The following is a 230,686-nucleotide window of genomic DNA, read 5'->3' as shown; positions in this document are numbered from 1 at the left end:
CGAAGACGTTCGCGTGCCAAGGGCTCGTCGTCGGCGATCAGCACACGCGTGGGCATCCCGGAATGTACGGAAGGCGGGCAGGGGCCGTCGCCGGCGCGTGACGAGCCGTGCCGCAGCAGGGACAGGCCGTCGTGGCGACGGGCGGGGTCGGCCGCGCGGTGGAGTCCTGGACGGCAGTCTCGGCCGTCAGCGCGCGGCGGTGGTTAACTTTCCCGTCTCTCAGCGCCCGCATCTCCGTGACCGATACCAGCCCCAGCCCCGACGCGCCCCGCGCGCGCGACTTCATCCGCGAGCTCGTCGCCGACGACGTGGCCAGCGGCCGCTTCGGCCGCCCCCCGGCCACGCGTTTCCCGCCGGAGCCCAACGGGTTCCTGCACATGGGACACGCCAAGTCCATCTGCCTCAACTTCGGCATCGCCAAGGAGTTCGCCGGCAGCTGCAACCTGCGCTTCGACGACACCAATCCGTTTACCGAGGACATGAAGTACGTCGAGGCCATCAAGCGCGACGTACAGTGGCTCGGTTTCCAGTGGGATGGTGAGTTCTACGCCTCGGATTATTTCGAGAAGCTGTATGACATCGCCGAGGACCTGGTGCGGAAGGGCAAGGCGTATGTGGACGACCAGACCGAGGAGCAGATCCGCACCAACCGCGGCACGGTGACCTCGGCCGGCACGCGCAGCCCCTGGCGCGACCGCAGCGCGGACGAGAACCTCGACCTGCTGCGCCGCATGAAGGACGGCGAGTTCGCCGACGGCGAGCGCGTGCTGCGCGCCAAGATCGACATGGCGCACCCGAACATGATCATGCGCGACCCGCTGCTGCTGCGAATCCGCCGCGGGGCGGAGCATTATCGCCGCGGGACGAGCTGGAACATCTTCCCGCTGTACGACTTCGCGCACGGCCTGAGCGACGCCATCGAGGGCATCACGCGCTCGCTGTGCACGCTGGAGTTCAAGGACAACCGCGAGATCTACGATTGGCTGGTGCGCGAGGCGGGCTTCAAGAATCCCCCGACGCAGATCGAGTTCGCGCGGCTCGAGCTCGATTACACCGTGCTCAGCAAGCGCAAGCTGCTGCGTCTGGTGAACGAGGCGAAGGTCAACGGCTGGGACGACCCGCGGATGCCGACGATTGCCGGGCTGCGCCGCCGTGGCGTGCGGCCCGAGGCCATCCGCGACTTCGCCGAGACGATCGGCGTGGCGCGAAAGGACGCGCGGGTGGAGATCGCCATCTTCGAGCACGCGGTGCGCAACGACTTGAACATGGAAGTGCCGCGCGTGCTGGCCGTGCTCAAGCCGCTCAAGGTCGTGCTCACGAACTATCCCGAGGGCCCGGGTGAGATGCTCGAGGCCCAGAACTATCCGCACGACGTGCCCAAGACGGGCACCCGGCAGATCCCGTTCTCGCGCGAGTTGTACATCGATCGCGATGACTTCATGGAGGACCCGCCGAAGAAGTTCTTCCGGCTCTCGCCGGGGAACGAGGTGCGGCTGCGCTTCGGCTACATCATCAAGTGCGAGGAGGTCGTGAAGGACGCGGCGGGCGAGATCATCGAGCTGCGCTGCAGCTACGACCCAGAGACCAAGAGCGGTGGCGCCAATTCCGGCAAGAAGGTGAAGGGCACCATCCACTGGGTCTCGGCGCCGCAGGCCTTGAGCTGCGAGGTGCGCCTCTACGACCGGCTCTTTGCCCAGCCCGACCCGGACGACGTACCGGAGGGCCAGGACTTCATGGTCTCGCTGAATCCGGAATCGCTAGTGGTGATTCCCGACGCCAAGGTCGAACCCACGGTGGCGGCCGACCCCATCGGCTCGCGCTACCAGTTCGAGCGGGTGGGCTACTTCTATAGCGAGCCGGAGGACAGCAAGGCCGGGCGCCTCGTGTTCAACCGGATCGTGGGGCTCAGGGACAGCTGGGCCAAGGAGCTGAAGAAGGGCGGCTGAGAGGCGTGGGGCGGGATGGGGCAGCATCCCGGGTGCCTCGTGCTGGCGAACGCAGGCCTCGTAGGGTTGCTCCGGGCTCCAGGTGCCGATAATTTCAGGGTTCCCCGGACGCGTCCGGGGAAACGCTGCCCCTTAGCTCAACTGGCAGAGCGTCTGACTCTGGATCAGAAGGTTCCTGGTTCGATCCCAGGAGGGGCAATCGCGCAGCAAGCAAACGGCCACCCGCTCACGCGGGTGGCCGTTTTGTGTTTCGTGGGACTGCGGCGCCAGCGAAAGGGCGGCGCCTCCCGCTGGGGGAGACGCCGCCCTTCCACTACTGCGGGTGAGGGCGCTTACGGCGCGCCGGTCACCGTCAGCTGCATGCCGGACACCACACCAGCCGGGGTCCAGGCGTAGAGGCGGACGCGGTACCAGCCCGGCAGGGCCGTACCGATGGCGCAGTTCTCGCCGTTGCCGGAGTTCCAGGAGCGGCAGCGGAAGTTCGAGCCACCGCCGTCCGTGGTCGTCCAGTTGGTCACGCCTGGGTCGAAGACGTACAGGTCGCCGTCACCCGAGCCGTTGGCAGCCACGGCCGTGAAGCTGGTGAAGCCACCGCCGACAGCGTCGAACGCGTAGCTGTAGCCGTTGCCGCCCGCCATGTCAGGCGCGGTGACCGGGGCACCGGAGGTCAGCGCGGCCGCGACTTCGAAGGAGGCCGTGCCGAGCACGTTGGCACCGTCGGCGCCAGCACCGGTGGCGTTCGCCGTCACGGTGAGGTTGCCGACCCCGCCGGCAAAAGTCACGGCGCCCGTACCGGCGTCGACCGTGCCAACGGCGTCATTGCCGCCGGACCAGGTAATCGGCGTCACGATGACGTTGCCGAGGCCCGAGCGGGCAGTGGCAACCAGCGTCGTGTTGGTGCCGGTGTTGCCGCGGAAGCCGATCGCATCGACGCCCGTGCCACCGGTGATGGTGACCGTGGCGACGACGGCATCACCCATCACCGTCACGTTCGTCGTGCCGTTGACGGCGACACCGCCGTCCGACGCGTTGGCCGCGGTGGCCGTGATCGTGGCGACCTGCGCATCCGCCGTGGCGGCGCCGACCGACACGAGGCCCGTGGCGTTGACCGTCACGCCCGCGTTGTTCGAGGCCCAGGTGATCGTGCGGCCAGTGACCGGGTTCCCCTGCGTGTCGAGGATCGTCAGCGTCATCTGCTGCGCCTGCTCACGACGCATCGTCGGGTTGGCCGGCGCCATCGTGATGGTGCCCACCGGGTAGCGCACCGCGACGGAGATCGAGTCCGTGCGGCCACCGGCGGTGGCGCGGATCCAGGTCGTGCCGCCCGCAACGGCCGAGACGAGGCCGGTCGCGTCGATCGTCGCCGCAGCCGGGTTCGACGACACCCAGGTCACCGCGCGATCCACGAAGTTGCCGCTCGAGTTCGTCGGCACGCCGAGCATCTGACGCGTGTTGCCAGGAATCAGCTGCGTCAGCGTCTGGTTGTTCGGCACCGTGACGATTTCGACTTCGACGATTGAACTGCCGCCAACCCCGTCGTCATCGCTCGAGCACGCTGCCAAGGTGAGAAGTGGCACCGCTGCGAGGGCGGTGAGACGGCGCCCCCAGGGCGCTCGAAGGAAGTGCTTCGGCATCAGGCTGTACCGGTGCGGGGGTGAAGGGACACGGTGCCTCACCGCAGAGGACACCGCGCAACGTGCGGTCCGACGCGAGCGCGCAACGCGAACGCGCGGCGGACGACTGGGACAATCTTGGTACAAGTTCCCGCGATGTGCAAGGAAGGGTCAATAGATGCGCTTCGGCGCCTCTTCGGACCCCCGTTCCGCCTTACGGTTCGCCCCCTGAGTGCCTACGTTCTCTCGGCTCGCCCCAATTGCCGTCCTCTTCCCCCGACCCATGCGATTTCATCCGGCTCTCGCGCTCGCCGCCGTCCTCGCCTTCCTGTTGCCCAGCGCGAGCCGCGCGCAGGCCGCGCCCGGCGAGTGGATCTCCCTCCAGCGCGCCGACGCCTGGCGCGGCTATCGCTCCGACACACTTCCGAGCGGCTGGACGTTCGACGACGCCACTGGGGTGCTCCTCCGCGGCGCGAGCCGCCGCGACATCATCACGCGTCGGCAATTCTCGGACTTCGAGCTTGAGTTCGAGTGGCGGGTGAGCGAGACGGGCAACAGCGGCGTGTTCTACCGCGCCACCGAGGGGACGCGCGTCGTCTACGAGAACGCGCCCGAGTACCAGATTCTCGACAACGTCGGGGCGCCCGACGGCCGCAGCACGCTCACCTCGGCCGCCGCGAACTACGGGCTGGACGCCCCGGTGCGCGATGTGACCAAGCCCGTGGGCGAGTGGAACCACGGACGCATCATCGCGCGAGGCCCGCACGTCGAGCACTGGCTGAATGGCGTAAAGGTCGTGGAGTACGAGCTCTGGACGCCGGAGTGGAGGGCAAAGGTCGCGACCACCAAGTTCGCGGCCTGGCCCGCGTACGGCTGGGGGACCTACGGGCACATCGCCCTGCAGGAACATCCCGGCGAGGTGGCCTTCCGCGGCATGCGCATCCGGGAGCTTTCAAGGTGATCAAGACTCGCCTCGCGGTCCTGATGTTCCTGCAGTACTTCGTCTGGGGCGTCTGGTTCGTCACCATGGGCACCTACCTCGGCCAGACGCTGCGCTTCTCCGATCCGCAGATCGGCGCCGCCTACGGCGCCACGGCCATCGCCGCGCTGATCTCGCCGTTCTTCATCGGCATGGTGGCGGATCGATTCTTCGCCACCGAGAAGCTGCTCGCCGTCCTGCACATCGCGGGCGGCGTGGTGATGTGGATCGTGAGCGGCCAGGATGCGTTCGGCACGTTCTATCCGCTGCTGATTGTTTACGCGCTTTGTTACATGCCGACGCTGTCGCTGTCGAATGCAATCAGCTTCCACCACATCAAGGATCCGGCGAAGGAGTTCCCGCTGATCCGCGTCCTGGGGACCTTCGGCTGGATCGTGGCGGGCATCCTGGTGGGCAAGGTGTTGAAGGCTGACGCGCTGGCCCTGCCGATGCAGCTGGCAGCCGGTGCCGGGATTGTGCTCGGCCTCTTCTCGTTCGCGCTTCCGGCGACGCCGCCGCGGGCCGCGGGCCGGCCCTTCAGCGTACGTGACGCCTTTGGCCTCGACGCACTCGGGCTGCTGCGCCACAAGGACTTCCTGATCTTCACGCTGGGCAGCTTCCTGCTCTGCATCCCGCTGCAGTTCTACTACACGTTCACGAACCTCTACCTCAACGAGATCGGCGCGCCGGAGCCGGCGTTCATCCAGACCTTCGGACAGATGAGCGAGATGGTGTTCCTGGTGCTGCTGCCGGCCTTCCTGATGCGCTTCGGCATCAAGAACGTGCTGCTTGTCGGAATGGCGGCTTGGGCCGCGCGCTATTTCGCCTTCGCCGGCGGAGATGCCGGTCCCGGCATGTGGATGATCTACGCAGGCATCGTGCTGCACGGCGTCTGCTACGACTTCTTCTTCGTGGCCGGCCAGATCTACACGGACCAGCGCGCGGGTGCGTCCATCCGCGCGGCGGCGCAGGGCTTCATCAACTTCGTCACCAACGGGCTGGGCTACTTCGTCGGCGCGTTCGCGTCGGGCTGGGTGGTGAATCGCTACGCCACCATCGATGACGCCAGCGGCGTCACGTTGCACGATTGGTCGAAGATCTGGCCAATCCCCGCCTACGGCGCGCTTGCCGTATTCGTGCTGTTCCTCGTGCTCTTCCGGACCAAGAACGGTCCGTCATCTGCGGAGGCCTGAGACCCTGATGTCACGTAAGCCCAACTTTGATCGCCGCTCGTTCGTCGGTACGATGGCTGCGGCTGGCGCCGCCGCCAGCATCCCGCGGCCGCTGCACGCATTGGCCGACACCGTGAACCAGCCGACGCAGAAGCTGCGCATCGCCTGCATCGGCGTGGGTGGCATGGGCAACAGCGATGTGCGCGGTGTGAGTGGCGAGCAGTTGGTGGCCTTCGCGGACGTCGATTGGCGCCAGGCCGAGCGCACGTTCCGGCAGTTCCCCGACGTGAAGCGCTACAAGGACTTCCGCGAGATGCTGGAGAAGGAGCGCAACAACATCGACGCGGTCACGGTCTCGACGCCGGACCACACGCACGCGGTGGCGGCGATGATGGCGCTGAAGATGGGCAAGCACGTGTACTGCCAGAAGCCGTTGGCCCGCACGATCGGCGAGGCCCGCGCGCTGCAGGCCGAGGCGGGACGGCGGCCGCGGCAGACGACGCAGATGGGCAACCAGGGCCACGCCGGCGAGGGCATCCGCCTCATGCGCGAGTGGGTCGAGGCCGGGTTGATCGGCGAAGTGGAGCGCGTCGAGTTCTGGACGAACCGTCCGATTTGGCCACAGGCGCTCAATCGTCCGACGGAGATGCACAACATCCCGCCGACGATGGATTGGGACCTCTGGCTCGGACCCGCCGCCGAGCGGCCGTACCACCCGCGCTATGCGCCGTTCAACTGGCGCGGCTGGTGGGACTTCGGCACGGGCGCGATGGGCGACATGGCCTGTCACATCATGGACGCGGCGTACTGGGTGCTGGGGCTCAAGTATCCGGCGCGCATCTCGCCCGAGGTGACGACACCGTATACGGAGACGGCGCCGGCGGTGGAGCGGATCACGTATGAGTTCCCGGCGATTGGGAATCGTCGCGCGGTGACGCTGACCTGGCGCGATGGCAGTCTGTATCCGCCGAAGCCTGCTGGGTGGGGGAATGATCCCTGGCCGCATGACACGGAAGGCGGGCAGCTCTGGGTTGGCTCCAAGGGCATGATGCTGGCGAGCACCTATGGGCAGAATCCGCGCCTGCTTGACGCCAAGTTGGATGCGGAAGTGCGTGCCACGCCGTTGCCGCAGAAGTATGAGCGGACTGCTGGTGTTTATCAGGAGTGGATCTCGGCGTGCAAGACGAACGGGCGTGCGGGGTCGGACTTTGCCTCGTATGCGGCGCCGATGACGGAGATGATCCTGCTTGGGTGCTTGGCGTCGCGGATGGGGGAGGTGTTGGAGCTCAATCCGAACACCGGCGCGATTACCAATGTCACGCCGCCTTCTGAGTTTGTGATGCCGGCTTATCGGGCGGGGTGGAGTCTCTAACCGCAACTGCTTTGCCACAGAGGCACAGAGACACAGAGGGTCTTGCTGCGATGCTGATGCGCGGCTTGCTCTCTGTGTCTTCTCTTTGGGGGAACAGCTCTTGTTGATTGAGGCATACGTGTCATCCGCTGCCGAGGCGCTGGCGGCGGAGCGGGCGGGGGCGGGGCGGATTGAGCTCTGTGCGCCCGGGGACGGAGGGCTCACGGCCACGCCTGCGTTGATTGACGCGACGCTCCGCGCTTGCTCTGTGCCTGTGCACGCGATGGTGCGGCCGCGGGAAGGGGACTTTCGGTACTCGGATGCCGAATTTGCGCGGATGCGGGAGGAGGTGCGTGCCGTGGTGGCGGCTGGGGCTCACGGCGTCGTGTTTGGGATCTCGTTGGGTGATGGACGGCTGGATGCGGCGCGGATGGGGGAGCTCGTATCTCTTGCGCGGCCGCTGCGCGTCGGGGTGCATCGGGCGTTCGATGCGGCGCCGGATCCGGATGAGGCGTTGGAGCAGTGTCTCGCGCTTGGTGTGGACGTGATTCTCACGGCTGGGCACGCGGCGACGGCGCTTGAGGGCTGCGAGACCTTGGCGCGCCTCGTGGCTACGGCCGGGAACCGGCTGGTCGTGATGCCGGGGGGCAGCGTGCGGGCGTCGAACGTGCGGGAGATCGTCGCCCGTACGGGCGCGAGCGAGGTGCACGCCCGCGGCGGAGATGCGTCGGTGATTGCGGAGATCGCGGCGGCTATGGCCGCCAAGTCCCCTTAGCCACCTTCGGCACAAAGCGGTCAATCCCGCGGTTTGGATACGCCAGCGTGCGCCCTTCCTCCGCCGAGCGATACGCCGTCATCAGCATCTTCACGACCTCCACGCCGTCGTCGAAGTCGAGCTTGGCCTTCTCCTTGCCGAGGAACACGCTGACGAAGTGGCGGTCCTCGCCGGTGTAGCCGTAGGCCGCGTACTCCTCGGGCACCACGGGCATCACGCCCTGCTCGGCGTTCTGCTTCTCCACCAGGTCCTCGCCGGCCTTGCCCGTGACCTCGCGGGAGAAGAACAGCTGCAGGCCGCTGTCCAGCGAGTTCCACTTCATCGAGTACTCGGGGCCCAAGAGTTCGGCGCTCAGCCGCAGGCCGGCGCCGACGAAGCTCCAGCTGGTCGTCGCCTCGCCGATGACCTTGTGGCCGTCCTTGGTCTTGAACTCGATCATCACGCTGGCGAAGTCCTCGCTGGGCCGCTTCGTGTAGTCGAGCGCGTTGCTCATCGTGCGCTTGAGCTGCTTGGCGTAGTGCGGCCGCGACCACTTGAGCGAGGCGATGTGGCCCGTGATGCGCGAGGGCTTCACGGTGGACAGCGGCTGGCCCGGCTCGGTGAGCAGGTAGCGCACGACAAGCGCCGAGTGGCACATCATGTCGTTGAGCACGCCGCCGCCCTGCAGGGTGCCCTGCCAGAACCAGGGTGCGTGCGGGCCGCTGTGCTCCTCGGCTGCTCGCGCCAGATACGGACGGCCAGTCGTCGCCGCGCCGCGAGCCCAGAGCAGTTGCTTGCCCGCCTCGACGTGCGGCGCGAAGAGTTGGTTCTCGAGGTAGCCGGTCTTGAGGCCCACGCTCTTCACCAGGCGCGCGACCTCCTCGGCCTCGGCCACATTGCGCGCGAGTGGCTTCTCGCAGGCGAGCCCGCGGAGCTCACCCTTGCCCGTCTTGATGGCGTGGACGATCTCCTCGACGTTCTCGATGCGGGCCTGGTTGGGACCGTTGAGCCAGATGGCGTGGATCTTCGGATCGGCGACCATCGCCGTGATGCTCTTGTACGCCTTGGCGGCGCCGACATCGAGATTGCGCGCGAGCTTGGCGGCCGCGCCGGCGTTCTTGGCGTTGGGGCTCCACACGCCGAGCACATCGCCGTCGCGTACGCCGCGCCAGCCCTGGATGTGGAAGCGGGTGTTGAAGCCGGAGCCAACGAAGCCAACGCCAAGTCGTTCGGGGGCGGTCATAGTCTCGTCCAGTCAGTGGGTGCTGCGGAGAACGCGTCGCAGTGTGCGAAGCAGAACGCGCCTAGAGATAGCGTCGGAATCGCGTCCTGACTACCGTCCAGAGCAGAATCCCCATCGACAATGACCACGCCGCCCCCCGCCGAATTCATGGCCGAGCAGTCCAACCTCGTTCCTCTCTATCCCAACGAGCGTGGGCTGCGGCGATGGTTGTTGGCCTGCATCGTCTCCGTGTTCCTCGCCGTGGGAGTTGGCGGGATCACGCGGCTCACGGAGAGCGGGCTGAGCATCACCGAGTGGAAGCCGGTGTCGGGCGTGTTGCCGCCGCTCTCCGAACAGGGCTGGGCGGAGGCATTGGAGAAGTTCCGACAGATTCCGCAGGCGGAGACCACGCACGCGGGCATCACGATGTCGGCGTTCAAGTGGATCTACTGGTGGGAGTGGTTCCACCGCTTGGTGGCGCGCGGCGTCGGCTTGGTCTTCGCGATTCCCTTCCTGTGGTTCCTGGTGCGGGGACAGCTCCCGCCGCCGCTGCGCCTTCGGCTCGCGTGGCTGCCCTTGCTGACGCTGGGTCAGGGCGTGCTGGGCTGGTACATGGTGCAGAGCGGTCTCACGGAGCGGACGGAAGTGAGTGCATATCGGCTGGCCGCCCATCTCTCGCTGGCGCTGGCGATTCTCGTGGTGGCGCTGTGGTCCTGGGCGGATCTGAAGCCGCGGCCTGGTCAGTGGCTGTCTTCGCGGATGATGCAACGTGCGTCGCTGGGCATCGCGGTGCTGGTGGGCATCACGGTCGTGTCGGGTGCGTTTGTTGCCGGGCTCCGCGCCGGCCGCATCTTCAACGAGTTCCCGCTGATGGGCGGGCAGGTGGTGCCGGAGGGCTACGCGTCGATGGTTGGGGTGTGGCGCAATGCGTTCGAGAATCCCATCGCCGCGCAGTTCCACCATCGCGTGCTGGCGATTGCCACCGCGCTGCTCGCGCTCGCGTACGCGTGGCGCTCGCACTCGGTGGACCTCGGCGCGACGCAGCGACGCACCATCACTTGGCTCGTGGCGGCCGTGTTCACCCAAGTGACGCTCGGCATCGTCACGCTGCTCTGGGCCGTGCCCGTGACGTTGGGTGTGCTGCATCAGCTGACTGGCGTCGTCGTGCTCTGCGTGGCCGTGCTCGGTGTGCACTCGATGCGACACGGCACCTGAGGGCAATCCCCTACGGCAACTCGCCGTAAGGCCGCGGTTCATCCAATTCCGCACAGCGTTTCACGGCCGCGCCCGACTGCGCCGCGGCGCCGCACGTGGCATCCTGCCCCTGCCACCCAATGGAGGGGAACGCCATGACATCGCTGATGAAGAACGCCCCGGCATCGCCAGCCCGCGAGCTGTCGACGATGCGGAACCGGCTGCGCCGGTTCTTCGAGGAACCGTTTGCGATGGACTTCGCCCTGCCGATGAACCTCGAGCGTCGTCTGGAGACGATGATCTGGTCGCCGGCGGTGGAAGCCATCGAGAACGAGAAGGAGTACGTCATCACGGCCGAGCTCCCGGGCATCTCGCCCGAGAACATCGAGGTCAACGTCGTGGAAGGCGTACTGACGTTGAAGGGCACGAAGGACGAGGAGCGGAAGAGCGAGGAGAAGGACCGCAGCGTGCACCTCTGGGAGCGCGAGTACGGCCGCTTCGAGCGGATCTTCCGTTTCCCGCTGGAGGTCGAGGACACGAAGGTGGCCGCCGAGTTCACGAACGGCGTGCTGACCATCCGTGTGCCGAAGGCCAAGGTGGCGCGCCCGGAAGCGCGCACCGTGCCGATCGCCAAGAAGTAGCGATCAGTAGCCCAGCGCCTTCAGGTGCCCCAGTCCCGCCGACGCCGAGTCCCAGGCGTCGGCGGGACTGTCGTGTTCGACGTAGACGTGCCGCACGCCGCGGGCCGTCCCCTCGTCGATGATGGCCTTCCAGTCGAGCACGCCGGCGCCGGCGTCGACCATCGTGTGCGCGGGGGGACCCATCGAGTCCTTGATGTGCAGGTGCGCGATGCGACTGCCGTGGGCGCGCAGCACCGTCAACGGGTCGTGTCCGGACTTGAAGGCCCAATAGCAGTCGAGCTCAAGATCAACCACTGACGGATCGCTCTCGCGAGCCAGCACGCTCCAGAGCGTGCCGCCGTCGCGGGCGGCGAAGTCGTAGTCGTGGTTGTGGAAGCCCGCGCGGATGCCGCGCGAGGCGCCGGCACGACCGGCGGCCGAGAGCAACTGCGCGAGCGCCGTGTAGCCCTCCGTGTTGCGCTGCGGCGGATTCGTCGACGGCACGATGACCCAGCGCTGGCCCATCGCCTCGGCGCGCGCCAAGGTGGTCTCGAGGCGGTCCGGCGCCAGCTCCCGCGAATCCACGTGCACGGCGGGTGAGGTCAGGCCGTTCTTGTCGAGCAATCCCTTGAGCTCTTCCGCCGAGCGCCCGTAGCTGCCCCACCACTCGACCTCGCGGAACCCGAGTTCGGCGATGCGCGCCAGCGTGCCCTCGACGTCGCGTTGCATCGCCCCGCGCAGCAGGTAGAGCTGCACGCCAATGCCGCCGAGGGCGGTGGACGCTTCGCCCGTCTGCGCGTCAGAGCGAGGCCGGCAGCTGGCGAGCAGCGACGGCGGCAGGGTGAGGCCGGCAGCGGCGGCCCCGAACGCGGAGATGAAGGAGCGACGGGTTGTCATGGCGCGAAACTTCGTCGCGTGCGGGAAGCGGCGCCAGCGCGCGGACCCTGGGGGAGCGTGCACGCCGGCAGCGCGCGCCCCGGCAGTGCGCGCCCCGCGGCGAAGGCGCTACGCCGCGTACTTCCCAGGGTCGTACGCCATCTCCGCGCGGTACAGCTGCCGAAGCGCCGTGATGTCCGCCTCGACGTCACCCGTCGTGTAGAATGGCGCGAAGATTCGGATTGTGCGCGTCGAGAAGTCGAACGCCACCGGCACAATCGGCATCTGCGCCTTCTGGGCGATCCACCAGAATCCGCTGCGCCAGCGGTCGATGCGCTTGCGCGTGCCCTCCGGGCTCAGCGCGATGATCACGCGGTCGAGCCGCTCGACCAGCTCGGCGGTCTGCGTCACCACGTCGTTCTTGCTCGCCCGGTCGACCGGAAAGCCACCCAGCCATCGCATCAACAGGCCCATCGGGAACCGGAACAACGTGTCCTTGCCGAGGAAGGTGCCGCGCAGGCCAATCGCGTACTTGGCCATGATGCCGACGACGAAGTCCCAGTTGGACGTGTGCGGCGCGACGATGATCTCGAACTTGCGCAGGTCGGGAAACCCCTCGCCGACGAAACGCCATCCCGACAGCCGCATCAACGTCGTGGCGCCCCAACGCGTCAGTGCATTGCCGCGCGACGCGACGTTCGGCGAGATGATTGGCACGTTCACGCGTCCGCCCCGGCGCGGGCCGATGGGCGGGCCGTCGTCTGCGTTGATCTGCATCGCAACGGGCCGGAGGATTCGCGCACTCACGATGCCCAGCAGCGACAGCGACACCCCGACCACGGCGAAGATCGCGGCCCAACGCGGCGTGCCGCTGGCATCACGCAGCACCTCCACCAACGTGCCGCCGACCAAGGGCCCGAGCAGGAAGCCGAACGAGCCCGCCAACTGGAAGCTGCCGAACAATCCCTCGCCGGCGCCGCGATGCGCCAAGTCTCCGACCAACGCCAGGCTCGGCGCGAACATCATCGCGCTCAGTGCGCCCGACACAATCATCACCGCAGGCAACCACGAGAACTCCAGCACACCGTAGCTGGCGTAGACGATTCCGAACGTGATGTTGGCGAAGATCAACGGCCCGTACCAGCCCACCCGGTCGGCGTAGCGGCCCGCGGGCCAGCAGAGCAGGGCGAAGGGCAGCAGGAAGAGCGACATCAACATCCCGCGCGCGGCCGCGTCCACGCCGTGCACCTCGCTCAGGAATAGCGTGAAGCTCGAGACGAACACGCCGATCAGGAATCGGTCCGCGAAGCCATACGCCAGCGGCATCCAGCTTGCCAGCGACTTGCGATCCCAGGCATAGCGCGCGTGCGAATCGCGCGCCGGCGTCGCGTGCTCGGGCACCATCGCAGATGCGAGCGCCGCAACCACCAGTAGTCCGGCACCCACGCTGTACACCGAGAGCGGACTGCGGTCGATCAGCACGCCGCCCAGCGGCGCACCCACGCCCACGCCTACCATCAGCGCACTGGCCACGATGCCCAGCGACGCCCCGCGTCGCGCGCCGCCGACACGGTTGGCGGAGATCATCAGGAACGTCACTGCCGGGAGGTGCGCGATGCCGTCCAGCGCGCGCCAGGCGTAGAGCACGCCGAGGGATGACGCATTGCGCATGCCCAGGAACGAGACGGCGTCGAGCAGCAGCAACCCGATCATCCACCACCGCGTCTCCGGCCAGCGGCGATGCAGGGCCAGGGCCACGGGCACCGCGAAGATTCCCGTCAGCTGGTTCAGCGAGACGAACAGATGCGCCTGGAAGCGCGAACCCCCGTGTTGGTCCACCACGAGCTCGGTGAGCCCCGGCACCAGCAGGGTGATCGGCACCAGCGTCAGGAACGTCGCCAGCGCAATCGCGCCGAGGGCTGGGGAGAACTTCGTCTCTCGTGGCACGGCCGGAATCTAGCGGAAGCCGTCCTCGTACAGGTCGGCCAGGCGGCCCAGCGTCGTGGCGAAGTCACCGGTCTGTTCGGCCACGATCAGCGCGCTTTGCAGCTCCGCCGTCATGTGCGGGGCGCCAGCCAGCGACGTGGTGAGCGGCTGGGAAACCAGCGTGCGCTCCCCAATGCGTCGGACGTGGGCGACGAGGGCCGGATCGCCGCTGGCCTCGGCCGCCAACAGCGCCGAGCGCCCGATGGGGAGCCCTGAGGAGATGGACAGGGTCAGCGAGCGGGCGAAGCGTGCACGCACGAAGGCCGGGCGGCGCTGGTAGCTGCGCGCGAGCGCCGCGAAGATGCTGCCCCCGACAAAAAACCACGAGGCGAGTCCATGGCCCGCGGCGACGAAGTAGGCCGCGACCTGTCCGGCGAAGACCAGCGGGAGTGGCAGCAACACGGCGGCCACCAACGACACGAACATCGGATACGAGAGTTGCTTCCGCACCGCGAGCACCAGCTTGTACTGCCGCATATGGAAGTCGGCGAGCTGTCCGAGGATGAAGTCGAGCTGGCCGCTCTCCTCGCCGAGCGTGAGCAGCGCCGACTCAAACGGCTCGAGCAAGTGTCGGCCGGACTTCACGAGCGAAGCGATGTCGCGGCCCTGGTTCGTACCGTCAAGCAGGTGCGCCCGCAGGTCGCGCGTCGAGCCGCTCGAGGCACCGACGGTGGACAGGATGGTTGGATGCGCCAGTCCGGCGGACACCCCGGCGCGCCAGCCGCGATAGAACTCGGCACGCTCACGGCCCGTCTCGAAGCCACGCAGGAACTCGGCAACGCTGCTCATCGGCCGGGAGCGGGGCCTTGGGCGGAGAGGCCGGCGCCCGGGCCGCGCGCCGCGCGCTCCACGGCCATCAGCGGCCGCAGGGCAAGGATGCCGATGGCCGGACCGATCGCAAGCATCGCAAAGGCCCAGCTCCATCCGACGCGCGCCACCAACGGCGGAATCGCCTGGATGGTCAGCGTCGTCAACAGGAAGCCGAGGCAGACCTGTACGGTCAGCGCCGTGCCCACCGCGTGCGCCGGCACCGACTCGGTGACCAGCACGGAGAACTGTGCGGAGTCGGCGATGACAAACGCGCCCCACACCAAGGCGAGCGGCGCCAGCAACCACGGCGAACGTCCGAAGCTCAGGCCGATGAGCAAAGCGCAGGCCCCGCTCACCGCCATCGCCAGAGCCGCCAGCCGCGCGCGACCGATGCGATCCGCGGTGAGTCCGCCCCAGATGCAGCCGATGCCGCCGACGGCGATCGTCGCAAAGGCGAGCACACCAACCCACGGTGCCTTCGCGGCATTCTCGTTGCCGGCGGCAGCGACGGCGCTTGCCGCGATGAACACGGGTATCCAGGTCCAGTAGCTGTAGAGCTCCGCCATGTGCCCGAGATAGCCGCCGGTGGCCTGCCGCCATCGCGGCGCGCGGACCACCTCCGCCACCAGCCCCCACGAGAACGGGCGGGCGGGGAAGGCCAGCGGTCCGTCCTCCCAGGCCGCAAGAATGAGCGCAGCGGCGAGCAGGGCCGACAGCGAGGCCGCGATCACGATCAACGAGAGCGTAGCGTCTGGAACAGCCTGCCACAGATACGGCGATGCCTTTCCCACCGTGAGCGCACCGACCACTGTGCCCACCGCGAGTCCGCGGCGCGCACGGAACCAGGTGGACGCCATCTTCATCGCCGGTGGGTACACGCCCGCGAGGAAGCAGCCTGTGAGCGCGCGGCCGGCTAAGGCCCAGCCGTAACTCGGCGCCGCGAGAAGCAGCAGATTCGCCCCCGCGCCGAGTACGGCAGTCGTGGCAAACAGGCGGCGCGCCGGAATGATGTCGGCCAGATTGAGCAGCGCCGAGATGGCCGTGCCGAGCACGAAGCCCAGCTGCACCGCCGTCGCGAGCCCACCGACCTCGCTCGGCGTGAGTGACCAGCGCAGCGTGAGCTGCGGCGCGGCGGCGGAGCCGGCAAACCACAGCGACATCCCCAGCAGTTCGGCCACCGAGACCAGGGCAAGCATCCGCCACGCGCGCCCCGTGTCCGGATGCGCCGGTTCGGTCGCGACGGTAGCTTGACGCGCATCACCCGCGGCACGAGACATCGCGTGAAAGATACGACCGACGAACTCGAACTGCTGGTCCGCTCCAAGTACGCGCTGGTGTTGCTGGAAACACCGGAGCCGGTGCGGGCCGACGAGCTGCTGGCCTTGATCGCCACGCGGCTGTCATTGCCGTACTTCTCGTGGAGCCGCTCACGTGGCCTGCGACGCGGCAGCCAGCCCGGCGATCCGTTCATCGAACGCACGGCGGAGCCCGCTGCGGGGCTGGCGCGCATTCTCGACGAAGGCGCGGGCGTCTACCACTTCCGCGGGCTCGGCGCGCACCTCGAGGATCCGGTTGTGATCAGCCACGTGCTCGACGCCGTCGCGCAGTTTGGCGTGCGACGCGGTGCACTGGTGATCAGCGGCCACGACATCCACCTGCCCGATGCATTGCGGCCGCACGCCGTGACGCTCACGCTGCCCGTGCCGGGCTACAACGAACATCGGCAGTTGCTGGAGCGCATCATCCGCGAGCAGTCCCTGCGGATGCCGGTGAAGCTGGAGATCACGCCCGAGGAGCGTTCCCGGCTGGTGAACAACCTGGTGGGCCTCACGCTCACCGAGGCCGAGAAGGTCGTGACACGGCTGATCATCGAGGACGGCGCGTTGCGCGGCGACGACGTGCAGCGCGTGGCGGCCGCCAAGCGACAGGTCGTGCAGCAGGACGGCCTGCTGGAGTACTGGCCCGCCGACGCGAGCCTGGGCGAGGTGGCGGGCCTCAGCGGCCTCAAGCAGTGGCTGGCCCGGCGGCGCGCCGTCGTGCACGATCCGCAGCGTGCGGTGCAGTTCGGCCTCGGCTTCCCGCGTGGCGTGCTGCTGCTCGGCGTGCCAGGCTGCGGCAAGTCGCTCTGTGCCAAGGCCATTGCCGCCGAGTGGGGCCTGCCGCTGCTCAAGCTCGACCCCGCGAATCTCTACGACAAGTACATCGGCGACAGCGAGAAGAACTTCAAGCGGGCCATGCAGACGGCCGAGCGGATGGCGCCGGTGGTGCTGTGGATCGACGAGTTGGAGAAGGCCTTTGCCTCGACCGGCAGCGATGCCGACGGCGGCGTGTCACGCCGCGTCTTTGGCACCTTCCTCAACTGGCTGCAGGAGCGGAAAGGCGACGTGTTCGTGGCGGCGACGTCCAACGACATCGCGGCGCTGCCGCCGGAGTTCATCCGCAAGGGACGCTTCGACGAGGTCTTTTTCGTGGACCTGCCGACGGCGGCGGCGCGCCAGGAGATCCTGCGCATCCACCTGCAGAAGCGCGGGCAGGATCCGGCCAAGTACGATCTCGTCTCGCTTGCCGGCGCCAGCGACGGCTTCAGTGGCGCGGAGTTGGAGCAGGCCGTGGTCGATGGCCTCTATGCCGTGTTCGCCGACCAGGGGACGCTGAGCACAGATGTTCTGCTTAGTGAGATCCGGACCACGAACCCGCTGTCGGGCACGATGATCGAGAAGATCACGCAGTTGCGGCTGTGGGCCGACGGACGGACGGTGCCCGCGGAGTAGCGGCGCAGACGCCGGGTTCGTCTCGTGCGCGCGGGCGTCGCATCGCTCACGCCAGTGGCAGCCCCGCGCCCGCGGCGGTATCCTATCCCCGTCGCCGCCGCTACTCGGTGCCGCGGTCTTCAACCCTCGCCGGAGTCTCCCGCATGACCCGTTCCGCCCTCGCCCTCGCCGCACTCGTGGCGCTTGGCGCCTGCGCCAAGTCCTCGACCGCACCCGCCGCACCGGCGCCGATGGCCACGCCGGCCGCGGCGATGCCGGCCGTGAACCCCGCGGGCCGCTGGTCCGTCGCGCTCACCGCCCAGGGCCAGCCCTTCGATTTCGTGATGGAGCTGCGCCAGATCAGCGGTGCCGAGTACGGCGGCGTGGTGAGCAGCCAGATGTTCCCGCCGATGAACATCAACAAGGCGACGCTGACGGGAAACCGGATGAAGGTCTCGGTCACCGCGCCGACGGGCGACGCGGCAAGCTTCGACATCGTCTTTGAGGGCGACACCTTCAGCGGCGACTGGTCGATGCCCGGTGACGGCTCGAAGGTGAGCGGCCGCCGGCTGCCGTAAGGCGCAGCGCCTACAGCTTCGTCTCGCCCCGCGTCTCCGCCGGCAGCATCTCCTCGCCGGGGTTGATGAACAGGTCCTGCTCGACCGCGTGCTGCGTGTCGTGCAGGACCTTGTAGCGTCCGGCCATCGCCATCAGCTGGCGGTGCGTGCCGCGCTCGACGATCTCGCCCTGTTCGAGCACGAGGATCTGGTCGGCGCTGCGGATCGTGGACAGCCGGTGGGCGATCACGAAGGTCGTGCGGCCCGCGCGCAGCCGCTTCAGGGCCTCACGGATCTCCGCTTCGCTCTCGCTGTCCAGGCTTGAGGTAGCCTCGTCGAGGATAAGGATCAACGGGTCCGCGAGGATTGCCCGCGCAATGGCCACGCGCTGGCGCTGGCCGCCCGAGAGCTTCACGCCGCGCTCGCCGACGATTGTCTCGTACCCGTCGGGGAAGCCGCGCACGAACTCATCGCAATGCGCGATGCGCGCGGCCTCCAGAATCTCCTCGCGGGTCGCCCCCGGCCGCGAGAACGCGATGTTCTCAGCGACGGTGCCATCGAAGAGGAAGTTGTCCTGCAACACGACGCCCAGCGTGCTGCGGTAGTCGCGCAGGCGCAGCGCGCCCAAGTCCTGCCCGCCGATGCTGATGTGCCCCTTCTGCGGGCGGTTGAAGGCGAGGATGAGCGAGATCAGCGTGCTCTTGCCCGAGCCGCTGGAGCCGACCAGCGCCGTGGTGGAGCCCGCCGGCGCGGTGAAGCTCACATCGCGGAGCACGGGGATGCCCGGCCGGTACTCGAACCACACGTGGTCGAAGGCCACGTCGCCGTCGGGCTGGCGCATTTCCTCGCGCTCGAGGTCGTGATCGTCCTCGGTGGGCGTCTCGAAGATCTCGTGGATGCGGTCCAGCCCCGCGAAGGCCTCCGTGATCTGTGTGCCGATGCTGGCCATCTGCACGACGGGGAAGCTCACCAAGCCGACGAAGAAGATGTACGAGATGAGGTCGCCGAGCGTCATCGTGCCGGCGAGCACGGCGCGGCCGCCGACGGTGAAGATCAGGATGCCCACCGCGCCGATGATCACGGTGGATACCGCGGCGATCGCGCTGGTGCCGGTGATGGTACTGGCGATGTTGCGGAAGAGCCGGTGCGCGCCGCGCGTGAACACGATCTCCTCGCGCTTCTCCGCCGTGTACACCTTCACCACGCGCGCGCCGCCCATCGCCTGGCCCAGCCGGCCGCTGACCTCGGCCTGGATCTTCGACCGCTCGCGGAAGATCGGCCGCAGCTTGGTGAAGGCCACCGACATCACGATGCCGAACACGGCGAGGAAGACCAGTGTGACCGTCGTGAGCACCCAGTTCAGGTAGAACAGGTAGCCCAGCGCGAGCATCGCGGTGACGATGCCACCCACCAACTGCACGATGCCCGTGCCGATCAGGTTGCGGATGCCTTCGGCATCGCTCATCACGCGGCTGATCAGGATGCCGCTCTGCGTCGCGTCGAAGAAGCTCACGGGGAGCCGCAGCACGCGCGCCTGCACGCGGCGCCTGAGCTCGGTGATGGCGCGTTGCGCCGCCACGGAGATCACCTGCGACAGCGCGAAGGAGCTCGAGGCCTGCAGCAGCGTGGCGATACCGGCCGCCACGGCGATGGGCATCAGCAGTTCGAGGTTCCGGTTGGTCAGCACCTCGTCCACGATCCACTTCACGCTGCCTGGCAGCACGAGACCGGCGAGACGATTGACCAGCATCAGCACGAGGCCAATGGCCAGCGTGCGCCGGTGCTGCCACATCAGGACCCGCGCCTCCATCCAGGCGGCGGAGTAGTTGGTCTTCTTCTTCTCGGGCTTGGCGGGGGCGCTCACGCGGCCGCCTGGCGGTGGGAAAGCATCGTGGCAGGGTCGTCCGTGATGATGCCGTTCACGCCGCGCGCCCAGAGGCGCGAGGCGATGGCGGGTTCGTTGATGGTCCACACGTGCGTGGGCCCGCCCACGGCGCGCATCTGCGCGGCGAAGCCGGCCACCGGCAGCGGCAGGCCGCGGTGGAAGCGGGGGATGCACAGCGCGCGATGCGCCACGCGGCCGCCGCGGCGGCCGAGCAGGGCACCGAGGTAGCCGCGTCCGAGGGTGCGGGCGCCGGGGCTGGTGGGCACGCCGACGTCACGGAACGGAAGCAGCGCCGCATCGACGAAACTGCCAACCAGCACGCGATCCAGCACGCCGAGTCGGTCGAGGGTGTCCAGCGCTGGGGCTGCGACCTCGAGCGTCTTCAACTCCAGGATGAAGGGCATCGCGGCCGGCAGCGCCGAGACCGCCTCCTCGAGCGTGGGCACGTGGATGCCCTGTCCGCGGTAGGGAAAGCTCTGGCCGCCGTCAGCGGAGAAGCGGGCGCCGGCGTCCACGGCGGCGAGTTCGGCGGCACACCGCTCCCGCACGAGGCCGCTCGCATCGGTGGTGCGGTCCAGCGTCTCGTCGTGCATCACCACGGGCACGCCGTCGCGTGAGAGGTGCACGTCGAACTCCACCGCGTCCGCACCCAAGGCCACGGCCTGCGTCAGGGCGACGAGCGTGTTCTCGGGCGCGTGGGCGCGGTTGCCGCGGTGCGCGATGACCGGGCGGCGTTCAGGGTCGAGCAGCAGCACCCCGCAAGATACACGAAGGGGGGCGGGCCTCGCGGCCCACCCCCCTCCGTGACTCCTGATCGGGTGAGGGAACGATCAGAAGGTGTACTGCACCCGCGTCGTGGCGAGGCGGCCCACCGGCGCGACGCCGGCGAAGGACTGCACCTCGTTGTTCAGCAGGTTCTGGATGTTCAGCGACCAGCGGATGTTCTGGGCCACCGGCAGGCGCCAGGAGAAACCGGCATCCAGGAACGCGTTCACCGGCACGGCCGGATAGCGCGTCGGCGTGCCGATGTTGTAGGAGTTGAGCACGCCCGAGTTCACCGGGAAGGCGTCCATGTAACGGCCGCGGACTTCCATGCTCATGCCCTTCATCTCATCCACGCGCCGGAACGTCAGCGTCGCGCGGTGCTTCGGCGTGTTGGCTGCGAGCGGGTTGGCCGCGGAGGCACCCGTCGCGTCGGCGAACACGTTGCGCGAGAGGTTCGAGTACGACGCCTCCACGCTGTACATGTCGTTGAACAGGTAGTCGAAGCCGACGTCCACTCCGCGCACGTCCACCTGGCCGGACGCGTTCTGGTACGTGAACACCAGGTACGAGCGGTCATACAGGTCGTTGGCGAAGTCCAACGTGCCGGCCGGGATGCCGGCGATCTGCGTTACCCAGCCCGTCACGATCGCGCCGTGGTTGGCGAGGGGCACGCCGTTGTTGGCGAGCAGGCCACCCGGGCCGACAACGCCGTTGGCCGGGTTGCCGAGGTAGGCACCGAGGGCCGCCGGGTCCATGAACAGGACGTCGTCGCCGTTGACGACCTGCGTCGTCGGATCGGCGGGACGGATCTGGTACCAGTAGTCGATGGCCAGGCGCATCTTGTCGCCGATGATGCCCTTGTAGCCGATCTCCCAGGTATTGGAGAAGTTTGCGCCGAGCGGGGAGAGGTCAACCGCCGAGCTGAACGGCGTGACCGCGTTGCCGGCGAGGACATTGCGGAGGAGCAGCGGTGCCTGCGTGTTCGTCGGCACCAGCGCGCCAAGGCCGGCCGCGATGTTGGCGACCTGCGGCGCCGGAAGGCCCGGGATGCCAGCAGCCAAGGCCAGCGCCAGCGGCGTGCCCGGCGCGACAAGGGTGCCCATCAGCTGCGGGAAGACCGCCGAGCCGGCGATGGCGCCCGGCGCCGCACCGTAGGCGTTGTTGCGCATGCAGAGGCCGAGCGCGCTGGCCTGGCCCGTCGTGCAGCTGCGATTGTACTGCCAGCCTTCCTTGGACGGGTTGCCGAAGATGCGGACCTCGGTGTTGCCCGTGGCCGGGTTGTTGACGGCCGGTCCGAGGTTGGCCGTCTGGCCCGACCACTGGTCGAGGAACATCGAGAACGAGGCCGGCGAGCCAAACGCGCGGTTGAACGTGAAGCGGAAGTTCTGCGTCGGCGTCGCCTTGTAGAGGATCGCCGCACGCGGCGAGAACTGCGTGCCCTCGATGCGCGAGTTGGCGTCCGCACGCACCGCGCCGAGGAAGTCGAACTTCTCGGACAGCGGCTGCGTCACCTGCAGGTAGGCGCCGGTCTCGAGGATGCCGTCATCGTCCTCGTTGCGGCCCATGATCGTGCCTTCCGTCTGCGGCGTGGTGCTGATCACGTCGAGGCCGGCGGTCAGCTTCGTGCTGCCCAGCTGCAGGCCCTGCTGCACCTGGCCGACCAGGACCGTCGACTTGTCCACCACCGGGATGCCGCTGCGGAGGTAGAAGGTGCCATTGTCGTCATTGGCGTCCGCGTTGCCCGAGTTCGACGCGTTGTAGAACACCTGCGCGAAGAACTTCTTGTGGCGGAAGCGCTGCTGGAAGTTGGTGTAGCTCCAGTTCTGCGCCTGCGCGGCGCCAAAGGTCGTCGTGATCTCGATGGCGTTGCCGATCTTGGAATAACCGAAGGTCGTGATGGCCTCGGTGTCCTCGTTCGGGCGCCAGTCGAGCCGCGCCTCCATGCCGATCTTCGAGAGGTCGAAGTCGCGCGCGACGGCCTGGCCGCGGCGCGAGGTCGGAATGCGCGTGTCCGTCGCCGAGTACGTCGCCGGCTCGTTCGGGTCGTTGTACTCAAAGTCATTCGCCCGGAAGAACTCGCCCGAGAGCTTGTAGCCGAACTTGTTGTTGCCGAACACGCCCGCGTGGCGGCCGGCGACGCGGAACAGCGAGCGCTCGCCGCCGTCCAGCGTCAGCGACGTCCCCTGGCTCTGGAACGGCGACTTCGTGATCACGTGCAGCACGCCGTTGCCCGAGTTCGGGCCGTAGAGCGCCGAGGCCGGACCCTGCAGCACCTCGATGCGGTCGATGTCCTCGCCGGTGCCCGTGAACAGGAAGGGCACGTTGACGCGCAGCGACGGCACGCCGGCGAAGCGGTAGTCCTGCAGCATCAGCATCGACGTCGAGAAGGCGTTGTTGAAGCCACGCGAGACGATGTTGGCCTGCACGATGCCGCCGTTCGAGATCGACAGGCCCGGCTGGCCCTTGAGGTGATCGGTCACCGTCGCCGCCGGACGCTCAGCGATGCGCTCCGAGCTCACCAGCGAGATCGAGTTCGGCGAGTCCAACACCTTCTCGGGCTCGGCGCCGCGCGTACCGGTCGTCGTCACCGGGTTCAGCACCGTCGCGCTCAGCGACATCGAGATGTCGAGGGTCGTCGTCTGACCGGATGTCACCGAGACACCCTCGACGCGCCGCTGGGCGTAGCCCACGCTGCGCGCGGTCACGGCATAGGTGCCCGCCGGAACGTTCGCGATGCGATAACGGCCATCAGCTGCGGTGGCCCCGCTGCCGACGGCCGTCGTGCCCGTCATCACCTGCACCTGGACGCCTTGCAGCGGCTGGCCGCTGTCGGCATCGCGCACCAGACCCGTGACAATGCCCGACTGTGCGTCGGCGGCACCGGCGGCGGCGAGGAAGGCGGCGACCGCGAGCAACCTGCTGACGAAACGAATGCGCATACGAGACTGCCCTCGAAGCGGAAGGGATTCGGCAGGGCCCCGCTTGGACCCCAGTCCGGGACGGTGACGGACGTCACCGTCCCGAAGGACGCTCAAACATCCGTATAGGTGGCGCATCCGTCAATGCTTCCGGACGGCCTATCGGATCCCCAGGGCCTTGTGGGTCTGGACCGAGAGGCGCCACTTGGGGTTCGCCAGGCAGTAGGCCACCGCAGCTGCCGTGGCCTCCGCCACCTGCGGCCCGTCCATCGGCTGCAGGAAGAAGTGCGCAAACGCGTAGCCCTCGAAGCGCTCCGGGGGCGCCGTGGGCTGCGGGAACACCAGCTTGAGCTCGTTGCCCGACGTCGCCCGTAGCGTAGCCTCGGCCTTGGGGCTGACGCAGACCCAGTCGAGGCTCGGCGGCACCTCCTGTGTGCCGTTGGTCTCCACGGCCACCTCGAAGCCCCGCGCGTGCAGTGCGGCAATCGCCGGCTCGTCCAGCTGCAGCAGGGGTTCGCCGCCAGTGCAGACCACGAACGGGCGGCCACCGGCACTGGTCGGCCACTGCCGAGCCACGGCGTCTGCCAGCTCCTCCGCCGTCGCGAACTTCCCGCCGTCCGGCCCCACGCCCACGAAGTCCGTGTCGCAGAACGTGCAAACGGCCGAGGCGCGATCCTCCTCGCGCCCCGTCCAGAGGTTGCAGCCCGAGAAGCGGCAGAACACGGCCGGGCGACCGGCGTGAAAGCCCTCGCCCTGCAGCGTATAGAAGATTTCCTTGACGGTATACATGGCGCGTTGGACCCCCGCGCAATCTAACCGGCCTCGGCGAATCCCTTGGCCCGGAGCAGGCAGGCATCGCATCGCCCGCAGGGCTCCCCGGCCGGCGACGGGTCGTAGCAGGAGATGGTCATTTCATAGTCCACGCCCAGCGCCCGGCCCGCCCGGATGATCCCTGCCTTGTCGAGCTGCATCAGCGGCGTGAGGATGCGGGTCCGCACCGTGCCCTCCACGCCCGCCTTCGTTGCCAGGTTGGCCATGCGTTCGAACGCCGCGATGTACTCCGGCCGGCAGTCGGGATAGCCGCTGTAGTCCAGCGCGTTCACGCCGATCAGGATGTCCCCGGCACCCAAGGTCTCCGCCCAGGCCAAGGCATAGGACAGGAAAATCGTATTGCGCGCCGGCACGTAGGTGATGGGAATGCCCTCGCCAATCGCCTCGTGCTCGCGGTCCTTCGGCACGGCGATGTCGGCGGTGAGCGCCGAGCCGCCGAAGAGCCGCAGGTCGATGTTGGCGACCACGTGCCGTGCGACCCTCCAATGTGTCGCGAGCGCCGCAGCCTTCGCGATCTCGATGTCGTGGCGCTGCCCGTAGCGGAAGGTCAGCGCGTTGACCGCGTAGCCGGCCGTGCTGGCCGCGGCCAGCACGGTGGTGGAATCGAGCCCGCCGCTGAGCAGCACCACGCCCGGTGTGCCCTCGGCGACCGGCTCCAACAACGCCGCAGCCGCCGTCATCCGCCGCGCAGCCCCGACACGATGTCCTTGAGGTGCACGGAGCCCTGCTGCAGCGCGTTGGCCGCCGAGGACATCTCCTCGCAGGCTGCGCTCTGCTCCTCGGTGGACGCGCTGACCTGCTGCGCGGCGGCGGCGTGCCCCTCGGCGGCGCGCACGGCTGCGGCGATACCCGCGGCGGCGGCCTCGGTGGCCGTCGCGTTCTGCTTGGCTGCCTCGCCCACCACGGATGCTGCCTGCCGCGTCAACTCCGCCGAACCGGAGATCGAGGTGAGCGCGGTGTTGATGCCCGCGCTGACCGAGTCAATCTCACCCACGCGCGTGGTGCCGGTGGCCATCGCCTCGGTGGTGGCCTTGATGCGACGCGTCACGGCAGCCGTGAGGCGCACCACGTCGTCCGCCGCGGACTGCGCCTGGTCGGCCAGCTTGCGCACTTCCTCGGCGACGTTCGAGAATCCGCGTCCCGCCGCGCCCGCCCGCGTGGCCTCGATCGCCGCATTCAGCGCCAGCAGGTTCGTCTGCTCGGCGATGCGGCTGACGATCTCCACGAATCCGTTGATGCGCGTGGTGGTGGTCGTCAACTCGGCCACTTCGACGGCGGCGGTCTCCACTGAACTGCGGATCTCCCCCAGCAGCACGCGGGCACGGTCGAGCTCGCTGCGCTTCTGCTTGGCCTCGGCCTCGATCGCGCGCGCCAACTCAGCTACTTCCTCGGCGCCCATCTGCACGTCGTTGGCTCGGGCGCGCACGCCGGACAGCGCGTCGTCGGCCTCGCGCAGCACACTGACCTGTGTCTCGGCGCCTTCGGTGACCTCGGCCATCGCCGTCGCCGTCTGCGACGCGGCCATCGCCACCTGCTCGGCAGCGCTGGTGAGCTGCTGTGCCGAGGTGGCGACGTCCTCTGCGGTGGAGTTCGCCACGCCGGACACGCGCGTGAGCGAGGCGGCGGTGTGGTTCATCGCCTCGGCGAGTTCCTGGAACTCGCCGGGGAGGTCACCGTCGGTGCGGGCCTCGAGGTTGCCGCGGCTCAGCGCGTGCGCGTGCCGCACGAGCAGGTCCAGTGGGCGCGTGATGCTGCGGGTCGTGGTGCTGACCACCACGACGCCGAGCACGATGGCGCCAAGCACGACGATCAGCAGGACCTGGCGCCGTTCTGCGGCGAGGAGTCGGGCGCGCTCGAGCGTCAGCTCCACTTGGGTGGCGCGCAACGCGCCCAACTGCTCGATCTCCGCTGTCAGCGCGCGCTCCTCGTCGCGCAACTGCGCCGCGCGGGCCGCGGCCTCCGGCGTGCGTCCGAGTTCGCGCAGTCGGTGCGCCGCGGCGAGACCGGTCTCGATGCGCGAGAGTCGCCCGTCGATCTCCGCGACGAGCCCGATCTCCATCGCCGTCAGCCCACCCGAGGCGGTGATGCGCCGCTGGGCCTCGTGCGCGGACCAGCCGGCGTTGCGGAAGGCGTCGCGGTCGGCCGCCTCAAGCCGGTCCAGGTAGCGCTGCCCCGCTGCGAGCGCCAAGGCGACGTTGGTGCCCAACGCGGCGGTGGCCGACCCCTCACGCTGCACGTTCTCAACCGTCGCGGTCAGCTCATCGCCCAGGCTGGCGATGGAGGCACGCCCGACGAGTCCCGCCGCGAAGAGCAGCACGATCATCAGCGAGAGGCCGGCGATGAGCCGGACACGGATGCTGCCAAAGCGCATCAGCGGTTGCCCTCCACGGGGACCAGCGCGCCGCCGCGCACGCGGGTCATCGTGAACGACTTGCCGATCGGGTCGCCGCTGGCCTGGAAGGCGATGGCGCCCGTGACGCCTGGAATCGCAGTCTCGGTGCTGCGGGACGCGAGCCAATCCCTGATGCGGCCGCGCTCGCTGCCCACCGCGCGGATTGCCGTCGCGAGCACCTGGACGGCGTCGTAGGCCAGCGCGGCGTTGCCGTCGGGATCGTAGCCGTGCTTCTCGCGAAAGGCGCGCACGAAGGCCTGGGCGGCCTCGCGCGTGTCCTCGGCGGTGAATGGCGCGCCGACCAGCGCGCCTTCGGCCAAGGCCGTGTCCACCGTGACGCCCGTCCATCCATCGCCACCGAGGAAGTCGGCGCGCACGCCGGCCCGCCGCGCCGCTGCGAGCAGTGCCAGGCCGGAGCGCTCGGTGCCCGCGACGAACACAAGGTCCGGCGCGCGGGCCGCGAGCCAGTCGGCGTAGATGGTGGAATCGCTGGCGTCGGCGTCGATGGGATCCATCGTCAGCACCTCGCCACCGAAGTTGCCGCGGAAGGCGGCGGCGAGGCCGCGGCCGTACGCGTCGTTCTCGTAGAGGATGGCGACGCGCCGGCGTCCCAGGCGCTCGGCGAATCGCGCGAGGTCGGCGCCGTTGGCCGAGTCACTGGAAATGACGCGGAAGACCCAGGGAGAGATGCCGGTGATCGCTGCCGACGAGGCCGTCGTGGCGAGCGCGACCATCTCGCCGTCGTAGATGCCGGCGGCGGCCATCATTGCGCCCGAGGTCACGTGCCCGACCACGGCGGCGATGCTGGCGTCCGCCACGAACTCCTCGGCGATGGCCGCCGCCCGCGCGCCGTCGCCGGCATCGTCGCGCAGCACGAGCGCCAACATCCGTCCGTCAATGCCGCCGGCGGCGTTGATTTGCTCCACCGCGAGCTCCGCGCCCAGTTGGTTGGCGCGGCCAAATCCCTCGGTGAAGGGGCCGGCCATCCCGAGGCGTACGGCCGCATCGCCGCCGCCACAGGCCGCCACGAGAGGCAGCGCGAGGCTGAGAAGGGTCTTGCGAATCATGTGGGGGATTGAGGTACGGCCAATCCTAACGATTATCGGCCGCGGTCGCGCAGGCGATTCAGCTGGGCGCGCGCCTGGCGGCGCTCGGGTTCGATGGATGAGTCGCCGGGTTCCGTCCGCGCGAGGAACTCCTCGATGGCGGTGATTGCCTTGGCGTAGTCTCCCGCCTCCTCATACAGCCGTGCGCGCGCCAGGTAGGAGCGCGTGTACACGGCGAAGCCTGGCTCGATGAAGTTGAAGTTCATCCGCGCCGGTGTGAGCGACTCGAAGTAGCCGATGGCCTTCTCCCGCTCGCCCACCGCCGCCAGCACCTCTGCCCGCGCCACCGCGCGCATGCCGCCGAGCGAGAAGCCGCCGTTGGCGAGGTCCGCGACGGCCGTGTACTCCGCCGCGATGCGACGGGCCGACGCCGTGTCACCGCGCGCCAGGGCCTCGAGCGCGTCGAGGTCATTGTGGCGCATGCCGGGCGTCGCGAAGCGTCGCACAGCATTGGAGAACACGGTGTCGCGCGTGGCGAGATATGCGACGTAGAGGATCGGCGTGGCGCCGCTGCGCATCTGCTGCCCCGCGCCGCCCTGCATCGTGTCTCCCACGGCGATGCCGCGCAGCAGCGTGTCCCGCAGCGCGCCGGTGAGCGGCACGCCGTTCGCGATGCGCGAACCGATCAGGAAGTACCGGAGTGTGCTCGCCGGCGGCAGCGGGCTGGATCCCATGCCATCGGCGGCGAAGAGGTCCAGCACACGCGTCGCGTCGGTCACGTTGCCGACCTCCGACATGACCGTCGTGCCGACGATGACAGAGGTGATGCGATCGGTCACGGACCAAGCCGACACGTCGGCCGGACGCAGGGTTCGCAGCGACTCCTGCATCTCGCGGGCGGCCTCGGCCGGTCGGTCGGCCAGATGCAGGAACAGCGAGGCGTGCATCCGCAGTACGTGTCTGTCGAGTTCAGGCACTGCCTGTGCACGGCGGATCGCCGCGAGGGCCGAGTCTGGCTCGCCCGCGTTGGCGAACCCCTGTGCCAGCGCGACGTGCGGTTGGATGGCCCGTCCGTCGGCACGGACCCAGCCGCGCGCCAATTCGATGCCGCGGGCTCTGGTGCGGTCGCGAATGGCCTGGATGCCTGCCTGTCCGCCGAGTGAACGGATGGTCGCCTCGTCGACCACGGCGCGTACCGAGTCTCCGACGAGCACGAGGTTGCTCTGCGGCGACGAGAACTGCAGGTACTGCTGCAACAGGTGCGAGTACGCCAGGTGGAAGGTCGAGTCGATGGCGAGCGTGCGCTGGAATGCACGCACACTGCCGCTGAGACGCCTGACCACCTGGCTGAGCGAGTCGCCCGGACCGCCGTCGTGGAACAAGGCGTCGCCCAGTCCATACCAGGCCTCCGCGACCAGCGAATCCGTGTCGAGCAGCGTGCGGTAGATGCGCGCGGATTCCTGGTAGTGCTCGCGCCCCGACACGTTGGCCGCCCCTGCACCGGCGCTCCGCAACCCCAGCGAGAGCTCCCGATGTCCAAGTACCAAGGCCCGCTCGCGCGCCGGCAGGCGATCAGACAGGTCCGCGGCGCGCTGCGCCGACTGCTGATAGGTGCCGCCGAACGCGTCGCCCCAACCCAGGGCCAGGGCCCGCTTGTGCCAGGCCAAGGCGAACGTGGAGTCCGCGCGAATGGCGACCTGGAAGGCCGAGTCCGCCGGTCCCAACTGCCACGATTGCAACAGCCGCACGCCATCCAGGTAGGCGCGGTAGGCCTCGATCGAGGTCGTCGTCGCGCGGGCGATCTCCACCGAGGCCGAGGGCGCGCCGCCGGCCACGTCCAGGAGATAACGCGCGAGATCGTCGAACAGCGGGCGCGGGTCTGCCCCCAGGGCTGTGGCGCGCGTGGCCGTCTGCAAGGCGTCACCGCTGCGCACGTCGTACAGGCGCGCCACCACGAGCAGTGAGTCGGTGGTCGTCGAGACCTGGCCCATCACCAAGGTGCCGGCGCCCCCACGACGGGCGATGCCCTGCGCCTCCTCCAACCCGACGCGCTGCGACTCCACGCCGGCGTCGCGCACCAGCGCGAGGGTGCGCTCGTAGTCCACGACGCGGAGGTCGCTCCACTGGCCGAGCGCCAACGTCAGCATGTTGACCGCGCCGTCGCGCAGCCACTGCACCTCGGCGTTCCCCGTCTGAATCTCGAAGGGAAGCACCGCGTAGCTCTTGCGCGGATCGCCGGCCGCGCGGTTGCCGAGGGCCTTGAGCCCCATCCCGACGAGCACACCGGCGATCACCACGGCGCCGCCGAGCGCGAAGGCGAGGTTCTGGCGCTTCCGCCCACCGGCGGCGATGGCGCGCGTGACGCCGCTGCCCGGTGTCGGCGTCCACGCCATCCCGATGACCTCGGCCATCTCGCGGCCGCTGGCCCAACGCTCCTCACGGTTCTTGGCGAGCGCGCGGTCGATGGCCACCGCGGCGCCTTCGGGCACCTCCACGGCCGCTTCGGCAATCGGCTTCGGCGTCTCGGTCAGATGCTTGACCAACATCCCCGCGACGTTGCCGCTCTCGACCACGGGCTTGCCCGTGAACATCTCGTGGCCGACCAGCGCCAGCGCATAGAGGTCCGAGCGACCGTCGAGCGTGGACTCGCCGGTGGCCTGCTCCGGGCTCATATAGCGTGGGCTGCCGAGGATCATCCCCGTGCCCGTGATGTTGCCGCTGCCCTCGAGCGCGCGCGCCACGCCGAAGTCCGTGAGCATCGCACGGCCGGTCTCCCGGTCGAGCAGGATGTTCTCCGGCTTCACGTCGCGGTGCACGATGCCGCTCTGGTGCGCGTAGTCCAGTGCCAGCGCCAGCTCGTGCAGGATGCGTTCGGCCCGCGCGGGTTCGACCTTGCCTTCCCGCGACAGCAGGTCGCGCAGCGATTCGCCCGGCACCAGCTCCATCACGAAGTAGAGCAGCCCCTCGGCGTCGCCCGCGCTGTACACGGCGACGATGTTTGGATGCCGCAGCTTGGCGACCGTGCGCGCCTCGAGGAGGAAGCGCTCCTTCAGCTCGGGGTTCGTCGCGACGTCGGCGCTGATGACCTTGATGGCCACCGGCCGGTGCAGCGTGCGGTCCAGGGCGCGGAAGACGCTGCCCATGCCGCCCTGGCCGAGCAGGCCTTCGATCTCGTACTGAGACCCAAGTCGTGCCTCCAGCGCCGCGCGCAGCGCGTCGCCGTTCACGTCGTCTTCCGCCCGCGCGACTTGCGCGCCGCCGGCTGCTGCTGCGTGAGGCAATGCAAGGTGCCCAGCCCCCAGACAAGGTCCACCGCGTGGATACCCACAACCTGCCGGTCGGGCATCAGTTCCGCGAGGGTGTTGAGGGCCAAGCGGTCGTTGGCGTCATTGAACGTGGGCACCAGCACGACGCCGTTGGCGATGTAGAAGTTCGCGTAGCTCGCGGGCAGCCGGGCGCCGTCCATCACGACGGGGCGCGGATAGGGAAGCGTCACGACGCGGATCGGCTCGCCCTCGGCGTCCGTCACGTTCTTCAGCCGTGCGAGGTTGTCCGCCGACCGCGCGTGGTTCTCGTCGCTCGGATCCTCCTCGTGGGCCACGACCATCACGCCTGGCGCCACGAAGCGGGCGATGTCGTCCACGTGGCCGTGCGTGTCGTCGCCCACGCAGCCCTCGCCCAGCCAGATGGTCTTCGTGCAGCCCAACTGCTCGGCGAAGATGCGTTCGTAGTCGGCGCGATCGAGTCCGGGATTCCGTACCTGCACGTCGGAAAGCAGCCACTCCTCGGTCACCAGCATCGTGCCGCGACCGTCGGTCTCGATGCCGCCGCCCTCGAGCACCACGCGGCCCTTGCCGTCGGGGCGCTGCGGCTCGTCACGCGGGATGCCCGTGTGGTCGGCGATGAAGGCACCGATCTTCGCATCAAGCGCGTAGTTGTCGTACTTGGCCCAGGCATTGAACGCCCAGTTCACGTGCCGCACGTTCCCGTCGGCATCGTGCACCATCGTCGGTGCCGAGTCGCGCAGCCACACGCGGTCCGTCGGGCACTGATGCAGGTGGATGCGCGACTGCTTCACCTCGTGCATCCGCAGGCAGTGCCAGGCCTCCTCCTCCGTGCGCTCGTCGTGCACGAGGATGTGCACGCGCTCGTGCGCCGCCAGAGCGCGGGCGATCTCCGCGTACACCCAGGGGATGGGCCCGAACTTGCCTGGCCAGTCGGGCTCGTGGTGCGGCCAGGCAATCCACGTGGCGTCGTGGCGCTCCCATTCGGCCGGCCAGCGCAGGCCGCCTGCTGCCTTCTTCGTCGTCATCGGGGAGCGCTCAGCTACCAAGCCAACGCGCGAGGATCGGCTCGTAGGCGTCCACGCGCCGGTCGCGCAGGAAGGGCCAATTGCGCCGCGTGTACTCGATCAGCGCCGGGTCGCACTTGGCGATCAACGTGGTCTCGCCGGTCTCGGCCTGCGCGAGGTAGCGCCCGTAGGGATCCACGATGAACGAATGCCCAAAGAACTCGATGCCGTCCGTGCCGGCCTCGGGCTCGAGCCCCACGCGGTTGGGTGCGGCGACAAACACGCCGTTCGCGATGGCGTGCGCGCGCTGCGCCGTGCGCCAGGCATCCACCTGCGCCGCGCCCCACTCGGCCTTTTCCGCCGGATGCCAGCCGATGGCCGTGGGATACACAAGGAGGTCCGCGCCCAGCAGCGACGTGATGCGCGCGCCCTCGGGATACCACTGGTCCCAGCAGATCAGCACGCCGATGGTCGCGTAGCGCGTCTTCCAGACCATGAAGCCGCCGGCCTCGGCGTCCGGCCCACGCATGCCCGCCGGCTGCACCGGGCGGTCGCTCTCGCCGGGGGCGAAGTAGTACTTCTCCTCGAACATCGGGTCGTGCGGGATGTGCATCTTGCGATACACGCCCAGCGGCGTGCCGTCGGCGTCGATCACCACCGCGCTGTTGCGATACACGCCCGCCGCCTGCTTCTCGTAGATCGGCACGACGAGCACGACCTGCAGCTCCTTGGCGAGCTTGGCCAGCGTGTCGACCGTGGGGCCGGGCACGGGCTCTGCGAGGTCAAAGCGCGACGCATCGAGCTTCTTGCAGAAGTACGGCGCGTTGAACAGTTCCTTGAGCAGGATGACCTGCGCGCCCTTGGCGGCGGCATCGCGGATGCGCGATATCGTCGCCTTCAGCGTGTCTTCGGTAGTCGGCAGCACGCCGTCCTGGAGGACGGCGACGGTAAACGGGGCGCGGGCGCTCATCCGCGGAATTTCACCCGCTCACGCGCGCACCGCTACCACGATGTCCATCACGTTGGTGCCCGTCTCCGACGCCGGCAGCAGCGCGTCGGCATCGCGCAGCGCGCCGAAGGCGTCGCAGTCGCGGAGGGCGCGCAGAGGATTGCCGCCCGCGTCGGCGCTCTGCCGCCAGGTCTCGCTGTTCACGAGCGCGCCGGCAGCGGGCGCTGGCCCGTCCCGCCCATCCGAGCCCGCCGCCAAGAGCCACGCGTCCGCGGCGCCGATGTCGTGCAGCGCCTCGGCGGCGGCCAATGCCAACTGCTGACAGCGTCCACCGAGTCCGTGTCGCTCCGGCAGGCGCACCGTGGTCTCGCCGCCCCAAACCAGACAGGTGCCGGGCGTGGCGCGCGAGAGCGTGTGCGCGAGCACCCGGCCGGCCGCGGTCGCATCGCCGGTCAGGCTGGTCCGCGAGAGGAGCACCGGCGCATAGCCACGAGCGTGCGCCTCGGCAGCGGCGCGCTCGAGCGCCGCGGTGTTGCCGACAACGAAGGGTTCCTCCACCCGCGTGAACGCCGGGTCACCTGGTTTCGGAGTCTCCGGCAGGACGCCGGCGCGCATGGCGCCAAGCGTTGAGGCCACCGAGAGTGGCACCCGCACCGCGATGCCGGCGTCGCGCAGGATGCGCTCCACGTGCCAAGCCTCGAGCGGGTCCGGGGAGACAGGGCCCGACCCGATCATCGCCGGGTCTTCGTTCGGCACGTCCGCGAGCATTATGGGGATGATCTGCCAGCAGTCCAGCGCCGCGGCCAACCGTCCGGCCCCCCAGCGGGAGAACCGCTTGCGTACGGCGTTGATGCGGGCAATCGGCACGCCCGCGCCGAGCAGCACGGCGTGCAGCGCCGCGAGATCCTCGGCGCGCACGCCATCAATCGGCGCACCTATCAGGCTGGACGTGCCGCCGGACAGCAGGAGGAGCACGACGTCCTGGCGACCCACCCGGTCACTCAGCGCCCCGAGGCGCTCAGCTGCCTGCGCCGAGCGCACGCCGGGCACCGGGTGGTCGCCGACGAGCCAGTCGAGGCGACCGTCGGCGCCGTCTCCGGTCGGGACCGCGGTCGCCACGACCAAGCCGCCGGCGACCGTCCGCTGGTGGCGGTCACAATGCGACAAGGCCGCCGCTGCCATGGCAGCGGCGGCCTTGCCGATCGCGATGATCCAGTGCGGGCGGTCGCGCCCCAGTTCGAGCGCGACTTCGCGGGCCGAGAGTCCGTCGCGTACGGCCTTCGCGGGATCCGCCGCCACCAACGCAGCGGCGAAGCAGTCCCGCAGGTCCTGCGCCGCATCGCGAAGCGCCATCAGCCTCCGGAAGCCCGCTTCACGGCTTCACCAAGTTCGGTGTATGCGTCCGCCGAGAGCTCGCGGAAGGGACGCATCACGTGCGTCACCCGTCCATCGGGTCCCACGACGAACACGACGCGTCGGTTGATGTTCACGGCCGGGGCCTTCACGTCGTAGGCGCGACCGACCTCGGCGTCCTTGTCGCTCAGGAAGGTGACGGGGAAGGACTTTTCCGCCGCCCAGTCGGCCAGCGTGGCGACGTCATCAGTGCTGATCGCCAGCACCTTCACGCCCTGGCCGTTCTTGAAGATCGTGGCGTACTGATCACGGTACGCCTCCATTTGGGCCGTTCAGCCACCGGTCCTGGCCTTCGGGAAGAAGGCGATGACGACGGTCTGTCCCCTGAAGTCGGAGAGTCGGACGGGCGTTTGACTCGGCCCCGTCATTGTTGCGGCCTGCAGCTCGAAGTCGGGAGCCAGGTCCCCGACGCTCGGGCCGCCCTGCGGCGCCGCATCCTGCGCGGCGGCCGGCACGGCCGCGGCGAGGAGAAGGGCAGCCGCGAGGAGTCTATAGGTGGTGGGCATGGCCACTAGTCTCGCGCATCGCTGGCGCGGACGCAACGCCGGACAGCTTGGAGCCCCAGCCGAACGTCCACTCTAATGTATGGATATAGGTCAAACATCCCATTCCGCGCGGTCACTTGGGGAGCGAATATTCCGCGTTATGTCGAAAATCGACCTAATTGCGTCAGGAATTTCGATGGTGACCGTTGTGTCCCAGCTCGTCGAATTGTTCGACAAGCTGGGGTTTTCTGTTGTTGTCCGGGATCCAGACACCGCCGAGGTGATCGGGGCAAGCGATGACGGAGAGTCGCAGCTGCTCGCCGCCGATCCAGCGGCGGTTCGGGTCGCCTCCGCCAAGGTCGCCGGAGCCGTCGTTCGAGTGGAGATCGTGCGCACGGAGCTCGAGGAGCCTGCCGCCCTCACGCCGCGCCAACGGGCGGTGGCGCGGCTGCTGGTCGCGGGGAAGCCCAACACGGTGATCGCCGAGGAGCTGAAGATCTCGACCCACACGGTGCGCCGGCACCTCGAAAGCATCTTCCGCCGCCTGCACGTGCAGAATCGCACGGCTGCGGCTGCCGAACTTCGGAAGGGAACGATCAAGCTCTAGGCAGCGCTCGCCCACCCTGGAGGAACTCGTGAAGACTCGACGGTCGTTGGATTTCCCCCTGCCGGGCCTCGAAGGGGCGCTCGCCGAAGACGTGGGTGGCTTGCTTGAACGCCTCGAGGTGCCGGCGCTCATCTGCAACGGGAAGGGCGAACTGCTCTTCGCGACGAAGGGCGCCGATGCCGCCCTCGCGCGCCGGGGCGTGATCGGAATGCAGAGCCTGCGCGTGTGCCTCGGCGACGTGACGCTCTGCGTGACCTCCGAGGGCGCGCGGGGCGACAGCCTGGACCTGACGCCGCGCCATCGCGCGGTGCTGGCGCTCATCGCCGAGGGACTCGACAACACGGCGATGTCCGCGCGCCTGGGCATCAGCGTCCACACCGTTCGACGCCACGTGGAAGGCCTGCTGTCGCGGCTGCGCGTGAAGTCACGGCAGGACGCGGAAATGCTCCTGAGGCATCACGCCAATGCAGTCGCGCGCTGCGGGGCTACCGCGCCGATGCTCGTCGCCTGACGGCGAGGCGCGTGCGTGCGGGTCGAGCGGGATGGCAGTGTCGCCGTACGTGCAGCTTCGGCCGTGCTAGCGACTGGCCACGTCCACAACACGTAGGGCGCGCGGCACGACGGCAATCTCCACCGTGGAAGACGGCGCGCGGCTGAGGTCGCCGTCGAGTTCAAACCAGGGTGGCTCGCGGCATTCGAGGAGCCAACGCGCGCCGGTGCTGTGCCGCACCCGCGGATGCGCGGCGTGCGTGCCCCGCAGCGCGCGCAGGAGCAGGGGGACGCGACCCAGCAAGGTCGACTCGTCAAACACCACCGCGTCGAGCTGTCCATCGTCGACCGCCGCGCCGGGCGCGATGGGAAACGTGCCGCCGAACACCCGTCCGTTGGCGAAGATGATCATCAGCCGCCTCGCCCAGCGCGTGCTCGACTCGCCGTCAACGCCTTCGAGTCGCGCGTCGAGCCCGCCGTAGGCCATCAACTCGCGGAGCGCGGCCGCGACGTAGACGGTCGGGCCGCGCAGCGCTGGGAAGCGCTTAGTGGCGTGGATGACGGCCACGTCGAATCCGAATCCGGCACAGTTGGCGAACCAGCTGTCGTTGACCCGCCCCAGGTCGACGCGTCGCTCAACGCCTCCTGACGCGACGAGTCGCGCCATCGCCCGCAGGTCGCGGCAGGGTGCGCGCAGGTTCTTGGCGAAGTCATTGCCCGTGCCCGCGGCCACGAAGGCCATCCGTGCCGGTGAACCCGCCTTGGCCAGCGCCACCGCCGACTTTCCCCAAGTGCCATCGCCGCCGGCGACGACGATGGTCTGCACACCGTCGGCGATGGCCTCGTGCACCAGCCGCGCCTCGTCACCCGGCGCCTGCGAGGCCCTCAGGTCCGTGATGCCCACCTCGGCAAACGCGGCGCGCAGATGCTCGTGCATCCGCGCGCCGCGCCCACGGCCAGAGGCCGGATTCCAGAGGACCCGGATCAGGAGGCCAACTGCCGCAGCACGTAGTGGAGGATGCCGCCGTGCCGGAAGTAGTTCATCTCCTCCGGCGTGTCGATGCGGCTGCGCACGGTGAATGTCGTCACCTTGCCGCCCTCGCCGGTGGCCTTCACGGTGAGCGTGGCGCGGGGCTTCATCGCGTCGCTCATCCCCTCGATCGTGATGGTCTCGAAGCCCGTCAGCCCCAGCGACTGCCGCGTGGCGCCGTCGACGAACTCCAGCGGAACCACACCCATGCCCACGAGGTTCGAGCGGTGGATGCGCTCGAAGCTCTCGGCGATTACCGCGCGCACGCCGAGCAGCGCCGTGCCTTTGGCCGCCCAATCGCGCGAGGAGCCGGTGCCGTACTCCTTGCCTGCGACAATCACCAACGGCGTGCCGGCCTTCTGGTACGACATGGCCGCTTCATAGAAGGAGGTCGGCTCGGCGTCCTTGGCCGTGCGTGTCCACCAGCCCTCCATGCCCGGCGTGAGCTCGTTCTTGAGGCGGATGTTGGCGAAGGTGCCGCGCATCATCACCTCGTGGTTGCCGCGCCGCGCGCCGTAGGAGTTGAAGTCCTTCTTCTCGACGCCCAGCGACTTGAGCCACACACCCGCCGGCGACTTCTCGGCGATGGATCCGGCCGGCGAGATGTGGTCCGTGGTGATGGAGTCCGCGAACATGCCGAGCACACGCGCATTGGCAATCGGCGTGACGCCCGGGGGCGTCATCGTCATGCCCTCGAAGTACGGCGGGTGCTTCACGTAGGTGGACTTGTCGTCCCACTTGTAGCGGTCGCCCTTGGGGGCCTTGATGGCCTTCCACTCGTCGTCGCCGCCGAACACATCCCCGTACTCGCGCTCGAACTGCTCGCGCTTCACCGAGGCCAAGACCACGTCCTCGACTTCCTTCGGCGTCGGCCAGATGTCGCGCAGGAACACCGGGCCGTTCTTGCCCACGCCCAGCGGTTCCTTGTCGAGGTCGATGTCCATGCGTCCGGCCAACGCGTAGGCCACCACCAGCGGCGGCGAGGCCAGGTAGTTGAAACGCGTCTGCGGGTTGACGCGGCCCTCGAAGTTGCGGTTGCCCGAGAGCACCGCCGCCACGGTCAGCTTGCCGTCGTCGATGGCCTTGCTGATCGGCTCCGGCAACGGACCCGAGTTGCCAATGCAGGTCGTGCAGCCGTAGCCGACGATCTGGTAGCCCAGCGCGTCGAGCGCGGGCTGCACGCCGGCCTTGGCGAAGTACTCGCGCACGACCTTCGAGCCCGGGGCCAGCGAGGTCTTCACCCAGGGCTTGGTCTTGAGACCCGCCGCGACGGCCTTCTGCGCGAGCAGGCCGGCGGCCAGCATCACGCTGGGGTTCGACGTGTTCGTGCAGCTCGTGATCGCCGCAATGACGACCGCGCCATCCTTGAGCTCGAACTTCTCGCCGCGGTGCTCGCAGGCCACCGACGACGGCGTCAGCGTCGCCGTGCCGCCCTCGGCCACCATCGCGGCGGCCGCCGAGCCGGGCGTAGGCGCGGCCTTCGCCGAGGCCGCGGCGGCAAGCCGCTCGCGCTCGGCCTTGTACGACGCACCGTAGTTGGCCTTCACCTGCGTGAGCGGGATGCGGTCCTGCGGACGCTTCGGGCCGGCCAGCGAGGGCACCACGGTCGCGAGGTCCAGCTCGAGCGTGTCCGTGAACACCGGGTCCGGTGTGTCGTCCGTGCGGAAAAGTCCCTGCGCCTTCGTGTACGCCTCGACGAGCTTCACCTGATGCTCGCTGCGGCCGCTCAACTTCAGGTACTTGAGCGTCTCGGCGTCCACCGGGAAGAAGCCCATCGTCGCGCCGTATTCCGGCGCCATGTTGGCGATCGTCGCGCGGTCCGCGAGCGAGAGCGAGCTCAGGCCGGGGCCGTAGTACTCGACGAACTTGCCCACGACCTTCTTCTTGCGGAGCATCTCGGTGCAGGTGAGCACGAGGTCCGTGGCCGTCGCGCCGAGCGGAAGCTTGCCCGTGAGCTTGAAGCCGACCACCTCGGGGATCAGCATCGACACCGGCTGGCCAAGCATCGCCGCCTCGGCCTCGATGCCGCCCACGCCCCAGCCCAGGACGCCCAAGCCGTTGATCATCGTTGTGTGCGAGTCCGTGCCGACCAGCGAGTCGCAGTAGACGGCCTTGTCCTTGCCTTCGCTGCCGACGAAGGCCACCTGGCCCAGGTACTCGAGGTTCACCTGGTGGCAGATGCCCGTGCCCGGCGGCACGACGCGGAAGTTGCGCAGCGCGTCCTGGCCCCAGCGGAGGAACTGGTAACGCTCGCCATTGCGCTCGTACTCGAGCTGCGTGTTGATCAGCATCGCCGCGTCCACGCCGTACTCGTCCACCTGCACCGAGTGGTCAATCACAAGATCGACCGGCTGCAGCGGGTTGATCTTCGTCGCATCGCCGCCCAAGGCGGTGATGGCGTCGCGCATGGCGGCAAGGTCCACCACGCAGGGCACGCCGGTGAAGTCCTGCAGCAGCACACGCGCGGTGCGGAAGGCGATCTCCTTGTCCACCGGCTGCTTCACGTTCCAGGTGGCCATCGCCTCCACGTCGGCCTTCTTGACGAAGGCGTCGTCCTCGTTGCGGAGCAGGTTTTCGAGGAGGACGCGGAGCGAGAAGGGCAGCGACTTGACGGTCGCGCCGGGCAAGCCGGCGACGGCGTCGAGGCGGTAGTAGACGTACTGCTGACCGTCCACGGTCAGCGTGTCGCGGCTGCGGAAGCTGTTCTGGGAAGCCATCTGGACCCTTGGGGTGCCCGCCCGGGTCGTGCCCGGCGGGTGGGTGTGCGCCTGAGCCACTGCCGGCGGTGGCCGGCAGGCTGCATCTAATCTAACGCCTCAGGGCGTCTCGTCTTCCTCTTCGTCCAGCTGCACCGGCATCTCCTGGGTCGGCCGGCGCTCGTCGCCCTCCAGCGCCTCGACCTTGATGGCGTTGGTCGGGCACTGGTGCACGAAGTCGCCGTCGGCGCGCGACCACTCCACCGGGCTGTGCTGCACCTGGGCCTTGCCGTCCTGGTCCATCACCATCATCCGGGGGGCCAGCGTGGCGCACAGCGTGCAACCCGTACACTTGGCGCGGTCCACGGAGACCTCGACCATCCGCCGCGGCCACACGCCGCCGAGCAGCAGCGAGGTGCCCACGCGATCCAGCGCGTCCACCGCGGCCTCGTAGCCCAGCTCGATCATCCGCTCCACGTGGCCGAAGTTGAACCAGTTGAAGTGCCAGACGGCCGGCCGCACCAACAGCAGCGGCGGGCGGTGCCAGTCCTGGAGCTGCAGGGCCTGCAATGACTTCATCATGATTTGCGCGGAGCGCACGTAGATCGAGGCGAAGCCTTTCTGGGCGATCCGCCGCGCCCGGGCGATGTTCGACGAGCCCACATCCACCGCGATCACGGCATCCATGCCGTGCGAGGCGGCGAGGGCCGGCACGTTGTCGGCGATGCCGCCGTCCGCGCAGGTGCGGCCGCCAATCACGCCCGGCGGGAAGAAACCCGGCAGGGCACACGACGCGTAGACCGCCTCGCGGACGCGAACATCTTGGAGGCCCGGCAGGCCCCAAAGCACCTGGGAGGCCGACTCAAGGTCCACGGTGTTCACCAGCAGACGCCGCTTCTGGTCGCGGAAGGTCCCCGGCGGCACGATGTCGTCAATCAGCGCCTGCAGCGGCCGCGCGAGGTACAGCGACGGCGAGAGCATGCGCTTGGTGACCATGCCCACGTGGTTGATGCGAAAGAGATCCGCCTTCTTCAGCGTCTTCGCCCGGTGGATCATCTCGTCGATCGGCATCTCGCCAACGCTGGCGGCCGCGATGAGCGAGCCGATGCTCGTGCCGGCCACGACGGTGGGGCGGATGCCGCGTTCCTCGAAGACCTTGAGGACGCCGATGTGCGCGAAGCCTTTGAGGCCGCCGCCACCGAGGACGAGGGCCACCTTGGGGGGAAGGGCGAAGCCGGTCGCCGGGCGCTGCGTCATCGTGCCTCGCGCCGCGGCGCGTAGATTGGCGTCAGGATGCGACTGCTCCTCGTGGAAGACGACCCCCGGATGGCCGACACGGCCGACCGGTTCCTGCGTGCCGCCGGCTTCGCGGTGGACCACGCCGCCGACGGTGCCACGGCCCTGCGCCTGGCCGAGCGCGCCACGTACGACGCGGCCGTGCTCGACCTCGGATTGCCGGACATGAACGGGCTCGAAGTCTGCCGCCGACTCCGCGCCGCCGGACATCCCATGCGCATCGTCATGGCCACCGCCCGCGATGCGGTGGACGACCGCATCGAAGGCCTCGATACCGGCGCCGACGATTATATCGTCAAACCCTACGCGCTGGGAGAACTGCTGGCGCGCCTGCGGGCGGTGTTGCGCCGGCCGGCCGAGTCCCTGCCGACGGTGCTACACATTGGATCGCTGTCGCTGGACACCGCCACCCGCCTCGCCCGGCGCGGCACGCGCGAGATCCCGCTCACGGCTAAGGAGTTCGCCGTGCTCGAGGTGCTGATGCGGCATCCCGGCGCCGTCCTCACGCGCGAACAGATCAGCGCGCACGCCTGGGACGACAACTACGACCCGCTGAGCAACGTGATCGATGTGTACGTGGGCCGCTTGCGAAAGAAGATCGACGCGCCCGGCGAGCCGCCAATGGTCGAGACGATGCGTGGGGCGGGGTATCGCCTCGCGTCCGACACGCCGGCCGCCGCCGGCGAGGGGCGCTGAGCGTGGCCGGTTCGAGCATCCGCCTGCGGCTCACGGGCTGGTACGCCACGTCTATCCTCGTGCTGCTCCTGGGCGGCGCGTTGGTGGCCCGCGGGCTGATTCGCGGCTCGCTGGAAGCGGAGTTCTCGCGTTCACAGGACACCGCACTCTCGCTGGTGCGTGGATTCTTCCGCGTGGAGGTGCAGGAATACCGGCACGTCGAGGCCACGCTCGTGCACATCAGCGGCGAACTCGCGATGCCCGACCGCCGGCTGCGCTTCCTCAGGCCCGACGGCGCAGCCTTCGTGCCGCCGCCCGGCTCGCGCCCGCTACCACTGCCGACGCTTGATCCACCACTGCGGAAGATCACGGCCCCACTCGACCGCGAGCTCGCGCCGGGGTGGACCATCGAACTCGAGGCCACGGCCGCGCCGCTCGCCGCGCAGCTCCGGGCCGTGGATCGCTGGGCGCTGCTCGCCCTGCCGGTGGCGCTGCTGCTCGCGGTGACGGCCGGCTGGGTGCTCACCGGCCGGACGTTGCGGCCGGTGGCGGCAATGGCCGATGCCGCGGACCGCATCTCGGCGACCGCCAGCGGGCGCATCCCTGTTGCCGTGCCCGACGACGAACTCGGCCGGCTCGGGGCACGCTTCAACGCGTTGTTGGATCGCCTCGACGGAGCCCTCACGCACCAACGCCGCTTCCTGGCCGACGCGGCGCACGAGCTGCGCACGCCCATTGCCCGGGCCCGCGGTGCCGGCGAACTGGCGCTCTCGACCTCCGGCGGTGGCGACGACCGCGAGGCCCTCGAGCGCACGCAGCAGGAGCTGGAGACTATGTCGCGGTTGGTCGACGAGCTCATGGAGCTGGCGCGCGCCGACGCGGGGCAGGCGGTGGTCGACCTGCAACCGGGGTTCCTCGACGACGAAGTGGCGGAGGTCGTGCGCGCCTTCGAGCCCTTCGCGCGGCGTCAGGGCGTCGCGCTCCGACTCGACGTGCCCCAGGAAGTCCCCGCGCAGTTGGATCCGCTCTCGCTGCGCCGCCTCGTGGGCGTGCTGGTGGACAACGCCATTCGCTACTCGCCGGCTGGTGGCAGCGTGCTCGTGCGCGTCTCGGCGGACGGCCTGCGGCCGCAGTTGACGGTCGAGGACGAGGGCATCGGCATCCCGGAGGCGGAACGCCCGCGCCTGTTCGAACGCTTCTTCCGCGGCGCCGCGGCCCGGCAGCAGGCGCCGGACGGCAGCGGCCTCGGCCTCGCCATCGCGCAGGCGATCGCGCAGCGCCACGGGGCAGAGATCGCGCTCAGGCCGCGCGCACCGCGAGGCACCGTGGCCAACGTGCACTTTCCGCCGGCCTGACGGCTTACCGTAGATTCCGAGCACCGTGTCCAGCCACCCGATGCCTGCACCGACCATCCGCCTCCTCGTCACCGGAGGCACCTTCGACAAGCACTACGACGAGCTGAGCGGCACGCTCGCCTTCCACGAGACGAACGTACCCGCCGTGCTGGCCCGCGGGCGCTGTCGCCTGCCGCTCGAAGTCGAGGTGCTGATGCTCAAGGATTCGCTGGACCTCAGCGACGACGATCGCGCGCGCATCGTGGCCGCTGCCCGCGACTGCAGCGAGCGACACCTGGTGGTCACGCACGGCACGGACACCATGGTCGAGACGGCGCGGGTGCTGGCCGCCGCCGGCCTCGACAAGACCATCGTGATTACCGGCGCGATGATCCCGTTTGCGTTCGGCAGCTCGGATGGGCTGTTCAACCTCGGCAGCGCGCTGTCGTTTGCGCAGGCCTTGCCGGCCGGTGTGTACGTGGCGATGAATGGTCGTTGCTTCCCTTGGGACAACGTGCGCAAGAACCGCGAGCTCGGGGTGTTCGAGCCCGCGCGGTAGCGCGCCTGGCGTGTTCATCGTGGGTTCATCTGCCGGGAATAGCTTGCCGGCAATGCCACGACCACACTCTTCGTTGCTGGCGCTCGCGCTGCTTGCCCTCGTACTACCTGAGGGTGTCGCTGCGCAGGAGCCGCTGACACTTACGCAGGCGGTCGAACGGGCCGCGACGCTCGGCCCCGCCGCCCAGGCCGCGGCAGGCACACGCGCCGTCATCGTCGGGCGGGCCCGCGCCGATGCGCAGTTCGCCAACCCGATGCTTGAGATCCGGCGCGAGAACGAAGGCGCGCCGATCCCCTACGACGACTTCATCACGCTCACGCTGCCGGTGAGTGTGACCGGGCGCCGCTTCGCGCTGCGCGATGCGCTGGCTGCGGCGCGCACGCGCGCCGATGCCGACTCACTGGCCGTCATCCGCGGCGCGCAGCACGGCGCGGCGCGTGCGTGGTGGGAGGCGTGGGTCGCCGGCGAGCAGTTGCGTGCCGCGCGCGCGCAGTCCGAGCGATTCAGTGAACTCGCGCGCTTCGATTCCCTGCGTGCCGCCGAGGGCGCAGTGGCCGAGGCGGCGGCGCTTCGCACGCGGCTCGAGGCGGATCGCGCCGCCTACGCCGCCGCGACCGCCGTGGCCCACGAGGCACGCAGCCGCGGCAGCCTCGCCGCGCTGCTCGGCCTCGACGATCCGGCAGCGCTCGTACTCGGCGCGCCGGACTTCGCCGTGGCCACCGCCAGCCTGCCGGGCGACGCCGCCGCGATGGACGAGGCGCTGGCCAGTCGGCCCGACGTGCTCGCCGCGCGCGCCGCCGCCGAGGAAGCCGAGCGCCGCCGCACGGCGGAGCGTCGCAACACGCTGCCCGATGTCGGGCTCTCCGGTGGCTACAAGGGTACCGGTGGCTACTCCACCGCGCAGTTCGGCGTGATCCTCACACCGCCGCTGCTTAACGCCAACGGCGGCGCGCGCGAACGTGCCTTCGGCGAGTGGCTGCTCGCCGACGCCGACCGCCGTGCCACCGAGCTACGCGCCAGCGCCGATGTCCGCGCTGCCCTCGTCGCGGCGCGCGCGATGGACGACGCCCTCGGCGGACTCGACGCCACGCGGCTGGCCCAGGCCGACGAAGTCGCGGCGGCCGCCGAGGCGTCGTACCGCGAAGGCGCCGCCACGCTCACCGAAACCCTCGAGGCGCTGCGCGCCGTGACCGACCTTCGTCTCGCCACGCTGCGTGCGCTCGCCGACCGCGCGCTGGTACGCCTTGACCTCCGTCGCGCCCTCGGCGCGTCCCCCGTGGAGATGCCGTGATGACCGCAGTTCGACTCTTGCCCCTGTTGCTGCCACTCGCCTTCGTCGCCTGCGGTGGCGATGCGCCGCCGCAGGAGGAGATGATGGCGGTGGCGCCGGACACCGCCTTGCTCTCCGCGGATGCCGTGCGCATCGGGGGCTTCACGCTGGCCGCCGCCGAGTCGGCGCCGTGGCGCGAAGCTTGGCGGGTGCCCGCGCGAGTGACGCACGACCCGTCGGCGGTGCAGCCCTTGGGCAGCATCGTCGAAGGGCGCGTGCTGGAGGTGCGCCACGCACCCGGCGACCGCGTTCGCGAGGGAGAGATCATTGTCGTCGTGCATTCGCACGAGGTGATGGATGCGCGACAGCAAGCGGTCGCCGCCGTCGCCGCCGCCATCAGCGCGGACTCCGCCGCCGCGGTGGCCGTGTCGGCAGCCGAGCGGGCGGAGCGCCTGCTGGCGGCCAAGGCCGTGTCCGTGGCGGACGTTGAGCGCGCGCGCGCGGCGCGCGCGTCGGCCGTCGCCTCGCGCGAGGCCGCCCACGCCGAGCGCGATCGGGCGCTGGCCTTTGTGGAGCACTTGGTTGGCGACGGCACGCCGCCCGGCACCGATGAGCATGCCGCGTTGCATCGTGCGCCGTTCGACGGCGTGCTCACGGCGCGACAGGCTCAACCGGGGCAGGTGGTGCTGGTCGGACAACCACTGGTGACCGTCGCGCGCGATGTCGGACTCGGCTTGCTGCTGCAGCTCCCCGAAGTCGCGTCCTCCCAGGTGCGCGTGGGCGAGGACGTGCGCTTCACAGTCCCCGCATTTCCCGGTCGCTACTTCGCCGCGCGGATCACGCGTGTGTCGCCGGTGGTGGATTCGATGAGCCGCGCCATCGAGGCTTGGGCGCGGGCGTCGGGCGAGTCCCAGCGCCTGCTGCGCGCGGAGATGACGGCGGACGCCGAGCTGTTGGGCGCCGCCGAGGGCAGCGTGCTCAGCGTGCCCAATGAGTCGGTGCAGCTGTACGAGGGCGACACCGTCGTCGTACGCGCCGCGCGGTTGGGCGAGGGCATGCTGTTGGAGGCCGTCCCCGTGCGCGTGGGCCGGCGCAGCAGCCTGCGCACGGAGATCCTGGCTGGGCTTGGCGTCGGCGACTCGGTGTTGGTGCAGGGCGCCGCGGTCGGCAAGGCGGAGATCGCCAAGCGGAAGGCCGGCGGTGAGGGAGGCGACGGGCATTGAGACGCCTCGTTGATTTTGCGCTCCACCAGCGGTTCTTCGTCCTCGGTGGCGTCGCGACCATCGCGGCGTTCGGCTTCTACGCGCTCACGCACATCCCCTTCGATGCCTACCCGGACCTGACGGGCACGCGGGTCGAGGTGATCACCTCGGCGCCCGGCATGCCGCCAGAGGACGTCGAACGCCTGGTCACGTATCCGGTCGAGTCCTCGCTGATGGGCATTCAGGACGCCGAGAACGTGCGCTCGGTGTCCAAGCTCGGCCTCTCGTTGGTGACGGTGTCGTTCCCCGACCGCGTGGACGTGTACTTCGCGCGCACGTTGGTGCAGCAGCGGCTCGCCGACGCCAAGGGCGCGCTGCCTGCGGGAATCGAGCCCTCGCTGGGCCCGGTCAGCACGCCGATGGGCGAGCTCTACCAGTACACGGTCACCAGCGACTCCATGTCGCTGGCCGAACTCAAGACGCTGCACGACTACACCATCCGGCCGCGCCTGCGCACCGTGACGGGCGTCTCGGAGGTGAACTCCTGGGGCGGCTTCATCGAGCAGGTGCAGGTGCTGGCCGATCCGGCCCGCCTCGCCGCGCGCGACCTCACGCTGTCCGACCTGCACGCGGCGCTCGACGCCAACAACCGCACCTTCGGTGGCGCCTACGTGGAGTCGGCCGGCGAACGCTTCACCATCCGTGGCATGGGCCGCGCGGAGTCGCTGGCCGAGATCGAGCGCATGGTGGTCGCCACGCGTGGTGGTGCGCCGGTGCTCGTGCGCGACATCGCGCGGGTGGAGATGGGCGCGCTGCCGCGCCAGGGTGCCGTCACGCAGGACGGCGAGGGTGAGGTCGTCACCGGCATGGTGCTCAAGCTCAAGGGCGCCGACTCGCGTCGTGTCATTCGCGACGTGCGGGCGCGGCTCGACGAGATTCGCGAGGGCCTGCCCGGGCACGTGATGATCACGCCGTTCTACGACCAGACCGAGCTCATCGCCCGCACGACCAAGACGATCACCAAGAACCTGATCGAGGGCGGCCTGCTCGTCATTGCCGTGCTCTTCCTGTTCCTGCGCAACTGGCGGGCGTCGTTGATTGTCGCGTCGGTGATCCCGCTGTCGATGTTGTTCGCCTTCGGCGGCATGCACCTGTTCGGGTTCGGCGCCAACCTGATGTCGCTGGGCGCGCTCGACTTCGGCCTCATCGTGGACGCTTCGGTGGTGATGGTCGAGAACTTCATCCGACGATTGGAGCAGGGCAGTGGCGAGGACCGGCGCACGATCTTCCTCTCCGCCGCCACCGAGGTCGGGCGACCGATCCTCTTCGGCGTCGCCATCATCGTTGCGGTCTACATCCCCATCTTCACGCTCGATGGCATGGAAGGTCGGATGTTCCGACCCATGGCCTTCACCGTGGTGACGGCGGTGCTGGGTTCGCTGCTGCTCGCGCTGACCTTCGTGCCCAGCGTGTCGGCGATGGTGTTGCGACACGCGCACGAAAAGCCCGCCGCCTGGCTGGAGACCCTGCGCGCGCGCTATGGCGCTGCCCTCACCTGGGCGATGGCGAGGCAGGGGGCCGTCGTCGGCGCCGCATCGGTCGCGGTGCTTGGCGCGCTCGGCTCCCTGCTCTGGATCGGCACCGAGTTCATGCCCAAGCTCGACGAGGGCAACATCCTCATCACCACGCGACGCCTACCGAGCATCTCGCTGGCGGAGGCGACCCGGCTCTCCACGGAAGCCGAGCGCATCATCCGAAGCTTCCCCGAGGTCATCACCGTGGTGACCAAGGAGGGCCGGCCGGATCTCGCCACCGAGGCGATGGGTCTCTTCGAGGGCGACACCTACGTGATCCTCAAGCCGCGCGACGAGTGGGTCACGGCGCACGACAACGAAGGCCTGGTGGAGAAGCTGGACTCGGCGTTGGCCGTGATCCCAGGGCTCGAGGTCGCGTTCACGCAGCCGCTGGCGATGCGGCTCGACGAGGCCGAGAGTGGCATCCGCACGGATCTGGGCATCAAGGTCGTGGGACCCGACCGCGAGGTGAACGAGGCACTGGGCGAACGCATCCGTGGCATCGTTGCGCAGGTGGAGGGTGCGGCGGACGTGTCGGTGGAGATCGCCGACGGCAGCGGGCAGTTCCGTGTCGCCGTGGACCGTGAGGCGCTCGCGCGCTACGGCGTCACGGTGGCGCAGGTGCAGGAGGCGCTGGACCTCGGCACCGGTGTCGAAGTCGCCACGGAACTCGTGGACGGCCCGCGGCGGATCGGCGTGGCGGTGCGGCTGCCGGAGGACGCACGCCACGATCTTGAGTCGCTGCGCCGCATCACGGTGCGCACGGCCAGCGGCGCACGCGTGCCGCTCGGCACGCTCGCGGCGATCGAAACAGTGATGGGCCCGGAGCTGATTGCCCACGAGGATGCGCAGCGCCGGACCTTGGTGATGTCCAACGTGCGCGGGCGCGACCTCGGCAGCTTTGTGCAGGAGGTGCGCGATCGCGTGGCGCGCGAGGTGCAGATCCCAGCCGGCGTCTTCCTCGAGTGGGGCGGGCAGTACGAGAACCAGACGCGCGCATTGGGCCGGCTTGCACTCGTGGTGCCGGCCGTGGTGTTGATCATCTACCTGCTGCTCTTTCTCTCCTTCGGGTCGGTCACGCAGGCCGGACTGGTGCTGCTCAACGTGCCGTTCGCGCTCGTCGGTGGCGTTGCGGCACTCTGGTTGCGCGGGCTCAACCTCTCGCTCTCGGCGAGCATCGGGTTCATCGCGCTGTTTGGCATCGCGGTGCTGAACGGCGTGGTGATGGTGGAGCACATCAACGCGCTGCGCGAGAAGGGGCGCGACTTGGAGTCCGCGGTGCGCGAGGGTGCGGTGGACCGCTTGCGGCCGGTGCTGATGACAGCGTTGGTGGCCAGTCTCGGCTTTGTGCCGATGGCCTTGGCGACGAGCGCGGGCGCGGAGGTGCAGCGGCCGCTCGCCAGCGTGGTAATCGGCGGGCTTGTCACGGCGACGTTCCTGACGCTCTTTGTGCTCCCAATGCTCTACCAGTCGCTCGCGCGGTGGGAGGCCAAGCGCCACTTCGACGACTGAGCACGCGCGGCTGCGATGCGTAGATTCCGCGTCATCCCGTGACCATCGCCATCGCGCCGTGACCGACCCGCTGCTCAGCTACCGCGCCGAGTTCCCGATCCTCGAGCGCTGCACGTATCTCGTGTCCAACTCCTTGGGCGCGATGCCGCGCACGGTGCCTGAACGTCTGCAGGCCTACGCCGATGCCTGGCGCAGCGAGGGCGTGCGCGCCTGGGCCAAGGGTTGGTGGGAGATGCCGGTCTCGGTCGGTGATGTGATCGCGCCGCTGATCGGGGCGTCGGCGGGCGAGGTGGGGATGGTGCCGACCGTGACCCTCGCCCAGTCGCAGATCCTCACGGCGATGCCGTTCACGAAGGCCCGCGACACCGTGGTGATGACGGAGCTGGATTTCCCGAGCGTCCGCTACGCCATCGAGGCGCTCGCGCCGAGGCTGGGCGCGCGTGTGGTCGTGGTGCCCAGCGACGATGGCATCTCGATCGACCAGCAGCGCCTGCACGCGGCGATCGACCAGCGCACGGCCCTGGTGTCGGTCTCACACGTGCTGTTCCGCTCGGCGTACATCATTGATGCGGACGCGCTCTGTGCGTACGCGCACGCGGTGGGCGCGGTCGTCTCGCTGGATGCCTACCACTCGGTCGGCGTGATTCCCGTGGACGTGAAGCGAAGCGGCGTGGATTTCCTGACCGGCGGTGTGCTCAAGTGGTTGTGCGGTGGGCCGGGCGGTTGCTTCCTCTACGCGAGCCCGAGCGCGAGCGAACGCTTCGCCCCTGCGCTCACCGGCTGGCAGGCGCACACGAGGCCCTTCGCGTTCAGCTCGCCCATGGACTTTGCGCCCGGCATCCAGCGCTGGCTGGGCGGCACCCCGGTGGTGCCGGCGCTGTACGCGGCCACCGAGGGCCCGCGCATCGTGGCCGCGGCGGGCATGGCCAACGTGCGCGCCAAGAGCGAACGGCAGACCGCACGGTTGATTGCGTTGGCCGATGCGCGCGGGTATCGCGTGAGTGCGCCGCGTGATGCGGCGCGGCGCGGCGGCACGGTGGCATTCGACGTCCCCAACGGCGCGGCAGTGGCGCAGGCGTTGCTGACGCGTGACGTGGTCATCGACTACCGCCCGGGCGCCGGCATCCGCGTCGCCCCGCACTTCTACTCGACCGACGACGAAGTCGATCGCGTGGTGCACGAGATCGACGATATCCTCGCGACCGGGGCGTGGAAGCCCTTCGCGGCGCTGACGCCAACCGTCACCTGACCCTTTCGCCACCCGTCCGCGCGGCGTAGTTTCGCCTGTAGCTCCCCACCACCAACGCCACCGATGCCCCAGCCGCCGAAGAAGCTTCGCAAGCAGTACCTCAACAGCGAGTACCCCACGGCTATCCTGCGCTTCGAGGACGGCCACGAGATTGCCGTCAAGCGCGGCACGGGCAAGACCTTCGACTGCTATGCCGGCGAGAACGTCAAGATTCTCGCGGTGTTCGATCCCGACGCGCGCGAGCGCGACCTGGTGGAGACGAAGCGCGCCGACGACTTCGACGACGCGTAACTGACGGACCCGGTGGCCGGTCCTTCCGCCATCCGGGAGCACGCATCGGTCGCGGCCGCGCGCAGCGCCCGTCGCCCGATTGTCGGGCTGGAGAGTTCGGTCTTCGCGCAGGGGCTGCCCATCCCCGCCAATCGCGAGGCCAATGTGCGGGTCCGCGCCGCCGTCCGGGCGCGCGGCGCGGTCCCCGCCATCACCGCCGTCGTGAAGGGCAAGCTGACCCTCGGTCTCGACGGCGACGACCTGTCGCGCTTCCTGCTGCGCGAGGGCATCCACAAAGTCTCGGCGCGCGACCTGCCGGTGGCGATCGCCCAGAAACTCGACGGCGCCACCACCGTTGCCGCCTCATTGGCCATCTGCGCCAAGGCCAACGTGCGCGTATTCGCCACCGGCGGAATCGGCGGCGTGCACCGCGACGCGCCCTTCGACGAATCGGCGGACCTTGTCGAACTTGCACGACATCCCATCGTCACGGTCTGTGCCGGAGCCAAGAGCATCCTCGACCTCGGTGCGACGCTCGAACGGCTCGAGACGCTCGGTGTCACCGTGCTTGGTTTCGGCACGGACGAACTCCCCGGCTTCTTCACCCGGGAGACGGGTCTCGCGGTGCCCGCGCGTGTGGAGAGCGCGGCGGAGGTCGCTGCCATCGTCCGGGCGGCGGACGCCCTAGGACGCAGGACTGGCGTGCTTGTCTGCGTGCCGCCGCCGGCCGAGCACGCGCTGCCGCGCGAGGACGTCGAACGCGCGGTGGAGCAGGCGCTCGCCGCGGCCCGCGCGGAAGGGGTACGCGGCGCGGCAGTGACGCCCCGCCTGCTCGCCGCCGTGGAGCAGGCCACCGAAGGCCGGTCGTTGGACGCCAACCTCGCCCTGCTGGAGTCAAACGCTGCCATTGCCGCCGACATCGCGGTGGCCCTGGCCGGCGACCCCTGATTGGCACGAAACCCCGCTGTTGGTGCGGCGTACCGTGATATAGGTTAGGCAGAACCCCTCACGAGCTGGAGGCCTGACGCACGATGCCCTCTCCGTTCCTGAGTTCCGAGGAGTACGACGAGCGCGCGCACCAGCTGTACAACGAAGGCAACTACGACGAGGCACTCGCGTTGCTGCGCGAGGGCCTCGGTTTGTATCCGAACGCCGTCGAGCTGCACGTGGGCGTCGGCTACGCGCGCCTGGCCCGCGACGAGTTCGCCTGGGCCCGCCGCTCCTTTGAGGAGGGCTTGGTGCTCGATCCCGAGCACGAGGACGCCCTCGCCGGACTCGGCGAGGTGCTGCTGCGCCTCGGCCAGACGGCGGCCGCGCTCAAGTCGTTCCGCCGCATCCTCGAGCTGGGCTACGCCGACGACATCGAACTGATGCTGCAGGTCGGCCGCGCGCTCTTTCGCGAGGGGCTGATGGAAGACGCCAAGGAGTACTTCGATGTCGCGGTGCAGCAGACCCCCGACAACGCCGAGGCCGTGGCGATGGTCGGCTACGCGCAGCACCGGCTGGGCGAGGAGGACGCGGCGGTGGACACGCTGCGCCGCGCGCTGCAGCTGGACCCCGAGCACGCCGAGGCGCGCATCTACCTCGGCAACATCCTCTACGACCAGGGTGAGTACGAGGCCGCGCTCTACCAGCTCGACCGCACCAAGCCCGAGGAGCACTGGGACGAACTCGGCATCTGGCGCCTGCTGGAACTCAAGAAGTCGCACCTGCGCGTGAAGGACGACGATCCCTCGCTGGCCATCTGGACGGAGCGGCTTGGTGAACTCGCGCCCACGCCGGACCCGCTCGACGAGATGCTCTCGGAGATCGAGCAGCGGGCCGCGGACCGCGAGCAGCAGCAGGCGCGCTCGCAGCTCGAGCTCTTCGGTGCCTTGCTCACCGACCTCACGGGCCAGAAGGAAGGTGTGGAGCGCCACAAGGTCGTGGGCCGCGACGGGCGCAGCTATGAAGGCAGCTGGACGGAGATCGTCACCGAAATGCGGGACGCCGCGATGGGGCCGCCCGACCGCACGCTCGAGGAGTTCATGCAGGCCGAGGCGCGGCGTGGCTTCGCGCTCACCGGCATCCTGATTCCCACGCGCGACGCCGAGAGCTTCCTGCGCGCGAGCGCCGACGCCGGCCTTCTCCGGATCCTCCACTGATCGCGCTGCGGAACGTCGGGAAGACGTACCGTCCGCTCCTCGGCGCGCCGGTGCGCGCCGTCGCGGAGGTGGACCTCGACGTCGCCGCCGGCGAGGTCGTGGGCATCGCCGGACCGAACGGGGCGGGGAAGAGCACGCTGATCGCCATGCTGATGGGGTTCATCGCGCCGGACGGCGGCAGCATCTCGATCGACGGCCTGGCCCCGCGTGCCTTCGTGGAGCGCGAGGGCATCGGCTACCTGCCCGAACTGATGACGCTGCCGCTCACTTGGCGCACGGAGGAGACCCTGCAGCGCCTGGCCGCGCTCGCGGACGTGCCGGCGGTGGAGCGCAGCGCCGTCGTCACTCGCGTCATCGATGCCGTGGGCATCGGGGAGCACCGGCGCAAGAAGCTGAAGACCCTGTCCAAGGGCAACCTGCAGCGCGTGGGTCTCGCGCAGTCGCTGCTCACCGAACGGCGCGTGATGATCTTCGACGAGCCCACGCACGGGCTCGACCCGGTGTGGACGGCGCGCTTTCGGGACATCGTCGCCGGCCTGCGCCGTCCGGACCGCGCGATGCTCATCGCCTCGCACAACCTCGACGAGCTGGAGCGGCTGTGTGATCGCGTGGCCATCATCGACGCCGGCCGCATCCAGCGCGTGGTGGAGATGCGCGGCGCGCAGGTCTCGTCCGAAGTCCGCAGGTGGCGCATCCGCTGCGCCGCGGGCGCCGAGGCACTGGCCGCGCAGCTGCTGGACGCACGGGTCGAGGGCAACGATGTCAGCTGTGCCACCGACCTCGTGTCGCTCAACAGGGCGTTGGCCGTTGCCATCGCTGGGGGAACGCTCATCTCGGCCATCGTGCCCGCGGAGTCGTCGTTGGAAGAGGCCTTCCGCAACGCGGTGACGGCCCGGTGACGCTCCGCCCCTTGCTTGCCTACGCGCCCTGGCAACTGCGCGAGATGTCCGTGAAGGCCCTGTCGCCGTTGCTGGTCTTCGCCCTGTTGGTATCGCTGCCCTTGTGGGCCGCGGCCGGCACGAACGCGGGAACGGATGGCTCCGACGCGTCGCTGCAGATGATGAAGCTGAACCTGTTCCAGAGCATGGCGGGTCTCTGCGTGCTCATCGGCGGTCTCGTGGTCGCCAACGGCACGATCTCCACGGACCGCGAGCGCCAGCACGTGCGCTTCCTCTTCGCCCATCCTGTCTCACCATTGGCGTTCTACCTGCAGCGCTACATCGTCGGGACGCTCGCCGTGTCGGCGCTCTTTGTGATTGGGCCAGCGGTGTATTCGTCCGCGGTCATCGAGGTGCCCGTGTGGGGCGCGCTGCAGGCCATCGTGCTGAGCTGCCTGTTCTATGGCGCGCTGACGATGCTGGCGGGCGCCGTGACCGCGAAGGACGGCGCGTTGGTCATCGGTGTCTTCCTCGTGGGCAGCGTGACGCAGCAGCTGACCGCGGCCGACACCGCGCCGCAACTGGTGCGCATCATCGCGACGATCATGCCGCCCGTGAATGACGTGGGCGACCACATCCGCTTCCTGCTCGGGGGACGGATTGGCCGCGATCCGATGCCGCTCTGGGGCGTGGGTCTGTGGACGGCCGGCATGCTGGGGGCCGCGATGGCGTTGGTTCGCCGCGGCCCGATGGTGCGTTGAGGCGATGCCCGCCCCCAGCGCGCTCCTGCCGCCGGACAGTGTCCGCCGCGAACGCCTGCCCAACGGGCTCACCGTGCTGGCCCGCCGCGACACCACGGCGCCCGTGGTGGCCATCGTCACCTGGGTAAAGGCCGGCTACTTCGACGAGCCTGACGACACGGTGGGCATCGCCCACGTGCTCGAGCATATGTACTTCAAGGGCACGCCCACGCGCGGGGTCGGCGAGATCGCGCGGGCCACGAAGGCCGCCGGCGGCTATCTCAATGCCGGCACCATCTACGACCACACGCACTACTACGCAGTGCTGCCGGCCAGCGGCTTCGCCGCCGCGCTCGAAGTGCAGGCCGACGCCTACGCCAATTCGGTGATCGACGCCGAGGAGCTCAGGCGCGAGCTCGAGGTCATCATCGAGGAGACCAAGCGCAAGGCCGACTCGGCGGGTCCCCTCTCACTGGAGACGATGTTCGCGCTGCTGCACGACAGGCACCGCATCCGTCGTTGGCGCATGGGACGGGCCGACGAGCTCCGGGCGCTGTCCCGCGAGCAGCTCGTCGCGTTCTATAGGAACTACTACCGGCCCTCGAACACCGTCCTCGCCATCGTCGGCGACGTGGATCCAGACCAGGCCATCGCCGAGGCGCTGAAGCGATACGGGCATCTCGAGGATGCGCCGGTGGCGCGTACGCCGGGCCCGCGTGAGGAGAGGCCTTCCGGCTTCCGCCTGCGCGAGTGGGAAGGCGACATCACGCAGACGGAGCTCATCTTCGGGTGGCGGACGCCGGACGTCGACCACCCCGACTCGCCGGTGTTGGACCTGTTGTCGACGGTGTTGGCCGGCGGACGCGCGGGACGCCTCGTGCGCGCGACGCGCGATCGCCGTCTGGTCTCGAACATCTCGGCCTACGACTACGTGCCGACCGAGATGGGCGTGTTCGTCATCCACGCCTCGGCGCGCCCAGAGCACGCTACCGAAGCCGCACGGACGATCTACGACCAGATTGCCCGCGTGCGCGCCGGCGAAATCACGCCTGCCGAGGTCGAGCGTGCCAAGCGGTTGATCGAGGCGCAGTGGCTGCGACGCCTCGAGAGCGCCGACGGCCAGGCCAATTTCCTCGGCGCCTGGCAGCTGATGGGCGATTGGGAAGCAGGCCTGCGTTATCAGGATGCCGTGCTCTCGGCAGATGTCGCCGAGCTCACGCGCGTGGCGCAGCAGTGGCTGGACCTCGACAACTTCGCGCTGGTGGCGTATCGCCCGCGCGGGGCGGAGCCGCTCGGCGCCGACTCTGCGGCGGTACGTGCCACGCTCGCCGCACCTGGCATCAAGCCGTTGGAGCCAAGTCCCTCGCCGTCGCGCCCGCGGACGCCGCCGCCCTTGGGCGCCACGCTCGAGCGCGAGGTGGATGGCGTGCACGTGTATCGCACGCGCACCGGACTTCCCATCCTCGTGCGCCCGAGGCCTGGCGCCTCGCTCGCGCACCTTGGGGTGTTTGTCGCCGGCGGCGTCATCGCCGAGTCGGTGGGCAACAGCGGCATCTCCACGTTGATGGCCCGTGCGATGCTGCGTGGCACGCAGCGACGCAGCGCCACACAACTGGCCGAGGATGCCGAGCGCTTGGGCGGCGTTCCGGTGGCGAGCGTGGGCACGGAGAGCATGCAGTGGACCATCGGCGTCCCGGGCGGACGTCTCAGCGACGCGGCGGAACTGCTGGGCGATCTCGTGATTGCCCCGACCTTCCCCAGCGACGGCGTTGAGGCCGAGCGTGCGGTGGCCATCGCCTCGCTCGGCGCACTGCGTGACGATATGTATCGCCAGCCGATGCGGCTGGCCGCCGAGCTCGCCTGGCCGAATCACCCGTACGGACGTTCGACCCTTGGGTCCGAGGAGTCCGTGCGCGCGTTCACACCCGAGGCACTCGCCGCTTGGCATCGGGAGCAGGTGCTGCGCGGCAATGCCGCCATCGCCGTGGTCGGCGACGTCGATCCGCGCGAGACAGCGGAGCTGCTCGCGTCGTGGTTCGCGCGGCTCGAGGAGATGCCGCGGCCCGGAATTGCACGGCCGCAGTGGCCCGCGCAGGGTGGGAGCAGTGTGGACGCACGGGAGAAGAAGCAGACGGCGATGGCGTTGCTCTTCGAGGGACCGGATCGCCAGGACGCGGCCCGATTCGACGCCGAGATGCTGAGCGGCGTGGCCAGCGGATTGGGGGGCCGCTTCTTCGAGGAGCTACGCGACCGGCAATCGCTGGCCTACACCGTGATGGCGCGGCCCTACGCGCGTGCCGTGGGCGGGACCTTTGCCGCCTACATCGCCACGTCGCCGGACAAGGAGGACATTGCGCGCGAGGGCCTCCTGCGTGAGTTCGCCAAGCTTTGCGAGACAGCGGTCAGCGACGTGGAGCTCGAGCGTGCGCGGCAATACGCCATCGGTGCCTGGCAGATCCGCCAGTCATCGGGGGCGGCCGTGCTCAGCGACGTGGCGGACGCGTACCTCTGGGGCGCGCTTGAGGACCTGGCGCGCTATCCGCAGGAGCTTTCGCGCGTCACGCCAGGGTCGATGCGCGAGACGGCGGCGCGCTTGTTCGATCCGGCGCGGCGTTTTGAGGGGATCGTGCGCGGTCGCGCCTAGCAGTCTCGCGTCGTCGGGCGCGCCACGGCGGCTGCCCGTTCGCGTTCAGCGCGACTTGGCAGGCGGGTGGCCCAGCGTCGCGTTCAGCCAGCGCACCAACGGCAGCAGCGCTGCGTAGTCCTTCAGGATCGTCGGCACCAGCTTCGGCGACAGCGCTTCCGCATCCGTCAACTCACGCGACGCGGTGAACGACGCGAAGCGCAGCCAGTCGGCGGCGGGATGATCGGGCGCGAATCCGCGCGGTACGCGCGTCAAACGCACGCCGGCCTCATCATCGGTGAGCCCGCCGAAGCGCTTGGTGAACGCCGCCGCCTTCACGATCCGAGCGAACGGCCGATGGTCCTCGGCGATTGCCTCGCGCAGCACGTTAAGCTCGGGTCGCGCCGGCATCCAGAAACCACCCGCGACCATCGACGCGCCCGGTTCCAGGTGGAAGTAGAACCCCGCGCCGCCGTGCGCCTCCCGCCCCACGCCGCGGCCGGCATCGCGATGGAAGACCCACAGCGCCGCGTGCGTCTTGTACGGCGACTTGTCCTTCGAGAAGCGCACGTCGCGGTAGATGCGGAAGAGCGCCCGCTTCGGCGGCGCCACGAACTCGGGCGCCAGCTTGGCGAACTGCACATCCAGTTCTTCCGCCAGATGCTGCAGCGGCTGCTTGATCGCGCGTTCATACAGCCCACGGTTCTCCTCGAACCAGGGCTTGTTGTTGTTGCGCTTCAGGCCCCTGAGGAACTTGAAGGCCTCTGGAGAAAAGCCGCCGAAGGCGCTCACCGCGAGCGCCCAGGAGTGCCCTGCAGCCGCCGTGACTTCACGGCTGGCCGCCCGGCCGTCTTGCGTTCGGGTTCGGGAGCCGCGCGCCGCCGGGCGCGCCGACCACGGTGGTCAGCGAGCGGTGCCCGTTGGCGCCTACCGCGCGCACGCCCACCCACACGTCGTCGAGCTGCTCGTCCAGCAGGAACTCCGTGACGTTGCCGGCGGGCACGATGCGCGTGTAGGTCGGCGCGGTGGTGCGGCGCACGAGCAGTTCATAGCTCGCCGCGCCGGGAACGGCGTCCCAGCGGATCGTGAACGACTGTCCGCCAGAGGCGCGGTCGCGCGCGTACGCGGTGCGCGTGGGCCGTGATGGCGCCGAGGCCAGCGAGACGACCGTGGCGAGGTTGAGCCGCGCCACCTTGGCCACGTAGCCGAAGTTCACGTATTGCAGCTCGTCGGTCGGCAGGTGCTGCTGCTTGTAGTTCTCCAACCGCTCGCTGAAGCGCAGGGCTGGAAGACCCTTGCGATGGAACGGCGCGTGGTCGCCACCACGGCCAAGCCGGTCGAGCCGCAGCACGGGAATCACCTCGAAGTCCGGCTGATACAGTGCGCCAGCCGCCCAGACGTATCGCGCCAGCTCACTGCCGCCCAGCGCCAGCGAGTCCACCGCGAACACGCGCACTGAGGTCGAGTCCACGCGCCCGTCGTCGGCGACCACGTTGCCGACGATGTCATCGGTGAACGCCGCCGTCACCGTCTTGCCCTCGCGCTCCAGCCGGTCGGCGAAGATGCCCGAGCCCAGCAGTCCCAGTTCCTCGCCCGTGTAGAGCACGAAGGCCACGGTCTGCTCAAGACCCTGCGGGAATTGCTTGCCGACGACCCGCGCCAGCTCCATCACGGCGACGGTGCCGGAGCCGTCATCGTCCGCGCCCGGCGCATCACTGGTGGCGTCCATCGAGTTGACGGAGCAGATGCAGGAATCGAAATGCCCGCCGATCACGACCACCCGCGACGTATCGCGGCCCGGCAGCCACGCCACGACGTTCACCAGGTGCCAGGTCGGGCGCTCCGGGTGCCGCGTGATGACGGCCGAGCCGGTGTCGTACTCGATGCGCAGGCAGTTGCCGCAGTCCTTGGAGAACTGCGTGAGCTGGCTGTGGATCCAGCGTCGCGCGGCGCCGATACCGCGCGTCTGCGAGACAGTGTCGCTCAGCGTGTGCCGTGTGCCGAAGGACACGAGCACCGAATCCATCGCTCTAAGACGAGCCGGATCCACTTCCCGAATCGCGGCGGCGATGCGTGGGTCGCGCTGGAAGCCGAGGGTGGAAGCCGTCGATTGCGCGCCGAGTGTGGGTGCGAACGCGAGGCTCAGGCCGGTGCTCAGCGCCAGCGTGGCGGCAGGTGCGAAGGCGGCGCTGAACGCAAGCGCACCGCGCAGGATGGCGGAACGAATCTGGATCACGGGCAGGGACCGTCGGTTGGGGTCGCGGGCTGTGGTCCGGCACCGCCGCGAGCGGGCGGTGCTAGAACATCGACATCGCAAGAAACGAACGAAGCGAGTCGTTCGTTGCCCTCAGTCGGCCGGAAAGGAGCCGCACGCAACTCCACAGCACCTTGTAGGCGATCTCGCGGTTGAAGTCGAGCAACAGCTCGAAGTCGCTGCGCGAGATGGTCAGCACCTTGGTGCCGCCGTTGGAGATGGCGTCCGTGGAGCGCTCGGAGCGGTCGAACACGGACATCTCGCCGAACAGGGCGCCGGGCTTGAGCACGGCCAGGGCCTCCTCGCCGCTGCCGGGCACCATGCGCGAGATGCGCACGTCACCCTCGACGATCAGGAACAGGCGGCTGCCGGCCTCGCCCTCCTTGAAGATGTACTCCCCGGAGACGAAGTCCTTAGTCTTGCAGACCTCCGCCACGCGGGCGAGTTCGCCGTCATCAAGGTCCTGGAAGATGGCGACGCCGCGCAGCAGCGCGACCGTGTCGGTCATCGAATCCTCGTCTGGGTCGGAAGGGCCGGAAACGGAACCTACCCCACGAAAACGGGGGGTCGCAAGCTTTGGGCCAGCGGGGAGCGGCTGTAGCTTCCGCCCCCATGCGACTGAACTTCGGCCTGGCCGCGCTCGTTCTCTGCTGGGCGGCCCCCGCCAAGGCCCAGCGAGCCGACCCGCGCGCCGTGAGTGCGAACCCCCAGTGGGAGCTGTTCGCGGACGCCGGGGCCTCCCGCACACCGGACGCCTTCGCCGGTGCTGGTGTGAACCTGCGCGCGGGCTGGTACGTGCGCGTCGCGGGCCTGGTCTCAGCTGGCGCGGTGCGCGGCCGCGACGACGTCTGGCGCGGCGCGCAGCGAGCAGACTTCGCGGTTCGCTTCCACCTGGACCCCTTCGGTGAGCGGCCGCGCGGCCTCTACGGTGGGGCGGGGGTCAGCGCCCGCTTCGTCGAAGGCCGCGCCGACCCGGTGCTCACGCTGCACGTGGGCGTCGAAGGCGCGCGCCGCGGCGCCTGGATCCCCGCGGCCGAGCTGTCCATGGGCGGCGGCCTGCGGCTCGGCGTGGCGCTGCGCCGGACGCGGCAGTCTGGCACGCGCTGATTCGAGATCGGCGCGCCGAAAATTTGCCACAGAGGCACAGAGACACAGAGGGCTCATTCGCGAGCCGACACCTCTGTGCCTTCTCTCTATGGAACTGAAGGGGGTCTTGACGGAGAAATCTCTTCGCCGAGCCCCCAAAGAAGTTGCCGTTGGACTAGACACAGAGGCCACCGTGCGCGCTCAACCCTCTGTGTCTCTGTGCCTCTGTGGCAAAGCAGTTCCCCCGCATCCCCAAAAAACAACAAAGCCCCGGCGTGCTCGCCGGGGCTTCGAAGTCCTGCTGATCAAACCGCGCTGACCGCGTCGAGCTCGTCTTCGGGAGCGTCCTTCGCGTCGGCGTCCGACTCGGCCTCTGCGGAGGGGGCCGGCGACGGGGCCGGCTGCTTCACCGTCGGGGCGGCAAACCGCTCGCCCAGGACTCGCAACTCCGCGACCTGCTTCTGGCTCAACTCGTGGTAGCGGTCCGCGAGAAACTTCATCGTCTCGTCGAACCATTCCTTCTGGTGTTCCGGCGCCGAGCCGATCACCCCACAGCGCATCACGTGCTGGAACAGCTCGTCTCGCGCCTGGTCGAACGGCGTCGGGGCCGCGGCCATCGGGCGGCCGCGATTACGCTGTCTGCTCATTTCGTCCGGCTTAAGGTTCGGATGGGAGGACTTTCCGCCCATCCGCGAAAGATAACCCCTTGCGCCCCATTCTCATACCCCACGCGAAGCGGATACATTGCGAGATTCCCGTCACAACGCTCGCGCTCCGGAGACGCCCGTGTCCAAGAAGTCCCTCAAGGCCAACAATGGTTCCTTTGTCGCTATCCTCGCCGTCGTCGCCGTCGTCGGCGTCGGGGCGATCGGTTGGGTGATGTCGCGCCAGGGAACGGTGCTCACGCTGGATCCGGCGACGCTGCCGGCCGTGGACGCGGCGGGCATCCTCAAGGGCAACCCGGACGCCCCGGTGCAGGTCATCGAGTTCGGCGACTTCGAATGCCCGGGCTGTGCCTACTACGCCACCGTCACGGGCCCTGACGTGATGAAGCGGCTTGTCGAGACGGGCGAGGTGTCCTTCCGCTTCTTCGACCTTCCGCTCGACATCCATCCGAACTCGGTGCCGGCTCACAACGCGGCCCACTGTGCCAACGAGCAGGGCAAGTTCTGGGAGATGCACGACCGCCTGTTCCAGGGCCAGTACGAGTGGAATACGCAGGCCACGCGCTCGCCGAAGCGGGTCTTCGAGCGCTACGCCCGCGACCTGAGCCTCGACGTGCGTCGGTGGAACGAGTGCTACGACTCCGAGAAGATGCTGCCGCAGATCCTCGCCAACCGGAACGAGGCCAACCGCCTGCGCGTGGGCTCGACGCCGACCTTCATCATCGGCGGGCGCATGATCGCGGGGGCGATTCCCTACGACCAGTTCCGTGCGATGGTGCTCGAGGCCAAGGTGCAGGCTGAGCTCGACAAGCCTGGCGATGGGGTGACCAAGGTTTCGGTGCCCTGATAACTGCTGGCCACAGAGGCACAGAGACACTGAGGTGTCGGGACGGGCGTAGGCCTCTGTGTCGGCTCCAACCACAACTTCCAAGGGGGCGTGGCGGACAGCTATGTCCGCCACGCCCCCTTAAGAATTCTGTCGGACTGGGCACAGAGTCGCTCGTGCTCGCTCAGCCCTCTGTGTCTCTGTGCCTCTGTGGCAAGCAGTTCACCCCTCCTTGTCCTCATACTGCTCTTTCAGCGACGCCACGACACCAGGGTCAGCCAGAGTCGTCGTGTCGCCCAACGCACGTCCTTCGGCGATGTCACGCAACAGTCGCCGCATGATCTTGCCCGAGCGCGTCTTCGGCAGGTCCGCCGAGAAGAGCACGTCATCCGGCCGGGCCAGCGCGCCGATCTTGGTCGCCACGAACTCGCGCAGTTCATCGCGGAGGTCGGTCGACTTCTTGAAGCCATCGCGCAGCGTCACGAAGGCGCAGACCGCCTGCCCCTTCAGCTCGTGCGCCTTGCCGACCACCGCCGCCTCGGCCACTGCGGGGTGCTCCACCAAGGCCGACTCCACTTCCATCGTGCCGATGCGGTGGCCCGCGACGTTCAACACGTCGTCCACGCGGCCGAGGATCCAGTAGAAGCCGTCGGCGTCCTTCTTCGCACCGTCGCCGGGGAAGTAGAGGTCCGGTCGGCCCTCCCACTTGGAGAAGTACGTCTGCACGTAGCGCGCGTCGTCGCGCCAGATCGTGCGCAGCATCGACGGCCAAGGCTTGGTCAGCGCGAGCAGCCCGCCGCCCTGGGGAATCTCCTGCGCCGTCGAGTCGAGCAGCGCCGCGTGATATCCCGGCAGCGGCTGCGTGGCGCTGCCGGGCTTTGTGGCGGTGACGCCCGGCAACGGCGAGATCACGATCGAGCCCGTCTCCGTTTGCCACCAGGTATCCACGATCGGGCAGCGTGAGCCGCCGATGTGCTCGTGGTACCACATCCAGGCTTCCGGATTGATCGGCTCGCCGACGGACCCCAAGAGGCGCAGCCGCGAGAGGTCGTGCTTCCGCGGATGCTCCACACCCCACTTCATGAAGGCACGGATCGCCGTCGGCGCCGTGTAGAGGATCGTCACGCCGTGCCGCGCGCAGATGCTCCAGAATCGATCACGCTCCGGCCAGTCAGGCGCGCCTTCGTACATCACGCAGGTCGCGCCGTTCGCCAGCGGGCCGTACACCAAGTACGTGTGCCCCGTGATCCAGCCCACGTCGGCCGTGCACCAGAACACGTCCTCTTCCTTCAGGTCGAACACGTACTTGGTCGAACTCGCCGCACCGGTGAGATAGCCAGCCGTCGTGTGCACGATGCCCTTCGGTTTGCCCGTCGTGCCCGAGGTGTAGAGGATGAACAGCACGTCCTCGGCGTCCATCGGCTGCGGCGGGCAGACATCATTGGCCTGCTGCATCAACCGGTGGTACCAGTGGTCGCGGCCTTCCTTCATCTCCGCGTGCGCTTCGGTGATCGGCCCAGAGGCCCGACGTTGCACAACGACCACGTGCTTCACGCTTGGGCAACCCTCGACCGCACGGTCCGTGTTGCGCTTGAGCGGGATGATCTGTCCGCGCCGGTATCCGCCGTCCGCCGTGATCACCACCTTCGCTTCGGCGTCGTTCATCCGGTCGCGTAGCGATTCGGGTGAGAAGCCGCCGAATACCACCGAGTGGATGGCGCCGATCCGCGCGCAGGCCAGCATCGCCACTGCGGCCTCGGGAATCAGCGGCAGGTAGATGCCGACACGATCGCCCTTCTGCACGCCAAGCGACTTGAGCACGTTCGCGAACTGGCGCACCTCGCGGGCGAGCTCCCAGTAGGTCATCGTGCGGCGGTCGCCCGGCTCGCCTTCCCAGACGATGGCCGCCTTGTTGCGCCGCGCGCCGGCCAGGTGGCGGTCGAGGCAGTTCTCGCTCACGTTGAGCTCGCCGCCGACGAACCACTTGGCGTGGGGAGGCGTCCAGTCGAGGACACGGGTCCACGGCTTGCTCCACTTCAGGCTCTCTGCCTGCGAGGCCCAGTAGCGCTCGAAGTCCTTCGCGCCCTCGGCGTGCAGGGACCCGTCTCGCACGAGCGCGGCACTGCGGAAGGAAGCGGACGGCGGAAAGCTCCGCGTTTCTGTGAGGAGGTCGCTGATCTCGGTCATGGCCCAATGCTAGGTCGGCGGACGGCCGCTGGCTACCGCGGTGCGGCTACGGTGCGGCTACGGTGCGGCTACGGCGCGGCTACGGCGCGGCTAAGGAGCGCCGACGGGTTGGCCCGCCGACCGACCACGGCGGCTACAGGTGCCGTCTCAAGGCGCGACAGTGACGCGTGATTTGCCGACTCCCTTGCAAGGCGCACCGACGCGGGAGATCCGTCACAGCGTGACGAGCGTATAACACGCCTAGCGGCAATCACTTACAGTTCGAGTGCGCGTGGCACGGCTCTGGCTTATCAGAACCAGCAAACGCGCAGTACGCCACACCGATAAGAGCAAACCCGTCGCGAGGCGGGGACGCAAAGCCAGGAGTCTCGGAACGTTCGAGATCGTCCGGTTGCCGAAGGTGGTTCACCCACGGGGCAGCGCCCCGATGGGAGAGCTGTATTCGACAGCACCTGGCATCGACCGTGGCCTCTGCACCAGCAGGGGAACCCAACAATGCCAGAAGAGCGATCCACCACATATGTAGCTCCGCCGTCGCTTACCAACCGTGAGCGCGCGTCCTGTCGTGATGCCGTACTATCCGCCGTTGAAGGCGCCGCGCGCCGCGGGGACCACGTGGTCGTGGTCGATATGCTCGCCACCCGCGAGATCGACGCCTCCGGACTCGGCTGCCTGATCCTCCTCCAGAAGCGGGCGCGCGAGCGTGGGATGCGCACGCGGCTTTCTCAGGTTTCTGCCGACATCGCCACGCTGTTGGACTCGACAAGGCTGTACACGCTGTTTGAGGTCGAGCGGCGTCGATAGCTGCTTGTGCCAAGGCGAACCCGAAGCGCGCTTGTCCTGCGACGGCCCCTGCCCGTTCCGTGCGGCCCGCCGAGTCGGTAGCCTTCCCGTATGGGAATCTGCCGCCGACCGAGGCCGTGACTCCGCTGATCCAGGCCGAGGGCCTGCAGCGCGCCTTCGGGGCGCGGCGCGCGGTAGACGGCGTCAGTCTGGACCTCGGGCCGGGTGACGCCCTCGCGCTCTTCGGCCCGAACGGCGCCGGCAAGACCACCCTACTGCGCTTGTTGGCCGGCCTGCTCAAGCCCAGCGCCGGTCGCGCCGCGGTGGCCGGTCGCACGCTGCCGGCGGTTGAGGCCCGCAGCCGGGTTGGGCTGATCAGCCACCGGACGATGCTCTACGACGCGCTGACGGCGCGCGAGAACGTTCGCTTTGCCGCGCAGCTGCACGCACTGCCTGATCCGGACGCGAAAGTGCAGGCGTCGCTCGATGCACTTCGTGTCGCCGACCGCGCGGACGTCCCCGTCCGCGCGCTGTCGCGCGGACTGCAGCAGCGCGTGGCCATCGCCCGCGCCATCGTGCACGCGCCGGATGTGTTGCTGGCCGACGAACCCTACACTGGACTCGATGAACTCGGCAGCGTCGCACTCACGGCGCTGCTTCGAGAACGACGTGAGGCAGGCGCCGCGCTGATCGTGGTCACGCACCATCTCCAGGAGGGCCTGGCGGTGGCCTCACAGGCGGCGGTGATGCGCGGCGGACGGTTCGTGCGCCACGACGACACCTCCGGCCTCGATGCGTCTGCCTACGCCGCCGAGTATCGGGAGCTCCTCTCGTGACCGCGCCCGTCGCTGGCCCGCCAAAGGCAGCCGCTGCCCATCCGGGCACGCTCGCCGCCGCCTGGCTCATCGCCCGGAAGGACCTCGCCATCGAGTTCCGCACGCGCAGCGCCTACCTCTCGGCGCTGGTGGTCTCGCTGCTCGCGGTGGTGATTTTCTATTTCACCTGGGACGCTACCGCGGTCACGCCGCTGGACATCGCGCCGGGCGTGCTCTGGGTGACCTTCACGTTCTCCGGGCTGCTGGGACTGCACCGCTCGTTCGAGGTCGAGGCGCAGGAGCGCGCGATGGATGCGCTGCTCGTCGCCCCCGTGCCGCGCGAGTCCATCTTCCTCGGTAAGGCGCTGGCCAACCTCGTCTTCGTGCTCGGGGTGCAGGCGGTGGCGCTGCCCGCCGTCGCGCTGTTCTACAACCTGCCCTTCGGCGTCATCTTCGGACCGCTGGCCGGCGTGATGCTGCTGGCGGCGATCGGTCTGGCCTGCATTGGAACGTTGTTCGCCGGGATCACGTCGAATACGCGAATGGCCGAGCTGCTGCTTCCGGTGCTGGCCCTGCCATTCTTCGTGCCGGTCGTGTTGCCCGCGGCCAGCGCGACGGCCAGACTGCTGGCGGGCCGGCCGCTGGCCGAGAGCATGGCCTGGCTGCGTATCCTGCTCGCCTTCGACCTCGTCTTCCTGTACGCGTGCACGATCGCGTTCCCCTTCACGCTCGACGACTGACCCTGACGTGACTTCCGACTCCCCGGCGCGCCCGCGCGGCCTCGATGCCTTCGGCATCGCCGCCATCGTCCTGATGGCCGCGGCCTTCGTGCGCGCCATCTGGTTCACGCCGCCCGACCGGCTGCAGGGCCTCGCCCAGAAGATCTTCTACGTGCACCTGCCCTCGGCCTGGGTGGCGTTCCTCGCCTTCGGGCTCACGGCCATCGCCGGCGGCGTGTGGCTGTTCCTCAAGGACCCGCGGCTGGATCGCTTCGCCGAGTCCTCGGCCGAGGTTGGCGTGATCTTCACCACGGGCGTGCTCATCTCGGGGCCACTCTGGGGCAGGCCGATCTGGGGCGCTTGGTGGGTCTGGGATGCGCGGCTCACGCTCACGCTGTTCCTCTGGTTCCTCTACCTTGGGTACCTCGTGCTGCGCGGCGCGGTGGACGACCGCACGGCGCGCGCGCGCTACTCGGCGGTCGTAGGGATCCTCGGGGCGCTGTTGATCCCGTTCATCCACCTCAGCGTGTACCTGTTCCGCACGCAGCACCCGATGCCGATCGTGGCGAACCCGACGGGTATTCAGATGCCGGCGTCGATGACGACCACGCTGTTCCTTGCCTTGTTCGCGTTCACGGTGCTCTACGTGGCGCTGGTGCGCGCGCGGATGGCGCTGGCCCGCGAGCGCGACGAACTCCTCGACGCCGCGGAGGCCTGAGCCGATGCCTGACAACGCCATCTATTACCAGGTCGCCTACGGAGTCTTGATCGCGATGTTCGTCGGATACGCGATTTCCATCGGCTGGCGTCGCCGCGCCCTCGCACGCCGCCGCGAGGCGGGTCGGCCGTCTCCGTGATCCATCCCTGGAAGGACCTGGAGCCCGGGCCGCAGCCGCCCGAGCGCGTGACGGCGGTGATCGAGATCCCACAGGGCGCGCGCAACAAGTACGAACTCGACAAGGACTCCGGGCTCTTCCGGCTCGACCGTGTGCTGTACAGCGCCGTGCACTATCCCGGCGACTACGGGCTGATCCCGCGCACGCTCCACGAGGACAACGACCCGCTCGACGTGCTGGTGATGATCAAGGAGCCGACCTTCACCGGCTGCCTGATTGACGTGCGCCCTGTGGGCGTGCTGCGCATGCTCGACAAGGGCGAGCCCGACGACAAGATCCTCGCGGTTCCGACGGACGACCCGCTCCACGGCGAGATCTTCGACATCGCCGACCTGCCGACGCATCAGCTCAAGGAGATCGAGCACTTCTTCGCGATCTACAAGGACCTTGAGGGCAAGCGCGTGGAGATCCTCGGCTGGGGCAAGAGCGAGGAGGCAATGCGTGTGGTGGACGAGAGCATCACGCGGTACGCGGCGGCGTATCTCTCGCAGGGGCCCTAGGCAGCAGCCGGGACGGCGGCCGCGAGGCTGGCCGCGATCGCCTACCGAAGCCGCGGAGGGTCCGACGGCCCGCCGAACCAACTACGCAGTTGCAGTCGCCACTCCTCAAGCCGGTCCTTCTTCGGCAGCTTGGTGACCACACTGATCGTGCCCAGCGTCGCGCCACCTCGCACGCGCACCATCGGCAGGCCGGCGGCGCCTGCCTGCGCCTTGTCCACGACCTCGGCCAGCATCGCGGTGCAGTCCACGTCTGCGCCGATGCCAAGCGGCAGGATCACCTTCACCTCGCCGAGGATGGCCTCGGCGTCGATGTCCATGCCCTCGGGCGGGATATCGGCCTCGCGCAGGTCCAGCACCACCGTGCCGAGCACGGCCCGCACGCGGGCGAACGACGGCGCGCGCCAGGCGCCTTCCTTCTTCACCTCGGCGAAGAAGGCGACGTAGCGCTTCTCGGAATCGCGGAGTCCGCTGGAGCGCGCCGGCGCGTCATACGTCGGCATCGGCGCTGGTGCGTTCGGCGCCAGCGCTGCGTTCCGCGAGATCGCCGGCAAGCCCTCGAGCACGGTGACCAGGGCCTGGCGATCCTGCGCGGCGTACACGAGCTCGAAGCGTCGTTCGAGTTCGCCGGTCGTGAGATGGTCCTGCGCGTAGTGGGAGCACAGCGCCTGCACAATGCGCTCGCGCTCAAGGTCGAGGCTCATGCCGAGAAGCTAGCGACGGTACTCGCCGTAGGCACCGCGGAAGTAGAGCAGGGGATTCGCGTCCCTCGTCTCGACCTCCAGCACCCTACCCACGAGAATCGTGTGGTCGCCGCCAGGGTGGCGGGCCTCGACGGCGCAGCTGAGCTGCGCCAGCGCGCCGCTGAGCAGCGGAAGCCCCTCAACGCCGCGTGTCAGGTCGATGCCCTCGAAGCGGTCCACGTCCTGGCGGGCGAAGCGCCGCGAGAGCTCAGACTGGTCCGCCGCGAGGATGTTGACCGCGAAGTGCTCGCACTGCGCCAGCACGGGTGCGACGGATGCGGTGTCGTCCACGCAGGCCAGCACCAGCGGCGGCTCCAGCGACAGCGAGGAAAACGCGCTCACCGTCATCCCCACATCGCGTCCCTTGGCGTCGCGCGCGGTGATGATCGTGACACCGGATGCGAATCGTGAGAGGGCGGCGCGGAAGTCGGAGGGGTTCACGCGTCAGAAACTAGCGAATTGGGCCGAACCCGTGGCAGAGCCGACCGTGCCTCCCGCACGACGCAGCCATTAACTTTGCCATCGGTTCCCACCAGCCTCCCCCGCTGAATGTCCGCCACGGTCGACCCGCTTGTTCCGCTCTCCCTGCTCGAGGCCATCCGCACGGTGGACCTCCCCGACGACGCGCTCGAGACCGAGTTCGTGGATGAACTCAAGGTGAAGCGTTTCGGGCTCAGCGATACGGTGCACGCCCAGATGCGGCGCTACGCCGAGGCCCTCAAGCGCGGGCAGCGCGTGAGCTTCGAGGAGGCGGCGGGCATCGCCAAGTTGATCGGGCGCCGTCCCGACGCGGAGGCGGTGTTCCGCGAGGCTGGGCGCGGGATGGCGCGACGCACCTACGAGCGCGCCCCCGCCTTCACGCGACGGTTGCTCCGAATCCTGCCCGGTGCGCTGGCCCGGCCGCTGGCGCTCGGGCAGGTGCGCAGCATCAGCCGACGCTACGTGGGCGGCGAGGTCACGCGTGTCGGCAGTTCGGTGCATCTCGAGGTGAAGGGTTCCGTGACGCGCGATGCCGCGCCCAAGCTGGCGGGCTGCAGCTTCTACGAGGCCTACCTTCGCGAGCTGATGCAGCGGCTCGTGGACGGCGTGGGCGCAGTCGAACACGTCAGGTGCGCCTCGCGTGGCGAGGGAACCTGCGAATGGCGCGCCCAGTGGCGCGTGGTGGCCTAACGATGCTCAGCGAACGCTCGCTCCCCGCCGTGCAGGCGGCGCTCCGTGGCGCCGGCCTCGATGGCTGGCTCATCTACGACTTCCGCGGGCTCAACCCCGTGGCCTCGTCTGTCCTCGGCCTGCGCGGCATGGTCTCACGACGGATCTTCGCGTGGCTTCCTGCCGAGGGGACGCCGGTGGCCATCACGCACGCCATCGAGCAGAGCCCCTGGGCCCAGTGGCCAGCGGCCTGGGAGAAGCGCGTGTACAGCGCCTGGCGCGCGCTGGAGCAGGAGCTGCCCACGTTGGTCAAGGGCAAGCGCATCGCGATGGAGTACTCGCCCGGCGATGCCGTGCCGGTGGTGGACCGCGTGCCGGCCGGCGTGCTGGAGATGATCCGCGCCGCCGGCGCGGAGGTGGTGACCAGCGGCGGGCTGGTCACGCAGTTCTTCGCGGTCTGGAGCGCCGAGGAGATGGCCTCGCACCGCAAGCACGCGGAACTGCTGCGGACCTACGCCCACGCCGCCTTTGCCCGCATCGGCGACGCAATCAAGGCGGGCAAGGCCATCCACGAGCACGAGGTGATGGCGTTCATCCAGGAGCGCTTCGCCGTCGACGGTCTCTGGACCGACCACGGCCCCAACGTCTCAGCCAGCGAGAACGCCGCGAACCCGCACTATGAGCCCTCGGCGGATGCGCCGCGACGCATCGTGGCGGGCGACGTGGTGTTGATTGACCTCTGGGCCACCGAGCCCGACAATCGACCCGGCGCGATGTGGGCGGACCAGACCTGGATGGCGGTCGTCGGAACGCCCGCCGCGAGGCATCAGGAAGTCTGGGCGGCAATTCGCGACGCGCGCGATGCGGCTATCGCCGTGCTGAGGGAGCGGGTCGGCGCAGGAAAGCCGATTGCCGGTCGAGAGGCGGATGCGGCCAGTCGTGCAGTGATCGAGGCGCGTGGCTTCGGGAAGTACTTCACGCACCGCACGGGGCACTCGATCGACGCGCGGGGCCTGCACGGGATGGGGCCGAACCTCGACGACCTCGAGACGCGCGACGAACGCGTGCTGCTGCCGGGCGTCGGCTTCTCGATCGAGCCCGGGATCTACCTGCCGGGCGAGTTCGGGATGCGCACCGAGGTGAATGCGTTCCTCGGACCCGACGGACTCGTCATCACGCCGGGAGAGATCCAGCGCGAGCTGATCGTGATCTGATCAGGCGCCGAACACGCGGTGGTCCAGCGCCATCGCGAGGAACAGCAGCGCCAGATACAGCAGCGAGTAGCCGTACACCCACCACGAGGGCTTCACGCGCGCCTCGGCGGTCGCGGAGCGCACGCGCCAGACGCCGCGCAGCAGCAGGGCGCCCAGCAGCGCCGCGCTCGCCAGGTAGAACCACCCGAAGGCGCCAAACGCCACCGGCATCAGCGTCAGCCCCACGAGCAGCACGCTGTACCACCACATCTGCTCGATCGTCTCGCGCTCGCCCCACACGAGGGGCGCCATCGGCACGCCGGCCGTGCCGTAGTCGCGCTGCTTGTTGAGCGCCAAAGCCCAGAAGTGCGGCGGCGTCCAATAGAAGACGATGAGGAACAGGAACCAGGCCGTGAGATCCAGCCGCCCCGTCACCGCTGCCCAGCCGACGAGCGGCGGGAAGGCACCGGCCGCACCGCCGATCACGATGTTCTGCGGCGACGCGCGCTTGAGCCAGCGCGTGTAGATGAACACGTAGAAGTAGAAGCCCGCCAATGCCAACGCCGCCGTGAGCACGTTGACATAGCGCGCCAGCATCCAGGTGGCCGCCGTGGCGATCAACACGCCGAAGGCCAGCACCGCGGTGGCGTGCATCCGCCCGCTGGGGATCGGCCGCAGCTTCGTGCGCGCCATCAACGGATCGATGTCGCGGTCGATGTACATGTTCACGGCGTTCGCGCCGCCGGCCATCAGGTAGCCGCCGAGCATCACGAGCAGCACCGTGCCAAGCGTGGGAACGCCCGCCACATACATCGGCGCCACGGTGGTGACCAGCAGCAGCGAAATGATGCGCGGCTTGGTCAGCGCGATCAGGTCGTTCGCGAGGCTTCGCGGCGCCGGCGTAGTTGCGGGTGCGGTCACAGCCCCGCCCCGGAGGCCGTGGCCGCGAACTCCAGTTCCATCACCGGCGGCGCGACGGTGGCCCGCCACGACAACCAGAGCACGAGCACGAGCACCAGCGCCGGCAGCCAGGCAAAGGCGCGCTCGATGAGCGGCACGGGGCCGCCGGCGGCCTGCCAGGCACGGGCCGTCGACCGCAGGATCATGATCTGTCCGAGGACGACGGCCAGCGCGGCGACAACGAAGATGAGGGTCGGGAGCGGCGCGGACATCGGGTGAATTATCGCCATACCACCTCCCTTCAGGGAGCCCTCGCGCGTAGTTTCGCGTGATGTCTTCCACTCCCGCGGCGCCCCGCGCCCCTGAGCTGCAGCGCAGCATCGGCCTCTGGAGCGCCATCGCCGTCGTCATCGGCTCCACCATCGGCTCGGGCATCTTCCGCTCGCCGGCGGGCATCGCGGACCGACTGCCCGGCCCCCTCCCAATGCTCTCGGCGTGGATCGCCGGGGGCATCTTTGCCATCTGCGGCGCGCTGACGATCGCCGAGGTGGCGAGCGCGCTGCCGAAGACAGGCGGCATCTACGTGTTCCTGAAGGAGGCCTGGGGCGACCTTGCGGCCTTCCTCTTCGGCTGGAGCCAGCTGGTGATGATCCGCGCGGCCTCGCTGGGAGCCATCGCCATCACCTGCGCCGAGTACTTCTTCCGCGTGATGGGCTGGGACCTGAACGCGGTGATGCCCGTGCGCTACGCGGCGGCGACGGCCATCCTGCTGACGGCCACGTTCAACATCGCCGGCGCGAGGGTGGGCGCGACGTTCACCAACGTGACCGTGCTGGCCAAGTACGGCGGCCTGCTGTTTATCGTCGTCGTGGCGCTGATCGTGGGCCTGCCGGCCAACGGCTTCTCGCACTTCACGCCGGCGGTGCCGCCCGAGAGCATCAGCATCCCGGCGTTCGGGCTCGCGCTGGTCAGCACGCTCTGGGCCTTTGATGGCTGGGCCGACGTGGCCTACAACGGTGGCGAGGTGCAGGACCCGCAGCGCAACCTGCCGCGGGCGCTGATCGGTGGCACGCTGATGGTGATGGCGATCTATCTGCTGGCGAACGTCGCGTATCTCACGGTGCTTCCGATCGAGGAGATGCGGACCTCGCGATTGGTCGCGGCTGACGTGGCGGAGATCGTGATCGGCGCCGGCGGCGTCGTGTTCGTCTCCGTGACGGTGATGGTGTCCACCTTCGGCACCTTGAACGCCGTGCTGTTCACGAGCCCGCGCATCTTCTTCGCGATGGCATCCGATGGGCTGTTCTTCCGCCCGGTGGCCAGCGTGCACCCCAAGCTGGGCACGCCCTGGGTGGCCATCCTGCTCACCGCGGCCCTCGGCGCGCTCTTCGTGCTGATGCGGACCTTCGAGCAGTTGGCGGACGCCTTCGTGACCGCCTTCCTGCCGTTCTATTTCTTGGCAGTAGCGTCGATTTTCAGGCTGCGGAAGCGTGCGGACTACGCGCCGAGTTTCCGTGTGCCGGGCTATCCGGTGGTGCCGCTGGTGTTTATGCTCGCCGTGCTCTACCTGCTTGGGAATGCCATCCTGAACCCCGCGAGTCGCTGGCAGACCATTGGGGTGCTGGGGGTCTGCCTAGCCGGTGCACCGGTCTATTGGCTGACCGTCGGGCGCAACCGGTAACGGTTCGGTTGCACTCGGTGGGCTGGCGTTGACCGCATAGCGGCGAACTGGCGAGCTTCGCGCTATATTTTTCGCGCCAAGTCCGGTAGCCTCGCCAAGGGCGGGGGCCGGTGTTGGATCGATGGATCCCAACCACCGAGGAACACAAAAGATGAAGCGTTGGATCTTCCGGGTGACACTCGCTGTCGCGGCCCTCGCCGCCGGCGCGTTCACCCACCTCGCGTCGGCGCAGGTGACCACCGGCTCTATGCGTGGCACCGTGACGAACGACGAGAACCAGCCTATTGAAGGCGCTCGAGTCCTAGCCGTCCATCTGCCCTCCGGCACGCAGTACGTGGCCGTGACCCGCGCCGATGGACGGTTCAACATTCCGGGCATGCGTATCGGCGGCCCCTACAGCGTGGCCGCGACGATGATCGGCTTCGCCCGCCAGGCCCGCGAGGATGTGACCGTGACGCTCGGCGTCGCGGTGGACCTCGAGTTCCGGATGTCGGCCGTGGCGACGCAGCTGAGCCAGGTGACCATCACCTCGGAGGGCGGCGAGCTGAGCTCGACGCGTACTGGTGCCGCGACCAGCATCCGTCGCGACCAGCTGGAGCAGCTGCCGACCATCACGCGTCGTCTCGCCGACTTCACGCGCCTGACGCCGCAGTCGAGCGGCAGCTCGTTCGCCGGCCAGGACAACCGCCTGAACAACATCACGGTGGACGGTTCGTACTTCAACAACTCGTTCGGCCTCGGCGGGCAGCCCGGTGACCGCACCGGCGTCGCCCCGATCTCGCTCGACGCGATCGAGGCCGTGCAGGTGAACATCGCGCCCTATGACGTGCGCCAGGGTGCCTTCGTCGGCGCCGCGGTGAACACGGTGACCAAGTCCGGCACCAACGATTTCACGGGCTCGCTCTACTACCTCACGCGCTCGAACGATTTCGTCGGCACGAAGGCGGGTTCGAATACCTTCAGCCCAGGGTCGTTCTCCTTCGACCAGTGGGGCTTCCGTGTCGGCGGCCCAATCCTCAAGGACAAGCTGTTCTTCTTCGTGAGCTACGAGACGGACGAGCTGTCGTCCCCCGCCACGACGTTCCGCTCGAACCTCGGCGGCGAGGCGCCGGTCGGCAACGTCACGCGCGTTCTGCAGTCGGACATGAACACGCTGAGCAACTACCTCGGCACGAACTTCGGCTACAACACCGGTGGCTACGAGGGCTATCCGGGCCTGACGCCGTCGACGCGCATCACCGCGAAGGTCGACTACGCGCTCAGCCAGCGGAACAAGTTCTCGGTGCGCTGGACGAACCTCGACTCCGAGACGGACGTGCTGACGTCGACCTCGTCGTCGCTCGGCTTCGGCCGCACCCGCAACAACAACTGGCTCGGCTTCCAGAACTCCAACTACACCATCCTCGAGAAGATCAACTCGGTGGTCGGTGAGTGGAACTCGCTGCTGACGGACCGGATGTCGAACCAGATGATCATCGGCTACACCAAGCAGGACGAGAGCCGTGGCGCGATCAGCAACCTGTTCCCCTTCGTGGACATCCTCGGCGGCGACATCCCGGGCGGTGGCAGCACGACCTACACCTCGTTCGGCTCGGAGCCCTTCACGCCGAACAACGAGCTGCGGTACAACAGCTTCCAGTTCCAGAACAACTTCACGATCTACGGCAACCGGCACGACCTGACCTTCGGACTCAGCGTCGAGCTCTACGAGTCGGAGAACGTGTTCTTCCCGGGCAGTCAGAGCGCCTACGTGTATCGCTCACTGAGCGACTTCTACACGGACGCGAACGACTTCCTGACGCAGTGCGGCACCAACGCCGCGACCTGGTCCACCTGCTCGCGTCCGACGTCCCCCGTGGACCTCCGCCGCTTCCAGGTCCGCTACGCCAACATCCCGGGCCAGACCAAGCCGGTGCAGCCGCTCGAAGTGAACTTCTCGGGCGTGTATGTGCAGGATGAATGGCGCGTGCGGAACAACCTCACCGTGACCGGCGGCCTGCGCATCGATATGGCTTCGTTCGGCAACACGGGCTTCACGAACACCGCCGCGAACGCGATGACGTTCCGCGACGAGAACGGACAGAGCGTGCAGTACAACACGCAGAAGCTGCCCGACGCGACGCCGCTGTTCTCGCCGCGCCTCGGCTTCAACTACGACGTGCGCGGCAACGGCCAGACCATCCTCCGCGGTGGTACCGGCGTCTTCACCGGCCGCCCGGCGTATGTCTGGATCTCCAACCAGATCGGCAACAACGGCATCCTGACGGGCTTCGAGCAGCAGGACAACACGTTCAACCGCCCCTGGCACCCGGATCCGGACCACTACAAGCCGGCCAGCCCCTCGGGCGCGCCCGCCCCGTCGTATGAGCTCGCGCTGACGGACAAGGGCTTCAAGTTCCCGCAGGTCTGGCGTTCGAACCTGGCCATCGACCACAAGTTCGAGAGCGGCTGGCGCTCCACGATCGAGTTCATCTGGGGCCAGGACGTCAACGGCGTGTACTACATCAACGCCAACCTGCCGGCGGCTGACGGCAACTTCCCGGGCCCGGACAACCGCCCGCGCTACTTCAGCCAGGTCGGCGACGCCTGCACCCAGGCCAACCGCATCAACTGCAACATCACCAGCGCGATCGTCCTGAAGAACCAGGATGTCGGCCGCACGATGAACGCGGCCTTCACGCTGGAGCGCAACTTCATGAACGGCTTCTACACGAAGATCGCCACGGCCTACGGCACCGCCGAGAACACCGTGGATCCGGGCTCGATCGCCTTCGGTAGCTGGAACAACAACCAGCACACTGGCGACCCGAACAACCCGGGCGTTGGTTTCTCCGGCAACTATCAGGGCCGCCGCAGCTTCATGGTCGCGTCGTACACGCGCGACTTCTTCGGTTGGGGCAATACGATGTTCTCGGCCTTCCTCGAGAACTTCACGATCGGCAACACGAGCTACGTGACCTCCGGCGACCTGAATGGCGACGGCGGCACCTCGAATGACCTGATGTACATCCCGGCCAGCATCGCGGAGATGAACTTCGAGGCCATCACGGGTTCGACGCCCTTCTCGGTGGCGCAGCAGGAAGCCGCGTTCGAGGCGTACATCAACCAGGACTCGTACCTCCGTTCGCGTCGCGGCCAGTATGCGGAGCGTGGCGGCCTGCTCCTGCCGAACGTCACCCGGATGGACCTCTCGCTCTCGCAGGACGTGAGCCGCCTCGTGTCGGGCTCCAAGAACACCCTGCAGATCCGCCTGGACATCCTGAACTTCACCAACATGCTGAACAAGGACTGGGGTCTGGCCCAGACCGCGGTCAGCAACTCCCCGCTGATCGTCCGCACCCCGGCGACGACGGGCCCGAAGGCGGGCGAGCCGCGCTATCAGATGCGTGTGGTGGGCGGCCAGCTGATGAACAAGACCTTCCAGAAGACCGCCGGCGTGAACGACGTCTGGCGCATGCAGCTCGGCTTCCGCTACACGTTCAACTAAGCGCTAGCCTCCAGTAGCACCGCCGCCCCGGTCGCCGATTCGTTCGGCGGCCGGGGCGGTTGGTTTTTTCTGGCTTTCGTGCGCTGAGGAACTGCTTTGCCACAGAGGCACGGAGGCACAGAGAACTGCGGATGCGGGAGTGGCGGCGGATGCGGGACAACGGCAAGGGGCGATACGGGAACCGCGAAAGTCAGTCAAACGACAACCGCAACAGCAACACCAACAGCAAATCAAAGGGGGCTCGGCGGACAAATCTGTCCGCCGAGCCCCCCTTCAAGTGCAGTTGCTGTGAATGTCGCCTTTGCAGTTCCACCAGCAGCTGTCGTTGCAGTTCCCGCATCGCCGTCAGCGTTTGCCCCGCATCCGCTGTTCGTCCCGCATCCGCAGTCCTCTGTGTCTCCGTGCCTCTGTGGCAAAGAACTCAGCGCACAGATCTAGAAGATCGACAACTTGATGTACTTCCTCGGATTCTTCTGGAAATCAGCGGTCAGTGAATCCAACCGCGTGAGCAAAGCCCGCGTGTCCCGGTAGAGCCCAGGGTCGTTCATCAGCAGCCCCGCCGAACCCTCCGTGCCCTCAAGCCGGGCCAGCACCCCATTGAGCCGTGTGGTCGTCTCTTGCAGGTCACTGGCCAGCGTGCGCACCGCCACGGAGGCCCCCGCCAGCGCGCGAACCGTGCTGTCCACCTGCACCGAGTCCACCGCGCTCACCACGCGCCTGAGCGCCTGCTGCGTGCGGGACAACTCGTCCGACTGCTCGCGCGCCACGTCCGTCAGCGTCTCCAGCAGTCGGTTGGCGCTTTCGACTGTCTGCCGCATCTCGCGCAGCCCGCCGCGGGTCACCAGCTCCTCGCTGAGCGCCTTCGAGACCAGCTGGATGTCACGGCCGACGGAATCCACCCGCGCCAGCACCTCGCCGATACCGATCGACGGCGGCCCCGCCGGGATCGTGTCGCCCACCGCGAAGTCCTCGTCGGTCGGCCCGCCGACCTGCAGGGCCACCATCATGTCGCCGAACACACCGTTCGGGACGATTCGCGCCTCGGTTGTGCGGGGCAGCCGGTACTCCTTGCCCACCTTCATCGTGATCAGCAGCGTGCCGTTGCGCGCGAACTCCACGTCCGACACGTAGCCGACCGTCACGCCGGAGAACAGCACCGGTTGGCCCGGCCGCAGCCCGGAGCCCCATTCGAAGACGGAATAGACCGGATAGCCCGATGCCAACCCGCCGCGGGCCAGTAGCAGGGAGCCGATGATCGCCAGGACCAGCGCCACCGTGGCCACGATCCCGACCAGCACTTCGTCGCGTCGCTTCATGCCTGAAGGTAAGGGGCGAGGAGGACCGCCGTGATGGCGTCCAGGATGAGGATGGCGATGGACGATACCACCACCGCCTTGGCCGTGCTCTGGCCCACACCCTCGGCGCCGCCGCGCGTCGTGTAGCCCTCGTAGGTGCAGAGGTAGGCGATCGCGCCGCCAAAGAGTGTGGCCTTGATGAGGCTATAAGTGACCTGGAACTGTTCGTAGCCCAGCCGCACGCCTTCCATGAACTGCGCGTACTTCACGTCCGTGATGGTGACCGCCGCCATCAGGCCGCTCAATACGCCGAAGACGTCGGCGAATACGGTGAGGATGGGCAGCATGATGATCGCGGCGATCAGTCGCGGCACGATTAACACCGCCACGGGGTCGAAGGCCAGCGTCTCCAGCGCGTCGATCTGCTCCGTCACTCGCATCGTCGCGATCTCGGCCGTCATCTTGGCGCCCACCCGCCCGGCCAGCACCAGGCCCGTGAGCAACGGTCCCGTCTCGAGAATTACGATCTGCCGCGAACTCAGGCCTACGATCGAGAGCTGGATGCCGGGGAAGAGCTGGTAGCGGATCTGGATCGTGATCACGCCGCCAATGAACGCCGCCACCATGATGGCCAAGGGCAGGGAATCCACGCCGATGGCCCGCATCTGGTGGAACACCTCCCGGGTCCAGGTGCGGCCCTCGCGGAAGGCCCGCCCCACCTCACGTATAAAGAGGACCCGAGAGCCAATGCCGCCGAACAGCCCCAGTGTCCCGCGTCCCATCACGCGGAAGAAGCGAAGGCCACTGCGTTGGACGATCGGGAAGGACTCGGTGGGACGATGCGCCATCTAGGTTCTCACGCGGACGAGCAGGAAGGTGCCGATCACCGTGAACAAGGCCCCCGGCAACCACGCGGCAATCTCCGGCATCACCAGCCCGCCGGCACCGATTGCCTGCGTCAACTGCAGCAGCACGAGGAACACCACCGTCGTCGCCAGGCTCACCGCCACGCCGTAGGCCGTGCCGCCGCGCTGCGTGCTGGTCGCCAGCGGCGCGCCAATCAACATAATGATCACGCAGGTCACGGGGATGGCGATCTTGAGCATGCGCTCCACGCGCAGCTTGCGCACGTCGGCGCCCGAGCGCTCCATTGCCGCAATGAAGCGCCCAAGGTCGCGGTAGCCCATCTCGGCCGGCGCCTTGGGGTTCGCCATCAGGTTCACCGGCTGCTCGGTCATCAGGCGGTCGTGCAGCGAGTCGAACTGGATGCTGAGATTCGACAGCGAGTCCGGCATCAGGTGCACGTAGCCGTTGCGCAGCATCCAGCCACGCTCGGGATTCCAGTCGCCCTCGGTGGCGGCCACCACGTAGTGCGGGAAGTCGGGTCCGGTGCCGCGGCGCTCGATCTCCACCTTCGTGGCCACCTTCGTGTTCACGTCCGCGTAGCCGATCTTGTAGACGCGTCCTTCGTCCGCTGCATAGGCGAAGTTGGAGCGCTGGTTCGCCGAGCGGACCTGTTTCTCCTTGAGCAGCTCGAGCCGCCGCGCGTTCAGCGGCGGGATGATCTCCGAGAGCCCGAGGCCGATCAGCGTCGCCGCCACGGAGCCGACCACGATGGGCAGGATGAAACGGTGGAAGCTGATGCCCGAGGCCTTGGCCGCCGTGATCTCGCTGTGCCGCGTGAACCCGCCGATCGTGAAGACGGTGGCAAACAGTACGGCCGCCGGCAGCACCTGGAACATCGTCTCCGGAATGCCGAACAGGTACGCCAGGCCGATATCTGCCGGCGTCAGCTCACGCGCGAGGTAGTTGTCGAGCTTCTCGGACACGTCGATGATGATGACCAGCAGCGGAAAGCCCAGCGCCGTGGCGACGAGCACCTTCCAGAACTCCGAGAGCACATAGCGGTCCAGCGGGCGCAGGATCCTCACGCGCGCCTCCGCGCCCATCGCCCGCGCCAGCGTTCCATCGCGCGTGCCCACCACTCCGAGGTCTCGCTGCCGCGCGAAGTGGAGCCTTCGCTGCCCAGCTTGGCCGTGAGGTAGATGCCGACGATGCCGAGCATGGCATTGGTCGCCCACATCGCCAGCGCGGGGTCCAGCAAGCCGCGGTCGGAGAGCGCTTCGCCCGCCAGCAGGCCCACGTAGTAGATGCCGAACACGCCGAGGCTCACGCCGATGGTGAGTCCGACACCGCCGCGCGGGAAGCGCAGCGCGATGGGCGCGCCGAGCAATACGAACACGATGCAGGCCGCGGCGATGGAGAACTTCTTCTCGATCTCGACACGGTAGCGGTCGATGCTGGCATCCGTGCTGGTGAGCTCGAAGCGAAGTCCTTCAAGCACAACGGCATCGTAGGCCGGTGGTTGAGGGCGCGGCAGCGGGGTCTGCGAGTCCAGGACGGCGCGTTGCACGCTTGCGACACGCCGCGTCGCCGACGCGTTCGCCCCCGCTGCCTCGTGCACCGCATCAGCATCCGCGGCCGCACTTGGCTCGGCAGCCTGCGCCTCCTTCACCAGCGACCGCTCCCGCCACCAGCGCTGCACGGCACAGTACGTGGGGGCGATGCCCCAAGTCGCGCCCGGCGGCGTCCCGATCTCCTGCCCGGGCCGCTGCGCCACCTGGATGCGCATCCACACGGTGTCGCGCGCACCCTGTGCCGCGTCCACGCGCTGCTGCAGCTCGCAGACCGTCAGCTCTCGGTCGGACTTGTAGGCCGCCGTCGGCGTGTCGCGTTCGAGTCGGGTGGCGATCCCGCGTACCGCGATCAGGTCTTCCTTGAAGAAACTGCGCTGCAGCCGCCGTGGCGTGGAGCTCTCAAGCTCCGTCGTGAACCCGTCGTACAGCGTGAGGATCAGGTCCTCGCCCGTCCGCGAGAAGGCAAGGTTTCCGCTGTCGGCGCGGATGGTGCGGCGCCGTTCGCGGTCGCTTAGGTCGTAGATCGTGACGTCGCGCATGCGGTTGCTGCCCGACTCGATGCGTGCCGCGCGCAGGTACAGCTGCCCGCGCACCACCTCGTTGATGATCTGCTCGTTGAGCGCCAGCGTCGGCTTCACCCGCGCGATGTCAGCCTGCAGGGTCGCCAACCGGTGGTTGGCCCGCGGCAGCACCTGGTCATTGAACAGCACCATCCCGGCAGCCAGCACGAACGAGGCGAGGATCACCGGCCGCACCAGCCGCTGCATGCTCACGCCGCTGGCCTTGAAGGCCGTAATCTCGTTCTCCGAGGCGAAGCGCGAGAACGCGTGCAACGTCGCCACCAGCACCGCCATCGGCAGCGTCATTGCCAGGGTGAACGGGATCGAGAGCAGCAGGAACTCCACGATCACCGACCAGGGTAGCCCCTTGCCGACCAGGTCCGGAAACTTCTTGGCGATGAAGTTGAGCAGCAGCAGCGACGTCAGCGCGGACAGCGCGAACAGCAGCGGGCCGATGTGCTCCTTCAGGATGTAGCGGGCAACGATCTTCACGTCGAGCGGCGTGGGGAGACGGGGGCGAACAGGGTATATTCGACGTTCTGCGAGGGGCGGGGCAAGGTTTCAGGGCCCGGCGGCGCGGATTGATACCCACGAGCGCCGGTGAGAGCGGACCGCGCGGCGATGTTGGCCGTAGCGGATCGCCTGCCGGCCCCAGGAGAGGCGAACACGGCGCATGAATCACTCGCGGAAGGTTCCCAAGTCGACGCCCCGGATGGCGGCTGCAGGGCTTGCACTCGCTGGACTGCCCCTCGTGGCGGCGCTGGCCTGCGGTGGCGGCGCGGATGCCCGGCCCGGTGACGCCGCCGCAGCGAATGTCAGCACCGCGGCCAGCGAGTTCGACGCCGACGCGGCGATGCGCTATGTCACCGCGCAGATCGAGTTCGGGCCCCGCGTTCCCGGCACCGCGGCGCACCGCGCGGCCGGTGACTGGATGGTCCGGGAGTTCGGCGCGCGCGCCGACACCATGCTCGTCCAGACCTGGACGCACACGACCGAGGACGGCCAGCGGCTGCCGATGCGCAACGTGCTGGCCCGCTTCAATCCCGCGGCCGCACGACGTGTGCTCTACGTCGCGCACTGGGACAGCCGTCCGCGCGCCGACAAGGAGATGCGCGCCGAGGATCGCAACAAGCCCATTCCCGGCGCCAATGACGGCGCCTCCGGCGTCGCGTTGCTGCTCGGCGTGGCGGACGCGCTGAAGGCGAATCCGGTCGCCGTGGGCGTCGACCTCCTGCTCGTCGACGGCGAGGACTGGGGCAGCTTCGACACGAACACCGACGTGCTGCTGGGCGCCAAGTACTTCGCCACGCATCTCCCCTCGGCGACCTACGCGCCGGAGTTCGGTGTCGTGTGGGACATGATCGGCAAGGCTGACGCGCGCTTCCTGTACGAGTCGCACTCGGTGCGTGCGGCCCCCGAAGTGGTGCAGCGGGTGTGGACCACTGCGCAGCGCCTCGGCCACGGCATCTACTTCCCGACACGGGAGTACGGGCCAATCACCGACGACCACCTGCCGCTGATCGAGGCCGGCCTCAAGGTCATCGACGTGATCGACCTCGACTACGCCTATCACCACACGCTCGAGGACACGGCGGACAAGGTGTCGCGAGCGACGATGCAGGTGGTGGGCGATGTCGCGCTGGCGGTGCTGCGCGGGCTGTAGTCGGCATCCGGCGGACCGCGGAGCCAGAATCGATGCGGGCTGCGTAGCGGCGATGCGGCGCGGGGCGAAGGCGCTACCAAGCTCCGCAGGTGCCGACACCAGCCGAACGGAGCGCGCTGCTCTTCGTGGCATCCATCGCCGCGCTCGGCGTGGGAGTCCGCGGTTGCCGCGCCCTTCGGCCCACGCCGGTGCCGGCCGAGTCCCGGGAGGCCCTCGCCAGGCAGATCGCTGCAGTTGACTCGGCGGTCGCGGCCGGGGGGCGGAAGCGAAGCAGCTCGAAGGCCAGCGCGCCCTCCACGTCGAGTGGCGCTAGCGCCGGAGCATCGGGCCCGCGACCCGGAACACCTCACTTGGTCGATGTGGATCGGGCCGGCATCGAAGAGCTCGACCGCCTGCCGGGAATCGGTCCCGCGCTTGCCGCTCGCATTATCGCAAACCGCGACTCAGCAGGCGCTTACGGCTCGCTCGAGGCTCTCCAGCAGGTGAAGGGCATAGGTCCCGCACTGGCCGCAAAACTGGCGCCCTATGTCACCTTCTCGGGCCTGCCTCGTCCTACACAATCGGGCCGACCGGCAGCCCGCCGCGCACATCCTTGACACTTGTGCGCTCTACCGGGCACCTTCTCACCCTCCACGTGTCGTACGCCCCGGCAATCCACCGCCCGGGGAGGTCGGCACCCGTCCCCGTTTCCTGACGCATGAGCGCAGCCGCAGCTGGAGGACCAGAGCGGATCGGTGACCTCCTCGTGAAGGAGGGGCTGATCACGCGCGACCAGCTCCAGAAGGCGCTGGACGAGCAGCGCCACAGTGGCACGCGTGTCGGCTACAACCTGATCAAGCTCGGGTTCATCCAAGAGAATGAGCTCACGCGCACGCTGGCGCGGCAGTACAAGATGCCTGCCGTGGACCTCTCGAAGTTCGAGGTGGATCCGAAGATCATCAAGCTGGTGCCGGCGGACCTGGCCACGAAGAACCTGGTGCTGCCCCTCAAGCGGGACGGGCGCACGCTGACGGTCGCGATGGCCGACCCGACGAATATGGGTGTCATCGAGGACCTCAAGTTCATCACGCGCTACGACATCTTCCCGGTCATCGCCGGCGAGTTCACGCTTCGCAACGTCATCGAGAAGCACTACGAGTCCAGCGACGTGCAGATGTCCGCGCTGCTAGACGAGATCGAGGGCCTCGAGGACGGCGACATCGAGGTGCTGGAGGACAAGGAAGAGGAGATGTCCGCCACGGCGCTGGCTGCAGCCGTGGACGATGCCCCGGTCGTGAAGCTCATCAACGCGATCCTGACGAACGCAGTGAAGCAGGGCGCCTCGGACATCCACTTCGAGTGCTTCGAGAAGGAACTCCGGGTGCGTTACCGCGTGGACGGCCACCTCGAAGAGGTGATGAAGCCACCCAAAAAGATGCAGCCGGCGCTTATCTCCCGGTTCAAGATCATGAGCTCGCTGAACATCGCCGAGCGCCGCGTGCCGCAAGACGGCCGCATCAAGCTGAAGCTCAGCGCCAACAAGGTCGTGGACTTCCGCGTCTCCACGCTGCCCACGCTGTTCGGCGAGAAGGTGGTGCTCCGCATCCTGAGCCAGAGCAACCTGATGGACCTGGACAAGCTCGGCATCGAGCCCCAGGCCGAGCGCGACCTGATGGACGCCGTCCGCAGCCCCTACGGCATGGTACTCGTCACCGGTCCCACGGGCTCCGGCAAGACGACCACGTTGTATTCGAGCATCAAGCTCATCAACAAGGTCGAGACGAACATCATGACGGCCGAGGACCCCGTGGAGTACAACCTCTTCGGCGTCAACCAGGTGCTGGTGCGCAACGAGATCGGCATGACGTTCGCGGCGGCGCTGAAGGCCTTCCTGCGTCAGGACCCGAACATCATCATGGTCGGCGAGATCCGCGACCTCGAGACGGGCGGCATCGCCGTCAAGGCGGCCCTCACCGGCCACCTGGTGCTCTCCACGCTGCACACGAACTCGACCGCCGAGACGGTGACGCGTCTCCTGGATATGGGCCTCGAGCCCTTCAACGTCAGCTCGGCGCTCAACCTTGTGCTCGCGCAGCGCCTCCTGCGCCGCAACTGCAGCAGTTGCAAGCAGCAGGTGAAGCTGACGCCCGAAGAGATCGCCGCCGCGCGCTGGACCGAGACGACGACGCTTGGGGAACTGCGCTTCAGCCAGGCGGCCATCGACGGCCTCAAGGCCCGCGCGCCGGACGACGTGAAGCCGCTGCTGGCCAACATCACGCTCGAGACCAAGGCCATCGACATGCCCTTCTTCAAGGGCAAGGGCTGCGACGCCTGCAACGGCTCCGGCTCCAAGGGCCGCCAGGGCGCCTACGAGGTGATGAACATGTCGCCCGGCCTTCGCAAGCTGATCCTCTCCAATGTCGGCGCCGCCGAGATCAAGGACTTCGCGATCGAGGAAGGGATGCTCACCCTCCGCATGGATGGCCTGGTGAAAGTGTGGAAGGGCATCACGTCGCTCGAGCAGGTGATCACCGAGACCAGCGCGTAATGGTGTTCGCCACGCGCGTGCACCGTTCCCCGTTCACCGTTTCCCCCGAGCAATGACCGCAGCCCCCGCCGCAGCCGCCACCGCCCCCCAGCCGCAGGGCGTCAACCTCCGTGTGCTCCTGGAGGAGATGCTCGAGCGCGGCGCGTCCGACCTGCACATCACCGCCGGCTCCCGGCCGATGATGCGCATCGACGGCGACATCACGCCGTCCCGACAGGATACGGTGCTGCAGCCCAAGGAGACGCTGCAGCTGGCCTACTCGGTGCTCACTGAGAACCAGAAGAAGCGCTTCGAGATGGAGGACGAGCTGGACTTCTCGTTCGGCATCCAGAACCTGGCGCGCTTCCGCGGCAACTGCTTCAAGCAGCGCGGCTGCGTCTCCATCGTGCTCCGCGTCATCCCGTTCAGCATCAAGACCTTTTCGGACCTCAACCTGCCGCCGGTGATTGCCAAGCTGGCCGAGAAGCCGCGCGGCCTTGTGCTGGTGACGGGGCCCACGGGCTCCGGCAAGTCCACGACCCTTGCCGCGATGATCGACAAGATCAACCGCGAGCGCAAAGGCCACATCCTCACGGTCGAGGACCCGATCGAGTTCATCCACAAGCACCAGGGCTGCATCGTCAACCAGCGCGAGGTGGGCTCGGACACCAAGAGCTTCGGTCACGCGCTCAAGTACGCGCTCCGTGAGGACCCGGACGTCGTGCTCGTAGGCGAAATGCGCGACCACGAGACGATCCACGCCGGTCTCACTATCGCCGAGACGGGCCACCTGGCCTTCGCCACGTTGCACACGAACTCGGCGGCCGAGGCCATCAACCGTATCATCGACGTCTTCCCCAGCCACCAGCAGGCACAGGTCCGTGCCCAGCTGGCCTTCGTGCTGGAGGGCATCATCACGCAGACGCTGCTGCCCAAGCGTTCGGGCAAGGGCCGGGCGATGGCCGCCGAGATCCTGGTGGTGACCCCGGCCATCCGGGCGCTGATCCGCGACGACAAGATCCACCAGGTCTACTCGATGATGCAGTCCGGCAAGAAGCATGGGATGCAGACCTTGAACGACGCCCTGTACGGGCTGTACCAGTCGCGCGAGGTGTCGGAGGAGGAATGCCTGCGGGTGTCCGGCGACCCGGTGGAGTTCCTGCGCATGATCGGCAAGTCCGCCGGGGACGAAGGCCCCTCGACGACCGGCCCGGCCGGACGGGGTGGGCCTGTGTCCGGCGGCCGTCGTTAGTCGTCTGGTCCCTGAGGAGACCCTATGCCAGCCTTTGTCTATACCGCACGCACCGCCTCCGGCGAACTCAAGTCCGCGACCATCGAGGCCGCGAACAAGGAAGACGTCGTCGCGCAGCTGAAGCGTATGCGGATGAACGTCGTGAAGGTCGAGGAGCAGTCGAAGACCGCCCCGAAGACCAAGGGCTCGATTGCGATGCGCGACATCGTGATCTTCACCCGCCAGTTCTCGACCATGATCAACTCGGGCCTGCCGCTCGTGCAGGCCCTGGACATCCTGTCCAAGCAGTCGGAGAACCCCGTGCTGCAGGCGGTGACGCGGCAGGTGGTGTTCGACGTCGAGTCGGGCCACACGGTGGCCGACGCGCTGGCCAAGCATCCGAACGCGTTCACGGAGCTCTACGTGAACATGGTGGCGGCGGGCGAGGCGGGCGGTATCCTGGACACGATCCTCCTGCGTCTCGCGACGTTCATGGAAAAGAACGACGCCCTGGTTCGCAAGGTGAAAGGCGCCATGATCTACCCTGGCGTCATCATGGGCGTGGCCGGCTCCGCCATCACCATCCTGCTGCTGTTCGTGATCCCGACGTTCCAAAGCATGTTCGAGTCGGTCGGCCTGGCCCTGCCGCTGCCGACGCGCATCGTGATCGGGATGTCGGAGTTCTTGCAGAGCTGGTGGTGGGCGCTGATCATCGCCGGCGTGGTCGCGGTGCAGTCGCTGCGGAAGTACTACGGCACGCCTGACGGCCAACTGCGCATTGACCGGATGCTGCTCAAGGCCCCGGTACTCGGCGATGTGCTGCGCAAGTCGGCCGTGTCGCGCTTCACGCGTACGCTGGGTACGCTGATCAGCTCGGGCGTGAGCATCCTGGACGGCCTCGAGATCACAGCCAAAACGGCGGGCAACCGCGTCATCTCGGACGCCATCATGGCCTCGCGCTCGTCGATCGCCGGTGGTGATACGATCTCGGCGCCGCTGGCCAAGTCCGGCGTGTTCCCGCCGATGGTGATCTCGATGATCGCCGTGGGCGAGCAGACAGGCGGCCTCGACGAGATGCTGTCGAAGATCGCCGACTTCTACGACGAGGAAGTGGACGCCGCGGTGGGCGGCCTGCTCGCCCTGATGGAGCCGATGATGATCGTGTTCCTCGGCGTCGTGGTCGGCGGCATGGTCGTGGCGATGTACCTGCCGATCTTCGACATGATCAACGCGGTGCAGTAAGGGCAGACGAAGGTTGAAGGACGAAGAAGGGGCGGCCGTTCGGCCGCCCCTTCTTCATTCGTGCATTTGTGCGCTGAGTCTTTGCCACAGAGGCACAGAGACACAGAGGGAGGCGGATACGGGAATGGCTGCGGATGCGGCACAGCCGCGGACTGCGATGCGGAGCCAGCAACGTCGCCGTTGTAGTTCCCCCAAGAAGTTTCAGGTGTCGTTGCTGTTGCAGTCCCCCAGCATCGCCTCTTGCAGTTGTCCCGCATCCGCCGTTCCGCCCGCATCCGTAGTTCTCTGTGCCTCCGTGTCTCCGTGGCAAAAACTCAGCGCACCAATCCAGAAAGGCACTGTCAGGGACGGCACCACCAACGCCAAGGGGAGTACCTGCTGGCAATGCCGGGCCCCACGCCGCACCTTCCCCGCGTGAAATCACGCTGGCTACACCTTCTGCTTGCCATCTGCCTGCCGGCATCGCTGGCCGCTCAGCTGCCGTCCGTCACGATGCCGCCGGTGCGCCCGCCGTTTCCCATCGGCGAGGCGCTGGAGTATCGCGTGCACGTCGCCATTGGCGGCAACGTCGGTCAGGGGCAGATGCGCGTCGAGGGGCCCGTGGTGGAGCAGGGGGTCAGCACCTGGAAGCTCGTGTTCGAGCTGGAAGCTGGGCGTGGGCCCGTGCGCGCGGTCGATCGCACGGCCTCCTGGCTCGACCCACTGCGCTTTGCCAGCCTCCGCTACGAGAAGACCGAGCGCCACCCGCTCTCGCGCAGTGAGGAACGCGTCGTGATGGACCTCGGGGCCGGCACCTGGCGCGACGGCGAGGACGCGCCCAAGCCGCTCGGCTCCCCCCTGCCGCTGGATGAGCTGTCCTTCATCTACTTCCTGCGGACGCTGCCGCTGGAGAAGGACACGACCTTCTCCTTCGAGCGCCACTTCGACGCCTCCCGCAATCCCACGGTGGTGCACATCCGCGGCGAGGAGGTCGTGGAGACCTCGGTCGGGATCTTCCGCACCCGCATCGTCGAGATGGAGGTGAAGGACCCCAAGCGGTATCGCGGGACCGGCACGGTGCGCATCAATATCGCGGTATCGGACTGCCACGTTCCGGTCCGGATCCGCTCGTCGATGCCCCTGCTGGGCGCCACGACTCTGACGCTGACAGGGTGGGTGTCTCCGCCCCGCTACCCTGGGGCGCTGCCCTGCGAGGGATGGCGCCCTAGGGCAGTGAGTGGGGAAAACCCCTACCGAGTAGTCCGCTCCAGCCCGCACCCAAGTTCCGGTGCAACCCTACTGTCAGGGGACGCCCCACACGAGATACTCCATGCACGAGTGACGGACACGTCCGCACTCGCCTCGTTCCCCCTGCTGGAGTCCACGATGACACGCACTCGGATCACCGGAACCCTGCTCGCAGTCGCCGCCTTGGCGGTGCTGACGGCGTGGCGTCCCTCGCTTGATCCGCTCAGCCTGAAGGACGGCAGTCGCCTCTGGTTTGACGGCACTTCCACCGTCCGCGACTGGAGCTGCAAGGCGCCCCGCATCGACGCCATGATCGATGCCGAAGCCGGCGCGCCGGCCGCGGTGCTGGCCGGCCAGAAGGCGGTCAAGACGGTGACCCTGACCTTCCCGGTCGCGCAGCTCGACTGCGAGAACCGCACGATGAATGGCCACATGATGAAGGCGCTCAACAGCGACAAGCACCAGGAGATCCGTTTCACGCTGAGCGGCTACGAACTCGCGAAGGCGACCGCGGTGACGGGCTCGCTGCAGGGCACGCTGCTGCTGAACGGCCAGACCCGGCCGATCACGGTGCCGGTGACCTTTGCGGCCGCGGAAGGCGCCCTGCGTGTGACGGGCAGCTATCCGCTCAAGATGACCGATTGGGGCGTCGAGCCCCCGAGGCTGATGATGGGCGCCCTGAAGGTGGGCGAGACAGTGACGGTGCAGTTCGATCTGTTGCTCAACAACTGACCGGCGCGGCCGGTCTCATTCCCCGAGGGTACCACAATGAGAGCGCTTCACTCCACCCTGTTCGCCGCCGTCGCCCTGGCGCTTGCCGTACCGCTCCAGGCCCAGCAGACGCCGGACAACGACGACGCGAAGTTCCAGCCGCCGACGGTCGTGCAGTACCTGCGGCCCTACGACAAGCGCGGCATCAACATCTTCGAGACCCCCAAGGTCGAGAACATCCCCTACACGGGCTTTGCGCTGCAGTGGGGCGCGGCCTTCACGCAGCAGTTCCAGTCGCTAGACCATGAGACCGACGGCTCGACCGCGCTCAAGGAGATCGGCGCCGGCTTCAACAACGCCGCGGCCAACCTGTACATGAACGCGCAGGTCGCCCCCGGGATCCGCGTGCAGCTCACGACCTACCTGTCGTCGCGGCACCACCCGGAGCCATACGTGAAGGACGGCTTCCTGCAGATCGACGCGTCGCCGCTTGACGTGCCCTTCTTCCACAAGCTGATGGAAGTCACGACGCTGAAGGTCGGCCACTTCCAGGTGAACTACGGCGACTTCCAGTTCCGTCGCACGGACAACGGCAACGCGATGTACAACCCATTGGTCGGCAACGCCCTGATGGACGCCTTCACGACGGAAGTCGGCGTCGAGGCCATCGTCCAGAAGAACGGCATCTTCGGCGTGCTGGCCGCGACGGGTGGCGAGATCAAGGGCCGCGTGGACGCGCCCGATGACCGCAAGCCGGCGTACATGGCGAAGCTTGGCTTCGACCGCCAGCTCAACGACGACCTGCGCGTCCGCCTCAGCGGTTCCTTCCGCATGACCGAGTCCTCGATCAGCAACTCGATCTACTCGGGGGACCGCGCCGGATCGCGCTACTACTTCGTGACGGAGGCCACCACGGCCACCGAGTCGGCGAACTTCACCTCGGGCCGCATCAACCCAGGGTTCACCGACAAGCAGAGCGCCTTCATGATCAATCCGTTCATCAAGTTCCGTGGCGCCGAGTTCTTCGGGATGTATGAGTCGGCGAAGGGTCGCAGCGCCGCCGAGACCTCCGAGCGCGAGGTGACCCAGATGATGGCCGAGGGCGTGTACCGCATGGGCCGCAGCGAGAACTTCTACCTCGCCGCCCGCTGGAACAACGTGTCGGGTGATGTCGGCACGGCAGCGCCGGACGCGGACGTGACCCGCATGAACTTCGGTGGCGGCTGGTATGTGACCCCGAGCCTGCTCATGAAGGCCGAGTACGTGACGCAGGAGTACAAGGGCTTCAACGGTGCCGCCGACACCCGCAACGGTGGCAAGTTCAACGGCTTCATGATCGAGGCGGTGCTGGCGTTCTAAGGCAGGACGGAGGACTGAGGTTGTAGGACGAAGGCAAGCAGAGACGGCGGGTGGGGGCTTCGGCTCTCACCCGCCGTCGTCTTTGCAACTGCCTCGCCCCGCGTCCCGCGCCCCGCGTCCTCCGTCCTGCTAACTTCCCCAGATGCGCCCTCTGCTCGCCCTCCTCAGCCTCGCCGTCGCCGCCTGTGCCGGTTCGATGGCCTCGTCCGCCTCGTCGGCCGGCTCGTCGGCCTCCGGGACCGCCGCGGCGGTTCGCCTCCCGACCCTCGATTCCGCACGCCTGCTCGGCGATCTCTTCCGGCTCGCACACGACTCGATGGGCGGCCGCGCCGCAATGACGCCGCAGAACGCAAAGGCCCGCGCCTTCCTGGTCGGCGAGCTGCGCCGCATCGGCCTGGAGCCGGTGAATGGGAGCTACGAGCACGCGTTCGTGATGCCGCGCCGCAACAACACCGATTCCGTGCGGGGCGTGAACGTGCTTGGCTTGGTGCCTGGCACCGTCGATCCCGAGCGCGTCATCGTGGTCTCGGCGCATTACGACCACGTCGGGACGCGCAACGGCGAGATCTACAACGGGGCGGACGACAACGCGTCGGGGACGGCGGCCGTGCTGCAGATCGCTGCGGCGCTCAAGGCTGCGCCACCGCGGCACAGCGTCATCATCGCCTTGTTCGACGCCGAGGAGATGGGGCTGGTCGGGGCGCGCGCCTTTGTGGCCAAGCCTCCCGTCGAGCTGTCGCGCATCGCGGCCAACGTGAATCTCGATATGGTCTCACGCAACGACCGCAACGAGCTCTGGGCGGCGGGCGCCTCGCCCTACCCGCAGATGCGTCCGCTGCTCGAGGCGGTCGCGCGCGTGGCGCCGGTGCAGCTCAAGCTCGGACACGACAGCGGAGGTGGCCGCGAGGACTGGACGAACCAGTCCGACCAGGGTGCCTTCAACGCGGCCAAGATCCCGTTTGTGTACTTCGGCGTCGAGGACCACCCGGACTATCACAAGCCCAGCGATGATCCCGAGAAGGTGGACGGCGGGTTCTATCTGCGCTCGGCGCGCACCATCGCGGCGTTCGTGCGCCATCTCGACGAGAACCTGCCGGCGCGCTGAGCGCGGCAGGGAGATGTGAGCGCGGCAAGCGGGGCGCCGCTGGGTGAGCGCGGCGCAACCGTGGGTGCACGACTACTTCCCGGCGCGCGCGGCCTCCACGGCCGCGCGCGCCGCTTCCGTTCGGGCCTCGCCAACGCCGCCGATCTCCACCACGCGCGCCCCCAGCTCCGTGAGCGCGTCGCGGAACGCGTCGAACATCGCCTCGCGGCCTGTCGGCCGGTCGCGCACACCATCCGGCGTCCAGGGCAGATCGGGGCGACAGAGCAGGTAGAGATCGGCGCGCCGCGCGCGTGCCTCGTCCACAATCCACGAGGCGACCTCGCCGTAGTAGTGCCGCGCATAGACGACGGTGCTCACGAGGTCCGTGTCATAGACGATCACGTCGGGCTCGCGCAGGCGCGCCTCGTCGTCCAATCGCATCCCGAGCTGTGCAATCGGCGCGACGGTTTCCGCCGAGAGTCCTTCCGGCCGCAGGGCCTCGGCGACAAGCCGCGACGCTTCAGGGACGCAGGGCGCAGCCAGTGCATCGGCCAGCGTGCGGGCGAGGGTGGTCTTGCCACTCGCCTCCGGCCCGGTCAGCACCACGCGCAGCGTCACGCCGGCGTCGTTGCGGCGCGATCCGGCGCCACGTTGTCGGCATTGCCGCGCTCGACGGCAAGTCTCGACGCCAAGCTGCGGCGCCAGGAGCGGTACCCAAGCACCGCCAGCACCAGGAACGCCACGTAGAGACCGGCCGTAAGTCGCAGGCCCTGTGACAGGTACATCCCGATGTAGACGACGTTGACCACCGTCCACACCAGCCAGTTTTCGAGCAGCTTTCGCGTCATCATCCACTGTGCGACGAGGCTCGTCGCCGTGGTGCCGGAGTCGAGCCACGGCGACGCCGAATCCGTGAACCGGAACAGCGTGGCGGCGATGAGTCCCGCAGCCGCGACGCCAATGGCCACGAGAAGCGCGGCGAGGCGTCGCGACGTGCGCGTCACCACGACGCCGGTGTGCTCGCGGCCGCCGAACTTCCAGGCCCACCAGCCGTACAGCGACAGCGTGAAGTAGAACAGCTGCAGCGAGGCATTGGCGTAGAGATGTTCGCGCCAGAGGATCACGCAGTACAGCGAGGTGTTGACCAGCGCCGTCGGCCAGCTCGCGATGTGCTCCCGCGTGCTGAGCCAGACGCTGAGCACGCCGAACAGCACGGCGACGACCTCGAGGGGATCCATCGCGGGAGGGTAACGATGGGCGGGGGCTTGATACAAGCGCTGAACCGCCGATATCCTCAGCCATCCCGTTTGCCGAGGCTCTGCAGATGCTTGTCCCCGCGCTGGCGCTGTCGTTCACGTTCGCCTTGGGTGAGATCCCCGCCGCGCTGCGCTGCGAGGTTGAGGACGGTCCGGGATCGTCGGCAGCGCACGCGGCGGTGGCCGACCCCGTGGCAGCGCGCGCCGCGATTGCCGACAGCACGCTGCGCGCGACCTACGAGTCCGGCGTCACCTGGGACAGCTTCCTGGCCGACGCCCGCGCCCGTCGGGCGCTCTGGCTCAGCAACTGGGAGCGCGCCCTGGTGCCCGCGGACGCCCTCGCCCAGGCCCGTGCGCTGCCCGGCCGCTGGCTGATCCTCGCCATCGCGCTCGATGCCTGCAGCGACTCGGTCAATACGATCCCGTACCTGGCCAAGCTGGCCGAGGAAGTCCCGGCGCTCGATATCCGCATCGTGCACCCGGATGCGGCGCGGGGCTTGATGGCGGCTCGCCGTACGCCCGATGGGCGTGCGGCCACGCCAACCGTGATCCTGCTGGACCTGGCGGGCAATGAGGTCGGCTGCTGGGTCGAGCGGCCGGCCGAGCTGCAACGGCGGGCCATCGAAGCCCGCGCCGGCGGCGGCACGTCCCAGTTCGCGTCGGAGAAGCAGGGCTGGTACGACCGCGATGCGGGGGCGTCCACGGTGCGTGAGGTGGTCGCGCTGCTGGCCGCGGCCGCTGGCGGCGCTCGGGGTTGTGACGCTGGCGGCCCCTCGTCGGGTCTGTAGGGCGAGCGTTGTTCCGGGGGGCCCCGCTCGGCTAGATTGTGGGGTCAGTCCGGAACCACCCAACCCGCAACAAGGACGATATGGCGAAGGAAGAAGCGATCGAACTCGAAGGGACCGTCAGTGAAGTGTTGCCGAGCGCGACCTTTCGGGTCCTGCTCTCCAATGGTCACGACGTGCTGGCCACGATGGCCGGCAAGATGCGGCGCTTCCGCATCCGCGTCCTGCAGGGCGATCGCGTCACGGTCGAGGTCTCGCCCTACGACCTGAGCCGCGGCCGCATCACGTTCCGCCACAAGAACTGAGCGGCGTCCGGGTAGCCGGGAGAAACGACGCGGGGCGCGAATCCATTGGATTCGCGCCCCGCGCTTCGTTTGTCCAGACCTTAGTGCGCCGCGGCGGCTGCCGCCGGCTTGTCCGGCTTGAGGTACGTCGCCTTGTGGATCGAGAACGCGGTCACGTTCGCCACGATGGCGAGCACGATGATCACCGCCGCGAATCCCCAGCCCAGCTTGTTCGGGTCGTACTGCTTCGAGTCGTTGGTCGTCATGGTCGGATCGGGTAGGTCAGAGGTACGCGGGGAATCCTAATCGGGGCCGGGGGGACCCGCCACCGAGCCGGGCTCGGCTCAGCGGTCGCGGAATCGATCCAGATCCCGCCGGTCCCGCTTGGTGGGCCGTCCCTTGGCCGGCTCCATCGCCGGCGCGGCTTTCGTGAGTTGCCAGTGCAGGCGCTCGCGGGCCTTCCGGGAATCGTCGGTCTCGCGGTAGAGGCGCTGTGCCTCGGGCGCCGGCCCGCGACGCTCGCTGGTGCCCAGCACCTCGACAACGTGCTCGTAGGGGCCGAGGCGCAGGCGCAGGGTATCACCGGGCCGAACGCTCTTGGCGGGCTTGGCACGCTCGCCGTTCACGTACACTTTGCCACCGTCCACCGCTTCGGCAGCGATGGAGCGCGTCTTGTAGAAGCGCGCCGCCCACAACCACTTGTCCAGGCGGACCGGATCGGTCCGCAGCGGAGTTCCCTCGGGATGCGTCGTCACCTCCTGAAGCTAATCGTGCCGATCCTCGCGACAGCCTGTGGCGGAGAGGCCCGCGAGGCGGCCGAACAGGCGCAGACGCGCGCGGCCATCGCGGACGCGGAGTCCACGGCCACGCGGGCCGCGGCGATGCCGGCGACGGGGCTCTGGACCGAGGCGCACTTGATGGACCGACTTGTGCGAACGGGCGTGCTGCCGCGCGTGCGCGAGGGCGCCCCGCCAAGTGCGCCTTGGATGGGGCAGCCGCCAATCGCGCTCAACGCGGGCGGTGGCGAGGTCTATGCCTGGATCTATGCGGACAGCACGGCTCGCAAGGCCGTGACCGACCAGCTGGATGCCCGCAGCGCCACGCCCTCCGGACGGACCTCGCCCTTTGCCATCCCGATGCTGATGGTGGTGAACAACAATCTCGTGGCGGTGATCACCGGTGGCTCGGTGGCGAACCAGGAACGCATCATGCTCGCGTTGCAGGCGGGACTGCCGGTGCGGCCGTGATCGCAGTTGCCGTGGCGTTGGTGACGGCCGTCGCGCAGCCACCGGCGCCGGCCGTTGACTCGCCGCCCATCGCGGTCTTGCTCGCCGCGCGCCAGGACACGCTGCCGAACGCGCTCCTGCTCGCGGCGCGCCACGACTCGCTGGTTGGTGGCCGGGCGGCCTACGACTCCCTCAGTTCCATCCGGATGCTCGGCACGCTGAGTATCGAGGCGGCCGGTATTGAAGCGCCGCTCGAGATCCTTCGGCGCCGACCCAATCACTACGTCTTCCGTACGGTGCTCGGCCAGGGCGCCGAGGTATCGCAGGGCTTCGACGGACAGACGGCCTGGGCGCTCAGGCCAGGTGGGCCGCGCCTTCTCGTCGGCGAGGAGCGCGACGCCCTGGTGCAGCAATCGGACTTCGCCGGGGACCTGCACGACTTCTCGCGCTTCGTCTCCGCGCGCACGGTCTCCGCGCGCGACTTCAATGGCCGCAGTGCCTGGGAGGTCGAGCTCGTCCGCGTGGAGGGTGACACACTCTACGAGTACTTTGACCGCGAGGCCGGGCTCAGCATCGGTACGCGCCGCCGCGTGCTCGGTCCACTCGGCCACGTGGAGGAGCGGACCCTGCTGGGTGATTACCGAGCGTTCGGGCCGTTGCTGATCGCGACATCGGTGGTGCAGCGGCTGGCGGAGGCGGACGTGGTGATGCGCATTGGATTCGTGGCCTTCGATCCGCTGCAGGATGCGGAATTGGCACCACCAGCGGCGGTGCGAGCGCTGGTGCCGCGCTAGTCGCGCCCTGTGGCGCGGCGCAGGCCGTGAGCGTCAATGGTGGAGGCGGTGCGCCAGTGCCGCGACGAATCGACTTCTGAGGACTCTGAGATGCCATCAACCGTTCCTGCGCCGATCCGGCGCGTCCTGCTCCTCGGCGCGCTCGCCGCGCAGCCGTGGTCAACTCTCGCTGCCCAGTCCTCCGGCGGCACGTTCTCGGTGCCGCTGTCCTTCCAGGTTGGAGTGCCCCAAGGCGAGTTTGCCGAGAACGTCGAGGTCTCCTGGGGCTTTGGCCTCGGCGGGATGTGGATGGTCAACGACTATCTCGGGCTGCGTGCCGGCTTCGACCTCGCGATCTACGGACACGACCGCCGCCGGATCTCGGTGCCGGCGGGCGCCGCCGGGACCATCGACCTCGACATCTCGACCACGAATGCGATTGCCGGCTTCAACCTCGGCGGGCAGCTGGGCGTGCCGGGGCCGGGCATCCGTCCGTACGTCGGAGGCCTGATCGGCATCTCGAACTTCTCCACCCGGACAACCGCGAGCGGGACGGACAGCGACGACGATCCGGTGGCGTCAACGACGAACTCCAGCGACAACGCGTTCTCGAAGATCGCGATCGGCGGTCTCTACATCCCGATGGGCAGCAGCGGGACGGTGTTGGACCTCGGGGTGCGCTACGCCTGGAACGGCGAGAGCGTCCGCTACCTGACGCGCGGCGACATCAGCGAGGACGCCGGTGGCAACGTGGTGCTGAATCCTCGCGAGACGCGCGCCGACCTGCTGACGATCGTGATCGGCGTGAGCTTCGGGCGGCGTCGGGCGCGCTAGTCGCGGTTCGCGCGTCGCGGTTCACGCGTCGCAGGTCTTGTCACTCTTCGTTGCGCCAGCGGCGCTCGCGCTTCACGGCCGAGCGCCGCTTCTTGCTGTCCAGCCGCTGCTGCTTGGCGCCACGGCTGGGCTTGGTGGCCTTGCGCGGCTTCGGCACGGCCAGCGCGCTGCGTAGCGACGACGCGAGCCGCTGGAGCGCAAGTGCGCGATTCTGCGACTGGCTGCGCGTGTCTGCCGCGACGACGCGGATGGATCCGCTCGCGTCGAGCTTGCTCGCGAGGCGGAGCTCGAGGCGTGCGCGCTGATCATCGGACAGCGCCACGGACTGTCGGACATTCCAGGTCACCTCGACCCGCGTGGACGAGGTGTTGACGTGCTGGCCGCCCGGCCCGCCCGCGCGAGTGGCGCGCACGGTGAGTTCCGCAGCGGGGATGCGCACAGCGGCGGTCACGAAGAGCCGGCCCTCATCGTCCCAGAGTTCAGGCGTTGCCATGCGATTGTTGCAGAACGCCAGAGCGCTCGTCAGCTTGAAGGTGTTGCGAAATGCAAGGCATGGAGCGCCGATTGGTAGATGACTCGTACGGTGGACAGCTACGCGCGCGCGGAATCCTCGAGCCGCGGCGCCTGCTGGTCTGGATATATGTAGGACGACTGGTCGTCGCGAGTGCCAACTTCGCGTGGGTGCTCCGCTTTGCGTTGTTCGCCGACCCGGTGAACTACGCCATCAACACGGCCCTCGCGGCGACCGTGTTCGTCACCTCGATGGGGCTGACGGCCCTGTCGTTCGTGCGGACGGAGGTCAGCCGCGCCCCTGCCGGCCCGGGATTCCTCTACGTGCAGTTCGTGCACGACCTCCTACTCATCACGGCGATCGTGCACCTCACGGGCGGTGCCGACTCGCAGTTCGCCGCGATGTACATCCTGGCCTATGCGGCGGCGGCGCTGCTGTTGCCGATCGGCAGTTCCCTGCTGCTGGCGATCTTCGGCTCGGTGCTCTACGTCGGCGACGCCTTCCTGCTCAGCGGCGGCGACCTCTCGCTTCCACTGCTGTTGCAGCTCGTTGTCTTCGTGCTTGTCGCCATCGGCACCGGCTACATCGCCGCGCGGCTGCAGGAAGCGGGCGTCGGTCGCGAGCGGCTGCAGGCCGAGTTGGCCTCCGTGCAGCTGCGTGCGGCCGACATCCTCGCCAACATCCGCGCGGGCATCCTCACCGTGGACGACTTGGGCCGGCTGCTCTACGCCAACCCCACGGCCAGCGAGATGCTGGGCTTCCCGCTCTACGGTCGGGGTGGCGAGCCCATCCTAGATCGCATTCGGGCGTCGGCGCCATCGGTGGCGGAGGCGATTTCCTCGCATATCGCGAACCGCCGGCCGAGCAATCGCATCGAGGGCACGCTGCAGCGCGATGGACGAAGCGTGCCGCTGGGCATCACCACAACGGCCGTGAGCGGCGACCTCCGGCAGGTCGGTGGCGCCACGACGGTGATTCTCCAGGACATTTCCGACGAGAAGCGCCTCGAGACCCTGCGCCTGCGCGCGCAGCGGCTGGAAGCGGTCGCGGAACTCTCGGCCTCGCTGGCCCACGAGATCAAGAATCCCCTCGCCAGCATCCGCAGCGCCGTCGAGCAGATGAGTGTGCGCCCGACGGCGACCGACGACGAACGCACGCTGGGTGCACTCATCGTGCGCGAGTCGGACCGGCTCTCGCGCCTGCTCTCGGAGTTCCTCGACTTTGCGCGCGTGCAGGCCTCGCGGCGTGAGCGACTCGACCTGCGCGATATCGTGCGCGACGCGGCCGCCCTGGCGGCCGCGCATCCCGACCGCGGACGCGATGTGTCGGTGCAGGTCGAGACGGCCGACGCCCCCGTCATCATTGAGGGCGATGCGGACCTGATCCACCGCGCCCTGTTCAACCTCGTGCTCAATGCCCTGCAGGCCTCGCCCGATACTGGAACGGTGCGCGTGCAGACACGGGTGCTGTCGCGCACGGAGTTGCCCTCGGGCCTGCCCTTCGTGGGCGACGCGGTGTCGGTGGAAGTCCTCGACGCCGGCAGTGGCATCCCGCCGGAGATCGTGGACCGGCTCTTCGAACCCTTCGCCACCACCAAGCCCGGTGGCAGTGGCCTGGGACTCGCCGTCGTGCACCGCGCCGTCGAGGCCCACTCCGGGGTCGTCCTGGTGGACAGCGATAGCTCGGGTACCCGTTTCTCCGTTCTTCTTCCCGCCGCCGACGCGGCAGGAGCCCGGCCGTGAGCAGTAGCGACCGTCGTCCCAGCATCCTCGTCGTCGATGACGAGTCCGGGATCCTGCAGACCCTGGAGATCCTGCTCCGCGCCGAAGGCTTCAGCGTGCACGTCGCGCAGGGCGGCAAGCCCGCGCTGGAGAAGCTGCCGGAGATCAAGCCCGACATCGTGCTGACCGACGTGCGGATGCCGCAGGTCGGCGGCGTCGAGGTGCTGAACGCCGCGCGCGAGCTGGATCCGGAGATGCCGGTCATCCTGATGACGGCCCAGGCCACCCTCCAGACGGCGATGCAGGCCGTGAACGCCGGCGCCTTCTACTACATCCAGAAGCCGTTCCGGAACGACGAGTTGCTCGCCATTCTGCGCCGCGCCGCCGAGCATCGCGAGCTGCGCGTCGAGAACCGCAGCCTCAAGCGCGAGATCCGCAAGCGCGACCGCCGCGGCGCCGGCGCGCCGGTGGGCAACCACCGCGTGTGGCTCGAGGTCCTGAGCCTGGCCGAGGCAGTGGCGCACACGGACTCGACGGTGCTGATCACCGGCGAGTCCGGCACCGGCAAGGAAGTCGTCGCGCGCTACATCCACGACCTCTCGCCGCGCGCGGACTCCACCTTCCAGAGCATCAACTGCGGTGCGCTGCCCGAAGGCCTGCTGGAGAGCGAGCTCTTCGGCCACGTGAAGGGCGCCTTCACCGGCGCCGTGCGCGATCGCGACGGCCTGTTTAAGTCGGCAGCGGGCGGAACGTTCTTCCTTGACGAGATCGGCGAGACCACGGCCGCCACGCAGGTCAAGCTGCTGCGCGTGCTGCAGCACCGCGAGGTGATTCCCGTCGGCGCCACCGAGGCGCAGGCGATCGACGTGCGCCTCGTGGCGGCCACCAATCGCGACCTCGAGGAGGAGATCAAGCGCGGCAACTTCCGCCGCGACCTGTTCTACCGCCTCAACGTCATCGCGCTGCACCTGCCGCCGCTGCGCGAGCGCGCCGAGGACATCCCGCTGCTGGCGGAATCGTTCCTGGCCCGCAGCGCCCAGCAGCGCGAAGAGTCGCCCAAGCGACTCGGCGACGACGCCCTCGAGGCGATGCTCGCCTACAGCTGGCCCGGCAACGTGCGTGAATTGGAGAACGCGCTCGAGCGCGCCGTCATCCTCTCCGGCAGCGGGACGATTGGGGTGGGCGCCCTGCCGGAGCGCATCACCGAGCGGCGCACCGAACCGTTGGTGAGCGATCGGGTGGCGGTGAATCCCACGCTCGACGTCATCGAGAAGGCGTACATCCTGTGGGTGCTGCAATCCGAGGCGGGCAACAAGACGCGGGCGGCCGAGGTGCTCGGCATCGATCCGTCCACGCTGCATCGCAAGCTCGCGCGCTACGGCGTCGACTCGTGAGCCAGCCAGTCTCGGAGTCGTCGCCGCCCCCTGGCGACGCAATCGCACACGCCGGCCCGATGGGAGGTACCGCCAGCGAGATGGCGATGGACCGACGCTACGCGATTGCCGTCGGCGTCGTGGTGTTGCTCGCGTCGCTTGCCAACGCAACACCGCACCTCATCGGCGTCTTCTTCGACGATGCCATCTATGCGCTCGTCGCGAAGGCCATCGCGACGGGGCAGGGGTTCGTCTACCCGCAGCTGCCGGGCACGCCGCCGGCCATCCACTATCCGCCGGCGTATCCGCTGCTGCTGGCGCTGGTCTGGAAGGTCGCGCCGCCGTTCCCCGAGAGCACGATGTGGCTGAAGTTGGTCAACCCGATCGTGCTCGCTCTGGCGGCTGCCGGCGCCTTCCGTCTCGCGGGACGCCTCCTCCCGTGGCCACGGATGGCGCTGGCGGCGCTTGTGCTGCTCGGCTTCGTGAGCGTGCCGATGCAGGTCCTGACCAGCGTTCTCCTCTCGGAGCCGCTGTTCATGGCGACGCTGTTCGCCGGCCTGCTCGCGGCGGGCGCGCTGATGGATGGTGCAGGGGGGACGCGTCCCGCGATGCTTGCCGGCGTGGCGACTGGCGTCGTCATCCTCACGCGCACCGTGGGCGGCGTGCTGCTGCCAGCGCTGCTGCTGGCGCTGGCCGTGGAGCGGCGATGGCGCGACGCATTCATCGTTGGCGCCACGACCGTCCTACTGGTGTTGCCCTGGCAGCTCTTCGTCTGGAAGCACGCGCCGGGATTCCCTGATGTGTTGCGCGGCTCGTACGGCCCCTACCTCGAGTGGGTCGTCGGTGGCTATCGCGAGGGCGGCGCATCGCTCGTGTTCGCGGTGCTCCAGAAAAACCTCTCGGGTGCCTGGACCTTCCTCGGCATCTTCTTCAGCCCGTTGGTCTCGGTGCTGCGCCCCATCGCCGCCGTGGCCGTGATCATCGGCACCGTCGTGGGCATTGGCGCCGGACTCGCCGCGCGGCGGCACCGCGTCCTCGCGCTGAGCGTCGCGGGCTACCTCGTCGTCGTCTTCTTCTGGCCATACCAGATCGAGCGCTTCCTCTGGGGCGCTTGGCCCCTGCTCGTGATGGTCTGCGGCTACGGGATCTGGTCGCTGGTCGAACTGCTGCGCGCGCAGCAGCGGCCCCGACTGGCATGGGCGACACTGGGCCTCGGCCTCTTTCTCGCCGTCGGGCACGCCACGTACAGCGCGCGCGGTCTCGCGCGCGGATGGGCGGGCAGCGCCTCGCGCGGGATGTCCGAGCGGATGCGCCCCGCGCTGGACCTGATGCTCAGCGACCCGCGCTTGCGCGGCAAGTTGATCGCGTCGGACATCGCCCCGATGCTGGCACTCTATTCCGGCGAGCAGGTGATCTCGCTCGACATCCTCCGCGTGACCGACCATCTCGCGGAGAAGACGATTCCCGAGCGGGCCGACGTGATCACCGTGCTGGATGCCGCGTTCGCGCCCGATGCTTATGTACTGCTGCCGGACTCCCCCATCCTGGTGGCTTTTCTGCGCGCCGAGCGTGACCCGGCGCGACATTTCCGAGAGTTCACCCCCGCGGGCGCCGGCGCCCGCGCCTTCCTTCTGGATCGCCGATGACCTCGCCTACCCAGCCCTCCGCGCGCCCCGCGTCGCGCACGCCGCTGCCGAGTCCCGAACTCGTGCTCTCGGTGCTGATTCCCGTCTACAACGAACTGCACACCATCGAGACCATCCTCGACGCGGTGCACGCGGTGCCCGTAAAAAAGCAGATCATCTGTGTGAACGACCGCTCGACGGACGGCACGACGGAGATCCTGCGCCGGCTGCACGAACGCGGCCGCATCGACGTGCTGCTCGAACACGAGGTGAACCGCGGCAAGGGCGCGGCGATCCGCACGGCGCTGGCCGCCAGCACGGGCAACGTCGTCATCGTGCAGGACGGCGACCTCGAGTACAACCCCGCCGAGTGGCCCGTCCTGCTCGGGCCGATCATCGATGGCCGCGCCGATGCGGTGTTTGGCTCGCGCTTCCTCGGCGGCCCGCACCGCGTGCTCTACTACTGGCACTCGGTGGGCAACTGGGTGCTCACGACCTTCAGCAACATGATGACGAACCTCAACCTCACGGACATGGAGACCTGCTACAAGGCCATCCGTGGGGATCTCGCGCGCTCGCTGCGGTTGAGCGCCGACCGCTTTGGCTTCGAGCCCGAGGTGACGGCGCGCCTCGCGCAGGCCGGGGCACGCATCTACGAAGTCCCCATCTCGTACTCTGGTCGCACCTACGCCGAGGGCAAGAAGATCGGCTGGAAGGACGGCGTCGCCGCGTTCTGGCACATCACGAAGTCCAACTTCACGCGATGATCGATTGGTCGGGCCTGTGGTCGCGGCGCGCCCCCTGGGTCGCCGCGGCGTTGGTGGTGCTCGCCGCGCTGGTGGCCTCGGTCAGCAGCCTCGGCAACGGCTTCGCGCTGGACGACGTGCTGGTGATCGAGCGGCGCAACCTGTTGCACTCGCTCTCGAACATTCCTGCGCTGCTCACGACCGCGTACTGGCAGCTCCCTCCCGAAGACACGCTCTGGCGTCCGCTGGGACTGCTGTCCTTCGCCACGCAGTGGGTAGCGGGCGATGGTGCGCCGTTGCTGTTCCACGCGGTGAGCGTGCTGCTGTACGTCGCCGTCTGTCTCGTGGTGTTGGCGCTGGCCTGGCAACTGTTGCCCGCCGCCGGCGCGCTCGCGGCCGCTTTGGTGTTTGCCGTGCACCCCGTGCACGTCGAGTCGGTCGGCAACATCGTGGGGCAGCTCGAACTCTGGGTGGCCTTGGCGGTGGTGGGAGCGGCCGCCGTCTACACACGCGCCCGCCGCACGGATCGCCTGCACGCGCCGACGGTCCTCGCCGTGCTGGCCCTCGCGCTGCTCGGTCTCGGGATGAAGGAGCACGCGGTGCTGCTGGTCGGCGTGCTGCTCGCGCTTGAACTCACGGTGCTGCGCGACGCCCCTCCCGCCCGGGATGGGGGCATGCGGGCCCGCATCCTGTTCGTGGCCCTGGCCAGCATCACGCTGCTCTGGCTGCTGGTGCGCAGCGACATCGTCGGCGGGCTGGCCGGCGACCGCGCACACGTGGCACTCAAGGACCTTGGCCTCACACAGCGCGCCTGGCTGATGCTCGGCCTCGTGCCGGAGTTGGCGCGTCTGTTCGTCTGGCCCGCGCGGCTCTACGCCGACTACTCGCCGCAGTACACGGCGCTGCACACGGCTCCGGGGCTCGCACACTTGCCGGGTCTGTTGATCCTCGGCGCATTCATGGGCCTCCTCGGATGGAGTTGGCGACGCGATCACGCGCTGGCACTCGCCCTCGCGTGGATCGCCGTGACCTACTCCATCGTGGCCAACATCGTCGTGCCCACCGGCATCCTGCTGGCGGAGCGGACGTTGTTTCTCTCCACAGTCGGCATCGCGCTCGCGGCGGGCGCGCTGTGGCTGCGGCTCTGGGGATGGCTACAGGCGAGACCCGGATCAGTTCGAACGCTCGTCATCGCAAGTGCCGTTGCCGTGCTTGGCGTCGCGGCCGCGCACAGCGCGGAACGCCAACACGCCTGGAAGGACAACGACACGATGGTCGCCGCGCTGGTCACGGAGGCCCCGATGAACTTCCGCGGGCACTTCTGGCTGGGCGACGAACTGCTGCGGCGCGAGGAGTTCGTGGCCGGTGAGACCGCCATGCGGCGGGCGATGGCGCTATGGCCGGAGCACGATGGGCCGCCGCTCGGCTTGGCGCTGAGGCTGCAGGCTCGCGGCCTCTGCGAACCAGCGTTGCACTTCTATGGGATTGCGCGGCGGCTGGAACCGCGAAAGCCGACGCCGCACTTCGGCGCCTCGGGCTGCCTGATTGCGATGCAGCGGTTCCGAGAGGCGCGGGCCGTGGCGCTGCAGGGTCTCGAGACCGGCCGGTCGGCGGATGCATTTCGCTTTCTGATCTATGTGGCCGACTCGTCGCTGGCCGCCTCGGACTCCGCAGGACCCAACTGGTGGCTGGCAAGACGCAGGAGAACGGGCGCCCGTGTGCCCTAGGTCACAGGAGACGAAGTCCACGGATGCCGAGCGGTGTCTTGCAATAGTCCTGACGTTTCGCCAACCGAGGAAGTGACCGAATGCGCGCTCGTTCGTGTTAAGTCGTTGTCAGGCAGCGGGATGGGGTAGATGGCAAGCGTTGGCACGGTGCTTGCCTCCATTCATCGCCGGACTGCTGCTGCTACGTTGTTTCCACCCCCAATCCGGAGTTTCTGCAATGCTGAGCAACAAGAAGGGCTTCACGCTGATCGAGCTCCTCATCGTCGTCGTGATCATCGGCATCCTGGCCGCGATCGCGATCCCGAAGTTCGCGAACACGAAGGAGAAGGCCTACATCGCCTCGATGAAGGCTGACCTCCGTAACCTCGTGACCGCCGAGGAAGCGTACTTCTCCGACAACACCGCGTACGGCACCCTGGCCCAGCTGGGCACGGGCTACACCACGTCGGCTGGCGTGACCGTCACGGCCACCCCGGATGCCGGCCTTGGCTGGCAGGCGTCGGCTTCGCACACCTCGACCACGCAGACCTGCGCGATCAAGGTTGGCAGCCAGGTGGGTTCGGGCGAGAACGAGGGTGAGCCGGTCTGCGGCTGATCCATCGCTCCTAGCAGTACACAAGGCGGGTCGGACGCTCAGCGTCCGGCCCGCCTTGCCGTTTGGGGCTGAGGAACGCGGTATCGCGATGACATCCTGCTCGACCGGAGCGACCAGACTGTCGCCATGCGAACGCGAGCGGGCGTCTCCTTGGTCGAAGTGATCGTCGCACTGATGTTGCTGGGCATCGGGGTCAGCGGCACGATGGCCAGCATCACCGCGGCGGCGCGTCTCCGCGACGCGGCACGCGCTCGCGAGGCCATGTCGGCTGCCGCCGCCGATCGCCTGGACTGGTTCCGGGCCTACGCCTGCGCCGCGCTAGACACGGTGTCGGCGGACACGGCGGCCCGAGTGATCAGCGCCTGGTCGGTGACGGACTCCGCGACGATCCGCCAGTTGCGCATCGATGTCCGCGATGCGCGGCAGCGCGTGCCCGACTTCCGGGTGGAGGCGCGATTTCCGTGCGCTTGAGGCTTGGCCACTCACTCGTCGAGGCGCTCTGCGCGCTGGCGCTGTCGGGCGTCTTGGCGGCTGTGGCACTGGGAACGTTGCGGGTCGCGCGCGCGAGCGCTGCGGGCGCGGAGCGACTGGAGCGTGGGCTGCGCGCCGAGCGTGAAGCCGTCGCGGTGCTGGCGGCCGCCCTGCGCAGCGGTGGGCCTCCGACGCTGCGGGGCGACACGGCGGTTGAGCTCGATGTGCTGCTGGGCGTCTCGGTGGCCTGCGCGCACGAACCGATGGCGATCGTACTGCCACCCGCGCGGTTCGCCGATGGCGCCCTGACCGTGCTCTCGGCGGATCCCGCGGCGGACGATCTCGTCGGGCTGCGGCTCTCGGCCAGCGCCGACGCGTGGTGGTTCTCAGCCATCGACAGCGTCGCCTTGGCCCCACTGGGCACCTGCGGAGTGTCGACGGGCTTCCAGTCGGGACCAGAGCAGCGTCCGTTGCGTGTGGTGCTCCAGGACAGCGTGCCGGCGGACATCGCGTCGGGTGACGAGTTGCGGCTGCTGAGAAGGGCGCGCTTCGCGCTCTACCACGCGGGTTCGGGTGACTGGATGCTCGGATACCGCCGCTGCCATCCATACTTGGAGCTGTGCGGTGTGATCCAGCCCGTGGTCGGACCGCTGCGGACGCCAGCCGCGGGTGGCCTGCGCCTGCGCTGGCAGGAGGCGTCGTCCCGGTTTGAACTCTCGGCGCGCGGCGTGGGTGGGCTGGGCGCGAAGGCCTGGGTGCATTGATGGTGGCGGGTGCTGCCGCGGCGCGAGGCCCTGAAGGCCGGCGGGGTATTGCACTGCCCGTCGTGCTACTCGTGCTCGCGGCCCTTGGACTCTTGGCCGCCCTGACGATGGCTGACGCAATCCAGGCCACGCAGCTCTCCCGTTATGCGGAGGAGCAGGTGAGGGCGCGCGCAGCCGCGGTCACCGGAGTGGCCGCCCTTCTCGTGCCGGACGATCTCGCCTGGCTCTGCCTGCAGCCGCCGGCCGTGCCGGCTATCGTCACGCGCGACATCGGCCCGGCGGGTCGCGTCGAACTGCGCTGGTGGTCGCTGGGTGGCGGCCGCGTCCGTGCCGAGCTGGTTGGGGTCGGGGCGCGCGGGGTACGGGCCCGGCTTTTGGGTCGTCTTCGGGTGGATTCGCTGCCGCCCGACGACCTGGCCTTGGGGTGCCCGACCGCCACCAGGCTGAACCCGGACGGAGCGGATTGGCTGCTTCCCGCCCCCGTCGGCTAGCGCCCGGACGTTACCTCTGCGCGGGGCCGTTCGTGTACTGTCGCAGGAACACAGACCTCCTATTGTGTTGACCAAGGCCGGGCCCGCCAGCAACTTAGGCACCCGCCCTCACTGACCCCCGCAGGTCGCCGACGGGTACCCCATGGCGCTATTCGGTCGCAAGAAGACAACTGTAGGTCTCGATATCGGATCGGGCCTGATCAAGGTTGCGGTCGTCGATCACTCGAAATCGCAGCCGGAGCTGGTACGCGTGGGAATCACGCCACTGCTGGCGGATGCCATTGTCGAGGGCGAGATCATGGATCCCGGGATCGTGGCCGACGCCATCACGGCTTGCCTGGCCGAGGCCGGCGTGACGTCCAAGGCGGTCGTCACCGCCGTCGGCGGTCGCGACGTGATCATCAAGAAGATCCAGATCGAACGGGTGAAGGAGTCCCAGGCGCGCGAGCTAATGCGCTGGGAGGCCGAGCAGCACGTGCCCTTCGATATGGAGTCGGTGGAACTGGACTTCCAGATTCTCGACCCGGACGGCACCGATCCCGAGATGGACGTCCTGCTGGTCGCCGCCAAGCGGGAGTTGGTGGAGGCCCGGGTGCGCGTGGTCTCGGAGGCCGGCCTCGATGCCGCGGCGGTGGACGTGGACGCGTTTGCGTTGCACAACGCCTTTGAGTTGAACTATCCCGATGCGATGACCGGCGCCGTGGCGCTGGTGAACATCGGCCACGAGGTCACGATCGTGAACGTGGTGGAGAATGGCGTGCCGATCCTCACCCGCGACCTGTCGACCGGGACGCGTCGCATGCGCGAGGACCTGCAGCGCGATCGCGGCCTGAGCGCCGATGAGTCCGATGCGCTGTTGCGTGGCTTTGACCGATCCGAACACCTCGACGCGGTCTTGGAGTCGCGCGGCGAGGAGATCGCGGTGGGGGTCGAGCGCGCCGTGGCCTTCCTGGCATCGTCGGCCCGATCGGAGGCCTTGAGCGCGGTCTACTTGTCCGGCGGCGGCTCACGCATCCCCGGGCTCGCCGAGGTCCTCGCCGATCGCCTGCGACTGCCGGTGCAGGCCGCCAGCCCCCTGGCCAACCTCGTCGTGCGTGACGGCGCTTTCGAGTCGCTCGTCACGGACGAGGTGGCTCCCCTGCTGATGCTGCCGCTGGGTCTCGCCCTGCGGAAGCTGGCATAGGTCCGGACGATTCGATGATTGAAATCAATCTTCTCCCAGGCGCACGCAAGAAGTCGAAGGGCGGCTCGGGTGGCGCATCCCTCAACATCGGGGCGCTGCTCGGGAGCCTGAGTGAGCGCTTTCGGGATCCTTGGCTTGGCATCGCGGTCGCCGGCGTGGTGTTGGGCGTAGCCGCGGCCGGTGCGATGTGGTTCTTCCAGGGGCGCGAGGAGGCGACCCTCGAGGAACAGCAGCGCGTGGCGGTGCAGGACTCGACGCGATTCGCCGCGGTGCTGGCGCAGCGCTCGGCCGCCGAGGCACAGCGCGACGCTATCCTGCGGCAGATCGCGGTCATCTCGGCGCTCGACGGCGATCGCTTCATCTGGCCGCACATCATGGACGAGATCGCGCGGGCGCTGCCGACCTACACCTGGCTACGCTCGGTGACGCAGGCCTCGTCGACCGCGCCGATCACGCCGGAACTGGCTGCCTCGGGCGAGGTGCCGCCGCTGAGCATCCGCGTCATCGCATACACGGTGGATATCCAGGCCGTGACGATCTTCATGCGCCAACTCGAGGCATCGCCCTTCCTCGCCAACGTCACCCTCGGTCCCACGGACCAGGCGACGACCGACGGCAAGGAAGTGCGGCAGTTCCAGCTCGACATGCAGTTCGAGAAGCCGGATGCGACCGCGATCCGCACGGTCCCCCTTTCGATCGCGGTGAGGTAAGCCATGGCCGGATTGCCAACCAACCAACGCGACCAGATCATGCTGATCGTGGGCATCGTCGGGATCGCCCTCGGTGGCCTGTACTGGTACTTCGTCTACGAACCCAAGGGTATCGAGCTCGAGGCCACGCGGGCCCGGCTCGAGAAGCTTGAGGCGTCGAACCAGCGGGCGCGCACGCTGCTCGCCCGCGGCACTGCCGAGGAGATGGAGGCCGAGGCCAAGCTGCTGCGCGACAACCTCGAGCTGATCCGCACGCTGATCCCGGCGGGCAACGAGGTGCCGGCGCTGCTCGACCAGATCGTCGGCGCCGCGCGGCGTACGGGGATGGATGTCGGGAGCTTCGTGCCGGGCCCCGTGGTGCAGGGCGAGGAGTTCGACACCTATCGCTACCAGATGCAGATCACTGGCCAGTACCATCAGATTGGCGAGTTGCTCTCGGCAATCGGGTCGCTGCGCCGCATCATCGCGCCGGTGAACCTGTCGCTGCAGCCGTCGACGGCGGTCAGCGCGGCGACCGGTCCGGGCTCGCAGTCGCTGAACGCGACGTTCGACCTGCAGACCTACGTCGTGAAGGCGGAAGCGCCGGGAGGTAGCCAGTGAACGCTCGGCACGCCATCCTCGCCGTGGCAGCGGTGGCCATCGTCCTGCCCCTGCTCGGCAATGCGCAGGGTCGCAGGGGACAACCGGCCGCGCCAACCAAGGCCAAGGTCTCCACGGCGAACGTGGTCCGGGACTCCAGCGGGAACGTGGTCTTCAACCGCGAGGTCTACGCGTATCCGCGTAGCGGGCGCCGCGATCCATTCGCCTCGCTGATCGCCAGCGGCGATATCCGTCCGCTGCTCGCGGACCTCGAGGTCGTCGGCATCATCTTCGATCCCGCGGGCCGCAGTTCCGTCGCGACCCTGAAGGACGTCTCAAGCAACGAGATCTACCGCGTGCGGGTCGGCAGCGTGTTCGGCCGCATGCGGGTGTCGGCCATCCGCCAGCGCGAGGTTGCGTTGGCCATCGACGAATTCGGATTTACACGACAGGAAGTGCTGTCGATCACCGTGCCCACTCGGGGAGGTAGGACGCCATGAGGCGATATCGGATGCTGGCCCCCATCGTGGCCAGCGCACTCCTGTTCGGTGCGACGGCCGCCCACGCGGCGCCGGCGCCCGCGGAGGCCACCGCCACCGTGACGGCCGTGACCGTCGTGCCGGGGGCCGGACGCGCGGACGTCGTGCTCAGCTTCGACGGTGCGGTCAGCGTCAGCGACTTCATCCTGGAGTCGCCGCACCGCATCGTCGTGGACCTCAAGGGCGCCACACTGGACCTGCGCGCGCCGACCTATGACCGCGTGAACCGCGCGGGCATCCGGAATGTGCGCCTCGCGCAGTTCGAGAGCGACGTGGTCCGCCTCGTGCTCGATCTCGACGCACCCCGCGAGTACTCGGTCGTGCGTAGCAACACGGAGATCCGCATTTCGGTCCGTGGGAGCGACGACTTCGCGCCATGGTCGGCCGGAGCGGCCGCCGTGCGCGATGTGCCCGTGGAGCCCGAGACTGCCCCCGCGGCCCGCGGCCCGCGCTTCGAGTCCGCTGCGTTGGCCCGCGCGCAGCAGTCGCAGCAGGAACGCATCACGGTGACCTTCGCCAATCGCGACATCCACGACGTGATCGCGACCTTCTCGGAGTTCTCGCGGCGCACGTTCGTGACCGGATCCTCGGTCACCGGTACGGTGCGCTTCACCGAGATCGTCAACCAGCCCTGGGACATTGCGCTCTCGAAGATACTGCAGGCCAACGGCCTCCAGGCGGTCGAGGACTCCACGGGCATCATCACGATCGATAGCTATCAGAACCTCGCCGCCCGCGTGGCTGCCGAGCCGCTGGTTACCCAGCTGGTGCCGGTGAACTACGCCAAGGCCGCGACGCTCGCGACGACCATCCGCCAGCTCATCGCCGCCTGCTCTTCCGGCTCGGTGGGCGCGACCAGCACGGTGGTCGATGCCACCACCGGGGCCGAGGGCGCTGCCCCGGGCGGCGCGAGCCCGACGCCCGCCAGCCCGGCCTGTGGCCGCGGCGTGGTGACGCACGACGAGAAGACCAACACCCTGCTCATCACCGAGACCGTCTCGCGGTTGCCGGAGATCGTCAGCTACGTGCGCGACCTCGACGTCCGCACGCCGCAGGTCGCCATCAAGGCCAAGATCATCGCCGTGGACCGCACGGCGACGGAGGAGCTGGGCCTGAGCTACGACTTCGGCAATCCGACGAGCTTCTTCAACACGCTGCTCTCGCGCGGCACGCCCGGCGAGCTGCAGGTGGACCTCGGCGGCGATGCCTTCATCGGCGTCACCAACGCCAACCGCACCTTCGGGTCCACGGCCGCACTCTCGCTGGTCTACAACACGGTAATCGGCGGCAGCAACATCTCCGCCTTCCTCGACGCGCTCTCGTCGCAGAATCTCTCCGACGTGCAGGCCGAGCCGAGCACGACGACAATCGACAACCGCCAGGCCACGCTGTTCGCCGGCACCGAGATCGCGTTCCTCCTCACGCCGCCGGCGGTGCCGGGCCAGATCCAGGCCATTGCACCGGTCATTCAGCGCCAGCGGGTCGGCATCACGCTGGAGGTCACGCCGCACGTGACGTCCAATCGCCAGATCACGATGGAGATCAACGCCTCGCAGCAGACGCTGTTGGGCATCACCGTGGCCGGCCCGGAAATCTCCGAGCGCACGGCGACCAACGAGGTCCTCGTCGGTGACGGCGAGACGGCGGTCATCGCCGGCCTCACACAGACGCAGGTGTCGCGGCTCGAGAGCGGCATCCCGATCCTGATGAAGCTGCCGTTCATCGGCCGCCTGTTCCGCGAGACCCGCGTGGTCGAGCGCAAGCAGGACCTCCTGATCCTCGTCACGCCGCATATCGTGGACGAGGGCGAGGTGGTGCGTCCGAGTTCGATGCCCTAAGCGGCAGCGCAGTCCAGTAGGACCTGAGGCGCCCGGCGATATCTTTCGCCGGGCGCCTCTGCGTCCAGAGGGGCCGCCCCGTCTCCTCGCGGCCGACAACTTGTCCACGATCGCCCACGTTCATCGCCATGGCACGACTCAGCTTCCACACCGCCGGTGAATCGCACGGCCAGGCCCTGGTCGCGCTCGTCGAGGGCGCGCCGGCCGGGCTGCCGCTGCTCGCCGAGCACGTGGACACCGAGCTCGCGCGTCGCCAGCAGGGCTACGGCCGCGGCCGTCGAATGGTGATCGAGACGGATCGCGTGGAGTTCGTTGCCGGCGTGCGCGCGGGCGAGACCATCGGCGCGCCCATCGCGATGCTGATCCGAAACAACGATTGGAAGAACTGGGAAGCCATCATGGATCCCGCGCCGCGGCCCGAGGACGACACGCCCGAAGGCCGCAAGCGCCAGGTCACCCGCGTGCGGCCGGGGCACGCGGATCTCACCGGATTGCTCAAGTTCGACCGCCGCGATGCCCGCGACATCCTGGAGCGTGCCTCCGCGCGCGAGACGACTGCGCGCGTGGCCTGCGGCGCGGTGGCCCGTCAGCTGCTCGCGCAGTTCGGCGTGCGCGTCGGTAGCCACCTGGTGCACCTCGGCGGCGTGGATGCCAGTGCGCCAGCCGAGCTTCCTGAGGACCTGAACGCGGCCGCGGATGCCTCGCCCCTGCGTTGCCTCGACAAGGCCGCGGAGGAGGCGATGATCGCCCGCATCGATGCCGCCAAGGCCGAGGGCAACACCCTCGGCGGCATCTGTGAGGTCGTCGTGACGGGCCTGCCCGTCGGACTCGGCGCGCACGTGAGCTGGGACCGCAAGCTCGATGGCCGCCTCGCTGCTGCCATCTGTTCGATCCCCGCGGTGAAGGGTGTCGAGATGGGACTTGGCTTCGAGGCGGCGCGGCGCACGGGCGCCGAGGTCCACGACGAGATCCTGCCGCAACCGGGCAGCCCGCGTACCGGTCACGTGCGGCGCCGAACGAACCGCGCTGGCGGCCTCGAGGGTGGGATGACGACCGGCGAAGACTTGGTCCTGCGCGTGGCGATGAAGCCGATCTCGACGCTGATGCGGCCGCTGGAGACTGTGGACGCCAAGACGGGCGAGAAGGCCGCCGCGGCCGCCGAGCGTTCGGATGTCACGGCCGTGCCGGCGATGGGCGTGATTGCCGAGGCGATGACGGCGCTGGTATTGGCGGATGCCCTCCTCGAGAAGTTCGGCGGCGATTCGCTGGGCGAGCTACGCCGCAATCACGACGCCTACCTGGCGCGCGTGGCCGAGCGGCTGACACCTGGCTGAGTCGGTGTCGATCGACAGCGCGCAGGTCACGCGTCTGGTGCTCGTGGGTCTGCCAGGAGCCGGGAAGAGCACTGTCGGTCCGTTGGTCGCGGCGGCACTGGGGTGGACCTTCGTGGACCTCGACGCCGAGATCGAACGCGAGGCAGGAAAGTCAGTGCCCGAGATCTTCGCAGCAGAGGGCGAGGCGGGTTTCCGTCGGCGGGAGCGCGAGGCCACCGCGCGGCTGGCGAATCGCCGTCAGGTCGTTGTGGCGCCGGGGGGCGGCTGGATGCTGGACCCTGCCAACCGAGGCGCTCTGGGATCCGGTGCGGCCGGCGGCGACCGTCCGCCGGCGGAGGCAGGCAATCGAGGTCCCTTAGGGGCCGGGGATCAAGGTCCGGCAGGGGCCAGCGGCCGGTCCCTGACCGTGTTTCTGAAGGTCTCTCCGGCGATCGCAGCGACCAGGATCGGGGAGTCGGCGGCCTCCCGCCCCCTCCTTGGGGCCGCGAATCCGGTCGAGGCGCTCACGCGACTTTCAGCGCAACGCGAGTCGACCTATCTGCAAGCAAATCATACGGTTAGCATAGATTCGCTGACGCCGGACGCTGTCGCTTCTATTATAGTTGCGCTTGCGGCGGGTGGGGTGGCGGACTAGGATGCCTTCCCTATTCGCCGCACCCTCCCGGATACGGAATGGCAACGTCCAAGAAGAAGGCCGCAAAGCCGGCCGCCAAGAAGGCTACCAAGAAGAAGGCCACCGCCAAGCGCGCCCCAGCGGCAGCGCGGCGGAAGGCTGCTGAGCCGGAACTCCCGCACGACGAGGACGCCGCCCGCGCAGCGGCCGGGAAGTCGCTGGTTATCGTCGAGTCGCCTGCCAAGGCCAAGACCATCGGCAAGTACCTGGGCTCCGGCTACGCCGTAAAGGCCACGGTGGGGCACATCCGCGACCTGCCGGTGAAGAGCATCGGCATCGACGCCGAGAACGGCTTCGAGCCCGAATACGTCACCATCCCCGGCAAGGAAAAGACGGTCGCCGAGCTCAAGAGCGCGGCCAAGACGGCGAAGGCCGTCTACATCGCGACCGACCCTGACCGCGAAGGCGAAGCCATTGCCTGGCATGTGGAGCAACAGATCTCCGGCAAGCAGGCGCCGCCGATCCGTCGCGCGCTCTTCTATGAAATCACCAAGGACGCCGTCTCCAAGGCACTGACCGAGGCGCGCGAGATCGACAGCAAGAAGGTGGATGCGCAGCAGGCGCGTCGTGTGCTCGACCGTCTCGTCGGCTACAAGGCCAGCCCGGTGCTGTGGAAGACGGTGAAGAAGGGTCTCTCCGCCGGCCGCGTGCAGACCGTCGCGCTGCGCCTCTTGGTGGAGCGCGAGCGCGAGATTCGCGCGTTCAAGCCGAAGGAATACTGGACGATCGCGGCGGCGCTTGAGCACGAGGGCCAGGGCTTCACCGCCAAGCTGCACCATCTCGACGGTGAGAAGCCGGAGATCGGCAACGAGAAGGCCGCGATGGCCATCGTCAACGACCTCAAAGGCCGCTCACACTTCGACGTCACGGACATCAAGCGCCGCGAGCGTCGCAAGAATCCTGAGGCGCCGTTCAAGACCAGCACGCTGCAGCAGGAAGCGGCCAAGAAGCTCGGCTTCGGCTCCAAGCGCACGATGCGACTCGCGCAGAACCTCTACGAGGGCGTGCAGCTCTCGTCGAGCGAGGGCGCGGTGGGTCTCATCACCTACATGCGTACGGACCACGTGCGCGTCGCCGAGACGGCGGCCGCGGCCGCCCGCGAGTTCCTCGGCAAGCAGTACAGCGCCGAGTTCCTACCGAAGGAGGCGCGTCTCTACACGAGTGAGAAGGACCAGGCCGCCGCGCAGGGTGCACACGAGGGCATCCGCCCGACGGACCCGGCGCGCACGCCGGACAGCGTGGCCAAGTACCTCTCGCCCGAGCAGCTCAAGCTCTACACGCTGATCTGGCAGCGCTTCATGGCCTCGCAGATGTCGCCGGCCGTGTTCGACACCACCACGGTGGACTTCGACCTCGGCCGCTACCTGTTCCGGGCCACCGGCTCCGTCATCAAGTTCCAGGGCTTCCTCGCGCTCTATAAGGAGACGCGCGAGGAGGGCGACTCCAAGGCGCTCGAGGACGAGCAGGCGCTGCCGGCCATCGAGCCGGGCGAGCACGTGCCCGTGCGGTCCGTCGACCCCACGCAGCATTTTACCGAGCCGCCGCCGCGCTACTCCGAGGCCTCGCTGGTGAAGGAGCTCGAGAAGCGTGGCATTGGACGCCCGTCCACGTACGCGAGCATCATCTCCACGCTCACGGAGCGGCACTACGCCGAGCTCAACCAGCGGCGCTTCTTCCCCACGCCACTCGGTGAGAGCGTCGAGAAGGTGATGGTGAAGCAGTTCCCGCGCGAGTTCGACGTCGGCTTCACCGCGCAGATGGAAGGCGAGCTCGACAAGGTCGAGGATGGCAAGCTGGGCTGGAAGCAGGTGCTCGAGGAGTTCTACTCGCCCTTCGAGCACGCGCTCGAGACCGTGGACGCGGAGGCACTGATCCGCGAGGCGCACGACCTCTCCGCGCTGGAGGGGCAGAAGTGCCCCGATTGCGGCGGCAAGCTCGTGCCCAAGGGCGGCTTCTTCGGGCCCTTCGTGGCCTGCGAGAACCATCCGAAGACCTGCAAGTACACGCAGCCGCTGGGTGGCAAGAAGGAGCCGCCGAAGACTTATCCGATTGCCTGTCCGGAGTGCGGCACCAATCCGATGGTCATCCGGAAGTCCAAGTCGGGTGAGTTCCTCGGCTGCTCGCGCTTCCCCAAGTGCCGCGGCACGAAGTCGATGCCGACCGGTGTGAAGTGCCCGAAGGACGGCGGCGACATCGCGGCGCGGCGCTCGAAGAAGCGCGGCAAGGCGTTCTACGGCTGCGAGAACTATCCCAACTGCGATTTCGTCTGCTGGGACAAGCCGGTGCTGGAGAAGTGTCCAGAATGCGGCTTTGAGGGTGCGGAGGCCAAGAGCACCAAGTCGCGCGGGCACTTCCGTCGCTGCCTCAAGTGCCAGAATGAGTGGGATGTGGAGGCGCCGGAGGGTTCGGAGGCCGAGGCGGTGACGGCGTGAGTGGCGGGAGCGCCATCCACGTCGTCGGAGGCGGCCTCGCGGGTAGCGAGGCCGCCTTTCAGTTGGCGGAGCGCGGGTACGAGGTCGTGTTGCACGAGATGCGCCCCGTGCGCGGCACGGCCGCGCATCGCACGGACCGGCTCGCCGAGCTCGTGTGCAGCAACACCTTCAAGAGCACCGAGGTCACCAACGCGCACGGGCTGCTGAAGGCCGAGATGCGGGCGTTGGGCTCCATCGTGCTCGAGTCCGCGGATGCGGCGCGCATCCCCGCGGGTTCTGCGTTGGCGGTGGATCGCGACGTGTTCAGCGCCGGTGTGCACGAGCGTGTGCACGCACATCCACGCATCACGGTGGAGCGCGGCGAGGTCGCGGCGCTGCCGGACGTCGGCATCGTCGCCACGGGGCCGTTGACGAGCGACGCATTGGCCGAGGCGATCCGGGCGCGGCTCGGCGTGGCGGGCCTCGCGTTCTACGACGCCATCGCGCCCGTGCTGAGCGCGGAGAGCATCGACTACGACATCGCCTTCCGCGCCGCCCGCTGGGACAAGGAGACGATGGAAGGGGCGGGGGAGGAGGGCGCGTATATCAATTGCCCGATGTCCCGCGAGGAGTACGACGCCTTCATTCAGGCGCTGAGCACGGCGGACCAGTTCACGGCGCACGAGTTCGATGAAGTGCCCTACTTCGAGGGTTGTATGCCCATCGAGGAGATGGCACGTCGGGGTCCTGACACGCTGCGCCACGGACCGATGCGGCCGGTTGGGTTGAAGGACCCACGTACGGGCAAGCGCCCCTGGGCCGTGGTCCAGCTGCGGCGCGAGGACCGGGCGGGGCGGATGTGGAACCTCGTCGGCTTCCAGACCCGCCTCAGGATCCCTGAACAGCAGCGCGTGATCCGGATGATCCCCGGGCTCGCCGAGGCGGAGTTCCTGCGCTTCGGCAGCATCCATCGCAATTCGTATCTGAACGCGCCCGCCGCGTTAAGCCCGCACCTCGCGCTACGCGACCACGCGACGACCTTGTTTGCCGGCCAGCTCACGGGCGTGGAGGGCTATACCGAGAGTACGGCGACGGGGCTGCTGGCGGCCATCAATCTTGACCGCCTCCTGCGCGGCGAGGAGCCGGTCATCCCGCCGCCGACCACGATGCTTGGCGCGCTCTACCGCTACCTGCGCGAGTCGGACCCCAAGCACTTCCAGCCGATGAACGCCAACTTCGGCTTGCTCGAGGAGCTGGCGGATCCGCCGCGGGACAAGGCGCTGAAGCGCGAGCGCTACGCCGAGCGGGCGTTACAGGCGCTGGAGTCCTGGCGTCTGGAGTACGGGGTCCTGTCGGCCCCCACTACGGCGAGGTAGACGATGAAGTTCATCAAACGACTGTTGATCCTGGCGGTGTTGGTGGCCGGCGGCCTGTACCTCTACGGCCGTTCTCTGCCGCGCGAGCACGTGGCGAGCTCCACGATCGTGCTCGTGGCATCGCCTGACACTGTGTACAAGGTGATTCGCAACGTGTCGACCACGCCCAGCTGGTGGTCCGACATGAAGGGGGCGCGCCGCCTGACCGACAAGGCGCGCGAGACCTGGGAAGAGAACATGGGCGCCGCCGGCGTGATGCACGTCGAGATGACCACGCTCACGGAGCCGCGGCAGGTCGTGACGACCATCGTCGACAACGAGGAGGCCGGCTGGGGCGGCGTGTGGACGTATGACATCACGTCCTCGGGATCTGGCACCGAGGTGCGGATCACCGAGGACGGCTACGTGGACTCGCCGATCTTCCGCGTCCTGATGAAGTGGATGGGCGAGCATCGGACGATGGACAGCTACCTGCGCTCGCTCGGCGGGCATTTTGGCGAGATGGTGACGCCGCGGCACGGTGGCTGATCAGGAGGATCTCGTCGCCGCGTTCCTGACCCATCTGGAGAAGGAACGCGACGTCTCGCCGAACACCGTGGCCGCCTACGGCCGCGACCTCGGCGACCTGCAGGGCTTTCTGCAGCGGCACCTCGCGGTGGACGCCGTGGACTGGGCGGCGATCGATCGCCTGGCGATGCGGGCCTGGCTTGCGCACCTGAACCGGCGCGGGCTGTCGCGGCGCTCGAGTGCGCGGGCGCTGTCCGCGGCGCGGTCGTTCTTTCGATTCCTGCATCGCAATGACTTGGTCGAGGCGAACCCGGCGCGGGCGGTGAACAGCCCCAAGCTCGAGAAGCATCTGCCGGGGCACTTGGACCGCACGCAGGTGGACACGATGCTCACCGCTGCCGCCACGCGCGCGCAGGAGGGGCGCTTTACTGACGTGCGCGACCTCGCGATCCTCGAGCTGTTCTATTCGGCCGGGCTGCGGATCAGTGAACTTCGCGGGATCGACCGGCGCGACCTCGATCTGTTGAGCGGATCGCTCAAGGTGCGCGGCAAGGGGCGCAAGGAGCGCATCGTGCCGGTGGGTGAGCCCGCGCAGCGGGCGTTGCGGGAATATGAGCGCGTGCGCGATCAACTGTTGGCGAAGCTCGGGCCTGCGGGCGACCGCGTGGCGATGTTCCTGAGCCAGCGTGGGAAGCGGATGAGTCCCAAGACGCTGCACAACGCAGTCACGGGTTGGCTGGAGCAAGTCGACGAAGGGCAGGGGCTGAGCGCACACTCGCTGCGGCACACCTTCGCCACGCATCTGCTGGACGGTGGGGCGGACCTGCGGGCGGTGCAGGAGCTGCTGGGCCACGCCAGCGTGAGCACCACGCAGATCTACACGCACACCTCGGTGGAGCGGCTCAAGCAGGTGTATCGCGGGGCGCACCCGCGGGCGTGATGGTAGGAGTTGCGTTCGTAGCCGCGGAACTGCGGGAGTAGCCACGAACGACATCCCCTCAAGTGATTATCATAAATTGTCGATAACTTGATTTATCGATAAAATATCGACAAATTGTCGATAAATCATCAGGGGAGTCCATGGCTGGCAACCGATCCGCCATCCGGGAGCAGGTTCGCCAAATACGGAAGGTTCTCGAGTGGAGAACCGAAGGACTGACCGTCGGTGAAATAGCCGACGAGCTCGTTCGGATGTTCGGCACCGAGCTTGAGCCTTACGCCGTCTCGTACCGGCTGCGGGCTATGCCCCCCCACGAGCTCGAGAAAATCGGTGTCGGCCGAGGACGCCGATACAAGCTCGCCCAAGCGGGCAAGAGCGACGCGAGGGTTTCCACCGCGAATGCGGCGGTGGACGCAGCCGAGGAGATCCGGGCGCAGATCCGCCAGCCTCGCGAGCAGCGGTCCTACGTCACGTACGACCGAGACTGGCTGTTCGACTACGTGGCCGGCGAGACGTTCTACCTGCCCGCGGCAATCCGCAAGCAACTCGCGGAGATTGGGCGCAGTCCCGGCGACACGCGTCCGGCCGGCACCTTCGCCAGGGACATCATCGAGCGCTTGCTCATCGACCTCTCCTGGGCGTCGAGTCGCCTCGAAGGAAACACCTACTCACGATTGGATACGCAGCTCTTGCTCGAGTTTGGGCAGCAAGCAGAGGGAAAGGACGCACGCGAAGCCCAAATGATCCTCAACCACAAGGCCGCGATTGAACTCTTGGTAGGCGAGGGGGAGCAACTCGCACTCAGCGAGAGACTGCTCCGCAGCGTCCACGCGGCGCTGTCGGAGAACCTGATGCCGACCAAGGCGGAAGAGGGGGCGCTGCGCCGCCGCGAGGTTCGCATCGCAAGCTCCAACTACTGGCCCACGGCGGTCCCGCAGCTCATCGAAGAGTGCTTCGGTCGAATCGTAAGCACGGCTCGGCAGATCACGGACCCATTCGAGCAGTCGTTCTTCCTGATGGTGCACCTGCCGTACCTGCAGCCATTCACCGACGTGAACAAGCGGACATCTCGACTCGCCGCGAACATCCCGCTGATCGCGAGCAACCTTTGTCCACTGACCTTCGTGGACGTTCCGGAGCAGGAGTACACGGAGGCAATCCTCGCCATCTATGAGCTCAAGCGGATTGAGCTCCTGCGAAACACTTTCGTCCGCGCGTATCAGCGGTCCTGCGAGCTCTATCTCGTCGCCCAGCAGGCGGTGACGCAGCCGGATCCGATTCGGCTGCGGTATCGCGAGGCGCTCTCGGCAGCTGTCGTCGACGCGGTCCGAGGGGGTGTGGTTCCGACGCTCGCATGGGGACAGGAATGGGCGGCTACGCATCACGTGCCGGTCGCTGACCGGACGGGATTCGCCGAGGTTCTGATTGATATCCTCCTCGGTCTCAACGATGCCTCTGCCGCCCGATATCGGATCCTCCCCAGCGAGTTCGAGCAGTGGAGCACCAAGGTCCGGTCCCCGTAGGGAAGCAGGTATATTCCGGCTATGGCACTACCCACCTTCCACGCCACCACCATCCTCGCCGTCCGCCGCGACGGCAAGGTTGCCATCGGCGGCGACGGCCAGGTCTCCGTCGGCGACACGGTGATGAAGCAGGGCGCGGTGAAGGTGCGCCCGCTCAAGGGCGGCCGCGTGCTCGCCGGATTTGCCGGGGCCGCTGCCGACGCCTTCACGCTGTTCGAGAAGTTCGAGGAAAAGCTCGAGCGGCACCCCGGCAACCTGCCGCGCGCCGCCGTTGAGCTGGCCAAGGAATGGCGCTCCGACCGCGTGCTGCGCCGCCTCGAGGCCCTGCTCATCGTGGTGGACCGCGACCACGGCTTCGTCATCTCTGGCAACGGTGAGTTGATCGAACCGGATGACGGCATCTGCGCCATCGGTTCCGGTGGCTCCTATGCACTCGCCGCCGCGCGTGCGCTCGTGCGCGAGACGCAGCTTCCGCCCGTGGAAATCGTGAAGCGTGCGCTCTCGATCGCCGGCGAGATCTGCATCTATACCAACACGCACATCACCGTCGTCGAGCCGACGGCGTAGCCGGCGATGACCAGCCCACGCACCGAACAGGCGCTCGCGCGCCTCGCAGACCTGACCCCGCGACGCATCGTCGCGGAGCTCGACCGCTACATCGTCGGGCAGGCCGAGGCGAAGAAGGCAGTGGCCATCGCGCTGCGGAATCGCTGGCGGCGGCAGCGCACGCCCGAGGAGATCCGGCACGAGATCTCGCCGAACAACATCATCCTCATCGGCCCCACGGGCGTGGGCAAGACGGAGATCGCGCGGCGGCTCGCCAAGCTCTCCGGCGCGCCGTTCATCAAGGTCGAGGCCTCGAAGTTCACCGAGGTCGGCTACGTGGGCCGCGACGTCGAGGGCATGGTCCGCGACCTCGTCGACAGCGCCATCGAGATGGTGCGCTCCGAGCGCGAGCAGGAAGTCGAGGACCTCGCCAACGACCGCGTGGACGAGCGTCTGCTCGACCTGTTGCTGCCGGCGCCCACCGAGCCGCCTAAGCCCACCGCCGGCGAGGCAGAGCGTGTGTTCGTCGCGAGCTCCGCTGGCGTGCAGCAGGAGGAGCAGCTGGCGGCCGAGCGCCACAAGCGCACGCGCGAGAAGCTCAAACAACTGCTCAAGGACGGCCAGCTCGAGCAGCGCGAGGTCGAGGTCGAGGTGCAGCAGGCGCCGCCGATGATGGACGCGATGAACCAGCCGGGCGCGCCGGAAGGCATGCAGAACTTCACGGAGATGCTCTCCGACTTGCTGCCCAAGCGGACCAAGAAGCGCACCGTGAAGGTCAGCGAGGCGCGGCGCATCCTGCTGGACCAGGAATTCGACAAGCTGATCGACCTCGACGATGTCATCGGAGACGCCATCGAACGCACGGAGTCGATGGGCATCATCTTCCTCGACGAGATCGACAAGATCGCCGGGCAGAAGGGGGACTTCGGTGGCCCCGACGTCTCGCGCGAGGGCGTGCAGCGCGACTTGCTGCCGATCGTCGAGGGCTCCAACGTGCAGACGCGGCACGGGATGGTGAAGACGGACCACGTGCTTTTCGTGGCCGCCGGCGCCTTCCACGTATCCAAACCCAGCGACCTGATCCCCGAACTGCAGGGCCGCTTCCCCATCCGCGTGGAGCTCAAGTCGCTCACCGAGGACGATTTCGTCCGCATCATGACGGAGCCGGAGAACGCGCTCACCAAGCAGTACGCGGCGCTGGTCAAGGCGGAGTCCTGCGAGCTCAGCTTCACGGACGACGGCATCAAGGAGATCGCCCGCATCGCCGCGCAGGTGAACACGCGCATGGAGAACATCGGCGCGCGTCGGCTGCACACGGTGATGACGACGCTGCTCGAGGAGCTGCTCTACGAGTTGCCCGATCGTGGCACGGCGCCGGAAGTCGTGGACGCGAAGGTCGTGCGCGAGCGGCTGGTGGCGATTGCCGAGGACGAGGACCTCAGGAAGTACATCCTGTGATGGGGCGCGCATGCATGCGGCGCGCGCCGATCCTGCTCTCGCTCGTGCTCGGAGCCGCCATCGGCGCCTGCGCCCGCGGCGACGACATCGCCACCGTCGGCGCCAAGTTGCCGCCTTTCGACGCGCTCCAGGGCATTCCCGCCAAGCCACTGCGCGTGCTCCAGCTCCGCAGCGTCCGCCGCGAGATCGCCCCGCGCGCCGAGGTCGGCATGGCGGAGATCATCGCCGGCTACGAGGTCGAGTACCACGTGCCGGTCTTCGACTCCACCAGCCTCTGGCCGCGCGAGGACGCGATGATCCTCGACATCGTGGCCAGCCGGCAGTTCGCCTCGGACTCCGCGGCCCACGACGATTGGGACGCCGTCGCGACCGCCATCCGCGCCGCGCTGCCCGACGTCACGCCCTGCCCAGCGGCCGATCCCACTGGGCGCTGGACCGCCATCGAGTTCCCCCGCGGCGACTCGCTGGTCCTCTCCGCCGAGTACGAACCGGCGTATCTTCTGATGGACTCCACGCGCACCGTCCCCACGACACGCCTCGCCATCCGGCACGGCTCGCGCTGCCAGTAGCCACCATCCCCATGTCCACGCACCGCGACTTCATCGCGCTTCCCGACTTTTCTCCCGCCGAGCTGCGGGCGTTGTTCGCGCTGTCCGACCGCATGCGCCGCGGGGAGTACCGCAAGCGGCCGCTCGAGGGCATGGCGTTGGCCATGCTCTTCCATAAGTCGAGCACGCGCACGCGCGTCTCGTTCGAGGTCGGCGCCTGGCAGCTTGGCGCGCATCCGCTGTTCCTCACGCCGCGCGACGTGCAACTCGGCCGCGGCGAGGACGTGGCCGACACGGCCCGTGTGCTCGACCGCATGGTGGACGGCGTGATGATCCGCACCTACGCGCACGACGAGGTCGTGGAGTTTGCGCGCTATTCCGAGGTGCCGGTCATCAATGGCCTCACGGACCTGCAGCATCCCTGTCAGATCCTCGCCGACCTGCTCACGGTGCAGCAGCACCTGGGCACCTTCGATGGTAAGACGATCGCCTGGATCGGCGATGGCAACAACATGGCCAACAGTTGGTGCGATGCCGCCGCGCTGCTCGGCTTCGCGCTGCGGCTGGCCTGTCCGGAAGGCTACGACCCCGACGCGACGATCCTCGCCAACGCGAAGTCGAAGGGTCGGGTGACGCTGGTGCGTGACGCGGCAGAGGCGGTGGACGGCGCCGACGTCGTGACGACCGATGTCTGGGCCTCGATGGGCCAGGAGGAGGAGCAGGCGCAGCGCGAGCGCGCCTTTGCCCGCTTCCAGGTGAACGCCGACCTGATGAAGCGCGCGGCCAAGGATGCGATCTTCCTGCACTGCCTCCCGGCGCACCGAGGCGAGGAAGTCACCGCCGAGGTCATCGATGGTGCGCAGAGCCGCGTGTGGGACGAGGCCGAGAACCGCCTGCACGTGCAGAAGGCCGTGATGGCCGTGTTGATGGGCAACGAGCCCCTGTTCTGAGTCGCGATTGTACGCGCTGATCGGCGCCGGTCCGATGGGGCTCGCGATGGCGCGGGTCCTGTCGAAGCACGGCTTGCCGTTCACGGGCTTTGAGTTGCACGCCGATGTCGGCGGGTTGTGGGACATCGCCAACCCGCAGAGCACGGTCTACGAAAGCGCGCACCTGATCTCCTCCAAGCGGATGACGGAGTTCACCGAGTTCCCGATGCGGGACGAGGTGGCGCCGTATCCGCGGCACGACGAGATGGCGCGGTACTTCCGGGACTTCGCCGAGCACTTCGACCTGAAGCGGCACTACGAGTTCTCGACGCGGGTGCTGCGCTGCGTGCGAGTTGCAGACGGCGGCTGGGACATCACCACGGAACGCGAGGGAAAGCAGCAGACGCGGCGGTTCTCTGCGCTGCTCATCGCCACGGGCACGCTGCACCACCCGTTCCAGCCGGCGTTGCCCGGTGAGTTTGCGGGCACGCGGATGCACTCCGCGAACTACAAGTCGCCGCGCGTGTTCGAGGGCAAGCGCGTCCTCGTGGTCGGCTGCGGAAACTCCGGCGCCGACATCGCGGTGGATGCCGTGCGCCACGCGGCCAGCGTGGACCTGAGCGTGCGGCGCGGCTACTGGTTCCTCCCGAAGTTCATCAAGGGCCGGCCGATCGACACGCTCGGTGGACTGATCACGCTGCCGCGTCCCATCAAGCAGCGCCTGGACGGCCTGCTTGTGCGGCTCGTGGTCGGCAAGCCGTCGGACTACGGCCTGCCGGATCCCGACTATCGTCTCTACGAGTCGCATCCGGTGATGAACTCGCTGGTGCTGCACCACCTGGCGCACGGCGACATTCGCGCGCGACCGGATCTGCGCGAGGTCGCGGGGCACACGGTGACCTTCGCCGATGGTTCGCGCGGCGAGTACGATGTGATTCTCCAGGCCACGGGCTACGCGCTGCATTATCCGTTCATTGATCGCGCGGCGCTCAGCTGGGACGACGGGCCAGCGCCGCGTCTCTATCTCAACGCGCTGCATCCCAGCGACGACACCTTGGCGTTGCTGGGGATGGTCGAGGCCAGCGGACTCGGCTGGCAGGGGCGCTACGAGCAGGCCGAGTTGGTGGCGCTGTACTTGAAGGGCCTGACTTCCGGGCATCCGGCGGCACGCGCGCTTCAGCAAGAGAAGCGCAGGTCCTTCGCCAGTCGCATCGACGGTGGCTTCAAGTACCTACAGCTTGACCGCATGGCCTACTACGTGCACAAGGCGAGCTACCTGCGCGTGCTGCGGCGCCACATCCGGGCCCTGTCCTCGTGAACGAGGTGGGGCTGCGCTTCGATCCGGCCCAGCTCGTCACGCTGAACGTCGTGCTGGCCGTGATGATGTACGGGGTGTCGCTGACGCTGCGACCGGCCGATTTTCTGGCGGTGCTGCACAAGCCGCTGGCTCCAGCGGCGGGGCTTGTCGCCCAGTTCCTGTTGCTGCCGGCCGCGAGCACTGCGATTGCCTGGGCACTGCGCCTGGACGCTGAGCTTGCCCTGGGGATGATCCTCGTGGCCTCGTGCCCGGGCGGAAGCTTCTCCAACCTGATGGCGTATCGCGCGCGGGGTGACGTGGCGCTGTCGGTGTCGATGACCGCGGTCTCAAGCCTCGCGGCCACGCTGCTCACGCCGCTCAACTTCGCGTTCTGGGCCAGCGTGAACCCGGTGACGCGGGACTACCTGCGCGCCATCGCCGTGCCGCCGGGCGGGATCTTCATCGTCGTGCTGCTGGTGCTGGGCCTCCCGCTGGCGCTTGGGATGTGGACGGGTCAGCGCTACCCGCGCTTCGCGATGCGCATGGACCCGCCCCTGCGTCGCCTCGCGCTGCTGGTGCTCCTCGCCTTCGTGGCCATCGCGTTTGCGCAGAACCTCACGCTGTTCGTTGAGCGCTTCGGGACCTTCTTCTATGTCGTCGTCCTGCAGAACCTGCTTGCGCTCTCGCTCGGCTACGCATCGGCCCGCGCGCTGCGCCTAGGGGACGCGGCCACGCGCGCCGTGACGCTCGAGGTCGGCATCCAGAACTCCGGGCTGGGCCTCGTCATCCTGTTTACCTTCTTCCCAGAGGCGGGAGGGATGCTGCTCGTGACGGCCTTCTGGGGGGTGTGGCACTTGGTGACCGGGATCGCGCTGTCGTCGTGGTGGGCGCGGCGTCCCGCTGAGGCGGCGGCGTGAGCGCGCGGCGCGTGCTCATCACGGGTGCGGGCGGCTACGTCGGCGGCGTGGTCGGCGGTCGGCTCTCGCGCGAGTGCCAAGTGTTCGGCATCGACCTGCGGCCGCGCACGGACGCCGGATTCGAGATCGTGCCGATGGACATCCGCGACAACGCGCTGGGTCGCTGGATGCGTGAGAGGCGCATCACGCACGTGGTGCACCTGGCCTCGGTGCTTGAAGGCAAGGGCGACCGCGCGCGCGAGTACGACATCGACGTCAATGGCACGCGCAACGTCGTGAAGGCCTGCCTCGAAGCGCGCGCCCGGCACCTCACCGTCGCCAGCTCAGGCGCCGCGTACGGCTACCACGCGGACAACCCGCCGCTCATCAGCGAGGACGCGCCGCTGCGCGCCACGCCGAGCTTCGCCTACGCGCACCACAAGCGCCTGGTCGAGGAGATGCTGGCCGAGTACCGGCGCACGCATCCCGCGCTGGCGCAGTTAGTCCTGCGCATCGGTACCGTGCTCGGCGCCACGACGTCGAACCAGATCACCGCGCTGTTCCTGAGGAAACGCATCCTCGCCGTGATCGGCAGCGACTCGCCTTTCGCATTCGTTTGGGATCAGGATCTGGCCGCTGCCTTCGTGCACGGGGTGTTGGGTGATCGCGCCGGCATCTACAACGTGTCCGGCGATGGGACCTTGGGGATTCGCGAGATCGCAGCGCGTCTGGGGAAACCGGTGTTGGCGCTGCCTGCCTCCTTCCTCTGGAGCGCGCTGGCCGTCGGTCGGGCGCTCGCTGTGAGTCGCTACGGCCCGGAGCAGCTGGCGTTCCTGCGCTACCGACCGGTGCTCGACAACCATCGACTGAAGGAGTCGTTTGGCTTCGTGCCAACCAAGACCTCCGCTGAGGCCTTCACGATCTTTGCGCAGTCCCAAGCGGGCCGCTGAGTGGGCGGTGCTTCAGCACGTCGCCGCGGCGCGATGACGTATTCCAACGTAGCGCCCGGAGACGCGGCGCCCGCGTTCACGCTTTCGGACCAGGACGGCAACGACGTCTCGCTCGCCGAGTTCCGCGGCCGGCGCGTGGTGCTCTACTTCTATCCGAAGGACGCCTCCACCGGCTGCAGCATCGAAGCGCGTGAGTTTCGCGACCATTTCGCACGGTTCAAGCGAGCAAAGGTCGCGCTGCTCGGCATCTCCCCCGATTCCCCGCGTTCGCACAAGCGCTTCCACAGTAAGGAATCGCTGAACTTCCCGCTGCTCTCGGACACCGGGCACGAAGTGCTCGTGGCCTATGGCGTGTGGCAAGAGAAGCTGCTCTTCGGCCACCGGTACATGGGCGCCATGCGCACGACCTACGTGCTGTCGCCCGACGGCATTGTGGAGCGCGTGTGGGAGAATGTCGCACACGAGGGGCACGCGGCCGAGGTCTGGGCGTTCCTTCGGGGTGCGACCGGCAGCGCGACCGGCGCCGCGACCGGCGGTCAGCCCACGCTTCCAAGGGCCGATGCCCGCCGCAGGCCCCGCGCAGCGCGCAAGAAATAGTGTAGCTTGGTGGGCGTGGAAGACGCCTTCCTCAGCCGCCTGCAGGCTGCGCTCGACGGCCACTATGTCGTCGAGCGCGAGCTGACGGCTGGCGGTCAGAGCCGCCTCTTCGTCGCGGTGGACGCGAACCTGCCGCGCCACGTGGTGATCAAGTTGCTGCCGCCCGAGCTGGCGGGCGATGTCGCCCTGGCCCGCTTCAAGCGCGAGATCGCCGTGCTGGTCAAGCTCCAGCATCCGCACATCGTCCCCATCCTCGGGATGGGCTCCACCACGGACCTCATCTGGTACGTGATGCCGTTCGTGGAGGGCGAGTCGCTCGAGTCCAAGCTGGAACGCGGGGCCTTGCCCATCCGCGACGCCATGAAAGTCCTGCACGAAATCTCCGACGCGCTCGCCCACGCGCACGAGGTGGGGATCGTGCACCGCGATCTCAAGCCGGCGAACGTGCTCTTCCAGTCCAGCCACGCGGTGCTGGCCGACTTCGGCGTGGCCCACGCCCGGCTGGAGAGCCTCCGCAGCTCCACCGGGATGTCGCTCAGCGAGCTGCGCAAGAGCAACCCGACATTCAACGCGGCGCGTCTCACCGACAAGGGCTTCGCCGTCGGCACGCCGGGCTACATGGCGCCGGAGCAGTTCGTCAACGACGACCCGGCCGACGCGCGCGCCGATGTCTACTCGCTGGCGATGCTTGGCTACGAGATGCTCACCGGGCACCGTCCCTTCTCGGAGTACAAGGGCGCGCGGCAGTTGGTCGCGCACGTCACCGAGATGCCGCCGCTGGCGACGACGCTGCGCGGCGAGATCCCCGAGGCCATCGCCAAGGTCCTTGAGCGCGGGATGATGAAGGCGCCGGGCGATCGGTTCGCCACCGCGGCGGAATTCCGCGACGCCCTCGGCCCGCGCTGGTAGCCGGCCCTAGCTCGCGCAGTTCGCGTCAGTTCCCGTCAGCTCGCGAACGCGGGAGGGGCCGAAACGAAGCGCGCCGTCTCCTCGGGTGGCACCGGCTGGCCCAACAGGAATCCTTGCACGTAGCGGCAGCCCATCTCGCGCAGCATCGAGACATGCTGCGGCCGCTCCACGCCCTCTGCCACGGCGTCCATGCCGAGTGAGCGCGCCAGCGCGACCACCGAGCGCACGATCTCCTGGCACTCCGAGCTCTCGTCCATGCGCCCGACGAAGTAACGGTCGATCTTGATCGCGCCGATGGGCAGCCGATGCAGGTAGCTCAGCGAGGCGTGGCCGGTGCCGAAGTCGTCCATCAGGATCGTGTGCCCGCGCCCGCGCAGGATCGCCAGGGTCCCACGCGCGACCTCCTCGTTGGCGAGGATCACGTTCTCCGTGACCTCGAGCCGCAGGCGCGCGTGGTCGATCGACGACTCGTGCACGGCGCGATCCACCAGGTCGGCCAGTGCTTCATCGGCGAGCTGCCGCGCGGCGATGTTCACCGAGACCCAGGGCCGATGCCCGCCGTCCCTTCCCATCGGCGCGACGTGCTTGCAGGCCTCGCTCATCACCCAGGCGCCGAGCGGCACGATGGCGCCCGTCTCCTCGGCGAGCGAGACGAACTCGTGCGCGCCGAGCAGGCCGCGCTGCGGATGCGACCAGCGCACCAAGGCCTCGAAGCCCGCGAGCTGTGGTTCCGGCTCGTCGATCGAGAACACCGGCTGGTACCAGAGGCGCAGTTCGCTGCGGGCGATGGCGCCGGCGAGGTCGAGTTCGAGCGAGGCGCGGTGCTTCACGTCCTCGCGCATCGCCGTCAAGAAGCTGGCCTGACGCGCGCCTCCCACCCGCTTCGCGGCCGTCGTGGCGATCTCGGCGTTGCGGATGTAGTCGGCGGGCGTGTCGAAGGCTTGGTCGTGCATCGCGACACCGATGCTGACGCTCACTTGCACCGCGTGGGTCAGCACCTCCACCGGCTTCTCGAAGGCCGCGAGGACGCGAACGGCCACCTGCCGCGCTTCGGCTTCCTCGTGGATGGTGTCGAGCAGCAGCAGGAAGACATCGTTCTCAAGTCGCGCCACAACGTCGCCGGGGCGCACCGTGTGTGAGAGGCGGCGGGAAATCGCGCGTAACAGTTCGTCGGCGGCGCTGAAGCCCAGCGCGTCGGCGTGGTGTGAGAAGCGGTCGACGTCGACGATCAGTGCGGCGAAGCGGCGCTCGCCCTGACGGCGCGTGCGCCGGATGGCCCGCTGCAGCAGGTCGCGCGCGAGGGCGCGGTTGGGCAGGCCGGTGAGCGAGTCGTAGAACGCCTCGCGCCGCGCCTGTTCCTCGGCCAGCCGCTGCGCCGTGGTGTCGCGCACGCTGCCCGCGACGCGATGTGCACGGCCGGTCTCGTCGCGGAGGATCGTCCCCACCCAGTGCACCGTGATCCATCGCCCGGAGTCGTGACGGATGCGGTGTTCGCTCTCGAAGCGCACCTGCGTACCGTTGGTCTGCGCGGCGACGTCCACGCGCGCCTGGGTCAGGTCGGCGGGATGCACGCGGGAGAACCACTCGTCGGAGGACGCGGTGACCTCGTCCGCCCGACCGCCGAGGATCTCGCGCCAGCGCGGCGTGAAGCGCATCGTGTCCGTGGTCAGGTCCCAGTCCCACAGGGCGTCGCGCGCGGCGAGCAGCGGCAGCGTATGCCAGGACGCCGAGGGATCGGCGCTGCTCACGGAGCGCGGCTCGGCGTCGGCGGCGGTCTGTCGCGACTCGAGGGAACGCACCGCACGGCGCAGTCGGAGCGCGGCGATGCTGGAGAAGCTGGAGACGACGGAGAGTGCGCTGGCCAGCAGCAGTTCGAGCACGGAGTCGGTTGCTTGAGTCCAAGTCACGCCGACACCGAGAGCCGCGCGGTGCCAGCCCTAGCTGTCCGCCCCAAGGACGCGTTAGGACTCTGTCCGTTACGGGCAAAATGGCGTTCGATTTCTCGACGCCGCATCGTTGTTTGACCTTCTATATAGAAAGGAGCGATTGCGCGGGCGGGTGGTAAAGTGCCTGCCGTTTCGGCATCTTTCCCTGCTACGCACTCCTTCCCCTCAAGACCGAGAATGTCTGCGATGACTGCGGCTGACTCCACGCTCAAGCGCACCCCCTTCCACGACATCCACCTGGCGGCCGGCGCCAAGATGGTCCCCTTCGCCGGCTTTGAGATGCCGATCCAGTATCCCACCGGCATCACCGTCGAGCACCAGGCCGTGCGAAAGGGCTGCGGCGTGTTCGATGTCAGCCATATGGGTGAGTTCATCATCCGCGGCGCGCAGGCCATCGACTTCGTCACCTACGTGACTTCCAACGACGTCGCCGCGCTGGCCGTCGGACAGGTCCACTACTCGGGCATCCTCACCGAGCAGGGCACGTTTGTCGACGACTGCCTCGTGTATCGCTACGCCGACCACGTGATGATGGTCGTGAACGGCTCGAACAAGGACAAGGACTTCGCGCACATCTCGCGCTACCTCTCCAAGTTCGACGCGACGCTCGAGGACGTGAGCGACGATATCGGCCTGCTCGCCGTGCAGGGCCCCAAGGCCGAGTCGATCCTGCAGGCGCTCACGCCGGCCACGCTGCCCGACATCAAGTACTACTGGTTCGTCGAGACCACCGTCGCCGGCATCCCGATGACGCTCTCGCGCACCGGCTACACGGGCGAGGACGGCTTCGAGCTCTACCACAACGCGAAGGATTCCGCGGCGCTCTGGAAGGCGCTCATGGAGACGAAGCAGATCACGCCCACCGGACTCGGCTGCCGCGACTCGCTGCGCCTCGAGATGGGCATGGCGCTCTACGGCAACGACATCGACGACACGGTCACGCCGCTCGAAGCCGGACTCGGCTGGCTGGTGAAGATGAAGAAGGGCGATTTCGTCGGGCGCAGCGCACTCGAGGCGCAGAAGGCGGCCGGTGTGCCGCGCAAGCTCGTCGGCTTCACCTTCACCGAGAAGGCGATTCCGCGGCACGGCTATCCGGTGTTCGTCGATGGCGCGGCGAGCGGTGTCGTGATGTCGGGCATCATGAGCCCCAGCGTCGGCGTCGGGCTCGGCACGGCCTACGTGCCCACCGCGCACGCCAAGGAAGGCAACACACTTGAGGTGGAGATCCGCGGCAAGCGGATCACCGGCACCATCGTGCCGTTCCCGTTCTGGAAGCAGGGCACCGTCAAGCGCTAGCGCGGCTGTTGCCACCCGAAGGAGACGCATCCCCGATGACCGTTCTCATTACGCTTGCCGACGTCGAGCCGGCGGTACGCCTCAACGCGCTGCTCGAGGCCGACGACGTGCGCACCGCGGTGGTGTCGCCGTTGGACGACCTGCCATCCGAGGTGCGCAAGGCGCGGCCGGACGTCATCGTGTTCACCGGCAACCTGCTGGACCCGCAGACTCTGGCCATCGTACGCGACCAGCTCTGGGGCGGCGCCGCCGTGCTCGGCCTGGCCGACATCGGCGATCCCCAGCTGGAGCTGAAGCTCAAGGCGATTGGCTTCGCCGAGGTCATCAACAAGCCGGTGAGCCCGGAGGCGCTGCGGCAGAGTGTGAACGAACTGCTCGACCGTCAGCGCGTCGCGCGCGAGACGGGGCTATATGGCGAGAGCGAGGCGGTCCGCGAAGTGTTGGTGGCTATTGGCCAGATGGCGCCGGTGTCGAGCACGGTGCTCATCGAGGGCGAGAGCGGCACGGGCAAGGAGCTGGTCGCGCGCGCCATTCACAAGCTTTCGCCGCGGCGCAGCAAGCCGTTCATTGCCGTGAACGTGGGCGCGCTGCCGGAGACGCTGCTCGAGAGCGAGCTGTTCGGCCACGAGAAGGGCTCCTTCACCGGCGCCGCCGAGCGTCGCATCGGACGTTTCGAGTTGGCGGACGGCGGCACGCTGTTCCTCGACGAGATTGGCGAGATCCCGCCCAGCACGCAGGTCAAGCTGTTGCGCGTGTTGGAAGAGCGTGAGGTCACGCGCGTGGGCGGCACGCAGTCCATCCCGGTGGACGTGCGCGTGGTGGCGGCGACCAACCGTCCGCTGCGCGAGTCCGTGCAGCGCGGGTCCTTCCGCTCAGACCTCTACTATAGACTCAACGTCCTGCGCATCTACCTGCCGCCGCTGCGCGAGCGGCGCAGCGACATCCCGCTGCTGGTGCGGCGTTTCGTGCAGGAGTTCGCCGAGCAGCATTCGCGTGAGTTCCACGGAATATCGGCCGAGGCGATGCAGGCGCTGGTGAACTACTCCTGGCCGGGCAACGTCCGCGAGCTCCGGAACCTGATCGAGAGCATGGTCGTGCTGGCGACCGGTCGTGAGATCGGGCTGGCCGACATCCCCAGTGCCATTCGAGAGGGCGGGGCCGACCGCCTGTTGCCCGTGCCGATCGGGCCGATCGTGCGTGAGGAGAGCCGCGCCGAGGGTCGGGAGCTGGAGTTCATCGTCCGGAGCCTGGTGGAGATGAAGCTGCAGCTTGAGGAGCTGCGCCGTCGGGTGGACGAGCGTTCTGACCGTGAGGTCAGCGGGTTTCCGGGCTCTGGCGGGTCGATTGGGGCCGGCGCGCTGGAGCCGCCAGCGCCTCCGCCGCCGAATACCGTGACGATCACGCCGGGGATGACGATGGCGGAGATCGAGCGGGCGGCGATTGTGGCGGCGTTGCGTGAAACGCGTGGCAATCGTCGTAAAGCGGCAGAGATTCTCGCGATAGGGGAGCGAACCCTCTATCGGAAGCTCAAAGAGTATCAAGTTCCTGAACAGTTAGAGGACTGATTTCGGCCTTTGCCTAGGTCACTCCCTTCCTAACTGAATCGTTTATCGACATCTTGAATCACAGGCGGGTTGCCGCGCGGGGCTGCTGCCGGCATCCGCACGGAGAACCAGTGAGTCCTGGGGTCCCACCTCGTACCACGCGAGTTGCCGTGTCTGGTCAGCAGCCACAGTCGAACACTCCCCTCTCTCCGATCGCGGGGAGCGTTCTGCCGTTGCAGCGTGCGGAAGAGCTGATTGCCTCGTTGCAGGATGTCGTGTCGGTGCGGATCACGGCGAACCAGACGGGGAGCATCGACGCGATCCACGTGTTGGTGGCGGGTGATACGCCGGCGAAGTCTGTGGTGCGCAACATCGAGAGCGCGTTGATGGCGCAGCTCGGGTTGCGGGTGGACCATCGGAAGATCTCGGTGGCGGCGACGGCACGTCGTCCGACCCCGACGGAAACGCAGGTGATTGATGCGGCGACGACGGCAGCGGTGAAGGCGCACGCGCGGGCGATCTACTTCGAGGACGTGGAGGTCCGGGGATCGCGGGCGCGCGGGGTGACCTGTCGGGTGACGTTGCGGGTTGGCGCCGAGCAGTATGTGGGCGAGGCGGAGGAGGGGATGCAGAGCGACCGCAGCCGCGTGGATGTGGCGGCGCGGGCGGCCCTGACGGCCCTGGCGACGGCGGGTGCGATGGCCGGCGTGTTCTCGCTCGAGGGTGTGAAGACGATCACGGCCTTTGACCGTGAGTTTGTGTTTGCCGGGGTGGTGGCGCGCGACGGACGTGAGTCGCAGCTCCTCACTGGCAGCTGTGAAGTGAAGGAGAGCGCCGAGACGGCGGCGGTATTGGCCGTGTTGGACGCGACGAACCGATGGGTGACGTCGAAGGCGGTGGGCGGTGCTCCCGTGGTGGAGGATCGTCGGTCGCCGGCGCGTTAGGAGGAGTTGCAGGACCAGACTAAACCGAGGAACAAAAGAGGTATCCCCCGTTCTCTCTTAGCGGAGAGGAAATGAGCGGTAGCGTCCATTAGGGGCGCACGAGCGGAGCCGACCGTAGGATGACGCCCAGCACTGCTGGGCGATTTCGTCGCCGGGAGGTGAGTCTCGATGTCGTATGTCTCGTCTGTAATCGTGGCGCTTTGCGCGCTTGTGATGGGTGATTCGGCCAACTGGGGCTGATTAGCAGGAAGGTGTTGCAGTATGAGGACGGGGGGTCCTCCGGTCATTGGAGTACTGAGTATGGATCATCGGGTACGCAGCATTGTCGAGAAGGTCGCCGTCGGAGCATTGGTTGCTCTGGCGGCTTTCTTGGCGTTGGGACCCGAACCCACGATCGCCGAGTGGCGCGCTGCCGCATTCTTCGCAGGCTTTGGTGTGTTGGCGTCAGCACTCGCCTACCGAACGTCCCAGGCGACTCTGGGCACGATTGGGTTTCTGCCATACCTGAGCGCGGCACTGGTAGCGCCCAACATTGCAGCGCTGGTGAGCGTGCTGGTTAGCACGCTGGCCGCTGAGCTCTTCCTTCGGCGGCCGCTTGTTAAGCTCGTGTTCAACGTTTCCCAGCACATCTTCTCCGTCGCGCTCGGAATCGGTGCCTACTTGGCGCTCGGAGGCTCGACGGCTTTGAACCATACGCCGGGCGCGATCCCCTTCCTGGCGCTCGTCGCGGTCTACTTCACGCTCAACAAGCTCGCGGTAAGCACCGTTGTCGCTGCCTCAGATGGCTCGCCCACGAAGGCTCATTGGGTGCGGAGCATGCGTGGCTCGGTGCTCTATGACGCGCTCGCGTTTCCGCTCATTCTATTCTTCGCGGTTGCGTATTCGAATCTAGGTGCGGGTTGGTCCGCAATCCTCGCTCTGCCCATGCTCGGGATGCGTCAGCTCTATCGTACGGTCTTCGCGTTGCAGAAGGTGAACGAGGAACTGCTGCAGTTGATGGTGGCGTCAATCGAGGCTCGAGATCCATACACGTCTGGTCATTCGCAACGCGTGGCCAGGTACGCCAGGGTCATCGCGAAGCATGCCGGGATGGGCGTAAAGGCTGTGGAGAGAACCGAGATTGCTGCTCTGTTGCACGACGTCGGGAAGATTCATGAAGAGTTCGCGGTGATTCTGAGGAAGCCTGGTCGCCTGACGGACGAGGAGTTCGAGGTGATGAAGACTCACCCGGGGCGCAGCGCAGAGCTCGTCGGACGGGTATCGCACTTCGCCGACCTTGTTCCTGCCGTGCAGTCGCACCACGAGTCGTGGGACGGTCGTGGCTATCCACACTCGCTGAAGGGTGCGGACATTCCTCTCGGAGCGCGCGTCATTGCATTGGCAGACACGATCGATGCGATGACAACGAGCCGGCCATACCGAGCTGCTCTCACTCCCGACGACGTAAAGTCGGAGCTCCATCGCGAGCGAGGTCGGCAGTTCGACCCGGCAATTTGCGAGCGCTTGTTGACCCCGGCGGCGTGGAGCGAGCTGACGCGAGAAATTGAGTCAGCGACCATAGCGTTCCCAGTGCACGGATTGTCGCCGCTATTGCCGATCGAAGGCACTACTGGTGAGTTCTTGGCTGTCGCCTCGTCTCGCTAGGATCCGTCGCGCCTCATGAAGCTCCGCATAGAATGGCGGCAGGGGGCGCATGAATCGCAGATCTCTTTCCCTGACGTGCCGTTCGCTGAGACCCGCGATTCCCACAAGCCCGGGTAGTAGCTTTGCAGTCCGTGCAAGGAGCTCGATGGGGTAGTCTGCTGCGGAGTGTCCAAGCAGGCCGGTAACATCCGAGGCCGCACCTGTCGCGGAGTCGACCGCTATCGACTCTATTCTTGCCATGGCGCCGTGCATCGCCAACGATGCGAGTCGCGTTACTCGACTGATGATAACTGGGTCGGTCCTTACCTCGTCGAGACGCTCGCGCGCCGATGACTCGTCGAGATGGACGTCTCCAGAGTCGATTCGGATTCGGTCGTCGAGATGCCGCAGCGCTATGCTGCGTTGCCTGTAGTCGGGGCGAAGCGAATCTTGCTCGGCGGAGTTGATCCACTGGCGCGCCGCTTCAAGGTTGCAGTAGTCGAGCGCAATGTTCGCGCAGAGCTCGGCGGCAATCGCTGCGTCATCGGGGAGCGCCGCTTGGGACGCCCTTGAGTGAGCTCGGGCCGCCGCCGACAGTGCTCGATCGCAGAAGCCGTGAAGGCGCAGCGAGTGGGCCAGTATTCTTTGACTCGCGCACCACGAGGTTGTGCCGACGGCTCCGAACAAGCCGGTCTCGACAGTGGCATGTAGTTCAAAGAGCTCGTCACTTGGGCCATGCTCAGTTCTGAAAATCATTGCCGCGAGCAGTCCGCTCAGGTTACGCGGCAGTTCGGAGCGCAGGGAGTCGACAAGAGCGGCGTTCTTGCGCTCAATCGCATGCTCGTGAGCATTCGCCGCTAGCCGTGCGACTGACATACACAGAGCGAGCCGAAATTCTGTCGACATCGACCTGTCTGAAGCTGACTCGAGCATTCCAGCAAGGAGTCGGCTGTGCTCCATGCAGAGCTTAGCACTTGCCTCGGTCTCAAGGGCGAGCGCGCTCGCCGCGGTCTCTCTTGTGTCCTCGAAGCCGTGAGCCCCCGATGCTCGTATCGGATTGAGTGATTGGATCGAGTCCTTCGGTCTCCCTGCCGCGAGTAGTGCTCTCGCGAGCCCAATGCGAACACGTGGCTCGGCCGCGGAGTTCGGTGAGATGTCCACTGCCCGTCGAAAGACGTCGATGCTCTGGCCGATGAGACCCGCGTCATAGTAGCGACGTGCCGCCGCTTCACAGAGAAGCTGGGCCTTCGCGGACATGCCCGCGCTTCTGTACAAGTCGGAAGCCTTCCAAAGTCCAGACGCAGACAGCGAGCTCTCACCCTCGGCAAGCAAAGCGTCGGCGCAGCGCAGCGAGAGCGCACTAGCAGTCGCTGGAGAGAGCGAGGCGGCTAATGTCCTTCGCCAGCACTCGTGAAGTGACAGCACGCCATCCGAGTGGGCAGTAACGATTCCGTCGTCCTCGAGCGCCTCGATCGCGCTGCCGAAGTCAGGCGCGGGAGTGCTTGATACCTCGCGAACGCGAGCCGCAGTCGCCTCGCTCCCGAGCAGCAGGACTGTTCTCAGCAGAGCAAGCGGCGCAGGCCTGAGGCGACTCAGGCGGTCTCCAATGACGCTCTCGAGAGTTGTGGGCAACGCAACGCTCGGTTCCCGCCGCGTCGCCTGCAGGCTAAGCTCGCGAACGAAAAGAGGGTTGCCGCCGCCGACTGAGGCAATATCTCCTGCCGTCTCGGTGCTAAGCGCTGACGAATGCGCGTGCGCTGTGCGCTGAGCAAGCTGCGATGAGCTCTCTAGGTCCAGGGGAGGAACTCTAACTGTTGACCAAGCCGGATGGGGTCGCGACCCATCTTCGGTGTGTGCGCTTCGGCTCGTAAGCACGAAGCAGATTCGCTTCTGCACTAGACGCGAGGCGAGGACGGCAAGCACCTCCCGCGAGTCCTCGTCAATCCAATGCGCATCCTCGACGAGAACGAAGTATCTGCGAGCGCTTTGGCATGCCACGAGCGCATCCGACAGCGCCGCAACGTACTGGTCAGATGACGGGCGGACGTCGTCTGAGTCCATAAACGTCATGACGTCGGTCGTCCGAGCAATTCGACGAAGCAGTCCAAGTGTCGCGGGACTCGACCCGTTTACTTCGTCCGTCGCAAGGAGCTCCCTTCCGATCGCAAGTGGTACGGCCAGCGGCACTTCCCCCATCCCCGCCTCCGCCCTTATCACCACCGTCCGCATCCCCTTCAGCTCCGCATACGCCCTCGCCTCCATCGCCAACCGCGTCTTCCCAATCCCCGGCGCACCCACCAGCATCACCGCACCACCCTCCCCACGCCACGCAGCCTCCACCAGCCCGGTAAGACGTCGCATCAGATCCGCCCGCCCCACCAGCGGCACCTCTCGCGGCCCTCGCTGCACCCAGTCCGCCCGCCGCTCGGCCAGCCGCTTCCGCAGCGCCAACGCCGGCTTCCCAAGCTCCGGCGAGATGTCCCCCACTTCCGACAGATACGTGTCGAGAATCTCAATCGCCCGCGTCTTGGACCCGGCCATCGCCGCGCTCTCGGCGCGCGCCATCGTGGCCTCCTCATTGAACGGGTCCGAGCGGAGGATGGGCTGGGCCCAACGCTCCAGGTCAGCCCACCGTCCCTCGCGCCGCGCATTGCCGATCTGGAGCAGCGCGGCCTTCCGGTGCTGCGCCAGCACGCGCTCGCGCAACTCGTCATACCAAGCGAGGAAGCTGCCACTCATCCGCCGACTGAACACCGGCATCGGCTCGCCCGCCGCGATGATGGCCTCCCCGCTGGCCTGCTCGCACCAATCAGATGCCAGCGCGCTGCGCACATCGCTGTCCACGCGCGCAGCATCGAGGCGGATGACATCCCCGTCCTCGTCCAGCGTCAGCCCCTTCTCGCGCAGCCGATAAAGCAGCTGGCGCAATGCGTGTCGCCGTGTGGCGCCGTCCTCGTCTCCCCAGAGGAGGTGGAGAATGTCCTCGCGCGGCACCCGCTCGCCCGCCCGCGTCGTCAGGTAGAGCCCGAGGGCAAACAACACCTCGGTGTTCATCCCCACGCGCCGTTGGCCAATCTGGAAGTCGGCCGCCCCCAGGACGCGTACCCGGATCCTCGCTACCTCATCACGCCGTTTCCGCATAGGCAGTAGTCCCGCGAAGCACCGTCACTCGGCCGTCACCGGGGCGGAAACGGTACCGCCCGGCAGCGCGAGGCGCTACCGGGCGGTCGACGAGAGGTTCGAAGGACGCCGGCGTCCAATGGGACGCAATCAGCGCCGATACCTAGCGCCCCTTCGCCCCGCCAAGCCCGAGAATCTGCTCAATCCCAACCCCCTCAGCCTCCGCCTGGAAGTTGAGCACCACACGGTGCCGCAGCACCGAGAACGCCACCGCATCCACATCCTCAAGATCCGGCACCGCTCGCCCATCCATCGCCGCCCGCGCCTTGGCGCCGAGCACGAGATTCTGCCCCGCGCGCGGCCCAGCCCCAAAGCTGATGTACTTCTTCACCGCCGCCGTCGCCTCCGGCTCCCCCGGACGCGTCGCGCGCGCGAGACCCACCGCGTACTTCACCAGCGAAGGCGGCGCCGGCAGACGCCGCACCAACTTCTGCATCTCCAGCACCTCGGCGGCCGTGAGCACGGGCTTCACCGCGCCCTTCATTACGCCCGTGGTCTGCGAGACGATCGCCTCTTCCTCGGCCACACTCGGGTAGCCGATGCGCAGTTCATACATAAACCGGTCCAGCTGCGCCTCGGGCAAGTGGTACGTCCCTTCCTGCTCGATGGGGTTCTGCGTGGCCAACACGAAGAACGGCTCGGGCAGTTGATACGTCTTGCCCGCTACCGTCACCGTGTGCTCCTGCATCGCCTGCAGCAGCGCGGCCTGCGTCTTCGGCGGCGCGCGGTTGATCTCGTCGGCCAGCACGATGTTGCCGAACACCGGGCCCTGCGCAAAGGTGAATGCGCGCTTGCCGGTGCCGTGGTCCTCCTCCAGCAGCTCGGTGCCGGTGATGTCGCTGGGCATGAGGTCCGGCGTGAACTGGATGCGCGAGAAGTGCAGATCCAGGGCGTCCGCCAGAGTGGCGATGAGCAGCGTCTTGGCCAGGCCTGGCACACCCACCAGCAGCACGTGGCCGCCGGCGAGGATGGCGCTGGTCATGCTGTCGACGATGTCGTGCTGGCCGACGATGCGCTGGCCGATCTGCACGGCCATCTCCTTGCGCGCTTCGGCAAGACGGGCAAGAAGCTCTAGGTCCCGCGCGTCAGCGGCGGGATCACGGGTTACAGTCTGGCTCACGGGCTCGCGGGGCTTGGGGTCCGGCGGGGGTCGCTCAATCTAACCCGAGCCGCGCCCTCCGCGAGCAACTAACGCACGGTGAACGCCACGCGTTGTTCGAGCGGGAAGTTCACGCTCGCCAGCGTGGCCACGGCCGTGTAGGTGCCAGGCGCCGCGTCCTTCCACGCTTCCTCGAAGCGAATCGAATCGCTCGCGCGCAGCACGCGATTCTGCACGGCCTGCGTGAACAGCCGGCCCTCGCTCCAGCGCCACACCTCGCGGCCGATCGAGTCGAGCACGATCACGTCGTGCGTACGCCCGTCGGGGAACATCAGCTCGAGCTTCTTGTTGCTCGCGTTGGCGACTTCGAACTCGAAGCGCACACCGTCAGTCACGGAAACGTCGAGCGATGGGGCGAGCGGCGTGTTGCCGCTGCGAGCCGTACGCGTTGCCGGCGACTGATCCGCTCCACTCTCACTTCGCTGACGCGGCCCGCACGCAAACGCGAGCACCGCAACGGCGACAAGTGTGAGGGGGAGCTTTTCAGTCATCGGACACCTTCCTTAGAGCGCGCTTGGGGGGGTAGGCAGAACTTATCAACAACGGGACGATTCGTCAAACGCCCAGGTCACGGCTAAGTATCGGCAGCAACTGGGGTTGGCTACACATCACGAAACTGCTGCCTGAAATCCAGCCGGATGGGGAAATGTCCGTGGATAACCTGTGGACATCTGGGGTCGAGACGAGCGGTCGAGGGGGCCCGTCACACCCCGTTTCCGGAGCCCCAAATCGCTTGCGAAATATTTCACAAAGTCGTAATTTCCACGGCTGAAATGGAGCACGACCCGCCCTCTGCCGACCGGTCGGGTTCCCGTCCTACAGACGAGGATCCCATCGCCCGGTTGTCAGGCTCCAAGGGAGTCGCATCCCTTGGCGGGGCAGGCAAGTACGTCGGTTTGGGCTTCCAGTTCGTCGCCTCGATCCTGCTGTTCCTCTGGATCGGGAAATGGCTGGATGCGAAGGTCGGGACCGACGGCCCGTTCGTGCTCCTGGGGGTGTTCATCGGCGCAGGCGCGGCCTTCTACTCGATGTACCGGGGACTGATGGCCGACCAACGCCGAGAGGAGGAAGCCGAGGCGCGGCGACGCGCGGCGGCGGCAGCAAAGCAGGGCGGGGAGGAACGGTGAAGCAGGGGGCGATTTTCTTTGCCGTCGCCGCTGTGATCACCCTCGGTGGCGCCTGGGGCATCACGCTCCTGCGACCCGAGCCCGAGCTGGCCCGGGCGGTGTGGTCGAGTGCGGTGATTGCGCTCGGTGTGCAGGTGCTGGCATTCGCGGTGGCGCGGCCCTTCGTGGCCACGAACCCGATCGCGGGTTGGGGACTGGGATCGCTGATCCGGTTCGCGGTGGTGATGGTCCACGCCTTCGTCGGCGTGAAGGTGTTGGGGCTGCAGTCGGGCCCGGCGCTGCTGAGCCTTGTGGGATTTCTCTTCGTCACGATGCTGGTCGAGCCTCTCTTCCTGAAGCAATGAAGATCGGAACGTTCCTTACCGCTTTGACTGCCGCGCTGCTGCTGGGCGCCGCTCCCCTCGCCGCGCAGGACCACGCCGAGCCGGTGACTGCGGCCGCTCCGTCGAGCGCGCAGGCCGACGCCGAGCATGCGGATGAGAAGTACGACATCATCACGCCGCACATCACGGACGGGAACCACATGGAAGTGCCGTGGATCCTCCCGCCGTTCTTCAAGGAAGTCACGCTGCCGCACTGGGAGCCGATCCACGTCGGCCCGCTGACGATCGACCTCTCGCCGACCAAGCACGTGATCTTCCTCATGCTCGGCGCGGTGCTGCTGATCGCCATCATGATCCTCGTGGCCAACGCGCACGTGCGCGCCACGCAGGCCGGCCAGGCGCCCAAGGGCGGCACGAACGCCATCGAGGCGATGATCCTCTACATCCGCAACGAGGTCATCCTGCCGAACGTCGGGCACCACGGCGAGGGCTTCGTGCCCTACCTGCTCACGGTGTTCTTCTTCATCCTGACGCTGAACCTGCTGGGCCTCGTGCCCTACGGCAGCACGGCCACCGGCAACATCTCGGTGACGGCCACGCTCGCGGTGATGACCTTCATCACGGTGGAGATCGCCGGCATCCGCGCCAACGGCTGGGGCTACCTCAACACGATCTTCTACTGGAACAACGAACTGCCGCTGCTGATGCGGCCGCTGATGTTCCTCATCATGAGCCCGGTCGAGATGATCGGAAAGCTCACGAAGCCCTTCGCGCTGGCCATCCGTCTGTTCGCGAACATGACCGCCGGCCACATCGTGGTGCTGGCGTTCATGGGCCTGTTCTTCACGTTCCTCCTGCCGATCGGCATCGCCCCGCTGGCGATGGCGGTGGCGATCATGCTGCTCGAGCTGTTCGTGGCGTTCCTCCAGGCGTTCATCTTCACGCTGCTGTCGTCTGTCTTTATTGGGCAGATTCGGGAGGCGCACCACTAAACGACAGTTGTGAGTTATGAGTCGTGAGTCGTGAGTGGTCGTTACTCATGACTCACAACTCAGAACTCACGACTGCAGTTGTACCCGTATCCCAGCGAGCGCTGGGAGATTCCCACTGAGCCCAGCCGGGCTCGCCGGTGGGTAGCGCCAACCGGCGCGCAACACCACGCAGGACCACACACCTAGGGTTCCACAATGATCTCTCTCGTTCCGATGCTTCAGGAAGCCGCCGTGGCCGCGACGTCCAACGGCCAGGGTCTCTCGCTCATCGGTGCCGGTCTCGGCGCCGGCCTCGCCGTGATCGGCGCGGGCATGGGCATCGGCCGCATCGGCGGCCAGGCCGTCGAGGGCATGGCCCGTCAGCCCGAGGCTGCTGGCAAGATCCAGACGGCCGCGCTGATTCTCGCCGCCCTCATCGAAGGCGCCGCGCTGTTCGGCGTCGTCGTCGCGTTCCAGATCCAGGGCAAGTTCTAAGCAGCAAGCAGGAATCGAAGGAGGGCAGGCCGCACGGCCTGCCCCCCTTCATCCTCCATCTTTCATCGTTGTCGGTCCTCACCGGACCTTCCCAATACCAGTCCTCCGATGCGCGCTCTCCGCCTCGCCCTCGCACTCCTGCCCTTCACCGCCACCCCCGCCTTCGCGGCCGAGGGCGGCGCGGGCAGCCTCCTTACGCCGCACTACGGGCTGATCACGTGGACGATCGTCGTCTTCATCGCCACGCTGCTCGTACTGCGCAAGTTCGCCTTCGGGCCGATCCTGCAGGCCGTGCAGTCGCGTGAGCAGGCGCTCACCGACGCGATGGCGGCCGCCGAGCGCGACCGCAACGAGGCAGCCAAGCTGGTCGCCGAGCAGAAGGCGGCCATCGAGGCGGCGCGCGCCGAGGCGCAACGCTACATCGCCGACGGCCGCGCGACGGCCGAGTCGATGCGCGGCGAGATGCTGGAGCAGACGCGCCAGCAGCAGGCCGAGCTGCTCGACCGCGCCCGCAAGGAGCTCGAGGCCGAGAAGGCCAAGGCCATCGACGAGCTCCGTCGCGAGGCCGTGGACCTGGCGCTGGCCGGTGCCGGCAAGCTGATCGGGCAGAAGCTCGACGCCGCGGCCGACCGCAAGCTCGTCGAGGACTACCTCGGCTCGCTGAGCAAGTAAATGCGCGACGTCTCGATCGCCCGTAACTACGCCGAGGCGCTGCTGGCGCTGGCCAGCAAGGCCAACGACCGCAGTGGCTGGGGCGCGCTGGTGAGCGCGCTCGGCGACGCCGTGAGCCAGGACCAGACGCTGTCGCGCTTCCTCGAGGCGCCGCAGGTGAGTGCCGCCGAGAAGAGCGCGATCCTTGGCAAGGCGCTGGCGGACAAGGCGCCGAAGCACTTCGTGCGGTTTGTGCAGAAGCTGGTGGCGAACCGTCGGCAGATGCTGCTGCCGGAGATTGCGGTGGAGTATCACAGCTTGTTGGATGCGGCCGAGGGTCGGGTGCACGCGCGGGTGACGGTGGCGCGGCCGTTTGATGCGGCGGGGCAGGAGGCGCTTACGGCTTCGCTGTCCAAGGCGCTCAAGAAGACGGTGGTGGCGCACGTTTCCGTCGATGAGCGGATTCTCGGCGGCGTGGTTGTGCGTGTTGGCGACACCGTGATGGATGGGTCGGTGCAGCGGCGGCTCGGCAAGCTGCGTGGGGCGCTGATTGGTGCGCGGTAAGGGAGTTCCCAGTGTTCGATGGACACCGCGCAGCTTGGGCTTGTGAGCAGCGTGCGACCGCTCCGGGCTGACGCCGCCGAGCGGGATGTGCCGCGATGCATCGCCGCTCTACTGCGCGCCTAGCCCCGACCGGATGAGGGTCCCGTGAGGTCCGCGCTGCCCCTCAGCGGCCACCACGGCATTCAGGACCAGCACCGGACGGATTGTCGCTCTCGTGGCCCATCCCACTCTCGCAGGACAGCTCGAGAACGACGGCAGTCTAGAGCCAGCACTATCACGTCTGGACGTACGCGATGTCCGTGACCCACGCGGCGCCGCCGCAGACGCCCGGGCTAGTCGTGGTCCATGCGCAAATGAGGCGCAGCAGAAGAGCATCCTCGATGCGTAGCCACGGCGGTGGCCTTTGCAGCCGCTCTATCGAAGCCGCTTGGCGCCACTCCGAACTTTCCGCACATCGCCCGATCGGAAGTGCTGTCCAAAGCGGCGCGATGAAGGCACGATTTGCGCGCACAATCGCTTCCTTGGCTGTCGCGGTCGCTGGTTCTCCCTCCTCGAGAGGGTGGCACAGACCGGCCGTCTCCACCGACGAGCGAGAACTCCAAGTGGCGCGGGCGAAGCCAGGGTGCGCGCCTCGTCGGCTCCCAACTGACGCGGCGACCGCGGTCTCGAGTCGGTCCCGACCCTCGTCGACCGCCCGATTTCCTTGACCATTCAGTAGACGCAGCCTCGAGGTGACTTCTGTTCGGGGAGCGACCCCAATGCCTTCGGAGTCGCCGACTCGAGCGAACGACGCATCAGGGAATCCCGTACATATGTGGGGAGGAACGATTATACACAGCGTAAAAAATTCCATTAAGATTAGCGCTGTGGAAGGTCGTGCCCTTAGCCCTTGAGACCGGCATCCCGTGTACACTGTGCTTCCGCGGTTAGTCGTTGCGCTTGTGCTGCTGCTCCTGTCACCCGTTGGACCGTGGGCCTCGGCGAGTGGGATGGTGGCGTGCGAGCATTTGGTGGAGCGTGCGCAGGTGGATGGCAGCGTGCCCGACGCAGCCAGGGTCCTGCGCGACTGCCGGAGCGATGCACCGATGGCGCCCTGCCGGACGCCCGGTGCCTGCGCCAGTTGCGTGGTTCCGCTCGGGCAGTGCGCTCACGCCGTCGTCAAAGGCACCAAGCCCGCGGCCTCCGACTCGTCCACCGTGTGTCTGCCGCCCTCCCGCGAACAGTGGGCGCCCGATTCGCCGCCTCCGCGCGGCTCTGGAGTGTCACCGGTCACCTGACCGGCATTGAGGGTCGCGCCGCCGCGCGCCCGCTCCATTCCCGCATTTCCGGAGGACCTGAATGATTCGACTTTGTGGGGGCCGACCTGCGTTGGTCGCCGTCGCCACCGCGATTCTTGCGTTCGTGGGCATGGGTGTTCCGCGCTCGGCGCCCGCGCAGCAGGAGGATAGCACCGCGACACGGAGGTCCATCCAGCGGCTCGAGGACGCATATGCATTGCTCGAGGCGAGCCCCAGGATTCGGGCTGCGCGGTCCGCCGCGCAGGCCGCCCTCGCCGTTGCGCCAACCGCCGGCACACTGGACGACCCGCAGGTGCAGCTCGGTCTGATGAATCGCCAACTCCCGGGACTTGCACCGATGTCGCCGCTCGGGATGACGCAGCTCCAGGTGATGCAGATGCTCCCCCTCACGCGGCGGTTGCGGCTCGCGCGCGGCGCGGCGGACGCCACCGCCAGTGCGGCGGCCGCGAACGCCGCGGCCGTGGAGTGGAGCGAGCGACTGCGGGTGAGTGAGGCCTTCCACGACGTCTGGCGGCTTGAGCAATCGATGGAAATCGTCGCCGAGACCAAACAGGTGATGGAGCAGCTCCTGACCGTGGCGCGAGCGATGTATGAGGTCGGGGATGGTCGCCAGGCCGACGTGCTGCGCGCGCGCGTCCAAGTCGAGCAGATGGACGAGGAACTGCAACGGCTTGCGTCGGCTCGTGTTACCGCCGTGGCCCGCCTGAACGGTCTTCTCGACCGCCCAGCGGGCGCGGCCGTTGGCCGCACGGTGGTGGCGTCGCGGGGACGAACGATCCCGCCGCTCGATTCCGTCGCGGATTTGGCGGATCGGCGGCGCCCGGAGCTGGTGGCCGGAGCGGCTCTTGTGGAGAGCGCCAATTCGGCGCTTGCAGCCACGCGCCTCGAGCTCTGGCCGGACCTGCAGGTGGGCGTTGCGGTCGGTCAGCGGCGGGAGGGCGGCGCGACGGAACGGATGGGGAGCCTGATGCTCGGTGCGTCGCTGCCCGTCTTTGCCGCGAGGCGTCAGCTGGCCTGGCGAACCGAACGCGAGGCGATGTTGGCGATGGCGCAGGCCGACCTGCAGGCGATGCGCGCGACAACCCGTGCCGAGATCGAGGGCGCGCTGGCAGAGCTGCACAAGTCGCAACGCCTGTTGGCCCTATACGACACGAGCATCCTTCCGCAGGCGGCGGCAACGGTCGAATCCTCATTGCTGGCGTATCGAGCTGGCGATCTGCCGTTTATGTCGCTCGCTGAGAGCCAGGTGGCCCTCAACGAGTTTCGGCTGGAGTATGTGGCGTTGCAAGCGGACGAGGGACGGCTGTGGGCAACTCTTGAGGCCCTAGTGGCCGCGGCGCTTCCGGCGCCAGGGGAGGGGGAATGACCAGCGAGTCGCGCGACGTGGTGGCCGCATCCGCCGATGGGAGTCGGCGTCGGCGGTCCGTGCTACTGATGGCCGGCGTGCTCGTGACCGCAGCGGCGGCGAGCTGGTGGCTGTCCCGCGGTCCCGCCGCGGCGAACGACGTCGGGCACGATCATGGCGGCGGTCCAGCGAGTGAGACCCGCGCCAGTGTGACGGTGGACTCGGCCGCGGCCAAGCGCATCGGGATCACCTATGCCACGGCTGCCCGCGCTTCGTTGGCACGTGAGCTGCGCGCCGTGGGAACTGTTGTTCCGGACGAGGGGCGCCTGCACAGCATCTCGCCCAAGGTCGAGGGCTGGATTGAGCGTCTCTGGGTGAATACCACGGGTCAGTTCGTGCGCGAGGGCGAGCCGTTGTTCAGCATCTACTCCCCGCAGTTAGTCGCCGCACAGGAGGAGTACCTGCTTGCCCGGCGCTTGGCCGCCGCAGCGCCAGGCCCCGACTCGGACGCGCTTGTCCGTGCCGCTTCGCGGCGGCTGGAGTACTGGGACATCCAGCAGCGGGAGCTGACGGCGATCGCGGCAGAAGGACAACCGCGGCGCGCGCTGACGCTGTATTCGCCCGTGGCCGGGTATGTGCTGACGCGTCGAATCGTCGCCGGGCAGCGCATTATGTCGGGTGATGAGGTCCTTGCGCTCGCAGACCTCTCGACGGTGTGGGTGGAGGGTGAGGTGTTCGAGCAGGATGCCGCGATGCTGCGGGAGGGCGTGCCGGTCGAACTGCGCTTCGAGGCGTTGAACGGCCACCGGCGGCTGGCACGCATTGCGTATGTGTATCCCACCGTGGATGACGCGACGCGCACGTTGCGGGTCCGCGTCGTACTGGACAACCGCGACGGCCGGCTCAAGCCCGGAATGTACGCGTCGCTGGTCCTCCGGCCGTCGGAGGGCGACGCCTTGGTCATCCCCAGGTCCGCGGTGCTCTCCACCGGCGTCCGGGACGTGGTGTTCGTGCGGATGGCAGATGGTATGCTGATGCCGCACGAGGTACGGCTGGGGCGTCGCAGCGACACGATGGTCGAGGTTCTTGACGGGATTGCCATCGGCGATGTCGTGGTCGCGTCTGCGACCTTCCTCGTCGATGCGGAGTCGAATGTGCGCGCGGCGCTCGGCGCGATGGCGGCGATGCCGGGAATGTCCGATATGGAGGCGTCGACTCCGACGCCGCCCGCGGCGCCGGACGGGCACGGGAGGCACTAGGCTATGCTCCGATCCCTCATCGCGTGGTCTGCGCACAACCGTTTCCTCGTCGCACTCTTTACGGTCGCCTCCGTGCTGGGCGGCTGGTACGCCCTGCGGCAGACGCCGCTTGAGGCCCTGCCAGACCTGAGCGACGTCCAGGTGATCGTGCAGACGGAGTTCAATGAGCAGGCGCCGCGCATCGTCGAGGACCAGGTCACGTATCCGATTGCGGCCGAGATGCTCAAGGTGCCCGGCGCCAGCGTCGTCCGCGGGTACTCATTCTTCGGTGTCTCCTTCGTGTACGTGATTTTCGAGGACGGCACCGATCTGTACTGGGCGCGATCACGAGTCCTTGAATACCTCAGCGGCATCCAGTCGCGCCTGCCTGAGGGCGCACAGGCACGATTGGGGCCGGACGCCACGGGCCTCGGCTGGGTCTACCAGTACGCCCTCGAGGACCGCAGCGGCCGGATGACGCTCGCCGAGCTGCGCAGCCTGCAGGACTGGACGCTGCGTTACCAGCTCACGGCGGTACCCGGCGTCAGCGAGGTAGCCAGCATCGGCGGCTATGAGAAGCAGTACCAGGTCGACCTCGATCCGGCACGGCTCCGGGCCTTTGGCGTGAGCGTGCCGCAGGTGATGGCGGCGGTGCAGCGCGCCAACAACGATGTCGGGGCGATGGTGATGGAGTTGAGCGAGCGCGAGTTTATGGTGCGCGGGCTCGGCTACCTCGGCTCGGTCGCCGACATCGAGGCTGTCGTGGTGGGGGCGAGGGCGTCCGGCACGCCCGTGCGGGTGGGGGACGTGGCGACGGTCGGCGTCGGGCCCGCGGTGCGGCGCGGCATTGCCGACCTCGACGGCCGCGGAGACGCGGTCGGGGGCATCGTCGTGATGCGCATTGGCGAGAATGCGTTGGCCGTCATCGAGCGCGTGAAGGCCCGGCTTGCGGAGCTGCAGGCGGGACTGCCGGCTGGCGTGGTCATCACCCCAGTGTACGACCGCTCGGCGCTGATCCACCACGCGGTCGAGAACCTGCGCGCCAAGTTGATCGAGGAGTCGCTCGTGGTGGCGTTGGTCTGCATCGCCTTCTTGCTGCACCTGCGTTCGGCGCTGGTCGCCATCGTCACGCTCCCGATCGGCATCCTGATCGCCTTCCTCGCCATGCGTTGGGTGGGCGTCAGCGCGGATATTATGTCATTGGGCGGAATCGCGATTGCCATCGGCGCGATGATTGATGCGGCGATTGTGATGATCGAGAATATGCACAAACACCTGGAACGCGCCTTGCCTCCCCGCGATGATCGGGACGCGCGCTGGTTTGACACGCGGAGCCTCAGCGCCCGCGAGCGATGGCGCATCGTCGTGACCTCGGCGCAGGAGGTGGGACCGGCGCTGTTCTTCTCGCTGCTCATCATCACGGTGTCGTTCCTGCCCGTCTTCGCGCTTGAGGGCCAGGAGGGACGGATGTTCAAGCCGCTCGCCTTCACCAAGACGTTTGCGATGGCGGCGGCGAGCCTGCTGTCCGTCACGCTGGTGCCCGTTGCGATGGGGCTATTCGTGAGGGGTCGCATCTACCGCGAGGCATCCAACCCGCTCAACCGCGTTCTGGTGCGTTGGTATCGGCCGCTGATCGATGCGGTCCTGCGCCGCCGATGGGGCGTCCTGACGGCCGCAGCTGCCGTCCTGATCCTCAGTTGGGTCCCCTGGGCGCGGACTGGCAGCGAGTTCATGCCGCCGGTGGAGGAGGGGACGATTCTCTTCATGCCGCAAACCCTCCCAGGACTGAGCGTGGCGCGCGCACGTGCGCTGCTCACCACGCAGGACAGCATCCTGCAGAGCTTCCCCGAGGTGGAGCGTGTCTGGGGCAAGGCCGGTCGTGCGGAGACGGCCACGGATCCCGCGGGCCTCGACATGATCGAGACCACAATCTCGCTGAAGCCGGAGTCGGCGTGGCGGCCGGGCATCACGCTCGAGGGCCTCATCGACGAGATGGACCGCGCGGTACGAATGCCTGGGATCATCAACGCGTGGACGATGCCCATCAAGGGGCGCATCGACATGCTCGCCACGGGTATCCGCACGCCGGTAGGCGTCAAGGTGTTCGGGCCGGATCTCGGGGTGCTCGAGGAGGTGGCCCGTCAGGTCGAGGCCGCGGTCCAGATGGTGCCGGGCACCCGTAGCGTGTTCGCTGAGCGGGCTGTCAGCGGCTACTACGTCGACATTGAACTCGACCGGACGGCCGCCGCGCGCTACGGAATCAATGTCGCCGACGCGCAGGATGTGATTGCCGCGGCAGTCGGCGGGATGGTCATCACGGAGACCGTCGAGGGACGCGAGCGTTACGGCGTCCGCGTGCGCTACCCGCAGGAACTGCGCGAGTCGCCCGAGCAACTCGCGGAGGTCCTCGTGCCCGCGACGGTCGCGGGACCGATGGCAACGGCCGCGGCGAGTATGGCTGGGATGGCCGTTGGGCAGGCATCCGGGCGGGCTGCCGCACAGATCCCGCTTGGACAGATCGCGAGCATCCGGCTGAGTCCCGGCCCGATGGTCGTGCGGACGGAGGGCGCGGTTCCGACGGCGTGGGTGTACGTGGACGTTACGGGCCGGGATGTCGGCAGCTACGTAGAGGAGGCGAGACGCACGGTCGCCGAGCAGGTCGCGTTGCCGGCCGGCTATTCGCTGCGGTGGAGTGGACAATACGAGTATATGGAGCGTGCTCGCCGCACGATGCGCGTAGTGATTCCCGTGACACTCTCGATCATCGTGCTGCTCCTCTATCTGAACTTCCGCAATGCGGCCGAAACGTTCTTGGTGCTGCTCTCGCTTCCCTTCGCGCTCGTGGGTGGCCTCTGGTTGGTGTACCTCCTTGGATACAACTGGTCCGTCGCCGTCGCGGTGGGGTTCATTGCGTTGGCAGGCGTGGCCGCCGAGACCGGTGTAGTGATGGTCATCTACTTGGACCACGCTTGGAAGGCGGCGTTGAGTCAGCTTCCGCCCGACGCGGCACCGGACGGGAGCGTTCTTTACCGCGCGGTGATTGAAGGTGCGGTCGAACGGGTGCGGCCAAAATTGATGACGGTCACGGCCATCATGGCTGGCTTGTTTCCGATTATGTGGACCGATGGAGCCGGGTCGAGCGTGATGAAGCGCATCGCGGCCCCGATGGTTGGAGGAATGGTGTCAAGCACCGTCCTCACGCTGCTCGTGATTCCGGCGGCATACTCGCTCTGGCGGGAGTGGGGATTGCGGAGGGCCGGTGCTAACCTCAGCTAGTGGGCGACTGGGGCCTGAATGCCGGGTGCGGGATCGTGTCGCTGGCCTTGGATCGAAGCCGAGCGTGCGTCAGGTCGCCGTACTGGCATCGGGGTGGTGCTGCAGGACTTGCTTGCAGGTTGTGGATTTGCGCTTGCCAGTCGAAGATGCGTGATGGGTAACGAGCATCTCGGGCGTCGCGCGTTGAGCACGCTGTTCGCGCTGAACGGCACGATGTTCTTCGTCGAACTCGCCAGTGGCTGGCGAGCGGAGTCGATGGGCCTCATCGCCGACGGCCTCGATATGGGGGCCGATGCCGCCGTCTACTTGCTCGCCCTGCTTGCGATCGGCGCGACCGAGTCGCGCAAGCTGCGGGCCGCGCGGTTCGCAGGCCGCGTCCAGCTCGGTCTCGCCGTGCTGGCGATGCTCGAGCTGGCGCGGCGCGCGGTTCTGGGCAGTGCGCCGGAGCCGCCGGCCATGGTCGCGGTCTCCATCGCAGCACTCGCTGTCAACATCTGGTGCCTCGCCCTCCTTCGCCGCCATCGACACGGCGAGGTCCATCTGCAGGCTGCCTGGATCTTCTCCGCCACCGACGTGCAGGCGAACCTCGGCGTACTGCTCGCCGGCGCGCTCGTGGCGCTGCTCGACTCCGCGATACCCGATCTCGCCATCGGGTTGATCGTCTGCTGGCTCGTCCTCCGTGGCGCCCTGCGTATCGGACGGCGAGTCCGCGAACAGTCGACCGCCAGCGTTGCGGCAGTCGGACCGGGAGTGGCCGCGTCGCGCGGCGCCGCAAAAGGTTGAGCGAGAGATAATCGCGGACCCTTGGTAGCACCGGAGTGCGGGACGACACTATATTCCTCCTCATGCGGCTCTCGCGGTTTACTTCACTGCGCTGCTACATCGCGCTCGTTCTCGCTCTGTGTTTCGGCATCTTCACGGCCGAATCGCTGTTCGCGGACGTTCACGACGGCGATGCAACGCACGAGGAACTGACGGAGATCGACGGATCGGGACGTCACGCCGCGACTCACGCGGCGCACGGAGACCTCGGCCCGGGCGCAGTGGACGACGACTCTGGACATCCTGGGGAACGTTCGTCCGCGCCGGCGGGCCACGATCGGCACGCGTGCCACCACGTTCACGCGCACGTGGGCCGGGTGGTCATTGCTGAGGCCAGCCACGCGGTTGTAGCGCACCGCGATCGTCCAATTGCGGCACCCGACCGAGTCCCCGCGAGCCGCAGCGCGCAACCAGATCTTCGACCGCCGATCGGCTGAGTCTCGCGCGGCGCTCCCTCGCAGCCATACGGGCTGAGGGGGCTCAAGACTGCGCCGTGCGCTCGCCCCCGAGGCGAGCCCCAACATCTCGTCGCCCACGCCGAGGCCGCACCGTGAGGTGCTGCTGGTGCCACTCCGCATTGCAGACGGTGCGCCATCGCGCCTCTCGCACTCGAGCCCGGCCCCCGACGAGGTCCTTCGGAGTCTCAATCGAATGCCATCTGGATCCTGCTTGTCCCGTCGATCCCGGTTCTCCCTTTCCGCCATTGCGTTTCTCCTGTGCGCGGGCGTTGCGACATCGGCGTCAGCACAGTCGTCCGGTCCGCCGGCACCGTCGGACACGCTCGTCCTCGCGCTGCACGACGTTCGCCGGCTCGCCCTTGCGCGAAACCCGTCCTTACTCGGCGTTCGCCAGGAGACGGCGATCGCCCGCGGCGCGTTGCGCCAGACGCGGGTGCTGCGTTCGAACCCGGAGTTCGCCGCGCAGTCGGCTGGCGGAACTCTCGGGACTGCCGAGGACCAGCTCCAGTTTACGGTTCTTCAGGAGATCGAATTCGCAGGACAGCGCGGATTACGCACCGACGTCGCCCGCTTTGGATCGGCGCGTGCCTCATTCTCCCTGCAGGAGGCCGGTCGTCTCACCATTGCCGAGTCTAGCGCTGCGTTTTACCGCGCGGTCGCGGCGGAGCGGCGGCTCTCCGTCGCGTCCGAGGCGCTCGCGCTGGTCGAACGGCTGCTCGCAGCGGTGCAGATCCAGCTGCGCGAGGGCGAGATCAGCAGGCTCGATGCGAATCTTGCCGTAATCGAAGCCGGCCGAGCGCGCGGCCGCGTCTTGGGCGCGCGCCGCGCCGCCGCCACTGCGGAGTTGGAACTACGGCTACTCATCGGACTTGAGTCGGGAGCGCCGTTTCGGCTGGTCGCGGACTCGACTGGCGACTCGTTGAACGGCCTGGAAGGGCTGTCAGGTGATTCGCTCCTCGTGCTCGCGCTCACCAACCGGCCGGATCTCGCCGCAGCGGGCCAGGCCGTGCGGGAGGCCGAAACGCTCCTCGCCCTCGGGCGGCGGGAGGCGTTCCCGAACCTTCGCATCGGTGTGGGCGGAGTCCGGTCGCCAGACGACGGCTCGCTGCAGTTCGGTCCTGCCTGGGGTCTGACACTCCCGATCTTCAATCGCAATCAGGGTCTCCGAGACCAGCGACGGGCTCTGGTGGATCAGGCGCAATTTGCGCGACGGTCGGTCCGGCTTCGCGTCGAGACCGACGTGGCCGTCGCTGAGCAGGCGTACCGGACTGCAGTGGAGGAGGCGCGAGTCTACGAGCGCGAGGTGCTCGCACTCGCCCACGAGAACGCGGCTCTCCTCGAGACGGCATACGGTGCAGGCAAGATTGACCTGTCGACCCTGCTGCTCCTGCGCAACCAGCTCCTCGACGCGGAGTTCGGCTACTGGGACGCGTGGCTCGCGCAGCGTGACGCGCTCGTCCAGCTCGAGGCGGCGACTGGCCAGCTCACGCCATCCGCTGCAACGCTCCAGCCCATCAATGCCGCAGCGGCAAGCCCGCGCGGTCCGACCACCGCCACTGTCAGGACAATCCCGTGACCATTCGCAACCAACTCCTGCGACCAACGCCGGTCGCGCTTGTGCTTTGTCTCCTCGCCGCGAACGCCGCACTGGCGTGTGGAGGGGGCGCCTCCCCTGCTGACGACGTGTCCTCGACGCCGGCGGACTCGACCGCCGAGTCCGACCTGGTCGTCCTGGATACCGCAGCGATCCGACTCGGTGGGATCCGGGTCGCGGTCGTGGATTCGCTCACGACGAGCACCTTGCAGGTCACGGGCACCATTACGTATGACGCGAATCGCGTCAGTCACGTCGGCTCGCGCACGGAAGCGCGTGTGCTGGCGGTGCGCGCCGACCTCGGGGCGCGCGTCGGCGGCGACGCAGTGCTTGCGATGCTCGAGAGCGCCGAGGTCGGACAGCTGCGGGCCGAGGAGCGTCAAGGCGAGGAGCTGGTCGCAATCGCGAGGGAGAACTTCGCACGTGAGCAGCGCCTGGAGTCCCAGGGCATCTCCAGCCGGAAGGAGTTGCTGTTGGCGGAAGCGGAACTCCGTCGAGGCGAGGCGGCGTTGCGCAGCACCGAGGAGCGCCTCGCCGTCCTCGGAGCCGCGCACGATCACGGCGCCGGGGCCGCCTATAGTCTCATCGCGCCGTTCGCCGGTACCGTCGTCGCGCGTAACGTGAGTCTCGGCGAGGCCGTGGGGCCGGCTGACGTGCTCTTCACCGTCGCCGACCTCTCCGTGGTGTGGATCGAGCTCGACATCTTCGAACGAGACTTCGCGCGCGTACGGGCGGGGCAGTCGGTCGTTGTCACGGTCACCGCGTACCCCGGACGGCGCTTCCTCGGGCGTCTGGCGTACGTCGGCGACGTGCTGGACGAGACGAAGCGCACCGTGCGGGCACGAGTGGAGATTCCGAATGGGCACACCGCGCTGAAGCCGGGGATGTTCGCGACGGCGAGTATCGAGGTCGGCGGTGATGGTCCTGCCCTGCCGGTCGTCCCCCTGGCCGCCGTGCAGGAGGTGGACGGTCGTCGGGTGGTGTTCGTGCCCGGCGACGCGCCTGGAGAGTTCCGGCCCGTTCCGGTCGAACTCGGTGACACGGTGGACGGGGATCGCGTCGTGATTCGCGCCGGGATTCAGGCGGGAAGTCGCGTCGTAATCGCGGGCGCGTTCGCGCTCCGGTCCGAACTCGCCAAGGGCGAGATCGGCGAGCACGGCCACTAGGCCGGGGGGACACAACTATGCGCCCTCTCATCGGCTTCGTGCTCAACCAACGCCTGCTCGTCATCGCGATGACCGCGCTGCTCGTCGGCGTTGGCATCTGGAGTGCGTTGGCGCTCCCGATCGACGCCGTACCGGACGTGACGAACGTCCAAGTCCAGGTCAACACCAACGCGGCGGCACTGCCTCCCTCCGAAGTCGAGCGGCAGGTGACGCTCCCGGTCGAGCTTGCGATGTTCGGCCTCCCCAATCTCGAGGAGATCCGATCGATCTCGAAGTTCGGGCTCTCGCAGGTGACGGTGGTGTTCGAAGAAGGCACCGACATCTACTTCGCGCGGCAGCAAGTACAAGAGCGCCTGCAACTCGCACGGGAGGAGATTCCCGCCGGGTATGGAACGCCCGAGATGGGACCGATCTCGACCGGGCTCGGAGAGATCTTCCAGTACACCATCTCGGCAGACTCAGGGACCGGCATCGACGCCACGGAACTGCGCACGCTTCAGGACTGGGTCGTCGCGCCGCAGTTGCGCGCGGTATCCGGCGTGGCGGAGGTCAACGCGTTCGGCGGGTTCGAGAAGCAGTACCAGGTGTTGGTGCGGCCGGAGGCGCTCGTGCAGTACGACCTCACGATGCCGCAGTTGCTCGAGGCGGTTGCCGAGAACAATCAGAATGCCGGCGGCGGCTACATCACCCGTGGCGCTGAGCAGCTCGTCATTCGCGGCGTGGGTCAGGTGCAGGACTTGGATCAGATTCGCAATGTCGTGGTTGCGAGTCGCGGGGGGACACCCGTACGCGTGGGTGATGTAGCCGACGTCGTGATCGGGTCGACGATCCGACAGGGAGCGGTCACCAAGGATGGAAGGGGAGAAGTGGTCACTGGCATCGTGATGATGCGAATGGGCGAGAACTCCCGCACGGTGGTGAACGCCGTCAAGGAGAAATTCGCCGTCGCGGCACGCACGTTGCCGCCTGGCGTGCGTCTGGAGCCATTCTACGATCGCACGGACTTGATCGGGCGCACGATCGGAACGGTCGAGAAGAATCTCGTCGAGGGTGCGCTGCTCGTGATCGTCGTGCTCTTCGTCCTGCTCGGCAACTTCCGCGCCGCGCTCATCGTTGCGGCCGCGATTCCGCTCTCGATGTTCTTTGCGCTCAGTATGATGGTGAAAGCCGGAATCGCCGGCAGCCTGATGAGCCTCGGGGCGATTGACTTCGGCTTGGTCGTCGACGGGTCCGTCGTGATGGTCGAGAACGCGATGCGCCGACTGGGCCACCGCAAGCCAGGGGACAACTTCCTCCACTCGGTGCTCGAGTCGTGCGCTGAGGTGGGACGACCGATTCTGTTCGGCATCGGCATCATCATCGTCGTCTACCTCCCAATCCTGACGCTGGAGGGCATCGAAGGGAAGATGTTCCGCCCGATGGCGCTGACGGTCGTGTTTGCGCTCGTCGGCTCGCTCCTTCTCACCTTCCTGCTTACGCCGGTGCTGATTTCGCTCTTCCTCAAGGGCAAGGTCGAGGAGGAGGATGTATGGCTGGTGCAGCGCGCAAAGCGCCTGTATGCACCGGCACTCGAGTGGACCCTTGCGAACGCGCGGCGTGTGCTCGCGGGCTCCGGTGCCGCGATTCTCATCGCGCTGGCAGCGGTTCCTTTCCTCGGGTCTGAGTTCATCCCGCGCCTCGACGAGGGCTCCTTCGCGCTCCAAGTGCTCCGTCTCCCAAGCGTGTCGCTCGAAGAATCGGTCCGGCAGACGACACAGGTTGAGGCGATCCTGCGTGCGGAGTTCCCAGACGAGGTAGTGGACGTCGTGTCCAAGACGGGGCGCGCGGAGATCGCCACCGATCCGATGGGCGTGAACATCAGTGACATCCTGGTGCTGCTTACACCGCCAGACGAGTGGACGGTGGCGAGCGACAAGGCCGAACTCGAAGCGGTGATGACCGAGGCGCTCGCTCGGATCCCCGGTCTGGTGGTGAGCTTCAGCCAGCCGATCGAACTGCGTGTGAACGAGCTTATCGCCGGTGTGCGGAGCGACCTCGCGATCAAGATTTACGGGGACGATCTAGGCCAGTTGGGTAGGACCGCAGAACAGGTCGTGGCCGCGGTGGCCGCGCTGCCCGGAGCCACCGGGTTCAAGGCGCAGCAGCTTGAAGGCCTTCCACAGCTCCAGATCTCGGTGCTGCCGGAGCAGTTGGCGCGCTACGGCATCAATTCCGCTGACGTGATGCAAGTGGTCGAGGCTCTCGGAGGCGTGCAGGTATCGCAAGTACTGGAAGGGCAGCGCCGCTTCGCGTTGACCGTTCGCTTCCCAGAGGACGTTCGAGCGAATGCGGCTTCGATCAGCCGGATCCTGGTGAGCGCGCCGAACGGCGAACGCGTGCCCCTCGGCACGTTGGCGCGCGTCGAGGAGGTCGGCGGCCCCGCCGAGGTGAGTCACGAGAATGGATCGCGCTTGGTGATCGTGGAGGGGAACGTCCGCGGTCGCGACATCGGCAGCTTCGTGACAGACGTGCGAGCGCTGTTCGAGAACGGAACGATAGCACTCCCGCCCGGCTATCGGCCGGAGTTCGGAGGTCAATTTGAGAACCTGGAGCGTGCGAGCAAGCGGTTGCTGCTCGTGGTCCCGCTCTCGCTCCTCCTCATCTTCCTGCTCCTCTTCGCCACCTTCAACTCGTTGCGGCAGGCCGCGCTCGTCTTCACCGGAATCCCGTTGGCGACCGTCGGTGGTGTGCTCGCGCTCCTTGCGCGCGGGATGCCGTTCAGCATCTCGGCGGGCGTCGGCTTCATCGCGCTGTTCGGCATTGCGGTCCTGAACGGGGTCGTAATGGTCTCGTACATCAACGAACTGCGCCAGCACGGCCGCGCGCTCGAGGAGGCGGTTCGTGAGGGTGGCTTGACCAGGCTCCGACCGGTTCTGATGACGGCTCTGGTCGCGAGTCTCGGCTTCCTGCCGATGGCGCTTTCGAGCAGCGCGGGAGCCGAAGTGCAGCGACCCCTCGCGACGGTGGTCATCGGCGGTCTCATCACTGCCACGCTACTGACGCTCCTCGTCCTGCCCCTGCTGTATCTACTCTTCGAACGGCGCACGGAGGCCGCGCAATGAAAATGGTGATTGCGTTTATCCAACCGTTTATGGCGGACGCGGTCGCGGCCAGCCTGCACCGCATTGACGGGCTCACGGGTGCGACATTCACAGATGCCCGTGGGTTTGGACGCGGCGGGCACCACAACGACCGAGGGCTGGAGGAGGTGGTCGGCACCGTACCCAAGGTGCGAGTCGAGGTGATCGTGCCGGATGCACTCGAGGAGGAAGCCGTGCGCGCCATCGGACGGGCGGCGCGCACGGGGAAGCACGGTGACGGGAAGGTGATCGTGGTCGGGGTGATGCGTACGTTGCGGATCGCGACGGGCGATGAAGGCGAGGCCTCGGCCTGACGTGTGCTGCCCGGCGACACAATCGCGCCGGGCTTAACTGCGACAAGACTCGGAGTGTCGATGCGCCGCGCTACCCGAATCGATCTGCCGTTGCTGCTGCCGGACGTCGAGGATGTCCGCGACGCGTGTGTGGCGCGCCTCGTCCGACTGCTCGAGCGCCAGGATGGCGTCGAGGGCGCGCACGTTGTCGAGAGAGGGAACGTGCTGGAGGATGAGCCCCCGCAAGCGGATGGCGGAGGTCAGCCAGACCCGCTCGGGCCGCAACTCTGCTTGCACTACGACCCCGACCGGATCACGCTATCGCAGGTGGTCGCGCTGGCCAAGGCGGCAGGTGTCGGGGTCACGGAGCGCTTCGCGCACTTGGTCGTGCCCTTCCGGGCAATCGGCGCCGAGGACGAGGGACAGCGCCTCGAGGACGCGCTGCGCGCCCTCGGAGGCGTGAGCGCGGCGGTGGTCAACTTCGCGGCGCAGGTGGTGCGGGTGGAGTACGACCGTCGGCGCGTGGATCGGAGCGCGATCGAGGCGCGATTGCGGGACGTCGGTGCGAGGCCCCTCACGGATTCCGTCGGATTGGAGGGCAGATCGCCGGCAGCGACCGCGCCGCCCGCGGCGAGGCCGCAGGAAGTTGGCGGATCGCCGACGAAGGCCTGGTACGGACGCAATCGAGAACTGGCCTGGAGCCTCGGTTCGGGTGCGTTCCTCACGCTCGGCTGGGTGGCGGGGCGGTCGGCCGCTACGCCGCCCGTGTTGGCGGTTGCCTTGTTCGCCGCCGCCTACTTTTTCGGCGCGCGCGATAACATCGGACACTTCATCGCCGACCTTCGCCGCGGAAAGGTGCGCCCCAACATCGACTTGCTAATGGTCGTTGCCGCAGCCGGAGCGGCCGTCCTCGGGGCCTGGCTCGAAGGTGCGCTGCTGCTCTTCCTCTTCAGTCTCGGCCACGCGCTCGAACACTACGCGCTCGGCCGCGCGCGCCACGCGATCGCCGCGCTCTCCGAGCTTGCACCGCAGACCGCGACGGTGATCCGGAACGGACGCGAGTCGACCGTTCCGATCGCCGATGTGATGCGGGGCGATCGCGTCGTGATCAAGCCCGCCGAGCGCATCGCGGTCGACGGTGCGGTGCGCGAGGGGATCTCGGCCGTGAATCAGGCGCCCATCACCGGCGAGAGCGTGCCGGTGGACAAGACGCCGGGCGAGCAGGTGTTCGCCGGGTCGGTGAACGGCGAAGGCTCCCTCGTCGTCGAAGTGACCGCCGCCATCGGAGACCGGACGCTCGATCGCGTGATCAAGCTGGTCGCCGAGGCGCAGACGCAGAAAGCACGTACGCAGCGCTTTACCGACCGGTTTGAGCGGGTATTCGTACCCATCGTTCTTATGGCGGATGTGTTGTTGATCGTCCTTCCGCCCCTCTTCGGGCTGTGGACGCTCGGGGAGTCCCTCTACCGGGCTATGGCGCTGCTCGTCGCCGCCTCGCCTTGCGCGCTCGCGCTCGGCACGCCGGCGGCCGTGCTCTCGGGCATTGCACAGGCGGCTCGAGGTGGTGTGCTCATCAAGGGCGGCGCGCACCTCGAGGCGCTCGGCGGGATCCGCGTCCTCGCACTCGACAAGACCGGTACGATCACGGTCGGCGAGCCAAAGGTCACGGATCTGCGGCCGATGGCAGGCGTAGACACCGGCACATTGCTCGCCGTCGCCGCTGCCGTCGAGCAGCGATCACAGCATCCGCTCGCGCGGGCGATCCTTGACGCGGCGGCGAGCGCGGGCGTCACCATCCCGGTGGCGGCTGACGTTCAATCCGTCACGGGTCGCGGCCTCCGGTCCACGATCGCCGGTGTGCGCACCGAAGTGGGGCGATTGCTGATGTTCGAGGAACGGAACGACGCGGTCCCCACGACGGTTCGCACCGCAGTCGACGCGTTGGAGAAGGCGGGGCGCAGCACTGTGGTTGTGGTCCGCGGAGGGGAGTGGCTCGGCGTCATAGGCATCGCTGATGCACCGCGCGCAAATGTGCGGTCCACACTTGAGCGTCTTCGTGCAGCGGGAGTGCACCGGATCGTCATGCTCACCGGTGACAACGCCGGGGTGGGCGACGCGGTGGGTCGCGCGGTTGGCGTAGACGATGTGCGTGCGGGCCTACTTCCCGAGGACAAGGTCACCGCGATCAAGGAACTCGAGCGCGAGGGACGCGTGGCGATGGTTGGGGATGGCGTCAACGATGCGCCCGCGCTCGCGCACGCGACAGTCGGAATCGCAATGGGTGGCGCTGGGACGGCAGCGGCGCTTGAAACGGCAGATGTCGCGCTTATGGGTGACGATCTCGGCCAGCTCCCCTTCGCCATCGGATTGAGCCGAAGGGCGCGGTCAGTCATCCGACAGAACTTGATCGTGTCGCTCGGGGTCATCGCCCTGCTCGTCTTCGCGACCACGACCGGCTTGTTCGGGATTGGTCAGGCGGTCGCCATGCATGAAGGAAGTACGCTGGTGGTGGTGGGGAATGCGTTACGACTGCTCGCGTATCGCGAACGGTGAGCGGAATCCACGAGCGGGCGCTCGCACGATTGCGGGATGCCGCCGGCGACGTCTCCAGAGGGGGCGTGAGCGGCTCGGGGGCAATCGTCAGGCGCGACAATCGCGACTCCTGGTCCACGCGAGCGGCTTGCCCCGGGTGCGGGCGCTACCTCGTGGAGTGAGGTATTCCACCTTGGGACCTCGGCAATCTGGCGCATACCGCGCGCTTGACTTCCGCGGCCGCGATGCGAGGTTCATCCTCCCCGGCCCTTACTCCTCCGAGTCCTCACATGCTCCTTCGGCTGTCGTCCCTGCTCGTCCTCGCGGTCACCACCGCGCGTATCCTTCCGGCACAGTCCGCCGACCATCGCGCGATCACCGCGGTCGTGTCCGGTTTCCACCAGGCACTCGCTGCCGGCGACTCGGCCGCTGCGATGCGCTTCCTCGCTCCCGATGTGAAGATCCTCGAGAGCGGCGGCGTCGAGTCGCGGCAGCAATACGAGGAGGGCCACCTCGGCGGCGACATCGCCTTCGCGCGCGCCGTCCCGAGCACGCGCGGCGAGCTCTCCGTCACCGTCGGCGGCGACGTCGCCTGGGTGACGAGCACGAGCCGCACTACCGGCACTTACCGCGACCGTCCGATCAACAGCGCGGGAGCCGAACTGATGGTCCTCTCACGCACGTCGGACGGCTGGCGCATCCGCGCGATTCACTGGTCGTCGCGGACGATCCGGACGCCGTAGTCCGGTCCGACGCTCACGGCGCGCGGGACGATGCTCGGCACGAACGCCGGGACCGCCGCGGCGTTGCGGCGCCACGCGTCTCCGAAGTGCGCCTCCGTCTCGCGCTCCTCGGGCCGGGCGAGGCGACGGTACACCCAGACAAGGACCGGGAACATTGCGAGCGTGCGGGCGCGCTGCGCCGCGTGCAGGACACGCCAGCCGTTGACGATCAGGGTGAAGCCGCCGCCGATCAGCGCGACGCTCAGCAGGTGGTAGGGACCGACGTGAAGATTCGCGCGCCAGCCGAGGAGCGTCTCGGGTAGATGTCCCGCGTCGTGGGAGAGCCAGTCGACCGCGGCGTAGCGGCTCTGGACCCATCCCGAGAGCAGGTAGCTCGTCAGCGGGAAGCCGTACATCTCGGTGAAGAGCGCGACGATGAAGGCGCTGAACACACCCAGCAAGCGCCGGTAGCGCACGGTGATCCGGACGCCCGTCTGGGCCACGAAACCCTCGGCCTGGCAGATGTGGCAATCCTGCATGTATACCACGGGCTGGCGGTTCGTATCGATGCCGGCCCCGGTGAGGGCAAGGGAGTCGGTCATCGTGGGGCGTCCAGGTCGATGGTCTCAAGGTGCTCCGGCACGCGCGCCTCCCTTCCGAGTTCGTGCACGACCCGATGTCGCAGTGCGTCCGCGGCGGACGGCTCGCCGTGCGTGAGGTAGGTGATCCGCGGCGCACGCCCGGCCGACATCCATCGGAGGAGCCCGTCGGCGTCTGCATGCCCCGAGAACGTCTGCAGTTGCGTCACCTCGGCGGCGATCGGGACGGTGCGTCCGAAGAGGCGGATCTCCCGCGCACCCTCCACGAGGGCCGCGCCGCGCGTGCCGCCCGCCTGGAAGCCGGTGAGCAGAATCGCGTTGCGGTGGTCGCCGCCGAATGTGACAAGGTGATGCAGGATGCGGCCGCCGGTCAGCATGCCGCTCGCCGACACGATGATCATCGGCCCCTGGCGCGCATTGAGCGCCTTCGAGTCCTCGACCGAGTTGACCCGCTCGGCAATCCGGAACATCGCCAGGCAGTCCTCCCGGCTCACGTGATGCTCAGCGTGGTGGGCGTGATAGATCGCGGTCGCGTCCACGGCCATCGGGCTGTTGAGGAACACAGGAACGCGAGGCAACTCGCCCCGCGTCATGAGACGCGCGATGTGGTACATGAGGCCCTGCGCGCGGCCGACCGCGAAGGCCGGAACCAGGACCGTGCCGCCGCGGCCGAGGACCCGCCGCAACATGGGAGCCAGTTCCGACTCCGGATCCACGTCGGCGTGCCGTCGGTTGCCGTAGGTCGATTCACAGACGAGCACGTCCGCTTCCGCGAACGGCACCGGGGCCCGCATCAGGGGATCGGGATCGTGCCCGAGGTCGCCGCTGAAGTGCACGACGCGGCCTCCGATCTCGAGGCGAATCTGTGCCGCGCCCAGAAGGTGGCCGGCCGGGATGAACGTCGCGCGGATGCCGTCGCCGAGGTCGATTTGCCGGCCGAACGCCACTTCCTCGATCCGCTGCAGCGCCGCCTCGGCGTCCGCCCGCGTGTAGAGCGGTTGCGGGGTCGTGTGCCGCGAGTAGCCTTTCCGTGCGGCCCACCGCGCCTCCTCCTCCTGCAGGTGTCCGCTGTCGGGGAGGATCAGGGAAGCGAGCGCGGCCGTCGCCGGCGTGCACTTGACCGGACCACGGTAACCCGCCCGGATGAGCGCTGGCAGATACCCTGAGTGGTCGAGGTGCGCGTGGGTCAGGAGGACGGTGTCGATCGTGTCCGGACGGACCGGGAATGGACGCCGGTTGCGCGCCCGGAGGTTCTTGAATCCCTGGAACAGCCCGCAATCAATCAAGATCCGACGGTCCGCGCTGGAAACGAGATAGCGCGACCCGGTCACCGTTCCCGCAGCGCCGAGAAATCGGAGCGTCCAGCGGCGCGAGGCGGTCATGATGTCCTCGTGCGCCTGACGATGGCGTTGTAGAGCCCACCGAACAGCAGCGCGATGTACCAGCCATAGAGCAAGCTCCCAAGCAGCCCCAGAGCGAAGCCAGTGGGTGTGAGCCAGACGAAGCCAGGCAGGAGCCCGGACCAAGCGTCGCGCATCGCGGATCCCGGGACCGCGAGATCGAACACGATGCAGGCGAGGTACGTGATCGCCAGAAAGAGACTCAAGGCCCACCCGAGCGGCACGATGGGGAGCGCGCGCGGAGCGGGTTCGGCGTCCTCGTCTGCGCGCACGTAGCGGAGTGCGCCAAAGACGAGGACGGCGACGGCGGCCAAGTAGAGCAGGAGCGTCATGGGGCACCCTCCGTGTCATGGGGAGCGTGATGTTCGGGAGTCGTGGCGACCTGCGGCGTGATGCCCGCCGAGTGCAGCTGATGCCACGTGACGTGCTCGTAGATGCCGCTCCAGTAGGTCCCGAATCCAAAGGCGAACAGCACTTCCTCCAGCGGAATGAAGCCAATCATCACGCCGGACAGTGCCTGGAGGTTCCAGACGCTTCGGATGTAGTCGGCTGGAGCGGATGCCTCGAGCCCAACGAGGAACACGGCGTAGTACGCGACGAACGCGACCCCGCCGAGAAGTATTACGCGCGCTAGATCGGGTCGGCAGAGCAGCGACGCGACACCTCCGACGAGCATGGCAACGATGCCGGGGTAGATCGGATTCCAGCCCAGCGGCAGGAGCGCGACGAAGGTGATGAAGGGCGACGCGAGCGCCCAGCGATGAAACCGATGCCGCGATGCGGTTCGCTCGTGCGCGGGCGCTGCCGTGCGCGTACGCCGTGTCAGGGCTGCGACCAGCACCGCAGCGACCCCGCCGATGCCAAAACAGAAGATCAGGCTCTCGACGTCGAATCCCGTGCGCTGTGCGAGGTCGAAGAGGCTCGGCGGGTCCCAGTACTCGGGCACGAACAGCGGTTCGGTGAGGCCAAACGGCGTCGTCAGTAGCGAGGAGCGCCACATCGCCCGCCGATGCGCGGGGAATCGCCAGTAGAGCAGCGCCCACGGCACAAGGAAGGCGACCGACCACGAGAACCAGACGAGCTGCGTCGGGATCATAGAAGGACTCCGGTCGATTGAGGCGTCGGGTCGGCACCGTCGCCAAGCAGCACGGCGATCGCCCCGCGCGCCGCGCGCACGGCGCGAATCCCGGCGGCAACGCATTCCCGGCGTGCGGCAAAATCGAGCGTGTCCACCTCACGCAGGAACCTCGGGCGCAGAACGAGATCCGCGGCGGCAAAGCGGAGCTCGGCGTGACGCCGGTGGCAGATGTCGATCGCGCGCATGGCGACTTGGTAGCCGTTCCGCAGCTCGGGCGGATGGTCGGATGGGCCCGCATCCACGGCAATGACCACGTCCGGCGCGAGAGCCCTCGCGAGATCCACGGGCGCGACGTCCGCGTACGCGCCGTCGGCGAGAAGGAGATCGCCGCGTGGCAGTGGCGGGACCACACCGGCCAGCGCCGCACTCGCATAGACGTTCTCGACCGCGCTGCCCTCGCGCAGCGTCACGCGCTTTCCTGAGAGGAGATCGGTCGCCGCGAGCCAGACCGGAATGCGCGTATCGCGAAGATCGCCGTCGCCGATCACTCGCCGGAGCTCTCGCAGTGCGGACTCGCGCACGCGGGTTCCCGGCCCGAACGAGAACAGGAGCGTGACCGCGGTCCGCAGCGCGGACCAGAGCTGCCGGCCCGGGAGGCGCGGACGGGCCGCGTCGCCAATCTCGGGCAGGCGAAGGCCGAGCGTGGCCTCATACCAATCTGTCCGCATACCGTGGATAGTGCCGACTGCTCCGCCCATCGACACGCCAACGACTGCAGATGGCCGGGCCCCGACGTGCTCGAGCGCCCGGAGGACGCCGAGGTGCGCGAATCCCCGCGCCCCGCCACCGCTGAGCACGAGCGCAAAGCTCCGCATCAGAGCCTCGTGCGTTTCAGCAGCTGCGCGTTGATCGCGACGATGATCGTGCTCAACGACATGAACGCCGCCCCGATTGCCGGCGTCAGCAAGATGCCCCACGCCGCGCCGACTCCCGCCGCGAGCGGGATGGCGACGATGTTGTAGCCGGCAGCCCACCAGAGGTTCTGTATCATCTTGCGGTACGTCGCGCGGCTGAGCCCCACGATCCGCGGAATGTCTCGCGGGTCGGACCGCACGAGGACGATGTGGCCGGCCTCGACCGCGACGTCGGTCCCGGCGCCGATGGCGATACCGATGTCGGCCGTCGCCAGCGCCGGCGCGTCGTTCACCCCGTCGCCGACCATCGCGACCTTCTTCCCGCGAGACTGGAGCTCCTTGACCTTTGAGGCCTTGTCCTCGGGCAGTACCTGTGCGAAGACGGTGTCAATGCCAAGTTCGTTCGCGACTGCATCGGCGACGGCCTGCGCGTCGCCGGTGAGCATCGCGACCTCAATCCCGCGCTCGTGGAGCGCGTGAATGGCCTCGCGGCTCTCCTCGCGGATCGCGTCTGCGACGGCGAAGACAGCGATCGCCCCGCCGTCGCGTACGAGGTGAATCGCCGCTTGGCCCCGCGAGGCCGCCGCTTCGGATGCCTCGCGAAGGACCGGCGGGATGGTGACCTCGCCCGACCGCAGCAGTGCTGGGCCGCCGAGCAGATACTCGATGCCGCCGACCGTGCCGGCCACGCCGCGGCCGGTGATCGAGCGGAAGCGTTCCATCGTCGGAACGGCGACCCCCCGCGACGCAGCGGTGCGTACGATGCCCTTGGCAATCGGATGCTGGCTCTCCCCCTCCACTGCGGCGGCGATGGCAAGCGCCTCTGCCTCCGTGAGCCCGTCGGCGACCGCCATCGCCACCACCCGGAACTCGCCGAGCGTGAGCGTTCCCGTCTTGTCGAAGATGACGGTGTCGAGGGCGCGTGCCTCCTCGAGCCCGCGCCGGTCCCGCACCAGGAGCCCGTTGCGGGCCCCGAGCGTTGTCGAGATCGCGACGACGAGCGGCACCGCAAGCCCGAGCGCGTGCGGGCAGGCGATGACGAGCACCGTCACGACCCGCACCACCGAGAAGTCGATTGGCGCACCGGCGAGTTGCCAGGCGAGCATTGTGAGGCCGGCCGAGACGATCGCGACGACCGTGAGAAGCTGTGCGGCGCGGTCGGCGAGATGCTGCGCACGGGACTTGGACTGCTGTGCATCGGCCACGAGGCGCATGATCCCCGAAAGCTTCGTGTGCTCACCGGTGCCGGTGACCTCGATGCGAAGGGAACCCTCGCCGTTGATCGTCGCGGCGATGACGGCGTCCCCCTCCTGCTTGCGCACCGGCCGCGACTCGCCGGTGATCATCGACTCGTTCAGGTCGCTCTCCCCCTTCCGCACGATTCCGTCGGCGGGTACGCGCTCGCCGGGCCGGACGAGGAGCAAGTCGCCGTTCCGGAGCGCCGAGACCGCAACACGTTCCTCGCCACCGGCGACGAGTCGCGTCGCCTCGTCGGGGAGGAGTTTCGCCAACTCCTTGAGCGCCCCGCGGGCCTGGTCAATCGAACGCATCTCAATCCAATGCCCAAGCAGCATGATGGTGACGAGCGTCGCCAGCTCCCACCACAGTGCCTCGGCCCGAACAAGGCCCGTCGTCGCGACCCACGAGAAGACAAACGCAACCGTGATGGCGAGCGAGATCAGCGTCATCATCCCCGGAAGGCGCGCTGAGAGTTCGCCCACCGCACTGCGGAGGAATACCAGCCCGCCGTAGAGGAACACGAACGTGCCGAGCAGGGGGGGGATCCACGCGGAGCCCGGGAATCGTGGTGCCGAGTATCCCAGCAGATCCTGGATGTGGGCCGACCACACCACGACCGGGATCGAGAGGGCAAAGGACAGCCAGAACTTGTCCCGGAACATCGCCGGGGAATGGCCGGCGTGTCGGTCGTGGTCGGGTGCGCCGTGCCCTCGATGCTCGGCGGTCCCGTCCCCGGACGGCGCGGTGTGATCGTGTTCGTGTGCGCCGGACGGCTTAGGGTCGTGTGCGCCGTGCGCTCCGTGATCGTGGTGTCCGTGCGTCATCGGTCCATGCTCCTTGGATTGCCATCAGTACCACAACCGGAGACCCGCCACAAACCGCGTGTCTCCCGTCGCTTCCCCCGCCAGTCGGGCCAGCGACGCGCTTCGACCGTAGGCGCGGTCCCACACGAGTCCAACGTAGGGGGCGAACTCGCGCCGGAACTCGAGACGCGTTCGGATCCCGAACGACGTGCTGACGAGCCCGCGGCCGACTCCAAAGGTCGGTTCGTCGCGGAGCGCCGCTGAGGTCTCGAGTCGCGGCTGCACCACGAGCCGCTGCGTGAGGAAGAGGTCGTACGAGGCCGTCAGGTCGATGGCGGCGTTGCCATCCGCCGTGATGAAGAGCGACGGCTCCAGTTCGAACCAGCCTGGTGCCAGCCCCTGCAGCCCCACCACGGCCCCGACGCGTGACCGCGACGTGCCTTGCTCCGAACGCTGATCGACCCGCAGCCCAAGCTGCGCGTCCCACCACGGCGACACGAGCTTTCCATAGAGCAGTTGGTATTCTCCGTGTACGGATTGGCCCTGGGTCGCCAGTCCACCGTCGACCTTGGCCCACACCCGATGCACGGCACCGCCACTCCAAGCCAAAAGGTCGTAGTCCAGCCCCCGGTTCGCCCCGGCCGGCCCGTATTCGAGCACCTCGGACAGCAGGAACGTCTCACGTCCCCAGGCCATGCCGTGCGCCGGATGGGTGGCGGTGCTGTCGGGGACCTGGGCGGCTGCCGCACCCCCACCCGTACAAAGCGCGCCCACCGCGGCAAGCGTCGCGACGAATCGGCGCTCACGCATGGTGGTGCCCCTCGTGTTCACTGGGCATCGCGGACACCCGCACCTCCCGGAACATCCCGACTTCCATATGATAGAGGACGTGGCAGTGGAAGGCCCAGCGCCCCGGTGCGTCGGCCGTCACCAGCAGCGACACGCGCTCCGCCGGCTTGACGTTGACCGTGTGGACGCGCGGACTGCGATCGCCCTGACCGTTCTCCAGCAGCATCCACATCCCGTGCAGGTGCATGGGGTGGTTCATCATCGTGTCGTTCACGATCGTGAGCCGCACGCGCTCCCCGTATGCCAGCTCGATGGGTCGCGCACGGTCGTACGGTGTTCCGTCGATGCCCCAGGTGAAGCGCTCCATGTTGCCCGTGAGATGCAGCTCCAGCTCCCGGGTCGGCGGCACGTACTCGGGCCACGGTGCGCGGGAGCGCAGCTCCGTATAGCGGAGCACGCGCCAGCCGTCACGGCCCAGTCCGGCGCCCGGCTCGGCAAGCCGTGAGGTCGTGCTGGTCGGCACCATCGCGTTCTCACGGCCGTGCGAGTCGGCGTCGTGCATGACCTCGGTCGGCAGCGTGCCGGGCGCTCGCAAGGCCGGCGCGGCCGCGGCAACCTCAGGCATCTCGTGCCCGGCGTGTTCATCGGCGGCGTGGACCGCAGGGGCCGGGGACGCGCCCGCTGGCGGCGTATCGTGTCCCATAGCCGCGTGGTCGTCGCCGCCGTGCATCCCCGACATCCCGGTATGGTCCATGCCCATGTCCGCCATCGTCAGCAACGGGCGCCGCCGACGCGCCGGCAGCGTGGGCTCGAGCCCTGCCCGCGGCGTCAGCGTTCCCGCCGTGAGTCCGCTGCGGTCCATCGGTTCGGCCACGATGGCCGAGGCGCGATTGCCGGGCAGCTCCACGATCACGTCGTACGTCTCGGCGATGGCGATGCGGAACTCCTCCGTCTCCACCGGCTCAACGGGCTGTCCGCTCACTTCGATAACCGTCATCGTGCAGCCCGGGATGCGCACGTCAAAGTATGAGCCTGCTGCCGCGTTGATGATGCGCAGGCGGAGGCGTTCGCCCGGCGTAAACTGCCCCACCCACGGTGCCTCCGCAGTGCGTCCGTTCAGGAGATACGTGTAGGTCGCCCCGGTGACGTCGGCGATGTCCGTTGGATTCATTCGCATCCCCGCCCACATCAGGCGGTCCGAGACCGTCGCAGCGAAGCCGTCGCGCGCCACCTCCCGGACGAAATCGGCCATCGTACGGCGCTGGTAGTTGTAGGCGTCGGGCTGCTTTTTCAGTCTCGAGAGCACACGGTAGGGATCCTCGAAGGTCCAATCCGAGAGCACCACCACGTGCTCGCGGTCGTACGCAGGCCCACTCGGCACGGCCGACTCGACGATAAGGGCGCCGTAGTGGCCCAACTGCTCCTGCAAGCCCGAGTGGCTGTGGTACCAATAGGTCCCGGCCTGCTGCAGCGGAAAGCGGTACTCGAAGGTCTGCCCCGGAGCGATGCCCGCGAAGCTCAGGCCAGGCACACCGTCCATCTCCGGAGGCAGCAGGATGCCGTGCCAGTGGATCGAGGTGTCCTCCGCGAGCGCATTGCGCACGCGAATGACCGCCGTCTCGCCCTCGCGGAAGCGTAGCGTCGGCCCCGGCAAGGTGCCGTTGATCGTTGTGGCGCGCGCTCGGCGGCCGTCCACACGCAGCTGCGTCTCGGCGATGACGAGTTCGTACTCGCGCACGCCGTTCGTGGCGGGAGGCAGCGGCGCCAAACCCGGGTCGAGCGGCAGATCCTGGTCGGCGCGATGCGCGGGTGCGGGAAGCGCCAGTCCCGCTCCGAGTACCGTGGAGGTACCGAGGAAATGCCTTCTGGAGACGTGCGATTGAGATGACGAAGCAGACACGTAAGACGGGTTCTGTGGATGATGTACGGGGCACGGGGAGGGCGTGTGCGCCGGATATTTACACAAGGTAAAATATATGTATGCACAGCAGCGGATGGTAGGCTTGCCAGAAGCACTTTACGGTTGGTAAAGTTCGGTAGGTCACGACCACAGCCCGCCTTCCCTCACTGGACGATCCGATGCCCCGAATTCATCGCTTGGCAGGCCTCACACTCGCCCTGCTCCTTTCGTCTGCCACCGGGATTAGGGCCCAAGGCCACGCGCACGCGGGCCACGCCCCGGCTTCGAGCCCCGAGGCCGCGGTCGCCCAGACCATCCAAGCCCTCTTCGCAGCTGCCGAGCGTGGGGACCTGAGGGCGCTGGACTCCCTCTATGCCGGAGACAGCCTACTGGTCATCGAAGGCGCGGGCATCAATCGCGGCTGGGCGGACTATCGCGACAATCATCTCGCCCCCGAGCTGAAGGAGTTCACCAACTTCCGATACCGTCCATTCGAGATCGAAGCGCGCGTCTCTGGCGCGATGGCGTGGGCGACTTTTCGGTACGCACTGACCGCCGACCTCCCGGACCGCAAGGTGGATGTGGTGGGACGTGGGACGGCGATCCTCGAGCGCCAAGGCAACCGCTGGGTGGTGCGGCTCACGCAGACGGCGAGTCGTGCACGGCGCCCCAGCGATCCGCCGATGCCCTGAGCCGCGCCGTGGACGCCGAGGACATCGGAACAAGGACCGAGCCCATGACGATCCCCAAGAAGCGGAACGCGACACCGGCGCCGCCAAAGCTGCCCGAAACCGTTCGGCTCACGGGCACAGGTGTGAGCACGGTGCTCGGTGAGCTTGAGTCCAAGCTTATGCGTCTCTGCTGGGACGCGGAGCGACCGCTCACGGCCCGGGAGATTCACGAGCGCCTCCACGACGAACACCCGGTGTCGCCACTGACCAGCACGACCGTGCTGAACCGCTTGGTCGCCAAGGGGTTCCTCGCGCGGGAGCGGGTGGACGGGCGATATCGATTCAGCGCCCGCATTGAGGAAGCGGCCTTCGTCCTCCAGGTCTCGAGGCGGGCCGTGGAGGGGCTGCTCTCGCTCGGCACGGAGGCCGTCACGGCCTCGCTTGTGGATGTGTTGGCCGAGCGCAATCCAGCGCAACTCGAGGAGTTGGCGCGACTGGTCGGGCGTCGCATGCGCGAACGGGAGAAGTGATCGAGGGAGCATCGGCCGGCGTGGGCGCCCTGCGGCCCGTGATTCGCCGCGAGGAGCGGCGCCGCCGCGTCCTGCTCGCCGCCATCGTGGCTGCACTGCTGCTTGGGATTGCGCCGGTCGTCGGGCACCACATTCTGGGAGCCGTCGACTGGATGTCGGCGGACCAGCAACACCTCGCGATGTTCTGTCTCGTCGCGCTTCATCTGCTCTTGGCGCCGGTGCACCAGCTCGCGCACTGGGTCCTCTACGCGGGGATCGTCTATGCGGTGATCGAGCGGGGCACCGTGCTCTGGCGGCACTGGCGCACGATGCGCGCACTGCCGTCCGCCGTCGTGCCCCCGGGTGGCGCGCTCGCCGGCGCCGCCCAGGCGTCGGGTCTGCCACCCGATCGCTTGCGACAGGTGCACGGGATACCGCTGCCGGCGTTCACTTCAGGCTGGGTTCGACCGCGCGTCTTCGTGTCCGCGGATCTTGCGGAGCGACTCACTGCCGATGAGCTGGAAGCCGTGCTCGCCCACGAGGCCGTGCACGTACGGCGGCGCGATCCGCTCCGGCTCTTCGCGCTGCGCACGCTTGCCGCGCTGCTCTTCTGGCTCCCGGTCCTTCGGCGCATTGCCGCCGACCTTGAGGACGAGGTGGAGATCACGGCCGATGACGTGGTGGCGCAACGTCTCGCGCTTCCGCTGGCCTCGGCTATCCTCAAGCTCGGTGCCTCCCCGGCTCCTGTTACCGCGACCGTCGGCTTCCAGCGTGCGGACTTGCTGCCTCGGCGTGTGCGCCGCTTGGCCGGTGAGGATGCGTTCGCGACCACGCACACCTCAAGAAGCTCATTGCTCGCCGCCGCTGTCGCCCTGCTGCTGATCTGGAGCTCGGGGCTGATGGTGCTTCATCCCCTTGTGGCCCCCCACGATCACGCGGCCGTGGTGCCGGCACACTGCGACCATCCGGGCACGAGCACGTGGTCACACCTGTTTTGTCGCGGCTGGCGTATCGGTCGCCATTCGAGCGGCGATCGCTGCCCACATCGGGCCCAGGCCGACCGCGTGTTGGACGTTGCCTCTTCCGAGCCTTAGCCGAGCGCGGCGTTTCGACACTGGGCTTGCGGGGAGGCCGTGTCGAGCTATCTTTTACGTAGTGTAAACTTTTTTTACGGGACTCTGCTCAATGCGACTTTTCGGACGACCCCTCGCCCTGCTCTTCGCCGCTGCCCTGGTTGCGCCGCTGCAGGCGAGCACTGCCCATCCGCGGCTCCTCAAGGCCACGCCGGCCGCCGACAGCAGGCTGCCGTCGGCACCGCGGCAGCTTGAGCTGACTTTCAATGAGTCGCTCGATCTGGCGCTGACGCGCGTCACGCTGCTCCAGGACGGACAGACGCTGCGCACCGACTCGCTGCGCCTTGCGGCTGGCGATGACCGCACGGTGATCGCCCCGGTAGGCGCGCTCACGCCCGGGCGATACACGGTGCGTTGGCAGGTGACTGGGGATGACGGGCACCCCGTTCGTGGCGAGTTCACGTTTGAGATTCTGCCCAGCGTCGCCGCGCCGGGCAGCGCAGCAGCCCCCCGACTGCCCTGATTGCCGTGGAGCCGGCATTTGGCGTCGAGTCACCGGCTTTTGTGGCCATCCGCGCGCTGCTCTCGGCGTGCTCGATTGGTTTGGTTGGCGCGTTCTGTCTCCGCTGGGCGGTCCTCGCGCGTTATGCCGGCCCTGATGCGGAGGAGCTACGTGCCGCGGTCGACCGACGGCTGCCGGCAATCATCGATGTGCTGGCCATCGCTGCCGTGCTCGCGACACTCGCACGATTCGCTGCGCAGCACGCCGCCGTGTTCGGCGCGTCAGAGCCCTGGACGCGAGACTCGGTCGGCGCCCTGCTCGTTCGCTCCGACTGGGGCCGCGGTTGGTGGCTGGCGCTCACGACCGCTGTCTTCCTCATCTGGCTGGCCCCGCGTCTGCGGCGCGGGATCGCAGTTGGCTGGTGGCTGGCCGCAGCCGCCGCGCTGGCCTTTGCGGCATCGGGACCGCTCTCCGGACATCCCGCGGCATCGGACGCCCCCACGCGCGGCGTGGCCGCGCAGCTCGCGCACTTGCTGGGCGCTGGCGGCTGGATCGGGGGTCTGGCGCTGCTTACCGTCGTGGCGATCCCGACCGCGCGCGGCCTGACCGACGGCGCGCAGGGTGACGCGGACGGGCGGATCGCGGGGTTGGTGCGAGCCTTCAGTCCCACGGCCCTCGTCTTCTCCGCACTCCTCGCCCTCAGCGGGCTCTACACGGCGTGGATGCAGCTCGGCGGGCTGGAGCGGCTGTGGCAAAGCGCTTACGGGCGCACGCTGATGTTGAAGCTTGGGCTGCTCTCGATCGCCGTACTCACGGGTGCCTACAACTGGCGTCGTGTGCTTCCGGCACTTGGCACGCCTAGCTCAAGCGCGCGGCTCCGCCGCTCCTCGCTGATTGAGCTCACCGCGGCTGCCCTCGTGCTTGTCGTCACGGCTGTGCTCGTGGCGACTCCGATGCCCGGAGATTAGGCCGCTCCAGACGCTCGACAGAACCTGATGCCGCGACCGCTGGCGATTCAGTCCGTGGAGCGAGCGTGCGCCAGCGGCGTCGGCGGCGGACGCGACCACGGGTGGTTTCGACGGCGCAATCTCATCGGTGGGCATTCGAGGGAGCGCGCCCATTCGCCGATCCGCCACGGCCCCAATAGCGGGTGTGACGGTGCTGGTGTGGGCTCCGAGTCCGCGGGGGCTAGTACCACCGGTACCGTGCGTGGTCGCGTGTCGCCGTGCCCGTTCGATCGCTCACCCCGAACGTGTCACGCGCCGGTGACTCCGGAGACACTCACCACTCGGATCCTCTTTCGGCCGCTGCGAGTGGAACGCTCGTTCTGGGTGAGGATCTACTTGCCGCTCGCGCGCCACCTTGGCGCGTTGGTGGTGCCGATCATGGACGGATCGGGTGATGTCGCAGCTCACTGGGGAGAAGCCGATTGCGACGTGAATGACGAGGTATGCGCGCAGGCGGACCAAGAGCCGGTGTATCAGCCCTCATTCGCTCTGCGCGGGCCAGGCAGTCTGCTGACGCTTTGACATCCCGTGCGAGCCCGGCAGATTTCGCGGATGGCCCCCGACAACCTCGACCGCCGCGGATTCTTCACGCAGGGCCTACAACGGGCCCTACGCGAGGTCGTCGGTTCGCTCGGCGAACGAGTGGCCCCGGTGCAGTACCAGCGCCCGCCGGGCGCCCTGCCGGAGCCGGCATTCCTGGCGGCCTGCACGCGCTGCGGCGCCTGCGCGGATGTCTGCCCGGTGCACGCCATCACGAAGTTGTCGTCCGCGCACGGTCTGGCCGGCGGCACGCCCGTGCTCGACGTCGCTGTCACCGCCTGCATCATGTGCGAGACCATGCCCTGCGCCGCGGCCTGCCCCACACCAGCGCTGGAAGTCCCACCCTGGGGCTGGCGCGACGCCAACGTCGCGAACGTGAAGGTGGATACCGAGCGTTGTATTGCCTACCACGACGTGGAGTGCGGTATCTGCGCCCGCGTCTGTCCGGTGGGCGAGGATGCGCTCAAGATGGATGATCGTGGTCGCCCGGTGATCGGCGCGGCCTGTACTGGATGTGGGCAGTGCATCGTGGCCTGCGTGACGACGCCCTCGAGCCTGCTCGCTGAACCCTTGGAGATGCTCTGAATGCAACCGGGCTCCGGCCTCACTGACGTCCGCATCGTCCCCAAGCCCTGGGGCCACGAAGTCATCTGGGCGCACACCGACCTCTACGTGGGCAAGGTCCTGCACATCAAGGCGGGCCAGGCGCTCAGCGTGCAGTACCACAATCAGAAGGACGAGACGATCCATCTCCTGCGCGGGGAGATGATCTATCGCATCGACGAAGGCGATGGCCTGAAGGACTATCCGCTCAAGGCCGGCGAGAGCTTCCGCAACACGCCGGGCCAGATACACCAGATGGAGGCCGTCACCGACTGTGACGTCCTCGAGGCATCAACCCCGCACCTCGATGACGTGGTGCGACTCACCGACCGCTATGGTCGCGAGGGGACCTCGGCACCGTGAAAGTGATCATTCCGTTGGCCGGCAAGGGCACGCGCCTGAGGCCGCATACGCACACCGTGCCCAAGCCGATGCTCAAGGTCGCCGGCAAGCCGGTGATGGACTACGTGATGGACGACGTCGCCAAGCTCGGCAACGTGGAGCAGGTCGTCTACATCACCGGGCACCTCAAGGAGAAGGTCGAGGCGCACGCGAAGAGCGCGTACAAGTTCCCCGGCGTGTTCGTGGAGCAGAAGGTGCAGGACGGCACTGCCGGTGCGCTGGAACTCGCGCGGCCGTACGCGGACCAGCCGGTGCTCATCATCTTCGTGGACACGATCTTCGATGCCGACCTCTCGGTGATCAACACCAGCGATGACGACGGCATCATCTGGACGAAGGAAGTCGAGGACTACCAGCGCTTCGGCGTGGTGGTGACGGACGCCAACGGCCACATGACGAAGATCGTGGAGAAGCCGAGCACGCCAATCTCGAAGCGGGCGAACATCGGGCTCTACTATATCAAGAACTGGAAGCTGCTCTACGACGGCATTGCGCACACGCTGAAGCAGCCGGCGAACAAGGGTGAGTGGTATCTCACCGAGGCCTTCCAGTACATGATTGACCACGGGGCGAAGATCCGCGTGATCGATGTGGAGGGCTGGTATGACGCGGGCAAGCTGGACACGCTGCTCGACACGAATCGGGTGATGCTGGAGAAGGGGCGGGCGTCGAAGCCTTCTTCCGGGCTCACCAACGTGGAGATCCGCGAGCCGGTGCGCATCGAGGACGGCGCGGTGGTGAAGGACTCGATCGTCGGCCCGAACGTGGTGATCGGGGCCGGCACGACGGTCTCGAACTGCACGATGCGAGACACCATCGTCGGCAACGGTTCCTCGCTCTCGGCGTGCACGCTGCACGATTCGATGGTCGGGGAATCCGTCGTGCTGGAGGGCGTCGCCGGGTCCGTCACGATTGGCGATCACTCGGTGGTTCGGCGGTAACTGCGTTGCCACAGAGGCACAGAGACACAGAGGGCCCCGGCGCGAGCCGGGGCTCTCTTGCATTTTCCAGTCGAAATCTGTATTATGTATATGCCTAATATGAATAACACTTTCAACCTTGCGCCTCTCCGGCGCTCGCGGGAGTACTCGCAGGTTGAGGTCGCCGCGGCGATGGGGCTTTCGCAGCCGGCGGTCTCGAGGTTGGAGTCGCGCGCGGACATCTCGTTGGCGGCGCTGCGGGACTACCTGCGGGCAATCGGTGGGGAGCTTGAGGTCGCCGTTCGCTTTGGCGGGGAGCGGGTGGAGTTGCCGACTGCTGGGCTGGAGTACGGGGAGCGGGCGACGGGGCGGCGGGTGCGGGAGCAGGCTCCGAAGTACGCGTCGAGCGTGCGGACCGTAGCGGAGGAGCCGGTGGTTGCGCCGGAGTGGTTGGACGAGGTGGATCGGATTCGGGCGATGACGCCGACGGCGCGGATGAGGGAGGTCGCGAACGTGTCCGCCGTCTTCGCGAAGGCGCGTCGAATTGACTGACGCATCTCAGCTCCCTGCGCTCGATCCGGAGCGGATCTTCCGTGTGTTCGCGGAGCACGGTGTCGAGTACGTGCTGATTGGAGCGCTGGCGGCTCGGTTCGCGGGCTATCCGTTGCTCACCGCGGACGCGGACATGACGCCGTCGCGGAGCGCAGAGAATCTCGGCAGGCTCGCGGCGGCGCTCCGAGAGATCGACGCGAGGGTCTTCACGGTCGGAGTTCCTGAGGGCCTATCGTTCGACTGTTCGGCCGCGACGCTGGCGCGCGGTGAGATCTGGAACCTCGTGACCGCCGCGGGCCGGCTCGACTTGGTGTTCTTCCCACCTGGCGGTGGCGACTACGACGAGCTGCTGAGGCATTCCAGCCGCTATGAGGTGGCAGGCGCGCCGGTCACCGCCGCCTCGCTTGAGGCCATCGTCAGCATGAAGGAAGCGGCGGATCGACCCAAGGACCGCCAGGCCGTCGCCATCATCAAGGCGATGCTCGAGCGCGACGCCAGGCGTCGCAGCTGACACTCGGGCGCCGCGCCGCGCGCCACCCCGCGCGCCACCCCGCGCGCCACCCAGACAATTGCGCCCTCACGCCTCGCGCGAAGCCCAGAGTCGGGCCACATTTCGCGCGTCAACACTACACGCATCACTGGGAGCGCTCGTGTCCGATTCGATGGATCGCCGTGACCTGCTCAAGCAGGCACTGGTTGCAGGCGCAGGTCTCGCCGCCGCCTCGTCGCTCACGCCGCAGATGGCCAACGCGGAATCCATCGACGCGATCGACCTCCCGGACGCTGCGCCGCCGCGCGCCGCCGCTGCCAAGACGATGAAGGGCGTGCCGTTCGAGGCGCACGGGACGGTGCGCTTCGCCATCGTCGGCACGGGCCTGCGTGGGCGCTCCATCATCTCCGAACTGCTCGCCATCGACAACGTGCGGATCACCGCCGTCGCCGACATCGTGCCCGACAAGGCGATGCGCGCGGTGAAGATGTGCACCGACGCGGGGATGACCGCGCCAGAGGTCTACACGAACGGCGAGCGCGACTTCGAACGGCTCGTGCAGCGCGACGACGTGGACTTCGTGTACACGGCGACTCCGTGGGACTGGCACGTGCCGGTGATGCTCGCCGCACTCAAGGCGGGCAAGCACTGCGGTACCGAGTGCCCGGCCGGAATGACGCTGCGTGATCTCTGGGCGCTGGTGGACGAGAGCGAGAAGTCGCGCCGCCACTGCCTGCAGCTCGAGAACTGCAACTACGGCTACAACGAGATGTTGGTGAACCGCCTCGTGCACGACGGCGTGTTCGGCGAGATCCAGCACGGCGCGGCGGCGTACATCCACGACCTGCGCACGATTCTCTTCGAGACCAAGGACGAGGGCCTGTGGCGGCGCGACTTCCATACGCGCGCCAACGCCAACCTGTACCCGACGCACGGACTGGGTCCGGTCTCCTGGTATATGGACATCCACGCCGGGGATCGCTTCGACTACATGGTGTCGATGAGCACCGAGGAGCGCGGCCTCTCGCTGCATCGCGCAGCCACGGTGAGTGATCGCAATGACCCCAAGTGGCGCGAGCGCTACATCACGGGCGATCTCAACACCTCGCTGATCCGCACGGCGAAGGGGCGCACGATCCGGCTGGAGCACGATGTGTCGAGCCCGCGGCCCTACTCGCGGCTCAACCACGTGGCCGGCACCAAGGGTGCCTTCGAGGACTATCCGCCACGCATCTACGTGGAAGGCGTGGGACGTAGCCACAGCTGGGCCACGATTGACCAATGGAAGACCTCGCACGAGCATCCGCTGTGGACCAACATCGGCGAGATGGCGCGTAAGAAGGGCGGCCACGGTGGCATGGATTTCGTGATGATGTGGCGCCTCGTGCAGTGCCTGCGCGAGGGGCTGCCGCCGGACTTCGACGTGTACGACGCAGCCGCGTGGAGCGCGCCGTATCCGCTGAGCCAGATGTCGGTGGCGCGCGGCAGCCGGCCGATGCGCTTCCCGGACTTCACACGCGGTGAGTGGCAGCGCAACTCACGCGGCGCGTAGCACGACACGAGCAGCACAGCTCGCCACTCCAACTTCCCCCCTCGTGCGCCTCACGACCCTCGACTGGACGATCGTCGTCCTCTCCCTCACCGTCGCCTTCGTGCCGGCGCTGTTCTTGGCGCGCCGCGCGGGATCGAGCACGGCAGAGTTCTTCACCAGCGGCCGCGCGGCACCCTGGTGGCTGATCGGCGTCTCGATGGTCGCCACGACCTTCAGCACGGACACGCCCAACCTGGTCACCGACCTCGTGCGCGGCGGCGGCGTGGCCGGCAACTGGGTCTGGTGGGCATTCCTGCTGACCGGCATGGCCACGGTGATGTTCTACGCGCGGATGTGGCGGCGCTCGGGTGTGCTCACGGACCTCGAGTTCTATGAGATCCGGTACTCGGGAAAAGCCGCCAGCTTTGTCCGCGGCTTCCGCGCCGTGTACCTGGGGCTGGTGTTCAACTGCGTCATCATGGCGACGGTGAATCTCGCCGCCGCCAAGATCGCCTCGATCCTGCTCGGATGGGACATGTGGCAGACGCTGCTCATCTGCGCCGTGTTCAATATCGGCTTTGCCGTGGTGTCAGGGCTCTGGGGCGTACTCGTCGCCGATCTCATCCAGTTCGGCATCGCGATGGCGGGCTCGTTCGCTGCCGCGTACTTCGCACTGCAGCGGCCTGAGGTCGGAGGGCTCGCCGGACTCTTCTCGCAGCTGCCCGCCGAGACGTATGCGTTTCTGCCCAACTTCTCGGATTGGACGGTCACGCTGACCGTGTTGATCCTGCCGCTCACGGTGCAATGGTGGTCGGTGTGGTATCCCGGCGCCGAGCCGGGCGGCGGGAGCTACATCGCGCAGCGCATGCTCGCCGCGCGCACGGAGAACGACGCACTGCTCGGCACGATGTTCTTCAATGTGGCGCACTACGGAATGCGCACCTGGCCGTGGATCATCGTCGCGCTGAGCTCGATCCTCGTGTTCCCGCAGCTGGATGACATCGCGCGAGCATTCCCCGACGTGCCGCGCAATCTCGTGGGCAACGACATCGCCTACCCGGCGATGCTCACCTTCCTGCCCGCCGGGTGGTTGGGCCTGATGGTGGCGGGACTGCTCAGCGCCTACGTGTCCACCATCGTGACGCACTTGAACTGGGGCACGAGCTACCTGGTGCACGACCTGTATCGACGCTTCATGCGGCCGGATGCCAGCGAGCGGCACTACGTGATGGTCGGGCGACTCGTCACGGCTGGGCTGATGCTGCTTGCTGCCGGCCTCACGTTCTACATCCAGACGGCATCGGCCGGCTTCACCCTGCTGCTGTCGATCGGTGCCGGCACGGGCCTGCTCTACCTGTTGCGCTGGTACTGGTGGCGCGTGAACGCGGCGGCGGAGATCGCGGCGATGGCGGGTTCCTTCGTGATCGCGGTTGGCTTCGAGTTCGCGCGGCGCGGTGGTGCGGACATCCCGGCGCACGTTTCGCTGTTGATCACGGTGGCGGCGACCACGGTCATTTGGGTCACGGCGGCCTTCGTCGGACCGCGCACGGATGTCGAGGTTTTGGAGCGCTTCTATAGTTTGGTGCGCCCAGCCGGTCCCGGTTGGGCGGCGATTCGCGCGTCGTCCGGTGTCGCCGCCACTTCCGACTCCTTCGCCTCGGCGCTGCTCGGCTGGGTCAGCGGCGTGTTCTTCGTGTACGCGGCGCTGTTCGGCGTGGGGGCATTCCTGATGGGCGATCGCTCGCTGGCGATGCTGTGGCTTGCTGTGTTCGTTGTCAGCGGCGCGATGGCTTGGCGCGTGATCCAAGGGTTCCGCCGAGCGGCCTGATGCGCGCCACGATGGCCATCATCCTTGCGCGCGGCCTTGGGTCGCGCCTGCGCGCCGATGACGGCGCCGCGCTCGCGCCCGCACAGCGTGAGGCGGCGGCCAAGGGCGCAAAGGGACTGATGCCGATCGCCGGGCGGCCGTTCCTCGACTACACGTTGCACGAGTTCGCCGAGGCGGGGGTGAAGGACGTGGTGTTCGTGGTGGCGCCAGACGATGACGCGCTGCGCGACCGCTACGACGAGCAGGCGCCGCCCAACCGGTTGCGTGTGCGCTACGCCGTGCAGGACGAGCCGCGTGGCACCGCGCACGCCTTGCTCGCGGCGCGCGATGTGATTCTCGCCGCTGCCGGCGCGCCCCGCTGCGACGATGGGCATCGGCACTTTCTTGTCGCGAACGCGGACAACCTGTACCCAGCGACGGCGATCCACGACCTGCTCGAGTTGCACGGCCCTGGCGTGGCGGCGTTCGACGCCGAGTCGCTGGTGGGTGATGGTCTGATGGAGCGCGAGCGTGTGCGGCGGTTTGCGCTGCTCGACATTGGGGCAGACGGCGGCTTGCGCGATGTGGTGGAGAAACCCGAGGCCTCGCATCCCTTGATGCAGCGCGCGCCACAGTGGGTGTCGATGAACCTGTGGCGCTTTGATGATCGCATCCTCGACGACTGCGCCGCGGTGGAGCCGTCGTCGCGAGGCGAGTTGGAGCTGCAGGATGCGGTGCTGCGTGCCATTGCGCGCGGGGACCGCTTCCAGGCCGTGGAGCAACGGCTGGCGGTGCCGGATCTGACGCATCGCCGCGACATCGCCGTGCTAGAGGGGACGCTGGCCCAGCGCCATCCCCGCCCGTGACACGTCGGCTGTTTGTGCCGGGGCGCATTGAGCTCTTCGGCAAGCACGTGGACTACGGCGGCGGCCCGTCGCTGACCTGCGCTATCGAGGAGGGCATCACGGCGGAAGTCACGCCGATCGATCCCTTGATCATTGACCTGGAGGACCTGCGCACGGGACGACGCGCGCGCGTGCCGCTGCGTCGCGACGCGCGACCTGGCGGTGCGCACGGTGGCACCTACGTGGCGGCCGTGGCTCGGCGTTTGGCGCGCGACTTTGCCCCACTGAAGCGCGGCGTGCGGGTGGTGACGGAGTCCACGCTGCCGCGATCGGCGGGGCTGTCATCGTCTTCGGCATTCGTCACCTTGCTTACGACGGCGGTGGCGGAGGCGAACTCACTCGAGGAACGGAAGGAGTGGCGGGAGCATCTCTCGGATCGACTCGCATTGGCGGAGTATTGCGGGGCGATCGAGATGGGATCCCCGTTCGGTCCTTGGGAAGGCGAGCGTGGCGTCGGCACGCGCGGCGGCGCGCAGGATCACGTCGCCATCCTCTGCAACTCGGCCGGGATGGTTGGGGCGTTCCGGTATCTGCCGGCCGCGTTGATGGGGCAGGCGACGTTTCCCAAGCATTGGCAGCTGCTCGTGGCGGTGAGCGGGGTGCGCGCCACGAAGACAGGCGGCGCCAAGGCGGACTACAACCGCGCGGCGGACCTGCTACGCGGACTTGCGGTGCGGTGGAATCTCGAGACCGGGCGCGCGGACTCCTCGTTGGGCGCGGCGCTGGCTTCGTCGCCGGACGCGCGCGCACGGCTTGAGCGCATCGTGCAGGCGAGCGATGACCAGCCGCTCGCCGCGGCTCGGCTGGCGCAGTTTCTGAGGGAGACAGAGCACGTGGTACCAGGTGCGCTGCAATCCATCAGTGCCGCGGATGCGACCGCGCTTGGCCGATGGTCGGTGGAGTCGCAGCAGGGCGCCGAGTTGGCGCTGCGCAATCAGGTGCCCGAGACGAAGTTCCTTGCCCGCGCGGCGATGGCCAGCGGGGCACACGCGTCGTCGGCATTTGGCGCGGGGTTCGGTGGCGCGGTGTGGGCGATTGCCGATGCCTCGAGTGCAGACGCGGTCGAGGAAGGATGGCGCGCGAGCTATGCGCGTGCATTTCCAGCGCGCGCCGCGAAGTCGGAGTGGCTGCGGCTCACGCCATCTGCAGGTCTGCGATGGCTCGACTGAACGGTCTCCTGAATGGGGCGGCGGGCTCGGGGCAACCAGGGATCTCGGGTGCTCCGCAGGCACCGCGTGCCGGCCGGCCGCCATTGCCGCGAAACGTGCGCGCGCTGGCGGCCGTGAGCTTCCTGACTGACGTCTCGAGCGAACTGGTGTACCCGCTGTTGCCGATCTTCCTCTCCACCGTGCTTGGCGTCTCGGCGGCGGGGCTCGGCGTTATCGAAGGATTCGCCGAGAGCGCGTCGTCGCTGTTGCGCCTACCGGCAGGCTGGTGGTCAGACCGCACGGGACGCCGCAAGCCGTTGGTGGTGGTCGGCTACAGCATCGCGGCCTCGGCGAGGCCGCTGATTGGCCTGGCCGTCGGAGCGTGGCAGGTCTTGGCGATTCGAGTGAGCGATCGCTTCGGCAAGGGCATTCGCACCGCTCCGCGTGACGCGTTGATTGCCGATTCGGTCGCGCCTGAGCACCGCGGTTACGCCTTCGGGGTGCACCGCGGGTCGGACAACCTCGGCGCCGTGGTCGGTCCGTTGATCGCTTGGGCCGTGCTCGCGCAGGAGCTGGTCTCGCTGCGCACGCTGTTCCTGTGGACGGCGGTGCCGGGATTCCTTTCCGTGGCACTGCTCGTGTTGTTCGTCCGCGAAGACGTGGCCCCGCGCAAGACGGGCACGCGCGTCGCGACGGCTGATCTCCCGAAGGCGGTGACGGATGCGGACTCCGCACCGGCCGCGGTGCCCGCGCTGCCCGGCGTCGCGCCGCTCGGGAGCGCGTTCTGGCGGCTGCTCTTCGTGATCTTCCTATTCACGCTGAGCCTGTCGACCGATGCGTTCCTCTTGCTGCGCGCCTCGCAACTTGGCGTGCCGGCCGCGATGATTCCGATCCTGTGGGCGGCGCTGCATGTCGTGAAATCGTCGAGCTCAGTGCTGGGTGGTGCGCTGTCCGATCGTGTCGGTCGTCGGCCGCTGATCCTCGGCGGCTGGGGCATCTACGCGTTTGTTTACGTCGGCTTCGCGTTCGCCGAGTTGCAGTGGCAGGCCTGGGCGTTGTTTCTCGTGTACGGGCTCTACTTCGGGTTCTCAGAGGGCACGGAAAAGGCGCTGGTGGCGGACTTTGCGCCGCGCAGCCGTCGCGGCACCGCATTCGGCTGGTTCAATGCCACCGTGGGCATCGCCGCCTTGCCGGCGAGCATCGTGTTCGGCTTGGTCTGGGACGCCTACGGCGCGCAGGCGGCGTTCCTCATGGGGGCGACCATCGCCACGAGCGCGACGCTGCTGTTCGCGCTCGTGGTTCCCAGCGGTCCTGCCGTGGCTCCTTCAGCCGCCGCCGATCGCTCCAGCTAGCAGCAACGAGCCCCGGGCTTCTCGTAGCGCGCCCTCAGGCGTTCGGTCACGAAGTCACGCTCACAGAGCGGCTCACGTCCGGGATGGTGCGCGCGCACGTGCGCCACATACGAGACATAGTCCGGCGCCCCGATGATGCGCCGGAGGATCTGGGCGAGGCGCTGGATCATCGCACCTTGCTCCCGTTCGGCCCGATGGTGCGGTCGAACAGCTCGAGGATTCTTCGGTACTCGTCCGTCCACGACGTCGGGCGCACGAAGCCGTGGTCTTCCACCGGATAGACAGCCATCTCCCAGTCTTCCTTGCCGAGCTCGATGAGGCGCTGCGCGAGCTGCACCACGTCGAGGAACTGCACGTTCACGTCCACCATGCCGTGCGCAATCAGGAGGGGATCCTGCAGCCCCTCGGCGAAGAAGATCGGAGACGAGCGGCGGTACGAGAGCGTGTCGTTCTGCGGAAGGTTGAGGATGCGCCCGGTGTATCCGTGGTTGTAGTTCGCCCAGTCCGTCACGGAACGCAGCGCGGCGCCGGCGCCGAAGTACTGCGGCTTGTTAAACAGCGCCATCAGCGTGATGAAGCCACCGTAGCTGCCGCCGTAGATGCCGATGCGCTCGGGGTTGATGCCGAACTGCGAGGTGAGGTACTTGCTGCCGCTCACCTGGTCGTCGAGGTCCTTTCCGCCCATCCAGCGGTAGATCGCCGTGCGCCAATCGCGGCCGTAGCCGGCCGAGCCGCGGTAGTCGATGTCCAGCACCGTGTAACCGCGCGAAGCGAGCAGGTGGTGGAACATGTACTCGCGCGAATAGCTGGACCACCAGTTGTGCACGTTGTGCAGGTAGCCCGCGCCGTGCACGAAGATCACGCCGGCGCCGTTGGGCTGCGTGTTGAACTGGTTGGGGCGGTAGATGCGCGCCGGGATCGGCGTGCCGTCCTCGCCGGGGATCATCACGATCTCCGGCTTGATCCAGCTGTAGCGGCGCCACTCCTCGGTGGTGGAGGTGGTGAGCTGGTCGCGCGAGGCCTGGCCGATGCGGCTCACGAATAGCTCAGGCGGCGTGTTGGCGTCGGAGTACACGGTGACGTAGCGCTGGCCGTCGGGCGCCATCGTCACGTCGTGTCCGCCGTCGCCCGCGGTGATGCGTGTGCGCGCACCGCCGGCAATCGGCATGCGGTAGCCCTGTCGCGTGAAGGGCGAGGGTTCGCTGGTGCTCAGTTCGAAGAAGCGCTGGTCATCGGAGATGTTGACGCTGAGTACCTCCCAGCTGCCGGAGGTCAGGGCCTGCTTGCCGGAGCCATCAGCGCGCACAGCGTAGAGGTGCGAGTACCCGCTGGCTTCCGACACGTAGTAGATGCGATTGTCGGGAGTCCAGCCGTTGCAGTTGAAGCAGGGGCCGTTGACCCAGGCTTCGTCGCGCAGCGCGTCCACCAGCGTCATCGCGCCGCCGGCGGAGGCCACGCTATAGAGGTAGCGGTTCTTGAAGTCGCTGCTGACGACGCTGAGGATGGCGTGCGCGCCGTCGGCGCTCCAGTCGCTGACGTTGGCCTGGCCCGCCGGTACGGAGTCAGGCGAGAGCTTGAGCCAAGTGACCTTGCCGGTGGCGAAGTCGACGTGGCCGACTTTGATCGTCGCCTGATTGTCGCCGACCTTCGTGCGCCCGGGAATCATTCGCGGGTAGCCTTCCGGCGTGATGTAGTCGGGCACATCGGAGCCCTTGGTGTCGCGGCCGGGCGTGAACGTGGTCAGCAGGCCGCTCATCCCGTTGGGCGAGATGCTCAACTGCCCGATGCGCTCGGCGGTCGGGATCCAAATGGTCGGCAGGTCGCGGCTGGCGGCTTCCTCGCGCTGTGCGCGCCGGATGGAGTCCGTGCGCAGTTCCTCGCGCACGACCTCGAGCAGATCGCGCTGCTGCTGGGCCAGCGCGGCGCGCTGGCCCGTCGGGGCGGCGGGGTCGCGCGGGCCGCTGCCGCTACGGATGTCAGTGAGCTGGCGCGTGAGACCGCTCGCGAGGTCGAACGCGTAGGCGTTGTTCTCGCGCACGAAGTACAGCGTGCGGCCGTCCTGGGCCATGCGCACGCCCGACTCGTTGTCGTTCGTCTGCGTGACGCGGCGCAACGACACGCGGCCGCGGTCGAACTGCTGGATCCACACGTCGCCGCCGGCGGTCACGGCGCGCACGCGGCCATCGCGTGAGCGCGGGCCGCTGGCCAGCATCGGTGCGACCGAGTCCATATGCGCCGGCGTCACCTCCTCGGGCGTGGCACCCGCGCGCGGAGCCACGCGATACGGCTTGAGCTGTTCGTGCCAGGCAGAACCAGGCGGCAACCAGCGGAAGTAGACCCACTGGCCGTCCGCGGTCCACTGCGGGTTGCTGGGCTCACGACCCGTGAGCTCGGGCCCGCGCATGATGTTCTTCACGCTGAGGTCGAAGCTGCCCTGCTGCGCGCTGAGCGCGGCGAGCGGGGTCAAGGCAAGGGCGGCGAGGATAAGTCGGGTCGGTCGCATATCGGGCTCGGCGTTCGGTCTCGAAGGTCTAGGAGAGGCTCTTGAATCAGCTGCTTGTGAGTCGGTTGCTTGGTCTACGCAGGTCTCGCGACGATCACGCGGCGCGCGAGGACGCCACGTACGGTGCTTCCCGCGTCGTCATCGGCAGCCGTCCGGACAGCACGCGCCACCAGGCCAGCGCGGAATCCACGAGGATGATGGCCACCGCTACGAGGAAGAATCCCGCGACGATGGCGTTCAGGTTGTCGTTGAAGATCAGCCGCTGTGCGGCGGCCGCATCGGCCACGCCCGCCGGCAGGTTACCTGCCGCCAGCGTGTCGCGGATCGATTGTGCGTGCGACAGGAAGCCAACGCGCGGGTCCGCGCCGAAGATCTTCGTCAGGCTCGCCGTCGTCGTCACGATGACCAGCCAGATCATCGGCAACACGGTGACGAAGGCATACCGCGCCTTTCCCATCTTGATGATGATGGTCGTGCCCACGCAGAGTGCCACCGTGGCTAGCAACTGGTTGGAGATGCCGAACAGCGGCCACAGCGAGTTGATGCCACCCAGCGGATCGGTCACGCCCTGGTACAGGAAGTAGCCCCACATCGCGACAACGATCGCACTCGAGGCCACGACCGCGGGATACCACGACACGCGTCCGAACGGCTCCCAGATGTGCTTGCCCAGGTCCTGCAGCATGAAGCGGCCGACGCGCGTGCCGGCGTCCACGGTGGTGAGGATGAACAGCGCCTCGAACATCAGCGCGAAGTGGTACCAGAGCGCCATCGCCGTGCTGCCGCCGAGCACGGAGGCGAAGATGTGCGCCATGCCGACGGCGAGCGAAGGGGCGCCACCCGTGCGTGAGAGCAGGGAAGCCTCCTCGACTTGCTGCGCGAGCGTCGTCAGTTCCTCCGGCCGCAGCACGAAGCCCCACTGTGCGATGGCCGTCGCCGCGCTCTCAGCGGTCGTGCCAATGATGCCGGCCGGCGCGTTGATGGCGAAGTACACGCCCGGCGTGAGCACGCAGGCAGCGATCAGCGCCATCACCGCCACCAGTGATTCCGTGAGCATGCCGCCGTAGCCGACCATCCGTGCGTCGGCCTCGTTCTCCAGCAGTTTTGGCGTCGTGCCGCTGGCGATCAGCGCGTGGAAGCCGGAAATCGCCCCACAGGCAATCGTGATGAACACGAAGGGGAACAGCTTGCCGGCGAACACCGGGCCCGTGCCGTCAATGAACTGCGTTACGGCTGGCATCTCGAGCGGTGGCAACACCAGCAGGATGCCGCCAGCCAAGGCCAACACCACACCAATTTTGACAAAGGCGGACAGGTAGTCGCGCGGAGCGAGCAACAGCCACACCGGAATGACCGAGGCGGCAAAGCCGTAGGCCATCACCGACCAGGCTAGCGTGCGCGCGTCGAGTGTGAACAGCGGCCCAAGCGTCGCGTGCTCGGCGGCCCAGCGGCCGGCGTACAGCGACACAACCAAGAGCACGAGGCCGATCACCGATGTCTCCAGCACGGCGCCCGGCCGGATGTAGCGCATGTAGACGCCCATCAACATCGCGATGGGTATTGTCAGGCCCACCGTCACCGTGGCCCAGGCCGAGTCGCGCAGCGCGTTCACCACCACCAGCGCGAGCACGGAGATGAGGATCACCATGATGCCCATCACCGCCACCAGCGCCGTGTAGCCGGCGATGGGCCCAATCTCTTCCTTGGCCATCTGCCCCAGCGACTTGCCGTCGCGGCGCACGCTGGCGCAGAGAATCACGAAGTCCTGCACCGCGCCACCCAGTGCCACACCGACGATGATCCACAGTGCGCCGGGCAGGAAGCCGAACTGCGCCGCCAGCGTCGGGCCGACCAGCGGGCCAGGGCCGGAGATGGCCGCGAAGTGGTGCCCGAAGACAATCCACTTGTTGGTCGGCACGAAATCACGGCCATCGCCGAGTCGCTCGGCGGGTGTGGCGCGGGTCGCATCGAGCGCGAAAATCTTGGCCGCGATGATCTTCGAGTAGAAGCGGTAGCCCACCGCGTAGGTGCAGACGGCGGCGGTGAGCAGCCAGGCGGCGGAGATGGTCTCGCCGCGCTTGAGACCGATGACGCCGAAGCCAATGGCACCGGCAATCGAGACGGCGGCCCAGATCAGGGCCGACAGCCAACGGGGCATGGGAGGTCGGATCGGGGGGACCTGCGCGCCCCGGGAGCTGAGAACCGGGCCGCGACGGACGGGACGAACCTACCGCCCCACCCAGTGCCGGGGGAGGGGCGCACTGGCTGCTCTACGTGCACGGCACGGAGGGCGTTCAAGGTTCAGGCGCGAGGGGTCGACCATTAGATTTCTGCCGTGCGCCCACCCGCTTTCCGCCATCTCGTGATCCTCGCTCGCCCGGCCGTCGCCCTGCTGGTTCTGGCGTCGCTAGTGCAGGCGCAGGACCAGCCCGCGCCCCCGCAGGCCCCGATGGCGCAGTTCGCGGCACAGCACGTCACCGTGTTGCCGGCGCAGCTCTGGCGCGCGGATACCGCGGGCTGGAGTCACAGCGCGTCGTGGGTGAGCGTGCGCGCCGAGTTGGATTCGGCGCTTACCATCGCACTGCGCGATGGTGGGCTGGCCGGTCGTTGGTCATACGCCGGTGACGTGGTGCGCGCGGCCAAGCGCAACGTGCTCTATGCGGGCGATCCGACGGCGATCGGCGTCGGTCGTTGGCGCGGCGGGCTGCCGAAGTCCGGCGACAACCTGCCGCAGATCGTCGCCGACAACCTGCGCCAGCTCACCGCACTCGGCGACGGTCGCTACGCGCTGATCCCGGTGGAGCTGCGTGGCGCCGGTGATGCGGCGGTGTTGCGTGTGGTGATTGCCGACACGCGCACGCGCACCGTCACTTGGTCGGCGGATATCCCGTCCGACGATGGTGCGGGGCGCTTGGATTCCATCGCCGCGCGTATCGCGGCCCTATTCATTGATCCGTAAGACTTCCTCTTCATAGATATGTCCGCCACACTCGACGTTACCCTGATTCCCGGCGACGGCATCGGCCCCGCCATCACCGACGCCACCGTCCGCGTGCTCGAAGCCGCCGGCGCGAAGTTCACTTGGGACCGCCAGCTCGCCGGCATGGCTGCCGTGGAAGCCCACGGCGACCCGATTCCCGAGTCGACGCTGGAGTCCATCAAGCGCACCAAGCTGGCGCTCAAGGGCCCGCTGGAGACGCCCGTCGGCAAGGGCTTCCGCTCCATCAACGTGGCGCTGCGGAAGGAGTTCGACCTCTACGCCAACCTGCGGCCCGCCAAGACGGTGCTGCCGGGTTCGCGCTTCGAGAACGTGGACATCATCCTCGTGCGCGAGAACACGGAGGGTCTCTACGTCGGCGTCGAGAACTACGTGAAGGTCGGCAATGACCCGCACGCGGTCGCGCAGTCGGTGGCCATCGTGTCGCGGCATGGCGCGGACCGCATCGTACGCTATGCCTTCGAGTACGCCGTGAAGCACGGACGCAAGAAGGTCACGCTGGTGCACAAGGCGAACATCCTCAAGTACTCGCAGGGGCTATTCCTGGAGACGGGACGGATGATCGCGAAGGAGTACGAGGGCCGTGTGCAGTTCGACGACAAGATCGTCGATGCCTGCGCGATGGACCTCGTGATGCGTCCGGAGCGCTACGACGTCATCGTGACGACGAACCTCTTCGGCGACATCCTCTCGGATCTCACCAGCGGCCTGGTGGGCGGCCTCGGGCTGACGCCGGGCGCGAACATCGGCTACGACGTGGCGATCTTCGAGGCCGTACACGGCACGGCGCCGGACATCGCGGGCAAGGGCATCGCCAACCCGACGGCGGTGATGCTCGCCGGTTGCCAGATGCTCGACCACGTGGGGCAGGGTGATCGTGCGAACGCGATCCGCGCGGCCATCGAGGCCACGCTGCGCGAGCGGAAGACGGTGACGGGCGACGTTGGTGGCACGGCGACCACGGAGCAGTACACGGACGCCGTCATCGCCCGGTTGAAGGCCAAGGCCTAAGTCGCCGCCGATGCGGCTGCTCCAGGTCAGCGACGTCCATTTCGGCCGCCACGCCGTCTCGCAGTACACGGACGCCGTGGCGCGCCGGGTGGCCGACGGGCGCTACGAGGCCGTCGTCGTCGCCGGTGACCTCACGCAACGCAACTTTCGCGGACAGTTCCGGCAGGCCAAGGCCTGGCTGGATTCGCTGCGCGCGCAGGTGCCGGTGTTCGTGGTGCCGGGCAACCACGATGTGGCCTGGTGGTGGCAGACCGTCGGGCTCGGCATCCGCTGGCCGCTGCTGCGCGGCTATCGCAAATGGATCTCCCGAGACCTCGAGCCAACGCTGACGCTGCCTGGCGTGACGCTGGTCGCGATCAACTCCTGCCACGGGATCCAGCCCTACACGCTCACCACGCGGCTACGTGACCTGTCGGTCGTCGGTGCCGTGCGTCCGACGCAGTGGGAGCGCGCGCGGCAGCTCTTCGCGGCGGCGCCGCCGGGCAACCTCAAGGTGCTGGTGTTCCATCACAACCTGTTGCGTGGCGACCTCTCGCGGCGCTGGGGACTGGTGAACCGCGCCGATGGCATCGGTGAAGCATTGGCCACGGGTGCGGACCTCGTGCTCAACGGGCACGACCACCAGACGCGGATCGAGGAGGTCGCGCTTGGCGCGCGCCGCATGATCGTTTCGCACAGCACGTCGTTCTGTGAGCGCACGCGCGGCGGGTTGCCGGCGGCGTTTCAGGAGATTGAGGTCGAGCCGCAGACGCTCCGCGTGCGCGCCTGCGTGTGGAACGACGAGGCGCAGGACTTCGAGGCGCGCGGCGACCGCGAGTTCGCGCGATGAGCGGGCAGCTCGGCTTCGACTTTGGCGCGCCGATCGCCGGTGACGGCAACTCGGTCTCGCCGCACCCGGAGGAAGCGAATCTCGAGCCGATGGCGGACATCGACGAGCGCGACGAACAGGACGCCGAGGACGCCGCCGACGCCGAGCGCGCGGCAGATCGCCTGCTGGGCGCCCTGCGCGGTCTTGGCCTGCAACACGTGAAGTCGCTGGTGCTCACGCGCAACCGTTCCGTGGTCGTGAGCATCAAGGGCTTCGAGCTGCGCGTGCACGAAGGCTTCTGCGACGCGCCAGTGGAGATGCACGCGCAGATCGTGCGCTTCGTAATGGCGCGGCGCACTTGGGAGCGTCAGGCGGCACGCCAGGCGATCATCGCCTACCCGTTGCCGGCGCACACCAAGCCGCCGCGCGCGCCCGAGCGCACGCATCCGGAAGACGAAGCGCTGGCCGAGCGCTTGGCCGAGTGGCACACGCGACTCAACGGCGAACGCTTTGGCGCGTCGCTCAAGCTCGTGCCCATTCGCGTCTCGCGGCGGATGGTTCGGCGGCTCGGGCACTATGCGCCCGGCGTGGAGGGCGGCGGGCCGGAGATCGCCATCAGCGCGCGGCACATCCGGCGCGACGGCTTCGCCAGCGCGGTCGACACGCTGCTGCACGAGATGGTGCATCAGTGGCAGCACGAGCAGGGCCTGCCGATCGACCACGGCCTCGACTTCCGGCGGAAGTGCCGCGAGGTGGGGGCGTTGCCGAGGGCCAAGCGCAGTGCGTAGCGCGATGTCGCGGCGATGCTGCGCTGCGGCCCATTGCGCGGTCGTTGCGGCTTTGCTGCCCACGACCGCGCCCGCGCAGCAGCTCCGCGGCACACTCATCCGCCCCGACTCGGTCGCACCGGCGGCCCGTGTTCTCGTCGAGTGGAGCGCCGAGGAGGCCACTGGCCGTCTCGTCACCGACGACAGCGGCCGCTTCACGGTTCGCCTCGCCCTGCCAGGCACGGTGCGCCTCCGCGTGCTGCGACCCGGGTTCCGCCCCGAGTCTCTGCCGCCACAACTACTGGCCCGCGGAGAGGTCCGCGCACTCACCTACATCTTGCGCGGCAGCAGCGTCACGCTCGCGCCGATGCGCGTCGAGGAAGACCGCATCTGCGGCCCGCGCGGTGAGGCCGTGGCCTGGCAACTCTGGGAGCAGGCCCGCGCGGTCCTCCTCAGCACGCAGATTGCCGCGCGCGACTCCTCGTTGGACGTCGAGGCGGTGCAGTACCAGGCCAACGTATTCGGCGGCGAGCTCGATCTACGCGAGGAGTCCGTGCGCCGCGTTGGCCTTGAGGATCCGCATCCGCCGACCTACTACGACTCGCTGTTCCGCTTCGGCTTCATCCGCCGCAGCCTGCACAGCGACACGACGACCTACCACGCGCCGACGCTGCCCGTCGTGGCCGACGAGCGATTCGCCGAGCGCTACTGCTTCCGTCGCGTGGCCGATGAGGCGCGTCACCCGGACTGGGTGGGCGTGGAGTTCGAGCCCGCCCGCGTACCCGGGCCCGGCATCGCCGATGTGACCGGCATCTTCTGGCTCGACCGCGCCACGCTGCACCTCCGCGAGGTCCAGTACGCGTACGTGAACCCGCCCATCCACCATCGCATTGATGGGCTGGGGGGCGAGCTGCGATTCGAGGAACTGCCGAGTGGCCACTGGATCCTGCGCCAGTGGGAGGTCCGGATGCCACGTTTCTCGGGCTGGTCCTCGAGCGAGCGGCGGGCCGTCGGGCTCTGGGCCGAGGGGCGAATGGTGTCGCGTGTGCGCCGTGCCGGGGCCCTCGTGTACGAGGATCCGGCGGCCGAGGCACTGCTCCGCCGCGCAGCCGGGGCCGACCGTTAGATTTCCCGAGTCTCCACCCGACCCGAGAACCTGATGGCTTCCGACCTCGATACCCAGACCTTTCTCGCCTCGCCGCAGCTCAAGCCGCGCGAGGGCGACCTGTTCAACATCGATGCCGCGCTGACGGAAGAAGAGCGCGCTGTGCGCGACTCCGTCCGTGCCTTCGTCGACGAGAAGGTCCTTCCGATCATCGGCGACTGCTACGTCGAGGGCCGCTTCCCATCAGAGCTGATTCCCGAGATCGGTGAACTCGGCTTCCTGGGCGCGAACCTGCCGGAGGAGTACGGCTGCGCGGGCCTCAGCAACGTGATGTACGGGCTCATCAACCAGGAACTTGAGCGCGGCGATTCAGGCATCCGCTCGTTCGCCAGCGTGCAGGGCTCGTTGGTGATGTATCCCATCTACGCGTTTGGTAGCGAGGAGCAGAAGAAGCATTGGCTGCCGCAGATGGCGAAGGGCGAGAAGATCGGCTGCTTCGGGCTCACCGAGCCCGACTACGGCTCGAACCCGGCCGGCATGATCACGCGCGCCAAGCAGCAGAAGGACGGCACGTGGATTCTGAATGGCGCCAAGATGTGGATCACCAACGGTACGATGGCGCACGTGGCCGTGGTCTGGGCCAAGACCGAGGACAACGATGAGAGCGGCGCGAGCATTCGCGGCTTCCTCGTGCCCACGGACGCCAAGGGCTTCACGGCCAAGGACCAGAAGGGCAAGCTTTCGCTGCGCGCCTCGGTCACCAGCGAGTTGGTGTTCAGCGACGTGCACCTGCCCGCCGATGCCATCCTGCCCAAGAGCGGCGGCCTCAAGAGCCCACTGATGTGCCTCACGCAGGCGCGCTACGGCATCTCCTGGGGTGCGCTCGGCGCGGCGATGGCCTGCTACGAGGAGGCGCTCAGCTACTCAAAGGAGCGCGTGATGTTCGGCCGGCCGATCGGTGGCTTCCAGATCCAGCAGGTGCGACTGGCGGATATGCTGACGGAGATTGTGAAGGGCCAGCTCGTCTCGCTGCACCTCGGCCGCATGAAGGACGCCGGCACGTTTACGCCGCAGCAGGTCTCACTGGCGAAGCGCAACAACGTGCACATCGCGACTGAGTGCGCACGTGAGGCGCGGCGCCTGCTTGGCGGCAACGGCATCGTGGCCGAGTATGCGTCGATGCGGCATATGGCCAATCTCGAGAGCGTGTACACGTACGAGGGCACGCACGACGTGCACTCGCTGATCCTCGGGCAGGCCGTGACGGGGATGAACGCGTTCGGGGGCTGACGACGGCAATGCGTGCGGTGGCCCGGCGCCAGAGCCGGGCCACCCACTATCTGCGGCGCGTCATGAGCCACTCGAGCACGCGCCAGTAGCTGACGGGCATCAGTCGCTCGAGTAGCGCGACGACCTTGGCGTCGAAGCCGACGATCACGCGCGCCTTGTCTGCTTCGATGGCGCGGACGATGATCCGCGCCGCCTTCGCGGGCGGCATCCGCAACAGGCGGTTCTTCTCCTTGCGAATGCGATCGAACTCCGCGGGGTCCATGCCCTGCGGAGCACGGGCATTGTCGGCGATGCCCGTTGAGACGCCGCCGGGATGCACCACCAATACGCCGATTGAACCACCGCGCAGTTCGTGTCGGAGCGCGTTGCTGAAGCCGCGGACCGCGAACTTGCTTGCGCTGTAGGCCGTCTGGCCGGGTGGTGACACAAGGCCATACAGACTTGAGACGTTCACGATCCGGCTCGGTGCCGCGTTGCGTCGCAACACGGGCAACACCGCGCGGGTGAGGTCCACCACCGCGTGGAAGTTGACGCGCATCAGCCAGTCGAAGTCCTCCTCGCCGACCTGCTCGAACGTGCCGCCGACGCCGACGCCGGCGTTGTTGACCAGCACGTGGATGGCGTCGTGCTCGTGCAGCACGGCCTGGGGCAGCGCTCGCAGTGCCTCGCGGTCGGCGAGATCACAGACGTGCAGGCTCACGCGGCGGCCGGTCTGGGGCAGCGCCGCCGCTGTCTCGCGCAGGCCACGTTCGTCGCGGTCCACGAGTGCGAGCCGGCATCCCGCGCCGGACAACGCTCCCGCGAGTGCGCGGCCAATGCCGCCGGCTGCCCCGGTGAGCAGCACGACCTGATTGTCGAGATTCATTGCTTACGGGGGATCGACGCTGTTGGGCTCACGCGCTGAATATCGCGCAGTCCACGCCGTGCTGCGCAAACTATCGCGCGAGTCCCCGCCACAGGAACGGCGTGGCCCCAAGCGCGAGCAACACCAACGGCCAAGCCTCCCCGCGCCACAGGGCGTAGTGCCCACTGAGCTCGGCGAGGCTCTGGCCACCCATCAGCCCGATGCCGAACTCGTAGGCCACCGTGAGCAGCACGAGCAGCATGGCCTGCGCGGCGAGCCTCACGCTGGGCGCATCGGCCGGAACGCGAAACAGCAGCCGTGTCGTGACGAGAATGATAGCGATCCCGGTCGCAGCACTCGCCCAGTCGGCTGCCGTCGCGGGGAGAAACCGCTTGAGCCCGAACTCACGCAGGATGCCATTGAGTGGCATCAGCACAGCGAGAAGCAACCAGGTGAACAGAAGGCGCGTGTAGGACATCCGTGACTCGCGAAGGGGCCGACTGCACGCTACGGAGCCGTGCCGCGCGCCACCGTAGGGCCTCCGCTGCAACCTTGTCGGAGAATCCCCGTAGTGGTCTCGAACGGACTACGGAGGCACTGTTGCACCCAATCGGCGCGCTACACCTCGGATCGGCGTTCTTTGCCATGGCAGTCGGGGCAATCGTACTCGCCCTCGGCGGGAAGGGCGGCCGGCGACACCGCCAGCTCGGCTGGGTCTACGTCGGCGCGATGACGACCGTCAACGTCACGGCCTTTCTGATCTATCGCTTGTTCGGGACCTTCGGGCCGTTCCACGTTGCGGCGGTCATCTCGCTGACCGGCATCGTGGTCGGGACCTGGGTCGCGCGCCGTGCGCGCGCCGCCCGCCTCGCGCGCAATCCGCATCGTCGGGCCGGACTCATCGAGAGCCACTACTGGTGGATGACGTTCAGCTACGCCGGCCTCATTGCGGCCTTTGCCTCCGAGACCATCACGCGCTACGACGCCCTGCGCGCGGTCGTGATGGCGAACGCCGGCTTCGGCGCTGCGGTCGGGATTGCCACCGCGGTGGTGACGACCGTGAGTGCGATCTGGATCGTGCGGGTGCGGCGGGCGGCGCTTGCGCCGTTCGCGCCGCGCTAGACGCGCGCCTTCGAGTACCGCGCCTGCATCCTGCGCCGCAGCCATAGCGGCATATGTCGCAGCGCGAACACCGTGAGCTTGTAGCGCTTGCCGGGAATCACCACACTCGGACCACCGCGGAACGCCTCGTCCAGAGACTCGCGCACCACCCGGTCCGCCGTCAGCCAGGCCCAGTTCGGGATGCCCTTCGTCTTGTCGATCTGCATCCGCTCGTGGAACTCCGTGTGCGTGAATCCGGGACAGAGTGCCTGCACGTGCACGCCGGTTCCCGCGAGCTCCATCGCCAGGCCCTCGCTGAACACGCGCTGGTAGGCCTTGGTCGCGCAGTAGTTCACGTTGCCTTGGCTCGCGGTGAATGAGGCCACCGATGCCACGTTGATGATCACACCCTCGCGCCGCTCGATCATGCCCGGCAGCGCCGCGCGCGTGAGCAGGTAGGGCGCCATCACGTGCAGCTCGAGCATCGTGGCCTGCTCGCCCACCGGACGCGTGGCGAGCTTCCCCTTGGTGCCGAAGCCGGCGTTGTTCACCAGCACCATCAGCCGCGACTCCTTGGCCAGGTGCTCGGCGAGCCCGCGCATGTCCACGTCGCGCGAGAGATCGGCCGGCCAGGGCGTCGCGGTGACGCCGTGCAGCAGCGAGAGCTCGTCGGCGAGCGCCCCCAGCCGCTCGGCGTCGCGGGCCACGAGCAGGAGGTCGAAGCCCCGCTGGGCGAGTTGCGTCGCGAATTCCTTGCCGAGTCCGGCCGAGGCGCCGGTCACGACCGCGAGCGGGCGGAGTGTCTGGGTGGTTTCGGTCACGGGCTGAATCTACTATTCCCGGGCGATGGGCATCATCCAGGCCAGCATCCCCTTGTTCTTTCTGCTGATCGGCGCCGAGCTCCTATGGAGCCAGGTGACGGGACGGCGAGTGCTGCGATTGAACGACTCGCTGAGCGATCTGAGCTGTGGGATCCTGAGCCAGCTCTCGGGCATCTTCACCAAGCTCTTCAGCATCGGGATCTTCATCTGGGTGGGGGAGCGCTGGACGCTGCAGCATCTCTCACGCGTGGTGCCGGCCTGGCCGGAGCGTGCGCCGTTCGCTGCGCTGGACGCGTTCCCGTGGCTCGCCGTCGATGGCGCGGCGCTGCTGAGCTGGGCCGCGGTTTTCGTACTCGTGGATTTCTGCTATTACTGGAGCCATCGCTACGCGCACGAGATCAACGTGCTGTGGGCCGGCCACGTGGTGCACCACAGCAGCGAGGAGTACAACCTGCCGGTGGCGCTGCGGCAGAGTGCGCTGCACGGGCTGATGTCGTGGGTGTTCTACATGCCGCTGGCCTTCATCGGCGTGCCGTGGCGCATGTTCGTGGCCTGTAACGCGCTCAATCTCGTCTACCAGTTCTGGATCCACACGCGAGCCGTCGGGCGCCTGTCGCCGCTCGGCGAGCTGATTCTCAACACCCCCTCGCACCATCGCGTGCATCACGGCGTGAACCCCAAGTACCAGGACAAGAACTACGCGGGCGTGTTCATCGTCTTCGACCGTTGGTTCGGCAGCTTCCAGGTCGAGGAGGAGGAGCCGGTCTATGGGATCACCAAGCCGCTGCGCAGCTGGAATCCGCTGTGGGCAAACGTGCACGTGTTCGTGCAGATCGCGCGCGACGCGTGGGCGGCCAGGCGCTGGCGTGACAAGTGGCGGATCGTGTTTGGGCGGCCGGGTTGGCGGCCGGCTGAGCTTGGGGAGATCGAGCGGCCGAAGGAAGTGAGTCGCGAGACTTTCGAGACCTTTGACCCGCCGGTGCCGGCGCCGCTGGCGTGGTACGCGTTCGCGCAGTTCGCCGCCGCACTGGTGGCGGCCTTCGTGCTCCTGCAGCGCGTCGACACGATTCCGATGGCGCAGGCGGCCGCGGCAGCGTTCTTCATCGCGATTGCCCTCGCCGGTGTCGGCGGTGTCTTCGAGAGCGCCAAGTGGGCCGCAGCCCTCGAGACGGCGCGCCAAATCACGGCGATGACCGCCTTTGCGGCGCTGTTGTGGACGGGTCTAGGACCGGCCGCGTTGGCAGTCGCCGGGCTGGCGTTCAGCGCCCTCTCGCTGGGGGTGCTGATCCGCTATCGGAGCGCCCTGACGCAGACCGAACTGGCGCCGATCATGTAGACGGAGGACGAAAGAGGCGAGGCCGTACGGCCTCGCCCCCTCCGTCCTTCGTCTTTCGTCGCTCTGTGACCGCGGCTAAATTCCCCGGGGTACTCAACCCCGAAGACCGCCGTGAAAATCGCCGTGCTCACAAAGCGCGTCCCCGACATGGACGTCCGCTTCAAGATTGCCCCGTCCGGCAAGGCCGTGGACGAATCGGGGCTCAAATTCGATGTCTCCGACTTCGATGGCTACGCCGTCGAGGCCGCCCTGCAGATCAAGGAGAAGGACAACGCCGGAGAGGTCGTCGTGATCTCCCTCGGCCCCGACGTCGTGCAGGAGACCCTGCGTAAGGCGATGTCGATGGGTGCCGACCGCGCCGTGCAGCTCAAGGCCGACCACGTGCCGGCCGATTCGTTCGCGATTGCCAGCGCGCTGGCCGCCGAGCTCAAGGATGGCGGCTACGACCTGATCATGTTCGGGCGCATGAGCATCGACACCGCACACGGCGCGGTCGGTGCCATCACCGCCGAACTGCTCGGGCTGCCCTGCGTCACCGCGATCTCCAAGCTGGAGTTCGATGGCACGACGGCGAAGATGCGACGCGAGCTTGAGGGTGCCTACGAGCTCGTCGAGTGCGCCCTGCCCGCGGTGGTCACCATCGACGAGGGCATTGCGCGGCCGCGCTACCCCTCGCTCAAGGGTATCATGGCTGCGAAGAAGAAGCCGCTGGAGACCAAGCCCGCGCAACTGCCCGCCGAGCGGCTCTCGCTCGATGCGATGGCGCTGCCGCCGGAGCGCTCGGCCGGCAAGATCATCGGTGAGGGTCCGGACGCCGTGCCGGAGCTCGTGCGCCTCCTCAAGGAAGAGGCCAAGGTTCTCTAATGTCGAACATTCTTGCATTTGCCGAGTCGCGCAGTGGTGACCTCCGCCGCGCTGGGCTCGAAGCCGTTACCGCCGCCCGCACGATCGCCGACGCCAAGGGCGGACAGGTGCACGCGATTCTTTTCGGTGCGCCAGGCATCGGCAAGCACGCCGAGGCGCTGGGCAAGCACGGGGCCGATGTCGTGCTCGTCGTCGAGCACGCGGGCTTCACGCACAACAATCCCGAGGCGGTTGCGGCCACCATCGCCGAGAAGGTGAAGGGCGGCTACGCAGGCTTCGTCTGCGCGGCGAGCGCCACGGGCAAGGACCTCGCGCCGCGCGTGGCTGCCAAGCTCGGTGTGCCGATGGCGTCGGACGTCACTGCGTTCGAGGTGAAGGCTGATGCCATCACCGCGACGCATCCCGGCTACACGGGCAAGGTGCTGCAGACAGTCACGCTGACGGCGTCACCCGCAGTGGTGAGCGTGCGCCCCGGTGCCATCCTGCCCAAGGAGAACGCCAAGGCCGGCACGGTGGAGACCCTCGCGCCGAGCGGCGATCCCTCCACCAGCCGCGTGAAGGTCACGGAGACTGCGGTTGGCAACGCCGCCAAGCTCGACCTCGGCGAGGCGCCGGTGATCATCTCCGGTGGTCGCGGGCTCAAGGAAGCCGCGAACTTCAAGCTCGTCGAGGATCTCGCCGCAGCCTTCGGCAATGCGGCCGTTGGCGCCACGCGCGCCGTCACCGACGACGGCTGGCGCCCGCACGCCGATCAGATCGGGCAGACGGGCCGCCTTGTGTCGCCGGACCTCTACGTGGCCTGCGGCATCTCCGGCGCCATCCAGCACCTCGCCGGCATGCGCACGTCCAAGACCATCGTGGCGATCAACAAGGACAAGGACGCGCCCATCTTCAAGATTGCCGACTACGGCATCGTGGGTGACGTGCTGGCGGTGTTGCCCGTACTGACGGAGGCGGTGAAGAAGGCGAAGGCGTAGGTGTCGGTTCCAAAGAGGTTGTTCACCGAGGCATATCCGAGAAAGCTGGAGGTGCGAGCCACCCAACCTTCGGCCAGAGGTCTCAGTGAACATCCACAATAACGCGCGATTGACCGTCTGCGGGCGAGCCGGGCGAACTGGAGCACGTCGGCACCAAGGCGCTCGACCGCTTTGCGGCCGCCGGACACCGCGCGCACGGCAACCGCTCGAAGGTCGCGCGCCGCGGCGGCCTCGGGCAGGACCACCTCCACGTCGCGGTCGACGACGCCATGCGCCTCGCGTACGCGGAGCTGCTGCCGGCACTTCCGCACTCGGCCCTATCGACAAGAGACGAACGGCAAGGCGGAGCGCTTCATGCAGGCCGCGCTCCGCCGCTGGGCCCACTAGAAGCCGTACCGGACCTCCGCGCACCGCGACGCGGCACTGCCCGACTGCCTAGACTGCTACAACGTCGAACGGCCCCATCGGTCGCTCGGTCGCGTCCCGCCGCTGCTGCACTTCCCAATGCAGCGTGAACAACGTCCTTAGAACCGACTGCTAGTGTCACGCTGGATGCAGGTCACGCGAACGTCGGATGCCACGGTGTCACACTCCTGAGTGAGGTCGTGTCTGATCGCGAACGCCCAGCGGGGCCACGGCGCGGGTAGCCGTGGCCCCCGGGGCGGGGCTCGCTCGAACTCCTATTGTTGCTGCGTAACTACTCCGTGCTCAGCAGCGCCATCGCCGCTGGGGTGGCTGGTAGCTGTGCGATGACTGAACCGCAGTCGGCCATCAGCTGCACGACACCGCGCTCTGGCACATACGCCACGTTCTGGCGCGGAACGACGCGCAGCAGCTCGTCAAGGTTTGACCGTTCGATGAGTCCTTCAAGATCCGCCTTCGGTGGCGCGCCCGTCACCGCACATGCGTGATAGTCGCATCCGAGCTCCACCTCGTAACAGCTGTGTCGCCCGAGCCCGAACCCTCCCGGCCCCCCAGTCACGTTCTGGTGCTCGACCGTCGTGCCGCACGGCAGTGAACTGCACGTCGCCAAGCAGTCGCGAATCGAGATGGGCGAGACGTCGCCGTTCGCCGAATCGAGCTGCTGTGGTGTCGAGAACGCGGATAACATGACCGCGACGACTCCACACAGAACGCCTCCTGCTAAGTACCTAAAGACTCGGCTGCTGATCTCCCGGTGTGCTCACCGAGAAAAGGTTGCCCGCAAGACAACGAGCCGTCCCCCATCTCCTCCGGGGCGAATGCCCCAATACATCCCGTCGCCGAGGGATCCAGACACGTACGCGTCCTCGTCGGCGGTCGCGATCAATCGCCGATTCGCCGGGTCGAGCACGAAGAACCGGGTATTCACGTAGCGGCCCCAGTCGTCGACGACAGTTACGCGATGCCCATCGACGATGCGTGCCTCGCCGACGGCTTCCAGTGAGCGCGGATCTGGTAAGATCATGCCCACCATCAATAGTCCGTCGGATCGCTCCTCGATGGTGAAGAACTCGGCGCCGTGCGCCCCACCTGGACGTCGGGTGGTGAAGTTCTCGAAACCGCTCATGGGGAGCTGCCACTCGGACCTCTGCGTGTTGCCGAGCGCGAACTGTCGAATGACTGGCGATCTCGCGTCGACAGCCCAAAACGTTCCGGATGCCGCGATCCGCATCGGCGTCCGATACGTAGGCACCTGGCTCGGCCGTACGACGCGGGCGTCCGCCGGCGAGCCGAACGATCGCACGAGTGCGCCTTGCCGCGAGTACTCGTGGAAGGGCATCCCGAAGCCTGCATGGGTACCGATCATCCCGGCCACGAGGAAACCGCCGCTCGCCAGCCGAGAGGCACGGATCGTCGGCACAACATCAACGCGCTCCTCTCGCTCCAGGCGCCCCGACGGTCCAAAGATGAGGGCCTTCGCGTTCCCCGAGTCGAACACCGCGACGGAGTCGGCACCCCAATCGAGCAACAGTGTTGGCGACTGCATCTCGGTCGGGCCGGCACCGCGCCGAGCAATCAGCCCGACGTAGCGACCTCGCTCGTCGAAGCGGTAGACCGTGGCAGCCTCCGCGTCGAGGACGATCCAGTGGGACCGGGCAAAGCGATGCACCGCCATGGGCCGCGTCGGCAGGCCGCCCGACCCCCAGTCCGCCTGAAACGCCACCACTTCCTCGAACCGAAGGCGGCAGGTTGAGCAGGAGGGCGAGAGGTCCAGCGTCGGCTGCGCCCCAGCGGCGGCTGTGGCAACCGCGAGCAGCAGCATCGCAGGCATGGTGTGCGAGAACGACATGGTAGACCCGGATGAGGTTCGCACGAAACTGTCGTGGATGGCGCAGAAGAAGTCAATAGGCCTAGGGCGTTACGATTTCTGGCCTAGATGTCGGTTCCAAAAAGGTTGTTCACCGAGGAATAACCGAGAAAGCCGGAGGTGCGAGCCACCTAACCTTCAGCCAGAGGCCTCAGTGAACATCCACACAGCGCGCGATTGACCGTCTGCGGGCGAGCCGGGCGCGTTCGCCGGGTCGTCGTCGACGGCGAATCGGTGGCGGCTGTCGCCGCTGCGCTCCGCATCAGCACCAACACGGCGTACGAGTGGCTGCGGCGCTTCGCCAGCGGCGGCTGGGCCGCCCTCGCCGATTCCCGCTGACGTGGTGGGACCAGTGACCGTGGCATACCTTATCCCCGTGTCCGCAGAGCACATCGGCTTCGCCCTGATCCTCGTCCTATCGCTGGGGTCCTTCGCCTACAACGTCCAGCGCCTCGTCGGCTACCTGCGCGTCGGCCGGCTCGACGACGTGCGCTGGACCGAGATCCCGACCCGCGTCGGCAACCTGCTGACCATCGGCATCTTCCAGCGGAAGATCTTCCGCGATGGCGTCGCCGGCCCCATGCACGCGCTCATCTTCTGGGGCTTCCTCGTGCTGGGTGCGAGCACCACGGAGATGTTGATTGCCGGGGTGCTCCCGAGCTTCGGCTACGAGCACTTCCTGCCGGAGCCGATCTACCGCCTGTACGTGGCCAGCCAGGAGGGCTTCGCGCTCATCGTGCTGGCGATGGTCTCGATGGCGCTGTGGCGCCGACTCACGCATCGCGTGCCGCGCCTTGAGGGCCCCGAGACGCACCCGAACGATCCGCTCCTGATCCTCAGCTGGATCGGCGCGCTGATGGTCACCATGTTTCTCTCGGAGGCCTTCCACTTTGCCTCCGCGCCGGATCCGCTGGCCAGTGCGTTCCCCGTGAGCTATCCGCTGGCGCAGATCCTCGTGCGCTTTGGCTTCCAGCCCGGAATGCCCGCGCCGATCCTGATGCACGAGCTGTTCTGGTGGTCGCACGCCCTGCTCGTGCTCGGCTTCCTCAACTACCTGCCGTACTCGAAACACCTGCACGTCGTCGTCTCGCTGCCCAACACCTTCCTCTCGAACACCAGCGGTCCGGGCACGGTCGGCACGATGCGCGCGATGGACTTCGAGGGTGCGGACGCCGAACAGTTCGGCGCCAGCGATGTCGAGCACCTGAGCTGGAAGTCGCTGCTCGATGGCTTCGCCTGCACGGAGTGCGGGCGCTGCACCGCCGTCTGCCCGGCGGCAAGCACGGGCAAGCTGCTCTCGCCGCGCAAGATCATGGTCAACGTGCGCGAACGGCTGGAGGCCAAGGCGCCGTGGATGGCGTCCGGTGAGGGCGGCGTCGCAACCCTCACGGCTGACGCGCCCTCCGACCTCTCGGAGAAGCTCCTCCTCGGCGGCTACATCACCGACGAGGAGCTCTGGGCCTGCACCTCCTGCCGCGCCTGCGTCTACGAGTGCCCGGTCTCGATCGACCAGCTCAGCGTCATCAATGAGCTGAGGCGCAACCTCGTGCTCGCCGAGTCGCGATTCCCGGAAGAGATGATGCCGGCCTTCGAGTCCATGGAGACCAGCGGCTCGCCCTGGGCCTTTGATCCCGGTGACCGCGCCAAGTGGGCCGAGGGGATGAACATCCCGACGATGGCCGAGATGACGGAGCGCGGCGAACGGCCCGAGGTGCTGTACTGGGTGGGCTGCATGGGCTCGTTCGATGACCGCGCCAAGAAGACCACGGTGGCGTTTGCGAAGATTCTGCAGGCGGCGGGCGTCAAGTTTGCCATCCTCGGGCAGGAAGAGAAGTGCAACGGCGACCCCGCGCGCCGTATGGGCAACGAGTACCTCTACCAGATGCTCGCCAAGGAGAACGTGGAGACGCTGGGCAAGTACGGCGTGAAGACCGTCGTCACCGCCTGCCCGCACTGCTTCCACCAACTCGGCAACGAGTATCCGCAGTTCGGGGGTGAGTACGAGGTCATCCACCACTCGACCTACATCGAGCACCTGATGGACCAGGGCCGCGTACCAATCCGCGAGGAGCTGCACGGCCCCGTGCGCACCTTCACTTACCACGACTCCTGCTATCTCGGTCGCTACAACGACGTCTACGAGGCGCCGCGCGAGACGCTGCGGAAGGCGTTGCCGGTGGTGAACCTGGTCGAGATGGGCCGCACGAAGGATCGCGGCTTCTGCTGCGGCGCCGGCGGCGGCCGGATGTTCATGGAGGAGACCGTCGGCAAACGCATCAACGTGGACCGCGCCGAGGAGGCCTTGGCGACCAAGGCCGACGCCGTGGCAGTCGCCTGTCCCTTCTGCATGACGATGATGGCCGACGGTGTGAAGGCACAGGGTTCCGAGGTGCCCGTGTACGACATCGCCGAGGTAGTGGCGGAGCGGCTGGCGTAGGTCGGTCCGTGTCCGAGCACCCGAAGGAGTCGTTGATCGAGCTGCCGCCCGATCATCCGAACCTGCCTATCAAGCCGCCCTTCGTGTTCCTGTGGGCGATCGCGATCGCCGTGGTCGTGCACGTGATTCGGCCCGTATCGGTGCGGCCAGATCGTTGGGGGGCGCTGGGGTTCGTGTTCATGGCGTTGGCCGCCGCACTCGCGAGCTGGGCCGCGCTCACGCTGCGGCGGCACGAGACAGATGTACGTCCTTGGAAGCCGACCACCGCCATCGTCACCACCGGACCGTACGCGCTGACGCGCAATCCGATCTATCTCGCGTTCGCGCTGATGCAGCTGGGCGCGGGGCTCTGGCAGGACAGCCTCGCCCTGGTGTTGATGGTGATTCCCGCCGTAGCGGCGACCAACCGCTGGGTGATTGCGCGGGAGGAAGCGTATCTCGCGCGGAAGTTCGGTGAGCTTTACGAGCGGTATCTCACCGAGGTGCGGCGCTGGCTCTAGGTCGCTCCGAGGCCCGCAACTGCACGATTCGCGAGACGAGCGCCACCCGCTTGACGGCGCCGCGCGCTACCGCCGCCACCGCGGCGCGCTACCGCCGCCACCGCAGCGCGTAGAGCGTAATGCTCGGTCGCTGTTCCCCCACCGGCGCCGCCTCACGATGCAGCACCTCGTGCCTGAGCCCGCGCGCCTCGCATTCGCCAAGGAAGGCCTGCAGCCCGATGCGTCCCTGATCTCCCAGCAACATCACGCCCTCGGGAGCCAAGGTCCGCGCCACGACGTCGGCCAGGAGGCCTGCATACCGCATCTCGTACAAGAGGTCCGCCCCAAGCAGCAGTTCGAACTGCCCGAGGTCGGCGGGGATCGCATTCCAGTCCACAAGTCGCGTTGCGATCGGCGCCCCGAGCGCGCGCCTCGCGTTGTGCCGCACGAAGAGCAACGCATCATCGTAGTAGTCCGTCGCCAGTGCATCGAAGCCCACCCGCTGCGCCACGATGGACACCAAGCCGAGCCCGCAGCCGAGCTCCAGCGAACGAGGCCTGCCCGCACCTCCGAACGCCGCGAGCAGCTGCGAGCGGTGCGTGATGAGATACGAACTGAGAATCTCCGCCGAGCGCCAGAGGTCCGCCCAGTACGGGAGCCGCTCGTCCTTGGCGTAGTCCGCCTCTGAGATGAGGTCGTCGGAGTTGCGCGGCTTCTCGAGCGCCAGCGACCAGTCGGGCAGCACCACCGTCTGCTCGGACAGCGTAAAGCGACGCGCGATCTCGGCGGCGTCGCTGGCCGCGTGTGCCTCGCCATCATCCGCTGCCGGCACGCTCAGGTGGCGCTCACAGCGAGAAGTCCTCGCGCAGGCCGGCATCGTCGCCGAGCAGGAAGGCCGACAGCGTCTCGCCCGCCGGGACGGTACCCGAGTCTTCCGGAACGATCAGCAGCGCGTTGGCCAACGACATCGAGGTCAGGATGCCCGATCCCTGCGGGCCGGTGAGCCGCGCGCCGAGTGTCCCGTCCGCGCGCGGCGCGACAATGGCACGGTAGAAGTGCGTGAGCTTGGCCCCGATGCTCACCGGTTCCTCGAGCACCACCCGCACGGGCTGTCGATGCACCCGCCGGTGGCCAAGCATGCGACGGATCGCCGGCCGCACGTAGAGCTCGAAGGTCACCATTGCCGACACGGGGTTTCCGGGAAGTCCGATCCACGGGATGTCGCGCACGCGGCCGAAGCCGAGAGGCGCGCCCGGCCGCATGCGGACGCGCCAGAAGTCGAGCTTCGTCCCGAGCGCCTCGACAGCCGTTCTCGTGTGGTCGTGCTCGCCGACGCTCACGCCGGCGGTCGTGATGATGAGATCTGGCTTGAGCGCCGCGGCGCGCTCGAGCAACGCCGTCACCGCCTCCAGCGTGTCGGCGGCGTGCCCAAGCGAGAGCGGCTCGCCACCGTTCAGTCGAACCAGCGCCTCGAGCGTGTGCCGGTTGGAGCTGACGATGCGATTGCCCGCGCGCACCTCGTCGAAACGATCCAGGTCAACCAGTTCGTCGCCGGAGCCGAGGATCGCCACGCGCGGTCGACGATGGATGGGCACCTCGCTGAACCCGATGCTCGCCAGCACACCGATCTGCGCCGCACCAATCGGCGTGCCCGCGGGGATGGCCACGGCACCCGCGTGCACGTCCTCACCGGCGCGACGAATGTTCTTGCCCGCGTCCCGGTCCTTGAGCACCCGCACGCGCGCCGTGCCGCCGTCCGTGTCCTCAACGCGCACCACGGTATCGGCACCGGCCGGCAGTGGTGCACCCGTCATGATCTGCATCGCCTCCCCAGGCACCAGCGCCCGCTCCGCGCGCGCGCCGGCGGCAATGCTCCCAACCACGGGCAGCTCGCGCGGCGAGGACTCCGACGCGCCTGCAATGTCGGCCGCGAGGACCGCGTAGCCGTCCATCGCCGAATTGTCCCAGTGCGGCAGCGTGATCGGTGAGACGGCGTCTTCGGCGAGCACCGCACCCAGCGCGGAGTTCAGCGGCGCCCGAAGCACCCCCAGCGGCGCCACCGACGCCGCAATCCGAGTTGCCGCTTCGAGGACGGAGAGCATCAGCGCAGTCCGCCGTCCATCGACGCCAAGTAGACGAGAATCGCGTCCTGCACGCGCTCGACCTCGCGCGTCGGCACGGTATGGTTGTTGGCCATCAACGAGAAGAGCAGCACGCGTCCATCCGCCGTGGTCACGTAGCCGGAGAGGTTGCGCGCCTTGTCCAGCGTGCCGGTCTTGGCGCGCACATTGGCCATCGCGGGCGTGCCGACCATTCGCTCGCGGATCGTGCCGTCCACACCGCCGACCGGCAGCGCCTGGTAGTAGGCGTCAAAGTCAGCGCGTGTACGCATCACGTGCAGGAGCCGAACAATCGACTCCGGTGTGAGAAAGTTGTGCCGCGATAGCCCGCTGCCGTCCCGCAGCGCGGCGCCGCTGGAGTCCACACCCCACTCGGCCAGCTGGCGACGCACCACGACAAGCCCGCTGTCCGCCGTGCCCACGCCGGTGCGCTCGAGCCCCACGAGGCGGAGCAGCATCTCCCCGAGTTGGTTCTGCGACGGCTTCTGGAAGGCGCCGAGCATCGCGGTCAGCGGTGGCGACGGCAGCGTCGCGAGACGGGCCATCCCCGTGGTGTCGGCGAGCGAGTCCGCATCGACGCCGCCGTCGACCCGGATGCCCTTCGAGGCCAGGGCCTCCTCGAGCGCCGTCAGAAACGCACGCGAGGGATTGCGCAGAGCGACGTTGACGCTCGTCGAGTCCCCCGCGCGCACGCTGCCGGTCAACTCAAATGCGAGGCCGCCACCGTCCGCGATGCTTCGCGCGCGCACGCGCGAGCGAAGCATGCAGCAGTTGCGCGAAGTCTCGACGTTGACGCGCAGGATGCGCGGCAGAGAACGCGCGGGATGCGTGCGCACGCGGACCGGGCCGCCGGGACGCTCCGCGCCGTAGACCGTGATGCGCGCGAAGCCTTCATTGAACAACAGCTCGTCAACGGGCGCCGCGTACCCTTCGTCGAGGTCGTCCCAGGCCCAGCCAAGGCCGAGCGTGTCGCCGGGAAACGCGTCGCCGGCGCGGCGGAGACGTCCGGCGATGCTCTTGATGCCCCGCGCGGCCAGCGAGTCGGCGATGGCGCGCAGCGGCGCCATCGCGTCACCGGCCAAGGAGTCGCTCACCGAAGGATCGCCGCGGCCGACGATCACGAGATCACCCGGCATCGCGCCGTCGCGCCCTGGCCGGCGACCGAACACCGCCGTGCTCGTGCGATACTCGCCACCGAGCTGGGCCAGCGCGACGGCGGCCGTGACCAGCTTTACGTTCGACGCGGGGAGGAAGAGCTTGCCGGCGTTCGCCGAGTAGAGCGTGTCGCCGCGCTCGGGGTCTACGATGAGCACGCCCCAATGCGCCGTGCGCCACATCGGGTCGGCGATGAGCGAGTCCACGAAGCCGCCGAGCTCGGAGCGCGTGCGCGGCTGGAAGTTTTCCGTGAGGACGCTCGGCTTGAGTTCGGCCTGCTGGCCGGCGAGCGGCGCCGTTGCGGCGGCAAGTGCCAAAGAGGCTACGGCGAGCGCACGCTGAGTATCCCTCACAGAAACTCCTCCTCGATCCAATTGCAGAGCTCGCCGATATGCCGGTCGCCGTCGGCGATCGCGAACTGTCGTCCCCCAAACCCAGCCACCGGGACATCCGAGACCATCGCGCGCCAGGTCACCGGCGTCGGCGCATCATCAGGATACAGGGCCGTGGCGTGCGCCGCCGTCCGGAAAATCTCCAACTTGGGCATGGCCGAACGCTTGAAGCCCTCGCAGAGCACGAGGTCGGCATCGGCGAGGTAGCGATCCACCACCGCCTCTGGCGAGAGCTCCTCCGCCGTGCGTGAGACGAACGCGAACTTGTCCGGCGACACCATCGCCACGCGCGCCGCGTTGCCCTCGTGGTAGTGGCGGTAGGTGTCCGTGCCCGACGGGTCGAGATTGAAGGTGTGGGAGCCGTGCTTGAGGATCATCACACGCCGGCCGCGCCGCGTGAGTTCGGCGCTAAGCTTGGTGACCAGCGTGGTCTTGCCGGCGTGCTTGCGGCCGACCACGGCGAGCATCGGCGGGCGGCGCTCAGCCACGGGACGGATCCAGGGCAACAAGCTCGTCGCGGGTATTGACGTTGGCGAAGAGCCGCCGCGGGTCGCCAAACAGTTGCACGCGCTCCAGCGGCAGCCGCTGCACCGTCACGGCCGCGTGGAAACCGATCACCCGTAGATCGCCCGCGGTCAGCGCCGCATCAATGGCAGGGAGACAGCGTGGCGAGTACCAGGCGCAGAGCGGTTCGACGCCGCGGCGAGACCCTTCACTTTCGGGCAGCACGGCGTCGCGAGGGACTGCGCGCGCAGCGTCATCGGCGGCTATCCCACCGGGGCGGCCGCCCTCCACGCTCTCCGCCAACGCGCCGCCTTCACCGACGCGGCGGAGCTCGCCAAGCAGGGATGCGCTCACGAACGGCATGTCCCAGGCAACGAGGAGGACCTCGGTTCCCGCGTGCGTCAGTGCCGCGTGCAACCCGCCCAGCGCCCCGGCGCCCTCGCGCACATCACGCGCGACGCGAACGCCAGGCAGCCACGATGCCGCATCCTCGGCGTTCGCCACGAGCAGCAGCTCGTCCGTGACCTCACGCAGCGCCGCCGCCACGCGATCGATGATCCGCCGCCCGGCGACGCGTTCCAGTCCCTTGGGCTCGCCACCAAAGCGCGTGGCACCACCGCCGGCGAGAATGACGCCCGTGCAAGTCACGCGGACCACACCTGCGGCTGTCCGGACACCGCGCGCCCGACCAACACCATCCCCGCGGCCTGCGCGATCTCCACGGCCATTGTGCTCGGTACGCTCGGCGTGGCCACTACCGCAACGCGTGCCCGCGCCGCCTTGAACGCGAGTTCGCCGGAAATGCGACCCGTCACAAGCAGGATCAAGTCATCGGGGCGCTCGCCAGCCAGGATGCGCGAACCCATCACCTTGTCCACCGCGTTGTGACGACCGATGTCCTCGGCGTGGCAGAGCAGTGTACTGCCGTCGGTGAGTGCGGCTGCGTGGATGCCGCCGGTGTCCTTGTAGCGCTCGCCGCGCGCAAAAAGCTCCTTGAACAACGCGCGCGTCGTGGCGAGGTCGGGAATCGAAGGCTTCGTGTCGCGTCGCGGCACCGAGGAGAGCGATCCAAGAATCGTCGTGACGGCCCCGCAGCCCGAAGCCAGTACGCGCCGCCGCTCCTGTCCCTCGACCGTCGCATAGCGCTGCTCAGGCACCGTGACCCAGAAGCCGGGCTCCTTCGCGCAAGGCCGCATCGACAACAGGTCAGCCTTGGCATCGATGTAGCCCTCGCCGAAGCACCAGCCGACGACGAGTTCGGGCAACTGGTCCGGCGTACACATCCACGTGACGGCGGGCTCGCCGTTCACTTCGAGCCAGACCGGAACCTCGTCCACCGCGTCGAGCGGGACCTGGCCGTCCGGCGGGGTCGCCACGGCTAGCTCACCTCAGCCCAGAGTCCCGGCTCCTCAGAGACCCGTACGCGGAAGATGCGAATCTGCGGCGACAGCGCCCCGTGCAGCTTCTCGGCGATCCACCACGCCAGATTCTCGCTCGTGGGAATCAGCTTGCCCTCGGCAAACTCGGGTACGTCAAGCACGAGATTGCGATGATCCAGCTTGTCCACCACTTCGCTGCGCAACGCGGCATCGAGCAGGGTGAGGTCGGCGCAGAATCCGGTGAGGGGATCGATCTTGCCGCCGACCGTCACCTCGCAGGTGTACGTGTGCCCGTGCCAGTTGGGATGCGCGCAGGCGCCGAACACCTCGAGGTTCTTCGCGTCGTCCCACTCCGGCCGGCGATAGCGATGCGCTGCGGAGAAGCTCACGCTGCGCGTCAGCAGCGCGACGCGCGGGGGCTCACTTTCCCCAGACACGGGTCAGGCTTGCGCTGAGGATGAGATTGCCGCTCCACGGATTCGTGCGGCCCGTGCCAAGGATCGACGGCGAGGCCGACGTGACCTGGTCCTGAAAGCTGGCCGGATAGTTCAAGCGGTAGAGGGCGTGCGTGAGGTCCACCGACCACTCCCACTTGCCGGCGTTTACGGTGCGGACGCCCAGGCCCCACGAGAGCATCAGCTTTGGGCCGAAGCGATAGCCGCCGATGTCGAAGTCGCTGGTGAACGACGTGATCGCGCCAAGGTTGCCGTGCGCGCGTGGCGCCAGCCCCTTCCACGCCTTGTCGCCCGTGAGACTGAGCACCAGGCCACCGTCGAAGAAGCCCAGCGTCTCGCTGCGCGTGCCGGCGTTGCGCAGCGGCCCGGCGAACAGTGGATCCTTGATGTCGCGTTCAATGCCAGGCACCAAGCCCCCGCGCAGCGACAGCCAGAGCGGCCCGGGCACGTCGTACTCGTAGCGGCCCATCAGGGCGAGGCCAGACTTCGGCGCGACGCCGGCCTTGTCGTTGTCGCCGATGAACCAGCCGAGGTGCAGGGCGGCCATGTGCCGTCCCGTGGCGTCGGTGTACGGGCTCTCCGCAGGGAGATGCCCAACGACCTGGGCGCCGGCAATGGACGTGGTGAGCAGGAGCGGAAGGAAAAAGGCCGCTCCGAAGGTCCGACGGATCACGCAGGCACTCCAATGAGTCGTAGGTCTTGGCCCGTCATCTCCGCAGGCTGCTCGACGCCGAGCATGCCGAGCACGGTGGGGCCGACGTCCGAGAGCGCGCCGCCGGTGCGCAGGGGCACCGGCTGGCCGTCCTCGACGAGGAGGAAAGGGACCAGGTTCGTGGTGTGGGCTGTGTGCGGCCCGCCAGTCTCCGGGTCGATCATCATCTCGCAGTTGCCGTGGTCGGCCGTGATGAGCAGCCGCGCGCCCGCCCTCTCCGCCGAGGCCACGACGCGGGCGAGCTGTTCGTCCACCACTTCGCAGGCGCGGATGGTCGCGGCCATGTTGCCGCTGTGGCCGACCATGTCGCCATTGGCGTAGTTGCAGAGCGTGAAGTGGTGGGACTTGGCCTCGATGGCGGCGCAGAGCACGTCGCTGATACCCGGCGCACTCATCTCCGGCATCAGGTCGTAGGTGGCCACCTTCTGACTGGGCACGAGGCGACGTTCCTCGCCCTTGTAGGGCACCTCGTTGCCGCCGTTGAAGAAGTACGTCACGTGCGGGTACTTCTCCGTCTCTGCCGTGCGCAGCGTGGACATCCCGACGTCCTCCAGCACCTCGGCGACGATCTTGGCCATCGAGAAGGGCTCGAAGGCCACGGGCAGGCCAAAGGTCTGGTCGTACTGCGTCATCGTCACAACACGCAGCTTCGGGCGGTCCTTCACGTCGAAGCCATCGAAGCCCGGCTGCGATAGCGCCGAGACGATCTGGCGCATGCGGTCCGAGCGGAAGTTCCAGGCGATGACGGCGTCTCCGTCGCGCATCGGCGCCACGGGCTCGCCGTTGCGGACGACCACCGCCGGTTCCATAAACTCGTCGGTGACGTCGCGGTCGTAGTTGCCGGTGATGAAGCCGAGCGCGTCGGTCGTGCTCGGGCCGCTTCCGCGGACGGCCGCGTCGTAGGCCTTCTGCGTGCGCTGCCAGCGCTTGTCGCGGTCCATCCCGAAATAGCGCCCACCGATACTGGCGATGCGCGCGCGGTCGCCAATGCGCTCGGCCAGTGCGCGCACGTAGCCGTGGGCGGAGCGGGGCAGTGTGTCGCGGCCGTCGAGGAAGAGGTGCAGGGCGACCTTGGGCACGCGCTCCCGTTCGGCCAGCTCGACGAGAGCCACGAGGTGGTCGTCGTGCGCGTGCACGCCGCCGTCGCCCACGAGGCCGATCAGGTGCAGTGTGCCGCCATCCTCGCGCAGCGACGCGCAGGCGCGGCGGAACGCGTCGATCTGATAGAAGTTGCCGGACGCGATGCTCTCGCCGATGCGTACCAAGTCCTGCATCACCTTGCGGCCGGCGCCGAGGTTGAGATGCCCGACCTCCGAGTTGCCCATCTGGCCGGCCGGCAGGCCCACGGCCAGGCCGCTGGCCTCGAGCAGGGTGCGCGGCGCGCGCGCCCAGAGGCGGTCCCAGGTCGGGGTGCGCGCCATCTTGATCGCGTTGCCTTCGCTGCTCTCGCGGTGGCCCCATCCGTCGAGTACGACGAGCACGACAGGGCGATCCACGCCGGATGCCATCTCTTGGCCGGTCCGTGTAGGAGGTGATAGCTTCGGAAGTCGGATCACGCGCGACGGCGCGGCCCGACTGACGCGGAAGAAATCTATTCTCGCTCACGCCCCCCTTCTAGCGATGCGGCTGAATCCATTTGTCCTCTCTGCGCTCCTGCTCGCCGCCCCCATGTCGGACGGGCTCTCGGCGCAGCAGCGCCTGACCGCGGACGCGGAGGTGCGTGCGGCGCCCACGGGGAACGTCGTGGCCACCCTGCGGAACGGCACGGCGTGGACGACCGGGTCGGCGCGCGGGGGCTGGACGGAGCTCACGATCTCGGGCTGGGTGGAGACGTCTCGCTTCGCGGGTCCGCGGGAGAGCTTTCCGCAGAGCATCAACGAGGACACGGACGGCTGGCGGATCCGCGAGGAGCCGTCGCTGAATGGGCGTATTCTCGGGGAGTTCAAGGGCGGGGCAGGGCTGCACGTGGCCGAGCGCCGCGGCAACTGGGCTCGCATCCGGCGGGAGGTCTGGGTGCAGAGCTCACTGCTCGCGCGTGTCCAGGCGAGCGCGAACGCCGCGACGGCTCCGGCCGCCAGCACCGCGCCACCTCGGGGGACCCCCACTCCGGCCACCTCGACTCGCGGGACGACCCCGGCGACCTCCGCGCCGACTGCGGCTAGCCAAGACCCGGCGGCGTCCTCCGGGGGGGGCGCCGGGCCGCTCCGGGTGACCGCCACAACGCCATTGCTCGCCGGACCGGGAGGGGAAACACTTGGCTCCGTGAACTCCGGGGCGGTCGCGACCCCCCTCGCCCGCGAGCGCGGCTGGGTGAAGGTGCAGGTCGAGGCCTGGGTGCTCGACTCGATGCTGCTTCCCACCGATTCCGGCTTCGTCGGTTCGCTGTCGGCGGCAGACCTGCGGCTCAAGCCGGATGAGTACCGCGGCCGGGTGGTCCGCTGGGAGGTCCAGGTCGTGGGGCTGCAGTACGCGGATCCGCTCCGGCGCGACCTCGCGGACGGCGAACCCTTCCTTCTGGCCGTCGGACCACGGGGCGAAGAAGCCATCCTCTACTTCGCGATTCCGCCATCGCTGATCGAACAGGCAAAGGCCATCCCGCCGATGTCCACTGTCTCGCTGACCGCTCGGGTAAGGAACGGAAGATCAAGACCGACAGGGACTCCGGTACTCGATCTACTTTCGATAAGCAGAGACTGACCTTTTAGGCAGCGAATTCCGGCGGACGGGAAATAAGAATCTGGCCTATCGGACAAGCATTGGAGCTGACCGAACGGTTCGCGTCAGGCCACTCCCGCTGTGAATCCAAGCAACCTAGCTTGACGTCGGATTGTTGAAGAACCGCCGGCCGTTCCTCCTGGGACCGGTGGGACCCCAACCCGACTGTGTGCGACCTCTGCTACCAAGTCTCGCCTGGTCCGTGCGCGCCGCCTTCCTACTCGCGGCTGCCGCAGTGACCCTCGGCGGACGCAGCACCCCACCCGATCCACGGCTCGACCCCGACCTGCCAAGCCTCGCCATCCCGGACTCGCTCTGGGGGCGCAGCGGGCGGTTGTTTGCGCGCATCGTGCCGCCCACCGCCGACGAGGCCGCTCGGCCCGTCGCGCGGCTCTTTGGCCCGGAATCGATCCGCCGACCCGCCGTCTGGCGCGTGCGGGACTCACTCTCCGGTGTCCCCTTCGCCTTCATCACCCTGCGGCCATTCGCCGAGAAGCAGGAAGGGCGGGTCGGGGTCTACCGGGTCGGGCGCTGGCCGTACGAGGGGCGCGAGCCTCGCGAGGACGCCTATCGCCTGCCGGACGGCTTCATTGAGGTCACGGAGGAGAACGCGGAACTGCGGCTGTCGCGCCAGTTCCGGCTCCGGGACTTCCTTGATCACAGCCAAGAGGAGGTGTGGCCCAAGGCCCTAGTGCTCGACCTCCGCCTGGTGGACAAGCTGGAGCTGATTACCGATGCCCTGCGGGCTGCTGGCCACTCGCGGGCGCGGCTGGTCCTCAATTCCGGCTTCCGCACCCCCCAGACGAACGCGCGCGGCGTGCGTTCGGCCCAGACGCCAGACTCGAGACACCAGTACGGCGACGCCGCCGACATCTTCGTGGACGGGAACGGCGATGGCCGGATGGACGACCTCAACGGCGATGGCCGCGTGACCCTGGCTGACGCCCAAGTGCTCGCCGGCGTGGTGCGGCAGGTCGAGCGCTGGTTCCCCGAACTCACGGGTGGCATCGGCCTGTACGCAGGCTCCAACGGCCGCAGCCCCTTCGTGCACGTGGACACCCGCGGTGTCACCGCCCGCTGGGGACCGCCGTAGTATTCGGCAGACCCACGACGAAGGTTCACTGTCATGCATGACATCCTGAAGGACCGCATTCTGCGCCGCCTCGAGACGCTGCCCGAGGATCGGCTCTACCAGGTGCTCGACTACATCGAGTTCCTCGAGTCCAAGTACGCCAAGCGCCAGGCCCCCGGACCGAACGTCTTCCAGCGCTTTGCCGAGGGTGTCGAAGACACGCTGCGCGCCGGGAACGTGTCCGCGTCCACGGTCGCCGAGGCGATGGGCTTCATGAGCAAGGCGATGGGCGTGCTCAGTGGTGTGGCGGCGGCCGGCGCATCGGTCGCGAACGACATGGTGGGGACCGCGAAGGGCCGGCCGAGTGGTTCGGTCGACGCCGCTCCGGGCAGCAGCGCGCCGAAGCCCGGCGCATCCTCTCAGCCCGCGGCTGGAAAATCCCCGCCGGATGCGACTAACTTGAAAGATGGGACACCCATCTGACCGCATTCGCGACGATGCCGCGCTGACGTTCGACGACGTCCTGCTGGTTCCGCGGCACTCGCTGGTTCATCCGAAGGACGTCACGACCGCCAGCCGCTTTACGCGCGGCATCACCCTGCAGATCCCGCTCGTGTCCGCCGCCATGGACACGGTGACCGAGTCCGAGATGGCCATCGCCATGGCCCGCGCCGGCGGCATCGGCGTGCTGCACAAGAACATGGCCATCGATCGGCAGGCCGCCGAGGTGGACCGGGTGAAGCGCTCGGAGAGCGGCATGATCCGCAACCCGATCACCCTGCAGCCCAGCGCCACGCTGCGCGAGGCCGTCGGCCTGATGGCCCGCTTCCGCATCAGCGGCGTGCCCGTGGTGGACGGCGCGGGCAAGCTTGTCGGCATCATCACCAACCGCGACCTGCAGTTCGAGCGCCAGCTCGACCGCCCCCTCAGCGAGGCGATGACCAAGGAAGGCCTGATCACCGCGCCCGTCGGCACCACGCTCGACGAAGCCGAGAAGATCATGGGCAAGCACCGCATCGAGAAGCTGCCCGTGACCGAGAAGGACGGCATGCTGATCGGCCTCATCACGGTGAAGGACATCCACAAGCGCCGGCAGTATCCCAACGCCGCCAAGGACGCCGAGGGCCGCCTGCTGGTGGCCGCGGCCATCGGCGCCGGCGGCGACTATCTGAGCCGCGCCAAGGCCCTCGTGGATGCCGGCGTTGACGCACTCATCGTCGACACCGCGCACGGCCATTCCCAGGGCGTGCTCGACGCCACCGCCAAGGTGCGCGAGGCCTTCCCCGACGTGCAGCTGGTGGCCGGCAACATTGCCACCAAGGCGGCGGCAAAGGCGCTGGTGGACCGCGGCGTGGACGGCATCAAGGTCGGCGTCGGGCCCGGCTCGATCTGCACCACGCGTGTCGTGACGGGCATCGGCGTGCCGCAGCTGACCGCCGTGATGGACGCCGTGGACGGCGCCGGCGACGTGCCGGTCATCGCCGACGGCGGCATCAAGTACTCCGGTGACATCGTGAAGGCCATCGCGGCCGGCGCCCACACCGTGATGATGGGCTCGCTACTGGCCGGCACCGAGGAGAGCCCCGGCGAGAGCATCCTGGCCGAGGGCCGGCGCTTCAAGATGATCCGCGGCATGGGCTCCATGTCCGCCATGCAGGACGGCAGTGCCGACCGCTACTTCCAGGACGGCGAGATGTCGGCCAAGAAGTTCGTGCCGGAGGGCATCGAGGGCCGCGTGCCCTACAAGGGCCCGGTGGCCGACGTGCTGTACCAGATGGTCGGTGGGCTGCGCAGCGGTATGGGCTACTCGGGCTGTGGATCGATCGACGCGTTGCGAACGGAGGCCGAGTTCGTGCGTATCACGGCGGCGGGCCTGCGAGAGTCGCACCCGCACGACGTCACCATCACGCGCGAAGCGCCCAACTACTCCGTCTAAATGGGACTCTGGTCCACGAAGTCACTCGCCGTCCTGACCCAGGAGGCCAGCGGCGAGGGTGAGCACACGCTCAAGCGGTCGCTCACCGCGACGAACCTCACCCTGCTCGGCGTCGGCGCCATCATCGGCGCCGGCATCTTCGTGTTGACGGGCACGGCGGCCGCGCAGCACGCGGGGCCGGCCATCGTCATCTCGTTCATGATTGCCGGACTCGGCTGCGCCTTCGCGGGCCTCTGCTACGCCGAGTTCGCGTCGATGATTCCGATCGCGGGGTCGGCGTACACGTATGGCTACGCGACGCTCGGCGAGCTCTTTGCCTGGATCATCGGCTGGGACCTCATCCTCGAGTACCTGTTCGCGGCCTCCACCGTGGCGGTGGGCTGGTCCGGCTACTTCGTGCAGTTCCTGAGCGACTTGGGCATCAATCTGCCGTCGGCGCTCGTGAATGCGCCATTCTCAATCGAAGGCACCCACACGCTGGTGCGCACGGGCGCGATCATCAACTTGCCGGCGGTAGCGCTGGTGCTGCTGATGACCACGCTGCTGGTGCTCGGCATCAAGGAGTCGGCGCGGCTCAACAACCTGATCGTGTACGTGAAGGTCGGCATCGTGCTGTTGGTGATCGCATTCGGCTTCTTCTATGTGGATGCGGCGAACTGGAGCCCGTTCATCCCGCCGGCGCTGACGGACGCCGTGACGGGCGCGGCGATCCCGGGCAAGTTCGGCTGGAGCGGCATCTTTGCCGGCGCCGGCGTGATCTTCTTCGCCTACATCGGATTCGACGCGGTCTCCACGGCGGCGCAGGAGGCGAGGAATCCGCAGCGCGACCTGCCGATCGGCATCCTCGCCTCGCTGGCCATCTGCACGCTGCTCTACATCCTGATGGCGCTGGTGATGACGGGCATGGTGCCGTACCCGCAGCTGGATGTGGCGGAGCCAGTGTACGTGGCACTCGACGCGGCCGGCCCGGCGCTGTCCTGGCTCAAGTACGCCGCGACCATCGGCGCGATTGCCGGCCTGGCCTCGGTGGTGCTCGTGATGCTGATGGGCCAGCCGCGCATCTTCTACGCGATGTCCCGCGACGGGCTGCTGCCGCCCGTCTTCGGCAAGGTGCACCCAAAGTTCCAGACGCCGTGGCTGGCCACGATCATCACGGGCGTGTTCGCCGCGGTGTTCGCCGGCCTCTTCCCGATCGGCATCCTCGGGCACTTGGTCTCGATCGGCACGCTGTTCGCGTTCATGATCGTCTGCGCGGGTGTGTTGATCCTTCGCCGCCGTCGGCCCGACATCGAGCGGCCGTTCCGCACGCCGCTGGTGCCCTTCGTGCCGCTGGGCGGCATCATCGTCTGCGGCTACCTGATGTACAGCCTGCCGCCCGACACCTGGGCGCGGCTTGGCGTCTGGATGGCGATTGGCCTGGTCATCTACTTCGTGTACGGCCGCTTCAATTCACGGCTCGCGACGTCCAGTGAGTGAGTTGCTGCAGGTGCCGCCGCCGCGGCGCGCGGCCATTCGGAAGATCGTGGCCGAGCTCCGGCCCGGGATGACCGTTGCGCTGAGCACGCACATCAATGCCGATGGGGATGGCTGTGGCTCGCAGACCGCGTTGGCTCGGCTGCTCGGCCAGCTGGGCGTACGCGCCTACGTGGTGAACCCGACGCCGTGGCCCGAGCTGTTTCGCTGGTTGCTGGGCGATGACGTCGAGGACCGTTCGCTGGACGGCGCGGCGGCGCTGGCCGACGCAGATCGGCTCATCGTGCTCGATATCAGCGACCTCGGGCGCCTGGGCAACCTCGCGGACGCGGTGCGGGCGATGCCGCAGGACGCGCTGGTCATCGACCACCACCTGCCGGGCGAGGAACCGCCGGGTCGAATCCTGCTCAGCGACACCGCGGCCTGTGCGACGGCGGAGTTGGTCTATGACTTCGCGAAGGAGCAGCAGCTGCAGATTTCGCCCTCCATCGCGAAGTCGCTGTACACGTCGCTGGTGACGGACACGGGGGGCTTCCGCTTCGCCAACACGTCGCCGCGGGCGCTGGCCATCGCCGCTGACCTGCTGGCTGTCGGCGTGGACCCCGAGGAGATGTACAAGCGCATCTATGGCAGTGTGCCGGTGGGCCGCCTCTACTTGCTGCGCGATGCCCTCGATTCGCTGCAGGTGGACCTAGAGTACGGACTCGCGTGGGTGAGCCTCGTCGCCGGTGCGCTGGAAAAGCACGGCGTGAACAGCGAGGACCTCGATGGCGTGGCCGAGTATCCGCGAAGCATTGCTGGCGTGCGGCTGGCGCTGCTGTTCCGGGACCTCGGCCACGGGAAGGTGAAGGTGTCCTTCCGGAGCGTCGCCGGCGTGGACGTCAACGCGCTGGCCCGACAGTTCGGCGGCGGTGGGCACGCACGGGCTTCCGGTGCCCTGATAGCCGGAAGCCTCGAGGCGGTCCGTGACCGGATCCTCGAGGCTTCGCGACTTGCAATGCGCCCTCGGGGCGAGGGCGAACTCAGCTAGCGCACAGGACTACGGGGCCGGGACCAGGCTCGCCCAGTAGGTGGCGATGTTGAAGTTGGAGGGCTCGACTTCGTAGTAGTGTCCTCGTACGAAGTGCCCGGTGGTGGGGAAGTAGGGCGGCGGGTTGGCACCCGCGCAGGCGTCGTACTGGTAGCGCTTGGTGTAGCCGCGACCGTCCGTGATGCCCACCGGACCGCGCGAGTACTGGATGATGCCGCCCGTGAGGTAGAGACAGCCGCGCTCGTTGTTCGTGCCCGAGCAGTCCTCGACGTTGGTCGGGCCCTCGTCGTATGCGTAGGCGCCAAACTGGCCCAGCGCCAGAACCACGGCGTGCACGTACTCATCCGAGCTGCGATTCGCCCAGGTTCGATGCGATCCGGTCGTCCCAGGACCCGCGCGCCACGGCGAGTTCAGGAGATTGTGCGCCATATAGATGTCGTTGCCGCTGAACAGGCCCAGGATGTCGCGCTCAGCCGAGTTGCAGGGCGTCGTGCCGCCTGGGTTCGTAACGTAGGTCAGGTGGTCGACGATGATGATGTTGCCAGTGGCTGCTAACGTGAGGGAGCCGCGCAGCTTGCCGCTGACCGCGACCTTGCCGGTCACGTGGATCACGCCCTTGAAGTTCGGATTGAGGGCGCGGGACAATGGCCAGAGGTAGGCGGCATCCTGCGGTCGGACGGCGGACACACGGGCATCGACCGTGCCGGTCCACTGGATCCAGCTGCCGAGTGAATCGGTGGCCAGGAAGCGGCCTGCCGGCGACGTCCAGTCGTTCAGGACGTCCGACCCGCCGAGATAGCAATGGCGGTTCTGGCCGTTGTTGATGGCCCAGGGCTTCTGGTCGGAGGAGTTCGAGTTGCCGCTGTGGTGCCGGAAGGTCTTGAACGCCGAGTGGTTGCCCGTGCCGCTGGAGAGCGTGTGGCCGCAATTGCGGGAATCGCGCAATCCGTTGGAGCCGAAATTTCCCGTGGTGTCGGCCACGACAAACCACGCGTTGTTGTTGTTCGCCACGCGGTAGACTTTGAAGAAGCCCTCGTCCGCGTCGGTGGAATCGCCGTCTGCATTGAGATCCAGCGCGACAAACTCAATGCGCATCGTGGCCTGGCCGGCGCCGCCTGCGGTGGAGCTGGTGAAGTTCGTGCCGCCGAGGGTTGCCTGCGCGAGGAGCTTGTTGAGGTCCTGCGTCTCCGGGAACGGGATCTCGGGCGCATTCTCCTCGTAGCCCGCATTGTAATTGCCCCAATTGCGATTCACGATGTCCCGCGCCGTCTTGAGCTTGCCCCAGAACGTCGCGCCGGGGTTGGCCGTCTGGATGCGGATGCGGTCGTTCGAGTGGACCGGCCCGTACAACACGTCGTTGGCGCCGAAGACGATATTGCCCTCGACGTCCGTGAAGTAGGCGTACTTGGCGAAACTTTCCTGCATCACTTCCATGCGGCGCACGAGTCGGTTGCCGAACTGGTCGGTGACCACAGAGACGGCACTGCCGAACACGCCGTACTGTCCCGACGTGATACCGGAGGGACCCACATAGGTGGTGCGGCGGACGCCGGGGATGGCGTTGCCCGCCGCGTCCGTGACCGCGACGGCGTTCTCGTAGACCACATATCCGGTATCGGGATAGAGGTTCGCGTTGCCGTTCAGCGCGGAGCGCGCCTGCTCGAGTCCGGCGTCGGCGACACTTTCCATCAGCGAGAGTCGCGTGTGGAAGGCCCGGATCAACGTGGTGTTGAGGCCGAGGTACGACGCGCCGGCCGCGATGGCGGCGACGGCCATGAAGACCATCAGGACGAGCGCCAGCGCCATTCCGCGGCGGGCGCGGAGGGCGCGGCGTCGATGGAAATGGACGCGGAGGCTCATAGGACGAGGATGATGGAAGAGGTGCGTTGCGAGGACAGGGAAGGCGTGCAGTCCTGGGCGGAGACGGCGTAGCGGTACGACTGCCCGGCCTCGACGGTCTGGTCGATGTAGGTGTACAGCGAGTCGCCACCCGGGATCGTGACGAGCGGGTCGCCCCAGTCGGTGGCGAGCAGGCCGCGGCGCCAGATGACGTAGCGCTCCACGTCCTTCTCGCCCGTCAACTCGTCCACGGAGCGGAGGAAGTTGATCCGGACGAAGCGGGTCACGCTGTCCGGCATGACGCCGGCGACACCCGTGACGTTGCTGGTGAACAGCGGCTCGTCGCCGCAGGTCTTGGTGTTCGTCAGGCCGACGTTTGGCAGGCGGATGAGGCGCGTGAGGGCGCGCGTCTGCTCGCCGGCCGCATCACCCACGCGACCGTTGGTAACCGTGAAGCTGACGCGGATGCCGCGGATGCTGTCGATCCGGGCAAGCGTCCCCGTGTCGTTGTTGGCCAGATGGATCGGCCGCTGGTGGCGCATCGGCAGCTGGTTGCGCGGCACTGTGTCGATCCACTGCGCGGACGAGGTCGCAAACAGTCGGAAGTAGCGGAAGAACGGCTCGTTCGAGCTCCGCAGGATGTTCGACGACACAACCTCGGGCGTGAGGTTATTGATGCGCCGCCACAGGATGTAGTCGTCCGTACGGGCCGTCGAGGAGTCTGCCCGGAAGTAGAACGTCATCGTCTCGGCCGAGGAGTTCAGTCCCGCGACGAGGTAGTTCGTGTCCGGGTACTGGATGGCCGTGTATGGAATCGTGATCTTGCTGTTGGTGCGCATTGCCGCGACGGCGCTGTCCGGCGCATCGGCCGAGTAGTACACGGCCTCGACGTCGCCCGCCGTGTTCGTCCAGTAGTTGGCGTTGAACACCAACACCGAGTCGGAGAGATAGACCATCTGCGGCTGGATGTCCGGCGCGCCCGCGCCGGAGGTCCGGAGGTCCTTCTCGAGTTCGTTGAGCGCGAAGCGGCCGTTCTGGTAGATGGCGGAGCGCTCGCCGCCCAACTGGAAGCGGCGGCTCTCGCTCTTGAGCATCGACAGCGCGCCGGCCATCACCAGCGAGAAGATCAGCAGGGAGACGGTGAGCTCGACCAAGGTCAGGCCGGGCCGCGCCCGAAGTCGCGGAGCGGTGGTCATGGGGCCGCCACGGTAATGGTGCGGGCGATGGGATTCGCCATTCCCGAACCCGACACGGTCACGGTGAACTTCTTGTAGTCGTTGATGGAGTCGACGACGTGCCGGAACGTCGTGACGCGCGAGAGGCCGTCCAGCGTCGGGAAGTTGTTTTCCGTCCCGACATAGATGGAGTCCAGCACGTCATAGCGCGGATCGAACAGGATCTGGTCGGTCCGGTCCGTCACCAGCTGCAGCGCCGCCTGCTCCCGGTCGAAGATGATCGAGGTATGCATCGTGCGCAGGGTGAGTGTGATCAGCGCGAGCATCACCACGGTGAGGATGCTCAGGGCCACCACGACCTCGACGAGGGTGAAGCCGCGACGAGACATCAGTACCCCTTTCTCCACGCGCCATCCAGGTACTTGTACGTCGTCGCGCGCCCAGTCGAGCGCTCGACGAGGATCAGCCGGCTGTGCTGCGGATAGCTGGCCGCGCTGGCTGCGCGTACGCTGGTGATATAGAAGCCGCCGCCCTCGCTTGCCGAGCCGTCGCGGTGGAACGTCACCACCGGCACGCCCGAGACCTGCCTCGTGAACGAGATGTCACTCGAGAGCGCGCCACGGGCAGGGGCGTCACCGATACCGAAGAGCACCGACTCGCCCAAGGTGACCGACCGAAGCCGCTCGCCGGAATCCTGGGAGCCGTTGTTGTTGCGATCCTCGAGCAGGATCACGCGCCGCCCGTCCCGGTCGAAGCGCACCTGCACGTCGTGCTGCTGCGTGAGCGCCTGGCGTTGGGCCGTCAGCATCGTGGATCCCAGGATCTGGAACGACGAATTCACACGGTATGCGGCAATGTCGATGCGGGGCAGGGCGAACGCCGCGACAATCCCGATGATGGCAACCACGGTCACCATTTCCATCAGGGTGAAGCCGGCGCGAGCGCCGCGTTCGGATCCGATTCGTTGCTGCATCTGACAATCCCTCCTTCCAGATCGACCCGTGGGGCTGCCGCCAAGAACGGCAGCATCCACGCTTCGATGGACAGTGTACGAGTGGGCCACGGTCGCGGCAACGAGGTGCTATCACAGTGTGGCAGACCCGGATGTCAGCCGACCGGACGACAGGAAGACGACCCTCGTTACATTATAGTATCAGGCGATTGCACGCCTCCCTCGCTAACCCCATCCGTGATTGCTCGCTGTGACGGCTGACACGCTTCAGGGCCGCCTCGCCGAGGCGTTGGCCCCGCTCGCCAACCCACGCACCGGCGCCTCCTTGTACCGGTCGCAGCAGGTCCGTGACATCGCCGCCACCCGCGACGGCAAGGTGCGCGTGACGCTGCTGCTCGCCGCGGCCGATGACCCCACACTGGCCCGACAGGTCCGACAAGCGCTGGAAAAGGTCGATGGTGTGGCCGAGGTGCGCGTGGATGTGAAGGACGCGGGCGAGCCGCAGGACGGCCAGTACGCGCCGCAGGGCAAGCCTGGGAACGTGGCCGCGCCCAAGTCCCGCGCCCTGCCCGTGATGGGTGAGGAGCGCCAGGCCCCGCGCACGCCGCCAGCCCCGCAGCCGGTCGCCTACCCGCAGCTTGGCAAGATCATCGCCGTGTCGTCGGGCAAGGGCGGCGTGGGCAAGTCCACCGTGACCACGAACCTGGCGATCGCTCTCGCCAAGCAGGGCTACCACGTGGGCCTGATGGACGCGGACATCTATGGTCCCAACATCCCGCGGATGATGGGCGTGGACGAGGCGCCGCCGGTCAAGGACGACAAGATCCAGCCGCTCGAGGCGCACGGCGTGAAGGTCATCTCGCTCGGCTTCCTGATTGAGCGCGACCAGCCCGCCATCTGGCGCGGGCCGATCGTGATGAAGATCATCACGCAGTTTCTGCGCGACGTGGCCTGGGGCCGGCTCGACTTCCTCTTGGTGGACATGCCGCCGGGCACCGGCGACGCGCAGCTCTCGCTGGTGCAGGCCACGCAGGTGGCGGGCGCGGTGATCGTCACCACGCCGCAAGAGGTCGCGGTCGGTGATGCGCTGCGCGGCGCCAAGATGTTCCAGCGCGTCGGCGTGCCCGTGCTTGGCGTGGTGGAGAACATGAGCTACTTCGAGTCGCCGGAGACCGGCAAGCCGATGGCGATCTTCGGTAGTGGCGGCGGCAAGCGCCTCTCCGACGAGATCGGTGTGCCGCTGCTAGGGGAGGTGCCGCTGTACCCGCCGGTGCTCGAGGGCGCCGACCGTGGCGCGCCGATTGTTGTGTCAGATGCCGACTGCTCCGCAGCTCGCAAGTTGACGGACATCGCGGGACGCCTCACTGCAGCGCTTGGGGTGGGCGCGCCCACCGGGGCGTAACGCCCGCGCCTGCAGAGTGGGCGGGAGCCTAAACCCGTAGCCGGAGCACGAATGGAAGAACGGATTCGCGTGGCCAGCCTGCAGTACCACATCCGTCGCGTCGACACCTTCGAGGACTTCGCCGCGCAGGTCACCGGCCTCGTCGAGACGGCGGCGGACTACAAGTGCAAGCTGGTGCTCTTCCCCGAGTACTTCACGCTGCAGCTGCTCACGCTCGGCGACGTGCGGGCCGACATCCAGGACCAGGTGCGTCGCCTCACGGGCTTTGTCGATCAGTACATTGCCCTGTTCCGCGAGCTCGCGCTGAAGCACAAGCTGTATATCTGCGCGGGCACGATCCCGGTGGCGGACAACGGCGACGTGTACAACGAGTGCTTCTTCTTCGGGCCCGACGGCAAGCACGTGGTGCAGCCCAAGCTGCATATGACGCGCTTCGAGTCCGAGGAGTGGATCGTCAAGCCGCGGAATCGGCTCAAGCTCATCGACACGGCGCTGGGCAAGATGGCCATCGCCATCTGCTATGACGTGCAGTTTCCTGAGATCGCGCGCGCAGCGGCACGGCGCGGCGCCAAGATCCTTCTCGTCCCCAGCTGCACTGATGACCGCCAGGGCATGCTCCGCGTGCGCTACTGCGCGCAGGCGCGGGCCATCGAGAACCAGATGTTCGTCATCACGGCGCACACGGTGGGCTCGCTGCCAATGGTGCCTGCCGTCTCGCTCAACTACGGACAGGCGGCCATCCTCACGCCCTCGGACTTTCCCTTCGCCCGCGACGGCATCCTCGCCGAGGGAATCCCGAATCAGGAGACGATGGTCATCGCCGAGCTGGAGATGAACTCGATCCAGCGCGCGCGCTCGTCCGGCACCGTGCTGCCGTTGCTGGATTCGGAGCGGACGGCAGGCTTGGTGGCGGACGTCGATGAGGTCACGCTGTGATCGATCCGAGCGTCCCGCCCCGCCGGCGCTATGTCAAAGTGCGCCCGATGCAGCCCCGGGACTTCCCGGGGATCATCGAGCTGTGCGAGCGGACCTACCCGGGCGCGATTCCCTGGTCGGAAGAGCAGCTCTCGAAGCACCTGGAGATCTTCCCCGAGGGCCAGCTGGTGGCCGTGGACCGCGGCCGCGAGGTGGTCGGCTACGCGGCGAGCCTGATCGTCTACTGGGACGACTACCATATGGGCGCCAACTGGCGCGACTTCACGGATCACGGGCGCTTCACCAACCACGACCCGGCGATGGGGCGCACGCTCTATGGCGCCGAGGTGATGGTGCATCCAGAGATCCGGGGCAGCGGGATCGGCGGAAAGCTCTACCAGGCGCGTCGGGAGCTCACGGAGCGGCTGGGCTTGCTGCGCATCCGGGCCGGCGCGCGCCTCCGCGGCTACCACAAGTACGCCGAGCGGATGAGCGCCGAGGAATACCTGCGTGGCGTGGTGCGCGGGTCGTATCGTGATCCGACGCTGTCGTTCCAGCTCAACCGCGGCTTCCACGTGCTGGCCGTGGTGGAGAGCTACCTGCGCCACGACCCCGAGTCGATGGGCTGGGCGGCGGTGATTGAGTGGCTGAATCCCCAAGTGGCGACCGCGGCCGAGCTGGCCGCGGTGCCTGCCTGGTAGCCGACCCGACTACTTCGGCTCTGCGCCGGGCCGTGCGGGCACCGGGCGGCGCGCCGCGGCGACACCGGCCACCGGCGTCGGAGTCTGCCAGCCGGCTGCGGCCGGCTGCGCTGTGGCCTGCTTGGCGCGGGAGCGTCGCCCCGTGCCGGCACGCGAGAGAAGCGCTGCGCCGAGTCCGGCGGTGCCTGCCACCCAGGTGACTCCGATGGCAAACACCCGAGAGATCAGCGCGCCGGTTCCGCCGGTCATCGCGGCCGCGATGAACCACGGGACCATCAGCACGAGCACACCGACGCCAAGCGCACGAAGCGTGGCGGCGCGGTCGTCGCGCGGTCCGCCGGTCAGTCCACGGCCGACCATCAGCGCGACACCCAGCCAGCCGAGTGTCGCGACGCCAGCCAGTGCCACCGGGGCGGCCGCGAGCACGAAGGGCACCAGCAGCAGCCCAATGATTGTCACAGCGAGCGCGACGACGGCGAAGAGCAGGAGCGGCAGGAAGCCGAGTTCGCCGACCACGCCGAGCAGGAACGAGCGGCCAAAGTCGTCGGCCAGCACGCGCGCGGTGGCATCGACGTTCTTGCCGAGCAGCAGCATCGCCGCGAGGGCGATGACGAGCAGCATCGCGGTCCAGCCGAGTGAGAGCTGCAGGGCCTGGCCGCGCGTCATCGGCGCGATGGCGGCAGCGGCGGTCTGCATCGTCGAGCGCAGCGCGCCGCGCACACGTCCGCCTTCGACGAGCACGCGCCCCCGCCAGGCGGTCGCCCCACCGCGGACATCCGCGCCATCGCGAATGGTGACGTCGCCGAAGATTGCCGTGACGTTGCCCAGCACGACACCGCTGATGTCGGCGCTGCCGCCCATCACGACGAGTGGTCCGCGGACGGTGTCGCCGGCGGGCACGGTGGCATTGCCGCGTACGTAGCGGCCGTTGATCTCGAGTTCGCCCTCGACGAGATCGAGGGCGCGCAGGGCCTCGCTGGCGCTGTCACCCTGGGCGGCGACGCGCGAGACCTGCGCCTGCGCGGCCGGGGCGGCCAGGAGCAGCGCCGCCACGCAAAACAGGAGCCGACGCATGGTCAGCTCCTGTTCGTACGGGCGGCGGCGGCGAGGCGGCGGAAGGCCAGCACCGCGCCCACGGCCGTCGCGGCCAGCGCGCCAGTCGCCACGAGCAGCGCGCCGGTATCGGCGCCGCCGGTGACGAGCTCACGCGCCGTCTCGACCAGCCCAGCCCAGATCCCGCGCGTGCCGCGCTCGAGCCCGACGCCATACGAGAAGGCGAAGAGGTCGGCACGGAAGGCGAGCCAGAGGGCGCTCCCCGAGATCGTCGTGGCGGCGAGGCCGGCGCCGACCGCCGCGAGCACGCGCATCGGCGCGGTCTGTGGGACGAGCGCACGGGCCTGGTTCGCGAGTGCGACGTGCCAGGGCTCGATGACCTGCACCTGCGCCATCACGCGATCGGAGAATCCGATGCGCGGCGCGAAGTGTGGCAGGGTGTCGAGTCGGCCCGTGACGGCCTCGAGTTCGACGAGCCGCAGGCGGCAGTCGTCGCAGGTCTCGAGGTGCGCACGCAGGGGTGCGACGCCGAAACCGACGTCGCCGTCGACCAGCAGGTCGAGCTCTTGGGGAAGTAGATGGCGGTGCTGCATAAGGTTCT

At 68.0% G+C, this 230,686-nt stretch carries 212 protein-coding genes, 1 tRNA gene and 1 riboswitch (1 of these 214 only partly in view); of the genes, 137 read left to right on the top strand and 76 right to left on the bottom strand.

Going from position 1 to position 230,686, the window contains the following annotated elements; genetic code table 11:
• A protein-coding gene (locus tag KF709_04585; GenBank protein MBX3173663.1) for a response regulator transcription factor crosses the window boundary here: on the bottom strand, nt 1-56 show its beginning. Its footprint begins 724 nt before the window's first position; 56 of the gene's 780 nt are visible here — the first part of the coding sequence; its start codon is at nt 54-56; its stop codon lies beyond the left edge, outside the window.
• Nucleotides 57-158: 102 nt separating this feature from the next.
• On the opposite strand from KF709_04585, the gene KF709_04580 reads away from it, so the two are divergent.
• The gene (locus KF709_04580; GenBank protein MBX3173662.1) at nt 159-1,946 is read left to right on the top strand and encodes a glutamine--tRNA ligase/YqeY domain fusion protein; all 1,788 of its coding nucleotides are present in this window, start codon (nt 159-161) and stop codon (nt 1,944-1,946) included.
• Nucleotides 1,947-2,072: 126 nt separating this feature from the next.
• Nucleotides 2,073-2,145: transfer RNA gene (locus tag KF709_04575), tRNA-Gln, on the top strand.
• 133 nt (nt 2,146-2,278) lie between these two features.
• Here the strand turns inward: KF709_04575 and KF709_04570 are convergent.
• Nucleotides 2,279-3,523 carry an Ig-like domain-containing protein gene (locus KF709_04570; GenBank protein MBX3173661.1) on the bottom strand — a complete coding sequence of 415 codons (1,245 nt, stop codon included), beginning with the start codon at nt 3,521-3,523 and terminating at the stop codon, nt 2,279-2,281.
• Between the two features lie 319 nt (nt 3,524-3,842).
• Here KF709_04570 and KF709_04565 point away from each other — a divergent pair, with 319 nt between their 5' ends.
• The 4 genes from KF709_04565 (at nt 3,843) to KF709_04550 (ending at nt 7,836) form a co-directional block, all read left to right on the top strand.
• Nucleotides 3,843-4,520 carry a DUF1080 domain-containing protein gene (locus KF709_04565; GenBank protein MBX3173660.1) on the top strand — a complete coding sequence of 226 codons (678 nt, stop codon included), beginning with the start codon at nt 3,843-3,845 and terminating at the stop codon, nt 4,518-4,520.
• A 23-nt stretch (nt 4,521-4,543) separates the two neighbouring features.
• Nucleotides 4,544-5,731 carry a nucleoside permease gene (locus KF709_04560; GenBank protein ID MBX3173659.1) on the top strand — a complete coding sequence of 396 codons (1,188 nt, stop codon included), beginning with the start codon at nt 4,544-4,546 and terminating at the stop codon, nt 5,729-5,731.
• Between the two features lie 7 nt (nt 5,732-5,738).
• On the top strand, nt 5,739-7,082 hold the full coding sequence (locus KF709_04555; protein MBX3173658.1) for a Gfo/Idh/MocA family oxidoreductase: 1,344 nt from the start codon (nt 5,739-5,741) through the stop codon (nt 7,080-7,082).
• A 118-nt stretch (nt 7,083-7,200) separates the two neighbouring features.
• Nucleotides 7,201-7,836 (top strand): hypothetical protein, encoded by a 636-nt coding sequence (locus tag KF709_04550; protein ID MBX3173657.1) that lies wholly within the window; start codon nt 7,201-7,203, stop codon nt 7,834-7,836.
• Here the strand turns inward: KF709_04550 and KF709_04545 are convergent.
• Entirely contained in the window at nt 7,814-9,058 is a 1,245-nt protein-coding gene (locus tag KF709_04545) for a Gfo/Idh/MocA family oxidoreductase (GenBank protein ID MBX3173656.1), read from the bottom strand. The two genes, KF709_04550 and KF709_04545, sit on opposite strands and share 23 nt — an antisense overlap.
• A 120-nt stretch (nt 9,059-9,178) precedes the next feature.
• Between KF709_04545 and KF709_04540 the strand changes: the two genes are divergently transcribed.
• Both KF709_04540 and KF709_04535 read left to right on the top strand, forming a co-directional pair.
• Nucleotides 9,179-10,252 (top strand): COX15/CtaA family protein, encoded by a 1,074-nt coding sequence (locus tag KF709_04540; GenBank protein ID MBX3173655.1) that lies wholly within the window; start codon nt 9,179-9,181, stop codon nt 10,250-10,252.
• A gap of 134 nt (nt 10,253-10,386) precedes the next feature.
• Nucleotides 10,387-10,872 (top strand): Hsp20/alpha crystallin family protein, encoded by a 486-nt coding sequence (locus KF709_04535; GenBank protein MBX3173654.1) that lies wholly within the window; start codon nt 10,387-10,389, stop codon nt 10,870-10,872.
• Nucleotides 10,873-10,875: 3 nt separating this feature from the next.
• Here KF709_04535 and KF709_04530 read toward each other — a convergent pair whose 3' ends face one another.
• From KF709_04530 to KF709_04515, 4 genes are all read right to left on the bottom strand, one after another.
• The gene (locus KF709_04530; protein MBX3173653.1) at nt 10,876-11,748 is read right to left on the bottom strand and encodes a sugar phosphate isomerase/epimerase; all 873 of its coding nucleotides are present in this window, start codon (nt 11,746-11,748) and stop codon (nt 10,876-10,878) included.
• 108 nt (nt 11,749-11,856) lie between these two features.
• Nucleotides 11,857-13,674 (bottom strand): MFS transporter, encoded by a 1,818-nt coding sequence (locus KF709_04525; protein ID MBX3173652.1) that lies wholly within the window; start codon nt 13,672-13,674, stop codon nt 11,857-11,859.
• 9 nt (nt 13,675-13,683) lie between these two features.
• Nucleotides 13,684-14,502 (bottom strand): type II secretion system F family protein, encoded by an 819-nt coding sequence (locus KF709_04520; protein MBX3173651.1) that lies wholly within the window; start codon nt 14,500-14,502, stop codon nt 13,684-13,686.
• Nucleotides 14,499-15,800 carry an MFS transporter gene (locus KF709_04515; protein MBX3173650.1) on the bottom strand — a complete coding sequence of 434 codons (1,302 nt, stop codon included), beginning with the start codon at nt 15,798-15,800 and terminating at the stop codon, nt 14,499-14,501. Before KF709_04515 ends, KF709_04520 begins: the two co-directional genes overlap by 4 nt.
• A gap of 3 nt (nt 15,801-15,803) precedes the next feature.
• Here KF709_04515 and KF709_04510 point away from each other — a divergent pair, with 3 nt between their 5' ends.
• Entirely contained in the window at nt 15,804-17,294 is a 1,491-nt protein-coding gene (locus KF709_04510) for an AAA family ATPase (protein ID MBX3173649.1), read from the top strand.
• A 143-nt stretch (nt 17,295-17,437) separates the two neighbouring features.
• The gene (locus KF709_04505) at nt 17,438-17,851 is read left to right on the top strand and encodes a hypothetical protein (GenBank protein ID MBX3173648.1); all 414 of its coding nucleotides are present in this window, start codon (nt 17,438-17,440) and stop codon (nt 17,849-17,851) included.
• Between the two features lie 10 nt (nt 17,852-17,861).
• Here the strand turns inward: KF709_04505 and KF709_04500 are convergent, their stop codons facing one another.
• The 13 genes from KF709_04500 to KF709_04440 all read right to left on the bottom strand — a co-directional run bounded on the left by KF709_04500 (nt 17,862) and on the right by KF709_04440 (nt 34,826).
• Nucleotides 17,862-19,694, bottom strand: coding sequence for an ABC transporter ATP-binding protein (locus KF709_04500; GenBank protein ID MBX3173647.1), 1,833 nt, complete (start codon nt 19,692-19,694; stop codon nt 17,862-17,864).
• Entirely contained in the window at nt 19,691-20,470 is a 780-nt protein-coding gene (locus KF709_04495) for a hypothetical protein (GenBank protein ID MBX3173646.1), read from the bottom strand. The genes KF709_04500 and KF709_04495 overlap by 4 nt, the downstream gene beginning before the upstream one ends.
• 75 nt (nt 20,471-20,545) lie before the next feature.
• Nucleotides 20,546-23,419 (bottom strand): TonB-dependent receptor, encoded by a 2,874-nt coding sequence (locus KF709_04490; protein MBX3173645.1) that lies wholly within the window; start codon nt 23,417-23,419, stop codon nt 20,546-20,548.
• Nucleotides 23,420-23,557: 138 nt separating this feature from the next.
• Entirely contained in the window at nt 23,558-24,187 is a 630-nt protein-coding gene (gene queE / locus KF709_04485; protein ID MBX3173644.1) for a 7-carboxy-7-deazaguanine synthase, read from the bottom strand.
• A 23-nt stretch (nt 24,188-24,210) separates the two neighbouring features.
• Nucleotides 24,211-24,909: a 7-cyano-7-deazaguanine synthase QueC gene (gene queC / locus KF709_04480; protein MBX3173643.1), complete on the bottom strand. Its 699-nt coding sequence runs from the start codon at nt 24,907-24,909 to the stop codon at nt 24,211-24,213.
• A complete protein-coding gene (locus KF709_04475) occupies nt 24,906-26,600 on the bottom strand; it encodes a methyl-accepting chemotaxis protein (protein MBX3173642.1) in 1,695 nt (564 codons plus the stop codon). The genes queC and KF709_04475 overlap by 4 nt, the downstream gene beginning before the upstream one ends.
• Nucleotides 26,600-27,688: an ABC transporter substrate-binding protein gene (locus tag KF709_04470; GenBank protein ID MBX3173641.1), complete on the bottom strand. Its 1,089-nt coding sequence runs from the start codon at nt 27,686-27,688 to the stop codon at nt 26,600-26,602. Before KF709_04470 ends, KF709_04475 begins: the two co-directional genes overlap by 1 nt.
• 32 nt (nt 27,689-27,720) lie before the next feature.
• A complete protein-coding gene (locus tag KF709_04465; GenBank protein ID MBX3173640.1) occupies nt 27,721-30,894 on the bottom strand; it encodes a protein kinase in 3,174 nt (1,057 codons plus the stop codon).
• On the bottom strand, nt 30,891-31,979 hold the full coding sequence (locus KF709_04460; GenBank protein MBX3173639.1) for an agmatine deiminase family protein: 1,089 nt from the start codon (nt 31,977-31,979) through the stop codon (nt 30,891-30,893). The genes KF709_04465 and KF709_04460 overlap by 4 nt, the downstream gene beginning before the upstream one ends.
• Nucleotides 31,980-31,989: 10 nt before the next feature.
• Nucleotides 31,990-32,928, bottom strand: coding sequence for a carbon-nitrogen hydrolase (locus tag KF709_04455; GenBank protein MBX3173638.1), 939 nt, complete (start codon nt 32,926-32,928; stop codon nt 31,990-31,992).
• Nucleotides 32,929-32,946: 18 nt separating this feature from the next.
• Nucleotides 32,947-34,260, bottom strand: coding sequence for a DUF4147 domain-containing protein (locus tag KF709_04450; protein MBX3173637.1), 1,314 nt, complete (start codon nt 34,258-34,260; stop codon nt 32,947-32,949).
• Nucleotides 34,260-34,583 (bottom strand): peroxiredoxin family protein, encoded by a 324-nt coding sequence (locus KF709_04445; protein ID MBX3173636.1) that lies wholly within the window; start codon nt 34,581-34,583, stop codon nt 34,260-34,262. The genes KF709_04450 and KF709_04445 overlap by 1 nt, the downstream gene beginning before the upstream one ends.
• 9 nt (nt 34,584-34,592) lie before the next feature.
• Entirely contained in the window at nt 34,593-34,826 is a 234-nt protein-coding gene (locus KF709_04440) for a redoxin domain-containing protein (GenBank protein MBX3173635.1), read from the bottom strand.
• Between the two features lie 178 nt (nt 34,827-35,004).
• Here KF709_04440 and KF709_04435 point away from each other — a divergent pair, with 178 nt between their 5' ends.
• Nucleotides 35,005-35,412, top strand: coding sequence for a helix-turn-helix transcriptional regulator (locus KF709_04435; protein ID MBX3173634.1), 408 nt, complete (start codon nt 35,005-35,007; stop codon nt 35,410-35,412).
• Between the two features lie 28 nt (nt 35,413-35,440).
• A complete protein-coding gene (locus KF709_04430; GenBank protein MBX3173633.1) occupies nt 35,441-35,923 on the top strand; it encodes a helix-turn-helix transcriptional regulator in 483 nt (160 codons plus the stop codon).
• 66 nt (nt 35,924-35,989) lie between these two features.
• Here the strand turns inward: KF709_04430 and KF709_04425 are convergent, their stop codons facing one another.
• The 3 genes from KF709_04425 to KF709_04415 all read right to left on the bottom strand — a co-directional run bounded on the left by KF709_04425 (nt 35,990) and on the right by KF709_04415 (nt 40,884).
• Entirely contained in the window at nt 35,990-36,838 is an 849-nt protein-coding gene (locus KF709_04425; GenBank protein ID MBX3173632.1) for a hypothetical protein, read from the bottom strand.
• A 47-nt stretch (nt 36,839-36,885) separates the two neighbouring features.
• Nucleotides 36,886-39,648, bottom strand: coding sequence for an aconitate hydratase AcnA (gene acnA / locus KF709_04420; protein MBX3173631.1), 2,763 nt, complete (start codon nt 39,646-39,648; stop codon nt 36,886-36,888).
• A 99-nt stretch (nt 39,649-39,747) separates the two neighbouring features.
• Nucleotides 39,748-40,884 (bottom strand): patatin-like phospholipase family protein, encoded by a 1,137-nt coding sequence (locus KF709_04415; GenBank protein ID MBX3173630.1) that lies wholly within the window; start codon nt 40,882-40,884, stop codon nt 39,748-39,750.
• A 36-nt stretch (nt 40,885-40,920) separates the two neighbouring features.
• Here KF709_04415 and KF709_04410 point away from each other — a divergent pair, with 36 nt between their 5' ends.
• From KF709_04410 to KF709_04350, 13 genes are all read left to right on the top strand, one after another.
• Nucleotides 40,921-41,619, top strand: a complete 699-nt coding sequence (locus KF709_04410; protein ID MBX3173629.1) for a response regulator transcription factor — start codon at nt 40,921-40,923, stop codon at nt 41,617-41,619.
• Between the two features lie 2 nt (nt 41,620-41,621).
• A complete protein-coding gene (locus KF709_04405; protein ID MBX3173628.1) occupies nt 41,622-42,953 on the top strand; it encodes a HAMP domain-containing protein in 1,332 nt (443 codons plus the stop codon).
• A 40-nt stretch (nt 42,954-42,993) separates the two neighbouring features.
• Nucleotides 42,994-43,491 (top strand): asparaginase, encoded by a 498-nt coding sequence (locus tag KF709_04400; protein MBX3173627.1) that lies wholly within the window; start codon nt 42,994-42,996, stop codon nt 43,489-43,491.
• Nucleotides 43,492-43,543: 52 nt separating this feature from the next.
• Nucleotides 43,544-44,782 carry a TolC family protein gene (locus KF709_04395; GenBank protein ID MBX3173626.1) on the top strand — a complete coding sequence of 413 codons (1,239 nt, stop codon included), beginning with the start codon at nt 43,544-43,546 and terminating at the stop codon, nt 44,780-44,782.
• Complete coding sequence (locus tag KF709_04390; protein MBX3173625.1) at nt 44,782-45,984, top strand: efflux RND transporter periplasmic adaptor subunit; 1,203 nt, start codon at nt 44,782-44,784, stop codon at nt 45,982-45,984. Before KF709_04395 ends, KF709_04390 begins: the two co-directional genes overlap by 1 nt.
• Complete coding sequence (locus KF709_04385; GenBank protein ID MBX3173624.1) at nt 45,981-49,049, top strand: efflux RND transporter permease subunit; 3,069 nt, start codon at nt 45,981-45,983, stop codon at nt 49,047-49,049. Before KF709_04390 ends, KF709_04385 begins: the two co-directional genes overlap by 4 nt.
• Nucleotides 49,050-49,107: 58 nt before the next feature.
• Nucleotides 49,108-50,298, top strand: coding sequence for an aminotransferase class V-fold PLP-dependent enzyme (locus KF709_04380; protein ID MBX3173623.1), 1,191 nt, complete (start codon nt 49,108-49,110; stop codon nt 50,296-50,298).
• 63 nt (nt 50,299-50,361) lie between these two features.
• Nucleotides 50,362-50,589, top strand: a complete 228-nt coding sequence (locus tag KF709_04375; protein MBX3173622.1) for a hypothetical protein — start codon at nt 50,362-50,364, stop codon at nt 50,587-50,589.
• Between the two features lie 12 nt (nt 50,590-50,601).
• Entirely contained in the window at nt 50,602-51,516 is a 915-nt protein-coding gene (locus tag KF709_04370) for a pseudouridine-5'-phosphate glycosidase (GenBank protein ID MBX3173621.1), read from the top strand.
• Nucleotides 51,517-51,599: 83 nt separating this feature from the next.
• The gene (locus tag KF709_04365) at nt 51,600-52,712 is read left to right on the top strand and encodes a tetratricopeptide repeat protein (protein ID MBX3173620.1); all 1,113 of its coding nucleotides are present in this window, start codon (nt 51,600-51,602) and stop codon (nt 52,710-52,712) included.
• Between the two features lie 50 nt (nt 52,713-52,762).
• Nucleotides 52,763-53,611 (top strand): ABC transporter ATP-binding protein, encoded by an 849-nt coding sequence (locus KF709_04360; GenBank protein ID MBX3173619.1) that lies wholly within the window; start codon nt 52,763-52,765, stop codon nt 53,609-53,611.
• Entirely contained in the window at nt 53,608-54,351 is a 744-nt protein-coding gene (locus KF709_04355) for a hypothetical protein (GenBank protein MBX3173618.1), read from the top strand. Before KF709_04360 ends, KF709_04355 begins: the two co-directional genes overlap by 4 nt.
• A gap of 4 nt (nt 54,352-54,355) precedes the next feature.
• Entirely contained in the window at nt 54,356-56,974 is a 2,619-nt protein-coding gene (locus tag KF709_04350) for an insulinase family protein (GenBank protein ID MBX3173617.1), read from the top strand.
• A gap of 45 nt (nt 56,975-57,019) precedes the next feature.
• Here KF709_04350 and KF709_04345 read toward each other — a convergent pair whose 3' ends face one another.
• From KF709_04345 to KF709_04335, 3 genes are all read right to left on the bottom strand, one after another.
• Nucleotides 57,020-57,745: a DUF2461 domain-containing protein gene (locus tag KF709_04345; protein MBX3173616.1), complete on the bottom strand. Its 726-nt coding sequence runs from the start codon at nt 57,743-57,745 to the stop codon at nt 57,020-57,022.
• Nucleotides 57,746-57,782: 37 nt separating this feature from the next.
• Nucleotides 57,783-59,189 carry a M28 family peptidase gene (locus tag KF709_04340; GenBank protein ID MBX3173615.1) on the bottom strand — a complete coding sequence of 469 codons (1,407 nt, stop codon included), beginning with the start codon at nt 59,187-59,189 and terminating at the stop codon, nt 57,783-57,785.
• 61 nt (nt 59,190-59,250) lie between these two features.
• Nucleotides 59,251-59,715, bottom strand: coding sequence for a cyclic nucleotide-binding domain-containing protein (locus KF709_04335; protein ID MBX3173614.1), 465 nt, complete (start codon nt 59,713-59,715; stop codon nt 59,251-59,253).
• 104 nt (nt 59,716-59,819) lie between these two features.
• On the opposite strand from KF709_04335, the gene KF709_04330 reads away from it, so the two are divergent.
• Nucleotides 59,820-60,314: a hypothetical protein gene (locus tag KF709_04330; GenBank protein MBX3173613.1), complete on the top strand. Its 495-nt coding sequence runs from the start codon at nt 59,820-59,822 to the stop codon at nt 60,312-60,314.
• A gap of 284 nt (nt 60,315-60,598) precedes the next feature.
• Here KF709_04330 and KF709_04325 read toward each other — a convergent pair whose 3' ends face one another.
• Nucleotides 60,599-60,940, bottom strand: a complete 342-nt coding sequence (locus KF709_04325; GenBank protein ID MBX3173612.1) for a hypothetical protein — start codon at nt 60,938-60,940, stop codon at nt 60,599-60,601.
• Nucleotides 60,941-61,079: 139 nt separating this feature from the next.
• On the opposite strand from KF709_04325, the gene KF709_04320 reads away from it, so the two are divergent.
• A complete protein-coding gene (locus KF709_04320; protein ID MBX3173611.1) occupies nt 61,080-61,805 on the top strand; it encodes a DsbA family protein in 726 nt (241 codons plus the stop codon).
• 201 nt (nt 61,806-62,006) lie between these two features.
• On the opposite strand, the gene acs is transcribed toward KF709_04320, so the two are convergent.
• Nucleotides 62,007-63,971, bottom strand: a complete 1,965-nt coding sequence (gene acs / locus KF709_04315; GenBank protein MBX3173610.1) for an acetate--CoA ligase — start codon at nt 63,969-63,971, stop codon at nt 62,007-62,009.
• 318 nt (nt 63,972-64,289) lie between these two features.
• Nucleotides 64,290-64,370, top strand: a riboswitch (cyclic di-GMP riboswitch).
• Between the two features lie 96 nt (nt 64,371-64,466).
• Here acs and KF709_04310 point away from each other — a divergent pair.
• From KF709_04310 to KF709_04290, 5 genes are all read left to right on the top strand, one after another.
• The gene (locus tag KF709_04310; GenBank protein ID MBX3173609.1) at nt 64,467-64,775 is read left to right on the top strand and encodes an STAS domain-containing protein; all 309 of its coding nucleotides are present in this window, start codon (nt 64,467-64,469) and stop codon (nt 64,773-64,775) included.
• A 116-nt stretch (nt 64,776-64,891) separates the two neighbouring features.
• A complete protein-coding gene (gene ccmA / locus KF709_04305) occupies nt 64,892-65,590 on the top strand; it encodes a heme ABC exporter ATP-binding protein CcmA (GenBank protein ID MBX3173608.1) in 699 nt (232 codons plus the stop codon).
• Nucleotides 65,587-66,309 (top strand): heme exporter protein CcmB, encoded by a 723-nt coding sequence (locus tag KF709_04300; GenBank protein ID MBX3173607.1) that lies wholly within the window; start codon nt 65,587-65,589, stop codon nt 66,307-66,309. Before ccmA ends, KF709_04300 begins: the two co-directional genes overlap by 4 nt.
• Nucleotides 66,310-66,316: 7 nt before the next feature.
• Nucleotides 66,317-67,006 carry a cytochrome c biogenesis protein CcsA gene (gene ccsA, locus KF709_04295; protein MBX3173606.1) on the top strand — a complete coding sequence of 230 codons (690 nt, stop codon included), beginning with the start codon at nt 66,317-66,319 and terminating at the stop codon, nt 67,004-67,006.
• A 135-nt stretch (nt 67,007-67,141) separates the two neighbouring features.
• Nucleotides 67,142-67,684 carry an inorganic diphosphatase gene (locus KF709_04290; GenBank protein MBX3173605.1) on the top strand — a complete coding sequence of 181 codons (543 nt, stop codon included), beginning with the start codon at nt 67,142-67,144 and terminating at the stop codon, nt 67,682-67,684.
• 41 nt (nt 67,685-67,725) lie between these two features.
• Here KF709_04290 and KF709_04285 read toward each other — a convergent pair whose 3' ends face one another.
• Together KF709_04285 and KF709_04280 are read right to left on the bottom strand one after the other, a co-directional pair.
• The gene (locus KF709_04285) at nt 67,726-68,385 is read right to left on the bottom strand and encodes a DUF1707 and DUF2154 domain-containing protein (GenBank protein MBX3173604.1); all 660 of its coding nucleotides are present in this window, start codon (nt 68,383-68,385) and stop codon (nt 67,726-67,728) included.
• A 9-nt stretch (nt 68,386-68,394) separates the two neighbouring features.
• On the bottom strand, nt 68,395-68,865 hold the full coding sequence (locus tag KF709_04280) for a flavin reductase family protein (GenBank protein MBX3173603.1): 471 nt from the start codon (nt 68,863-68,865) through the stop codon (nt 68,395-68,397).
• A 108-nt stretch (nt 68,866-68,973) separates the two neighbouring features.
• Between KF709_04280 and KF709_04275 the strand changes: the two genes are divergently transcribed.
• Entirely contained in the window at nt 68,974-69,594 is a 621-nt protein-coding gene (locus tag KF709_04275) for a hypothetical protein (protein ID MBX3173602.1), read from the top strand.
• Nucleotides 69,595-69,596: 2 nt separating this feature from the next.
• Complete coding sequence (locus tag KF709_04270) at nt 69,597-70,787, top strand: aminopeptidase P family protein (protein ID MBX3173601.1); 1,191 nt, start codon at nt 69,597-69,599, stop codon at nt 70,785-70,787.
• Here KF709_04270 and KF709_04265 read toward each other — a convergent pair whose 3' ends face one another.
• Nucleotides 70,788-72,047, bottom strand: coding sequence for a heme o synthase (locus KF709_04265; GenBank protein MBX3173600.1), 1,260 nt, complete (start codon nt 72,045-72,047; stop codon nt 70,788-70,790).
• Here KF709_04265 and KF709_04260 point away from each other — a divergent pair.
• Together KF709_04260 and KF709_04255 are read left to right on the top strand one after the other, a co-directional pair.
• The gene (locus KF709_04260) at nt 71,998-73,347 is read left to right on the top strand and encodes an amino acid permease (GenBank protein MBX3173599.1); all 1,350 of its coding nucleotides are present in this window, start codon (nt 71,998-72,000) and stop codon (nt 73,345-73,347) included. The genes KF709_04265 and KF709_04260 overlap by 50 nt on opposite strands.
• Nucleotides 73,348-73,498: 151 nt before the next feature.
• Nucleotides 73,499-76,834, top strand: coding sequence for a TonB-dependent receptor (locus tag KF709_04255; GenBank protein ID MBX3173598.1), 3,336 nt, complete (start codon nt 73,499-73,501; stop codon nt 76,832-76,834).
• Between the two features lie 434 nt (nt 76,835-77,268).
• Here KF709_04255 and KF709_04250 read toward each other — a convergent pair whose 3' ends face one another.
• The 4 genes from KF709_04250 to KF709_04235 are packed head-to-tail and all read right to left on the bottom strand — an operon-like array spanning nt 77,269 to nt 81,598.
• Nucleotides 77,269-78,150, bottom strand: coding sequence for an MCE family protein (locus KF709_04250; protein MBX3173597.1), 882 nt, complete (start codon nt 78,148-78,150; stop codon nt 77,269-77,271).
• On the bottom strand, nt 78,147-78,977 hold the full coding sequence (locus KF709_04245) for an ABC transporter permease (GenBank protein ID MBX3173596.1): 831 nt from the start codon (nt 78,975-78,977) through the stop codon (nt 78,147-78,149). The genes KF709_04250 and KF709_04245 overlap by 4 nt, the downstream gene beginning before the upstream one ends.
• Nucleotides 78,978-80,060 carry an LptF/LptG family permease gene (locus KF709_04240; protein MBX3173595.1) on the bottom strand — a complete coding sequence of 361 codons (1,083 nt, stop codon included), beginning with the start codon at nt 80,058-80,060 and terminating at the stop codon, nt 78,978-78,980.
• Nucleotides 80,057-81,598 carry an LptF/LptG family permease gene (locus KF709_04235; protein ID MBX3173594.1) on the bottom strand — a complete coding sequence of 514 codons (1,542 nt, stop codon included), beginning with the start codon at nt 81,596-81,598 and terminating at the stop codon, nt 80,057-80,059. Before KF709_04235 ends, KF709_04240 begins: the two co-directional genes overlap by 4 nt.
• Nucleotides 81,599-81,818: 220 nt before the next feature.
• Between KF709_04235 and KF709_04230 the strand changes: the two genes are divergently transcribed.
• From KF709_04230 to KF709_04195, 8 genes are all read left to right on the top strand, one after another.
• Nucleotides 81,819-82,769 carry a M28 family peptidase gene (locus KF709_04230; GenBank protein MBX3173593.1) on the top strand — a complete coding sequence of 317 codons (951 nt, stop codon included), beginning with the start codon at nt 81,819-81,821 and terminating at the stop codon, nt 82,767-82,769.
• Between the two features lie 359 nt (nt 82,770-83,128).
• Entirely contained in the window at nt 83,129-83,365 is a 237-nt protein-coding gene (locus tag KF709_04225) for a helix-hairpin-helix domain-containing protein (protein MBX3173592.1), read from the top strand.
• A gap of 101 nt (nt 83,366-83,466) precedes the next feature.
• The gene (gene tadA / locus KF709_04220) at nt 83,467-85,296 is read left to right on the top strand and encodes a Flp pilus assembly complex ATPase component TadA (protein ID MBX3173591.1); all 1,830 of its coding nucleotides are present in this window, start codon (nt 83,467-83,469) and stop codon (nt 85,294-85,296) included.
• Nucleotides 85,297-85,348: 52 nt separating this feature from the next.
• Nucleotides 85,349-86,527: a type IV pilus twitching motility protein PilT gene (locus KF709_04215; protein MBX3173590.1), complete on the top strand. Its 1,179-nt coding sequence runs from the start codon at nt 85,349-85,351 to the stop codon at nt 86,525-86,527.
• A gap of 24 nt (nt 86,528-86,551) precedes the next feature.
• The gene (locus KF709_04210; protein MBX3173589.1) at nt 86,552-87,748 is read left to right on the top strand and encodes a type II secretion system F family protein; all 1,197 of its coding nucleotides are present in this window, start codon (nt 86,552-86,554) and stop codon (nt 87,746-87,748) included.
• Between the two features lie 414 nt (nt 87,749-88,162).
• The gene (locus KF709_04205; GenBank protein MBX3173588.1) at nt 88,163-89,707 is read left to right on the top strand and encodes a DUF3108 domain-containing protein; all 1,545 of its coding nucleotides are present in this window, start codon (nt 88,163-88,165) and stop codon (nt 89,705-89,707) included.
• Nucleotides 89,708-89,743: 36 nt separating this feature from the next.
• Complete coding sequence (locus KF709_04200; protein MBX3173587.1) at nt 89,744-91,045, top strand: hypothetical protein; 1,302 nt, start codon at nt 89,744-89,746, stop codon at nt 91,043-91,045.
• Nucleotides 91,046-91,187: 142 nt separating this feature from the next.
• Nucleotides 91,188-92,150: a M28 family peptidase gene (locus KF709_04195; GenBank protein MBX3173586.1), complete on the top strand. Its 963-nt coding sequence runs from the start codon at nt 91,188-91,190 to the stop codon at nt 92,148-92,150.
• Between the two features lie 72 nt (nt 92,151-92,222).
• Here the strand turns inward: KF709_04195 and KF709_04190 are convergent, their stop codons facing one another.
• Together KF709_04190 and pnuC are read right to left on the bottom strand one after the other, a co-directional pair.
• Entirely contained in the window at nt 92,223-92,747 is a 525-nt protein-coding gene (locus KF709_04190; protein MBX3173585.1) for an ATP-binding protein, read from the bottom strand.
• Nucleotides 92,744-93,367: a nicotinamide riboside transporter PnuC gene (pnuC, locus tag KF709_04185; protein MBX3173584.1), complete on the bottom strand. Its 624-nt coding sequence runs from the start codon at nt 93,365-93,367 to the stop codon at nt 92,744-92,746. Before pnuC ends, KF709_04190 begins: the two co-directional genes overlap by 4 nt.
• Nucleotides 93,368-93,453: 86 nt before the next feature.
• Between pnuC and KF709_04180 the strand changes: the two genes are divergently transcribed.
• Nucleotides 93,454-94,173 (top strand): thioredoxin family protein, encoded by a 720-nt coding sequence (locus KF709_04180; protein ID MBX3173583.1) that lies wholly within the window; start codon nt 93,454-93,456, stop codon nt 94,171-94,173.
• Between the two features lie 80 nt (nt 94,174-94,253).
• Nucleotides 94,254-94,475, top strand: coding sequence for a translation initiation factor IF-1 (gene infA, locus KF709_04175; GenBank protein ID MBX3173582.1), 222 nt, complete (start codon nt 94,254-94,256; stop codon nt 94,473-94,475).
• Between the two features lie 80 nt (nt 94,476-94,555).
• Here infA and KF709_04170 read toward each other — a convergent pair whose 3' ends face one another.
• Together KF709_04170 and KF709_04165 are read right to left on the bottom strand one after the other, a co-directional pair.
• Nucleotides 94,556-94,720, bottom strand: coding sequence for a hypothetical protein (locus tag KF709_04170; GenBank protein MBX3173581.1), 165 nt, complete (start codon nt 94,718-94,720; stop codon nt 94,556-94,558).
• Nucleotides 94,721-94,798: 78 nt separating this feature from the next.
• Nucleotides 94,799-95,209 (bottom strand): RNA-binding S4 domain-containing protein, encoded by a 411-nt coding sequence (locus tag KF709_04165; GenBank protein MBX3173580.1) that lies wholly within the window; start codon nt 95,207-95,209, stop codon nt 94,799-94,801.
• Here KF709_04165 and KF709_04160 point away from each other — a divergent pair.
• From KF709_04160 to KF709_04150, 3 genes are all read left to right on the top strand, one after another.
• Nucleotides 95,198-95,701 (top strand): hypothetical protein, encoded by a 504-nt coding sequence (locus KF709_04160; protein ID MBX3173579.1) that lies wholly within the window; start codon nt 95,198-95,200, stop codon nt 95,699-95,701. The two genes, KF709_04165 and KF709_04160, sit on opposite strands and share 12 nt — an antisense overlap.
• On the top strand, nt 95,698-96,474 hold the full coding sequence (locus KF709_04155) for a hypothetical protein (GenBank protein MBX3173578.1): 777 nt from the start codon (nt 95,698-95,700) through the stop codon (nt 96,472-96,474). The genes KF709_04160 and KF709_04155 overlap by 4 nt, the downstream gene beginning before the upstream one ends.
• A gap of 90 nt (nt 96,475-96,564) precedes the next feature.
• Nucleotides 96,565-97,287 (top strand): outer membrane beta-barrel protein, encoded by a 723-nt coding sequence (locus KF709_04150; GenBank protein ID MBX3173577.1) that lies wholly within the window; start codon nt 96,565-96,567, stop codon nt 97,285-97,287.
• A 40-nt stretch (nt 97,288-97,327) separates the two neighbouring features.
• On the opposite strand, the gene arfB is transcribed toward KF709_04150, so the two are convergent.
• On the bottom strand, nt 97,328-97,780 hold the full coding sequence (gene arfB, locus KF709_04145; protein MBX3173576.1) for an aminoacyl-tRNA hydrolase: 453 nt from the start codon (nt 97,778-97,780) through the stop codon (nt 97,328-97,330).
• Between the two features lie 59 nt (nt 97,781-97,839).
• On the opposite strand from arfB, the gene KF709_04140 reads away from it, so the two are divergent.
• The 30 genes from KF709_04140 (at nt 97,840) to KF709_03995 (ending at nt 129,054) form a co-directional block, all read left to right on the top strand.
• Complete coding sequence (locus KF709_04140; protein MBX3173575.1) at nt 97,840-99,540, top strand: PAS domain-containing protein; 1,701 nt, start codon at nt 97,840-97,842, stop codon at nt 99,538-99,540.
• A complete protein-coding gene (locus tag KF709_04135) occupies nt 99,537-100,913 on the top strand; it encodes a sigma-54-dependent Fis family transcriptional regulator (GenBank protein MBX3173574.1) in 1,377 nt (458 codons plus the stop codon). The genes KF709_04140 and KF709_04135 overlap by 4 nt, the downstream gene beginning before the upstream one ends.
• Nucleotides 100,910-102,538 (top strand): hypothetical protein, encoded by a 1,629-nt coding sequence (locus KF709_04130; GenBank protein ID MBX3173573.1) that lies wholly within the window; start codon nt 100,910-100,912, stop codon nt 102,536-102,538. The genes KF709_04135 and KF709_04130 overlap by 4 nt, the downstream gene beginning before the upstream one ends.
• Nucleotides 102,535-103,284 (top strand): glycosyltransferase family 2 protein, encoded by a 750-nt coding sequence (locus KF709_04125; GenBank protein ID MBX3173572.1) that lies wholly within the window; start codon nt 102,535-102,537, stop codon nt 103,282-103,284. Before KF709_04130 ends, KF709_04125 begins: the two co-directional genes overlap by 4 nt.
• Nucleotides 103,281-104,990, top strand: a complete 1,710-nt coding sequence (locus KF709_04120; GenBank protein MBX3173571.1) for a hypothetical protein — start codon at nt 103,281-103,283, stop codon at nt 104,988-104,990. Before KF709_04125 ends, KF709_04120 begins: the two co-directional genes overlap by 4 nt.
• A gap of 220 nt (nt 104,991-105,210) precedes the next feature.
• On the top strand, nt 105,211-105,585 hold the full coding sequence (locus tag KF709_04115) for a prepilin-type N-terminal cleavage/methylation domain-containing protein (protein ID MBX3173570.1): 375 nt from the start codon (nt 105,211-105,213) through the stop codon (nt 105,583-105,585).
• 126 nt (nt 105,586-105,711) lie between these two features.
• Complete coding sequence (locus tag KF709_04110) at nt 105,712-106,056, top strand: prepilin-type N-terminal cleavage/methylation domain-containing protein (protein MBX3173569.1); 345 nt, start codon at nt 105,712-105,714, stop codon at nt 106,054-106,056.
• The gene (locus KF709_04105; GenBank protein ID MBX3173568.1) at nt 106,047-106,820 is read left to right on the top strand and encodes a hypothetical protein; all 774 of its coding nucleotides are present in this window, start codon (nt 106,047-106,049) and stop codon (nt 106,818-106,820) included. Before KF709_04110 ends, KF709_04105 begins: the two co-directional genes overlap by 10 nt.
• Before the next feature lie 107 nt (nt 106,821-106,927).
• A complete protein-coding gene (locus KF709_04100; protein ID MBX3173567.1) occupies nt 106,928-107,311 on the top strand; it encodes a hypothetical protein in 384 nt (127 codons plus the stop codon).
• 142 nt (nt 107,312-107,453) lie between these two features.
• Nucleotides 107,454-108,494, top strand: a complete 1,041-nt coding sequence (gene pilM / locus KF709_04095) for a type IV pilus assembly protein PilM (GenBank protein ID MBX3173566.1) — start codon at nt 107,454-107,456, stop codon at nt 108,492-108,494.
• A gap of 14 nt (nt 108,495-108,508) precedes the next feature.
• Complete coding sequence (locus tag KF709_04090; GenBank protein MBX3173565.1) at nt 108,509-109,204, top strand: PilN domain-containing protein; 696 nt, start codon at nt 108,509-108,511, stop codon at nt 109,202-109,204.
• Between the two features lie 3 nt (nt 109,205-109,207).
• On the top strand, nt 109,208-109,804 hold the full coding sequence (pilO, locus tag KF709_04085) for a type 4a pilus biogenesis protein PilO (GenBank protein ID MBX3173564.1): 597 nt from the start codon (nt 109,208-109,210) through the stop codon (nt 109,802-109,804).
• A complete protein-coding gene (locus KF709_04080; GenBank protein ID MBX3173563.1) occupies nt 109,801-110,283 on the top strand; it encodes a hypothetical protein in 483 nt (160 codons plus the stop codon). Before pilO ends, KF709_04080 begins: the two co-directional genes overlap by 4 nt.
• Nucleotides 110,280-112,160 (top strand): AMIN domain-containing protein, encoded by a 1,881-nt coding sequence (locus tag KF709_04075; protein ID MBX3173562.1) that lies wholly within the window; start codon nt 110,280-110,282, stop codon nt 112,158-112,160. The genes KF709_04080 and KF709_04075 overlap by 4 nt, the downstream gene beginning before the upstream one ends.
• A gap of 128 nt (nt 112,161-112,288) precedes the next feature.
• On the top strand, nt 112,289-113,494 hold the full coding sequence (gene aroC / locus KF709_04070) for a chorismate synthase (protein ID MBX3173561.1): 1,206 nt from the start codon (nt 112,289-112,291) through the stop codon (nt 113,492-113,494).
• Between the two features lie 4 nt (nt 113,495-113,498).
• Nucleotides 113,499-114,128 carry a hypothetical protein gene (locus tag KF709_04065; protein ID MBX3173560.1) on the top strand — a complete coding sequence of 210 codons (630 nt, stop codon included), beginning with the start codon at nt 113,499-113,501 and terminating at the stop codon, nt 114,126-114,128.
• Nucleotides 114,129-114,166: 38 nt separating this feature from the next.
• Nucleotides 114,167-116,599: a type I DNA topoisomerase gene (topA, locus tag KF709_04060; protein MBX3173559.1), complete on the top strand. Its 2,433-nt coding sequence runs from the start codon at nt 114,167-114,169 to the stop codon at nt 116,597-116,599.
• A complete protein-coding gene (gene trmFO / locus KF709_04055) occupies nt 116,596-117,954 on the top strand; it encodes a methylenetetrahydrofolate--tRNA-(uracil(54)-C(5))-methyltransferase (FADH(2)-oxidizing) TrmFO (protein ID MBX3173558.1) in 1,359 nt (452 codons plus the stop codon). The genes topA and trmFO overlap by 4 nt, the downstream gene beginning before the upstream one ends.
• 3 nt (nt 117,955-117,957) lie before the next feature.
• Entirely contained in the window at nt 117,958-118,482 is a 525-nt protein-coding gene (locus tag KF709_04050) for an SRPBCC domain-containing protein (protein MBX3173557.1), read from the top strand.
• Complete coding sequence (locus KF709_04045) at nt 118,475-119,401, top strand: tyrosine recombinase XerC (protein MBX3173556.1); 927 nt, start codon at nt 118,475-118,477, stop codon at nt 119,399-119,401. Before KF709_04050 ends, KF709_04045 begins: the two co-directional genes overlap by 8 nt.
• Nucleotides 119,402-119,652: 251 nt before the next feature.
• A complete protein-coding gene (locus tag KF709_04040) occupies nt 119,653-120,924 on the top strand; it encodes a Fic family protein (protein MBX3173555.1) in 1,272 nt (423 codons plus the stop codon).
• 21 nt (nt 120,925-120,945) lie between these two features.
• Nucleotides 120,946-121,491: an ATP-dependent protease subunit HslV gene (gene hslV, locus KF709_04035; protein ID MBX3173554.1), complete on the top strand. Its 546-nt coding sequence runs from the start codon at nt 120,946-120,948 to the stop codon at nt 121,489-121,491.
• 6 nt (nt 121,492-121,497) lie between these two features.
• Nucleotides 121,498-122,928 (top strand): ATP-dependent protease ATPase subunit HslU, encoded by a 1,431-nt coding sequence (gene hslU / locus KF709_04030; protein ID MBX3173553.1) that lies wholly within the window; start codon nt 121,498-121,500, stop codon nt 122,926-122,928.
• A complete protein-coding gene (locus KF709_04025) occupies nt 122,928-123,497 on the top strand; it encodes a hypothetical protein (GenBank protein MBX3173552.1) in 570 nt (189 codons plus the stop codon). The genes hslU and KF709_04025 overlap by 1 nt, the downstream gene beginning before the upstream one ends.
• Nucleotides 123,498-123,508: 11 nt before the next feature.
• Entirely contained in the window at nt 123,509-124,426 is a 918-nt protein-coding gene (gene argF / locus KF709_04020; GenBank protein MBX3173551.1) for an ornithine carbamoyltransferase, read from the top strand.
• Nucleotides 124,427-124,433: 7 nt separating this feature from the next.
• Nucleotides 124,434-125,723, top strand: a complete 1,290-nt coding sequence (locus KF709_04015; protein ID MBX3173550.1) for an NAD(P)-binding domain-containing protein — start codon at nt 124,434-124,436, stop codon at nt 125,721-125,723.
• Nucleotides 125,724-125,728: 5 nt separating this feature from the next.
• Entirely contained in the window at nt 125,729-126,619 is an 891-nt protein-coding gene (locus KF709_04010; protein MBX3173549.1) for a bile acid:sodium symporter family protein, read from the top strand.
• Nucleotides 126,616-127,548 (top strand): NAD-dependent epimerase/dehydratase family protein, encoded by a 933-nt coding sequence (locus KF709_04005; GenBank protein ID MBX3173548.1) that lies wholly within the window; start codon nt 126,616-126,618, stop codon nt 127,546-127,548. Before KF709_04010 ends, KF709_04005 begins: the two co-directional genes overlap by 4 nt.
• 33 nt (nt 127,549-127,581) lie before the next feature.
• Nucleotides 127,582-128,145, top strand: a complete 564-nt coding sequence (bcp, locus tag KF709_04000; protein MBX3173547.1) for a thioredoxin-dependent thiol peroxidase — start codon at nt 127,582-127,584, stop codon at nt 128,143-128,145.
• Between the two features lie 15 nt (nt 128,146-128,160).
• Nucleotides 128,161-129,054, top strand: a complete 894-nt coding sequence (locus tag KF709_03995; protein ID MBX3173546.1) for a serine/threonine protein kinase — start codon at nt 128,161-128,163, stop codon at nt 129,052-129,054.
• Between the two features lie 35 nt (nt 129,055-129,089).
• On the opposite strand, the gene KF709_03990 is transcribed toward KF709_03995, so the two are convergent.
• Nucleotides 129,090-130,961, bottom strand: coding sequence for a GGDEF and EAL domain-containing protein (locus KF709_03990; protein ID MBX3173545.1), 1,872 nt, complete (start codon nt 130,959-130,961; stop codon nt 129,090-129,092).
• A 225-nt stretch (nt 130,962-131,186) separates the two neighbouring features.
• Here KF709_03990 and gcvT point away from each other — a divergent pair, with 225 nt between their 5' ends.
• The 4 genes from gcvT (at nt 131,187) to KF709_03970 (ending at nt 136,428) form a co-directional block, all read left to right on the top strand.
• Nucleotides 131,187-132,296, top strand: a complete 1,110-nt coding sequence (gene gcvT, locus KF709_03985; GenBank protein MBX3173544.1) for a glycine cleavage system aminomethyltransferase GcvT — start codon at nt 131,187-131,189, stop codon at nt 132,294-132,296.
• 35 nt (nt 132,297-132,331) lie between these two features.
• The gene (locus tag KF709_03980; protein ID MBX3173543.1) at nt 132,332-133,861 is read left to right on the top strand and encodes a sigma-54-dependent Fis family transcriptional regulator; all 1,530 of its coding nucleotides are present in this window, start codon (nt 132,332-132,334) and stop codon (nt 133,859-133,861) included.
• 212 nt (nt 133,862-134,073) lie between these two features.
• Entirely contained in the window at nt 134,074-134,784 is a 711-nt protein-coding gene (locus tag KF709_03975; protein MBX3173542.1) for a hypothetical protein, read from the top strand.
• Between the two features lie 300 nt (nt 134,785-135,084).
• Entirely contained in the window at nt 135,085-136,428 is a 1,344-nt protein-coding gene (locus tag KF709_03970) for an HD-GYP domain-containing protein (protein ID MBX3173541.1), read from the top strand.
• Here the strand turns inward: KF709_03970 and KF709_03965 are convergent.
• The 3 genes from KF709_03965 to KF709_03955 form a co-directional block, all read right to left on the bottom strand.
• A complete protein-coding gene (locus tag KF709_03965) occupies nt 136,372-139,467 on the bottom strand; it encodes an AAA family ATPase (protein ID MBX3173540.1) in 3,096 nt (1,031 codons plus the stop codon). The genes KF709_03970 and KF709_03965 overlap by 57 nt on opposite strands.
• Before the next feature lie 223 nt (nt 139,468-139,690).
• Nucleotides 139,691-140,623: a MoxR family ATPase gene (locus tag KF709_03960; protein MBX3173539.1), complete on the bottom strand. Its 933-nt coding sequence runs from the start codon at nt 140,621-140,623 to the stop codon at nt 139,691-139,693.
• Nucleotides 140,624-140,775: 152 nt separating this feature from the next.
• The gene (locus KF709_03955; protein ID MBX3173538.1) at nt 140,776-141,237 is read right to left on the bottom strand and encodes a hypothetical protein; all 462 of its coding nucleotides are present in this window, start codon (nt 141,235-141,237) and stop codon (nt 140,776-140,778) included.
• Between the two features lie 351 nt (nt 141,238-141,588).
• Here KF709_03955 and KF709_03950 point away from each other — a divergent pair, with 351 nt between their 5' ends.
• The 10 genes from KF709_03950 (at nt 141,589) to KF709_03905 (ending at nt 152,817) form a co-directional block, all read left to right on the top strand.
• Nucleotides 141,589-141,873: an AtpZ/AtpI family protein gene (locus KF709_03950; protein ID MBX3173537.1), complete on the top strand. Its 285-nt coding sequence runs from the start codon at nt 141,589-141,591 to the stop codon at nt 141,871-141,873.
• Nucleotides 141,870-142,217, top strand: coding sequence for a hypothetical protein (locus tag KF709_03945; GenBank protein MBX3173536.1), 348 nt, complete (start codon nt 141,870-141,872; stop codon nt 142,215-142,217). The genes KF709_03950 and KF709_03945 overlap by 4 nt, the downstream gene beginning before the upstream one ends.
• A complete protein-coding gene (gene atpB, locus KF709_03940) occupies nt 142,214-143,188 on the top strand; it encodes a F0F1 ATP synthase subunit A (GenBank protein MBX3173535.1) in 975 nt (324 codons plus the stop codon). The genes KF709_03945 and atpB overlap by 4 nt, the downstream gene beginning before the upstream one ends.
• 213 nt (nt 143,189-143,401) lie before the next feature.
• Nucleotides 143,402-143,662 carry an ATP synthase F0 subunit C gene (atpE, locus tag KF709_03935; GenBank protein ID MBX3173534.1) on the top strand — a complete coding sequence of 87 codons (261 nt, stop codon included), beginning with the start codon at nt 143,402-143,404 and terminating at the stop codon, nt 143,660-143,662.
• A gap of 108 nt (nt 143,663-143,770) precedes the next feature.
• Nucleotides 143,771-144,334, top strand: a complete 564-nt coding sequence (gene atpF, locus KF709_03930; GenBank protein ID MBX3173533.1) for a F0F1 ATP synthase subunit B — start codon at nt 143,771-143,773, stop codon at nt 144,332-144,334.
• Nucleotides 144,335-144,877, top strand: coding sequence for a F0F1 ATP synthase subunit delta (locus KF709_03925; GenBank protein MBX3173532.1), 543 nt, complete (start codon nt 144,335-144,337; stop codon nt 144,875-144,877).
• 1,338 nt (nt 144,878-146,215) lie between these two features.
• Nucleotides 146,216-147,541 (top strand): TolC family protein, encoded by a 1,326-nt coding sequence (locus KF709_03920; protein MBX3173531.1) that lies wholly within the window; start codon nt 146,216-146,218, stop codon nt 147,539-147,541.
• The gene (locus KF709_03915) at nt 147,538-148,779 is read left to right on the top strand and encodes an efflux RND transporter periplasmic adaptor subunit (protein MBX3173530.1); all 1,242 of its coding nucleotides are present in this window, start codon (nt 147,538-147,540) and stop codon (nt 148,777-148,779) included. Before KF709_03920 ends, KF709_03915 begins: the two co-directional genes overlap by 4 nt.
• Nucleotides 148,780-148,782: 3 nt before the next feature.
• Entirely contained in the window at nt 148,783-152,034 is a 3,252-nt protein-coding gene (locus tag KF709_03910; protein MBX3173529.1) for an efflux RND transporter permease subunit, read from the top strand.
• 153 nt (nt 152,035-152,187) lie between these two features.
• Entirely contained in the window at nt 152,188-152,817 is a 630-nt protein-coding gene (locus tag KF709_03905; protein MBX3173528.1) for a cation transporter, read from the top strand.
• Nucleotides 152,818-152,900: 83 nt separating this feature from the next.
• On the opposite strand, the gene KF709_03900 is transcribed toward KF709_03905, so the two are convergent.
• The gene (locus KF709_03900; protein ID MBX3173527.1) at nt 152,901-153,266 is read right to left on the bottom strand and encodes a hypothetical protein; all 366 of its coding nucleotides are present in this window, start codon (nt 153,264-153,266) and stop codon (nt 152,901-152,903) included.
• A 259-nt stretch (nt 153,267-153,525) separates the two neighbouring features.
• On the opposite strand from KF709_03900, the gene KF709_03895 reads away from it, so the two are divergent.
• The 6 genes from KF709_03895 (at nt 153,526) to KF709_03870 (ending at nt 162,761) form a co-directional block, all read left to right on the top strand.
• A complete protein-coding gene (locus tag KF709_03895) occupies nt 153,526-154,890 on the top strand; it encodes a TolC family protein (GenBank protein MBX3173526.1) in 1,365 nt (454 codons plus the stop codon).
• Nucleotides 154,887-156,074, top strand: a complete 1,188-nt coding sequence (locus tag KF709_03890) for an efflux RND transporter periplasmic adaptor subunit (GenBank protein ID MBX3173525.1) — start codon at nt 154,887-154,889, stop codon at nt 156,072-156,074. Before KF709_03895 ends, KF709_03890 begins: the two co-directional genes overlap by 4 nt.
• A gap of 17 nt (nt 156,075-156,091) precedes the next feature.
• Nucleotides 156,092-159,175 (top strand): efflux RND transporter permease subunit, encoded by a 3,084-nt coding sequence (locus KF709_03885; GenBank protein MBX3173524.1) that lies wholly within the window; start codon nt 156,092-156,094, stop codon nt 159,173-159,175.
• Nucleotides 159,172-159,507, top strand: coding sequence for a P-II family nitrogen regulator (locus KF709_03880; protein ID MBX3173523.1), 336 nt, complete (start codon nt 159,172-159,174; stop codon nt 159,505-159,507). The genes KF709_03885 and KF709_03880 overlap by 4 nt, the downstream gene beginning before the upstream one ends.
• 315 nt (nt 159,508-159,822) lie before the next feature.
• Nucleotides 159,823-162,039, top strand: a complete 2,217-nt coding sequence (gene cadA, locus KF709_03875) for a cadmium-translocating P-type ATPase (GenBank protein MBX3173522.1) — start codon at nt 159,823-159,825, stop codon at nt 162,037-162,039.
• Between the two features lie 269 nt (nt 162,040-162,308).
• On the top strand, nt 162,309-162,761 hold the full coding sequence (locus KF709_03870; protein ID MBX3173521.1) for a nuclear transport factor 2 family protein: 453 nt from the start codon (nt 162,309-162,311) through the stop codon (nt 162,759-162,761).
• Here KF709_03870 and KF709_03865 read toward each other — a convergent pair.
• The 8 genes from KF709_03865 to KF709_03830 are packed head-to-tail and all read right to left on the bottom strand — an operon-like array spanning nt 162,728 to nt 171,462.
• Nucleotides 162,728-163,342 carry a hypothetical protein gene (locus tag KF709_03865; protein ID MBX3173520.1) on the bottom strand — a complete coding sequence of 205 codons (615 nt, stop codon included), beginning with the start codon at nt 163,340-163,342 and terminating at the stop codon, nt 162,728-162,730. The genes KF709_03870 and KF709_03865 overlap by 34 nt on opposite strands.
• Nucleotides 163,339-164,721, bottom strand: coding sequence for an MBL fold metallo-hydrolase (locus tag KF709_03860; protein ID MBX3173519.1), 1,383 nt, complete (start codon nt 164,719-164,721; stop codon nt 163,339-163,341). The genes KF709_03865 and KF709_03860 overlap by 4 nt, the downstream gene beginning before the upstream one ends.
• The gene (locus KF709_03855; protein ID MBX3173518.1) at nt 164,718-165,071 is read right to left on the bottom strand and encodes a hypothetical protein; all 354 of its coding nucleotides are present in this window, start codon (nt 165,069-165,071) and stop codon (nt 164,718-164,720) included. The genes KF709_03860 and KF709_03855 overlap by 4 nt, the downstream gene beginning before the upstream one ends.
• The gene (locus KF709_03850) at nt 165,068-165,835 is read right to left on the bottom strand and encodes a hypothetical protein (protein MBX3173517.1); all 768 of its coding nucleotides are present in this window, start codon (nt 165,833-165,835) and stop codon (nt 165,068-165,070) included. The genes KF709_03855 and KF709_03850 overlap by 4 nt, the downstream gene beginning before the upstream one ends.
• On the bottom strand, nt 165,832-166,692 hold the full coding sequence (locus KF709_03845; GenBank protein MBX3173516.1) for a patatin-like phospholipase family protein: 861 nt from the start codon (nt 166,690-166,692) through the stop codon (nt 165,832-165,834). Before KF709_03845 ends, KF709_03850 begins: the two co-directional genes overlap by 4 nt.
• Nucleotides 166,692-168,794: a heavy metal translocating P-type ATPase gene (locus tag KF709_03840; protein MBX3173515.1), complete on the bottom strand. Its 2,103-nt coding sequence runs from the start codon at nt 168,792-168,794 to the stop codon at nt 166,692-166,694. The genes KF709_03845 and KF709_03840 overlap by 1 nt, the downstream gene beginning before the upstream one ends.
• A 24-nt stretch (nt 168,795-168,818) precedes the next feature.
• Nucleotides 168,819-169,583 (bottom strand): copper resistance protein B, encoded by a 765-nt coding sequence (locus KF709_03835; GenBank protein ID MBX3173514.1) that lies wholly within the window; start codon nt 169,581-169,583, stop codon nt 168,819-168,821.
• Nucleotides 169,576-171,462 (bottom strand): copper resistance system multicopper oxidase, encoded by a 1,887-nt coding sequence (locus KF709_03830; protein ID MBX3173513.1) that lies wholly within the window; start codon nt 171,460-171,462, stop codon nt 169,576-169,578. Before KF709_03830 ends, KF709_03835 begins: the two co-directional genes overlap by 8 nt.
• A 179-nt stretch (nt 171,463-171,641) precedes the next feature.
• On the opposite strand from KF709_03830, the gene KF709_03825 reads away from it, so the two are divergent.
• The 15 genes from KF709_03825 (at nt 171,642) to KF709_03755 (ending at nt 185,474) form a co-directional block, all read left to right on the top strand.
• Nucleotides 171,642-172,154 (top strand): nuclear transport factor 2 family protein, encoded by a 513-nt coding sequence (locus KF709_03825; protein ID MBX3173512.1) that lies wholly within the window; start codon nt 171,642-171,644, stop codon nt 172,152-172,154.
• Nucleotides 172,155-172,198: 44 nt separating this feature from the next.
• Nucleotides 172,199-172,663, top strand: coding sequence for a BlaI/MecI/CopY family transcriptional regulator (locus KF709_03820; GenBank protein MBX3173511.1), 465 nt, complete (start codon nt 172,199-172,201; stop codon nt 172,661-172,663).
• Entirely contained in the window at nt 172,660-173,736 is a 1,077-nt protein-coding gene (locus KF709_03815) for a M56 family metallopeptidase (GenBank protein ID MBX3173510.1), read from the top strand. The genes KF709_03820 and KF709_03815 overlap by 4 nt, the downstream gene beginning before the upstream one ends.
• A 91-nt stretch (nt 173,737-173,827) precedes the next feature.
• Nucleotides 173,828-174,238, top strand: coding sequence for a copper resistance protein CopC (locus tag KF709_03810; GenBank protein ID MBX3173509.1), 411 nt, complete (start codon nt 173,828-173,830; stop codon nt 174,236-174,238).
• A gap of 5 nt (nt 174,239-174,243) precedes the next feature.
• Nucleotides 174,244-175,185 (top strand): CopD family protein, encoded by a 942-nt coding sequence (locus tag KF709_03805; protein MBX3173508.1) that lies wholly within the window; start codon nt 174,244-174,246, stop codon nt 175,183-175,185.
• Between the two features lie 591 nt (nt 175,186-175,776).
• Entirely contained in the window at nt 175,777-176,349 is a 573-nt protein-coding gene (locus tag KF709_03800; GenBank protein ID MBX3173507.1) for a 4Fe-4S dicluster domain-containing protein, read from the top strand.
• Nucleotides 176,350-176,730 carry a cupin domain-containing protein gene (locus KF709_03795; GenBank protein MBX3173506.1) on the top strand — a complete coding sequence of 127 codons (381 nt, stop codon included), beginning with the start codon at nt 176,350-176,352 and terminating at the stop codon, nt 176,728-176,730.
• Complete coding sequence (locus tag KF709_03790) at nt 176,727-177,710, top strand: NTP transferase domain-containing protein (GenBank protein ID MBX3173505.1); 984 nt, start codon at nt 176,727-176,729, stop codon at nt 177,708-177,710. The genes KF709_03795 and KF709_03790 overlap by 4 nt, the downstream gene beginning before the upstream one ends.
• A 99-nt stretch (nt 177,711-177,809) precedes the next feature.
• Entirely contained in the window at nt 177,810-178,241 is a 432-nt protein-coding gene (locus KF709_03785; GenBank protein ID MBX3173504.1) for an XRE family transcriptional regulator, read from the top strand.
• A complete protein-coding gene (locus tag KF709_03780; GenBank protein MBX3173503.1) occupies nt 178,234-178,752 on the top strand; it encodes a hypothetical protein in 519 nt (172 codons plus the stop codon). Before KF709_03785 ends, KF709_03780 begins: the two co-directional genes overlap by 8 nt.
• Nucleotides 178,753-178,903: 151 nt before the next feature.
• On the top strand, nt 178,904-180,283 hold the full coding sequence (locus KF709_03775) for a Gfo/Idh/MocA family oxidoreductase (protein ID MBX3173502.1): 1,380 nt from the start codon (nt 178,904-178,906) through the stop codon (nt 180,281-180,283).
• A gap of 43 nt (nt 180,284-180,326) precedes the next feature.
• Nucleotides 180,327-182,090, top strand: coding sequence for a Na+:solute symporter (locus KF709_03770; protein ID MBX3173501.1), 1,764 nt, complete (start codon nt 180,327-180,329; stop codon nt 182,088-182,090).
• A complete protein-coding gene (locus tag KF709_03765; protein MBX3173500.1) occupies nt 182,090-182,935 on the top strand; it encodes a nucleotidyltransferase family protein in 846 nt (281 codons plus the stop codon). Before KF709_03770 ends, KF709_03765 begins: the two co-directional genes overlap by 1 nt.
• On the top strand, nt 182,932-184,143 hold the full coding sequence (locus KF709_03760) for a hypothetical protein (GenBank protein ID MBX3173499.1): 1,212 nt from the start codon (nt 182,932-182,934) through the stop codon (nt 184,141-184,143). Before KF709_03765 ends, KF709_03760 begins: the two co-directional genes overlap by 4 nt.
• Nucleotides 184,131-185,474, top strand: coding sequence for an MFS transporter (locus KF709_03755; protein MBX3173498.1), 1,344 nt, complete (start codon nt 184,131-184,133; stop codon nt 185,472-185,474). The genes KF709_03760 and KF709_03755 overlap by 13 nt, the downstream gene beginning before the upstream one ends.
• On the opposite strand, the gene KF709_03750 is transcribed toward KF709_03755, so the two are convergent.
• The 3 genes from KF709_03750 to KF709_03740 form a co-directional block, all read right to left on the bottom strand.
• Nucleotides 185,471-185,644 carry a YbdD/YjiX family protein gene (locus KF709_03750; protein ID MBX3173497.1) on the bottom strand — a complete coding sequence of 58 codons (174 nt, stop codon included), beginning with the start codon at nt 185,642-185,644 and terminating at the stop codon, nt 185,471-185,473. The two genes, KF709_03755 and KF709_03750, sit on opposite strands and share 4 nt — an antisense overlap.
• Complete coding sequence (locus tag KF709_03745; GenBank protein ID MBX3173496.1) at nt 185,641-187,977, bottom strand: prolyl oligopeptidase family serine peptidase; 2,337 nt, start codon at nt 187,975-187,977, stop codon at nt 185,641-185,643. The genes KF709_03750 and KF709_03745 overlap by 4 nt, the downstream gene beginning before the upstream one ends.
• A 94-nt stretch (nt 187,978-188,071) precedes the next feature.
• A complete protein-coding gene (locus tag KF709_03740; GenBank protein MBX3173495.1) occupies nt 188,072-190,135 on the bottom strand; it encodes a carbon starvation protein A in 2,064 nt (687 codons plus the stop codon).
• A 177-nt stretch (nt 190,136-190,312) separates the two neighbouring features.
• Between KF709_03740 and KF709_03735 the strand changes: the two genes are divergently transcribed.
• The 6 genes from KF709_03735 to KF709_03710 are packed head-to-tail and all read left to right on the top strand — an operon-like array spanning nt 190,313 to nt 195,956.
• Nucleotides 190,313-190,936, top strand: coding sequence for a hypothetical protein (locus KF709_03735; GenBank protein MBX3173494.1), 624 nt, complete (start codon nt 190,313-190,315; stop codon nt 190,934-190,936).
• A gap of 18 nt (nt 190,937-190,954) precedes the next feature.
• Nucleotides 190,955-191,986, top strand: a complete 1,032-nt coding sequence (locus KF709_03730; GenBank protein MBX3173493.1) for an NAD-dependent isocitrate dehydrogenase — start codon at nt 190,955-190,957, stop codon at nt 191,984-191,986.
• 10 nt (nt 191,987-191,996) lie between these two features.
• On the top strand, nt 191,997-192,815 hold the full coding sequence (locus tag KF709_03725; GenBank protein MBX3173492.1) for a metallophosphoesterase: 819 nt from the start codon (nt 191,997-191,999) through the stop codon (nt 192,813-192,815).
• The gene (locus KF709_03720) at nt 192,812-193,582 is read left to right on the top strand and encodes a SprT-like domain-containing protein (GenBank protein ID MBX3173491.1); all 771 of its coding nucleotides are present in this window, start codon (nt 192,812-192,814) and stop codon (nt 193,580-193,582) included. The genes KF709_03725 and KF709_03720 overlap by 4 nt, the downstream gene beginning before the upstream one ends.
• Before the next feature lie 52 nt (nt 193,583-193,634).
• Nucleotides 193,635-194,687, top strand: a complete 1,053-nt coding sequence (locus KF709_03715) for a carboxypeptidase regulatory-like domain-containing protein (GenBank protein MBX3173490.1) — start codon at nt 193,635-193,637, stop codon at nt 194,685-194,687.
• A 33-nt stretch (nt 194,688-194,720) separates the two neighbouring features.
• Entirely contained in the window at nt 194,721-195,956 is a 1,236-nt protein-coding gene (locus tag KF709_03710) for an acyl-CoA dehydrogenase family protein (protein ID MBX3173489.1), read from the top strand.
• A gap of 46 nt (nt 195,957-196,002) precedes the next feature.
• On the opposite strand, the gene KF709_03705 is transcribed toward KF709_03710, so the two are convergent.
• Together KF709_03705 and KF709_03700 are read right to left on the bottom strand one after the other, a co-directional pair.
• On the bottom strand, nt 196,003-196,821 hold the full coding sequence (locus KF709_03705) for an SDR family NAD(P)-dependent oxidoreductase (GenBank protein ID MBX3173488.1): 819 nt from the start codon (nt 196,819-196,821) through the stop codon (nt 196,003-196,005).
• 70 nt (nt 196,822-196,891) lie between these two features.
• The gene (locus KF709_03700) at nt 196,892-197,278 is read right to left on the bottom strand and encodes a hypothetical protein (protein ID MBX3173487.1); all 387 of its coding nucleotides are present in this window, start codon (nt 197,276-197,278) and stop codon (nt 196,892-196,894) included.
• Nucleotides 197,279-197,445: 167 nt separating this feature from the next.
• Between KF709_03700 and KF709_03695 the strand changes: the two genes are divergently transcribed.
• Nucleotides 197,446-197,922 carry a hypothetical protein gene (locus tag KF709_03695; GenBank protein MBX3173486.1) on the top strand — a complete coding sequence of 159 codons (477 nt, stop codon included), beginning with the start codon at nt 197,446-197,448 and terminating at the stop codon, nt 197,920-197,922.
• Here KF709_03695 and KF709_03690 read toward each other — a convergent pair.
• Nucleotides 197,919-198,722, bottom strand: a complete 804-nt coding sequence (locus KF709_03690; protein MBX3173485.1) for an SDR family oxidoreductase — start codon at nt 198,720-198,722, stop codon at nt 197,919-197,921. The two genes, KF709_03695 and KF709_03690, sit on opposite strands and share 4 nt — an antisense overlap.
• A 25-nt stretch (nt 198,723-198,747) precedes the next feature.
• Between KF709_03690 and KF709_03685 the strand changes: the two genes are divergently transcribed.
• The 4 genes from KF709_03685 (at nt 198,748) to KF709_03670 (ending at nt 202,427) form a co-directional block, all read left to right on the top strand.
• Nucleotides 198,748-200,058 carry a sterol desaturase family protein gene (locus KF709_03685; protein MBX3173484.1) on the top strand — a complete coding sequence of 437 codons (1,311 nt, stop codon included), beginning with the start codon at nt 198,748-198,750 and terminating at the stop codon, nt 200,056-200,058.
• A 111-nt stretch (nt 200,059-200,169) separates the two neighbouring features.
• Complete coding sequence (locus KF709_03680; protein MBX3173483.1) at nt 200,170-200,922, top strand: electron transfer flavoprotein subunit beta/FixA family protein; 753 nt, start codon at nt 200,170-200,172, stop codon at nt 200,920-200,922.
• Nucleotides 200,922-201,899 (top strand): electron transfer flavoprotein subunit alpha/FixB family protein, encoded by a 978-nt coding sequence (locus KF709_03675; protein MBX3173482.1) that lies wholly within the window; start codon nt 200,922-200,924, stop codon nt 201,897-201,899. Before KF709_03680 ends, KF709_03675 begins: the two co-directional genes overlap by 1 nt.
• A gap of 423 nt (nt 201,900-202,322) precedes the next feature.
• Nucleotides 202,323-202,427 carry a hypothetical protein gene (locus KF709_03670; protein MBX3173481.1) on the top strand — a complete coding sequence of 35 codons (105 nt, stop codon included), beginning with the start codon at nt 202,323-202,325 and terminating at the stop codon, nt 202,425-202,427.
• A gap of 169 nt (nt 202,428-202,596) precedes the next feature.
• Here KF709_03670 and KF709_03665 read toward each other — a convergent pair whose 3' ends face one another.
• Together KF709_03665 and KF709_03660 are read right to left on the bottom strand one after the other, a co-directional pair.
• Complete coding sequence (locus KF709_03665; protein MBX3173480.1) at nt 202,597-203,010, bottom strand: hypothetical protein; 414 nt, start codon at nt 203,008-203,010, stop codon at nt 202,597-202,599.
• 72 nt (nt 203,011-203,082) lie between these two features.
• Nucleotides 203,083-204,171 carry a hypothetical protein gene (locus KF709_03660; GenBank protein MBX3173479.1) on the bottom strand — a complete coding sequence of 363 codons (1,089 nt, stop codon included), beginning with the start codon at nt 204,169-204,171 and terminating at the stop codon, nt 203,083-203,085.
• A 195-nt stretch (nt 204,172-204,366) separates the two neighbouring features.
• On the opposite strand from KF709_03660, the gene KF709_03655 reads away from it, so the two are divergent.
• The 3 genes from KF709_03655 to KF709_03645 are packed head-to-tail and all read left to right on the top strand — an operon-like array spanning nt 204,367 to nt 207,126.
• A complete protein-coding gene (locus KF709_03655; protein MBX3173478.1) occupies nt 204,367-204,528 on the top strand; it encodes a helix-turn-helix domain-containing protein in 162 nt (53 codons plus the stop codon).
• 37 nt (nt 204,529-204,565) lie between these two features.
• Entirely contained in the window at nt 204,566-206,626 is a 2,061-nt protein-coding gene (locus KF709_03650) for a (Fe-S)-binding protein (protein MBX3173477.1), read from the top strand.
• Between the two features lie 8 nt (nt 206,627-206,634).
• Complete coding sequence (locus KF709_03645; protein ID MBX3173476.1) at nt 206,635-207,126, top strand: isoprenylcysteine carboxylmethyltransferase family protein; 492 nt, start codon at nt 206,635-206,637, stop codon at nt 207,124-207,126.
• An 88-nt stretch (nt 207,127-207,214) separates the two neighbouring features.
• Here KF709_03645 and KF709_03640 read toward each other — a convergent pair whose 3' ends face one another.
• The 9 genes from KF709_03640 to gpmI are packed head-to-tail and all read right to left on the bottom strand — an operon-like array spanning nt 207,215 to nt 215,330.
• On the bottom strand, nt 207,215-207,937 hold the full coding sequence (locus KF709_03640) for a hypothetical protein (GenBank protein ID MBX3173475.1): 723 nt from the start codon (nt 207,935-207,937) through the stop codon (nt 207,215-207,217).
• A 13-nt stretch (nt 207,938-207,950) separates the two neighbouring features.
• Nucleotides 207,951-209,207 (bottom strand): molybdopterin molybdotransferase MoeA, encoded by a 1,257-nt coding sequence (locus tag KF709_03635; GenBank protein ID MBX3173474.1) that lies wholly within the window; start codon nt 209,205-209,207, stop codon nt 207,951-207,953.
• Nucleotides 209,207-210,697 (bottom strand): D-alanyl-D-alanine carboxypeptidase/D-alanyl-D-alanine-endopeptidase, encoded by a 1,491-nt coding sequence (dacB, locus tag KF709_03630; GenBank protein ID MBX3173473.1) that lies wholly within the window; start codon nt 210,695-210,697, stop codon nt 209,207-209,209. The genes KF709_03635 and dacB overlap by 1 nt, the downstream gene beginning before the upstream one ends.
• Before the next feature lie 32 nt (nt 210,698-210,729).
• Nucleotides 210,730-211,260 (bottom strand): molybdopterin-guanine dinucleotide biosynthesis protein B, encoded by a 531-nt coding sequence (gene mobB / locus KF709_03625; protein ID MBX3173472.1) that lies wholly within the window; start codon nt 211,258-211,260, stop codon nt 210,730-210,732.
• On the bottom strand, nt 211,253-211,924 hold the full coding sequence (locus KF709_03620; protein ID MBX3173471.1) for a molybdenum cofactor guanylyltransferase: 672 nt from the start codon (nt 211,922-211,924) through the stop codon (nt 211,253-211,255). The genes mobB and KF709_03620 overlap by 8 nt, the downstream gene beginning before the upstream one ends.
• Nucleotides 211,921-212,652 carry a formate dehydrogenase accessory sulfurtransferase FdhD gene (locus tag KF709_03615; GenBank protein ID MBX3173470.1) on the bottom strand — a complete coding sequence of 244 codons (732 nt, stop codon included), beginning with the start codon at nt 212,650-212,652 and terminating at the stop codon, nt 211,921-211,923. Before KF709_03615 ends, KF709_03620 begins: the two co-directional genes overlap by 4 nt.
• Before the next feature lie 2 nt (nt 212,653-212,654).
• On the bottom strand, nt 212,655-213,044 hold the full coding sequence (locus KF709_03610; GenBank protein ID MBX3173469.1) for a 6-carboxytetrahydropterin synthase: 390 nt from the start codon (nt 213,042-213,044) through the stop codon (nt 212,655-212,657).
• Between the two features lie 31 nt (nt 213,045-213,075).
• A complete protein-coding gene (locus tag KF709_03605) occupies nt 213,076-213,783 on the bottom strand; it encodes a hypothetical protein (protein MBX3173468.1) in 708 nt (235 codons plus the stop codon).
• Nucleotides 213,780-215,330 carry a 2,3-bisphosphoglycerate-independent phosphoglycerate mutase gene (gene gpmI, locus KF709_03600; GenBank protein MBX3173467.1) on the bottom strand — a complete coding sequence of 517 codons (1,551 nt, stop codon included), beginning with the start codon at nt 215,328-215,330 and terminating at the stop codon, nt 213,780-213,782. The genes KF709_03605 and gpmI overlap by 4 nt, the downstream gene beginning before the upstream one ends.
• Nucleotides 215,331-215,442: 112 nt before the next feature.
• On the opposite strand from gpmI, the gene KF709_03595 reads away from it, so the two are divergent.
• From KF709_03595 to KF709_03570, 6 genes are all read left to right on the top strand, one after another.
• Nucleotides 215,443-216,519: an SH3 domain-containing protein gene (locus KF709_03595; GenBank protein ID MBX3173466.1), complete on the top strand. Its 1,077-nt coding sequence runs from the start codon at nt 215,443-215,445 to the stop codon at nt 216,517-216,519.
• 220 nt (nt 216,520-216,739) lie between these two features.
• Entirely contained in the window at nt 216,740-217,630 is an 891-nt protein-coding gene (locus KF709_03590) for a hypothetical protein (GenBank protein ID MBX3173465.1), read from the top strand.
• A 33-nt stretch (nt 217,631-217,663) separates the two neighbouring features.
• Nucleotides 217,664-218,092: a DUF2281 domain-containing protein gene (locus tag KF709_03585; protein ID MBX3173464.1), complete on the top strand. Its 429-nt coding sequence runs from the start codon at nt 217,664-217,666 to the stop codon at nt 218,090-218,092.
• On the top strand, nt 218,076-219,545 hold the full coding sequence (guaB, locus tag KF709_03580) for an IMP dehydrogenase (GenBank protein ID MBX3173463.1): 1,470 nt from the start codon (nt 218,076-218,078) through the stop codon (nt 219,543-219,545). Before KF709_03585 ends, guaB begins: the two co-directional genes overlap by 17 nt.
• On the top strand, nt 219,546-221,021 hold the full coding sequence (locus KF709_03575) for an amino acid permease (protein MBX3173462.1): 1,476 nt from the start codon (nt 219,546-219,548) through the stop codon (nt 221,019-221,021).
• A complete protein-coding gene (locus KF709_03570) occupies nt 221,014-222,048 on the top strand; it encodes a bifunctional oligoribonuclease/PAP phosphatase NrnA (GenBank protein ID MBX3173461.1) in 1,035 nt (344 codons plus the stop codon). The genes KF709_03575 and KF709_03570 overlap by 8 nt, the downstream gene beginning before the upstream one ends.
• A 9-nt stretch (nt 222,049-222,057) precedes the next feature.
• On the opposite strand, the gene KF709_03565 is transcribed toward KF709_03570, so the two are convergent.
• From KF709_03565 to KF709_03550, 4 genes are read right to left on the bottom strand one after another with little or no spacing between them, the layout of a single operon-like run.
• The gene (locus KF709_03565) at nt 222,058-223,908 is read right to left on the bottom strand and encodes a hypothetical protein (GenBank protein ID MBX3173460.1); all 1,851 of its coding nucleotides are present in this window, start codon (nt 223,906-223,908) and stop codon (nt 222,058-222,060) included.
• Nucleotides 223,905-225,083, bottom strand: a complete 1,179-nt coding sequence (locus tag KF709_03560; GenBank protein ID MBX3173459.1) for a prepilin-type N-terminal cleavage/methylation domain-containing protein — start codon at nt 225,081-225,083, stop codon at nt 223,905-223,907. Before KF709_03560 ends, KF709_03565 begins: the two co-directional genes overlap by 4 nt.
• Nucleotides 225,080-225,451 (bottom strand): type II secretion system protein, encoded by a 372-nt coding sequence (locus tag KF709_03555; protein ID MBX3173458.1) that lies wholly within the window; start codon nt 225,449-225,451, stop codon nt 225,080-225,082. Before KF709_03555 ends, KF709_03560 begins: the two co-directional genes overlap by 4 nt.
• On the bottom strand, nt 225,451-226,035 hold the full coding sequence (locus KF709_03550) for a GspH/FimT family pseudopilin (GenBank protein MBX3173457.1): 585 nt from the start codon (nt 226,033-226,035) through the stop codon (nt 225,451-225,453). Before KF709_03550 ends, KF709_03555 begins: the two co-directional genes overlap by 1 nt.
• A gap of 229 nt (nt 226,036-226,264) precedes the next feature.
• Here KF709_03550 and KF709_03545 point away from each other — a divergent pair, with 229 nt between their 5' ends.
• Genes KF709_03545 through KF709_03535 form a run of 3 tightly spaced genes read left to right on the top strand, consistent with a single transcriptional unit; the run spans nt 226,265 to nt 229,032 of the window.
• Nucleotides 226,265-227,416, top strand: a complete 1,152-nt coding sequence (locus tag KF709_03545) for an Mrp/NBP35 family ATP-binding protein (GenBank protein ID MBX3173456.1) — start codon at nt 226,265-226,267, stop codon at nt 227,414-227,416.
• Between the two features lie 51 nt (nt 227,417-227,467).
• The gene (locus tag KF709_03540; GenBank protein ID MBX3173455.1) at nt 227,468-228,352 is read left to right on the top strand and encodes a carbon-nitrogen hydrolase family protein; all 885 of its coding nucleotides are present in this window, start codon (nt 227,468-227,470) and stop codon (nt 228,350-228,352) included.
• A 47-nt stretch (nt 228,353-228,399) separates the two neighbouring features.
• A complete protein-coding gene (locus tag KF709_03535) occupies nt 228,400-229,032 on the top strand; it encodes a GNAT family N-acetyltransferase (GenBank protein MBX3173454.1) in 633 nt (210 codons plus the stop codon).
• Between the two features lie 9 nt (nt 229,033-229,041).
• Here KF709_03535 and KF709_03530 read toward each other — a convergent pair whose 3' ends face one another.
• A complete protein-coding gene (locus tag KF709_03530; GenBank protein ID MBX3173453.1) occupies nt 229,042-230,106 on the bottom strand; it encodes a hypothetical protein in 1,065 nt (354 codons plus the stop codon).
• 2 nt (nt 230,107-230,108) lie between these two features.
• A complete protein-coding gene (locus tag KF709_03525; GenBank protein ID MBX3173452.1) occupies nt 230,109-230,678 on the bottom strand; it encodes a hypothetical protein in 570 nt (189 codons plus the stop codon).
• Nucleotides 230,679-230,686: the final 8 nt, after the last annotated feature.

The organism is Gemmatimonadaceae bacterium (assembly GCA_019637445.1).
In the GTDB taxonomy this organism is placed as follows: Bacteria; Gemmatimonadota; Gemmatimonadetes; order Gemmatimonadales; family Gemmatimonadaceae; genus Pseudogemmatithrix.
Note: the sequence above shows the minus strand (reverse complement) of the source record. Positions and strands in the feature narration are given on the sequence as shown.

What these genes read in the sequence shown, in the direction of transcription:
- KF709_04565 (MBX3173660.1), top strand. Translation starts at nt 3,843, where the DNA reads ATGCGATTTCATCCGGCTCTCGCGCTCGCCGCCGTCCTCGCCTTCCTG.
- KF709_04560 (MBX3173659.1), top strand. Translation starts at nt 4,544, where the DNA reads ATGTTCCTGCAGTACTTCGTCTGGGGCGTCTGGTTCGTCACCATGGGC.
- KF709_04555 (MBX3173658.1), top strand. Translation starts at nt 5,739, where the DNA reads ATGTCACGTAAGCCCAACTTTGATCGCCGCTCGTTCGTCGGTACGATG.
- KF709_04545 (MBX3173656.1), bottom strand. Translation starts at nt 9,058, where the DNA reads ATGACCGCCCCCGAACGACTTGGCGTTGGCTTCGTTGGCTCCGGCTTC.
- KF709_04540 (MBX3173655.1), top strand. Translation starts at nt 9,179, where the DNA reads ATGACCACGCCGCCCCCCGCCGAATTCATGGCCGAGCAGTCCAACCTC.
- KF709_04535 (MBX3173654.1), top strand. Translation starts at nt 10,387, where the DNA reads ATGACATCGCTGATGAAGAACGCCCCGGCATCGCCAGCCCGCGAGCTG.
- KF709_04530 (MBX3173653.1), bottom strand. Translation starts at nt 11,748, where the DNA reads ATGACAACCCGTCGCTCCTTCATCTCCGCGTTCGGGGCCGCCGCTGCC.
- KF709_04520 (MBX3173651.1), bottom strand. Translation starts at nt 14,502, where the DNA reads ATGAGCAGCGTTGCCGAGTTCCTGCGTGGCTTCGAGACGGGCCGTGAG.
- KF709_04515 (MBX3173650.1), bottom strand. Translation starts at nt 15,800, where the DNA reads ATGTCTCGTGCCGCGGGTGATGCGCGTCAAGCTACCGTCGCGACCGAA.
- KF709_04505 (MBX3173648.1), top strand. Translation starts at nt 17,438, where the DNA reads ATGACCCGTTCCGCCCTCGCCCTCGCCGCACTCGTGGCGCTTGGCGCC.
- KF709_04490 (MBX3173645.1), bottom strand. Translation starts at nt 23,419, where the DNA reads ATGCGCATTCGTTTCGTCAGCAGGTTGCTCGCGGTCGCCGCCTTCCTC.
- queE (MBX3173644.1), bottom strand. Translation starts at nt 24,187, where the DNA reads ATGTATACCGTCAAGGAAATCTTCTATACGCTGCAGGGCGAGGGCTTT.
- queC (MBX3173643.1), bottom strand. Translation starts at nt 24,909, where the DNA reads ATGACGGCGGCTGCGGCGTTGTTGGAGCCGGTCGCCGAGGGCACACCG.
- KF709_04475 (MBX3173642.1), bottom strand. Translation starts at nt 26,600, where the DNA reads ATGCGCTTTGGCAGCATCCGTGTCCGGCTCATCGCCGGCCTCTCGCTG.
- KF709_04470 (MBX3173641.1), bottom strand. Translation starts at nt 27,688, where the DNA reads ATGATTCGCAAGACCCTTCTCAGCCTCGCGCTGCCTCTCGTGGCGGCC.
- KF709_04460 (MBX3173639.1), bottom strand. Translation starts at nt 31,979, where the DNA reads ATGACGACGAAGAAGGCAGCAGGCGGCCTGCGCTGGCCGGCCGAATGG.
- KF709_04455 (MBX3173638.1), bottom strand. Translation starts at nt 32,928, where the DNA reads ATGAGCGCCCGCGCCCCGTTTACCGTCGCCGTCCTCCAGGACGGCGTG.
- KF709_04450 (MBX3173637.1), bottom strand. Translation starts at nt 34,260, where the DNA reads ATGGCGCTTCGCGATGCGGCGCAGGACCTGCGGGACTGCTTCGCCGCT.
- KF709_04445 (MBX3173636.1), bottom strand. Translation starts at nt 34,583, where the DNA reads ATGGAGGCGTACCGTGATCAGTACGCCACGATCTTCAAGAACGGCCAG.
- KF709_04440 (MBX3173635.1), bottom strand. Translation starts at nt 34,826, where the DNA reads ATGCCCACCACCTATAGACTCCTCGCGGCTGCCCTTCTCCTCGCCGCG.
- KF709_04425 (MBX3173632.1), bottom strand. Translation starts at nt 36,838, where the DNA reads ATGCACGAGCATCTGCGCGCCGCGTTTGCCGAGGTGGGCATCACGGAC.
- acnA (MBX3173631.1), bottom strand. Translation starts at nt 39,648, where the DNA reads ATGGCTTCCCAGAACAGCTTCCGCAGCCGCGACACGCTGACCGTGGAC.
- KF709_04415 (MBX3173630.1), bottom strand. Translation starts at nt 40,884, where the DNA reads ATGACGCAGCGCCCGGCGACCGGCTTCGCCCTTCCCCCCAAGGTGGCC.
- KF709_04410 (MBX3173629.1), top strand. Translation starts at nt 40,921, where the DNA reads ATGCGACTGCTCCTCGTGGAAGACGACCCCCGGATGGCCGACACGGCC.
- KF709_04400 (MBX3173627.1), top strand. Translation starts at nt 42,994, where the DNA reads ATGCCTGCACCGACCATCCGCCTCCTCGTCACCGGAGGCACCTTCGAC.
- KF709_04395 (MBX3173626.1), top strand. Translation starts at nt 43,544, where the DNA reads ATGCCACGACCACACTCTTCGTTGCTGGCGCTCGCGCTGCTTGCCCTC.
- KF709_04390 (MBX3173625.1), top strand. Translation starts at nt 44,782, where the DNA reads ATGACCGCAGTTCGACTCTTGCCCCTGTTGCTGCCACTCGCCTTCGTC.
- KF709_04375 (MBX3173622.1), top strand. Translation starts at nt 50,362, where the DNA reads ATGCCCCAGCCGCCGAAGAAGCTTCGCAAGCAGTACCTCAACAGCGAG.
- KF709_04365 (MBX3173620.1), top strand. Translation starts at nt 51,600, where the DNA reads ATGCCCTCTCCGTTCCTGAGTTCCGAGGAGTACGACGAGCGCGCGCAC.
- KF709_04350 (MBX3173617.1), top strand. Translation starts at nt 54,356, where the DNA reads ATGCCCGCCCCCAGCGCGCTCCTGCCGCCGGACAGTGTCCGCCGCGAA.
- KF709_04335 (MBX3173614.1), bottom strand. Translation starts at nt 59,715, where the DNA reads ATGACCGACACGGTCGCGCTGCTGCGCGGCGTCGCCATCTTCCAGGAC.
- KF709_04330 (MBX3173613.1), top strand. Translation starts at nt 59,820, where the DNA reads ATGCGACTGAACTTCGGCCTGGCCGCGCTCGTTCTCTGCTGGGCGGCC.
- KF709_04325 (MBX3173612.1), bottom strand. Translation starts at nt 60,940, where the DNA reads ATGAGCAGACAGCGTAATCGCGGCCGCCCGATGGCCGCGGCCCCGACG.
- acs (MBX3173610.1), bottom strand. Translation starts at nt 63,971, where the DNA reads ATGACCGAGATCAGCGACCTCCTCACAGAAACGCGGAGCTTTCCGCCG.
- KF709_04310 (MBX3173609.1), top strand. Translation starts at nt 64,467, where the DNA reads ATGCCAGAAGAGCGATCCACCACATATGTAGCTCCGCCGTCGCTTACC.
- KF709_04285 (MBX3173604.1), bottom strand. Translation starts at nt 68,385, where the DNA reads ATGAGCCTCGACCTTGAGCGCGAGCGCATTGTGCAGGCGCTGTGCTCC.
- KF709_04275 (MBX3173602.1), top strand. Translation starts at nt 68,974, where the DNA reads ATGTCCGCCACGGTCGACCCGCTTGTTCCGCTCTCCCTGCTCGAGGCC.
- KF709_04270 (MBX3173601.1), top strand. Translation starts at nt 69,597, where the DNA reads ATGCTCAGCGAACGCTCGCTCCCCGCCGTGCAGGCGGCGCTCCGTGGC.
- KF709_04260 (MBX3173599.1), top strand. Translation starts at nt 71,998, where the DNA reads ATGTCTTCCACTCCCGCGGCGCCCCGCGCCCCTGAGCTGCAGCGCAGC.
- KF709_04265 (MBX3173600.1), bottom strand. Translation starts at nt 72,047, where the DNA reads ATGCTGCGCTGCAGCTCAGGGGCGCGGGGCGCCGCGGGAGTGGAAGAC.
- KF709_04255 (MBX3173598.1), top strand. Translation starts at nt 73,499, where the DNA reads ATGAAGCGTTGGATCTTCCGGGTGACACTCGCTGTCGCGGCCCTCGCC.
- KF709_04250 (MBX3173597.1), bottom strand. Translation starts at nt 78,150, where the DNA reads ATGAAGCGACGCGACGAAGTGCTGGTCGGGATCGTGGCCACGGTGGCG.
- KF709_04245 (MBX3173596.1), bottom strand. Translation starts at nt 78,977, where the DNA reads ATGGCGCATCGTCCCACCGAGTCCTTCCCGATCGTCCAACGCAGTGGC.
- KF709_04230 (MBX3173593.1), top strand. Translation starts at nt 81,819, where the DNA reads ATGGCGGCTGCAGGGCTTGCACTCGCTGGACTGCCCCTCGTGGCGGCG.
- tadA (MBX3173591.1), top strand. Translation starts at nt 83,467, where the DNA reads ATGAGCGCAGCCGCAGCTGGAGGACCAGAGCGGATCGGTGACCTCCTC.
- KF709_04215 (MBX3173590.1), top strand. Translation starts at nt 85,349, where the DNA reads ATGACCGCAGCCCCCGCCGCAGCCGCCACCGCCCCCCAGCCGCAGGGC.
- KF709_04210 (MBX3173589.1), top strand. Translation starts at nt 86,552, where the DNA reads ATGCCAGCCTTTGTCTATACCGCACGCACCGCCTCCGGCGAACTCAAG.
- KF709_04200 (MBX3173587.1), top strand. Translation starts at nt 89,744, where the DNA reads ATGAGAGCGCTTCACTCCACCCTGTTCGCCGCCGTCGCCCTGGCGCTT.
- KF709_04195 (MBX3173586.1), top strand. Translation starts at nt 91,188, where the DNA reads ATGCGCCCTCTGCTCGCCCTCCTCAGCCTCGCCGTCGCCGCCTGTGCC.
- pnuC (MBX3173584.1), bottom strand. Translation starts at nt 93,367, where the DNA reads ATGGATCCCCTCGAGGTCGTCGCCGTGCTGTTCGGCGTGCTCAGCGTC.
- KF709_04180 (MBX3173583.1), top strand. Translation starts at nt 93,454, where the DNA reads ATGCTTGTCCCCGCGCTGGCGCTGTCGTTCACGTTCGCCTTGGGTGAG.
- infA (MBX3173582.1), top strand. Translation starts at nt 94,254, where the DNA reads ATGGCGAAGGAAGAAGCGATCGAACTCGAAGGGACCGTCAGTGAAGTG.
- KF709_04170 (MBX3173581.1), bottom strand. Translation starts at nt 94,720, where the DNA reads ATGACGACCAACGACTCGAAGCAGTACGACCCGAACAAGCTGGGCTGG.
- KF709_04160 (MBX3173579.1), top strand. Translation starts at nt 95,198, where the DNA reads ATGCGTCGTCACCTCCTGAAGCTAATCGTGCCGATCCTCGCGACAGCC.
- KF709_04150 (MBX3173577.1), top strand. Translation starts at nt 96,565, where the DNA reads ATGCCATCAACCGTTCCTGCGCCGATCCGGCGCGTCCTGCTCCTCGGC.
- arfB (MBX3173576.1), bottom strand. Translation starts at nt 97,780, where the DNA reads ATGGCAACGCCTGAACTCTGGGACGATGAGGGCCGGCTCTTCGTGACC.
- KF709_04140 (MBX3173575.1), top strand. Translation starts at nt 97,840, where the DNA reads ATGGAGCGCCGATTGGTAGATGACTCGTACGGTGGACAGCTACGCGCG.
- KF709_04125 (MBX3173572.1), top strand. Translation starts at nt 102,535, where the DNA reads ATGACCTCGCCTACCCAGCCCTCCGCGCGCCCCGCGTCGCGCACGCCG.
- KF709_04120 (MBX3173571.1), top strand. Translation starts at nt 103,281, where the DNA reads ATGATCGATTGGTCGGGCCTGTGGTCGCGGCGCGCCCCCTGGGTCGCC.
- KF709_04110 (MBX3173569.1), top strand. Translation starts at nt 105,712, where the DNA reads ATGCGAACGCGAGCGGGCGTCTCCTTGGTCGAAGTGATCGTCGCACTG.
- KF709_04100 (MBX3173567.1), top strand. Translation starts at nt 106,928, where the DNA reads ATGGCTGACGCAATCCAGGCCACGCAGCTCTCCCGTTATGCGGAGGAG.
- pilM (MBX3173566.1), top strand. Translation starts at nt 107,454, where the DNA reads ATGGCGCTATTCGGTCGCAAGAAGACAACTGTAGGTCTCGATATCGGA.
- KF709_04090 (MBX3173565.1), top strand. Translation starts at nt 108,509, where the DNA reads ATGATTGAAATCAATCTTCTCCCAGGCGCACGCAAGAAGTCGAAGGGC.
- pilO (MBX3173564.1), top strand. Translation starts at nt 109,208, where the DNA reads ATGGCCGGATTGCCAACCAACCAACGCGACCAGATCATGCTGATCGTG.
- KF709_04075 (MBX3173562.1), top strand. Translation starts at nt 110,280, where the DNA reads ATGAGGCGATATCGGATGCTGGCCCCCATCGTGGCCAGCGCACTCCTG.
- aroC (MBX3173561.1), top strand. Translation starts at nt 112,289, where the DNA reads ATGGCACGACTCAGCTTCCACACCGCCGGTGAATCGCACGGCCAGGCC.
- topA (MBX3173559.1), top strand. Translation starts at nt 114,167, where the DNA reads ATGGCAACGTCCAAGAAGAAGGCCGCAAAGCCGGCCGCCAAGAAGGCT.
- KF709_04050 (MBX3173557.1), top strand. Translation starts at nt 117,958, where the DNA reads ATGAAGTTCATCAAACGACTGTTGATCCTGGCGGTGTTGGTGGCCGGC.
- KF709_04040 (MBX3173555.1), top strand. Translation starts at nt 119,653, where the DNA reads ATGTTCGGCACCGAGCTTGAGCCTTACGCCGTCTCGTACCGGCTGCGG.
- hslV (MBX3173554.1), top strand. Translation starts at nt 120,946, where the DNA reads ATGGCACTACCCACCTTCCACGCCACCACCATCCTCGCCGTCCGCCGC.
- hslU (MBX3173553.1), top strand. Translation starts at nt 121,498, where the DNA reads ATGACCAGCCCACGCACCGAACAGGCGCTCGCGCGCCTCGCAGACCTG.
- KF709_04025 (MBX3173552.1), top strand. Translation starts at nt 122,928, where the DNA reads ATGGGGCGCGCATGCATGCGGCGCGCGCCGATCCTGCTCTCGCTCGTG.
- argF (MBX3173551.1), top strand. Translation starts at nt 123,509, where the DNA reads ATGTCCACGCACCGCGACTTCATCGCGCTTCCCGACTTTTCTCCCGCC.
- bcp (MBX3173547.1), top strand. Translation starts at nt 127,582, where the DNA reads ATGACGTATTCCAACGTAGCGCCCGGAGACGCGGCGCCCGCGTTCACG.
- gcvT (MBX3173544.1), top strand. Translation starts at nt 131,187, where the DNA reads ATGACTGCGGCTGACTCCACGCTCAAGCGCACCCCCTTCCACGACATC.
- KF709_03980 (MBX3173543.1), top strand. Translation starts at nt 132,332, where the DNA reads ATGACCGTTCTCATTACGCTTGCCGACGTCGAGCCGGCGGTACGCCTC.
- KF709_03970 (MBX3173541.1), top strand. Translation starts at nt 135,085, where the DNA reads ATGGATCATCGGGTACGCAGCATTGTCGAGAAGGTCGCCGTCGGAGCA.
- KF709_03960 (MBX3173539.1), bottom strand. Translation starts at nt 140,623, where the DNA reads ATGGCCGTGCAGATCGGCCAGCGCATCGTCGGCCAGCACGACATCGTC.
- KF709_03955 (MBX3173538.1), bottom strand. Translation starts at nt 141,237, where the DNA reads ATGACTGAAAAGCTCCCCCTCACACTTGTCGCCGTTGCGGTGCTCGCG.
- atpB (MBX3173535.1), top strand. Translation starts at nt 142,214, where the DNA reads ATGAAGATCGGAACGTTCCTTACCGCTTTGACTGCCGCGCTGCTGCTG.
- atpE (MBX3173534.1), top strand. Translation starts at nt 143,402, where the DNA reads ATGCTTCAGGAAGCCGCCGTGGCCGCGACGTCCAACGGCCAGGGTCTC.
- atpF (MBX3173533.1), top strand. Translation starts at nt 143,771, where the DNA reads ATGCGCGCTCTCCGCCTCGCCCTCGCACTCCTGCCCTTCACCGCCACC.
- KF709_03925 (MBX3173532.1), top strand. Translation starts at nt 144,335, where the DNA reads ATGCGCGACGTCTCGATCGCCCGTAACTACGCCGAGGCGCTGCTGGCG.
- KF709_03920 (MBX3173531.1), top strand. Translation starts at nt 146,216, where the DNA reads ATGATTCGACTTTGTGGGGGCCGACCTGCGTTGGTCGCCGTCGCCACC.
- KF709_03915 (MBX3173530.1), top strand. Translation starts at nt 147,538, where the DNA reads ATGACCAGCGAGTCGCGCGACGTGGTGGCCGCATCCGCCGATGGGAGT.
- KF709_03910 (MBX3173529.1), top strand. Translation starts at nt 148,783, where the DNA reads ATGCTCCGATCCCTCATCGCGTGGTCTGCGCACAACCGTTTCCTCGTC.
- KF709_03905 (MBX3173528.1), top strand. Translation starts at nt 152,188, where the DNA reads ATGGGTAACGAGCATCTCGGGCGTCGCGCGTTGAGCACGCTGTTCGCG.
- KF709_03885 (MBX3173524.1), top strand. Translation starts at nt 156,092, where the DNA reads ATGCGCCCTCTCATCGGCTTCGTGCTCAACCAACGCCTGCTCGTCATC.
- KF709_03880 (MBX3173523.1), top strand. Translation starts at nt 159,172, where the DNA reads ATGAAAATGGTGATTGCGTTTATCCAACCGTTTATGGCGGACGCGGTC.
- KF709_03870 (MBX3173521.1), top strand. Translation starts at nt 162,309, where the DNA reads ATGCTCCTTCGGCTGTCGTCCCTGCTCGTCCTCGCGGTCACCACCGCG.
- KF709_03865 (MBX3173520.1), bottom strand. Translation starts at nt 163,342, where the DNA reads ATGACCGACTCCCTTGCCCTCACCGGGGCCGGCATCGATACGAACCGC.
- KF709_03860 (MBX3173519.1), bottom strand. Translation starts at nt 164,721, where the DNA reads ATGACCGCCTCGCGCCGCTGGACGCTCCGATTTCTCGGCGCTGCGGGA.
- KF709_03855 (MBX3173518.1), bottom strand. Translation starts at nt 165,071, where the DNA reads ATGACGCTCCTGCTCTACTTGGCCGCCGTCGCCGTCCTCGTCTTTGGC.
- KF709_03850 (MBX3173517.1), bottom strand. Translation starts at nt 165,835, where the DNA reads ATGATCCCGACGCAGCTCGTCTGGTTCTCGTGGTCGGTCGCCTTCCTT.
- KF709_03845 (MBX3173516.1), bottom strand. Translation starts at nt 166,692, where the DNA reads ATGCGGAGCTTTGCGCTCGTGCTCAGCGGTGGCGGGGCGCGGGGATTC.
- KF709_03840 (MBX3173515.1), bottom strand. Translation starts at nt 168,794, where the DNA reads ATGACGCACGGACACCACGATCACGGAGCGCACGGCGCACACGACCCT.
- KF709_03835 (MBX3173514.1), bottom strand. Translation starts at nt 169,583, where the DNA reads ATGCGTGAGCGCCGATTCGTCGCGACGCTTGCCGCGGTGGGCGCGCTT.
- KF709_03825 (MBX3173512.1), top strand. Translation starts at nt 171,642, where the DNA reads ATGCCCCGAATTCATCGCTTGGCAGGCCTCACACTCGCCCTGCTCCTT.
- KF709_03820 (MBX3173511.1), top strand. Translation starts at nt 172,199, where the DNA reads ATGACGATCCCCAAGAAGCGGAACGCGACACCGGCGCCGCCAAAGCTG.
- KF709_03810 (MBX3173509.1), top strand. Translation starts at nt 173,828, where the DNA reads ATGCGACTTTTCGGACGACCCCTCGCCCTGCTCTTCGCCGCTGCCCTG.
- KF709_03800 (MBX3173507.1), top strand. Translation starts at nt 175,777, where the DNA reads ATGGCCCCCGACAACCTCGACCGCCGCGGATTCTTCACGCAGGGCCTA.
- KF709_03795 (MBX3173506.1), top strand. Translation starts at nt 176,350, where the DNA reads ATGCAACCGGGCTCCGGCCTCACTGACGTCCGCATCGTCCCCAAGCCC.
- KF709_03785 (MBX3173504.1), top strand. Translation starts at nt 177,810, where the DNA reads ATGAATAACACTTTCAACCTTGCGCCTCTCCGGCGCTCGCGGGAGTAC.
- KF709_03775 (MBX3173502.1), top strand. Translation starts at nt 178,904, where the DNA reads ATGGATCGCCGTGACCTGCTCAAGCAGGCACTGGTTGCAGGCGCAGGT.
- KF709_03765 (MBX3173500.1), top strand. Translation starts at nt 182,090, where the DNA reads ATGCGCGCCACGATGGCCATCATCCTTGCGCGCGGCCTTGGGTCGCGC.
- KF709_03755 (MBX3173498.1), top strand. Translation starts at nt 184,131, where the DNA reads ATGGCTCGACTGAACGGTCTCCTGAATGGGGCGGCGGGCTCGGGGCAA.
- KF709_03750 (MBX3173497.1), bottom strand. Translation starts at nt 185,644, where the DNA reads ATGATCCAGCGCCTCGCCCAGATCCTCCGGCGCATCATCGGGGCGCCG.
- KF709_03745 (MBX3173496.1), bottom strand. Translation starts at nt 187,977, where the DNA reads ATGCGACCGACCCGACTTATCCTCGCCGCCCTTGCCTTGACCCCGCTC.
- KF709_03740 (MBX3173495.1), bottom strand. Translation starts at nt 190,135, where the DNA reads ATGCCCCGTTGGCTGTCGGCCCTGATCTGGGCCGCCGTCTCGATTGCC.
- KF709_03730 (MBX3173493.1), top strand. Translation starts at nt 190,955, where the DNA reads ATGTCCGCCACACTCGACGTTACCCTGATTCCCGGCGACGGCATCGGC.
- KF709_03725 (MBX3173492.1), top strand. Translation starts at nt 191,997, where the DNA reads ATGCGGCTGCTCCAGGTCAGCGACGTCCATTTCGGCCGCCACGCCGTC.
- KF709_03720 (MBX3173491.1), top strand. Translation starts at nt 192,812, where the DNA reads ATGAGCGGGCAGCTCGGCTTCGACTTTGGCGCGCCGATCGCCGGTGAC.
- KF709_03710 (MBX3173489.1), top strand. Translation starts at nt 194,721, where the DNA reads ATGGCTTCCGACCTCGATACCCAGACCTTTCTCGCCTCGCCGCAGCTC.
- KF709_03705 (MBX3173488.1), bottom strand. Translation starts at nt 196,821, where the DNA reads ATGAATCTCGACAATCAGGTCGTGCTGCTCACCGGGGCAGCCGGCGGC.
- KF709_03700 (MBX3173487.1), bottom strand. Translation starts at nt 197,278, where the DNA reads ATGTCCTACACGCGCCTTCTGTTCACCTGGTTGCTTCTCGCTGTGCTG.
- KF709_03695 (MBX3173486.1), top strand. Translation starts at nt 197,446, where the DNA reads ATGGCAGTCGGGGCAATCGTACTCGCCCTCGGCGGGAAGGGCGGCCGG.
- KF709_03685 (MBX3173484.1), top strand. Translation starts at nt 198,748, where the DNA reads ATGGGCATCATCCAGGCCAGCATCCCCTTGTTCTTTCTGCTGATCGGC.
- KF709_03675 (MBX3173482.1), top strand. Translation starts at nt 200,922, where the DNA reads ATGTCGAACATTCTTGCATTTGCCGAGTCGCGCAGTGGTGACCTCCGC.
- KF709_03665 (MBX3173480.1), bottom strand. Translation starts at nt 203,010, where the DNA reads ATGTTATCCGCGTTCTCGACACCACAGCAGCTCGATTCGGCGAACGGC.
- KF709_03660 (MBX3173479.1), bottom strand. Translation starts at nt 204,171, where the DNA reads ATGTCGTTCTCGCACACCATGCCTGCGATGCTGCTGCTCGCGGTTGCC.
- KF709_03635 (MBX3173474.1), bottom strand. Translation starts at nt 209,207, where the DNA reads ATGCTCTCCGTCCTCGAAGCGGCAACTCGGATTGCGGCGTCGGTGGCG.
- gpmI (MBX3173467.1), bottom strand. Translation starts at nt 215,330, where the DNA reads ATGGCATCCGGCGTGGATCGCCCTGTCGTGCTCGTCGTACTCGACGGA.
- KF709_03595 (MBX3173466.1), top strand. Translation starts at nt 215,443, where the DNA reads ATGCGGCTGAATCCATTTGTCCTCTCTGCGCTCCTGCTCGCCGCCCCC.
- KF709_03585 (MBX3173464.1), top strand. Translation starts at nt 217,664, where the DNA reads ATGCATGACATCCTGAAGGACCGCATTCTGCGCCGCCTCGAGACGCTG.
- guaB (MBX3173463.1), top strand. Translation starts at nt 218,076, where the DNA reads ATGGGACACCCATCTGACCGCATTCGCGACGATGCCGCGCTGACGTTC.
- KF709_03575 (MBX3173462.1), top strand. Translation starts at nt 219,546, where the DNA reads ATGGGACTCTGGTCCACGAAGTCACTCGCCGTCCTGACCCAGGAGGCC.
- KF709_03565 (MBX3173460.1), bottom strand. Translation starts at nt 223,908, where the DNA reads ATGAGCCTCCGCGTCCATTTCCATCGACGCCGCGCCCTCCGCGCCCGC.
- KF709_03560 (MBX3173459.1), bottom strand. Translation starts at nt 225,083, where the DNA reads ATGACCACCGCTCCGCGACTTCGGGCGCGGCCCGGCCTGACCTTGGTC.
- KF709_03555 (MBX3173458.1), bottom strand. Translation starts at nt 225,451, where the DNA reads ATGTCTCGTCGCGGCTTCACCCTCGTCGAGGTCGTGGTGGCCCTGAGC.
- KF709_03550 (MBX3173457.1), bottom strand. Translation starts at nt 226,035, where the DNA reads ATGCAGCAACGAATCGGATCCGAACGCGGCGCTCGCGCCGGCTTCACC.
- KF709_03540 (MBX3173455.1), top strand. Translation starts at nt 227,468, where the DNA reads ATGGAAGAACGGATTCGCGTGGCCAGCCTGCAGTACCACATCCGTCGC.
- KF709_03535 (MBX3173454.1), top strand. Translation starts at nt 228,400, where the DNA reads ATGCAGCCCCGGGACTTCCCGGGGATCATCGAGCTGTGCGAGCGGACC.
- KF709_03530 (MBX3173453.1), bottom strand. Translation starts at nt 230,106, where the DNA reads ATGCGTCGGCTCCTGTTTTGCGTGGCGGCGCTGCTCCTGGCCGCCCCG.
- KF709_03525 (MBX3173452.1), bottom strand. Translation starts at nt 230,678, where the DNA reads ATGCAGCACCGCCATCTACTTCCCCAAGAGCTCGACCTGCTGGTCGAC.